Annotated in this window: 196 protein-coding genes, 2 tRNA genes, 2 pseudogenes and 2 riboswitches (1 of these 202 cut by a window edge); of the genes and pseudogenes, 134 read left to right on the forward strand and 66 right to left on the reverse strand. The window is 64.8% G+C overall.

Features of this window, described 5'->3' with window-relative positions; all coding sequences use genetic code 11:
• Nucleotides 1-816 precede the first annotated feature (816 nt).
• From rpmH to LV28_RS05480, 10 genes are all read left to right on the forward strand, one after another.
• Nucleotides 817-951, forward strand: coding sequence for a 50S ribosomal protein L34 (gene rpmH / locus LV28_RS01555; RefSeq protein ID WP_010806664.1), 135 nt, complete (start codon nt 817-819; stop codon nt 949-951).
• Entirely contained in the window at nt 890-1,450 is a 561-nt protein-coding gene (gene rnpA, locus LV28_RS02145) for a ribonuclease P protein component (RefSeq protein ID WP_369798700.1), read from the forward strand. Before rpmH ends, rnpA begins: the two co-directional genes overlap by 62 nt.
• Before the next feature lie 77 nt (nt 1,451-1,527).
• Nucleotides 1,528-1,884, forward strand: a complete 357-nt coding sequence (gene yidD, locus LV28_RS48205; RefSeq protein ID WP_023872673.1) for a membrane protein insertion efficiency factor YidD — start codon at nt 1,528-1,530, stop codon at nt 1,882-1,884.
• Nucleotides 1,885-1,908: 24 nt separating this feature from the next.
• On the forward strand, nt 1,909-3,567 hold the full coding sequence (gene yidC / locus LV28_RS02265) for a membrane protein insertase YidC (RefSeq protein WP_023598272.1): 1,659 nt from the start codon (nt 1,909-1,911) through the stop codon (nt 3,565-3,567).
• A gap of 103 nt (nt 3,568-3,670) precedes the next feature.
• Nucleotides 3,671-5,065, forward strand: a complete 1,395-nt coding sequence (mnmE, locus tag LV28_RS02270) for a tRNA uridine-5-carboxymethylaminomethyl(34) synthesis GTPase MnmE (RefSeq protein WP_023598273.1) — start codon at nt 3,671-3,673, stop codon at nt 5,063-5,065.
• Nucleotides 5,066-5,267: 202 nt separating this feature from the next.
• The gene (locus LV28_RS02300) at nt 5,268-5,621 is read left to right on the forward strand and encodes a hypothetical protein (RefSeq protein ID WP_023598274.1); all 354 of its coding nucleotides are present in this window, start codon (nt 5,268-5,270) and stop codon (nt 5,619-5,621) included.
• Nucleotides 5,622-5,695: 74 nt separating this feature from the next.
• Nucleotides 5,696-6,235 (forward strand): YMGG-like glycine zipper-containing protein, encoded by a 540-nt coding sequence (locus tag LV28_RS03310; RefSeq protein WP_048806782.1) that lies wholly within the window; start codon nt 5,696-5,698, stop codon nt 6,233-6,235.
• Between the two features lie 84 nt (nt 6,236-6,319).
• A complete protein-coding gene (locus LV28_RS48970) occupies nt 6,320-6,778 on the forward strand; it encodes a hypothetical protein (RefSeq protein ID WP_158443219.1) in 459 nt (152 codons plus the stop codon).
• A 92-nt stretch (nt 6,779-6,870) separates the two neighbouring features.
• The gene (gene thpR, locus LV28_RS48975) at nt 6,871-7,455 is read left to right on the forward strand and encodes an RNA 2',3'-cyclic phosphodiesterase (RefSeq protein ID WP_023598277.1); all 585 of its coding nucleotides are present in this window, start codon (nt 6,871-6,873) and stop codon (nt 7,453-7,455) included.
• A gap of 56 nt (nt 7,456-7,511) precedes the next feature.
• Entirely contained in the window at nt 7,512-7,727 is a 216-nt protein-coding gene (locus tag LV28_RS05480) for a hypothetical protein (protein ID WP_023872669.1), read from the forward strand.
• A 103-nt stretch (nt 7,728-7,830) separates the two neighbouring features.
• Here the strand turns inward: LV28_RS05480 and LV28_RS05840 are convergent, their stop codons facing one another.
• Nucleotides 7,831-8,625 carry an MHYT domain-containing protein gene (locus tag LV28_RS05840; RefSeq protein ID WP_023598279.1) on the reverse strand — a complete coding sequence of 265 codons (795 nt, stop codon included), beginning with the start codon at nt 8,623-8,625 and terminating at the stop codon, nt 7,831-7,833.
• 174 nt (nt 8,626-8,799) lie between these two features.
• On the opposite strand from LV28_RS05840, the gene LV28_RS48590 reads away from it, so the two are divergent.
• The 3 genes from LV28_RS48590 to LV28_RS06555 all read left to right on the forward strand — a co-directional run bounded on the left by LV28_RS48590 (nt 8,800) and on the right by LV28_RS06555 (nt 11,706).
• Nucleotides 8,800-8,940 carry a hypothetical protein gene (locus LV28_RS48590; protein ID WP_155765743.1) on the forward strand — a complete coding sequence of 47 codons (141 nt, stop codon included), beginning with the start codon at nt 8,800-8,802 and terminating at the stop codon, nt 8,938-8,940.
• Nucleotides 8,941-9,052: 112 nt separating this feature from the next.
• The gene (locus LV28_RS06530) at nt 9,053-10,624 is read left to right on the forward strand and encodes a DHA2 family efflux MFS transporter permease subunit (RefSeq protein WP_038619327.1); all 1,572 of its coding nucleotides are present in this window, start codon (nt 9,053-9,055) and stop codon (nt 10,622-10,624) included.
• 134 nt (nt 10,625-10,758) lie between these two features.
• Nucleotides 10,759-11,706 carry a DedA family protein/thiosulfate sulfurtransferase GlpE gene (locus tag LV28_RS06555; protein ID WP_038619325.1) on the forward strand — a complete coding sequence of 316 codons (948 nt, stop codon included), beginning with the start codon at nt 10,759-10,761 and terminating at the stop codon, nt 11,704-11,706.
• Between the two features lie 78 nt (nt 11,707-11,784).
• Here LV28_RS06555 and LV28_RS06990 read toward each other — a convergent pair whose 3' ends face one another.
• Nucleotides 11,785-12,240: a MarR family winged helix-turn-helix transcriptional regulator gene (locus LV28_RS06990; RefSeq protein ID WP_023598283.1), complete on the reverse strand. Its 456-nt coding sequence runs from the start codon at nt 12,238-12,240 to the stop codon at nt 11,785-11,787.
• Between the two features lie 714 nt (nt 12,241-12,954).
• On the opposite strand from LV28_RS06990, the gene LV28_RS07255 reads away from it, so the two are divergent.
• From LV28_RS07255 to LV28_RS10635, 6 genes are all read left to right on the forward strand, one after another.
• Nucleotides 12,955-14,730 carry a ClcB-like voltage-gated chloride channel protein gene (locus LV28_RS07255; protein WP_371328139.1) on the forward strand — a complete coding sequence of 592 codons (1,776 nt, stop codon included), beginning with the start codon at nt 12,955-12,957 and terminating at the stop codon, nt 14,728-14,730.
• Nucleotides 14,727-16,778: a bifunctional tRNA (5-methylaminomethyl-2-thiouridine)(34)-methyltransferase MnmC2/FAD-dependent 5-carboxymethylaminomethyl-2-thiouridine(34) oxidoreductase MnmC1 gene (gene mnmC / locus LV28_RS07375; protein ID WP_038619322.1), complete on the forward strand. Its 2,052-nt coding sequence runs from the start codon at nt 14,727-14,729 to the stop codon at nt 16,776-16,778. Before LV28_RS07255 ends, mnmC begins: the two co-directional genes overlap by 4 nt.
• A 313-nt stretch (nt 16,779-17,091) precedes the next feature.
• The gene (locus tag LV28_RS07650; RefSeq protein ID WP_023598286.1) at nt 17,092-18,297 is read left to right on the forward strand and encodes a cation:proton antiporter; all 1,206 of its coding nucleotides are present in this window, start codon (nt 17,092-17,094) and stop codon (nt 18,295-18,297) included.
• 3 nt (nt 18,298-18,300) lie between these two features.
• Nucleotides 18,301-19,416, forward strand: coding sequence for a YbdK family carboxylate-amine ligase (locus tag LV28_RS09215; protein WP_023598287.1), 1,116 nt, complete (start codon nt 18,301-18,303; stop codon nt 19,414-19,416).
• Nucleotides 19,417-20,830: 1,414 nt separating this feature from the next.
• Nucleotides 20,831-21,472: a MarR family winged helix-turn-helix transcriptional regulator gene (locus LV28_RS09765; RefSeq protein ID WP_023598288.1), complete on the forward strand. Its 642-nt coding sequence runs from the start codon at nt 20,831-20,833 to the stop codon at nt 21,470-21,472.
• A gap of 165 nt (nt 21,473-21,637) precedes the next feature.
• Entirely contained in the window at nt 21,638-22,090 is a 453-nt protein-coding gene (locus tag LV28_RS10635) for an SET domain-containing protein (RefSeq protein WP_023872663.1), read from the forward strand.
• 24 nt (nt 22,091-22,114) lie between these two features.
• On the opposite strand, the gene LV28_RS11405 is transcribed toward LV28_RS10635, so the two are convergent.
• Together LV28_RS11405 and phhA are read right to left on the reverse strand one after the other, a co-directional pair.
• Complete coding sequence (locus LV28_RS11405; RefSeq protein ID WP_023598290.1) at nt 22,115-22,420, reverse strand: 4a-hydroxytetrahydrobiopterin dehydratase; 306 nt, start codon at nt 22,418-22,420, stop codon at nt 22,115-22,117.
• Nucleotides 22,421-22,597: 177 nt separating this feature from the next.
• Nucleotides 22,598-23,443, reverse strand: coding sequence for a phenylalanine 4-monooxygenase (gene phhA / locus LV28_RS11755; RefSeq protein ID WP_023598291.1), 846 nt, complete (start codon nt 23,441-23,443; stop codon nt 22,598-22,600).
• 141 nt (nt 23,444-23,584) lie between these two features.
• Here phhA and LV28_RS11905 point away from each other — a divergent pair, with 141 nt between their 5' ends.
• The gene (locus LV28_RS11905; RefSeq protein ID WP_023872662.1) at nt 23,585-24,076 is read left to right on the forward strand and encodes an Lrp/AsnC family transcriptional regulator; all 492 of its coding nucleotides are present in this window, start codon (nt 23,585-23,587) and stop codon (nt 24,074-24,076) included.
• A gap of 81 nt (nt 24,077-24,157) precedes the next feature.
• On the opposite strand, the gene LV28_RS14005 is transcribed toward LV28_RS11905, so the two are convergent.
• Nucleotides 24,158-24,673, reverse strand: coding sequence for an FUSC family protein (locus tag LV28_RS14005; RefSeq protein WP_023598293.1), 516 nt, complete (start codon nt 24,671-24,673; stop codon nt 24,158-24,160).
• A 188-nt stretch (nt 24,674-24,861) separates the two neighbouring features.
• On the opposite strand from LV28_RS14005, the gene LV28_RS15925 reads away from it, so the two are divergent.
• From LV28_RS15925 to LV28_RS18045, 4 genes are all read left to right on the forward strand, one after another.
• A complete protein-coding gene (locus LV28_RS15925) occupies nt 24,862-30,888 on the forward strand; it encodes an alpha-2-macroglobulin family protein (protein WP_038619321.1) in 6,027 nt (2,008 codons plus the stop codon).
• A gap of 19 nt (nt 30,889-30,907) precedes the next feature.
• Entirely contained in the window at nt 30,908-31,648 is a 741-nt protein-coding gene (locus LV28_RS16065; RefSeq protein WP_023598295.1) for a lysoplasmalogenase, read from the forward strand.
• Between the two features lie 5 nt (nt 31,649-31,653).
• Nucleotides 31,654-33,954 (forward strand): penicillin-binding protein 1C, encoded by a 2,301-nt coding sequence (gene pbpC, locus LV28_RS16430; RefSeq protein ID WP_038619319.1) that lies wholly within the window; start codon nt 31,654-31,656, stop codon nt 33,952-33,954.
• A 173-nt stretch (nt 33,955-34,127) separates the two neighbouring features.
• Nucleotides 34,128-35,099, forward strand: a complete 972-nt coding sequence (locus tag LV28_RS18045) for a delta(1)-pyrroline-2-carboxylate reductase family protein (protein WP_023598297.1) — start codon at nt 34,128-34,130, stop codon at nt 35,097-35,099.
• A gap of 95 nt (nt 35,100-35,194) precedes the next feature.
• Here LV28_RS18045 and LV28_RS18165 read toward each other — a convergent pair.
• The 6 genes and pseudogenes from LV28_RS18165 to LV28_RS19595 all read right to left on the reverse strand — a co-directional run.
• Nucleotides 35,195-35,980, reverse strand: a pseudogene (locus LV28_RS18165) (ATP-binding cassette domain-containing protein); the annotation flags it as partial.
• Between the two features lie 118 nt (nt 35,981-36,098).
• Nucleotides 36,099-37,265: a FecCD family ABC transporter permease gene (locus LV28_RS18370; protein ID WP_369798702.1), complete on the reverse strand. Its 1,167-nt coding sequence runs from the start codon at nt 37,263-37,265 to the stop codon at nt 36,099-36,101.
• A 101-nt stretch (nt 37,266-37,366) separates the two neighbouring features.
• The gene (locus LV28_RS18440; RefSeq protein WP_038619316.1) at nt 37,367-38,290 is read right to left on the reverse strand and encodes a heme/hemin ABC transporter substrate-binding protein; all 924 of its coding nucleotides are present in this window, start codon (nt 38,288-38,290) and stop codon (nt 37,367-37,369) included.
• Nucleotides 38,287-39,399, reverse strand: coding sequence for a hemin-degrading factor (locus LV28_RS18885; RefSeq protein WP_048806487.1), 1,113 nt, complete (start codon nt 39,397-39,399; stop codon nt 38,287-38,289). Before LV28_RS18885 ends, LV28_RS18440 begins: the two co-directional genes overlap by 4 nt.
• A gap of 108 nt (nt 39,400-39,507) precedes the next feature.
• Nucleotides 39,508-41,835: a TonB-dependent hemoglobin/transferrin/lactoferrin family receptor gene (locus tag LV28_RS19580; protein ID WP_024788832.1), complete on the reverse strand. Its 2,328-nt coding sequence runs from the start codon at nt 41,833-41,835 to the stop codon at nt 39,508-39,510.
• Between the two features lie 317 nt (nt 41,836-42,152).
• The gene (locus tag LV28_RS19595; RefSeq protein ID WP_010806630.1) at nt 42,153-42,614 is read right to left on the reverse strand and encodes an Lrp/AsnC family transcriptional regulator; all 462 of its coding nucleotides are present in this window, start codon (nt 42,612-42,614) and stop codon (nt 42,153-42,155) included.
• Nucleotides 42,615-42,842: 228 nt separating this feature from the next.
• On the opposite strand from LV28_RS19595, the gene LV28_RS19600 reads away from it, so the two are divergent.
• Nucleotides 42,843-46,460: an indolepyruvate ferredoxin oxidoreductase family protein gene (locus LV28_RS19600; protein ID WP_115344435.1), complete on the forward strand. Its 3,618-nt coding sequence runs from the start codon at nt 42,843-42,845 to the stop codon at nt 46,458-46,460.
• A gap of 252 nt (nt 46,461-46,712) precedes the next feature.
• Nucleotides 46,713-47,741, forward strand: a complete 1,029-nt coding sequence (gene trpS, locus LV28_RS19960; RefSeq protein WP_023872653.1) for a tryptophan--tRNA ligase — start codon at nt 46,713-46,715, stop codon at nt 47,739-47,741.
• A gap of 130 nt (nt 47,742-47,871) precedes the next feature.
• On the opposite strand, the gene LV28_RS20305 is transcribed toward trpS, so the two are convergent.
• The 7 genes from LV28_RS20305 to LV28_RS24070 all read right to left on the reverse strand — a co-directional run bounded on the left by LV28_RS20305 (nt 47,872) and on the right by LV28_RS24070 (nt 56,044).
• Nucleotides 47,872-48,336, reverse strand: coding sequence for a hypothetical protein (locus LV28_RS20305; protein ID WP_038619314.1), 465 nt, complete (start codon nt 48,334-48,336; stop codon nt 47,872-47,874).
• A gap of 37 nt (nt 48,337-48,373) precedes the next feature.
• Nucleotides 48,374-49,501: a hypothetical protein gene (locus tag LV28_RS22555; protein WP_058371610.1), complete on the reverse strand. Its 1,128-nt coding sequence runs from the start codon at nt 49,499-49,501 to the stop codon at nt 48,374-48,376.
• Between the two features lie 238 nt (nt 49,502-49,739).
• Entirely contained in the window at nt 49,740-50,972 is a 1,233-nt protein-coding gene (locus LV28_RS23505; RefSeq protein WP_025250088.1) for a metal-dependent hydrolase family protein, read from the reverse strand.
• A 67-nt stretch (nt 50,973-51,039) separates the two neighbouring features.
• Entirely contained in the window at nt 51,040-52,329 is a 1,290-nt protein-coding gene (locus LV28_RS23650) for an MFS transporter (RefSeq protein ID WP_038619311.1), read from the reverse strand.
• 217 nt (nt 52,330-52,546) lie between these two features.
• Nucleotides 52,547-53,449 (reverse strand): LysR substrate-binding domain-containing protein, encoded by a 903-nt coding sequence (locus tag LV28_RS23840; RefSeq protein WP_023598309.1) that lies wholly within the window; start codon nt 53,447-53,449, stop codon nt 52,547-52,549.
• Nucleotides 53,450-53,471: 22 nt separating this feature from the next.
• The gene (gene fumC, locus LV28_RS24050; RefSeq protein ID WP_023872650.1) at nt 53,472-54,860 is read right to left on the reverse strand and encodes a class II fumarate hydratase; all 1,389 of its coding nucleotides are present in this window, start codon (nt 54,858-54,860) and stop codon (nt 53,472-53,474) included.
• Between the two features lie 308 nt (nt 54,861-55,168).
• A complete protein-coding gene (locus tag LV28_RS24070) occupies nt 55,169-56,044 on the reverse strand; it encodes a LysR family transcriptional regulator (protein WP_025250090.1) in 876 nt (291 codons plus the stop codon).
• 195 nt (nt 56,045-56,239) lie between these two features.
• Between LV28_RS24070 and LV28_RS24120 the strand changes: the two genes are divergently transcribed.
• From LV28_RS24120 to LV28_RS24565, 52 genes are all read left to right on the forward strand, one after another.
• On the forward strand, nt 56,240-57,748 hold the full coding sequence (locus tag LV28_RS24120; RefSeq protein WP_038619308.1) for a CoA-acylating methylmalonate-semialdehyde dehydrogenase: 1,509 nt from the start codon (nt 56,240-56,242) through the stop codon (nt 57,746-57,748).
• A gap of 162 nt (nt 57,749-57,910) precedes the next feature.
• Nucleotides 57,911-59,545 carry a GMC family oxidoreductase gene (locus LV28_RS24320; protein ID WP_038619306.1) on the forward strand — a complete coding sequence of 545 codons (1,635 nt, stop codon included), beginning with the start codon at nt 57,911-57,913 and terminating at the stop codon, nt 59,543-59,545.
• Between the two features lie 541 nt (nt 59,546-60,086).
• A complete protein-coding gene (locus tag LV28_RS24325; protein ID WP_023598314.1) occupies nt 60,087-60,866 on the forward strand; it encodes an ABC transporter ATP-binding protein in 780 nt (259 codons plus the stop codon).
• Nucleotides 60,867-60,874: 8 nt separating this feature from the next.
• On the forward strand, nt 60,875-61,636 hold the full coding sequence (locus LV28_RS24330; protein ID WP_038619302.1) for an ABC transporter ATP-binding protein: 762 nt from the start codon (nt 60,875-60,877) through the stop codon (nt 61,634-61,636).
• A 76-nt stretch (nt 61,637-61,712) separates the two neighbouring features.
• Nucleotides 61,713-62,906, forward strand: a complete 1,194-nt coding sequence (locus LV28_RS24335; RefSeq protein WP_023872647.1) for an ABC transporter substrate-binding protein — start codon at nt 61,713-61,715, stop codon at nt 62,904-62,906.
• Nucleotides 62,907-62,984: 78 nt separating this feature from the next.
• A complete protein-coding gene (locus tag LV28_RS24340; RefSeq protein ID WP_023598317.1) occupies nt 62,985-63,869 on the forward strand; it encodes a branched-chain amino acid ABC transporter permease in 885 nt (294 codons plus the stop codon).
• A gap of 10 nt (nt 63,870-63,879) precedes the next feature.
• Nucleotides 63,880-64,878, forward strand: coding sequence for a branched-chain amino acid ABC transporter permease (locus tag LV28_RS24345; protein ID WP_023598318.1), 999 nt, complete (start codon nt 63,880-63,882; stop codon nt 64,876-64,878).
• Between the two features lie 563 nt (nt 64,879-65,441).
• Nucleotides 65,442-66,224: a sulfite exporter TauE/SafE family protein gene (locus LV28_RS24350; protein ID WP_038619299.1), complete on the forward strand. Its 783-nt coding sequence runs from the start codon at nt 65,442-65,444 to the stop codon at nt 66,222-66,224.
• 240 nt (nt 66,225-66,464) lie between these two features.
• Nucleotides 66,465-67,610 (forward strand): ABC transporter substrate-binding protein, encoded by a 1,146-nt coding sequence (locus LV28_RS24355; protein ID WP_023598320.1) that lies wholly within the window; start codon nt 66,465-66,467, stop codon nt 67,608-67,610.
• Nucleotides 67,611-67,851: 241 nt separating this feature from the next.
• Nucleotides 67,852-68,352, forward strand: coding sequence for a homoprotocatechuate degradation operon regulator HpaR (hpaR, locus tag LV28_RS24360; RefSeq protein ID WP_023598321.1), 501 nt, complete (start codon nt 67,852-67,854; stop codon nt 68,350-68,352).
• A gap of 276 nt (nt 68,353-68,628) precedes the next feature.
• Nucleotides 68,629-69,684, forward strand: a complete 1,056-nt coding sequence (locus LV28_RS24365; RefSeq protein ID WP_023598322.1) for a branched-chain amino acid ABC transporter permease — start codon at nt 68,629-68,631, stop codon at nt 69,682-69,684.
• An 18-nt stretch (nt 69,685-69,702) separates the two neighbouring features.
• Nucleotides 69,703-71,499 carry a branched-chain amino acid ABC transporter ATP-binding protein/permease gene (locus LV28_RS24370; RefSeq protein WP_023594867.1) on the forward strand — a complete coding sequence of 599 codons (1,797 nt, stop codon included), beginning with the start codon at nt 69,703-69,705 and terminating at the stop codon, nt 71,497-71,499.
• The gene (locus tag LV28_RS24375; RefSeq protein ID WP_038619295.1) at nt 71,499-72,245 is read left to right on the forward strand and encodes an ABC transporter ATP-binding protein; all 747 of its coding nucleotides are present in this window, start codon (nt 71,499-71,501) and stop codon (nt 72,243-72,245) included. The genes LV28_RS24370 and LV28_RS24375 overlap by 1 nt, the downstream gene beginning before the upstream one ends.
• Nucleotides 72,246-73,869: 1,624 nt before the next feature.
• On the forward strand, nt 73,870-75,846 hold the full coding sequence (gene mnmG / locus LV28_RS24380) for a tRNA uridine-5-carboxymethylaminomethyl(34) synthesis enzyme MnmG (RefSeq protein ID WP_038619292.1): 1,977 nt from the start codon (nt 73,870-73,872) through the stop codon (nt 75,844-75,846).
• A gap of 12 nt (nt 75,847-75,858) precedes the next feature.
• The gene (gene rsmG / locus LV28_RS24385) at nt 75,859-76,539 is read left to right on the forward strand and encodes a 16S rRNA (guanine(527)-N(7))-methyltransferase RsmG (RefSeq protein WP_023598325.1); all 681 of its coding nucleotides are present in this window, start codon (nt 75,859-75,861) and stop codon (nt 76,537-76,539) included.
• Complete coding sequence (locus LV28_RS24390; RefSeq protein WP_023598326.1) at nt 76,536-77,120, forward strand: lipocalin family protein; 585 nt, start codon at nt 76,536-76,538, stop codon at nt 77,118-77,120. The genes rsmG and LV28_RS24390 overlap by 4 nt, the downstream gene beginning before the upstream one ends.
• 182 nt (nt 77,121-77,302) lie before the next feature.
• Nucleotides 77,303-78,073: a ParA family protein gene (locus tag LV28_RS24395; RefSeq protein WP_023598327.1), complete on the forward strand. Its 771-nt coding sequence runs from the start codon at nt 77,303-77,305 to the stop codon at nt 78,071-78,073.
• Nucleotides 78,074-78,100: 27 nt separating this feature from the next.
• The gene (locus tag LV28_RS24400; RefSeq protein WP_023598328.1) at nt 78,101-79,000 is read left to right on the forward strand and encodes a ParB/RepB/Spo0J family partition protein; all 900 of its coding nucleotides are present in this window, start codon (nt 78,101-78,103) and stop codon (nt 78,998-79,000) included.
• Between the two features lie 24 nt (nt 79,001-79,024).
• On the forward strand, nt 79,025-80,251 hold the full coding sequence (locus LV28_RS24405) for an SLC13 family permease (RefSeq protein WP_255315198.1): 1,227 nt from the start codon (nt 79,025-79,027) through the stop codon (nt 80,249-80,251).
• 244 nt (nt 80,252-80,495) lie between these two features.
• The gene (locus tag LV28_RS24410) at nt 80,496-80,999 is read left to right on the forward strand and encodes an ATP synthase subunit I (protein ID WP_023598330.1); all 504 of its coding nucleotides are present in this window, start codon (nt 80,496-80,498) and stop codon (nt 80,997-80,999) included.
• 67 nt (nt 81,000-81,066) lie between these two features.
• Nucleotides 81,067-81,915, forward strand: a complete 849-nt coding sequence (atpB, locus tag LV28_RS24415; RefSeq protein WP_023598331.1) for a F0F1 ATP synthase subunit A — start codon at nt 81,067-81,069, stop codon at nt 81,913-81,915.
• An 84-nt stretch (nt 81,916-81,999) separates the two neighbouring features.
• On the forward strand, nt 82,000-82,266 hold the full coding sequence (gene atpE, locus LV28_RS24420) for a F0F1 ATP synthase subunit C (protein ID WP_010807762.1): 267 nt from the start codon (nt 82,000-82,002) through the stop codon (nt 82,264-82,266).
• 125 nt (nt 82,267-82,391) lie between these two features.
• Nucleotides 82,392-82,862, forward strand: a complete 471-nt coding sequence (locus LV28_RS24425) for a F0F1 ATP synthase subunit B (RefSeq protein WP_023598332.1) — start codon at nt 82,392-82,394, stop codon at nt 82,860-82,862.
• A gap of 2 nt (nt 82,863-82,864) precedes the next feature.
• Nucleotides 82,865-83,395 (forward strand): F0F1 ATP synthase subunit delta, encoded by a 531-nt coding sequence (locus LV28_RS24430; RefSeq protein WP_023598333.1) that lies wholly within the window; start codon nt 82,865-82,867, stop codon nt 83,393-83,395.
• Between the two features lie 50 nt (nt 83,396-83,445).
• Complete coding sequence (atpA, locus tag LV28_RS24435) at nt 83,446-84,987, forward strand: F0F1 ATP synthase subunit alpha (RefSeq protein ID WP_023598334.1); 1,542 nt, start codon at nt 83,446-83,448, stop codon at nt 84,985-84,987.
• A gap of 88 nt (nt 84,988-85,075) precedes the next feature.
• Nucleotides 85,076-85,963 carry a F0F1 ATP synthase subunit gamma gene (atpG, locus tag LV28_RS24440; protein ID WP_023872640.1) on the forward strand — a complete coding sequence of 296 codons (888 nt, stop codon included), beginning with the start codon at nt 85,076-85,078 and terminating at the stop codon, nt 85,961-85,963.
• A 61-nt stretch (nt 85,964-86,024) separates the two neighbouring features.
• Nucleotides 86,025-87,416 (forward strand): F0F1 ATP synthase subunit beta, encoded by a 1,392-nt coding sequence (atpD, locus tag LV28_RS24445; RefSeq protein ID WP_023598336.1) that lies wholly within the window; start codon nt 86,025-86,027, stop codon nt 87,414-87,416.
• A 146-nt stretch (nt 87,417-87,562) separates the two neighbouring features.
• Nucleotides 87,563-87,979, forward strand: a complete 417-nt coding sequence (locus LV28_RS24450) for a F0F1 ATP synthase subunit epsilon (RefSeq protein WP_023598337.1) — start codon at nt 87,563-87,565, stop codon at nt 87,977-87,979.
• Nucleotides 87,980-88,339: 360 nt separating this feature from the next.
• Nucleotides 88,340-90,058 carry an AMP-binding protein gene (locus LV28_RS24455; RefSeq protein WP_025250094.1) on the forward strand — a complete coding sequence of 573 codons (1,719 nt, stop codon included), beginning with the start codon at nt 88,340-88,342 and terminating at the stop codon, nt 90,056-90,058.
• A gap of 113 nt (nt 90,059-90,171) precedes the next feature.
• A complete protein-coding gene (locus tag LV28_RS24460) occupies nt 90,172-91,383 on the forward strand; it encodes a Bcr/CflA family multidrug efflux MFS transporter (protein ID WP_038619288.1) in 1,212 nt (403 codons plus the stop codon).
• A gap of 612 nt (nt 91,384-91,995) precedes the next feature.
• Complete coding sequence (flhD, locus tag LV28_RS24465) at nt 91,996-92,313, forward strand: flagellar transcriptional regulator FlhD (RefSeq protein ID WP_023598340.1); 318 nt, start codon at nt 91,996-91,998, stop codon at nt 92,311-92,313.
• A gap of 66 nt (nt 92,314-92,379) precedes the next feature.
• Entirely contained in the window at nt 92,380-92,976 is a 597-nt protein-coding gene (gene flhC, locus LV28_RS24470) for a flagellar transcriptional regulator FlhC (RefSeq protein ID WP_023598341.1), read from the forward strand.
• A 117-nt stretch (nt 92,977-93,093) separates the two neighbouring features.
• A complete protein-coding gene (gene motA, locus LV28_RS24475; protein ID WP_023598342.1) occupies nt 93,094-93,954 on the forward strand; it encodes a flagellar motor stator protein MotA in 861 nt (286 codons plus the stop codon).
• A gap of 12 nt (nt 93,955-93,966) precedes the next feature.
• On the forward strand, nt 93,967-94,968 hold the full coding sequence (gene motB, locus LV28_RS24480; protein ID WP_038619285.1) for a flagellar motor protein MotB: 1,002 nt from the start codon (nt 93,967-93,969) through the stop codon (nt 94,966-94,968).
• Between the two features lie 17 nt (nt 94,969-94,985).
• Complete coding sequence (locus tag LV28_RS24485) at nt 94,986-95,369, forward strand: response regulator (RefSeq protein ID WP_023598344.1); 384 nt, start codon at nt 94,986-94,988, stop codon at nt 95,367-95,369.
• 66 nt (nt 95,370-95,435) lie between these two features.
• Complete coding sequence (gene cheA / locus LV28_RS24490; RefSeq protein WP_038619282.1) at nt 95,436-97,673, forward strand: chemotaxis protein CheA; 2,238 nt, start codon at nt 95,436-95,438, stop codon at nt 97,671-97,673.
• Between the two features lie 17 nt (nt 97,674-97,690).
• Nucleotides 97,691-98,206 (forward strand): chemotaxis protein CheW, encoded by a 516-nt coding sequence (locus LV28_RS24495; RefSeq protein ID WP_023598346.1) that lies wholly within the window; start codon nt 97,691-97,693, stop codon nt 98,204-98,206.
• A 112-nt stretch (nt 98,207-98,318) separates the two neighbouring features.
• Nucleotides 98,319-100,715, forward strand: coding sequence for a methyl-accepting chemotaxis protein (locus tag LV28_RS49455; RefSeq protein WP_048806486.1), 2,397 nt, complete (start codon nt 98,319-98,321; stop codon nt 100,713-100,715).
• Nucleotides 100,716-100,786: 71 nt separating this feature from the next.
• Complete coding sequence (locus tag LV28_RS24505) at nt 100,787-102,571, forward strand: methyl-accepting chemotaxis protein (protein ID WP_023598348.1); 1,785 nt, start codon at nt 100,787-100,789, stop codon at nt 102,569-102,571.
• A gap of 184 nt (nt 102,572-102,755) precedes the next feature.
• Nucleotides 102,756-104,381, forward strand: coding sequence for a methyl-accepting chemotaxis protein (locus tag LV28_RS24510; RefSeq protein ID WP_023598349.1), 1,626 nt, complete (start codon nt 102,756-102,758; stop codon nt 104,379-104,381).
• A 10-nt stretch (nt 104,382-104,391) separates the two neighbouring features.
• Nucleotides 104,392-105,336, forward strand: coding sequence for a CheR family methyltransferase (locus LV28_RS24515; RefSeq protein ID WP_023598350.1), 945 nt, complete (start codon nt 104,392-104,394; stop codon nt 105,334-105,336).
• A gap of 1 nt (nt 105,337) precedes the next feature.
• Entirely contained in the window at nt 105,338-106,012 is a 675-nt protein-coding gene (cheD, locus tag LV28_RS24520) for a chemoreceptor glutamine deamidase CheD (protein ID WP_023872636.1), read from the forward strand.
• A complete protein-coding gene (locus tag LV28_RS24525; protein ID WP_023598352.1) occupies nt 106,009-107,088 on the forward strand; it encodes a protein-glutamate methylesterase/protein-glutamine glutaminase in 1,080 nt (359 codons plus the stop codon). Before cheD ends, LV28_RS24525 begins: the two co-directional genes overlap by 4 nt.
• Nucleotides 107,089-107,225: 137 nt before the next feature.
• Complete coding sequence (gene cheY, locus LV28_RS24530; RefSeq protein ID WP_023872635.1) at nt 107,226-107,624, forward strand: chemotaxis response regulator CheY; 399 nt, start codon at nt 107,226-107,228, stop codon at nt 107,622-107,624.
• Between the two features lie 53 nt (nt 107,625-107,677).
• Entirely contained in the window at nt 107,678-108,301 is a 624-nt protein-coding gene (cheZ, locus tag LV28_RS24535) for a protein phosphatase CheZ (protein ID WP_029754507.1), read from the forward strand.
• 203 nt (nt 108,302-108,504) lie between these two features.
• Nucleotides 108,505-109,656, forward strand: a complete 1,152-nt coding sequence (gene flhB / locus LV28_RS24540; RefSeq protein WP_023598355.1) for a flagellar biosynthesis protein FlhB — start codon at nt 108,505-108,507, stop codon at nt 109,654-109,656.
• Between the two features lie 3 nt (nt 109,657-109,659).
• Nucleotides 109,660-111,765 carry a flagellar biosynthesis protein FlhA gene (gene flhA / locus LV28_RS24545; RefSeq protein ID WP_023598356.1) on the forward strand — a complete coding sequence of 702 codons (2,106 nt, stop codon included), beginning with the start codon at nt 109,660-109,662 and terminating at the stop codon, nt 111,763-111,765.
• Nucleotides 111,762-113,030, forward strand: a complete 1,269-nt coding sequence (gene flhF / locus LV28_RS24550; RefSeq protein ID WP_023872633.1) for a flagellar biosynthesis GTPase FlhF — start codon at nt 111,762-111,764, stop codon at nt 113,028-113,030. Before flhA ends, flhF begins: the two co-directional genes overlap by 4 nt.
• Nucleotides 113,023-113,868, forward strand: coding sequence for a MinD/ParA family ATP-binding protein (locus LV28_RS24555; RefSeq protein ID WP_023598358.1), 846 nt, complete (start codon nt 113,023-113,025; stop codon nt 113,866-113,868). Before flhF ends, LV28_RS24555 begins: the two co-directional genes overlap by 8 nt.
• A gap of 37 nt (nt 113,869-113,905) precedes the next feature.
• Nucleotides 113,906-114,634, forward strand: a complete 729-nt coding sequence (locus LV28_RS24560) for an RNA polymerase sigma factor FliA (protein ID WP_023598359.1) — start codon at nt 113,906-113,908, stop codon at nt 114,632-114,634.
• A gap of 175 nt (nt 114,635-114,809) precedes the next feature.
• Nucleotides 114,810-115,064 carry a toxin HicA gene (locus tag LV28_RS48215; protein WP_072619129.1) on the forward strand — a complete coding sequence of 85 codons (255 nt, stop codon included), beginning with the start codon at nt 114,810-114,812 and terminating at the stop codon, nt 115,062-115,064.
• Nucleotides 115,054-115,380: a type II toxin-antitoxin system HicB family antitoxin gene (locus LV28_RS24565; RefSeq protein ID WP_023872632.1), complete on the forward strand. Its 327-nt coding sequence runs from the start codon at nt 115,054-115,056 to the stop codon at nt 115,378-115,380. The genes LV28_RS48215 and LV28_RS24565 overlap by 11 nt, the downstream gene beginning before the upstream one ends.
• An 8-nt stretch (nt 115,381-115,388) precedes the next feature.
• On the opposite strand, the gene LV28_RS24570 is transcribed toward LV28_RS24565, so the two are convergent.
• From LV28_RS24570 to flgA, 3 genes are all read right to left on the reverse strand, one after another.
• A complete protein-coding gene (locus tag LV28_RS24570; RefSeq protein ID WP_023598361.1) occupies nt 115,389-115,847 on the reverse strand; it encodes a flagella synthesis protein FlgN in 459 nt (152 codons plus the stop codon).
• Nucleotides 115,844-116,182: a flagellar biosynthesis anti-sigma factor FlgM gene (gene flgM, locus LV28_RS24575; protein ID WP_023598362.1), complete on the reverse strand. Its 339-nt coding sequence runs from the start codon at nt 116,180-116,182 to the stop codon at nt 115,844-115,846. Before flgM ends, LV28_RS24570 begins: the two co-directional genes overlap by 4 nt.
• A 136-nt stretch (nt 116,183-116,318) precedes the next feature.
• Nucleotides 116,319-117,356 carry a flagellar basal body P-ring formation chaperone FlgA gene (gene flgA, locus LV28_RS24580; protein ID WP_023598363.1) on the reverse strand — a complete coding sequence of 346 codons (1,038 nt, stop codon included), beginning with the start codon at nt 117,354-117,356 and terminating at the stop codon, nt 116,319-116,321.
• A gap of 452 nt (nt 117,357-117,808) precedes the next feature.
• Between flgA and flgB the strand changes: the two genes are divergently transcribed.
• The 11 genes from flgB (at nt 117,809) to flgL (ending at nt 128,527) form a co-directional block, all read left to right on the forward strand.
• Entirely contained in the window at nt 117,809-118,249 is a 441-nt protein-coding gene (gene flgB / locus LV28_RS24585) for a flagellar basal body rod protein FlgB (protein ID WP_038619278.1), read from the forward strand.
• A gap of 5 nt (nt 118,250-118,254) precedes the next feature.
• A complete protein-coding gene (gene flgC, locus LV28_RS24590; protein WP_023598365.1) occupies nt 118,255-118,659 on the forward strand; it encodes a flagellar basal body rod protein FlgC in 405 nt (134 codons plus the stop codon).
• A 23-nt stretch (nt 118,660-118,682) separates the two neighbouring features.
• Nucleotides 118,683-119,411, forward strand: coding sequence for a flagellar hook assembly protein FlgD (gene flgD, locus LV28_RS24595; RefSeq protein WP_023598366.1), 729 nt, complete (start codon nt 118,683-118,685; stop codon nt 119,409-119,411).
• Between the two features lie 72 nt (nt 119,412-119,483).
• A complete protein-coding gene (flgE, locus tag LV28_RS24600) occupies nt 119,484-120,740 on the forward strand; it encodes a flagellar hook protein FlgE (RefSeq protein ID WP_023598367.1) in 1,257 nt (418 codons plus the stop codon).
• A gap of 41 nt (nt 120,741-120,781) precedes the next feature.
• Nucleotides 120,782-121,525, forward strand: coding sequence for a flagellar basal body rod protein FlgF (locus LV28_RS24605; RefSeq protein ID WP_023598368.1), 744 nt, complete (start codon nt 120,782-120,784; stop codon nt 121,523-121,525).
• Nucleotides 121,526-121,559: 34 nt separating this feature from the next.
• Entirely contained in the window at nt 121,560-122,342 is a 783-nt protein-coding gene (gene flgG, locus LV28_RS24610) for a flagellar basal-body rod protein FlgG (protein WP_023598369.1), read from the forward strand.
• Nucleotides 122,343-122,353: 11 nt separating this feature from the next.
• Nucleotides 122,354-123,067, forward strand: coding sequence for a flagellar basal body L-ring protein FlgH (locus tag LV28_RS24615; protein WP_023598370.1), 714 nt, complete (start codon nt 122,354-122,356; stop codon nt 123,065-123,067).
• The gene (locus tag LV28_RS24620; protein ID WP_023598371.1) at nt 123,067-124,251 is read left to right on the forward strand and encodes a flagellar basal body P-ring protein FlgI; all 1,185 of its coding nucleotides are present in this window, start codon (nt 123,067-123,069) and stop codon (nt 124,249-124,251) included. The genes LV28_RS24615 and LV28_RS24620 overlap by 1 nt, the downstream gene beginning before the upstream one ends.
• Nucleotide 124,252: 1 nt before the next feature.
• Nucleotides 124,253-125,140 (forward strand): flagellar assembly peptidoglycan hydrolase FlgJ, encoded by an 888-nt coding sequence (gene flgJ / locus LV28_RS24625; RefSeq protein ID WP_023598372.1) that lies wholly within the window; start codon nt 124,253-124,255, stop codon nt 125,138-125,140.
• Between the two features lie 146 nt (nt 125,141-125,286).
• Nucleotides 125,287-127,275, forward strand: coding sequence for a flagellar hook-associated protein FlgK (flgK, locus tag LV28_RS24630; protein WP_023598373.1), 1,989 nt, complete (start codon nt 125,287-125,289; stop codon nt 127,273-127,275).
• A gap of 16 nt (nt 127,276-127,291) precedes the next feature.
• Complete coding sequence (flgL, locus tag LV28_RS24635) at nt 127,292-128,527, forward strand: flagellar hook-associated protein FlgL (protein ID WP_023598374.1); 1,236 nt, start codon at nt 127,292-127,294, stop codon at nt 128,525-128,527.
• A gap of 154 nt (nt 128,528-128,681) precedes the next feature.
• Here the strand turns inward: flgL and fliR are convergent, their stop codons facing one another.
• The 13 genes from fliR to fliF all read right to left on the reverse strand — a co-directional run bounded on the left by fliR (nt 128,682) and on the right by fliF (nt 140,268).
• Entirely contained in the window at nt 128,682-129,473 is a 792-nt protein-coding gene (gene fliR / locus LV28_RS24640) for a flagellar biosynthetic protein FliR (protein ID WP_038619272.1), read from the reverse strand.
• A 20-nt stretch (nt 129,474-129,493) separates the two neighbouring features.
• Complete coding sequence (fliQ, locus tag LV28_RS24645) at nt 129,494-129,763, reverse strand: flagellar biosynthesis protein FliQ (RefSeq protein ID WP_010807718.1); 270 nt, start codon at nt 129,761-129,763, stop codon at nt 129,494-129,496.
• Between the two features lie 16 nt (nt 129,764-129,779).
• Nucleotides 129,780-130,604 carry a flagellar type III secretion system pore protein FliP gene (gene fliP, locus LV28_RS24650; protein ID WP_497549935.1) on the reverse strand — a complete coding sequence of 275 codons (825 nt, stop codon included), beginning with the start codon at nt 130,602-130,604 and terminating at the stop codon, nt 129,780-129,782.
• Nucleotides 130,605-130,630: 26 nt separating this feature from the next.
• Nucleotides 130,631-131,155 carry a flagellar biosynthetic protein FliO gene (gene fliO / locus LV28_RS24655; RefSeq protein WP_023598377.1) on the reverse strand — a complete coding sequence of 175 codons (525 nt, stop codon included), beginning with the start codon at nt 131,153-131,155 and terminating at the stop codon, nt 130,631-130,633.
• Nucleotides 131,152-131,589 carry a flagellar motor switch protein FliN gene (fliN, locus tag LV28_RS24660; RefSeq protein WP_023598378.1) on the reverse strand — a complete coding sequence of 146 codons (438 nt, stop codon included), beginning with the start codon at nt 131,587-131,589 and terminating at the stop codon, nt 131,152-131,154. Before fliN ends, fliO begins: the two co-directional genes overlap by 4 nt.
• A complete protein-coding gene (fliM, locus tag LV28_RS24665) occupies nt 131,589-132,587 on the reverse strand; it encodes a flagellar motor switch protein FliM (RefSeq protein ID WP_023598379.1) in 999 nt (332 codons plus the stop codon). The genes fliN and fliM overlap by 1 nt, the downstream gene beginning before the upstream one ends.
• Before the next feature lie 7 nt (nt 132,588-132,594).
• Nucleotides 132,595-133,077, reverse strand: coding sequence for a flagellar basal body-associated protein FliL (gene fliL, locus LV28_RS24670; protein ID WP_023872622.1), 483 nt, complete (start codon nt 133,075-133,077; stop codon nt 132,595-132,597).
• 213 nt (nt 133,078-133,290) lie between these two features.
• Nucleotides 133,291-134,709 (reverse strand): flagellar hook-length control protein FliK, encoded by a 1,419-nt coding sequence (locus LV28_RS24675; RefSeq protein WP_048806484.1) that lies wholly within the window; start codon nt 134,707-134,709, stop codon nt 133,291-133,293.
• A gap of 14 nt (nt 134,710-134,723) precedes the next feature.
• On the reverse strand, nt 134,724-135,176 hold the full coding sequence (fliJ, locus tag LV28_RS24680; RefSeq protein WP_038619269.1) for a flagellar export protein FliJ: 453 nt from the start codon (nt 135,174-135,176) through the stop codon (nt 134,724-134,726).
• 12 nt (nt 135,177-135,188) lie between these two features.
• On the reverse strand, nt 135,189-136,766 hold the full coding sequence (fliI, locus tag LV28_RS24685) for a flagellar protein export ATPase FliI (protein ID WP_371328150.1): 1,578 nt from the start codon (nt 136,764-136,766) through the stop codon (nt 135,189-135,191).
• A 149-nt stretch (nt 136,767-136,915) separates the two neighbouring features.
• A complete protein-coding gene (fliH, locus tag LV28_RS24690) occupies nt 136,916-137,575 on the reverse strand; it encodes a flagellar assembly protein FliH (protein WP_023598384.1) in 660 nt (219 codons plus the stop codon).
• Nucleotides 137,576-137,594: 19 nt separating this feature from the next.
• Nucleotides 137,595-138,593: a flagellar motor switch protein FliG gene (gene fliG, locus LV28_RS24695; protein WP_023598385.1), complete on the reverse strand. Its 999-nt coding sequence runs from the start codon at nt 138,591-138,593 to the stop codon at nt 137,595-137,597.
• Entirely contained in the window at nt 138,580-140,268 is a 1,689-nt protein-coding gene (gene fliF / locus LV28_RS24700; protein ID WP_023872620.1) for a flagellar basal-body MS-ring/collar protein FliF, read from the reverse strand. Before fliF ends, fliG begins: the two co-directional genes overlap by 14 nt.
• 348 nt (nt 140,269-140,616) lie before the next feature.
• Here fliF and fliE point away from each other — a divergent pair, with 348 nt between their 5' ends.
• The gene (fliE, locus tag LV28_RS24705) at nt 140,617-140,952 is read left to right on the forward strand and encodes a flagellar hook-basal body complex protein FliE (protein WP_023598387.1); all 336 of its coding nucleotides are present in this window, start codon (nt 140,617-140,619) and stop codon (nt 140,950-140,952) included.
• Nucleotides 140,953-141,125: 173 nt separating this feature from the next.
• Here fliE and LV28_RS24710 read toward each other — a convergent pair whose 3' ends face one another.
• From LV28_RS24710 to LV28_RS24755, 10 genes are all read right to left on the reverse strand, one after another.
• Nucleotides 141,126-141,497, reverse strand: a complete 372-nt coding sequence (locus LV28_RS24710) for an EscU/YscU/HrcU family type III secretion system export apparatus switch protein (RefSeq protein ID WP_048806483.1) — start codon at nt 141,495-141,497, stop codon at nt 141,126-141,128.
• On the reverse strand, nt 141,494-142,957 hold the full coding sequence (gene fliK, locus LV28_RS24715) for a flagellar hook-length control protein FliK (protein WP_038619265.1): 1,464 nt from the start codon (nt 142,955-142,957) through the stop codon (nt 141,494-141,496). The genes LV28_RS24710 and fliK overlap by 4 nt, the downstream gene beginning before the upstream one ends.
• A 70-nt stretch (nt 142,958-143,027) precedes the next feature.
• Nucleotides 143,028-143,366 (reverse strand): flagellar protein FliT, encoded by a 339-nt coding sequence (locus LV28_RS24720; protein WP_023598390.1) that lies wholly within the window; start codon nt 143,364-143,366, stop codon nt 143,028-143,030.
• On the reverse strand, nt 143,359-143,793 hold the full coding sequence (gene fliS / locus LV28_RS24725) for a flagellar export chaperone FliS (protein ID WP_023598391.1): 435 nt from the start codon (nt 143,791-143,793) through the stop codon (nt 143,359-143,361). The genes LV28_RS24720 and fliS overlap by 8 nt, the downstream gene beginning before the upstream one ends.
• A gap of 57 nt (nt 143,794-143,850) precedes the next feature.
• Nucleotides 143,851-145,899, reverse strand: a complete 2,049-nt coding sequence (gene fliD, locus LV28_RS24730; RefSeq protein WP_023598392.1) for a flagellar filament capping protein FliD — start codon at nt 145,897-145,899, stop codon at nt 143,851-143,853.
• Nucleotides 145,900-146,058: 159 nt separating this feature from the next.
• A complete protein-coding gene (locus tag LV28_RS24735; protein ID WP_023872615.1) occupies nt 146,059-147,480 on the reverse strand; it encodes a flagellin N-terminal helical domain-containing protein in 1,422 nt (473 codons plus the stop codon).
• A 493-nt stretch (nt 147,481-147,973) separates the two neighbouring features.
• Nucleotides 147,974-148,633 (reverse strand): response regulator, encoded by a 660-nt coding sequence (locus tag LV28_RS24740; RefSeq protein ID WP_023598394.1) that lies wholly within the window; start codon nt 148,631-148,633, stop codon nt 147,974-147,976.
• The gene (locus LV28_RS24745) at nt 148,630-149,550 is read right to left on the reverse strand and encodes a sensor histidine kinase (RefSeq protein WP_160117964.1); all 921 of its coding nucleotides are present in this window, start codon (nt 149,548-149,550) and stop codon (nt 148,630-148,632) included. The genes LV28_RS24740 and LV28_RS24745 overlap by 4 nt, the downstream gene beginning before the upstream one ends.
• Nucleotides 149,551-149,919: 369 nt before the next feature.
• Nucleotides 149,920-151,314: a sensor histidine kinase gene (locus LV28_RS24750; protein ID WP_023598396.1), complete on the reverse strand. Its 1,395-nt coding sequence runs from the start codon at nt 151,312-151,314 to the stop codon at nt 149,920-149,922.
• Nucleotides 151,307-151,978 (reverse strand): response regulator, encoded by a 672-nt coding sequence (locus LV28_RS24755; RefSeq protein ID WP_023598397.1) that lies wholly within the window; start codon nt 151,976-151,978, stop codon nt 151,307-151,309. Before LV28_RS24755 ends, LV28_RS24750 begins: the two co-directional genes overlap by 8 nt.
• Before the next feature lie 365 nt (nt 151,979-152,343).
• Between LV28_RS24755 and LV28_RS24760 the strand changes: the two genes are divergently transcribed.
• The 3 genes from LV28_RS24760 (at nt 152,344) to LV28_RS24770 (ending at nt 155,310) form a co-directional block, all read left to right on the forward strand.
• The gene (locus LV28_RS24760; protein WP_371328151.1) at nt 152,344-153,324 is read left to right on the forward strand and encodes an ABC transporter substrate-binding protein; all 981 of its coding nucleotides are present in this window, start codon (nt 152,344-152,346) and stop codon (nt 153,322-153,324) included.
• A gap of 175 nt (nt 153,325-153,499) precedes the next feature.
• The gene (locus LV28_RS24765) at nt 153,500-154,333 is read left to right on the forward strand and encodes an ABC transporter ATP-binding protein (RefSeq protein ID WP_023598399.1); all 834 of its coding nucleotides are present in this window, start codon (nt 153,500-153,502) and stop codon (nt 154,331-154,333) included.
• Between the two features lie 107 nt (nt 154,334-154,440).
• Entirely contained in the window at nt 154,441-155,310 is an 870-nt protein-coding gene (locus LV28_RS24770) for an ABC transporter permease (protein ID WP_023598400.1), read from the forward strand.
• Nucleotides 155,311-155,417: 107 nt separating this feature from the next.
• Here the strand turns inward: LV28_RS24770 and LV28_RS24775 are convergent, their stop codons facing one another.
• The 3 genes from LV28_RS24775 to LV28_RS24785 form a co-directional block, all read right to left on the reverse strand.
• Nucleotides 155,418-156,020 (reverse strand): BPSL1445 family SYLF domain-containing lipoprotein, encoded by a 603-nt coding sequence (locus tag LV28_RS24775; protein ID WP_023598401.1) that lies wholly within the window; start codon nt 156,018-156,020, stop codon nt 155,418-155,420.
• Between the two features lie 354 nt (nt 156,021-156,374).
• A complete protein-coding gene (locus LV28_RS48595) occupies nt 156,375-156,833 on the reverse strand; it encodes a hypothetical protein (RefSeq protein ID WP_025250102.1) in 459 nt (152 codons plus the stop codon).
• A gap of 194 nt (nt 156,834-157,027) precedes the next feature.
• A tRNA-Arg gene (locus LV28_RS24785) sits at nt 157,028-157,103 on the reverse strand.
• Between the two features lie 389 nt (nt 157,104-157,492).
• Between LV28_RS24785 and LV28_RS24790 the strand changes: the two genes are divergently transcribed.
• A complete protein-coding gene (locus LV28_RS24790) occupies nt 157,493-158,389 on the forward strand; it encodes a c-type cytochrome (protein WP_023598403.1) in 897 nt (298 codons plus the stop codon).
• Between the two features lie 116 nt (nt 158,390-158,505).
• Here LV28_RS24790 and LV28_RS24795 read toward each other — a convergent pair whose 3' ends face one another.
• Nucleotides 158,506-159,282: a metallophosphoesterase gene (locus LV28_RS24795; RefSeq protein ID WP_023872608.1), complete on the reverse strand. Its 777-nt coding sequence runs from the start codon at nt 159,280-159,282 to the stop codon at nt 158,506-158,508.
• A 460-nt stretch (nt 159,283-159,742) separates the two neighbouring features.
• Nucleotides 159,743-161,848, reverse strand: coding sequence for a UvrD-helicase domain-containing protein (locus tag LV28_RS24800; protein WP_025250104.1), 2,106 nt, complete (start codon nt 161,846-161,848; stop codon nt 159,743-159,745).
• 280 nt (nt 161,849-162,128) lie between these two features.
• Between LV28_RS24800 and LV28_RS24805 the strand changes: the two genes are divergently transcribed.
• From LV28_RS24805 to LV28_RS24835, 7 genes are all read left to right on the forward strand, one after another.
• Complete coding sequence (locus LV28_RS24805; RefSeq protein ID WP_023872606.1) at nt 162,129-163,109, forward strand: zinc finger Ran-binding domain-containing protein; 981 nt, start codon at nt 162,129-162,131, stop codon at nt 163,107-163,109.
• 48 nt (nt 163,110-163,157) lie between these two features.
• Nucleotides 163,158-163,254, forward strand: a riboswitch (glycine riboswitch).
• An 8-nt stretch (nt 163,255-163,262) separates the two neighbouring features.
• Nucleotides 163,263-163,402: riboswitch (glycine riboswitch) on the forward strand.
• A gap of 143 nt (nt 163,403-163,545) precedes the next feature.
• On the forward strand, nt 163,546-164,652 hold the full coding sequence (gcvT, locus tag LV28_RS24810; RefSeq protein ID WP_023872605.1) for a glycine cleavage system aminomethyltransferase GcvT: 1,107 nt from the start codon (nt 163,546-163,548) through the stop codon (nt 164,650-164,652).
• Between the two features lie 80 nt (nt 164,653-164,732).
• Nucleotides 164,733-165,116, forward strand: coding sequence for a glycine cleavage system protein GcvH (gene gcvH / locus LV28_RS24815; RefSeq protein ID WP_023598408.1), 384 nt, complete (start codon nt 164,733-164,735; stop codon nt 165,114-165,116).
• A 225-nt stretch (nt 165,117-165,341) separates the two neighbouring features.
• The gene (gcvP, locus tag LV28_RS24820) at nt 165,342-168,269 is read left to right on the forward strand and encodes an aminomethyl-transferring glycine dehydrogenase (protein WP_024788642.1); all 2,928 of its coding nucleotides are present in this window, start codon (nt 165,342-165,344) and stop codon (nt 168,267-168,269) included.
• 150 nt (nt 168,270-168,419) lie between these two features.
• Nucleotides 168,420-169,823, forward strand: coding sequence for an L-serine ammonia-lyase (locus LV28_RS24825; RefSeq protein ID WP_023872604.1), 1,404 nt, complete (start codon nt 168,420-168,422; stop codon nt 169,821-169,823).
• Nucleotides 169,824-170,136: 313 nt separating this feature from the next.
• Nucleotides 170,137-172,275, forward strand: a complete 2,139-nt coding sequence (locus LV28_RS24830) for a hypothetical protein (RefSeq protein WP_038619260.1) — start codon at nt 170,137-170,139, stop codon at nt 172,273-172,275.
• Nucleotides 172,276-172,624: 349 nt separating this feature from the next.
• Nucleotides 172,625-174,040, forward strand: a complete 1,416-nt coding sequence (locus LV28_RS24835) for an alanine/glycine:cation symporter family protein (RefSeq protein ID WP_038619257.1) — start codon at nt 172,625-172,627, stop codon at nt 174,038-174,040.
• Between the two features lie 133 nt (nt 174,041-174,173).
• Here LV28_RS24835 and LV28_RS24840 read toward each other — a convergent pair whose 3' ends face one another.
• From LV28_RS24840 to hemE, 7 genes are all read right to left on the reverse strand, one after another.
• Nucleotides 174,174-175,316, reverse strand: coding sequence for a branched-chain amino acid ABC transporter substrate-binding protein (locus tag LV28_RS24840; protein WP_023598413.1), 1,143 nt, complete (start codon nt 175,314-175,316; stop codon nt 174,174-174,176).
• Between the two features lie 208 nt (nt 175,317-175,524).
• The gene (gene putP, locus LV28_RS24845) at nt 175,525-177,069 is read right to left on the reverse strand and encodes a sodium/proline symporter PutP (protein WP_038619254.1); all 1,545 of its coding nucleotides are present in this window, start codon (nt 177,067-177,069) and stop codon (nt 175,525-175,527) included.
• A 609-nt stretch (nt 177,070-177,678) separates the two neighbouring features.
• A complete protein-coding gene (gene putA, locus LV28_RS24850; protein ID WP_038619251.1) occupies nt 177,679-181,593 on the reverse strand; it encodes a trifunctional transcriptional regulator/proline dehydrogenase/L-glutamate gamma-semialdehyde dehydrogenase in 3,915 nt (1,304 codons plus the stop codon).
• A 174-nt stretch (nt 181,594-181,767) separates the two neighbouring features.
• Nucleotides 181,768-182,109: a SorB family sulfite dehydrogenase c-type cytochrome subunit gene (gene sorB, locus LV28_RS24855; protein WP_024788643.1), complete on the reverse strand. Its 342-nt coding sequence runs from the start codon at nt 182,107-182,109 to the stop codon at nt 181,768-181,770.
• Nucleotides 182,110-182,123: 14 nt separating this feature from the next.
• Entirely contained in the window at nt 182,124-183,473 is a 1,350-nt protein-coding gene (gene sorA, locus LV28_RS24860) for a SorA family sulfite dehydrogenase catalytic subunit (protein ID WP_023598417.1), read from the reverse strand.
• 130 nt (nt 183,474-183,603) lie between these two features.
• Nucleotides 183,604-185,964 carry a primosomal protein N' gene (locus LV28_RS24865; protein ID WP_038621822.1) on the reverse strand — a complete coding sequence of 787 codons (2,361 nt, stop codon included), beginning with the start codon at nt 185,962-185,964 and terminating at the stop codon, nt 183,604-183,606.
• Nucleotides 185,965-186,443: 479 nt separating this feature from the next.
• Entirely contained in the window at nt 186,444-187,553 is a 1,110-nt protein-coding gene (gene hemE, locus LV28_RS24870) for a uroporphyrinogen decarboxylase (protein ID WP_048806480.1), read from the reverse strand.
• 303 nt (nt 187,554-187,856) lie between these two features.
• Between hemE and LV28_RS24875 the strand changes: the two genes are divergently transcribed.
• On the forward strand, nt 187,857-188,651 hold the full coding sequence (locus tag LV28_RS24875; RefSeq protein ID WP_023872598.1) for a transporter substrate-binding domain-containing protein: 795 nt from the start codon (nt 187,857-187,859) through the stop codon (nt 188,649-188,651).
• A 103-nt stretch (nt 188,652-188,754) separates the two neighbouring features.
• On the opposite strand, the gene LV28_RS24880 is transcribed toward LV28_RS24875, so the two are convergent.
• The 5 genes from LV28_RS24880 to LV28_RS24900 all read right to left on the reverse strand — a co-directional run bounded on the left by LV28_RS24880 (nt 188,755) and on the right by LV28_RS24900 (nt 193,682).
• Nucleotides 188,755-189,693: an alpha/beta hydrolase gene (locus LV28_RS24880; protein WP_038619248.1), complete on the reverse strand. Its 939-nt coding sequence runs from the start codon at nt 189,691-189,693 to the stop codon at nt 188,755-188,757.
• A 99-nt stretch (nt 189,694-189,792) separates the two neighbouring features.
• A complete protein-coding gene (locus LV28_RS24885; RefSeq protein WP_023598423.1) occupies nt 189,793-190,275 on the reverse strand; it encodes a CoA-binding protein in 483 nt (160 codons plus the stop codon).
• Between the two features lie 746 nt (nt 190,276-191,021).
• Nucleotides 191,022-191,810: a 2-oxo-tetronate isomerase gene (gene otnI, locus LV28_RS24890; RefSeq protein ID WP_023598424.1), complete on the reverse strand. Its 789-nt coding sequence runs from the start codon at nt 191,808-191,810 to the stop codon at nt 191,022-191,024.
• Between the two features lie 56 nt (nt 191,811-191,866).
• Nucleotides 191,867-192,373, reverse strand: a complete 507-nt coding sequence (locus tag LV28_RS24895) for an energy transducer TonB family protein (RefSeq protein WP_023598425.1) — start codon at nt 192,371-192,373, stop codon at nt 191,867-191,869.
• A 73-nt stretch (nt 192,374-192,446) separates the two neighbouring features.
• Entirely contained in the window at nt 192,447-193,682 is a 1,236-nt protein-coding gene (locus LV28_RS24900; RefSeq protein ID WP_023598426.1) for a dienelactone hydrolase family protein, read from the reverse strand.
• Between the two features lie 355 nt (nt 193,683-194,037).
• Here LV28_RS24900 and arsC point away from each other — a divergent pair, with 355 nt between their 5' ends.
• On the forward strand, nt 194,038-194,394 hold the full coding sequence (gene arsC / locus LV28_RS24905) for an arsenate reductase (glutaredoxin) (protein ID WP_025250114.1): 357 nt from the start codon (nt 194,038-194,040) through the stop codon (nt 194,392-194,394).
• A 113-nt stretch (nt 194,395-194,507) separates the two neighbouring features.
• On the opposite strand, the gene LV28_RS24910 is transcribed toward arsC, so the two are convergent.
• Both LV28_RS24910 and LV28_RS24915 read right to left on the reverse strand, forming a co-directional pair.
• Entirely contained in the window at nt 194,508-195,266 is a 759-nt protein-coding gene (locus tag LV28_RS24910; protein WP_025250115.1) for a 3'-5' exonuclease family protein, read from the reverse strand.
• Entirely contained in the window at nt 195,263-195,919 is a 657-nt protein-coding gene (locus LV28_RS24915) for an MBL fold metallo-hydrolase (protein ID WP_023598429.1), read from the reverse strand. The genes LV28_RS24910 and LV28_RS24915 overlap by 4 nt, the downstream gene beginning before the upstream one ends.
• 247 nt (nt 195,920-196,166) lie before the next feature.
• Here LV28_RS24915 and LV28_RS48220 point away from each other — a divergent pair, with 247 nt between their 5' ends.
• The 4 genes from LV28_RS48220 (at nt 196,167) to LV28_RS24935 (ending at nt 200,120) form a co-directional block, all read left to right on the forward strand.
• A complete protein-coding gene (locus LV28_RS48220; protein WP_051519087.1) occupies nt 196,167-196,772 on the forward strand; it encodes a septal ring lytic transglycosylase RlpA family protein in 606 nt (201 codons plus the stop codon).
• Nucleotides 196,773-197,227: 455 nt separating this feature from the next.
• The gene (locus LV28_RS24925; protein ID WP_023598431.1) at nt 197,228-198,208 is read left to right on the forward strand and encodes an ABC transporter substrate-binding protein; all 981 of its coding nucleotides are present in this window, start codon (nt 197,228-197,230) and stop codon (nt 198,206-198,208) included.
• Between the two features lie 206 nt (nt 198,209-198,414).
• The gene (locus LV28_RS24930) at nt 198,415-199,323 is read left to right on the forward strand and encodes an ABC transporter permease (RefSeq protein ID WP_023872591.1); all 909 of its coding nucleotides are present in this window, start codon (nt 198,415-198,417) and stop codon (nt 199,321-199,323) included.
• A 2-nt stretch (nt 199,324-199,325) separates the two neighbouring features.
• Nucleotides 199,326-200,120 carry an ABC transporter ATP-binding protein gene (locus tag LV28_RS24935; RefSeq protein WP_023872589.1) on the forward strand — a complete coding sequence of 265 codons (795 nt, stop codon included), beginning with the start codon at nt 199,326-199,328 and terminating at the stop codon, nt 200,118-200,120.
• Nucleotides 200,121-200,287: 167 nt separating this feature from the next.
• Here the strand turns inward: LV28_RS24935 and rsmI are convergent, their stop codons facing one another.
• Nucleotides 200,288-201,172, reverse strand: coding sequence for a 16S rRNA (cytidine(1402)-2'-O)-methyltransferase (rsmI, locus tag LV28_RS24940; protein WP_025250116.1), 885 nt, complete (start codon nt 201,170-201,172; stop codon nt 200,288-200,290).
• A gap of 92 nt (nt 201,173-201,264) precedes the next feature.
• Between rsmI and LV28_RS24945 the strand changes: the two genes are divergently transcribed.
• The 27 genes and pseudogenes from LV28_RS24945 to LV28_RS25075 all read left to right on the forward strand — a co-directional run bounded on the left by LV28_RS24945 (nt 201,265) and on the right by LV28_RS25075 (nt 228,905).
• Complete coding sequence (locus LV28_RS24945) at nt 201,265-201,618, forward strand: YraN family protein (protein ID WP_024788646.1); 354 nt, start codon at nt 201,265-201,267, stop codon at nt 201,616-201,618.
• A gap of 146 nt (nt 201,619-201,764) precedes the next feature.
• On the forward strand, nt 201,765-202,352 hold the full coding sequence (locus LV28_RS24950; protein ID WP_023872585.1) for a phosphoheptose isomerase: 588 nt from the start codon (nt 201,765-201,767) through the stop codon (nt 202,350-202,352).
• 118 nt (nt 202,353-202,470) lie between these two features.
• Nucleotides 202,471-203,238, forward strand: a complete 768-nt coding sequence (locus tag LV28_RS24955) for a BON domain-containing protein (RefSeq protein WP_023872584.1) — start codon at nt 202,471-202,473, stop codon at nt 203,236-203,238.
• Nucleotides 203,239-203,406: 168 nt separating this feature from the next.
• Nucleotides 203,407-203,955: a c-type cytochrome gene (locus LV28_RS49060; RefSeq protein WP_176582410.1), complete on the forward strand. Its 549-nt coding sequence runs from the start codon at nt 203,407-203,409 to the stop codon at nt 203,953-203,955.
• A 10-nt stretch (nt 203,956-203,965) separates the two neighbouring features.
• Entirely contained in the window at nt 203,966-205,261 is a 1,296-nt protein-coding gene (locus tag LV28_RS24965) for an NAD(P)/FAD-dependent oxidoreductase (protein WP_023872582.1), read from the forward strand.
• A 259-nt stretch (nt 205,262-205,520) separates the two neighbouring features.
• Complete coding sequence (locus LV28_RS24970; RefSeq protein WP_023872581.1) at nt 205,521-207,227, forward strand: ShlB/FhaC/HecB family hemolysin secretion/activation protein; 1,707 nt, start codon at nt 205,521-205,523, stop codon at nt 207,225-207,227.
• Between the two features lie 351 nt (nt 207,228-207,578).
• Nucleotides 207,579-207,926, forward strand: coding sequence for an ArsR/SmtB family transcription factor (locus LV28_RS24975; protein WP_023598443.1), 348 nt, complete (start codon nt 207,579-207,581; stop codon nt 207,924-207,926).
• Nucleotides 207,927-208,086: 160 nt separating this feature from the next.
• Nucleotides 208,087-209,451 carry a sulfite dehydrogenase gene (gene soxC, locus LV28_RS24980; protein ID WP_023872580.1) on the forward strand — a complete coding sequence of 455 codons (1,365 nt, stop codon included), beginning with the start codon at nt 208,087-208,089 and terminating at the stop codon, nt 209,449-209,451.
• Nucleotides 209,452-209,545: 94 nt separating this feature from the next.
• Entirely contained in the window at nt 209,546-210,667 is a 1,122-nt protein-coding gene (locus tag LV28_RS24985) for a c-type cytochrome (RefSeq protein ID WP_438361530.1), read from the forward strand.
• An 82-nt stretch (nt 210,668-210,749) separates the two neighbouring features.
• A complete protein-coding gene (locus tag LV28_RS24990; protein WP_023598446.1) occupies nt 210,750-211,079 on the forward strand; it encodes a c-type cytochrome in 330 nt (109 codons plus the stop codon).
• A gap of 135 nt (nt 211,080-211,214) precedes the next feature.
• Nucleotides 211,215-211,679, forward strand: coding sequence for a thiosulfate oxidation carrier protein SoxY (soxY, locus tag LV28_RS24995; protein ID WP_038619239.1), 465 nt, complete (start codon nt 211,215-211,217; stop codon nt 211,677-211,679).
• Nucleotides 211,680-211,711: 32 nt separating this feature from the next.
• Nucleotides 211,712-212,023, forward strand: coding sequence for a thiosulfate oxidation carrier complex protein SoxZ (gene soxZ / locus LV28_RS25000; protein ID WP_023598448.1), 312 nt, complete (start codon nt 211,712-211,714; stop codon nt 212,021-212,023).
• 262 nt (nt 212,024-212,285) lie between these two features.
• Nucleotides 212,286-213,071 (forward strand): sulfur oxidation c-type cytochrome SoxA, encoded by a 786-nt coding sequence (gene soxA, locus LV28_RS25005; protein WP_048806771.1) that lies wholly within the window; start codon nt 212,286-212,288, stop codon nt 213,069-213,071.
• A 19-nt stretch (nt 213,072-213,090) separates the two neighbouring features.
• Nucleotides 213,091-213,741, forward strand: a complete 651-nt coding sequence (gene soxX / locus LV28_RS25010; protein ID WP_023598450.1) for a sulfur oxidation c-type cytochrome SoxX — start codon at nt 213,091-213,093, stop codon at nt 213,739-213,741.
• A 91-nt stretch (nt 213,742-213,832) separates the two neighbouring features.
• On the forward strand, nt 213,833-214,345 hold the full coding sequence (locus LV28_RS25015) for a TlpA family protein disulfide reductase (protein WP_223272052.1): 513 nt from the start codon (nt 213,833-213,835) through the stop codon (nt 214,343-214,345).
• 90 nt (nt 214,346-214,435) lie between these two features.
• Nucleotides 214,436-216,145, forward strand: coding sequence for a thiosulfohydrolase SoxB (gene soxB, locus LV28_RS25020; RefSeq protein ID WP_038619235.1), 1,710 nt, complete (start codon nt 214,436-214,438; stop codon nt 216,143-216,145).
• Between the two features lie 138 nt (nt 216,146-216,283).
• A tRNA-Ala gene (locus LV28_RS25025) sits at nt 216,284-216,359 on the forward strand.
• Between the two features lie 449 nt (nt 216,360-216,808).
• The gene (locus LV28_RS25030; protein WP_081326784.1) at nt 216,809-218,095 is read left to right on the forward strand and encodes an O-antigen translocase; all 1,287 of its coding nucleotides are present in this window, start codon (nt 216,809-216,811) and stop codon (nt 218,093-218,095) included.
• A gap of 96 nt (nt 218,096-218,191) precedes the next feature.
• On the forward strand, nt 218,192-219,391 hold the full coding sequence (locus LV28_RS25035; protein WP_038619232.1) for a glycosyltransferase family 4 protein: 1,200 nt from the start codon (nt 218,192-218,194) through the stop codon (nt 219,389-219,391).
• 11 nt (nt 219,392-219,402) lie between these two features.
• Nucleotides 219,403-220,557, forward strand: a complete 1,155-nt coding sequence (locus LV28_RS25040; RefSeq protein ID WP_038619229.1) for an EpsG family protein — start codon at nt 219,403-219,405, stop codon at nt 220,555-220,557.
• Complete coding sequence (locus LV28_RS25045) at nt 220,554-221,600, forward strand: polysaccharide biosynthesis protein (RefSeq protein WP_038619225.1); 1,047 nt, start codon at nt 220,554-220,556, stop codon at nt 221,598-221,600. The genes LV28_RS25040 and LV28_RS25045 overlap by 4 nt, the downstream gene beginning before the upstream one ends.
• 4 nt (nt 221,601-221,604) lie before the next feature.
• Entirely contained in the window at nt 221,605-222,711 is a 1,107-nt protein-coding gene (wbjC, locus tag LV28_RS25050) for a UDP-2-acetamido-2,6-beta-L-arabino-hexul-4-ose reductase (protein WP_038619222.1), read from the forward strand.
• Between the two features lie 3 nt (nt 222,712-222,714).
• A complete protein-coding gene (gene wecB, locus LV28_RS25055; RefSeq protein ID WP_038619219.1) occupies nt 222,715-223,848 on the forward strand; it encodes a non-hydrolyzing UDP-N-acetylglucosamine 2-epimerase in 1,134 nt (377 codons plus the stop codon).
• A 58-nt stretch (nt 223,849-223,906) separates the two neighbouring features.
• Nucleotides 223,907-225,142 carry a glycosyltransferase family 4 protein gene (locus LV28_RS25060; protein WP_038619216.1) on the forward strand — a complete coding sequence of 412 codons (1,236 nt, stop codon included), beginning with the start codon at nt 223,907-223,909 and terminating at the stop codon, nt 225,140-225,142.
• Nucleotides 225,139-225,605 (forward strand): annotated as a pseudogene (locus LV28_RS25065) (sugar transferase); the annotation flags it as partial. The gene LV28_RS25060 and the pseudogene LV28_RS25065, both read left to right, overlap by 4 nt.
• A 202-nt stretch (nt 225,606-225,807) precedes the next feature.
• Nucleotides 225,808-226,983 (forward strand): DegT/DnrJ/EryC1/StrS family aminotransferase, encoded by a 1,176-nt coding sequence (locus tag LV28_RS25070; protein ID WP_038619213.1) that lies wholly within the window; start codon nt 225,808-225,810, stop codon nt 226,981-226,983.
• 5 nt (nt 226,984-226,988) lie between these two features.
• Nucleotides 226,989-228,905, forward strand: a complete 1,917-nt coding sequence (locus LV28_RS25075; RefSeq protein WP_048806478.1) for a polysaccharide biosynthesis protein — start codon at nt 226,989-226,991, stop codon at nt 228,903-228,905.
• Between the two features lie 130 nt (nt 228,906-229,035).
• On the opposite strand, the gene LV28_RS25080 is transcribed toward LV28_RS25075, so the two are convergent.
• The gene (locus tag LV28_RS25080; protein WP_038621806.1) at nt 229,036-230,049 is read right to left on the reverse strand and encodes an aromatic ring-hydroxylating oxygenase subunit alpha; all 1,014 of its coding nucleotides are present in this window, start codon (nt 230,047-230,049) and stop codon (nt 229,036-229,038) included.
• A gap of 26 nt (nt 230,050-230,075) precedes the next feature.
• Nucleotides 230,076-230,686, reverse strand: the 3' portion of a protein-coding gene (locus LV28_RS25085; RefSeq protein ID WP_038619210.1) for an acetyltransferase. It continues 25 nt past the right edge of the window; the window shows 611 of its 636 coding nt (coding positions 26-636); the start codon falls outside the window, past its right edge — the gene reads right to left on this strand; the stop codon is at nt 230,076-230,078.

Genomic DNA, 230,686 nt, shown 5'->3' on the forward strand with positions numbered 1-230,686 from the left:
GCAGCGTGTTATCCAGGGTGGCGCGGGGCTTGTCCGAGGGCTTCGTCCGGCGCTCTGGCCATCCACCATCCGTAACATTGGATATGGGGGCAGAACGGCCAGAACCAAGCCGGCGCGCCCGTCTCGATGCGTAATTCCGACGGGGTCACCGGCCAGGTCGTGTCGGACCGGCGGCGCAATGCAGACCACCGGCAATCCTCGACCATGGCGCTGCGTTCGGGCCTTGTCTCGCGCGGGCGGCCGGCTTCGGCGCGCGCAAACGACAAAACCCGGCGCGCTATCCACATGGCGGCGTCACCGGTACTCTGCTGGGTAAAAAATTGATGGGGGATTTTAACGCCAAAGCGTCGGCAAAGCGAGTTATCCACAGGAATGCCCACAGCACCGGCATCTCCGGGCGGCCTCGCCGCGTTAACCGGCCTGACTTCGCGCGACGGCTGCGCATTTGCGGGGCAATGGTGTCGTTTTGCCGCGAGCGCGTGAATATCTCCCCTGAACGGCATTTATCCACCGGCAGAAAAAGATGCCCCGTCGTTTTCCTGCCATTATCCACAGCCCCGGTACCGCCGGATGGCGCGTCTGCGAGAACCCAGGCACCGATCGTGCACATGCGCATCTTCCGTGATGGCTAACCTATTGACACACAACGGAAAAGCCGATTAAATAGCGGGTTCGTTAGAAAGATAACCGGATTCCTATCCAACTCCCGACGGCTGGGCCGAGCGTGAAAGTCCTTGAATTTGCAGGTTTTCACGGTGCTCATGTGGCGTTTCACGATGCTGCTGCGCGGGAATTTTTTCACACAGTGAGTGCATCATGAAACGTACTTTTCAGCCTTCCGTGACGCGCCGCAAGCGCACCCATGGCTTCCTGGTTCGCATGAAGACCCGTGGCGGCCGCAAGGTCATCGCCGCTCGTCGCGCCAAGGGCCGTAAGCGCCTGGCCGTTTAATCGCGGATCTCGGTCGTACCGCGGTTTGCGCGTCAAATCCGCAAGGCGCGAAGTCCCGGCACTGGGGTTTCCCAAAGCCGCGCGACTTCTCAAAACGGATGAGTTCTCATCCGTTTTTAGTTTGCGCCCCCTGCGTCGCAGCGCGCACTTCGTGTTGTACATGCGCCGGCGCGACAGCGCGCCGGACACCCCTGTCGATGCCATGCCTCAAGAGGGCCGCATCGGCATTGTCGTCGGCAAGAAGCACGCGCCTCGCGCGGTCACTCGCAACCTGATCAAGCGTCAGGCGCGCGAGATGTTCCGTCAGCGCCGCGCGGCTCTGGCGGGCTGGGATTTCGTGCTGCGATTGACCCGGCGTTTCGACAAGGGGACGTACACGGCGGCGGCGGCGCCAGTGTTGAACACACTGTGTCACGCGGAATTCACGCAGCTCTTCGATGCTGCGGAAAAGGCCGCCCGCAGGCATCGCCCGACCGGCGACAAGACGGAAGGTAGTTAGTCCTCACACGGTAGCGCCCGACTCCCGGGCATGCGCCGCCACCCGGCCTCTCGGCCGGACTGACAGGCGGAATCGAGATGCGAAGCGTGCTGTTGTTGCTCCTGCGCGGTTACAAGCTGGCGATCAGTCCCTGGCTGGGGAACCGTTGCCGCTTTCATCCGAGCTGCTCCGACTACGCACGCGAGGCCATCATCGAGCATGGTGCCGGTTACGGCACTTATCTCGCGGCCCGGCGTCTATGCCGCTGTCATCCGTTTCACCCCGGTGGTTTCGATCCCGTACCGCCGGCACGACACGTCTGCAACGTCCCCGACTCTCCTGCCGAAGGCGCCGACACGGTTGCCGGAAGCGATGCGTCGCGAGCGAAGCGGACGGTCTCGACCGGGCCCGCGGCCGCATCGGCAGTTACGCGCCGCGCGCCGGGCCATTCCTGAGTTTCGTCCACCACGAGTTACCGCATGGACATCAAACGCACCGTACTCTGGGTCATTTTCGCGCTGTCTGTCGTGATGCTTTTCGACAACTGGCAACGCGCCAATGGCCATTCGTCGCTGTTCTTCCCGACGCCCGAGGTTTCGACCCCGGCCGCCACGGGCACGAACAAGACGCCGGCCAACGACCTGCCGCAAGGCGCCAACGCCGGTGCCGCCGCGGGTAGCGCACCGGGCAACGCGCCGGCCGCCGCCACCGCTCAAAAGGTGCGCATCACGACCGACGTCTACGAAGCCGACATCAGCACGCAGGGCGGCACGCTGTCGTTCCTCGCGCTCACCAAGTGGCCCGACGCCGAGGAAGCCGACAAGCACGTCGTGTTGTTCGACAACACGCCGAGCCAGCAGTATTTCGCGCGCACGGGTCTGATCGGCGGCGACTTCCCGAATCACAACGACATCTTCACGCAGGTGCCGGGTCCAACCACGATGACGGGCGACACCCTGACGGTGAAGTTCGAGTCGCCGGTCAAGGGCGGTCTGCAGCTGGTACGTGCATACACGTTCCATCGCGGCAGCTATGTGATCGACGTTTCGAACACGATCGTCAACAAGACCGACGCCGCCATCAAGCCCACGCTGTATATGGAGCTGGTGCGCGACGGCCGCGAGATCAGCGGCGCGAAGTTCTCGCACACGTTCACGGGGCCCGCGGTCTACAGCAGCGACGAGAAGTTCCAGAAGATCACGTTCAGCGACATCGACAAGGACAAGGCCAAGTACATCAAGCAGTCGAGCGACGGCTGGATCGGCATGGTGCAGCACTACTTCGCCACGGCCTGGATTCCGAAGGAGGGCGCCGAGCGCGACAACTACATCGGCAAGCTCGACAACGGCCTGTATCGTGTCGGTGTGAAGCAGCCGCTCGCGAGCATTCCTGCCGGCGGCACCGAAACGGTGGATGCCCGTCTGTTTGCCGGTCCGCAGGAAGAGCACATGCTCGAGCAGATCGCGCCGGGCCTGGAGCTCACGAAGGACTATGGTTACTTCACGATCCTCGCCAAGCCGTTGTTCTGGCTGCTCTCGAAGCTGCACGGCCTGCTGGGCAACTGGGGCTGGGCAATCATCGCGGTGACCGTGATCATCAAGCTGATTTTCTTCCCGCTCTCGGCCGCCAGCTACAAGTCGATGGCGCGCATGAAGGAAATCACGCCGCGCATGCAGGCGCTGCGCGAGCGTTACAAGAGCGATCCGCAGAAGATGAACGCGGCGCTCATGGAGCTGTACAAGACCGAGAAGGTCAATCCGTTCGGCGGCTGTATCCCGATCGTGATACAGATTCCGGTGTTCATCGCGCTGTACTGGGTGCTGCTGTCGTCGGTGGAAATGCGCGGCGCGCCTTGGTTGGGCTGGATTCACGATCTGTCCACGCAGGATCCGTATTACATCCTGCCGGTGCTCATGGCCGTGTCGATGTTCATCCAGACCAAGCTGAACCCGACGCCGCCGGATCCGATGCAGGCCAAGATGATGATGTTCATGCCGCTGATCTTCTCGGTCATGTTCCTCTTCCTGCCCTCGGGCCTGGTGCTGTACTACGTGGTGAACAACTCGTTGTCGATCGCGCAGCAATGGTCGATCAACCGAATGCTCGGCACCAAGAAGGAAAAGAAGGCGACCTCCTGACGCTTCGCGTCCGGACCGTCTGACGATGCCGCCCGCGAGTCTCTCGCGGGCGGTTTTGTTTGGTGCATGTCAAAATAAGCCTCTGTTTTCCACGAATCCTTCCATGAGCGCCTCCGTCTCCGCCGTTCCTGTCGCCGCCATTGCCACCGCCCCCGGACGCGGAGGGATCGGCGTGGTGCGCGTATCGTTCGGCAAGCATCGCGGCGACGCGGTGCAACGCGTGATCGCGCGCCTGGTCGGGCAGCCGCTCAAGCCGCGCCATGCGTCGTACCTGCCTTTTCTCGACGCCAACGGCGAGGCGCTCGATCGCGGCATCGCGCTGTACTTCCCAGGGCCGAATTCATACACGGGCGAAGACGTGCTGGAGCTGCAGGGCCACGGCGGTCCCATCGTCCTGCAATTGCTGCTGCAGCGTTGCCTCGACGAGGGCGCCGAGCTTGGCGTGCGGCTGGCGGAGCCGGGCGAATTCACGCACCGCGCGTTTCTGAACGACAAACTCGATCTGGCGCAGGCCGAAGCGGTGGCCGATCTGATCGAAGCGAGTACCGAGGCCGCGGCGCGCTCGGCAAGCCGCTCGCTCGATGGCGCGTTCTCGCGCGAGATTCATGCACTGGTGGATCAGGTGATTCATTTGCGCATGCTGGTCGAAGCGACGCTCGACTTTCCGGAAGAGGAGATCGATTTTCTGGAGGCGGCCGACGCGTTCGGTCAACTCGAACGAATTCGTGCGCAACTGGCGCAGGTGCTCTCGCAGGCGCGCCAGGGGGCGTTGCTGCGCGAGGGCATCAACGTGGTGCTGGCGGGGCAGCCCAACGTCGGCAAGTCCTCGTTGCTCAATGCGTTGGCCGGCGCGGAACTGGCCATCGTCACGCCGATTGCCGGCACCACGCGCGACAAGGTGCAGCAGACGATCCAGATCGACGGCATTCCGCTGCATATCATCGACACGGCCGGGCTGCGCGAGACCGAAGACGAGGTCGAGCGCATCGGTATCGCGCGCAGCTGGAGCGAGATCGCGAAGGCAGACGCCGTGCTGCACCTGCTCGACACCCGTACTGGCATGACGCCGGAAGACGAGGCGATCGCAAGGCAGTTGCCGAAGCACGTGCCGATCGTGCGCGTGTACAACAAGACGGATCTCGCGGGAGAACCGGCGACGGTGCTGCCCAAGGAGGGCGCGGCGCCACTCGGCGTGCGTCTGTCGGCCAAGGGCGGGCAGGGGATCGATCTGCTTCGCGCGGAGTTGTTGCGGATTGCCGGATGGCAGGCAGGTAACGAAGGCGTGTTTCTCGCCCGTGAACGTCATCTGTCGGCGTTGCGCGCCGCGCGCGAGCACATCGAAATGGCGGACGCGCATGCGCGTCGCAACGCGAATGCGCTCGATCTCTTCGCCGAGGAACTGCGTCTTGCGCAGGAACAGCTCAGCACCATCACCGGCGAATTCACTTCCGACGATCTGCTGGGCGTGATTTTCAGCCGGTTTTGCATCGGGAAGTGACCCCCTGCATACGAAAAGCGTAATGCTTTGAAACACTTCCGACACGTGTCGTAATTGCCCGGGAAGGCCGTCGCGCCTAGACTCGGGAGCATGAACACCTGAGCGGTATCGCGTCGCGAAAGGTCGCAAGCCTCTCGTTCGCGACGCGTATCCGCGATGCGGAATCCACCGCGTCCGGCGTTCGTTCTTCGAGGTCCGTGTCGTGAAACGTCTTCCTGTTGTCCTCGGCCTGGTCGCCGTGGCCGCTGCCGCCGTGAGCAGCAGCGCCTTTGCCTGGCATGGCCGCGTGGGTGTCTGGGTCGGTCCCGGCTATTACCCCTATCCCTACAGCTATCCCTATTACCCGCCGCCGTCGTACTACGCGCCGCCGGTCGTCGTCGTGCCGAGTCAGCCGCAGCAGTACATCGAGCAGCCGCAACCCGGCGCACAGGGCAATCTCCCCGGCACCAACGGCGACACCTGGTACTACTGCGACAAGGCGGGCGCCTATTACCCGTACGTGAAAACGTGTCCGGCCGGATGGCGCGAAGTGCCCGCGCAACCGGCGTCGAACTGATCGGGAGACACGCCATGGCCTTTGCTACTCTCGTTCGCGGCGCGCGCATGTCGCCGTCGTCGGCACCCACACACATGCGTCGCAACGAACACCCACCGCGAGCGTGGCGCCGCCTCGCGCCACTCGCCGTGACACTTGCCGCCGCCGCACTCGCGGGCTGCGCCGTCGTGCCCACCGGTCCGAGCGTCATGGCGCTGCCGGGTACCAGCAAGACCTTCGACCAGTTCCGGCGGGACGACTTCAACTGCCGCCAGTTCGCGTCCGGCCAGAACGGCGGCATGGACGCGGCAACCGCCGCCAATAACAGCGCGATCGGCAGCGCCGTGATCGGCACGGCCATCGGCGCCGCGGCCGGCGCCGCCTTCGGGGGCGGCTCGGGGGCCGCCATCGGCGCCGGTGCCGGCCTGCTCACCGGCAGCGCCGTCGGCATGGGCAACGCGCAGTCGTCTGCATACCTGACGCAAAGCCGCTATGATCAGGCCTACGTTCAGTGCATGTATGCGAGCGGCAACCGCGTGCCCGTGCGCGGGGACATGATGCCTTCGCGACCGGTGCAACGGTACGCGCCGCCGCCGCCCCCGCCTCCGGGATGGCGGCCGCCGCCCGGGTACTGATTCCACACATAAGGCGTGACGCCGACGCTGGTCCCGCGACGGGCCGTCGCCGGCGAATTCGCGTCGCTTCATCCGAGACACCCAATGGCCCGCCATTCACCCGTACCGCTCGCTTCGCCAGTTTCGTCCGCATCGCCCGTTTCGTTCGCATCGCGCACCTCACGCAGCTCCCGCGCCACGGTCGCGACGCTCCCCGTGCAAACGCCGTCGCTGCGCAAGCCGTCTTGGCGCATGCTGGCCGTCGCTCTCGCAACGGTGGTCGCCTCGATCGCGTTCGCGCCGCGCGCCCACGCGCAGAACACCGCAGCCCCGTCGAGCGCAGGCACGACCAACAGCGCCGCAGCGGGCGTGGCACCGGGCCAGGCGATCAACCCGAGTGCCGACATCTCGCGCGCCGTCTCGCGCGACATGACGGACACGGCGATCCAGAACAACTGGAACAGCATCATGCACCCGCCGGTGCAGGCGAGGCCCGAAGACAAGCCGGCGGAATCACCCCGACGCGGTCGTCGTGGCATTACGCCCGGTATCTCAACGAACTGATCGCGCGGACCGTGCGGATCGCGCGGCTGGCATTCGACCGGACGCGCGTCTACTATGAGAGTCATCAGCAGGTTCCGATCCCTGGTGTTCTCATGCGACTTTTCCTCGCCCTGTGGCCTGGGCCGGGCGTACGCGCGCAGCTTCACGAATGGGCCGTGTCGGCGCATGCCGAATGCGGCGGACGTGTGCTGCGCGCCCAGACCCTGCATCTCACGCTGGCCTTTCTCGACGAAGTGGATCCGGCCCGCCTGCCGATCCTTCTGGCACTCATGCAGCGCACACCGCTCGCACCGTTCACGCTCACCTTCGATCATCTCGGCTTCTGGTCGGATCGCAAGATCGTTTGGGCCGGTGCGGCGGCTGTGCCGGACAATCTCGTCGCGACACGCGATGCGCTGCTCTCGCAATGGGGCGCCACCGGGGCCCGCGTGCTCACGCAAGCATTCCGCCCGCACGTGACACTGCTGCGCCATGCGCGGCGCGCGCCGTCGGACCCGCATCCGCGTCCGCTCCTCTGGCAATGCGACGGCTATGCGCTCGTTCATTCCGTTCGCACGCCGCGCGGGCCGCACTACCGTGTGCTCGCCGAGCATCGCGGCACGACGCCGGAAGGCTTTTTGGCCGCGCCGGACGAGAATTCGTCAATGCCAGCAACGCAATACGGTATAGTCGGATGACGACGCGCCGGCCGAACGGCAGCACGTCGGTTTTTCGTCATTCGCAGGAGGTTCAAGTGCAAGTCGGATCGATCGTCAAATCCAATCACATCGCAGTACCGCAAGGCGCCATGGGGATCGTGACCCGTGTACTGGGCGATATGGCGATGGTGCGCTGGTACTCCGGACAGCCCGGGGCATCGAAAGAGCTCAACACCGAACCGTTTTTCATTGTCGACCTGATCGAAACGGGCGATGTCATGCCAGTAGGAGGCAGCCCCATCCTGCACTGAACAGCGTGCCGCGCCGACAGGCGCCCGGATACCGAAACGCCGGCCCGTCGAGAGACTGGCCGGCGTTTCTGCTTTTCCGGTGCCCGCGGCTTTCGCGCCCCCATCAGACGGGCCCCGCGCGCTGGCGCACGAGCGCGTCGAGACGCGCCGCCATCCGCTCGCGCCGCCGACGTGACGTGCGGTAGAGCAACACCGCCATCGCAAGCAGCACGACGCAGGCGATGGCAAACACCCCGTACGGCAACGTGTCGCCGTGCAATCGCATGCTGACTTGCGCACGTGTCTGTGTCGTGCAGATGATCGTGCCCGCGCGCATGCCCGTGTAGTGCATGCCACAGACGGCGACAGCCATCACCAGCGCCGCCAACGCGCGTTGCAGGCTTGTCTCCAGGTGAAACGCCAGCCAGAGCGCCACACTGGCCGCCACGATCGCAATGAGCACCGACAGCGCCACGAGCGTCGTGTCCCATTCGAAATACGCCTGCGTGCGCACCGCGCTCATGCCGAGATAGTGCATGCCGGCAACGCCGAGCCCGCCGGCCACGCCGGCGATCACGCATCGGATCGCATTGCGATAGGGCGCCCTGGCCACGTACCAGAGCGCCGCCCCCGAGACCAACACCGCCAGCACCAGACTGCCGAGCGTCGGCCAAAGGGAATACGACACGGGGAACGGCATGCGTTGCGCAGCCATGCCGATGAAATGCATGCCCCAAATGCCGATACCCCCCAGCGCGAGTGCCGATACGGTCAGATAACCGAGGCTGATGCCGCCGTCGTCGTCGCGAATGCGCGACGCCGCCACCAAAGCGACATACGCGCCCAACGTCGATATCACGAACGAAAGCAGAACGAGAAACTCACTGTATTGAAGGGGAACGACGCTTCCTGGCTGCATAGGCTTGTCCTGTGATTTTGCTACCGTCGGAACGCCCCAAAGGACGACGAAGAGCGATCTATTATTTGCGCCTGCACGACTACGCCCAGGGGGACACGACGTGGCATCGAACACGTCGGGCGTCAGCGCGATTCAATCTCGACGGTCCGTCGGCGTCAAGGGGTAAAACCGACCATGATTCGCCAGACGACGTCGATTTGCCGCACCGGCGCCGAAACCGTCGAGCGCATCGTCGCGCAAGCCCCCGTCCGGCGCACGATTGCCGCAGCGCGCGACGCCATCCCCGAGCCGTGGAGGGTTGGCACCGACATTTAGAGTTGGTGTTCCAAACCCGCGTCGCACATGGGCGCCGAACTGCGGCACCATCCAGGTTGGACACTGACCGGGCCCGGCGAGGCTCGGCCGCCATTTCAGGGAGACGTCTCACATGACCGACGCGGTCACGACCCATTCCACCGCCACCCCGGCGCCGCAGGGGGCACCGCTGACCGGCGCGCGACTGGCACTACTCACGGTCGGCCTTGCGCTGGGTACGTTCATGGAAGTGCTCGACACGTCCATCGCCAACGTGGCGGTGCCGACCATTGCGGGTAGCGTAGGGGTCTCGAACAGTCAGGGCACGTGGGTGATCAGCTCCTACGCCGTAGCCGCCGCCATCGCCGTGCCGCTCACAGGCTGGATGGCCCGGCGCGTGGGCGAGACGAGGCTGTTCGTGATGTCGGTCGCGGCCTTTACCGTCGCGTCGATGCTGTGCGGCCTGGCGCCGAACATGGAGACGCTCGTCCTCTTTCGCCTGCTCCAGGGCCTCGTGTCCGGCCCGATGGTGCCGCTCTCGCAGACCATCCTGCTGCGCAGCTTTCCGGAGAAGAAGCGCGGCCTCGCGCTCGGTCTGTGGGCGATGACGGTGATCGTCGCACCGATCTTCGGCCCGGTGGTCGGCGGATGGATCACCGACAACTACACATGGCCGTGGATTTTCTACATCAACGTGCCCGTGGGCATCTTCTCGGCGATATCGTGCTTCATTCTGCTGCGCGGGCACGAGACGAAGACGCAGAAGCTGCCGATCGACCTGATCGGCCTCGCGCTGCTCGCCATCGGCGTGGGCTCGCTGCAGATGATGCTCGACCTCGGCAAGGATCGCGACTGGTTCAACAACAGCCTGATCGTCACGCTCGCGATCACGGCGGCGATCTGTCTGTCGTTTCTGGTCATCTGGGAGCTCACGTCCGACAAGCCCATCGTCGACCTCACGTTGTTCAGGGATCGCAACTTCGCGCTGGGCGTGGTGGTGATTTCCTTCGGCTTCATGACGTTCTTCGCCTCGGTGGTCATCTTCCCCCTGTGGCTGCAAACGGTGATGGACTATACGGCGGGCAAGGCGGGTCTGGCCACCGCGCCTGTCGGCCTGCTCGCCCTCGTGCTATCCCCGATCATCGGTCAGAACATGGAGCGGCTCAACCTTCGCGCGGTCGCCTCGTTCGCATTCTTCGTGTTCGCGGGCGTGTCGTTCTGGAATTCGCATTTCGCGCTGAATCTGTCGTTTGCGAAAGTGATCGAGCCGCGGTTGGTGCAGGGCATCGGCATCGCCTGCTTCTTCGTGCCGGTCACGACCATCACGCTATCGAGCATTTCCGACGACCGGCTCGCCGCGGCCTCGGGCCTGTCGAACTTCTTTCGCACGCTTTCGGGGGCCATCGGCACCGCAGTGAGCACGACGATGTGGGAAGACCGGGCCATTTACCATCACGCGCGTCTGGCCGAGAACATCACGCCGTATTCGAGCGCCACCACGAGCTACCTCGACCAGTTGCGTCAGGGACTGGGGCTTGGCAACGGGTCCGACTTCGGCATGCTCAACGATCTGGTCACCCGCCAGTCCTTCATGCTGGCCACGAACGACATCTTCCACCTGTCCGGCTACGTGTTTCTCGCCATGGCGGCGCTGGTCTGGCTGACCCGGCCGAAGCGCGGCACCAAAGCCGCCGTGGGGCACTGACCCGGCGCCGGCCGGGGATCGTTCCAGAAAAGCAACAGTACTTTTCGGCTTGCCGGCTTCTGGCCGTCACGTCCGGGCGCTACCATGCCGTATTGCGCCGGATTGCGCTCACTCTTCTTGCAACAGGTGTCGGCATGCTGTTCGAACTGATCGCCCGCTACGGACTCTGGCTCGTCTTTCTGAACATCTTCGGACAGGCGCTCGGGCTGCCCCTGCCGGCCTATCCCACGCTCATCGTCACGGCGTCGACGTCGCTTTTCCCGGCGATGCTGATCGTCGCACTCGCCATCTTCGCGGCACTGCTGGGCGACACCCTCTGGTTCCTCGCCGGGCGGCGCTACGGTCATCACATCCTGCGTCTGATGTGCCGCCTGTCGATTTCGCCGGACACCTGCGTGAGCCGTACCGAAGGGGCAATGGGCCGTCACGGGGTGCGCGTGCTGATGTTTGCGCGCTTCGTGCCGGGTCTCTCGGCCCTGTCGGTGCCGATGGCCGGCGCGCTTGGTGTGTCCTGGCGCACGTTCCTGCTCTACGACGCCATCGGCGCGCTTCTGTGGTCGAGTGTCGCCGTGGCGCTCGGCGTGGTGTTCGCGTCGCACATCGTGTCGGTGCTCGACGCCTTCGACACGCTCGGTCGCGGCGTGCTGTGGCTCGTGGTGCTTGTCTTCGTGCTGTACCTGCTCAACCGCTGGCTCAACCGCTACCGGCTGCTGCGCTCGTTGCGCATGGCGCGCATTGGCGTTGCCACGCTGGAATCCTGGATGAAGGACGAAGTCACGCCGGTGGTGATCGACGTGCGTTCGGCCGCGCGCCGCGCCATCGATCCGTTCACGATTCCCGGGGCGCTCGCCATTGAGCCCGACGAGATCGGCGAAAAACTGCGCGATATCCCGCGAGATCGCCGGATCGTGGTGTTTTGCGCCTGTCCGAACGAGGTGACGGCCGCACGCCTGGCGCAGCAACTGCGTCAGCAGGGCTTCGCCGAGGTGCGGCCGCTGCTCGGCGGGCTCGACGCATGGCGCGACGCGGGCTACACGGTGCAGAAGATCGACGGGCTGGAAATGCTGGTTCCCGCACATTGATACATCACCGATTGCGCAATGCATTGTGCACAACTCAATGACGCGCGCTCATTCGAAAGACAGCGCGTGTTTTGCGTTTCAGGCGTCGGCCAGCGCGTCACGCAGTTGCAGCAGCAACGTACGCAAGGCCTTCTGCTGGGCGTCGGACTGACCGGTGACCGCCTGCACCTGGGCGGGCACCTGACGCGCCTCACGACGCAAATTCACGCCGCGTGGCGTAAGGTCGATGAACACCTGACGCTCGTCCGCTTCACCACGACGGCGCGTCAAGAGTCCCATGGTTTCCAGTCTTTTCAGCAGCGGGGTGAGCGTGCCGGAGTCGAGTCCGAGGCGCGCCCCCAACTGATTGACGGCGATATCGTCCTGCTCCCATAGCACGACCATCGCGAGATATTGCGAGTAGGTCAGACCCAGCCTGTCGAGCATCGGCTTGTGTGCCTTTGTCATGGCAAGCGACGCCGAGTACAACGCGAACCCCAACTGCTCTTCCAGACGCACTGGGGATTTCTGTGCGCCCTTTTTGCTAACGGCCATTCTCGTACGACGTCTCAATTCCATTTCGATTGCGCGCCATTCTATTTCACCGCGTGGAATGTCGCCAGTTGCGTGATGGCAGTGACCCACCGACGACAAGCCGCCTTCCACGAAAGCAATTTACGGTTACCCGAATACGGCTCGGTGTCGGCGCCGTGCTGCGGTTACGCGCAGCCGCATTCGACGCCGCCGCAGCTATCCACTCGCGCGAGCTCGGCACCGATCGGCATCCGGCAGGCTGTGCGCTCACTTCCGACACCATCTGTCTGCGAGCTGATCCCCCGGCGCATGGCGTTGAAAAATGCTTTATCTGAGGCCGCCTCAGTTTCAGGAGGAATTCGCCCGGGACAAGCGGGGGTGAGAAGCGGGGGTGAGAAGCGGGGGTGAGAAGCGGGGGTGAGAAGCGGGGGTGAGAAGCCAGGGAGAAAGGCGGGGTGAGGCCGGGAGCAGGTTCGGGATTCCGGTACGCCGGATGCCTGAGGCGATGCGGAGCCATCCCGCGAGCGGTCCGTGGCGCGAATGGGATCATGAAATCGCAGGGGCGGCTTTCCGAGCCTGTCTCGAGATCCCGGAATGGGTCGCACGCCGCCGCCAACCGAAATTCGTCGGGAAAAAATGCGTTAGCTGAGCAATCCTCAGTTTTGAGCGCCAATCGTACCGACGCCAGCCGGTGTGGCCGGGGTGTGCTTTCAAAAATGGGCGTCGGTCGATACCATGAGACCCAATTCCGATCACGACCGTCTCCTATCCGTGTCAGCAGTATCCGCCTGGGCCAAGTTGCCCGTCGTTGTGTGGGTGCGGCGTCAATTCGCACCGAACACCCTGCAAATCACGCTGCTGCTTGCCGGCATCGTCGGTCTGCTGGGGGCGTTGGCAACCGTGGCGTTTCGCGAGGCGCTCTCCGGGATGCAGTTCCTGCTCGCTGGGCATCGCAGCGGCATGGTCGAACTGGCGCAGAACCTGAACTGGTGGCAGCGGCTGCTGCTGCCGACCGTCGGGGGGCTGGTGGCTGGGCTGATCCTCCAGTACGCCACGCTGTGGGTGCCGAAAAAAGGCGCCGACGACTACATGGAAGCGATCGCCATCGGCACCGGCGTGCTGAGCCTGCGCCAGACGCTGGTCAAGAGCCTGTCGTCGCTTTGCTCGGTAGCGTCGGGCGCCTCGATCGGCCGCGAAGGGCCGATGGTGCAGCTCGCAGCGATGTTTGCCTCGCTAGTCGGCCGCATCCTCGCATTTCCCCCCGAAAGGCTGCGCCTGCTCGTTGCCTGCGGCGCGACCGCGGGGATCACGTCGGCATACAACGCACCGATCGCCGGAGCGCTGTTCATTTCGGAAATCGTGTACGGCTCGATCTCGACGGCAACGCTCGGACCGCTGGTCGTCGCCTCGGTCATCGCGAACATCGTGATTCGCCAGTTCCTCGGCTACGAAGCGGTGTACCAGATGCCGCGCTTCGATTTCGTCTCCGGCTGGGAAGTCTTCTTCTACGTGGGCCTCGGCGTGCTCGCCGGGATACTGGCGCCGTTGTTCCTTCGTTTGCTCGATACGGCCAAGCAGCGTTTCAGCTCGATGCCGGTGCCGCTGTTCCTGCGACTCGCGCTGGGCGGACTTGTGGTCGGCGTGCTCTCGTTGCAGGTCCCGCAGGTCTGGGGCAATGGCTACAGCGTGGTGAACTCGATCCTGCATACGCATTGGGCCTGGCAGGCCCTCGCGATGGTGCTGGTCTTCAAGGTGCTCGCCACGGCGTCGTCCGCCGGCTCGGGCGCGGTGGGCGGCGTATTCACGCCGACGCTGTTCGTTGGCGCGGCGCTGGGCAGCCTGTACGGCATTGCCATGAACGCGCTCGCCCCGTCCACCGCATCGGTGGCGAGCAGTTACGCCGTGGTCGGCATGGGGGCGTTTCTCGCGGCAACGACGTACGCGCCGCTGATGTCGATTCTGATGATCTTCGAGATGACGCTGAGTTATCAGGTCGTCTTGCCGCTGATGCTGGCCTGCGTGACGGCGTACCTGACCGCGCACACGCTGCGATCGGACTCCGTCTACGCCAAGTCGCTGCGTCGCAATCAGGTCGCGGGCCGCTGGCTTTCGATGACGGGTGAGGGCAGCGAGATGCGTCTGTCTTCGCTCGCGGTCGACAATGATTCGGTGGTGAGCGCCGCCGAGCCGGCGGATGCCATTGGGGATCGCTTCATCGCCACCGGCTACCGCAATCTCGTCGTGCGCGCGGAAGACGGGCGTCTGGCCGGCACGCTCGACGCCGCGAACTGGTGGCGACGGCAGGCCACCGGCGAGCCGGCGCAGTGGGCCGACGTCATCACGCCTTGCAAGGCGCTCGATGGCGACATGGCGCTTGTGAGCGCGTTACGCTCCGTGGGCAAGATGCACGCCGACTGGGTGCCGGTCGCCAACGCGCAAGGCAAATGGCTTGGCGTGGTGTCGCTGCCCGGGCTGATCGAGATCGTGACCGAAGAGCGGGGGGCCGAATGAGCCGGCGTCCAGGCGTCGGCCCGATCCGGCCGGCCGAACCGGCAACCGCCGACGACGGCACGCCGTACTCCACGGTATTCGACGACGTCTACCACAGCACCGACGGCGCACTCGGTCAGGCGCAGCATGTTTTTCTGGGTGGCAACGATCTCCCGGAACGCTGGCGGGGCCGCGAGCAGTTCGTGATCGTGGAAACGGGCTTCGGCCTGGGTCTGAATTTCCTCGCTACCTGGGCCGCGTGGCGCGACGACCCGCAGCGCCCGGAAAGACTGCATTTCGTCTCGGTGGAGAAGTCTCCGTTCCGGGCCAAGGATCTGCGGTGCATGCTGGAGCCCATGCTGGTGCTGCCCGGCATGACGGCGCTCGCGCCCCTGATGCAGCGGCTGTGCGATGTCTGGCCATCGCCCGTGGCAGGGTGGCACCGACTCGAACTTGCGCCGGGTGTGATCCTGAGCGTGGGCTTCGGCGATTTCTTCGACCTCATGCCGCTGTTGCGCGCCGGGGCCGATGCGTTCTATCTCGACGGCTTTGCTCCGTCGAAGAACCCGGACATGTGGTCGGCGGAGGTCTTCAGGACACTCGGGCGCCTGGCGCGCGACGGTGCGACGATCGCCACCTATACCGCCGCAGGACAAGTCCGGCGCGACCTGATCGCCGCGGGTTTCGACGTGGCACGGCGCCCCGGTTACGGGCGCAAGCGCGACATGCTCGCGGGCCGTTACGCGCCCCCCTATCGCATGCGTCGCCACGATCCGCCGCCACCAGCGCCGCCACGGGCGCGGGAGGCCATCGTCGTCGGCGCCGGCATGGCGGGGGCCGCCATGGCGCGGCGTCTGGTAGCGCGCGGCTGGCGAGTCCGGCTGTTCGAGCGTGCGCAGGCGCCCGGTATGGCGGCCTCGGGCAATCCCGCCGGCGTGTTCCATCCCCAGCTCTCGGCCGACGACAACGTGCTGTCTCGACTGACGCGCGCCGGCTTTCTTTACGCGCTCTCGCAGTGGCGCACGCTCCCTGGCGGACTGCCGGGGCGCGCGGACGGCCTGCTCCAGGTCGCCACGAGCGAGGCTGAGGCCGAGGCCATGGCGCAACTCGTGACCGCGCATGGCTATCCCGAAACGTATGCGAAGTGGGTCGACGCGCAACACGCATCGGCGCTGGCGGGCGAGACGCTCGCCCATGGCGGTGTGTGGTATCCCGAGGGGGGCTCGCTGGCGCCGGCGATGCTCTGCCGTGCCGAATTGGTCGCGGCGGGCCCTTCGCTAGACGCACGCTACGGTGTGAGCGTCGAACGTCTCGAAAGGGTGGGTGGCGGTGCGGACCCTGTAGCCGGTGACGGACGTGGGGCCACCGCCTGCCGCTGGGCTGCGCTCGACGAAACCGGCCGCGTGCTGGCGGAGGCGGACGTGGCCATCGTGACCGCCGCCGACGTCTCGCAAACCTTGCTCTCGGCCTATCTTCCGCCCGAATTCGTACCCGTCAAACGCGTGCGGGGGCAGTTGACGTTCCTGCCTCCGGACACGCTTGCCGGGCTGCGCATCCCCGTGTGTGGCGACGGCTACGTCGCGCCGCCTCCGCTCGGCGGCGCCGGCCCTGTCACCGGAGCGACGTACGGCTTCGATGACCCCGCTGAAGACGTCCGTGTCGGCGATCATCAGGCCAACCTGCGACGTCTCGCGGCACTGTTGCCGGGCCACGCCGACGCTTTCGGCGAGGCCGGCCTCGCGAGCGAACAGGCCGCCGCCGAGCTGGGCGGCCGCACGGCGTTCCGGGCGTTAATGCCCGACCGGTTGCCGATGGCGGGCCAGTTGCCTGATCTCGCTGCCATCGAGCCGCAGCGAAAACGTCTGGCGGGCGGGCACCTGCGTGACATCCCGCGCCTGGACGGGCTCTACGCGAGTTTTGCCTTCGGCTCTCGCGGGCTGGTCTTCGCGTCGCTTTGCGCCGAGCTGGTGGCCAGCCAGATCGAAGGCGAGCCGTGGCCGATCGGCAGCGATCTGGCCGATGCGGTCGACCCGGCGCGCTATCTCATGCAATCGCTTCGGAAGGCCTGACAAGCCCCACGAACCTTAACCGCCCCAAGTCCCCGGCCGCCAGGAATACTTGATGTGGACGGCGCATCGCTCTGAAATTTCAATCTGACCCTCAATGGGTTGATAGCCCGCTCCGTGCGGGGGCGTCGCGCCATCGGCGCGCACGCCTCATGCCGGTCGAGCGGCCGTTTGAAAGCGCCGCAAACCGAGTGTGGCAAAATGAGCCCAACCCTTCGGGTTCGTCGCGCATTTGTCCTTTATCTGCAACCCCGCGCGCGACTTTCTTTCCTTTTCACCACTTGATGCGCCGTCAAGCGGCGCAAAGCGAGCATTAATGACGTCGGAACTGTCCCTTTTCCCGGGCTGGCCGCCGGCGCCCGATCCCGTTTTCTTCGCCGGGCTGGCACTGGTATTTGCCGGCCTTGCGGGGGAAATCTGTTTCCGGAGACTGCGCCTGCCGCGCATCACCGGTTACGCGGTGGTCGGGCTGGTCGGTGGCACCCTGGGTCTTTCATCGATGCTGGATGCGCAGACCAGCGCTGCCATACGGCTACTGATCGACCTGGCGCTCGGCCTGCTGCTGTTCGAGCTGGGCAGTCGCCTCAATCTGAAGTGGATGCGGGCCAATCCCTGGATCATCGTCACCAGTGCGCTCGAAGCTTTGCTCACGTTCATCGCGGTCTATGCCGTGCTGCGTGTCTTCAGCGTCTCTGCCCTGACGGCGGTGCTCATCGCGTCCATCAGCATGGCGACCTCGCCGGCGGTGGTCATCCAGTTGAAGAACGAACTTCGTGCCGAAGGCCAGGTCACCGAGCGTCTGATGGCCCTGGCGGCGCTCAATAGCGTGTACGCCGTGGTGGCGGTCAAGCTGGTCTATGGCTGGATGCACCAGGCGTACCACTCCAGCTTCTGGGTGGTGCTTTTCCACCCGCTGTACCTGCTCGTCGGCTCGATCGTGCTGGCGTTCGTACTCGCCAAGGCCTGCAATCTGGTGTTTCGCAAGTTCGGCAGCCAGGATCATCACGCCTTTGTGATGCTCATCGGTCTGATCATGCTGATGGTCGCGCTGGTGCACATGCTCAAGCTGCCGAACTCGCTCACGCTGCTGCTCGCCGGGATCATCTTTCGCAATCTCGACGAGCGCCCGCAGCTCTGGCCTGCCTACTTCGGTACCGCCGGCTGGCTGCTTGCCGTGGTGCTTTTCGTGCTCACGTCGCTGGCGTTCCAGTGGGAGTACCTCGTGCTCGGCGGACTCGCCGCACTGGCGATCATCGTCGTGCGCGGCCTGGCCAAGGTGGTCGGCACGGTGGCCGTGGCCCACCAGGCGGGCATCAGCTACAGGCAGGCCGTCGCGCTCGGGATGTCGCTGTGCCCGATGGCCAGTCTCGCGTTCGTACTCGTTGCCGACACGTACGACATCTACCCGCAGTTCGATCCGATGCTCAAGGCCGTGGTGATGTGTGCCATCGCGCTGCTGCAACTGGCCGGACCGCTGGTGGTCTATTGGGCATTGGCCCTTGTCGGCGAACGGAAGGATTAAGCCATGTCATTAGAAGAATTCATTCCTTCGAAGCCTTGCACGTTCGGTGTGGAGCTCGAGATGCAGCTGGTCAATCGTCACGATTACGATCTGACCAAAGCGGCCGCCGACCTGATGCGCCTCGTCGCCAAGGAGACACACCCCGGCGAGATCAAGCCCGAGATGACCGAGAGCATGATCGAGTTGTCGACCGATATCTGTCATCACCACAGCGACGCCGTTACCCAACTGCGCAGGGTGCGCGACGTGCTGGTCGGCGCCGCCGAGCAGCTCAACGTCGGCCTGTGCGGTGGCGGAACCCACGCGTTCCAGCGGTGGAGCGAGCGCACGATTTACGACTCGCCACGCTTTCACTTTCTCTCGGAACTGTACGGCTACCTGGCCAAGCAGTTCACGGTCTTCGGCCAGCACGTGCACATCGGCTGTCCGGACCCGGACAGTGCGCTCTACCTGCTGCACGCGATGTCCCGTTACATCCCCCATTTCATCGCGCTGTCGGCCTCGTCGCCGTATGTCCAAGGGGTGGACACCGGGTTCCATTCAGCCCGTCTGAACTCCGTTTTCGCGTTCCCGCTGTCAGGTCGCGCGCCGTTCGTGCTCAAGTGGGAAGACTTCGAGACGTATTTCGACAAGATGGTGAAGACCGGCGTCGTGGAGAGCATGAAAGACTTCTACTGGGACATCCGTCCCAAACCGGGTTTTGGGACGATTGAGGTCCGGGTGATGGATACCCCCCTCTCGGTCGACCGCGCGGCCGCCATCGCCTGTTATATCCAGTCTCTGGCCCGTTATCTGCTCGAGGAGCGTCCGTTCGTGCTCAGCGAAGACGATTACCTCGTCTATACGTTCAACCGTTTCGAGGCCTGCCGTTTCGGTCTGGAAGGCGCATACGTGAATCCACAAAGCGGTGAGCGCACCACGTTGGGGCAACACATTGCGCAAACGCTGGAGATCATCAAGCCCCATGCAGCGGTGCTCGAGGCCGAAGCGGCCTGCGACGAGATCGCGCAACTGGTGTCATCGGGCAAGAACGACGCCGTGTGGTTGCGCGAAGTGCATGCCGACGCGAAGTCGCTCAACGAAATGGTGCGTCAACAATGCCTGCGATGGGCTGCATGACCTGAAGCCACCGCAAACCGTGGGGTTCACGCCCGGTTTGTAGTCGGCAGTGCCGGTGGTTATGCCGTCGGTGTGAGGAAACCCCGCCTTGGCGGGGTTTTTTATTGCCCGGGCGTCGCCGGCCCTGCCGCTTGTGCGGCACCCGGCAGGAAGTGCTTCCGTTTTGTGCCGCGTGGGGGCTCCGGTGCGCTGGACAGGCTCGAATCACGCATCGCGAGCGCTGCGTTTTCCACCGTTCAGGCAGCACCGGTTTTCCGCTTTTCGCGTCGCTCGTAGCAAGGTTTTAAGGTTTTAATAGGTTTACTGTATGTATACATAGTAGTAGTTAACAAAGGCGGTCCATTCCTGTGGATAACCACAGTTAACGCTGTGTAAACAGGACATTGGCGTAATGAGAACTGGATGGACAAACAGCGGGTATCCCGGGAACAACTCGGAACAGTTTTTGGCCCCTGTGGAAAGATTCGGAAGTTATCCCGAACCCGTGCACATCTAGTCCGACAACTTATCCAGAAAGTTATCCACAGGCGCCTATTTTTTGTGCATCGGGGTGCCGAAAACACGGTTTTGTGGATAATTTTGATGTTTTTGCGTGACCCGTCTGGTTCGCGGATACAATCTCGCCACTTCGATTTCCGACTTGCCGTGCGTGGTGTAACAAATGATTGATGCTGGTTTTGCTGGCGGTAACGAGCGAAATCGCCGGTACTGTCAAATTTCTCTTGCTGCGTGTCCCGAAGCGTTTTCGGCGGACGCGCGAATCCGACTTTTTTGCTGATCGCGGCCTTCGGTCACTGACGACTGACGGTTGCGTTTCGAATCATTTGCGTTCTGTCCGAATCGCAGGACGGTTGGTGCGCGTCCGAAAAAGTGGGCGACGCGCACTCGGGCGCTTCGAGGATCTAGAGAAATTGACGCGCGGCGCGTGCGGGAATGCAGGGTGGGTGAAAGGATCGCCAAGGGCTGTGAGCCATGCCTGGCGAGGCTTTGCACGAAGAAGGGATTTTGGTGAGGGATACGAGGCGGTTCTGCGTGACGTCGTGCGGCGCATCTGTTTGACGCCTCATGTCGTTCGCATGGGATGCGAAGTGTTTTCGGACATGCGACGCGGCTCGACGTCAGTGCGCAGGACACCAATATTTTGTAAACATCCTGAGTAGGATTTGGGAGATCAGTACAAGAACTGATACGCCAAAATCCAACTCAGAACACACAATGGAATCGTGGTGGGGCGGCAGGTTCAACAGCGACTTGCCGTCGCGTATCGACACGGAAGTGGTCGTTTAGGGTTTCCCCCGGGCGGGGCGCCGAAATATCAGGAAAGTTGTTGATGAGACGTGTGATGCACCGCCTGTGAGTTTATTTGACAAGCTGTTTTACCGACGTATAGTTTTTAGAAATCCTAACGAAAATCATGGCTACTCCGACCCCACTAGATGAAGCGCTCTCCAAGCGAGTGACAGCAGGTTTGTTGCGTATGGGGACCGCGTTACGGAGCCACGCCTGGGAGGGCGCGGCATTGGCTGGATTGACACCGACACAGGGGGAGATCCTCACGCTCTTGCTCATGCGCGGCGTGCCGATGCGTTTGGGCGAGATCGCGGAGGACGCCGCGCTCACGTCGGCCACGGTCAGCGAGGCCGTGAGCACGCTGGAGAACAAAGGGCTAGTCGAGAAACGACGTGATGCCAATGATGGACGCGCCCTGGCGCTGCGCCTGACCGCGCGTGGCAAGACGGCGGCCAAGAAAGCGTCGCAATGGCCGAACTTCCTGACGAGTGCCTCGGACTCGCTTGGCGAGAAGGAGGGCGCTCAGCTCTACCGTTCGCTCGTGAAGATGATCTTCATGATGCAGGAGCGCGGCGACATGCCGCCGCAACGCATGTGCCTGACCTGCAGCCACTTCGAGGTGTCGGCGCGTGGCAAGGCGCAATACCACTGCAATCACTTCAACGTCACATACGACGATTCGCGATTGCCGCTCGATTGCAACGCGCACGAGGGCGCCGACATCGTCACGCAGCGCAGGGTCTGGAAGCTGTACAGCAAAACCTGAGTTGCGCCGCGGTCGTCCCGGCGCACGCAGGGCGCCACAGAGGGGGGAGAGAACGTCATCCGCAACCGGGTGACGTTTTTTTTTCGTCGCGACTTGTCACGCACATGAACGTCGCGTGCCTGTACACTGCGCTTTTTTGCATCCACGAAACCTCGTCGCATACAGATGGCAGCCAAGCGCAGAATCGAAGTCAGGAAATCGGGCGTCCACGGGAAAGGGGTGTACGCGGTCAAGCGGCTCAAGAAGGGCGATCGCGTGATCGAATACAAGGGCGAGATCATTTCGTGGCGCGAAGCCTTGCGCCGACATCCGCATGATCCGGCGCATCCGACGCACACCTTCTATTTCAGCCTGGAAGATGGCCGTTGCATCGACGGCAAGGTTGACGGCAACAACGCCCGCTGGATCAATCACGCCTGCTCGCCGAATTGTGAAGCGCGGGAAGAGGGAGAGCATGTCTACATCTACGCCACGCGCGACATCGAGCCGGGCGAAGAGCTGTTCTACGACTACGGTTTGGTCATTGACGCGCGGTACACGGCAAAGCTCAAACGCGAATACGCCTGTCATTGCGGCAGCAAGGACTGCCGCGGCACGCTGCTCGCGCCGAAGCGCTGAGCCTGTGACTTCGCCCGGCGGCGCTCAGCTCGAGGCGCGGTCGCCGGCGAACTGGTCGATTTCACGTGCGAGATCGATGTCGCGCTGGGTCAGGCCGTCGGCGTCGTGCGTCGAGAGCGTAATGTCCACACGGTTGTAGACGTTGAACCACTCGGGATGATGATTCATCTTCTCGGCGCTCAATGCGACCTGAACCATGAAGCCGAAGGCTTCCCTGAAGTCGTGAAACGTGAAACTGCGCTGGATGGCGTCGCGGCCGACCACCTGGTGCCACTCGGGCAGCACTTCGGCCAGGCTCGCGCGTGCCTCGGAAGAGAGTCGTGTTGTCATGGCATTCCTTTCAAAGACCGGCGGGGGTGCCGATTCATGCGATCTATTGTTCCACAGGCGGATGTGGCGCGTGTGTAAGCGCCTTCCGATAGTGTGAAACCGGGATCGCGCCGGGCGGCCCGGGTGGACGGAGTGGGCGTGACGGAAAATTCGGCCCGGACGACCCGGGCCGTGCCATCATGCCGGCAGCAGGATTGGCGTGTCGTCGACGCGACGCTCGCCGGCTTCGAAGGCCGCGGTTTGGGCAAATGCCCCGAACAGCGCGGGCAGGTCGGCGCGCATGGCCTCGAACAACTGGGCGAAGTCGTCGATCACGAAATAGGTTTGCTGGAAGGTGTCGATACGGTATTGCGTGCGCAGCACCCGTTCGAGCGAGAACCCGATGCGGTTCGGCTCGCGCGAGGTCAGCGAGAATTCCGTCTCCGCGCGGCTCGAGACGATGCCCGCGCCATAGATGCGCAAGCCGTCGCCGTCACGCATCAGACCGAATTCGACCGTGTACCAGTACAGGCGTGCCAGCAGCGGGAGCGCCCCCAGCGATTGCGCCACCTTGCCGGCTTTGCCGTAAGCCTGCATGAAGTCGGCAAACACGGGGTTGGCGAGCAGCGGCACGTGGCCGAACACGTCGTGGAAACAGTCGGGTTCCTGAAGGTAATCGAGCTGGTCGGGACGGCGCATCCACCACGTCGCCGGAAAGCGCCGGTTGGCAAGATGGTCGAAGAAGACATCGTCGGGCACCAGGCCGGGCACGGCCACCACTCGCCAGCCGGTGGCGGTCATCAATTTTTCATTCAGACGTTCGAACTCCGGCACGCGGCGTGCGTCCATGTCCAGAGCGCGAATACCGTCCATGAAGGCATCGCAGACGCGGCCCGGCAGCAAGGCTGTCTGACGTTCGTAAAGCTGCTGCCACACCGCGTGATCGACCGCGCCGTATTGCTCGACGGGCTGATCGATGGTGAAGTCGGGCCGGGTCGTGAGACCGGCGGCGAATTGCTCTTCGAGCATGGCAGTAAGGGACATGATGCGAACGACTCAATCAAGCGGTGACAATGATTGAAAGTGTAGTGCGCATGGCATGCGAAATGGGCGCATAATGCGCCTGTGGTGAAAGGCGTTTGCATAAATTTCGCATAAAAACATGATTTATTGCGGAGATTCGTCATGCTTGATCTGGATAGCTTCGATTTGGCCCTTCTGGATGCGCTGCAGAAGGAGGGGCGTGCCACCCATCACCAGTTGGCGGAACACGTGGCGCTCTCCGCGTCGCAGATCGGCCGCCGCCTGCAACGGCTTGAAGCCGCGGGCGTGATCGAGGGGTATCGCGTGGTGTTGCGACCCGAGGCATTGGGTCTGGCTGTGACGGCATTCACCACGCTGCGCTTGCAGCATCATGGCGATCAGGTGATCGAACGATTTCAGGCGGAGATCGATCTGCTGCCCGAAGTGCTCGAATGCCACGCGGTGGTCGGCGAAGCCGATTACCTGCTACGGATCGTCGTTCCGGACCTGAACGCCCTGTCGGCGTTCGTGATGAAGCGGCTGATGCAGGTGCCGGGCGTCGAGAACGTGCGCTCGAACATCGTGCTGAGCGCTTTCAAGCGCAGTAATGCACTGCCGCTGCACTATCTGGCGAACCGACAGTCGCAGCGCTGAAGGGAGGCGACGAGGACCTGTCCGGGCTTCTTGTAGCGTCTGCGAGCCCAAGGCTCGATCACGCAACGAGACGGTCCGACATCAGTCGGCGGGCATCAGCCACGGCTTCACGTAGCGGCCATAGACCAGCGACTGGATGAGGGCGACGGTCGAGCCGACCAACACCTCGATCACGCGCAGCATGGCGAGGCTGAGCTCTTCGTGCAGTCCTTGTCCCTGACCGCTCAGGGCGGCCGACATCAGAATCACGACCGTGGCCGGCCCGAGGCGCCAATTGGCGGGATAGTTCTGCACCAGCATCGCCGCGAGCGTGGCGACGGTGATCCCCACGAGCATTGCCGCCAAACCCGGCCCCATGATGAGCAGCACCGCACAGGCCACGACCGCACCGGTGATCGTGTTGATCGAGCGTGCCTTGAAGTTGCTGCGCGCCTGCAGGGGATCGGGTTCGGTCACGATGATGAGCGAGATCATGGCCCAGTACGGCTCGGGGAAGCCGGCGGCACGAAGGCCGAACCACACGATCAGCGACCCGCTCAGTATCTTGACCAGATAGACCAGCGCGTTTTTCTTGGGATGGAGAAAGGCGATGGACATGAGGGCGCACAGTCAGGCACGGGAAGACGCCAGTGTGACATAGCCCGACTTCGGACGCAGACTATTCCGAGGGGTCCATGCCACGAATCCCAAATGTCGTTTTCCGTCTCACATTGCTTGGGAAACGGTTCGAGATGCCAAAGACTGCGAGTTAGAATCGCCTCACCTGAACTCGAGAGGAGTCCGGCATGTACAGCCGATCGCAACGCGTTTGGCCGGCCGCGCCGCTGGCGTGGGCAGCACTGTGTCTGGGAATGTGGGTCACGCCGTTCGCGCATGCGGCGCGCGTTGTCAGTGTCAGCCCGCAAGGCGAGGTGGCAACGGTCGATCAGGTGGTCGTCAAGTTCGACGAAGCCATGGTCCCGGCGGGCGACCCGCGAGCCCAGGCGCCGGCCACCGTGCGCTGCGCGGATGCATCGCTCACCGGCGACGGCCATTGGCTCGAACCGAAGATCTGGGTCTACGATTTCAAGCAACCGTTGCCGCCGGGCGCGAAGTGCTCGGTCGAGATGCGCAGCACGTTGGCGGCGGTCTCGGGCACGGCGCTTTCCGGCACGACACGCTATGGCTTCAACACGGGCGGCCCGGCTGTCACGTCTATCCGTCCGTCGTACGGTCCCATCGACGAAAACCAGATTTTCATCCTCACGCTCAATGGCGAGGCTGCGACCGAGACGGTGCGCAAGAACGCCTGGTGCGAGACCGAAGGGTTGGGCGAGCGCATCGGGGTGAAGTCGATCGAAGGCGACACGCGCACGGCCTTGCTCAAGCGATTCAACCTCGAAAAGCAGGCGCCGCGCGTCGTCATGCTGCAATGCAACCGCACCCTGGCTGCCGGGGCAAAGATGCATCTGGTATGGGGTGCGGGGATTGCCACGCCGTCGGGGGTGCCGACGAAGCAGGCGCGCCGGTTCGAGTACGAAGTGCGTGAGCCATTTACCGCCAGCTTCAGTTGCGAGCGCGAGAACGCCAATGCACCGTGCACGCCGTTGCGGCCGCTGCGTCTGACGTTCAACTCGCCGGTCGCGCGCGACATGGCCGCCAGGATCCGCCTGCAGGGCGCCGGGGCCGAGCGCTCGCCCAAGTTCAGCGACACCGACCGCACGTCCAGCGTGAGCGACGTGACATTCGATGCCCCGTTCCCCGAGAAAGCCGAGCTCACCCTCACCTTGCCGAAGGGGTTCACCGACGATAGCGGTCGCGCGCTCGACAATGCGGGCGAATTCCCGTTGAAGACGAAGACGGCGACCATGCCGCCGCTGGCCAAGTTTGCCGCGGCGCCATTCGGCATTGTCGAGCGCTTCGCGGAGCCGGGCATGCCGCCGATGCTGCCGGTCACGCTGCGCAAGGTGGAGCCGGCATTGCAGATCCAAGGACTCGGCGTGTCGGGCCAGGTGGCTGCCACGGCAACGAACGGGCGCACGATGCAGTTGCGCGTGGATGACGATGCCGAGGTCATGAACTGGCTCTCGCGCGTGCGGCGTTTCGACGAAACGACGATGACGCGCAAGCAGATCGCTCAGGAGATGCCCTCGATCCTAACCGCCCCGGCGGCGAAGGAGGCGTTCGGGCCGAACGCGGCGGCGATCGTCCAGGACAAGGTCACCCGCTACGACACGCGAAGTCTGTCGCTGCTGTCCGGCTTGCCGGGCGTGCAGGCGCTGACGTTGCCGGTGCCCAAGGAGAACAATCCGCGCCCGTTCGAAGTGGTTGGCATACCGTTTCAGAAGCCCGGCTTCTACGTGGTGGAACTGGCTTCACCGTCGCTGGGCGCGGCACTGCTCGGCAAGTCGTTGCCGATGTACGTGCGCACCACGGTGCTTGTGACCAATCTGGGCGTGCATTTCAAGATGGGCCGCGAGAATGCCGTGGCGTGGGTCACAACGCTCGACAAGGGGCAGCCCGTGGCCAACGCAACGGTCCGGGTGCTCGACTGCGACGGCAGCGAAGTGGCCACCGCCGTGACCGACAAGACCGGTGTGGCGAAGATCGACAAGTCGCTCGAGAAGTACCGATATTGCGAGAAGACGATGCGTTCGGGCTACTTCGTGGTGGCGCGCACGCAAGGCAGCGACCCCGACATGGCGTTCGTGTCGTCCGACTGGAATCGCGGTATCGAACCCTGGCGCTTCCACGTGCCGACGGACGGCGGCGACAGTCCTACGATTCGCGCGCAGACGGTTTTCGACCGTATGCTGTTCCGCGTAGGCGAAACCGTCTCGATGAAGCACTTCATTCGCCAGGAAACGATGCGGGGACTGGCGTTGCCCGCCAGCCTGCCGTCGCAACTGACGATTACGCACGAAGGCTCCGGGCAGACCTATACGCAGCCGGTTCAGTGGCGTAACGGACGCCTGGCCGAAAACACCTTCCAGATCCCGCAAGGCGCGAAACTCGGGGAGTACTCGGTCACGCTCGATTACACCGACACTGATTCGCGTCCGAAAGCGTATCCTTCGTCGCTCGACGCCGGGCATTTCCGCGTGGAAGCCTTCCGCTTGCCGGTGCTGGCCGGATCGATCGGCGTGCGTGACGCGGCGAAATCGCCGCTCATCAACAAGACCGAAGCGCCCGTGAACGTGCAGGTCAATTACGTGGCCGGCGGCCCGGCCGGTAACCTGCCGGTGCGGGTGTCGGCACTGTTGCGCGTGCGTGACCTGACGTTCGACGGATACGACGACTTCAGCTTTACGCCGTATCGGCCGCCTCAGGCGCAGTCGGGGGCCGGCGACGATGAGCCGGGCAACGACGAGAGCTCGGGGTCGAGCGACCAGAAGCTGGTGGCCGACAAGCAACGTCTCGTGCTCGATCGCAACGGTGCGGGCAGCCTCATGCTCAAGGACCTGCCGAAGGTCGACCGTCCGAGCGACCTGGTGCTCGAGGCCAGCTTTGCGGATCCGAACGGCGAGATTCAGACGCTTCGCGGCAACGCAACGCTGTGGCCCGCGAACCTGATCACCGGCGTGCGCAGCGAAAGCTGGGTGTCGGTGACGAACAAACTGCCCGTCAAGGCATTGGCGCTCGATCTGCAAGGCAAGCCGAAATCCGGCGTGGCGATGGACGTACGCGCCGAGGCGCGTATCACCACCAGCAGCCGCAAGCGCATGGTGGGCGGCTTCTATGCTTATGACAATCGAACCGAGGTGAAGGACCTCGGCACGGTATGCAGTGGAAAGACCGACGAGCACGGCCTGTTGTCGTGTGATGTCTCGCTCTCGCAGCCGGGGGAAATCACGCTGGTGGCGCAGGCGAAGGACGACAGGAACAACCTGAGCACGTCGACAACGAGTGTTTGGGTGACAGGGCGCGGCGAGGTGTGGTTCGGGGGCGACAACACCGACCGCATGGACGTGTTGCCCGAGCGCAAGACCTACGAGCCGGGCGAGACCGCCAAGCTTCAGGTACGCATGCCGTTCCGGTCGGCCACGGCGCTGGTTGCGATCGAGCGCGAAGGTGTGATGGAAACGCGCACGATGGAGATCTCGGGCAAGGACCCGAACGTTTCGCTCAAGGTCGAGCCATCGTGGGGACCGAACGTTTACGTGTCGGTGCTCGCGGTGCGCGGGCGGATCCACGAAGTGCCCTGGTACTCGTTCTTCCAGTGGGGCTGGAAGCAACCGCTGGAATGGTTCCGGGCGTTCTGGTATGAGGGACGGGAGTATCAGGCGCCCACCGGCCTCGTGGACCTGGGCAAGCCGGCCTATCGCTTCGGCTTGACGGAATTGCGTGTCGGCACGGCGGGCCAGCGGCTCGGCGTGGAAGTGAAACCGGATGCCGCGACGTATCCGGTGCGCGGCCACGCAAAAGTGCGCATCAAGGTGACCCAGCCGGACGGCAAGCCCGTTGCGGCAGGCACCGAGGTCGCGGTGGCGGCCGTCGACGAGGCATTGCTGGAACTGGCGCCGAACACGAGCTGGAATCTGCTCGACGCCATGTGGCAACGCCGCAGTTACAGCGTGACGACGGCCACGGCGCAGATGGAGATCATCGGGCGCCGGCACTACGGCCGCAAGGCGGTACCGGCGGGCGGCGGCGGTGGCAAGAGTCCCACGCGCGAATTGTTCGACACGTTGCTGTTGTGGCAGCCGCGCGTCGTACTCGACGACAAGGGCGAGGCGAGCGTGGACGTTGCGCTCAACGACGCGTTGTCGAGCTTCCGCATCGTGGCCGTGGCGGACGACGGCAAGCCCGGCGCGCAGGCGCTCGGCTGGTTCGGTACGGGCTCGGCGACCATCCGCACCACGCAGGACCTCCAACTGATCTCCGGCTTGCCGCCGCTCGTTCGCGAGGGCGACAACTACCGGGCGCAATTCACCGTGCGCAACACAACGCAACACGCCATGCAAGTGCAGTTGACGGCGCGTGCGACGCAACTGACGCTGGCGCCGCAACGCATCGATGTACCGGCCGGCGAGTCGCGCGAAGTGGCGTGGGAAGTCACGGCCCCGACGGGCGCGGCCGACACGCGCGCGCAGCGGCTCGTGTGGGAAGTCAGTGCGCAGGCACCCGCGGTAGGGGGCGCGCCCGCCGCAAGCGACGCCATCAAGGTCGGCCAGGACGTGCAGCCGTCGTTGCCCGCAAGCGTGCAGCAGTCGGTGCTGACCCAGGTCGAAGGCAGTCTCACGTTGCCGATGGCGCCGCCCGCCGGCGCCGTGGCTGACAGTACGGGCAAGCTGCGCGGCGGCGTGCGCGTCAGCATGCAGCCGCGTCTGTCGCAGGGGCTACCGGGCGTGAGGCGCTGGTTTGAGCTGTATCCGTACGCGTGTCTGGAACAGCAGGCCTCGAAGGCGCTCGGCCTGCGCGACGTCGCCCAGTGGAAGCGCGTCACGGGCATGCTGCCGTCGTATCTCGACGAAGACGGTCTGGCGAGCTATTTCCCGCCGCAGGATGGGTTTGCGAACCAGGGCAGCGACACGCTGACCGCCTACCTGCTGGCCGTGAGCCATGAGGCGAAAGCGCTCGATCCCGCGTATGGACTGCCCGACGATGCGTTGGCGCGAATGGAAGACGGTCTGACGGCGTTCGTGGAAGGGCGTCTCACGCGCCGCTTCTGGGCTCCGCGCGACGACCTGACCCTGCGCAAGCTCACCGCCATCGAAGCGCTGTCGCGCTATGGCCGGGCGAACGCGCGTATGCTGGGCTCGCTCACGCTCGCGCCGAACGACTGGCCCACGTCCGCCGTCATCGACTGGTATGCAATCCTGCAACGGCTGCCGGATGTGCCGCAACGGGCCGAGCGTCTGGCGCAGGCCGAGCAGATCCTGCGTGCGCGCCTGTCGTATCAGGGCACGCGTGTCGGGTTCTCGACACAGGGCAGCGACGGCCTGTGGTGGCTGATGGTGGGTCCGGAAACGAATGCGGCCAGACTGGCGCTCCTGATGAACGCGAACCCGGCGTGGAAGGACGAGATGCCGCGCCTGGTCATCGGCCTGCTGGGATTGCAGACGCGAGGCGCCTGGTCGACGACGACCGCCAATGTCTGGGGCGGTCTGGCGGTCGATCGCTTTTCGGCCAGGTTCGAACGCGACACGCCCACGGGGCAGACTGCGATTCAGTGGCAGCGCGACAACCAGACGACTGGCGGTGTGCAAACCATCGACTGGGACAAGCTCAAGGCGGGCACACTGCCGCCTGCGGTGTCGCTGCCCTGGCTGGGCCACGCGACGGCTGGTTCGGATTCTGCGCGCGACGTGCTGCGTCTCGAGCAATCCGGTGCCGGCAAGCCGTGGGCGACGATTCAGAGTCTGGCCGCCGTGCCGCTCAAGGCGCCGTTCTCCGCGGGCTACCGAGTGACGCGCAGCGTTCAGGTGCAGGACGCCGCCGAGCGCTCGGGAGAGAGCTTCGTACGTGGTGCCGTGCTGCGCGTGCGTCTCGATATCGACGCGCAGGCCGACATGCGTTGGGTAGTCGTGAGCGATCCGCTGCCGGGTGGCGCGACGGTGCTGGGCGGCGGGTTGGGACGCGACTCCGCCATTGCCACACAAGGCGAGAAGAGCGAAGGCGCCATGCCCGCGTTCGAGGAGCGCGCGCAGGACGCTTACCGCGCGTACTACGACTACCTGCCCAAGGGACAGCACCGCATCGAGTACACAGTGCGCCTGAACAACGTTGGCAAGTTCGCCACACCGCCGACCCGCGTCGAAGCGATGTACGAGCCCGCCATGTATGGCGAGACGCCGAACCCGCCGGTGCAGGTGGTGCCGGCGAAACCGTAATCAGGGGAGCCCGAGCGTCATGACGTCGAAACTCCTTGCACCGGCGGCGGCGCTGCCTGGCGAAGCACGCCGCTTCTGGTGGCTCGCCGCAATGGCCGGCGTTGCGTATGCGGTGTCGTTGCGAGGCGCGCCTTATGCGGATCAGGCCGTCGCGAAGGTCCTCATGTGTGCATTGTTGCTGTTCTCGGCGATGTATCACCGCGCGCCGGGCGAACGGGGGTGGCTGTGCGCCGCGCTGATCTTCTCCGGCGCGGGCGACGTGCTGCTGGCGCTGCCCGCGCTCTCGCAGGGGTTTGTGTTGGGGCTTGGGGCATTCCTGCTGGCCCACGTCGCGTACTTCGTGCTGTTCTGGCGGGTACGGCGTCGCTGGCGGCAGGTGCCTGGCTGGCATCGGATCGCCATCGTGCTGGTCTGGGTGGCGGCAGTGCTGGCCTACGTCATGTACTGGCCGGGCATGGGAGAACTCAAGGCGCCGGTGGCGTGTTACGTGGTGGTGCTCTCGATGATGGCATCGGCGGCACTGCTGGCCGATCTCGAAGGCGAATGGGCAGCCGTGGGCGCACTGCTGTTCACGGTCTCCGATGCGCTTATCGGCACCACGCGCTTCGTGGGGACGATCCCCGCTCAGGACTACGCCATCTGGATCTTCTATGGGCTGGCGCAACTGCTGCTCGTCGCGGGCATCATGGCGGTGCGCACGCCACGGTTGCCATACCATGCGCAGCGAAAGTTGCCGCAACTGACGAATGACAAAGGATGAAGCGAATGTGGGCGTGGTCTGAGGGGCGCGGCCGTGGCGTCGCGCGTCATGTGGTGTTGAGCGTTTCGCTCGCGCTCGGACTGCTGCACGCGTCGGCGCCGGCGCGGGCGGTGCCTTCGTTTGACGAAGTGCGTCACGACTGGCGTGCCTCGGATTGGATTCTGCTCGATCGCCGGGGGGAGCCCCTGCAACGCCTGCGCGCGGACATGCAAGCGCAACGTGGCGACTGGGTCACGCTCGCCGACGTCTCTCCCGCCTTTCGTCAGGCGTTGGTCGTCTCGGAAGACAAGCGCTTCTACGAGCACAGTGGCGTGGACTGGCGCGGGGTGGCCGCAGCAGCCTGGGGCAATCTCTGGCACTCGCGCACGCGCGGCGCGTCCACGCTGACGATGCAGCTCGCCGGCCTGCTCGACGACGATTTGCGTCCCAGCGCGCGCAATCGTTCCGTCACGCAGAAGATCGGGCAGGCCGCAACGGCCCTGTGGCTGGAGCAGCGCTGGCGCAAGGACCAGATTCTGGAGGCCTACCTCAACCTCGTGCCGTTTCGCGGGGAGCTCGTTGGTATCTCGGCGGTGTCGCAAACGCTCTTCGGCAAGCTGCCCAGCGGGCTCGATGCGCGCGAATCGGCACTCGCCGTGGCGCTGCTGCGCGCGCCGAATGCGCCGGTCGCCAGGGTTTCCCAGCGGGCTTGCGGCATTCTTCGCGACGTGGGGCAGAGCGCGGACTGCAACGGTCTGGACGGCTACGCGCAACTTGTGTTCTCGCGACCCGCCAGCGTGATGACGACGCGCGACGCCGTCAATCTCGCTCCGCACTTCGCGCGCCGCGTCTTCAGCGCAAGCCGTCCGCCGCCGGGCACGACGATCACCAGCACGCTCGACGTGAATCTTCAGCGCATGGCAGTTACGACGCTGCAACAAACGCTGCGCGAACTGGGCACGCCCGGCCGCTCGCGCAACGTGCAGGACGGCGCGATCGTCGTGATCGACAATGCGAGCGGTGACATCCTCGCATGGGTCGGTTCCTCCGGCGTACTGTCGGCCGCGGCACAAGTCGATGGCGTGACCTCGCTGCGTCAGGCCGGCTCGACACTCAAACCGTTTCTCTACGCGCAGGCGATCGCGGAACATCGCCTGACGGCGGCCTCGCTGCTCGACGATTCTCCGATCGACCTGCCCACGGGCGGCGGCCTGTACATCCCGCAGAACTACGATCGTCACTTCAAGGGGTGGGTCAGTGCCCGTACGGCGCTGGCCTCGTCGCTGAACGTGCCGGCCGTGCGCACGCTCGTCATGGTCACGCCGCGCCGGTTCGCCAATACGCTCGTGTCGCTGGGGCTGCCGCTCACGCAAAGCGGTGACTATTATGGCTTCAGTCTCGCGCTGGGCAGCGCCGACGTCACCCTGCTGTCGCTCGCCAATGCCTACCGTGCGCTGGCCAACGGCGGCATCGCCAGTGGTGTGAACGAACGCATGCCCGAGACGGTGCGCGCTTCCAGCGCCCCCGGCGCCGGTACGCCAGGCACCCCCGGAATGCGCTCGTCGCCGCGCGATACGGCGCGCACCACGGTCTTTTCGCCGCAGGTCAGTTTCATCGTGTCCGACATGATCTCCGACCGACAGGCGCGCACGCGTACCTTCGGCCTCGACAGCCCGCTTTCGACCCGCTACTGGACCGCCGTCAAAACGGGGACCAGCAAGGACATGCGCGATAACTGGGCCGTTGGCTACTCGCGTCGCTACACGGTCGGTGTGTGGGTCGGCAACGCCGACGGGGCGCCGATGTGGGATGTGTCGGGCGTGTCGGGCGCGGCGCCCATCTGGCACCGTGTCATGGACTATCTACATCGCCGCACGGCGAGTCTGCCACCGCCCGCACCGCAGGGGCTGGAACATGTCGCGGTGCAATATGCCGAGCACGTGGAGCCGTCCCGCGAAGAGTGGTTCCTGCCGGGCACCTCGCAGCGCACGATTGCGCTCTCGTCGCTGGCGACCAAGGCGCCGGGCGGTCCCCTCTGGCGCATTGCCGGACCCACGGACGGCACGATCGTGGCGCTCGATCCCGATATCCCTCCCGCGAACCAGCGATTGTGGTTCCAGGTGGCCGCCGCCTGGCCCAAGGGGGCGGCATGGCGGCTCGACGGCAAGCCGTTGGCGGGCGCCGCGCGCGTGAGCTGGTTGCCGTGGCCGGGGCGTCATACGCTCGAACTCGTCGATGCCGCAGGAGCCGTGCGAGACAGCGTGCGTTTCGAGGTACGCGGTGCGACGCTCAACGACGGCAAGCGCATGCGCAATGCGAGTCGCTGAGCGCATGTGCGCATTGATCGTACGAAATGTCGCCAAAAAATTTTGATGTGGCAGACGCGTTGACGCGATGCGCGCTACACTGAATTCAGACTTGGCAAAGCGTGACGCAATGTGACGGCGACGAGTGCGAATTCCGCCGCCGATGGCGCACGCCTCGGAGCGGAGACATATCGATGATCACGCTGGACGCGCATCAGACCGCGCAGCTATTGCCTTATCCCCAATTGGCCGACGGCATCGAGGCCATGCTCATGGAGATGCGCTCGGGGACTGCCCGTGCCCCGGAGCGTCTGCATTTTTCCCTCACCGAACCGGAACGTGGCCGCCGAGGTGGCGTGCTGCTGGTCATGCCGGCCGTCAATCGCGATGTCGCGATGACCAAGCACATCACCGTGCATCCCGAGAACTGTCGCGTGGGCAAACCGTCGATCATCGGCGAAGTGATGGTGTTCGATCCGCACACGGGCGAGCGCCTCATGTTGCTCGACGGTCCGACCGTCACGGGACGGCGTACGGCCGCCGTTACGCTCTTCGCCGCACGCAAGTTCGCGCCGCGACCGAAGGGGCCGGTGCTGATCGTGGGCGCGGGCGTACAGGCGCGGGCGCACCTCGAGGCGTTTGCCGCCGGCATGGGCACGCGTCACTTCATGATCTTTTCCCGCAGCCCGGAGCGCGCGCATGCGCTTGCCGAGCACGCCGCGGGTCTTGGCGTGGAGGCGACGGTCGTCGATGCGATCGAGCCGGTGCTTAACACCGTGAGCGTTGTGATCGCGGCAACGACCAGCAGCGAGCCGGTACTGCCCGACAGCGATGTGATGCGCTGGCGCGACGATATTTTCGTGGCGGGCGTGGGCGCATTTCGTCCCGATATGCGCGAGTTGCCGCCCCAGCTCTGTCGCGATGCTGCCGTGCGGGGCACGCTCGTGGTCGACACATGGGAGGTCAAGCACGAGGCGGGCGACCTCCTGCATGCCGCGATCGACTGGGGCCGCGCGGCGCCGCTCATGGACGCAATCATCACGCCCGACCGTTTTCGCTCCAGTGGGCCTGTGCTCTTCAAGAGCGTGGGCTACGCGTTGTGGGATCTGGCCGCCGTGCTGTGCGCGCGCGCCAATCTGGAAAAGGACGGCGTGCCCGCTGCCTGACAGGCGCGGCGCAGCGGGTTAGCACCGACAGTCGGCCGTCGTGCCCCTTTGTGTGTCGCTGTGTATCGCTGCTTATAGCTGCGTATCGCTGCGCATCAGGCGGGCAGCGCGAACGGTACGCCCGAGCCTGCGCCGGAAAGCCCGGGCGACATCCCGGGCGTGATGACGTGGACCGGCAGTCCCAGCGTCGATTCGATGAGATCCGCGCGCATGACGTCGCGCGGCGCGCCGGTGGCGAGAATGCGTCCGTCGGCAAGCAGGGCCATGCGGTCGGCATGACGCGCCGCGAGGTTGATGTCATGCACGATCGCCATCGCGCCGAATCCCCACGATTTCGCGAGCGATCGCGTGAGCGCGAGCAAGTGGTGCTGATGGGCGAGATCCAGCGCCGCCGTCGGTTCGTCCAGCAGGAGATAGCGAGGCACGCTGGGGGCGACGGCGGCGGCGTCGGGCCACAGTTGCGCGAGCACGCGCGCGAACTGCACACGCGCCCATTCCCCACCCGACAGTGTCATCACGTCGCGCCCGAGCAGTGGCAGGGCGCCCGCGCGCTCCAGCGCGAGCGTGGCGATTTCGACATCGCTTTTCGCGGGTTGTCCGGCGCGCGCTCTCGATCTCGGAAACGGCAAACGCCCCATCGTCACGATCTCCAGTGCGCTGAACGGAAACGACAGCTGTGCCGTTTGCGGCAGAACGGCGCGCAACCGGGCCAGCGCCGCCGCACTGTATTGCGTGAGCGGCGAGCCGTTGAGCGTGACCGCGCCGCTTACCCGCGCGCGGGGCGGCAACGGTTCGCCCGCGAGCGCCTTGAGCAGGGTGCTCTTGCCGGCGCCGTTGCGCCCGAGCAGCACGAGTAGCTCACCCGGTCGGATATCGAGTGACAGGCCGTCGAGAACGGGCGAATCGGTGTGCGCAATCGTCAGGTCGTGGGCACTGAGCATGGCGAAGTCCTGTGTCGTCGGTGCGGCGGCGATTTCGTGGTTCCGTATCGTGCGGACATCACAGTCCGAACTCGCCACGGCGGCGCCATAGCAGCATGAGGAAGAAGGGGGCGCCGAGCAACGCCGTGAGAATGCCCAACGGCAGCTCGGCAGGGGCGACCCACGTGCGTGCGACGAGGTCGGCGACCAGCGTCAGGAAGGCCCCGAAAAGCGCCGCCGCCGGGAGTACCGCGCGCGGATCGGGACCGACAACCAGACGCACGATGTGCGGCGCGATCAGTCCGATGAAGCCGATCATGCCGCTCGAGGCGACCAGCGCTCCCACGCACAACGCGCAGGCCACCATCACGCGACGTTTGACCGACTGGACCGCAACGCCTAGGTGCAGCGCCTCCGCCTCGCCGAGCAGCAAGGCGTTGAGCGAGCGGCACTGCGTGCCGAGCGCAGCGATCCCCAGCGCGACCGGCCACACGATCACTCCCAGCATCGGCCATTGCGCGCCACCCAGACTGCCGAGTGTCCAGAAGGTGAGTGTTCGCAGTTGGGTGTCGTTGGCGAGGTAGGTCAGCAATCCGATGGCCGCACCGGACACCGCGTTGATTGCGATGCCGGCGAGCAGCAGCAGCGGCAGTGCCAGACGTCCTCGCCCCGCGGCAAGCCGGTAGACGAGCGCGGTCACGCCAAGTGCGCCGACGAAGGCGGCCGTGGGTAGCATCCAGAGGCCGAGCGACGCGCCGAGCGCGGCCGGCAACATGGCGCTGCCGAGCACGATGACACCTGCCGCGCCGAGCGCGGCGCCGCTGGCCACACCGATCAGGCCCGGGTCGGCCAGCGGATTTCGAAAGAGCGCCTGCAACGCGGCGCCGGCCGCGCCGAACCCGGCGCCCACCAGCACGCCGAGCACGATGCGTGGCAGACGTATCTGCAACATCACGCTGCGCGCCTGGTCTTGCGCAAAGTCCCCTGTCGCGCCGCGGAACAGCGCCGCCACGGCGTCGCCCGGGGCGATGCGATACGCACCACCGCACAACGCCGCCAGGACAGCGAGGGCCAGCAGTCCCGACAGCGCCGTCATGACCACCCATCGGGGCGCACGGCGGCGAGTCACGCGGGTCGCGTGGGTCGCGCCGCGAGGGCCACCGCGGTGGCTCGGGGGCGCGACGCCGCCCGGTATGCCCGGCGAGGTGGACGGCGTCGTCTTGGGGATCGAAGGAGCGGCTGACATGGCTTCGTTGGCTGGCGGGTGACGGGATACGGTTGGGATTCGGACGGGACCGGCGTGGTCGGGGGGCATCGGGCGATCCCCTCAGGCCACGCCGGGCGCATTCACACGGCGTGCACGCGTTGCGCGAGATCGGTCACCGCCTGCGGCAGGCGAGGGCCGAAGCCGAGCAGATACAGCGCGTCGAAGCTCACGACACGCTTTGTACGCCCGGCGGGCGTATTGGCGAGGCCGGGCTGTGCCAGCAGCGTCGCGGCCGGATCCGCAGGCGATGGCCCCGTCGTGGTCGTGAGCAACACGTCGGGTCGTGCGGCAACGGCCGCCTCGGCCGTGAGCGGCCGATAGCCGGTGAAACCTTGTAGCGCGTTCTCGGCACCGGCAAACGCGAGCATGGCGTCGGCCGCCGTGTCCTGTCCGGCAACCATGACCTGATTGCCGGTGTGTCCGAGGATGAACAGCACACGTGGTCGCCGCGCAATGCCGTAGCGCTGCTCGATTTGCTCGCGAGCGCGTCGCCAGTTCGACATGAAGTCGCCGGCGACACGATCCCCGGCGTCGGGCACGCGCAGCGCGGCGGCAACGCCGCGAATGTTCTGGTGCACCAGCTCGGCGGTGTAGCCGTGGTTAAAGCGTTTGACGGGCACGCCGGCGGCCGCGATCTGCGACAGCACATTGGGCGGTCCGGCCTCCGCGCCGGCGAGCAGCAGGTCGGGGTGGAGCGAGAGCACGCCCTCCGCGGACAGCGTGCGCAGATAGCCGATCTTGGGCAGCTTCGTGGCGGCTTCGGGATAGAGGCTAGTCAGATCGTTGGCGATCACACGGTCCTGCGCGCCGAGGGCGTAGACGATTTCCGTGAGAGCGCCGCCCGCGACGACGACCCGTTTCGGGCCGGCGGGCGCCGCGCCCGGCGCGCCGGCATGCGCCAGCGACGGCAGGCGGGCGCTCAGGCCAGCCCCCGCCACCAGCGCAACGCCTGCGCCCAGCAGTGCGCGCCGCGACGCGCGATGCGCATCGAGCCGCCCGTTCATGCGCGAGTCTCCGGCTCGGCCTGTGCGGCTTGTGCGACTCGCGCGAGCGTCTCGCGCCAACCGTCGAGTTCCGGTTGTCCGGGCTTGCGCTCGCCGAAGAACATGGCGATGACCATGCCCGAGGCGTCGAGCAGTTCGAGCGACGAGACGATGCCGTCGGATGTCGGCTTGCGCACGATCCACGCGGTGTGGACCAGATCGTCGCGCAGGTGCAGATTGAAGCCCGGATCGAGCACGTTGACCCACGGCCCCATCACGCGAATCGTCTTCACGGGGCCGGTGTGAATCTGGATCATGCCGGCATTGCCGACGAACACCATGATCGGCAGGCCGGTGCCGGCGGCGTCCTCGAGCAGGGCGCGCACCGACGCCGCGCTCACACGGCGGGCGTGCCCCTCGGGGGCGAGGCGCAATGCCTGAGCCCGCGAGACGCCGTGGCGTTTGAGCATGTCGAAGAACTGGTGCGTGTCGGTCATGGCCAGCCAGTCGCGCTGGAAGGCGGCAATATCGATCTGCGCGTCGGGCGTTTCGGGTTTCGGGGTGTCGGCGGCGCTCACGTGCTGGCCCGGTGTCTGATCGCTGGCGCGAAAGCGTGCGACGAGCGCTTCGTACGCGGCCACGTCACTGTGATCGCGCAGGAACATCTTGTGCACGGCGGTGCCGGTCTTGTCGAAGAATTGCAGCGAGCGTCGCGGGCCCTGTTCCGTGGGCGTCTCGACGGCGTATCCGTATGCCCACTGATGGTAGAAGATGCGCAGATCGAGGTCCTTGCCCAGACCGAGACCGATGGTGCCCTGATGCGAGAGCTTCTCGTACTGGCCGTCCTTTTCGTGCACGGCCGCGGCGTTGCGTGTGAGTGCCATCACGCGGCCCAGCGCGGGCAGCGCTTCGACGATCTCCGGGAATTCGGGGCGCAGGCGTACCACGTGTTCGCCGACGAATGCCGCGACCGTTTCGCCCTCGGACACGCCGAGTGCCGCGGCGGCGTCGCGATCGCGCAGGTTCCGTTCGGTTTTCATGCGTTGAAATTCGCTGCGCAGACGGGCGACGTCGGCGAGCGCGGGAAATGCCGGGTGGGCGGCGGCAGTGGCGTTTTGAGCGTTCATCATGGCGATTCCTTGATTGCGTGTTTGCTGGCAGTGGCTGGCAGGCGTCGGGGCGGCCCCGTCAGGCGAAGGCCGGACCGCCCCGACGCAGGTTCTGAAGTGAGACGACAATTAGTATTGGAGCTTCAGGCTCACGGCCACGCTGCGGCCGGGCGCCGAATACGCGTCCTTGAGCGTCGAGTTCTCGGCGAGGTTGCGAACGTCCGACCAGTTCCAGTACCGGCGGTCGAACACGTTGTAGACGCCGGCATAGACCGTGGCGTGCTTGTTGATGTGATAGCCACCCGACAGGTCGAGCACGACCGATGACGGAGGTGCCCAGCAGTTCTGGTTCTGCTGCGTGCCCGACGTACAGGTCTTCGCGATCTGGCCTTGCGACTTGGCGGCCTGGAAGAGCAGGTCGGCCTGTGCGAACCACGTGCTGTTCGGCTCGTAGCGCACGCCGAGCACCATCGAGAACGGGTTGACGGTGTTCAGCGGCTGGCTGGCCGATCCGTCGTCTTCGGTCGTGCCGTGCGTGTAGGCCATGGCGGTGCGCAACGTCACCCCTGACTTGAGCGCCCACGTGGCCCGGCCTTCCCACCCCTGAATGCGGGCGCGGCTGAAGTTCACGTACTGATAGATGAGGGGATCGTTCGGTCGACCCGAGCCGCTGATGTTCTGCTGCGATATGAAATTGCGGTAATTGCCCGCGAACACTGCCGTGCTGTACGTGACCGGGCCGAGCGTGGTGGCCAGGCGTCCGCGCAGACCCAGCTCGACCGTGTCGCTGGTTTCGGGCTTGAGGTTCGGGTTCGCGATCGACATGTAGCCGAAGATCGGATTCGAGAAGCCGTTGTTGACCTGATCCGGTGTGGGCGTGCGGAAGCCCCGCGCGTATTGCACGTACGGAATCAGCGAAGGGGCGATTTCGTACATGATCGCCAGGCGCGGCGAGAAGGCCGAATCGTTGGACGAAGTCGGTTGCACGCGCGTGCCTGAGCGCGTTTGCGACACGTACAGCGGGTCGTTCTGCTTGGGCGATAGCCAGTACGCGTCGTATCGGATGCCGGGCGTGACGGTCAGCGAACCATAGCGAATTTCATCCTGGAGATAAGCGCCGAAAAGCGTGTAGTCGGTGTCGGGGAAAGCCTTGTTCGGGAACGATTCGCCCACGCCCGGCACGGTGCCGTTTCGATAGCTGGTGATGTACGCGAGGCTTGCATCGGTGCCATACACGAGCTTGTGGGCGAGCGGGCCGGTCACGAAGTTGCTCTGCGCCTGCAGCGAGCCGCCCACCGTGCGTTCCTTATACGTGTTGTCGCGCGTTCGGTCGCCTGCCGTGCGGTTCTCGTAGGAGTACTGACTGTTCTTGGCATCCTGAAAGTAGAGCAGGGCGTGAAGGTTCTGCACATAGGCCCGCGACGCGTCGTTGAAGTCGTAATCGAGGCTGATGCGATTGCGCTCGAGGCGGTCGCTTGTGGTCAGGCCGAGGGTGGTCGGCGGGTTGATCGCCGACAGCACGTTCGAATCCACGCGGCGGCGCACGTTCTCTCCCGTGAGCTTGAACGTCGAGAACGGCGAGGCCTTGAAAACCAGCTTGCCGAGTACCGAGTTGCCGTTGGTGTCCTGGGGATTGGCAGTGGTGCGTGCGGTGCTGGCCGAGTTGTTCGTGCCCTTGCCGTCGAGCTCGTGCCCCTTGTTGCCGTCGACGATCACCATGCCCTGCCATTGCTCGCCGCCCCACGCCGCCTGGGCCGTCGTGCCGAAGCTGCGGTCCATCGAGTTGTAGTACGGGCGCAGCGAGAAGTAGGTCGACTTGCCGAACACGTCGAGCAGGTCTTGCGGGTCCTTGGTGAGGAAGTTGACCACCCCGGTCAGGCCATCGCTGCCGTAGAGCGAGGAGGCCGGGCCGCGCAGGATTTCGATGCGACGCAGCAGGTCCATGCTCAGGTAGTCGCCGCGCCCCGCTTCGAGTGGGCCGAACGCATACGACGAGGGCATGCGGATGCCGTCTTCGAACAGCGCGACGCGGTTGCCTTCGAGGCCACGGATGTTGATGCTGGCGTTGCCGTCGCGGCCCCCGCCGGCGGCTGCGGAGGCGGGGCGATACGGCGCGCGGCGCACCGTCACGCCCGGCTCGTAGCGTAGCGCCTCCTTGATGTCCTGCGCCTGCTGCTCCTCGAGATCCTGATCGGTGATGACCGAAATCGACGCCGGCGTGCGCTCCGCTTCAGTGGGCGTGCGTGTTGCCGTTACGTTGACCTCGCGCAGGTTGGCTTCCGCGAGCTGCAACGATGCCGCGGGCGCCGTCTGGGCGAAGACGGCGGGCCACCAGAACGCGGCGAGCACCGCACCGGCCACCGGGTGAAGGCGCCGACGACCGGCGCGGTTCGGATGGCGTCGCGACGATGGTTCGGCGAAGCCCGGGTTCGCGCCGTGTCCCCGGCGCAAGGTCATGAAAAATGCGCGGCCCCCGCCGCTCGACGACTGCTTCACTGCTGGCTCCCAATGCTAGAAAACCCCGTTTCTGGCTGGCGAGCGCTCGTGGCAGTCTGCGTGCGAACAACGCCGGAATCGACGCTGTGAGACACGCTGGCAGGCGCGGCTGGCGAAATGTTTCGTGCCACCCGGCCGCGGATGTTCGGCCTAGGGACGAAATGCTTTTGATGAAACTTAAATGAGAATCATTTGCATTTTTAACGAAGATGCCCCGTCTCGTCAAGGGCGTTGTCGCACAAAGTCGACAGACGGATGGGATTGGAAAGGCGCGCCGGTCAGATCGGCAGGCTTGTGTCGAACTTGATCTCGCGCAGCACGACGCTCGTTTTCACGTTCGCCACGGCGGGCAGACGGAAGATGTGCTCGTGCAGAAACGCGTCATAGGCCTTGATGTCCGGCGCAACGATCTTGAGGATGTAATCGGCTTCCCCGGTGGTGCTGTAGCACTCCGTGACTTCGGGGCAGGTACGGATTTCCCGCTCGAACTGCTCGGTGCCGCCTTCCGTGTGGCGCGTGAGTTGCACGTGGGCGAGGGCGCATACGTGCAGGCCCAGCTTTTCGCGATCGAGCAGCACCGTGTAGCGCTGGATCACGCCGCTCTGTTCCATGTCCTTGATCCGCCGCCAGCACGGCGTCGCCGACAAGCCAACGTTTTCGGACAGCTCCTGCGCCGAGCGGCGTGAGTCGATCTGCAATAGCCGGAGAATCTGTCGAGCGAAGTTGTCGAGTAATTCCATTTTCCAAATCCGATTTTTTCGAAATGAACGTTTCTTATTGTGCGCCATCAGGAGTGAAATAGTAAAAATCTTTCTCCTGCCTCCCCATACACTGCTTGCATAACCGACGCGGCCGGGTGCGATGCGCACGCGGTGGGTCGAGATCAACAGAACATATGCCCCCGAAGTCCGGTCATTGCCCTCGTCTGTCCTGACCTGGTGCGCGCCGCGGGGATCAGGAGATACACGATGAACGCCCCCATGCGCGCCACATTGGCGACGCCCACGGCCAACCCCCTGGCCCATCCCGATTACCAGCTCTCCGACGCCCTCACGGCGCGTCGCGGGCAGATTTTCCTGACCGGCACGCAGGCGCTCGTGCGCATCCTGCTCATGCAACGCCAGCTCGACGCGGAGCGCGGCCTGAATACGGCGGGGTTCATCAGCGGCTATCGTGGCTCGCCGCTCGGCGGCGTGGACCAGCAACTGTGGAAGGCGAAGAAGCTGCTCGATGCGGCGAACGTCAAATTCCTGCCGGCCATCAACGAGGAACTCGGTGGCACCGCCGTCATGGGCACGCAGCGCGTGGAAGCCGATCCGGAACGCACGGTCGAAGGCGTGTTCGGCATGTGGTACGGCAAGGGCCCGGGCGTCGATCGCGCGGGCGACGCGCTCAAGCACGGCAATGCGTATGGCGCGTCGCGTCATGGCGGCGTGCTAGTGGTCGCGGGGGACGATCATGGGTGCGTGTCGTCGTCGATGCCGCACCAGAGCGACTTCACGATGATGTCGTGGAGCATGCCCGTGCTGAACCCGGCGGACATCGGCGAGCTCGTCGAATTCGGACTGTACGGTTACGCGCTGTCGCGTTTTTCCGGCGCGTGGGCGGGTCTGAAGGCCATCTCCGAGACGGTCGAGTCGCGAGGCACCGTCGATCTCGACAAGATTCGCACCGATTGGGCCGAGCCGCAGGACTACGTGGCGCCCGCGGGCGGGCTGCACAATCGTTGGCCCGACTTGCCGAGTCTGGCGCTCGAGGCGCGTCTTGCCGACAAGCTCGACGCCGTGCGAGCTTTCTCGCGCGTGAACAGCATCGACAAGTGGATCGCGCCGGCGCCGCATGCCGATATCGGCATCGTGACGTGCGGCAAGGCGCACCTCGACCTGATGGAGACGCTGCGCCGCCTCGACATCACCGTGAGCGATCTCGAAGCCGCCGGGGTGCGCATCTATAAGGTGGGCTTGTCGTTCCCGCTGGACATGTCGCGTCTGGACGCGTTCGTCTCCGGTCTCAGGGAAATCCTCGTGATCGAGGAGAAGGGCCCGGTCGTCGAGCAGCAGATCAAGCAGTACCTCTACAACCGCACGGCGGGCACACGCCCGATCGTGCTCGGCAAGACCGACGCCGATGGCCGTGCGTTGCTCTCGGCGCTTGGCGAGCTGCGTCCGTCGCGTGTGCTGCCGGTGTTCGCCGAGTGGCTCGCGAAGCATCGACCGACGCTCGATCGCCGCGAGCGCGTGGTCGATCTGGTGGCGCACGAGATCCTGTCGAACGCGGCCGACGGCGTGCGCCGCGTGCCGTACTTCTGTTCGGGGTGCCCGCACAACACGTCGACGAAGGTGCCGGAAGGCTCCATTGCGCAGGCGGGCATCGGCTGTCACTTCATGGCGTCGTGGATGGATCGCGACACGACCGGCCTGATCCAGATGGGCGGCGAGGGCGTGGACTGGGCGGCCCACTCGCACTTCACGAAGCGGCCGCATGTGTTCCAGAACCTGGGCGACGGCACGTACTTCCATTCGGGGCTGCTCGCGATTCGTCAGGCCGTGGCATCGAAGGCGAACATCACCTACAAGATTCTCTACAACGATGCCGTGGCCATGACCGGTGGCCAGCCGGTCGACGGTTCGATCTCGGTGCCGCAGATTGCGCGTCAGGTCGAAGCGGAGGGCATCGCGAAACTCGTGGTGGTGAGCGACGAGCCGGAGAAATACATCGGCCACGAAGGCCAGTTCCCCAAGGGCACCACGTTCCATCACCGCAGCGAACTCGACGCGGTGCAGCGCGAGCTGCGCGAAATCCCGGGCGCGACCGTGCTCATCTACGATCAGACGTGCGCGGCCGAGAAGCGTCGTCGTCGCAAGAAAAACGAATTTCCGAATCCGGACCGGCGTCTGTTCATCAACGAAGCCGTTTGCGAAGGTTGCGGCGATTGTGGCGTGGCATCGAACTGTCTGTCGGTGGAGCCGGTCGAGACCGCGCTCGGACGCAAGCGTCGCATCGATCAGTCGTCGTGCAACAAGGACTTTTCGTGTGTGAATGGCTTTTGCCCGAGCTTCGTGTCGGTCAAGGGCGCGCAATTGAAGAAGGCGCTCGCCGCCGCGTTCGATCAGGCGGCATTCGAGCATCGTCTGAATGCGCTGCCGCAGCCGGCGGCACTTGCCGGCGACGCGCCTTTCGACATCATGGTCACGGGCGTGGGCGGCACGGGTGTGGTGACGATCGGCGCGCTCATCACGATGGCTGCGCATCTGGAGGGAAAGAGCGCCTCGGTGCTCGACTTCATGGGTTTCGCCCAGAAGGGTGGTGCGGTGCTGTCGTTCGTGCGGTTCGCGAACACGCCGCAAGCGCTCAATCAGGTGCGCATCGACACGCAGCAGGCCGACGTGCTGCTCGCGTGCGACATGGTGGTGGGCGCCAGTGCCGACGCGTTGCAGACCGTGCGCCGCGACCGTACGCGCGTGGTGGTCAACACGCATGCGATCCCGAACGCGACGTTCGTGCAGAACCCTGACGCCAGCCTGCACGCGGATGCCCTGCTCGCGAAAATGCGTCATGCGGCCGGCAACGGCAAGCTCGACACCTGCGACGCACAGGCGCTCGCGCAGCGCTTCCTGGGCGACACGATGGGCTCGAACATCATCATGCTCGGCTACGCGTGGCAACTGGGGCTGGTGCCGGTGTCGCTGCACGCGCTGCAACGCGCCATCGAACTGAACAACGTGGCGGTGCCGATGAACCAGCTGGCGTTGGCGATCGGGCGGCTGGCCGCTGGCGATCCGTCCGCACTGACCGAGACCACGGCCAAGGCGGCGCATGCGCCGATGCATGCGCCGGTCGCGGACGACGTGACGTTCGATGCGCTCGTCGCGCATCGCGTGGAACTGCTCACGCAGTACCAGAGCGCCGCGTATGCCGCGCAATTCACCGCGTTCGTAAAGCAGGTGGTCGATGCGGAAACGCGTGTGGCCGGTGCACCGGGCCGCCTGTCGCGCGCCGTCGCGCAGCAGCTCTCGCGTTTGATGGCTTACAAGGACGAGTACGAAGTGGCGCGCCTGTATGCGCAGAGCGCCTTCGCCGATGCGCTGGGCGAGGCGTTCGAAGGCAAGCCGGGGCGCGATTTCCGTCTCGAGTTCCACATGGCACCGCCGCTCATCGCGCGCGGCAAGGACGGTGCGGTGCCAAAGAAGGTGACGATCGGGCCGTGGCTGTGGCCGGTGTTGCGTGGCATGGCGAAGTTGCGCGGCTTGCGCGGTGGGGCGCTCGATGTGTTCGGCTACACGCTGGAGCGTCGCATGGAGCGCCAGTTGATCGCCGACTACCGCACCACGATCGAACGCGCGTTGGCGGGGCTGACGGCTGACACGCTGGCGGATGCCGTGGCGCTTGCCGAAGTCCCCGCAAAGATTCGCGGTTACGGCCATGTGAAGCTGGCGAACCTGGCGATGGCCAAGCGCGTCGAGGCGACGATCGCCGCCCGTCTGGGCATGACGCCGGCGACCGGCGACGCCGTCGAGCAGGCCCTCGCGCACGCCCGTCATACCGGAAAGTCGCTCAAGGGTATTCCGGTGGTGACGGCGCGCTAAGCGTATTCATCCACGCTGAACCGGTGCATGAAACGGGGGCTTCGGCCCCCGTTTTTCATGGTTCTGCCGGAGGCACCGCCGTGTTCGGCGCGAGGGTTTCTGCACCATCACGCGGCCGACGCGATAACATTCGGGAGTTAAGGTTGATGCATCCGGGCGAACCGGATGTCCCATGGCACGGCTTCGGTAACATGCCGCCCACCGCCACAGGACTTCGCGTATTGCCATAAGCGCTTGATTACGGAGAGGAAAATGAGTGTTTCGAAGGCACCTGCGGATCGCAAGGTGATCCTCACGGGCGACCGCCCGACGGGGCCGCTGCATCTGGGTCACTACGTCGGCAGTCTGAAGAACCGCGTGGCCTATCAGAACGAGTACAAGCAGTTCGTGCTGGTGGCCGACGCACAGGCGCTCACCGACAACACGGACGATCGCGGCAAGGTGCACCGCAACGTCTCGGAAGTCGCGCTCGACTATCTGGCCGTCGGCATCGATCCCGACGTGACGACCATCTGCGTGCAGACCTGGCTGCCCGAGCTGACCGAACTCACCTTCTACTACCTGAACCTCGTGACGGTCGCGCGGCTCGAGCGCAACCCCACCGTCAAGCAGGAGATCGTGCTGCGCAACTTCGAGCGGGATATTCCCGCGGGCTTCCTCACCTATCCGGTGAGCCAGGCGGCGGATATCACGGCGTTTCGCGCCACGCTCGTGCCGGTGGGCGAGGATCAGTTGCCGATGATCGAGCAGACCAACGAAATCGTGCGTCGCCTGAACCGTCTGGCCGATCGCGAGATCCTCGTCGAAACCAAGGCCCTCGTGCCGCCCATCGGACGCCTGCCCGGCATCGACGGCAAGGCCAAGATGAGCAAGTCGCTTGGCAACGTGATCAACATTTCGTCGACGCCCGACGAAATTCGCGCCGCCGTGAAGAAGTGCTACACCGATCCGCTGCACCTGAAGGTGGAAGACCCCGGTCACCTCGAAGGCAACGTGGCATTCGCCTATCTCGATGCCTTCGACGAAGACAAGGAAGGCCTGCAAGCGCTCAAGGATCACTACGTGCGCGGCGGTCTGGCCGACTCGAAGGTGAAGGCGCGCCTGGAAGAGCGCCTGCAGGAGTTGCTGCGCCCGATGCGCGAGCGCCGCGAGCAGTTCGCCAGGAACCCGGACTACGTGTGGGACATGCTGCGCGCAGGCACGGAACGCGCGCGCGAAACCGTCTCGCAGACGCTCGACGATGTGCGCTCCGTCTTCGTCACGCCGGGTTGGAAGAAGTAATGCTCAGGATGGCATAGTAAATATCGCCGGCAACGCTTCCGGCGAGGCTGACGATGAAAAGAGGGCAGGTCGTGATTTCACGGGCTGCCCTTTTTGCATGGGGCGCGACGAGGCGAGGCCCGGCCGTGCTTCACTGCGCGGAAGGAGGCACTGGGCCAGCCTCGGTCCGGACATCGGTGTCGGTGCCGTTGGCGCTATCCGAATCGTCGTCGGAGTCACTTGCCGTGTCGCTGTCGGTATCCGTGTCGAGATCCAGTCCGGCGAAGGCGCGCCGAATCTGCTCGTTCGTCGGCAGGAGCGAGAACGCGTAGTTGTTCAGTTGCTTGCACTCGGCCAGCGATGCCTGGAATCGCGCCTCCTGTTCCGGGCTCAGCGTTACGCCGCTGCGGGCCATGTCTTCCCTTTGGGCCGTGAGCGACGCGATCTTCTGGAGAATGACCTCCTGGTTCTCGCGGAAGCGGTTCAACTGCACCCGGCATTGCATGATGTCATCGGTCAGGCGCATGGCGCTGGCGAGCTGGTGACAACTTTGCGCCGCGCCGGACGGGGCGGGAGGTGGTTGCGGCGGCGGCAGGGCGTCGTTGATGTTGGGCATGGATAATCTCTCCGGTAAAGGGGAACGGACTCGTACATCATTTGCCTCGTCTGGGCGTCGTGCCCCCCAGCGCGCCGCCCAGATGGTCCAACTGCTCGACAACCCGCGTCTGGGTGCTCGACGCGGTCGTGATGTCGTCGTTGAAATGTACGGCCACGCGTCGTGCGGTGCCTTGCTCGTGATTCAGGTCGTACCGTCGGTGCGTTTCGATTTCGCGATGGATGTCGCGATGCAGGTGTTCGACCGTCTTGATGCATTCGGCCAACTCACTCCAGCCGGGATTGCGGGTGTAACCCACGATGCTGAAGATGCCGTTGCCGGTCGCCATCAAACCAGTGGCGGTCGCGCCGATCTTCAATCCGAGGCCTAGCCCAACGAGCGCGGGCAGCATTGGCGGCAGGAACATCGAGGCGATGCCCAGCGACGCCGTCACCAGCGCGAGGCCGAGCAGGATCGCAATCTTTGTTTTCCAGCGTCGCCGCTCCGGCGGAATTGCGGCCTCGGCCTTGGCGAGGAAGTTCTCGATGTGCGGCTCGGCCACGCGCAGAACCAGTCCGGCCGCGTCGAACGCCGCCGCGAGCTGGGCCCTTGCCCGTTTCGATGCCTTGCCGCGCGTACTGCCCCGAAGGGTGCGGCTTTGGACGTCGAGGCGACGCAACGCGCGCGCGGTCAGGCGGATCTGTGCCACCGCCCGGTCGAGTTCCGTGAGCACGCTCAGGGCGGCCTTTGCGTTGGGCGTCAGGGTGGCGTGATCGGTCGCGTGACGCTGGCCGCCCACCGAGCGCCACGACCCCCATGGGGCCTGCCGCGATCGATAAATACGGGCGATCGCTGTCTCGAAGCGAAGCATCAGGCGATCGATGCTGTCGGGGCCGTCGACCTGATGCGACTTCACGCTCGCGATCAATTCGCTGAGTTCGCCGAAGGCTTCCGGCAGCGGTGCGACCGCCAGATCGCAACGCAACTCCCTTGCCATGGCCGCCCAATCGTTGCCGATCTCGCGCAGGCCGCTCGTGATGGAGGCGCGCAACGTCTCCATGGTTTCGGGGTCCCGCGGCAGCGGCGTGTCCGGACTTCGCTGCCGCACGCTCACGCCCTGCCAGTCGTTGCGAGCCGGCGCGGCCGAGGCGTCCTTGAACCAGCCGTTGTCAACGACCGGAGGCATGCAGGGAAATTCGAGAGGCAACAGAACATTCGTCATGATCGGGGGCTCACGTTGTTCTTGTGATGCCAGACTAGGTCGCGATCCGTCGGGTCTCTTTCATTTTTCGCGCACCGCCGCGCGGTTGAGTCACGAAAAAAAACGCCGCGATGTTTTCACATCGCGGCGCTACGTCTTTCGCTTGTCGTGCTGTGTCGTCGCGGGTGTTCGAGACGCCCGTCGCCGAACGTCGCCCGAACGATTACTGCGGCTGCTTGGCGATCTTCCCGTCCTTGAACACCCAGCGAATGCCTTCGCCCTGGCCCGTGAGCACGTCGATCGATTCGAGCGGATTCCCATCCACGACCAGCACGTCGGCCAGCGCGCCGGCGGCGATCACGCCCAGTTCGCCCACGCGATTGAGAATCTCCGCGCCGATGACCGTGGCCGAGCGCAGCGTGTCGGCCGTACCGAGCACGTCGGCGCGAATCGTGAGCTCGTCGGACTGGTACTTGTGCATGTCGCCCAGCAGGTCCGAGCCAAAGCCCATCTTCACGCCCGCGTCGCGATAGATCGTGAGCGATTCGCGTCCGGCGCGCTGCACGCTTTCCACTTTCGCCACCGACTCCGGCGGCAAGCCCAGCGAGGCGCCGTCCTTGGCGAGCGCGTCGTAGGTCACGAGCGTGGGCACGACATACGCGCCCCTCTCGGCCATGAGCTGCGCGGTTTGCGCGTCGCACAGATTGCCATGCTCGATGGTGCGCACACCGCAGCGCACCGCGCGTGCGATCGCCTTCGGCGTGTACGCGTGGGCCATCACATAGGTCTGCGCGGCTTCCGCTTCGGCCACGGCCGCGCGGATCTCGTCTTCCGAATATTGCGTGTTGGCGATCGGATCGACCGGCGATGCCACGCCGCCCGAGGCCATCAGCTTGATCTGCGTCGCACCCTTCTGGATCTCTTCGCGCACGGCCAGGCGGATCGGATCGACGCCGTCGACCACGCGCCCGATCGCGCCCGCGCGAAACGCGCACGAGCACGGCTCGAGCGTGTCGCTGCGCGGACGGAAGTCGCCGTGTCCGCCCGTCTGCGACAGCGCCTTGCCCGACGGGAAGATGCGCGGACCCGGAATCACGCCCTGCTCGATCGCCTGCTGCAACGCCCAGTCGGCGCCGCCCGCGTCGCGCACGGTCGTGAAGCCGCGGTTGAGCATGCCCTGCATGATCGGCAGCGACTTGAGCACCGTCAGCACGTTCGGCTGGCTGGCATTGGTGCCGAGATTCGGGTGCGAGGCGAGCACGTGCACGTGGCAGTCGATCATGCCGGGCATGACGGTCTTGCCGGTGACGTCGATCACCGTCGCACCGGGAATGTCGAGCGGCGTGGCGCTGACCGCGGTAATGCGCGCGCCTTCGATGGCGACGTCGTGACGTTCGAGCAGACGGCCGGCAGCCGCATCGAGCACATTGCCGCCGCGAAGCAGGGTAATGGACATGGTGGGGTTCCTTGATGAAATGCAAAAAGGCGCGCCATTCGATGTGGCGCGCCTTTGGGGGGAAGACTCAGGCCTTGTTGACCTTGGGCAGGGGCTTCACGAAGCGCGTGCCGATCAGGCTGATGGCGGCCGCGACGATCACGTAGATCGCCGGGGCCATGTTGCTGCCCGTGCGGGCGATCAGCCAGGTGATGATCAGGGCGGCGAACCCGCCGAAGATCGTCACCGCGAAGTTGTAGGCGACCGACAGGCCAGTCGACAGCACCTTGGCCGGGAACAGCTCGGCGAATGCCGCGAGAATCGGACCGGTGTAGCACGCGATGAGCAGGCCGAACACGATCTGGAACGTCAGCAGCGAAGGCAGACCCGGCGACACGTTCAGGTACGTGAACATCGGCCACGCGAGCAGCAGGATCAACAATGCCGAGCCCGACAGGAACGGGCGGCGGCCGAAACGGTCCGCCAGGCGGCCCACGACCGGTGCGAACACCAGGATCATCGCGCCACCGACCATGCCGGCGGTGAAGCCGTACGACGCGGGCAGATGCAGCACGCGCTGGGCATACGTCGGCATGTAGAACAGCAGCACGTAGGTGCAGATCGTCCACAGCACGACCATGGAGAAGCTGGCGAGCGTTTCGCGCGGATATTGCGAGAAGACGTCGCGCAGCGGCGTGTCGGACTTCTCGGCGTGCTGGAACGTGGGCGTCTCGTCGATCTTGTTACGGATGTAGAAGCCGACCGGGCCGATCAGCATGCCGACGATGAACGGCACGCGCCAGCCCCACGACTCGAGCGACGCTTTGTCGAGCTCGGTCGTCACGAACGTGCCCACCGCGGCACCGAGCAGCACGGCGAAGCCGATGCTCGACTGAATCCACGCCGAATAATAGGCGCGCTGGTTGGGCGGTGCGTATTCGGTCAGGAAGGCCGTTGCGCCGCCCATCTCGCCGCCTGCCGAGAAGCCTTGCAGCAGACGAGCCAGCACGATGATGAGCGGGGCTGCCAGACCGATCTGGTCGTAGGTCGGTGCCAGACCGATCATCGCGGTGCCGGCGGCCATGAGCAGAATGGTGAGCGAGAGTGCGGCCTTGCGACCCACGCGGTCGGAATAGATCCCGAGCACGATGCCGCCGACCGGACGCATGAAGAAGCCCACGCCGAACGTCGCCACGGCGAGCAGGAACGACGACAGATCGTCGCCGGTGGGGAAAAACTGCTTCGCGATGATCGCCGCGAAGAAGCTGTAAACGGTGAAGTCGAACCACTCCAGACCGTTGCCGATCACCGTCGCCACGATCGCGTGACGGCGCTGGCGGGCCAGGTTGTCTTGAGGCACTGCGTAGGTCGCCTGCATCTGGGTCTCCCGGGGGATGGATGGCGTCCGTCGCGTGCTTTGCAATCACGTCATGCCGGTAATACGCCTGCTTTTGTCGAATCATGTGCGCTCGCGGGGCGAAGGCACATGCGCGGATCCGTCACAAAGTAGTGCAGACAAAATGTCAGGCCAAACGATAATTCCGCATGTTGCCATGCGTACAGCGCATGGCAACTTTCTCTCGAGGGTGCCAACACTATGCTGGGAAACGAGTCTCGGCGTAAATCCAGTTTCGAAAAATACGCGCTGCGGCATGCTCGTGGCGATCGGCAGGCCACACCAGATAGTATCCGCCGCCCAGGCTCGCGGTGGCGTCGCAGGCGGGCACGAGCAGCCCGGCGTCGAGGCAGGGATCGATCATGTGCCGCCAGCCCATGACGAGTCCGCCACCTTCGATGGCCATCTGCACGAGCAACGGGTAGTAATTGGCGCTCACCATGCGAGGGAATTTCGGCACGCTCACGCCCTGCAGCTCGAACCAGTCGGGCCACGACATCCATTTGCGCTGACCGTCCTCGATGAACAGGAGCGTCTCGTTGACGAGATCGGCCGGCGCGAGCTTGCGTCCGTCGAGATACGCGGGGGAGCACACCGGAAAGACTTCCTCGTCGAACAGCCGTCGCCCGGCGAAATCGGGTGGCAGATCGTTGCGAACGTAATACACGCCCAGGTCGAATTCCGACGCGGCCAGCGTCGTAAGGCCGTCTTTGACGATCACCCGGATCTTGACGTCGGGGTGCGCCGCGCGAAAGCGCATGAGCTGCGGCGTCATCCACAGCACGGCCACGCCGGACGAGCATGCCACCGTGAGTTCGAGGTCGCCGCGCCGCTTCATCAGGTCGGCCGTCGCTTCGGCGCACTCGCCGAGCAGACGCTGGATCTGCTCGGCGTAGCGTTGACCGGCGACCGTGAGACGAAGCGTGCGGTGTTCGCGCGTGAAGAGCGCGCGCCCGAGAAACTCTTCGAGCTGCGCGATCTGTCGGCTCACGGCGCTTTGCGTGAGATTGAGTTCCGCTGCCGCCCGGGTGAAGCTCGCGTGCCGGACGGCGGCGTCGAACGCGATCAGACAATGCAGCGGCGGCAGCGGAGAGATAGGCATGCGCGGTGAACGAAGGGGGCGATCAGCGCTTGCCGACCATCTGCTCGGGGCGCACCCAGGCGTCGAACTGCTCCGCCGTCACATGACCCAGCGCCAGCGCGGCGGCCTTGAGCGTGGTGCCTTCCTTGTGCGCCTTCTTCGCGATTTGCGCAGCCTTGTCGTAACCGATGTGCGGATTGAGCGCGGTCACGAGCATGAGCGATTCCTCGAGCAGCGAGCCGATGCGCGCGCGGTTCGGCTCGATGCCGATCGCGCAGTTGTCGTTGAAGCTGACCGCGCCGTCGGCGAGCACACGCACGCTTTGCAGGAAGTTGTGGATGAGCATCGGCTTGAACACGTTGAGCTCGAAGTTGCCCATCGAGCCGCCGACGTTGATGGCCACGTCGTTGCCCAGCACCTGGCAGCAAAGCATCGTCATGGCTTCGCACTGGGTCGGGTTCACCTTGCCCGGCATGATCGAGCTGCCCGGCTCATTCTCCGGAATCTGCAACTCGCCAATGCCGCAGCGCGGGCCGCTGGCGAGCCAGCGCACGTCGTTGGCGATCTTCATCAGGCTCGCGGCGAGGGTCTTGAGCGTGCCGTGCGCGTGGACGATGGCGTCGTTCGCGGCAAGCGCCTCGAACTTGTTCGGCGCGGTGACGAACGGCAGTCCGGTGTCGCGCGCGAGCGTGGCGGCCACCTGCTTCGCGAAGTCCGGATGGGCGTTCAGGCCCGTGCCCACGGCGGTACCGCCCAGCGCGAGCTCGGCCACGTGGGGCAGGGCGTCGTCGACATGCTTCAGGCCGTGGTCGATCTGCGCGACCCAGCCCGAGATCTCCTGGCCGAGCGTGAGCGGCGTGGCGTCCTGCAGGTGGGTGCGGCCGATCTTGACGATGTCGTCGTAGGCGCGGGCCTTGGCCGCGAGCGTGTCGCGCAGTTGGCCCACGCTGGGCTTGAGATGGTTGACGAGGGCGTCGAGCGCGGCCACGCTCATGGCCGTGGGGAATACGTCGTTGGACGACTGGCCCTTGTTCACGTCGTCGTTGGGATGCACGAGACGTTCCTCGCCACGCACGCCGCCGAGCAGTTCGCTGGCGCGATTGGCGAGGACTTCGTTCATGTTCATGTTCGACTGTGTGCCCGAGCCGGTCTGCCACACGGCCAGCGGGAATTCGTCGTCGTGCCGGCCGGCGATCACCTCGTCGGCGGCCTGGATGATGGCGTCGGCCTTCTTGGCGTCGAGCACGCCGAGGCCCTTGTTCACCTCGGCGGCCGCGCGCTTGACCCGGGCGAGCGCGCGCACCAGCTCGCGCGGCATCTTCTCGGTGGAAATCTTGAAGTTCTGCAGCGAGCGCTGCGTCTGGGCGCCCCACAGGTGGTCGGCGGGTACAGCAATTTCGCCGAAGGTATCGCGTTCCATTCTCACAGACATGATCGACTCCTCGAAGACAGACTTGAATTCTAGAGCGTTGGGCGGGATATGGCTTGGCAGGCCGGCAAGGCGTGCCACGTCACGGGAATGATTTGCGGGGAACGTCGGCCGCTTCGCGTCGTTCGGGGCGGCGGCGAGCCGGGAGGCCGTCGGCGAGGACCTGAGCCGCCTGGATTATGCACCTGATTCGCGGCGCAGGGACGCCTCGATGATGTCCGGAAAGTGCGTGCCGCGGAGGGTCGGCGCATATCCCCGGTGAATGGCATCGCGCACGGGGCTTTCCGGCTCCCGGCATTCCGGGAGCCTCGTCACGCCCAGACGGCGGCGATCAGTTGCAGCGCGGCGGCGATGGCAGGTTCGTCGCGTCGCGTGGCGAGCGTGACGAACGTCAGCTCCGTGGGCACGCTCACGCCGTCGGCGATCACCAGACCATGGGCTTGCGCTTCGCGCAGCGCGATCGAGTCGCGCACCAGCGACAGGCCGACACCGGACTTCACCAGGTCGAGCATCGACGGCTCCTGATCGACTTCCGCCACCTTCACGGGCGATACGTCCAGGGCGCCGAATACCGCCGAGAGCAGGCGATGGTGGGCCGATTCGGGCGGTGTCCAGATCCACGGCAGTGCCGCGAGTTCGCGCCAGCCACGACGTGCCACCCGCTCGCGCCAACCCGCGGGCGCGACCACCTGATACGCGAACGGCGTGAGCGTGATGGCATGGAAGCGCTCGGGATCGGGGCGCCCGAGGTAGAAGCCGACGTCCAGTTCGCCGCGCCCGAGTTGCTGGAGCACCGAACCCGACATGCCCTGGCGCAAAGCCGTTTCGATCTGGGGATACGATTCCACGAGGCGCTTCAGAAACGCGCCGAGGCGGGTGAATTCCGGGTCGAGAATGGTGCCGATGCGCAGGCGCCCCCGCACGGTGTCGCGCAGCGCGCCCGCGGCCTGCTGGAAGTCGGCAAGCGCCGCGAGCATGCGCTCGGCCAGCGGCAGCAGTGCCTGTGCGTCGCGGGTGAGGGCCAGACCGTGCGCCGTGCGGGTGAAGAGCGTGAGCCGAAGCGCCTCCTGCAGCGCCTTGACCTGAAGGCTGACGGCAGGCTGCGTCAGATGCAGGCGCTGTGCCGCGCGGGTGAGGTTGCCCTCGCGGGCAATGGCAACGAAGGCGCGGAGGTGGGCGAGTTCCATGGGTGGAGGGCGTCCCGCAGAACGCCATTCGGAGGCAACATAAGGGAATCTTATATTGCTTTTGATAATTTCTCATTGGATCGCGTGAATCGGCGGCAGTACGCTTGGCCTATCGTGGCGTATGCCGTGGGGCACGCGTCTGGCTAATCGAATGGGCGAGCGCGGGAAGTTCGCCGAATTCCGAGGGAAACGAACATGAGCAACGCTGATATTCCGACGGTGCAGCACTTCATTGGCGGCCGGCGCTTGGCCGGCGACGGCGCGCGTTTCGCCGACGTCTTCAATCCGGCCGAAGGGCGCGTGAGTGCGCGCGTGGCGCTGGCCGGCGTGGGCGACGTGGACGCCGCGGTCGCTGCCGCCAGGGCCGCGTTGCCTGCGTGGTCGGAGACGGCGCCGCTCAAGCGCGCGCGGGTGCTCTTCAAGTTCAAGGCGCTGCTCGACGAGCATCAGGACGAACTGGCACGCATCATCACGCGCGAACACGGCAAGGTGTTCTCCGATGCGCGCGGCGAAGTCACGCGCGGCATCGAGGTGGTCGAGTATGCGTGCGGGGCGCCGAGCCTGCTCATGGGCAAGCACAGCGACAACATCGGCGGAGGCATCGACAACTGGCATTTGCGACAGCCGGTCGGGGTGTGTGCGGGGATCACGCCGTTCAACTTCCCGGTGATGGTGCCGATGTGGATGTTTCCGATCGCGCTCGCGTGCGGCAACACGTTCGTGCTCAAGCCGTCCGAGCGCGATCCTTCTGCCAGTCTGCTGATCGCCGACCTGCTGCGCGAAGCCGGGCTGCCCGATGGGGTGTTCAACGTGGTGCAGGGAGACAAGGTGGCGGTCGATGCACTCATCGCGCACCCGGATGTGGAAGCGCTGTCGTTCGTCGGCTCCACGCCGATTGCCGAGTACATATACAGCGAAGGCACGCGTCGCGGCAAGCGGGTGCAGGCGCTGGGCGGAGCGAAGAATCATCTCGTGGTCATGCCCGACGCCGATCTGGATCAGGCGGTCGATGCGCTGATCGGTGCGGCCTACGGATCGGCCGGCGAGCGTTGCATGGCGATCTCGGTCGCGGTGGCGGTGGGTCAGGTCGCGGATCGTCTCGTCGACGCGCTGGTGCCGCGCGTGAAGGCGCTGCGCGTTGGGCCGGGCGTGGACGATGCGTCCGAAATGGGGCCGGTCGTCACCGGGGTCCACAAGGCGAAGATCGAGGGCTACATCGCCGATGGCGTGAGCGCGGGTGCCACGCTGCTGGTCGACGGGCGAGGGTTGACGGTGCCGGGGCACGAACAGGGATTCTTCCTCGGCGGGACGCTCTTCGATCACGTCACGCCCGAGATGACGATCTATCGCGAGGAGATTTTCGGTCCAGTGCTGGCGGTGGTGCGCGTGCCGGATCTGGCGGCCGCCATTGCGCTGGTCAATGCGCACGAGTTCGGCAACGGCGTCTCGTGTTTCACCAGCGACGGTGGCGTGGCGCGCGCGTTCTCGCGTCAGGTGAAGGTTGGCATGGTGGGCATCAACGTGCCGATTCCGGTGCCGATGGCCTGGCAGTCGTTTGGCGGATGGAAGCGTTCGCTGTTCGGGGACCACCACGCTTATGGAGAAGAGGGCATTCGTTTCTACACGCGCTTCAAGAGTGTGATGCAGCGTTGGCCGGACAGCATCGGCAAGGGCGCGGAATTCACCATGCCCGTGGCGAAGTAGGGAGGCGGGGTAACGCCGGACCGACGCTTCGACGCTTCGATGCGAACAGAACGACAAAAGTGAACCTGGTGCGGGTGGCGGCAGTCCACCTCACTCGGGTGCCGCACCAGTGCCGGCACCGCACCCTGGCGAGTGCCGCGCCATCGACGGAGACATGCGGGAATGAGCAAGCAGGCCCCGAAGCAGGAAAGCTTCGATTACATCATCGTGGGCGCCGGATCGGCCGGTTGTGTGTTGGCCAATCGTCTCACGCAGGACCCCGACGTCAACGTGCTGGTGCTCGAGGCCGGCGGCAAGGACGACTATCACTGGATTCACATCCCCGTCGGTTATCTCTACTGCATCGGCAACCCGCGCACCGACTGGCTGTATCGCACGCAGGCCGAAGACGGGCTCAACGGCCGCACGCTCGCGTATCCGCGAGGGCGGGTGCTGGGCGGCAGCTCGTCGATCAACGGCATGATCTACATGCGCGGGCAGCGCGAAGACTATGACGTATGGGCCGACGCCACCGGCGACGACGGCTGGCGCTGGGACAATGTGCTGCCGCTGTTCAGGCGCAGCGAAGATCACTACAAGGGCGGCACAGAGTTTCACGGCAGCGGCGGCGAGTGGCGTGTCGAGAAGCAACGGCTGTCGTGGCGCGTGCTCGATTCGTTCGCCGACGCCGCCGAGCAGATCGGCATTCCGAAGACGGACGACTTCAACCGGGGTGACAACTTCGGCATTGGCTACTTCGAAGTGAATCAGCGACGCGGCGTGCGCTGGAGTGCCGCGAAGGGCTTTCTGCGCCCGGCCATGCAGCGCCCGAATCTCACCGTGATTACCGGGGCGAGCGTGAGTCGACTGCTGTTCGAGGGCACGCGTTGCACCGGGGTGGCGTATCGCGGCGGCAATGAGGATTTCACGGCGCTCGCGCGCGCCGAAGTGATTCTGGCGGCGGGGGCGGTGAATTCTCCGCATCTGCTGGAAGTGTCGGGCATTGGCGACGGGGAGCGTTTGCGCGGATTCGGCATCGACGTGGTGTCGCATCTGCCCGGCGTGGGCGAGAACCTGCAGGATCACCTGCAGTTGCGCACGGTGTACAAGTTGCGCGGCGTGACCACGCTCAACCTCACGGCCAACAGTCTTTTCGGCAAGTTGAAGATCGGCATGCAGTACGTGTTCGCGCAGCGTGGTCCGATGAGCATGGCGCCGTCGCAGATGGGGGCGTTCGCGCGCAGTCGTGAGGACGTGACGCGTCCCGACCTCGAATATCACGTGCAACCGCTGTCGCTGGACAAGTTCGGCGATCCGCTGCACACGTTCAACGCGTTCACGGCATCGGTGTGCAATCTTCGTCCGACGTCGCGCGGGCATGTGCATCTCGCTTCGCCGGATGCACGCGTCGCGCCGAGCATATCGCCGCGATATCTGTCGACCGATGCGGATCTGCGCGTGGCGGCAGACGCGATCAAGCTCACGCGTCGCATCGTGGGCGCGCCGGCTTTCGCGCGCTACGAACCGCGCGAGTATCTGCCGGGACCGTCGTTCCAGAGCGACGAGGCGTTGATGCGCGCGGCGGGCGATATCGGCACGACCATCTTCCATCCGGTGGGCACCTGCCGCATGGGACGCGCCGACGATCCTGATGCGGTCGTGGATGCGGAGCTGCGCGTTCGCGGGGTGCGGAACCTGCGTGTGGTCGATGCGTCGGTGATGCCGGTGATCACATCCGGCAACACGAACTCGCCGACGATCATGATCGCCGAGCGCGCGAGCGACATGATCCGTGCGGCTCGCAAAGCCGGGCGGTAAGCGCGCAAAAGATCAGGACACCGCTGAGCCGGGGGAAAGGGGGCATCGGTGTCGGCGCCGACCGTCGTGCCCTGGTCCGGCGGAAAATTCGATGTTCGCGAGCCTCGTCGCGATTCCGGATTTCCGGACAATCGCCCAAATCTTACGTAGTAATACCTAATGCAGCGCGCGAGCACCCGCTCGCGCGCGCGGCGCACGACATTGAACGTGCTTTTGCGTATGCCGCAAAAGCCTTGTGCCATAAGGGCTTTGCGCATGCCGCCGGCATGTGACCGAACGTTCCTGAACGCGTGTGAACATGCGCGTTTCGAAGGGGGTGAGGCTTAGTGCAAATCCCAATGATCGCGTTGCAGCAAACCACACACAATAACGATTCCCTATGTGCGAACGAACCAAGAATTCGACGCCGCATGCGGGACGCGGGGCACCTCGCCGACGACGCAACAACATCGCGTCATCTGCCTGCCTTGCGGTTGTCACAGACGATGGTGCCGGGGCCCACTCACGCCTCGCACCGCCAACCAGGAATGTGGCAGGAGACATGGCGAACAACGATTACATTCTCGAAACCCGCGGGCTCACGAAAGAGTTCCGCGGCTTCACCGCCGTGAACGGGGTCGACCTGCGCGTCGCGCGCGGCACCATTCACGCACTCATCGGGCCGAACGGCGCCGGGAAGACCACCTGCTTCAACCTGCTCACGAAATTCCTCGTGCCCAGCGCCGGCAGCATTACCTTCAACGGTGAAGACATCACCCGCGAGGCGCCCGCGCAAATCGCCCGACGCGGCATCATTCGCTCATTTCAGATCTCCGCCGTCTTCCCGCACCTCACCGTGCTGGAGAACGTGCGCATCGGCCTGCAACGCAATCTCGGCACCGCCTTTCACTTCTGGAGCAGCAGCCGCACGCTGCGACAGCTCGACGAGCGCGCCATGGCGCTGCTCGCCGAAGTCGGCCTCACCGAATTCGCCCATACCCTGACCGTGGAATTGCCCTACGGCCGCAAGCGCGCCCTCGAAATCGCGACCACACTTGCTATGGAGCCCGAACTAATGCTGCTCGACGAGCCCACGCAGGGCATGGGGCATGAAGACGTCGATCGCGTGACCGCGCTGATCAAGAAGGTCTCGGCGGGACGCACGATCCTGATGGTCGAGCACAACATGAACGTGATCGCGGGGATCTCCGACACCATCACCGTGCTTCAGCGTGGCGAGGTGCTTGCCGAAGGGCCGTATCACGAAGTTTCGAAGAATCCGCAGGTGATGGAGGCCTACATGGGGACCGCGGATGGCGAATTGCAGGGAGCCCACGGGTGAGGACGTCTATGTACGGTAATGGCAACGGTAGCGGCGCGGCGAGCGTCCCGGCGCTGGAAGTCGAGGGGCTGCAGGCCTGGTATGGGGAATCGCACATCCTGCATGGCGTGGACCTCACCGTGGGCCGTGGCGAAGTCGTCACGCTGCTTGGCCGCAACGGCGCAGGGCGCACCACCACGCTGCGCGCGATCATGGGCCTCACGGGCAATCGTCAGGGATCGATCCGCATCGCCGGCGAAGAGACGATCCGTCTGCCCACATACAAGGTCGCCCACCACGGCGTGGGCTACTGCCCGGAAGAGCGAGGCATCTTCGCGAGCCTGTCGTGCGAGGAAAACCTGCTGCTGCCGCCGTATATCGGCATGCGCGGCAATCGTCGCGAAGACGGCGGGCGCGGCATGTCGCTCGAAGAGATCTACGACATGTTTCCGAACCTCAAGGAGCGACGTCACAGCCAGGGCACGCGACTGTCGGGTGGCGAGCAGCAGATGCTGGCCGTGGCGCGCATCCTGCGCACCGGCGCGAACCTGCTGCTGCTCGACGAGATCTCGGAGGGCCTCGCGCCGGTGATCGTGCAGACACTCGCACGCATGATCACCACGCTCAAGTCGAGGGGCTACACCATCGTGATGGTGGAACAGAATTTCCGTTTTGCGGCTCCGCTGGCCGACCGCTTCTATGTGATGGAGCACGGCAAGATCGTGGAGCGCTTCGGCGCTCCGGAGCTGGAAACGAAGATGCCGGTGCTGCACGAGTTGTTGGGCGTATGAGGTGAGCTACCCGGCGCACAAACGCGCCGGGCGATGAACCCAGGCGATCAAATCCACGAAGGAGACGAAGATGACGATGCGGATGAAGGCGTTGGCCGTTGCGGCTGCGTTCGGTTTTGCGGCAATGGCCTCGCAGGCCCACGCCGATGGCAATACGGTGAAGATCGGTTTCATTACCGACATGTCGGGGCTGTACACCGACATTGACGGCCCCGGTGGCGCGGAAGCCATCAAGATGGCCATCGCCGACTTTGGTGGCAAGGTGCTCGGCAAGCCGATCGAACTGGTCACGGCTGACCACCAGAACAAGGCCGACGTCGCGGCGTCGAAGGCGCGCGAATGGTTCGACCGCGGCGGTGTCGACATGCTCATCGGCGGCACCAACTCGGGTACCGGCCTCGCGATGAACAAGGTCTCTGCCGAGAAGAAGAAGGTCTATATCAACGTGGGCGCCGGCACCGACGCCCTCACCAACGATCAGTGTCAGCCGTACGGCGTGCACTATGCCTACGACACCGTGGCGCTCGCACGCGGCACCGGCTCGGCCGTGGTGAAGGCGGGCGGCAAGTCGTGGTTCTTCCTGACGGCGGACTATGCGTTCGGTCACGCGCTCGAGAAGGCCACGGCCGACGTGGTCAAGGCCAACGGCGGCACGGTCAAGGGCGACGTGCGTCATCCGCTCTCGGCGTCGGATTTCTCGTCGTATCTGCTTCAGGCGCAGTCGTCGGGCGCGCAGGTGCTCGGCCTGGCCAACGCCGGCGGCGATACGATCAACGCCATCAAGGCCGCGAAGGAATTCGGCATCACGAAGAAGATGCAGATCGCCGGTCTGCTGGTGTTCATCAACGACATCCACTCGCTGGGGCTGGACAACACCGAAGGCATGTACCTGACCGACAGCTGGTACTGGGACAAGGACGACAAGACCCGCGCCTTCTCCAAGCGCTACTTCGAGAAGATGAAGAAGATGCCCTCGAGCCTCCAGGCGGGCGACTACTCCGCCACGATGACGTACCTCAAGGCGGTGCAGGCGGCCGGCACCACCGATGCCGACAAGGTCATGGATCAGCTCCACAAGATCAAGATCGACGACATGTTCAGCAAGGGCTACATCCGCAAGGACGGCACGATGATCCACGACATGTACCTGATGCAGGTCAAGTCGAAGAAGGAGTCGAAGGCACCGTGGGATTACTACAAGGTCGTCGCCACGATCCCGGGCGAGAAGGCGTTCACGACGGAAGCCGAGTCGACCTGCAAGCTCAAGTAAGCGCAGTCTGAACGCGATGCGATGAAAGCGGCGGGACGCGTGTCCCGTCGCGACCTTTCTCCCAGAGAATCGATTTCGATGGAATTACTAGGCATCCCCCTGCCGGCGCTGTTGAGCCAACTGCTGCTGGGACTGGTGAATGGCTCGTTCTACGCCATGCTGAGCCTCGGCCTGGCGGTGATTTTCGGTCTGCTCAACGTGATCAACTTCGCGCACGGCGCGTTGTTCATGCTGGGTGCCATGCTCGCCTGGATGGGCGGCAACTATCTCGGCCTCAATTACTGGGTCATGCTGATCCTCGCCCCCGTGGTGGTGGGCATCATCGGCATCGTGATCGAGCGCACCATGCTGCGCTGGATCTACAAGCTCGATCACCTCTACGGTCTGCTGCTGACGTTCGGCATCACGCTGGTGCTCGAAGGCGTGTTCCGTTCGATCTACGGCGTGTCCGGGCAGCCGTTCGATGCGCCCGACGTGCTCTCCGGCGCAACCAACCTCGGCTTCATGTTCATGCCGAACTATCGCGCCTGGGTGGTGGTGGCGTCGCTGATCGTGTGCTTCGCCACCTGGTTCGTCATCGAGAAGACGAAGATCGGCGCCTACCTGCGCGCAGGGACGGAGAACCCGAAGCTCGTGGAAGCGTTCGGTGTGAACGTGCCGCTCATGATCACGCTCACGTACGGCTTCGGCGTTGCGCTCGCCGCGTTCGCCGGCGTGCTTGCCGCGCCCGTCATTCAGATCTCGCCGCTCATGGGACAGTCGATGATCATCACTGTGTTCGCGGTGGTGGTGATCGGCGGGATGGGCTCGATCATGGGCTCGATCATCACCGGCTTGATGCTCGGCGTGATCGAAGGCTTTACCAAGGTGTTCTACCCGGAAGCATCTGCGACCGTGGTGTTCGTCATCATGGTGATCGTGTTGCTGCTGCGCCCGGCTGGGCTGTTCGGCAAACAAAAGTAAGGGGCGGAACATGCAACAACAGACGCAACAACGGGTGCTTTATTCGCTTTTGCTGCTCGCGCTGATCGTGGCGCCCTTCGCGGGCGCCTATCCGGTCTTCATCATGAAGGTGCTCTGCTTCGCACTGTTCGCCTGCGCGTTCAACCTGCTGCTCGGCTTTACGGGCCTGCTGTCGTTCGGTCATGCGGCGTTTTTCGGCAGCGCGGGCTATGTGACCGGCTACGCGATTCGCAATCTCGGGTTCACGCCGGAAGTCGGCATTCTCGCCGGGGTGATCGCGGGCGCCGCGCTGGGCCTGGTGATCGGCCTGCTCGCGATCCGGCGCCAGGGCATCTATTTCGCGATGATCACGCTGGCGCTCGCGCAGATGCTTTACTTCCTGTGCCTGCAGGCACCGTTTACCGGTGGGGAAGACGGCTTGCAGGGTGTGCCGCGCGGCAGCCTCTTTGGCGTGCTTCCGCTCGATTCGGACCTGACCCTGTACTACGTGGTGCTGGCGATCTGCGCGCTGGGCTTCCTGTTCATCATGCGTATCGTGCACTCGCCGTTCGGCCAGGTGCTCAAGGCGATCAAGGAAAACGAGCCGCGTGCGATCTCGCTCGGCTATGACGTCGATCGCTTCAAGTTGCTGGCGTTCGTGCTGTCGGCCACGCTCGCGGCGCTGGCCGGATCGACGAAAACGGTGGTGCTGGGCTTCGAGACGCTCACCGACGTGCACTGGACCATGTCGGGCATGGTCATCCTGATGACGCTCGTGGGCGGTCTGGGCACGATGCTCGGACCGGTGGTGGGCGCGGTCGTCATCATCGTGCTCGAGAACAAGCTGGGCGACATCGGCGACTGGCTGGCGACGGCGACCGGCGTGGCGTGGTTCCAGACGCTGGGCGAATCGGTGACGATCGTCATCGGCGCCATCTTCATCATCTGCGTGCTGTCATTCCGCCGAGGTCTGGTCGGCGAACTGGTCGCCCGAAGCCGGTTCTTCCGGACGCTGTCGCAGTCGTCCTGAAGCCTGATGCGTGACGATCGGGCGCACCGTGATGGGGCGGCCGATCGTCACACTGGCGCACGTATGTCGGAAAAAACCTAATTCGTAGGGGTAAATGCTGACTTGTGGTGCATCGGGTGCTCCTTTATTCTCTCTCTCAGTTCGCGTCACGGCAGGATATAGGGGCGAGGAACGAGGAGACAATAAGCGCGAGAACGCGCACCGCCAAAAAAGAAAGCGCTGTTGGAGAAAACTCCAACAGCGCTTTTTATATTGTGCTTTCATTCTGTGCGCCGCCGGCGCCTCCCATCGTCCGACGCACGTCGCCGTCACGGCGGCCGTTGCCCGCCCGCGGTGCCCGATCGCCCCCGCCCTCGCTTGTTACGGTCACCGGTCATCGTCTTTTCGCCGCGATTTACCGTTTTTTGGCCGCCTCACCCGGTTTTTCGCCAGCTTTTCGTCGATCGCGCACCATATTGCGAGAATTGTGGCCCCCAACTACGCGCAATGCGGGCTAAAGGCGCTATCCTCGCCGTTTTCGTCCGGCCATCGGCCTGCGACGGTCGGGCATGTATGGGGAATGTATGTTAGTCAGTTGGGCGCCGAGCGAATTGCTGATGCTCGCGGGTGGGGCGTTTCTCGCGGGGCTTGTGGACGCCGTGGTCGGGGGCGGGGGACTGATCTCCGTGCCCACGCTCTTTGCCGTTTTTCCGAGCGCGGCGCCGCCTGTGCTGTTCGGCACCAACAAGATGGCGGGCATCTGGGGAACCGCCTCGGCCGCGCTGCGCTACGCCCGTGGCGTGCAACTGCAGTGGGCGATACTGGTGCCTGCCACGCTCGCCGCTTTCGTCTTCTCATTCTGCGGCGCCTATGCCGTCACCCACATTCCCGCCGACGTCCTGCGCAAGCTGCTGCCGTTCGTGCTCGTGGGGGTGGCGGTGTACACGCTGCGCAAAAAGGATTTCGGGACGGTTCACGCCCCCGTGAGGGGGGGGGCAGGGGTGACCCTCATGGCGATCGCCGTGGGCGGCGCCATCGGCTTCTACGACGGTTTCTTCGGCCCCGGCACGGGCAGTTTCCTCGTATTCCTGTTCGTGCGTCTGTTCGGGCAGGATTTCGTGAATGCGTCGGCGTCGTCGAAGATCGTGAACGTGGCGACCAACCTGGCAGCGCTGTGGCTGTTCGGCATGGGTGGGCACGTATGGTGGCAGGTGGGGGCCGGCATGGCGGTCATGAACGTGCTGGGCAGCCTGGTGGGCAGTCGGCTCGCGCTCAAGCACGGCGTGGGCTTCGTGCGGCGAATGTTCCTGTGCGTGCTCGCCGTGCTGATCGTGAAGACCGGCTACGACGCCTTTTTGCGCGCCTGACGGTGTCCGGCGGATGCCCGGACGCGGCGGGCGGTGCTGTGCCCGATGCGACATGTGGGGAAACCGCACTTTACGAAACGACGCAGGTGCCCGTAAGATGGGCGACGATTTGCCGACTGCTCGGTCGGTTAATGGCGCGGATGCGGTGATGAAGGCCGACGCGGTGAAGGCGAAAGAGCAGAGAGAAGCGGCAGAATAGCGGCAGAAAAACGAATTCGAAATTTTTGTGAGGAGACCCAAATGAAACTGAAGTTGCTGTGCATGGCATCCGCGATGATGCTGGCTGTGGGCGTTGCGAACGCCCAGGTGAAGATTGGCGTGTCGCTGTCGGCGACCGGTCCGGCGGCTTCGCTGGGCATTCCCGAGAAGAACACCATCTCGCTCATGCCGAAGACGATTGCCGGCCAGTCCGTGCAGTACATCGTGCTCGATGACGCGACCGACACCACGACTGCCGTGAAGAACATGCGCAAGCTGATCAGCGAAGATCACGTCGACGCCGTGCTCGGCTCGACCGTGACGCCGAACTCGCTGGCGATGGTCGACGTGGCGGCCGAGACGCAAACGCCGATGATCTCGATGGCGGCGGGTGCGGCGATCGTCGAGCCGGTCGACGCGAAGCGTGCGTGGGCGTTCAAGACCCCGCAGAACGACATTCTGATGGCCACCGCCATTGCCAAGCACATGGCCGACAACGGCGTGAAGACGGCCGCGTTCATCGGCTTCTCCGATGCCTACGGTGAAGGCTGGTACAAGGAATTCCAGAAGGCCGCCGATCTGAACAAGGTCAAGATCGTGGCCAACGAGCGCTTCAACCGTGCCGATACGTCGGTGACCGGTCAGGTGCTCAAGATCATGAGCGCGAACCCGGACGCCGTGCTCGTGGCCGGTTCGGGCACGCCGTCGGCATTGCCGCAGCGCACGCTCAAGGAGCGCGGCTACAAGGGCAAGATGTACCAGACGCACGGCGTGGCCAACAACGACTTCCTGCGCGTTTGCGGCAAGGATTGCGAAGGCACGTTCCTGCCGGCCGGCCCGTTGCTCGTGGTCGACCAACTGCCCAACGACAATCCGGTGAAGAAGTCGGCCGCCGCATACAAGGCCGCGTATGAAAAGGCCTATGGCGCCGGTTCGATCTCGACCTTCGGCGGTCACGCCTGGGACGGCGGCCTGTTGCTGCAATCGGCCATTCCGGTCGCGCTCAAGAAGGGCAAGCCGGGGACGCCGGAATTCCGCGCCGCGCTGCGCGAGGCGCTGGAGAACGTGAAGGACATGCCGGGCACCGCCGGTATCTTCAACATGAGCAAGAACGACCACAATGGTCTGGATCAGCGCTCGCGCGTCATGGTGCAAATCGTCAACGGCAAGTGGAAATTGGCGAACTGATGCGCGTCGGGGCTGCCTATAGCACGCAGGCATGCCCCGTTGTCGTATCTGCAGGGCCCGGTTTGATCGCCCGGGCCGGAAGAACGGGCGTTCGCGCCCGTTTTTCTTGAGCGTGGTAGTTTCGCGCATCGCAAAGAGACGGCAGGACATGCGAAACGAGCGGCACATGAGAGGCCGCATTGTCCCAACCTGATCGCCGCAGCCGGGGGGCTGACCAGGCGATTCTTTCGAGCGTAAATCCATGACGGGTGAATTCGAACACCGCAACCTATCGCTGGTATTGCTACAGACACGTGAAGCGGTGATGGGGCTGTTCCGGCCTCTGCTCAATTGTTACGACATCACGGAACAACAATGGCGTGTCATCCGGGCCGTCAACGATAGCGAATCCGGGGAAATGGAGATCGGGCAGGTCGCGCGCGAATGCTGCATCCTCAGTCCCAGCCTCTCGGGCATGCTCGAGCGCATGGAGGCATCGGGCCTCATCATGCGACGTCGCGTTGCCGCGGATCAGCGCCGGGTCATGGTGTCGCTCACGCCGTCGAGCCGTGCGCTTTGCAAGAAGCTCGGCCCGCTGGTCGAAGAGCGCTATCGCTATCTGGAAGACAAGGTCGGGCGCGACACGCTTGCCGACATCTACCGGTTGCTCGACGTGGTGCGTGAAGCGCTTCCGCCGGAAGTCCTGGCCGAAGCGCCGTCGCTGCCGGCCAAGGCGCGCCGCCGCAAGAAGCCGGCGGCCTGAGGGGCGCGGGGACATTGAAAAGGGGGACTACGCCAGAAGGAGGGACAAACGGCGGCCGGGCGGGGCGCCAGGACACAAATGTCGCCGCCTCAGTAGTCACCCGGGTTTTACCAATGCATAACCGTTTATACAATTCATAATTCGTTGCTTTGCCGCACGGGGACGTTGCGCGGGTGACGAAGTGAAGGGGAACGGGGCGGCAGCGCGCCGCGCCGTGCATCACACCGGCTGTCTCGCCAGCCGGTTCAAGAAGTACTCAAACGAAGTGAGAGGAGCATGGATCTTTCGATTGCAGCCATCCTGGCGCAGGACGGCATCACCACGGGTGCGATTTATGCCTTGTTGGCATTGGCGCTAGTGTTGGTGTTCTCCGTCACCCGCGTCATCTTCATTCCGCAGGGCGAGTTCGTGTCGTATGGCGCGCTCACGCTGGCGGCACTGCAAACCCAGAAGTTTCCGCTCACGAGCTGGTTGCTCGTGGCGATGGGCGTATGCACGTTCATCGTGGAGACAGCGAGCGTGTTGCGTCACAGCGAGCGCCGCAAGCTGGCCGGGCGGCTGGTGCCGGTGTTCGCGGGCAAATACCTGGTGTTTCCGATCGCTGTGTTCTTCGTCGTCCAGGCGCTGGCACCGATGACGCTGCCGATGCTCGTGCAGATCGCCATCACGCTGTTGCTGGTCGTGCCGATGGGCCCGATGCTCTATCGCCTGGCGTATCAGCCCCTGGCCGAAGCCAGCACGTTGTTGCTGCTGATCGTCTCGGTCGGCGTGCACTTCGCGCTCACGGGCCTGGGCCTGGTGATGTTCGGGGCGGAGGGCTCGCGCACGCAGGCGTTCTCCGACGCGAGCTTCAACATCGGTTCGGTGATGGTGTCGGGGCAGAGCCTGTGGGTGGTGGGCGTGTCGGTGGTGATGATCCTGGCGCTGTACTTCTACTTCGACCGTTCGCTCTCGGGCAAGGCCCTGCGTGCGACGGCGGTCAACCGTCTTGGCGCGCGGCTGGTGGGTATCGGCACGGTGCAGGCGGGGCGTCTGGCGTTCACGCTGGCCGCGGTGCTGGGCGTGCTGTGCGGCATTCTGATCGCGCCGATCACGACCATCTATTACGAGTCGGGCTTCCTGATCGGCCTGAAGGGCTTCGTGGGGGCGATCATCGGCGGTCTGGTGAGTTACCCGGTCGCGGCGCTGGGCGCCATTCTGGTGGGCCTGCTGGAGTCGTACTCGTCGTTCTGGGCGAGTGCGTACAAGGAGGTCATCGTCTTCACGCTGATCCTTCCGGTGCTGCTGTGGCTGTCGCTCACGAGCAAGCACGTGGAAGAAGACGAGGAATAAGCCGGGGCGGACCACAGAATGAAAAACAAATACTTCCTGATTTTCCTGGTGGTGCTGGCAGCGTTGCCGGTACTGCCGGCTCCCGTGCGTTTGCCCGAATACTGGGTGACGCTGCTCAACTACATTGGCCTGTACAGCATCGTGGCGATCGGGCTGGTGCTGCTCACGGGCGTGGCCGGCATGACCTCGTTCGGGCAGGCCGCGTTCGTGGGGCTCGGGGCGTACGCCACGGCCTACCTGACGACCGCGTACGGGGCGTCGCCGTGGCTTGGCCTGATCGTGGGGATCGTGATCACCGCGGCTGCCGCGCTCGTCATCGGCGCCATCACCATGCGACTGTCCGGGCACTTCCTGCCGCTGGGCACGATCGCGTGGGGCCTGTCGCTGTACTACCTGTTCGGCAACCTCGAGTTTCTAGGCAAATACGACGGCCTGAACGACATTCCGACCATCAGCCTGTTCGGCGTCGAGCTGGCGAGCGGTCGCCAGATGTTCTATCTGATCTGGGTGGTGGTCGTGCTCGCGGTCGTGTCGGTCAAGAACCTGCTCGATTCGCGCTCCGGGCGAGCCATTCGCGCGCTCAAGGGCGGCGGGGTGATGGCCGAGGCCATGGGGGTGAACACCGCGTGGATGAAGGTCGTGGTGTTCGTCTACGCGGCCGTGCTCGCGGCGATCTCCGGCTGGTTGTACGCGCACCTGCAGCGCGCCGTGAACCCCACGCCCTTCAACCTGAACCACGGCATCGAGTACCTGTTCATGGCCGTCGTCGGTGGCGTCTCGCACGTGTGGGGCGCGGTGCTGGGCGCGGCGATCCTGACGGTGCTCAAGGACTACCTGCAGAACATCCTGCCGGTGCTGCTGGGGGCCAACGGCAACTTCGAGACCATCGTCTTCGGCATCCTGCTCGTGTTGCTGCTGCAATACGCGCGCGATGGCGTGTGGCCGTTCTTCGGCAAGATCTTCCCGGCGCGACGCGTGGCGAAGGCGCCGGAACAGGCCGAGCCGCTGGGCCACCGCGCCAAGCCGGCGGTGGGCGAAGTGGTGCTCAAGCTCGAGAAGGCGCGCAAGGAATTCGGTGGACTCGTCGCGGTGAACGACGTGTCGTTCGAGGTCAAGGCGGGCGAGATCGTGGGCCTGATCGGCCCGAACGGTGCGGGCAAGTCCACGACCTTCAACCTGGTCACTGGCGTGCTGCAAGCCACGCGAGGCGAGATCTCGTTCCTTGGCGAGCGCATCGATCGTCTGCCCTCGCGCGAGATCGTCAAGCGGGGGATCGGCCGTACGTTCCAGCACGTGCGGCTGATGCCGCAGATGAGCGTGCTCGAGAACGTGGCCATCGGCGCGTACCTGCGCGACGGGAACGGCCTGCGTCGCCGCCCGCAGGGTGGGGTGTGGTCGAGCGTGCTGCGACTCGATCGCCGTGAAGAGGCCATGCTGCTGCATGAGGCGAAGCAACAGATCGAGCGGGTGGGTCTGGGCGCGCACATGTACGACGAGGCGGGCAGTCTGGCGCTGGGCCAGCAGCGCATTCTGGAGATCGCGCGTGCGCTGGCGTGCGACCCGACGCTGCTGCTGCTCGACGAGCCGGCCGCGGGGTTGCGCTACAAAGAAAAGCAGGCGCTGGGCGACCTGCTCAGGAAGCTCAAGGACGAGGGGATGAGCGTGCTGCTGGTGGAGCACGACATGGACTTCGTGATGAACCTGACCGATCACCTGGTGGTGATGGAATTCGGCACCAAGATTGCCGAGGGTCTGCCGGAAGACGTGCAGAAGAACCCGGCGGTGCTCGAGGCGTACCTTGGAGGAGTGGAGTGATGGCAGACGCGATTCTTGAGGTCAAGGACCTCGCCGTCGCATACGGCAAAGTCGAGGCGGTGCACGGGGCGCATCTGCGCGTGCAGGCGGGGCAGATCGTCACCGTGATCGGTCCGAATGGCGCGGGCAAGTCGTCGATGCTCAACGCCATCATGGGCGCGCTGCCGCACAACGGGTCGAGCAAGGGCAGCGTGATGTATCTCGGGCACGAGATGTCGGCGCTGACGATCGAAGCGCGCGTATCGCGCGGCATGTGTCTGGTGCCGGAGAAGCGCGAACTGTTCTCGACGATGACCGTCGAGGACAACCTGCTGCTGGGCGCATATCGACGCAAGAAGGCGGGGGAGAAGCACTTCCTCGACCAGATGGAAGTGGTTTATGAGCTGTTCCCGCGCCTGAAGGAGCGTCGTGTGCAGCAGGCCGGGACGCTGTCTGGCGGGGAGCGCCAGATGTTGGCGGTGGGCCGGGCACTGATGGCCAAGCCGCAGCTGCTCATGCTGGACGAGCCGAGCCTGGGCCTCGCGCCGCTGATCGTGAAAGAAATCTTCCACATCATCAGCGACCTGCGCAAGACCGGCGTGGCAACCCTGCTCATCGAACAGAACGCCCGTGCCGCATTGCAGGTGGCGGACTACGGGTACGTGATCGAGACCGGTGAGCTGGCCCTGGAAGGTCCGGCGCAAGAGCTTGCGAGCAATCCCAAGGTCATTGAAACGTATCTGGGGCTGGCCAAGAAGGCGGCCTGAGTTTCGCTCCCAGTCGGTTTCCTGCTGCATCGACATCGAAAGAGCCCGCCAGTTGGCGGGCTTTTTCATTTTCGAAATTTGGGGGATTTCTCTTTCCGTTGGGTTATCCGTCCCTAATTATTCCCAATGTGCTCAGGCCGTTGTCCCAACTCGCCTCGAACGCAGTTATTCACAGTTGCTTGTGGATAGTTGTGGGTAACCAAAATCTATGGCGCACCGCCGCAATAAGGGGTTGCGCGATTTTTCGAAAAATCCCCGACAAATCGTGATTGAGGTTATCCACAGAAAAGCAGATTCTAGAACGTCGAGCCAACTGCCGAAAAATGTATGTGGATAACGTGGCTGATTCCCTTCACCACCGTCAGCGCTTTCGATTTTGTTGCTTGTGTTTCGGTTTAGGGTTTTGCGCGAAATTTGCGGGTTGGTTTCTGTGTTCTGTTAAAACCCCATCCCATTCGATCGGGTGGCGTGCTCCCCATCTTCCGGGCAGTGGGGATTGGCGGTACCCCGACTGCGCTCCACCTCAAAGTCGCTCCGTCGGGGCACCACCAATCCCCACCCATCCCATTCCCGAAACCCATTCGCGTCGTCTCGATCTTCTCTGCCCGTAAAGCTTCAAGATGCGTCAGTGGCCCAACCGTGCTCGCATACCCTCGAACCTCAGACAGGACGTCACGGATGACCCTGCGCAGATATCGCCAGGTATAGGGTGGGGGCACGTGGCAATATCGAGCGGTGGCGGAGCCCCCAAGGTTCGCCCGAACAATGTTTCACGTGAAACAGGAATTGGTTTCATCACGGGGATTGTCGATAGTAGGGCGTTGGATGGGCGAAGCTTGCCGGTGCCCTGGCGGAGCGACTTTAAGGTGGAGCGCAGTCGGGGTGCCGGTGAGCTTCGCAGCCCGGAGGCGGGGGAGGGCGTCGTGGTGGTTGGCGGGATGGGTGGGGAAGCGGGCGTGCCTGTGAGTGATCATCATCGTTGGCGACGTTCCACGTGAAACAGTCGCCAGTTATCACAACGGGGGTTGTCGGGGCATTGGATTGGCGAAGCTTGCCGGTGCCCTGACGGAGCGACTTTGAGGTGGAGCGCAGCCGGGGTGCCGGTGAGCTTCGCAGCCCGGAGGCGGGTGAGGGCGTCGAGGTGGTTGGCGGGATGGGTGAGGCAGCGGGCGCGCCTGTGGGCGATCCTCATCGTCGGCGACGTTCCACGTGGAACAGTCTGCAGCTATCACAACGGGGGGTTGTCGGGCATTCGATTGGCGAAGCTTGCCGGTACCCTGACGGAGCGACTTTGAGGTGGAGCGCAGTCGGGGTGCCGGTGAGCTTCGCGGCCCGGAGGTGGGTGAGGGTGACGCCTTCGTTGAAGGAGGTGGTGTCAACGGAAAGGCCGAATCACAGCAACCAAGCACCAGAAGTCAGCATCACCAAAGACATGCCGCCTTCTGGCAGCACCTCAGGATGGCCCCAAATGTGGGGCCACTCCCGGACATCCGTCTCCAAAAGCGTCGCTTTCCGCGCACGTTTCACGTGAAACATCGCCGCGGTTACAAATGACGCACCGCAATACCGCTATAATTCCGCAATTACCGAATCCAGAGAGTTTGCCGCACGCGGCAAAATTGCGATGCTTTATCCGACCGAGTTCGATGTGATCGTGGTGGGTGGCGGCCATGCCGGCACCGAGGCCGCGCTCGCCTCGGCCCGTATGGGCTGTAAAACACTTCTGCTCACCCACAACATCGAGACGCTCGGCCAGATGAGCTGCAATCCCTCCATTGGGGGGATCGGCAAAGGCCATCTTGTCAAAGAAGTCGATGCGCTCGGTGGTGCCATGGCCGCTGCGACCGACGAGGGCGGTATCCAATTCCGCATCCTCAACTCGTCCAAAGGTCCCGCCGTGCGTGCGACGCGCGCCCAGGCCGACCGTATCCTGTACAAGCAGGCCATCCGCCACCGGCTCGAAAATCAGCCCAACCTTTGGCTTTTTCAGCAGGCGGTCGAAGATCTCATCGTCGAGGGAGAGCGCGTCGTCGGTGCCATCACCCAAGTGGGATTGCGCTTCCGCGCCCGTGCCGTGGTGCTCACCGCGGGGACATTCCTCGATGGGAAAATCCACGTCGGCCTCAACAACTATGTCGGCGGACGTGCTGGAGATCCCGCCGCCGTCAGCCTTTCCGCCCGGCTCAAAGAGTTGAAGTTGCCGCAAGGTCGGTTGAAAACCGGTACACCACCGCGCATCGATGGCCGCTCCATCGACTTCTCCGTGCTCGAAGCACAGCCCGGTGATCTCGATCCTGTACCCGTATTCTCGTTCCTGGGGCGCCCCGAGCAACATCCGCAGCAAGTCCCCTGCTGGGTAACCCACACCAACGAACGTACCCACGACATCATTCGTGCCGGTCTCGACCGCTCGCCCATGTACACCGGCGTCATCGAAGGGGTGGGGCCGCGCTATTGTCCGTCGATCGAAGACAAGATTCATCGCTTCGCCGACAAGACATCGCACCAGATCTATCTCGAGCCCGAAGGCCTCACCACCAACGAGTTCTATCCGAACGGTATTTCCACCAGCCTGCCTTTCGACGTCCAACTCGAGCTCGTGCGCTCCATGAAAGGCATGGAGAACGCCTATATTCTCCGTCCGGGTTACGCCATCGAGTACGACTACTTCGATCCACGGGGCCTGCGCAGCTCGCTCGAAACCCGCGTTATCTCGGGGCTCTTCTTCGCGGGTCAGATCAACGGGACGACCGGTTACGAAGAAGCCGCCGCCCAGGGGCTGCTCGCCGGCATCAACGCCGCACTGCAAGTCCAGGGCCGCGAGGCATGGTGCCCGCGTCGCGATCAAGCCTATCTCGGCGTGCTTGTCGACGATCTGATCACCCGGGGCGTGTCAGAACCGTATCGCATGTTCACCAGCCGCGCCGAATACCGTCTGTCCTTGCGCGAAGACAATGCCGACATGCGGCTGACCGAGATCGGCCGCGAACTCGGCGTCGTGGATGATATGCGCTGGGAGGCGTTCTGTCGCAAGCGTGACGCTGTTTCACGTGAAACAGAACGTCTCAAAACCACGTGGGTGAATCCGAAGACGTTCCCGGCGGAAGACGCCGAGCCACTGCTGGGCAAAGCCATCGATCATGAATACTCGCTTGCCGACCTGCTGCGCCGCCCCGAAGTAGGGTACGACGCACTGATGGCCGTGCAGGGTGGGCGACTGGCGCCCGACGGTGCACTGTCCGACGATCCGCTGCAGGCGAACCAAATCCGGGAGCAGATCGAAATTGCCGTGAAGTACCAAGGCTATATCGATCGCCAGGCCGACGAAATCGTGCGTAAAGAAGCCAACGAGAATACCGTGCTTCCCGCAAACATCGATTACAACGACGTCCGGGGATTGTCCATCGAGGTCCGCCAGAAACTCAATGCGCAGCGTCCCGAGACGCTCGGGCAAGCCTCGCGCATCTCCGGCGTAACCCCGGCCGCCATCTCACTGCTGATGATTCATCTGAAGAAGGGGCTCGGGCGCCGTCGTGCGCAGGAGCACCCCGCGACCGATCTCGCCGCCGCAGCCGCCAATGGCGGGCAGCACGCTGTCTGACGCGGAGCGCCCATGACGTCTTCTCGACATTCCGCCGGTCACGGCGGTCATGAGCTGGCTACGCTCCTCGCCGACGGCATTGCGCAGCTTGGCCTGGCGATCAGCGACGAGCAACAAGCGCGTCTGCTCGACTACCAGGCACTGCTGGCAAAGTGGAACGCTTCGCTGCAGATGACCTCGATTCGTGATCCGCAGCAGATGGTTGTCAAGCATTTGCTCGATTCGCTTTCCATTTTGCCGCGTCTCGATCGCGAGCCGATTTCACGCGTGCTCGACGTCGGCTCAGGCGGTGGCTTGCCCGGCGTCGTGCTCGCCATCGTGCGACCTGACTGGCAGGTAACGGTCAACGACATCGTTCACAAGAAGACAGCCTTCCTCACCCAGGCGCGTGCAACGTTCAAGCTGACCAACCTGACGGTGGTGACCGGCCGCGTCGAATCGCTCGTCGTCGGCAAGGAAGTCCCCGCACCCTTCGATGCGATCGTGTCGCGCGCCTTCGCCGAATTGCGCGATTTCGTCACGCTCGCGCGCCATCTGCTCGCCCCCGATGGTAGCCTCTGGGCCATGAAGGGCGTGGCGGCGGAAGATGAACTGGCGCTGCCCGACGGCTGCGAACTGGTCGAGCGTTTGCCGCTGAACGTCCCGTTTCTCGACGCCGAGCGTCATTTGCTCCGCGTAAAGGTAACCGCATGAACAAGATGACCCGCTGGGCCGGGGCCGTCATGGTCGGGTTTTCGGTCGTGGCTGCCGTTGCCTGGGCGCAGTCCGGGCAGGAATCGCTCACGACCCGCGTACGTCCCGTGCAGAAGATCGAAAAAGCGCGATATGTCGGCACGTGGTACGAAATAGCACGCTACCCGAATTTCTTCGAGCGAAAATGTGTGTCGGACGTGACCGCCGAATACGTGGCGCGACCCGACGGCAAGATCGAAGTCACCAACAAGTGCCGCAAGGACGACGGTACGTGGGTCAGCGATACCGGACTTGCCCGCACCGACGGGCAGGGCACCGGCACGGCACGTTTCAAGGTGACGTTCGCACCGGACTGGCTACGCTGGATTCCCTGGCTTTGGGCGAACTACTGGGTTATCGTGCTCGACGGTGACTATCAGTATGCCGCCGTCGGGGAGCCGGGCCGGGAGTATCTCTGGATCCTTTCGCGCACCCCGACGATCGACGACGACACCATGAATCAGATGCGAGCGCAACTGCGAAAGCAGGGCTACGACACCGACAAGCTGGTGATGACGCCCCAAAAGGCGAGCGCGCCCTGAGCCCCACGCGCCGGTGCATCCGACGCCGGCCAGTTCAGGCAATATCTGAGCTTTGCTCAGATATTCGAATTGCCGGGGAATGCCTTGTTGCATTCGGCATCCCCGTTCGCATCACCGGCTTCATCCCGGCATCATCAGCACCAACCGCATCAACCAGGCAGCATTCGGAGGACTACATCGGCATGGCGAAAATTTTCTGCGTGGCCAATCAGAAGGGCGGCGTCGGCAAGACGACCACCACGGTGAACCTCGCTGCCGGACTGGCGTCGCACGGGCAGCGTGTCCTGTTGGTCGACCTCGATCCGCAGGGAAATGCGACGATGGGCAGCGGCATCGACAAGGCTGCGCTCGAGACGAGCGTATATGAGGTGCTGGTCGACGGCGCCGATGTGGCCGCCGCATGTCAGCGCTCGGAGTCGGGCAACTACGACGTATTGCCGGCGAACCGCGAACTGGCTGGCGCGGACGTGGAGCTGGTCTCGCTCGAGAATCGCGATACCCGCCTCAAACAGGCGCTCGCCAAGGTCGATGACGCCTACGATTTCGTGCTCATCGACTGTCCGCCGACGCTGTCGCTGCTCACACTCAACGGCTTGTGCGCCGCGCACGGTGTGATCATTCCGATGCAGTGCGAATATTTCGCGCTTGAAGGGCTTTCGGATCTCGTCAATACGATCAAGCAGGTGCACGCGAATCTGAATCGCGACCTGAAGGTGATCGGTCTGCTGCGCGTGATGTTCGATCCGCGGATCACCTTGCAGCAGCAAGTCTCGGAGCAGCTCAAGGAGCACTTCGGCGACAAGGTTTTCAACGCGATCATTCCGCGCAACGTGCGATTGGCGGAGGCGCCGAGCTACGGCATGCCGGGCGTGGTTTTCGACCCCGCGTCGCGCGGTGCGAAGGCGTATCTCCAATTCGGCGCGGAAATGATCGCGCGCATTCAAACTATGTAAGGCGCATTCGCGCAGGAACGCATTGTCATGGCGACCAAGACCAACGCACTGAAAAAGAAGGGCCTGGGCCGCGGCCTCGAAGCGCTGCTCGGCGCACACGCCGATAATCACAATGGGGCCGCGCAGGCGAGCGCCGACGGCGTGCCGTCGGTGATGGCGCTCGAGCGCCTTCAGGCCGGCAAGTACCAACCGCGTACGCGAATGGACGAAGGCGCATTGCAGGAGCTCGCCGCAAGCATCCGCGCCCAGGGGCTGATGCAACCGATTCTGGTGCGTCGTGTCGATGATGAGAAGTACGAAATAATTGCGGGCGAGCGACGTTTTCGTGCCGCGCGAATTGCCGGTCTCTCGGAAGTGCCGGTGCTGGTGCGCGACGTTGCCGATGAAGCGGCCGCCGCCATGGCGCTCATCGAGAATATTCAGCGCGAAGATCTGAATCCGCTCGAAGAAGCGCAGGGCATCCAACGCCTGCTCGGCGAATTCAATTACACGCACGAACAGGCCGCCGAGTCGCTTGGGCGTTCGCGCAGCGCGGTGTCGAATCTGTTGCGCCTGCTCAATCTCGCCCAGCCCGTGCAGACGATGCTGCTCGCGGGCGATCTCGATATGGGACATGCACGTGCATTGCTCGCCGTCGATGCCGCTACGCAGATCACGCTCGCGAATCAGGTCGTGAACAAGCGTTTGTCGGTGCGCGATACCGAGCGCATCGTGAATGCGTCGCTCAAGCCGCAGGGCGATGGCATTCGCAGGCGGTCGGCGGAGGAGGGGGGGCGCGACGTCACCCGTCTCGAGGAAGAGCTTTCGGACCTGCTTGCCTCGAGCGTGAAGATCAAGGTCGGGCGCAAGGGCGCGGGGCAGCTCACCATCGAATTTGGCAGCCTCGACGCCCTCGATGGCATTCTTGCGCGTATTCGCGCCGAGTAAGTTCGATCTACTGAATTTTCTGTCGTGAGCAAATCCATGGGCGATCCGGCCGGCAAGGACGAGGCGGCGCCTCGCGTGCCGCCAGCCGCAACGGCCGCGCCGCCGGCGGCGCATGGGACCGTCGGCGCACGTGTGGCGCGCGCGCTTCGTGTGACGTTCGAACGTGTGCGCGGCGACCCCGTTCTGCTCGTTTTGCTCGTCGCGTTCGTCGTCCTGCAACTGATGAGACCGGTGAGTGCCGCGACATTGCTCGCTCGAATCGACCGGCACACGATCCTTACGCTCGCGGGGTTGTTGATGCTCACTCGCGCCATCGATCAGAGCGGATTTCTCGACTGGCTCGCGCAGCGCCTGCTGCGTGCGTTTCGCACGGAGCGGCGCCTTGCCTTGCTGATGGTGACGTTCGCCGCCGCACTCTCGACGCTGCTGACCAACGACGTCGCACTCTTCGCCGTCGTTCCCCTGGCACAGTCGCTCGCGCGAATCGCGCCTGTGCGTATCGAGCGGCTGATCATTTTTCTCGCGCTCGCGGTGAATGCGGGATCGAGTCTTACGCCGCTTGGCAATCCTCAGAATCTGTTCCTTTGGCAGCAAAGCGGCATGGGCTTCGGGGCGTACGTGGTCATGATGGCGCCGATCACGCTCGCGCTGATGGGGATGCTGCTGGCGCTCTGCGCGTTCGCGTTCGACTCGCGCGCCCTGCGTTTCCAGCGTCGAGGGCCGGCGCACGACGTGCGCTGGCCGCTGCTCTGGATTGCCCTCGTGCTGTTCGCGGGCTTTGTGGCGCTCGCCGATCACGGTTACGCCGGCTGGGCCTGCGCCGCGGTGACCGTGGTACTTCTGGCGACGCGCCGCAACGCGGTGTTGGGCATCGACTGGTTGCTGCTCGCGATCTTCGTGCTGATGTTCGTGGTGCTGCGAGGACTGGCTGGGCTTCCCGAAATCCGGCAGGCGCTTGGGCACGTCGATTTCAACGGAAGTGCGGCGGCCTATGTCGGCGCGGCCGTGTTGTCGCAGTTCATCAGTAACGTGCCCGCCGCCATCCTGCTCGCGGAGTACAGCCACAACTGGCCCGCGCTCGCCCACGGCGTCGCCGTCGGTGGGTTCGGACTCGCGGTCGGCTCGCTCGCCAATCTGATCGCGTTGCGCATGGCGAAATCGAAGGCGATCTGGTGGCACTTTCACGTGCTTGCCGTCCCGTTTTACGTGGTGGCACTCGGCGTCGGGTGGCTTGCCCTGAAATGGGTCTGATCGCGCATGGAATGTCCCCCAGTTGGCCCGATCATGCGGCGTTTGCGCGCAATGCCGCGCTGCACCATGAGGAAAAACGCGGTCCTTGAGAGTTGGCGCCAAATCGAAGCATGCACTGCACAATTTCGGCGAATTTGTTGCGCGTTTCGATTGACTGGGGTTCGTAATGTCCCGTAAAATCTCGCGGATTTATCTGCTTGAAGAGCCCATTCGTTTTGCACGAGTCGGGCGGGGAGGCTACGAGATGACCGACGAACAACGGTCGAACTTGGAACCGAAACCGCAAGCGCCGGCACGTGCAACATCAGAGGCTTGGGACGACGAGCAGGAGCAAGAAACCATCGTTCCGCTCACGCGTGCGCAGGCCGAGCGCCTGTTCGGTCCCGATGTGGGGCGCGCGTCACGTGTGACTCCATTCAGGGTGGTGGGAGCCCAGGTACTGCTGTCGCTGGTTGCGACACTCGCCTGGTGGATGCTCTCGGCATCGCCACGAGACGCGGCGGTGTCCGCATGGCTGGGCGGAATGATCGGTTGGATACCGGGCGCATTGTTTGCGTTGCGGTTAAGGATGTCAGGTGATCGCCTCTCCGTCGGTTCGCTGGTGATGGGAGAAGCGATCAAGGTAGCAACGACGATCGCGTTGTTGGTGGCTGTAGCGTTCGGTTACCCGGGAATTCACTGGGTAGCGTTCCTCGTCACCTTTGTGCTGACGCTGAAGGCTTATTGGCTGGCGATGGCACTGAAGTAGCGGTGAGAACCGCTCACGCGTCGACACGCTACGTGTGCGGATTTTCATAATTGGGTGTTTGATCGCTATGTCAGTAGAAGCCGGCCACGCTCCGAACCCGTCGGAGTACATTTCGCACCACCTGCAGAACCTCGCGAGCTCGCATCAGACTAGCATCGTCGATTTTTCGATCATCAACTGGGACACGATGTTCTGGTCGATCGCCATGGGCGTCCTCGGCTGCTTCCTGCTGTGGTTGGCTGCCCGCAAGGCAACGTCGGGCGTGCCCGGCCGTTTCCAGGCCGCGGTCGAAATGCTCGTCGAAATGGTGGAAGACCAGTCGAAGAGCATCGTGCACGGCAATCGTGCCTTCATCGCACCGCTCGCGCTGACCGTGTTCGTCTGGGTCGCGCTCATGAACTCGCTCGATTTGCTGCCGGTCGACCTGCCGTCGAAGATCATCAGCTGGGTGGGTCTCGACTCCATCATCACGCATCACCGCATCGTGCCGACGGCCGACCTCAACGGCACGCTCGGCATCTCTGTCGGCGTGCTGATCCTGATGCTGTTCTACAGCTTCAAGATCAAGGGCGCGGGCGGCTTCATGCACGAGCTGTTCACCGCACCGTTCGGCAACCACTTCCTGCTGTGGATCCCGAACCTGCTGCTCAACATCATCGAATTCTGTGCCAAGACCGTGTCGCTCGGTATGCGACTGTTCGGCAATATGTACGCCGGCGAACTGGTGTTCCTGCTGATCGCCCTGCTGGGCGGTATCTGGAGCTTTGGCGCAGATGCGTCGGTGCTGGGTTTTGTCGGCCACGTCATTGCCGGCACCGCATGGGCGATTTTCCACATCCTGATCGTGTTGCTCCAGGCGTTCATCATGATGATGCTCACGCTGGTGTATATCGGCCAGGCGCACGACCATCACTGATCGGTTGTTGCGGTAGTCACGTGTTTCCCGGTTTTTCGGTTTTTCATATTTAAAGTTTCAAGTCTCTAACCAAAAGGAGTAATCATGCAAGCTTTCATCGCCAACATCCAGGGTCTGACCGCCATCGGTATCGGCATCATCATCGGTCTGGGTGCTATTGGCGCCTGTCTGGGTATCGCGCTGATGGGCGGCAAGTACATCGAAGCGTGCGCCCGTCAGCCCGAGCTGATGAACCCGCTGCAAACGAAGATGTTCCTGCTGGCCGGCCTGATCGACGCGGCATTCCTGATCGGCGTGGGTGTTGCCATGCTGTTCGCGTTCGCGAACCCGCTGCTGTCGAAGCTCGCTTAAGTTTCTTTCGGCCGGTCGCGCAATGATCCGCGCGGCCCACTGGACATGAACGGCGCGCCCAAGCCAGCTGGCACATTGGGGCGCGCTGTTTTGCCAATCGACTCGCATCACCGAAAGGAAACACCGTGAACATAAACGCAACTCTGTTCGCGCAAACCGTCGTGTTTCTGATCCTGGCATGGTTCACGATGAAGTTCGTGTGGCCGCCGCTGATCAAGGCTATCGACGAACGCGCGAAGAAAATCGCTGACGGTCTGGCTGCCGCCGACAAGGGCAAGGCCGAACTCGAGGCCGCCAACAAGCGCTCCACGCAAGCCCTCGCGGAAGCCCGCGACGAAGGCGCGAAGCGTATTGCCGACGCCGAGAAGCGCGCCGTGGCCGTGGCCGACGAGATCAAGGCCCAGGCGCAAGCCGAAGCCGCGCGCATCATCGCCAACGCCAAAGCCGAAGCCGAGAACCAGGCCGTCAAGGTCCGTGAATCGCTGCGCGAGGAAGTTGCCGGTCTGGCCGTCAAGGGCGCCGAGCAGATCCTGAAGCGTGAAGTCGACGCCAAGGCCCACGCCGACCTGCTGAACCAACTCAAGGCAGAGCTCTGATCATGGCCGAACTCGCAACCATCGCTCGTCCGTACGCCGAGGCGTTGTTCCGCGTGGCCAAGTCCGGCGACCTGAATCGCTGGTCGGCGCTGGTGCGTGAACTGGCGCAAGTGGCAGCGCTGCCTGAAGTGGCCAACCTGGCCGACGATCCGAAAGTTACGCCGGCGCAAGTCGTCGACGTGCTGACCGCCGCCGTGAAATCGACCGACGCCGAAGTGCGCAACTTCGTCGCCGCCGTGGTCGACAACGGTCGTCTCGCGGCCATGCCGGAAATCGCCGAACAGTTCGAGGCGTTGAAAAACGCCGCCGCCGGTTCGGCGGATGCCACGATCGAAAGCGCCTTCCCGCTCGAAGGCGAGCAACTGACCTCGCTGGTCAAGGGCCTCGAGCACAAGTTCGGCTGCAAGCTCAACCCGACGGTGACGGTGGATCCGTCGCTCATCGGCGGCGTGCGTGTGGTGGTTGGCGACGAGGTGCTGGACACTTCGGTGCGCGCCCGCCTGGCGGCTATGCGGACGTCGCTGACGGCCTGAGGCCGGCGCGAAGCGCCTGCGACGGCAAGAATTGAATATCAGGAGCACATATGCAACTCAATCCCTCTGAAATCAGCGAACTGATCAAGAGCCGGATTCAAGGTCTCGAGAGCGGCGCCGAAGTCCGTAACGAAGGCACCGTGATCTCGGTGACCGACGGTATCTGCCGCATTCACGGCCTGTCGGACGTGATGCAGGGCGAAATGCTGGAATTCCCGGGCAATACGTTCGGTCTGGCACTGAACCTCGAGCGCGACTCCGTCGGCGCCGTGATTCTGGGCGAATACGAGCACATCTCGGAAGGCGACACCGTCAAGTGCACGGGCCGCATTCTGGAAGTGCCGGTCGGCCCGGAACTGAAGGGCCGCGTCGTTGACGCACTGGGCCAGCCGATCGACGGCAAGGGTCCGATCAACGCCAAGCAAACCGATGCCATCGAAAAGATCGCTCCGGGCGTGATCTGGCGTAAGTCGGTGTCGCAACCGCTGCAAACCGGTACCAAGGCGATCGACGCCATGGTGCCGATCGGCCGTGGCCAGCGCGAACTGATCATTGGCGACCGTCAGACGGGTAAGACCGCCGTGGCGATCGACACGATCATCTCGCAGAAAGGCAAGGGCGTGACCTGCGTGTACGTTGCGATCGGTCAGAAGGCCTCGTCGATCATGAACGTGGTGCGCAAGCTCGAAGAGCACGGCGCGATGGAATACACGATCATCGTGACCGCCACGGCGTCGGACTCGGCAGCCATGCAGTTCATCGCACCGTACGCCGGTTGCACGATGGGCGAATACTTCCGCGACCGCGGTGAAGACGCGCTGATCATTTACGACGACTTGACCAAGCAAGCCTGGGCCTATCGTCAGATCTCGCTGCTGCTGCGTCGTCCGCCGGGCCGTGAAGCCTACCCTGGCGACGTGTTCTACCTGCACTCGCGCCTGCTCGAACGTGCGGCTCGCGTCTCGGAAGAGTACGTCGAGAAGTTCACCAACGGCGAAATCAAGGGCCAAAGCGGCTCGCTGACGGCACTGCCGATCATCGAAACGCAAGCTGGCGACGTGACCGCGTTCGTTCCGACGAACGTGATCTCGATTACCGACGGCCAGATCTTCCTGGAAACCGACCTGTTCAACGCGGGCATCCGTCCGGCAATCAACGCCGGTATCTCGGTGTCGCGTGTGGGTGGTGCGGCGCAGACGAAGGTCATCAAGAAGCTCTCGGGCGGTATTCGTACCGACCTCGCACAGTACCGTGAGCTGGCTGCGTTCGCGCAGTTCGCCTCGGATCTGGACGAAGCGACCCGCAAGCAGCTCGAGCGCGGCCGCCGCGTGACGGAACTGCTCAAGCAGCCGCAATTCGCGCCGCTGCAAGTGTGGGAACTCGCTGTGTCGCTGTTCGCCGCCAACAACGGCTATCTGGATGATCTCGACATCGCTCAGGTGCTGCCGTTCGAAAAGGGTCTGCGCGAAGTTCTGAAGACCAGCCACGGTGCGCTCATCGGCCGTATCGAAGAGACGAAGGATCTCTCGAAGGACGACGAAGCCGCCCTGCACGCTGCGATCAAGGACTTCAAGAAGACCGGCGCTTACTAATCCGGTTGAATCGGCAACTATTCAACGGACCCGGGAAGGCGCGATGTTCAGGCAAGAGCGGATGTCGCGCCGAGACAAGGAGTAAGCAATGGCTGGAATGAAGGAAATTCGCGGCAAGATCAAGAGCGTGCAGAACACGCGCAAGATCACCAAGGCCATGGAAATGGTGGCCGCGTCGAAGATGCGCAAGGCGCAGGAACGCATGCGTCATGCCCGGCCGTACGCTGACAAGGTGCGCCAGATCGCCGCGCATATGGGGCAGGCGAATCCGGAATACCACCACCCGTTCATGGTGAAGCATGCCGACGCGAAAGCGGCCGGCGTCATCGTGGTCACGACGGACAAGGGTCTGTGCGGCGGCTTGAACACCAACGTGCTGCGTGCCGTGGTGGCCAAGATGAAGGACATCGAAGCGCAGGGCCTGAAGATCGAGGCCACCGCCATCGGCGGCAAGGGCTTCGGCTTCCTGAACCGCATCGGCGCCAAGGTGGTTTCGCATGTCGTGCAACTGGGCGACACCCCGCATCTGGACAAGCTGATCGGTGCGGTGAAGCTTCAGCTCGACGCGTACGCCGAAGGCAAGCTCGACGCCGTGTACCTGGCCTACAACCGCTTCGTCAACACGATGAAGCAGGAAGCCGTGGTGGAGCAACTGCTGCCGCTGCCCGAGAAGCTCCAGGGCGAATCGGAAGAAGCGAGCGCGGTGCCGGCACAGCATTCGTGGGACTACATCTACGAACCGGATGCGAAGACGGTCGTCGATGCCCTGCTGGTGCGCTACGTCGAAGCCGTGGTGTATCAGGCAGTCGCGGAGAACATGGCGTCGGAACAGTCTGCCCGTATGGTGGCCATGAAGGCCGCGTCGGACAACGCGAAGACCGTGATCGGCGAATTGCAGATGGTCTACAACAAGGGCCGTCAAGCAGCGATCACGAAGGAACTGTCCGAAATCGTGGGTGGCGCCGCCGCAGTGTAAGCGGTGGCACGGGCCGATGCGCCGTCAGGCGAAATGAATTTGAGTATCTAAAGGAAAAGCGATGAGTACTGCTTTGATTGAAGGCAAGATCGTACAGTGCATCGGCGCCGTTATCGACGTGGAATTCCCGCGCGACAGCATGCCGAAGATCTACGACGCGCTCACCATGGAAGGTTCGGAGCTCACGCTCGAAGTCCAGCAGCAGCTGGGCGACGGCGTGGTCCGCACCATTTGTCTGGGTTCGTCCGAAGGCCTGCGCCGCGGCATGACCGTGCAGAACTCGGGTCTGCCGATCACCGTGCCGGTCGGCAAGCCGACGCTGGGTCGCATCATGGACGTGCTGGGTCGTCCGATCGACGAAGCCGGTCCGATCGCCAAGGATCACACCCGTTCGATCCACCAGAAGGCTCCGGCATTCGACGAGCTGTCGCCGTCGACGGAACTGCTCGAAACCGGCATCAAGGTTATCGATCTGATCTGCCCGTTCGCCAAGGGCGGCAAGGTGGGTCTGTTCGGTGGCGCCGGTGTGGGCAAGACCGTGAACATGATGGAGCTCATCAATAACATCGCCAAGGAACACGGCGGTTATTCGGTGTTTGCCGGCGTGGGCGAGCGTACCCGTGAAGGGAACGACTTCTACCACGAAATGAAGGACTCGAACGTTCTGGACAAGGTCGCGCTGGTGTACGGCCAGATGAACGAGCCGCCGGGCAACCGTCTGCGCGTGGCGCTGACCGGCCTGACGATGGCCGAGCACTTCCGTGACGAAGGTCGCGACGTGCTGTTCTTCGTGGACAACATCTACCGTTTCACGCTGGCCGGTACCGAAGTGTCGGCACTGCTCGGCCGTATGCCGTCGGCCGTGGGCTATCAGCCGACGCTGGCTGAAGAAATGGGCAAGCTGCAAGAGCGTATTACGTCGACCAAGACTGGCTCGATCACGTCGGTGCAAGCCGTGTACGTGCCTGCCGATGACTTGACCGATCCGTCGCCGGCGACCACCTTCGGTCACTTGGACGCCACCGTCGTGCTTTCGCGTGACATCGCCTCGCTGGGTATCTACCCGGCCGTCGATCCGCTCGACTCGACCTCGCGTCAGATCGACCCGAACGTGATTGGCGAAGAGCACTACACGGTGACCCGTCGCGTGCAATCGACGCTGCAGCGTTACAAGGAACTGCGCGACATCATCGCGATTCTGGGGATGGACGAACTGTCGCCGGACGACAAGCTCGCCGTGGCCCGCGCGCGTAAGATCCAGCGTTTCCTGTCGCAGCCGTTCCACGTGGCGGAAGTGTTCACGGGCTCGCCGGGCAAGTATGTCCCGCTCAAGGAAACGATCCGCGGCTTCAAGATGATCGTCGACGGTGAGTGCGACCACCTGCCGGAGCAAGCGTTCTACATGGTTGGCACGATCGACGAAGCGTTCGAAAAAGCCAAGAAGATGCAGTAAACGGTTGAGTGCCGGGCGACGGAGGGGCTCGCGAGAGACGCCTCCCTATCCCGGCAGGTGACTGTTGCGGGGCGGGGTAGCGAGGTGAGGACGGCAGCGTCCGGACCGGCGCGCCTGCCGCTTCATCACACTCAACGGGAGCGATTATGGCAACCATTCACGTAGACGTCGTCAGCGCGGAAGAAGAAATCTTCTCGGGTAAGGCGCGCTTTGTGGCGCTGCCGGGCGAAGCCGGCGAGCTGGGCATTCTGCCTGGCCACACACCGCTGATCACGCGTATCAAGCCGGGCGCGGTGCGCATCGAAGACGAAGCAGGCAACGAGGACTTCGTCTTCGTGGCCGGCGGCATTCTCGAAGTGCAACCGGGCACGGTGACCGTGCTCGCCGACACCGCTATCCGCGGCAAGGATCTGGACGAGGCGAAGGCTGCCGAAGCCAAGCGCCGCGCCGAAGAAGCGCTGTCGAACAAGGAATCGAACATCGAGTACGCGACTGCCCAGGCCGAACTGGCCGAAGCGATCGCTCAACTCGCTGCGATCCAGAAGCTGCGCAAGGTGAAGTAAATCCGAATCGCCGTTGCGGCGACCGCCAGGTCGACGCATCGCGCGACGCGCGTCGAAGCGCAGGACCGTATCCTTCCGATACTGTCGTGCGCGTCGGTCGAGCGAACAGAAAGCCCCATGCATGAACGTGCGTGGGGCTTTTGTTTTGTGGGTGCCCACGGCCACGCGCCACTCGTTGACGTCGCTCAACTCAGGGCCATCCCCACTCGTTCCGTTCTGGAAATTACGTTAACGTAAACGTCAACCCAACGTGACGCGCTATTGTTATGGAGACACGCCCCTCGTCGTCGATACGACGATTGCCGGGCCGCGCCGCGTGACAGCATTTCGCCACTTCAGCATTGCTTCAGGAGACAAAGCATGGAAAGCCGGGAAGGTGCGGGCGTTGTACCTCGTAATGGACTGTCGTATGTGAAGGGTGATACCACCGTACCGCTTTCGACGTTGACGGTATTCGGTTTGCTGGCCGAGACCGCGGCGAAGTTTCCGGAGCGGCAGGCGGTGGTCTTTCGCGAGCAGGGCGTGGACTGGACGTGGCGCGAGTTCATCGCGCATGTCGATACCTTCGCTGCCGGACTGGTCGCGTTGGGGCTCAAGAAGGGGGATCGGGTCGGGATCTGGTCGCCGAACCGTGTCGAATGGCTGGTCACGCAGTTCGCCACCGCCCGTGTCGGACTCGTGCTCGTGAACATCAACCCGGCTTACCGGCTCGCCGAGCTGGAGTACGCGATCAACAAGGTGGGCTGCAAGGCGCTCGTGGCCGCGGAGTCGTTCAAGACGTCGCGCTATCTCGACATGCTCAACGTGCTGGCACCGGAGCTGGCGGTGTGCAAGCCTGGCGAACTGAAGTCGGAGAAGCTGCCCACGCTGCGCACGGTGATTCGCATGGGGCAGGGCGTCACGCCCGGCATGATGAATTTCAGCGATGTGGTCACGCTCGGCGCGGATGCCGACCTGGACACGCTGCGTGCGATCTGCGACGGACTCGACTGCTTCGAGCCCATCAACATTCAGTTCACCAGCGGCACGACGGGCAACCCGAAGGGCGCCACGCTCACGCATCACAACATCGTCAACAACGGCCGGTTCATCGCCATGGCGATGCGCTTCTCCGAGCGCGACAGCCTGTGCATTCCGGTGCCGTTCTATCACTGCTTCGGCATGGTGCTTGCCGTGCTCGCCTGTGTATCGACGGGCGCCACGATGGTGTTCCCGGGGGAGGCGTTCGATCCGAAGGCGACGATGGCGGCGGTCTCCGAGGAAAGCTGTACCGCCCTGCATGGCGTGCCGACCATGTTTATCGCACAACTCGATCATCCGGATTTCGGCAACTACCATTTCGAGTCGCTGCGCACGGGCATCATGGCGGGTTCGCCGTGCCCGATCGAGACGATGAAGCGGGTCATCAGCCAGATGCACATGAACGAAGTGACCATCGCGTACGGCATGACCGAGACGAGTCCGGTGTCGTTTCAGACGACCACCACCGACCCGCTCGAGAAGCGCGTGACGACGGTCGGGCGCGTGCAGCCGCATCTCGAAGTGAAGCTCGTCGATGCCGCGGGCGAGATCGTGCCGGTCGGAGAGAAGGGCGAGCTCTGCACCAAGGGTTATTCGGTGATGCTGGGCTACTGGGACGACGAGCCGCGTACGCGTGAAGCGATTCGCGACGGCTGGATGCATACCGGCGATCTCGCCACGCTCGACGAGGAGGGCTATTGCAACATCGTCGGTCGGGTGAAGGACATGCTCATTCGCGGCGGCGAGAACATCTACCCGCGCGAGATCGAGGAATTTCTGTTCCGCCATCCGAAGGTGCAAGCCGTTCAGGTCTTCGGCGTGCCCGACGCCAAGTACGGCGAGGAGGTCTGCGCCTGGATCATTCTCAAACCGGGACAGAGCGCCACCGAGGACGACATCCGAGACTTCTGCAAGGATCAGATCGCTCACTACAAGATTCCGCGCTACATCCGCTTCGTCGACGAGATGCCGATGACCGTCACGGGCAAGGTGCAGAAGTTCATCATGCGCGAACAGATGGTCGAATCGCTGGGACTCTCGGAAGCGAAAACGGCCTGAAGGACCTCATCCGCGTGCCCCGCGCGCGACCCGGCACGGGCGGGCGCCTGCTTATTTTTTGAGCGAAGCCGAGGGTAATGCCGTATCATTCGGGATTACCCTAGGTCTCGCCCATGCCATCCCACACCTTCCGCACGGTCTTCATTCTCGGCATTCTGTCGGCCATCGGCTCGTTGTCGATCGACATGTATCTGCCCGCGCTCCCGAGCATCGCCCGGGAGCTGAATACCACCGACGCGGCGGCGCAGTTCTCGCTGGCGTCGTTCTTCATCGGTCTGGGGCTGGGACAGTTGCTGCACGGCCCGCTCGCCGACCGCTACGGGCGCAAGCGTCCGCTGTATGCCGGACTGGCGCTTTACACGCTTGCCTCGGCGGGTTGCGCGCTGGCGCCCAATATCGAGACACTGATCGTTTGCCGTTTCATTCAGGCGGTGGGTGGCTGTGCGTGTTTCGTTATCGCCCGCGCCATGGCCCGCGATCTGTTCGACACGAGCACGGTGGCCCGCGTGCTCTCGCGCATGACGCTGATCATGGGCGCCGCGCCGATTCTCGCGCCGCTCGTCGGCGGGCAGGTGCTCATGTTCGTCGGCTGGCGGTGGATCTTCTGGGGGCTGACGGTGTTCGGCGCGGCATGCTTCGCGATGTCCGTCTACTGGCTCCCCGAGACCCGCCAGGCGCTCCGCCAGGCGCGCAACTGGCTCGCGACCGCATGGCACAACTACGGCGCGTTGCTGAGCGATCGGGAATTCATGGGCAATGCGCTCGCGGGCGGAGTGTCGCAGGCGGGCATGTTCGCCTACATCACGGGCTCGCCCTTCGTATTCATCAACCTGTACGGCGTCGATCCGGCACACTATGGCTGGCTGTTCGGCCTGAACGCGTGCGGGATCATCGGCGGGTCGCAGATCAACGCCTATCTGCTGCGTACGCGCCGGCCGGCTGACGTGTTGCGTCGTACCAACAATCTCGTTGCGGTGCTGGGCCTGCTGATGCTCGCGGTGGCGGCGCTTGGCGTGGGCGGGCTCGTCATGCTGATGGTGCCGCTCTTCGCCTACGTCACGAGTCTGGGATTCTCGCAGCCGAATGCCATCGCCGAGGCGCTGAATCGGCAGCATCACCGTGCCGGGGCGGCGTCGGCGCTGCTGGGCGCGCTGCAGTTCCTCGCGGCCGCCAGCGCTGGTGCGGCGGTGGGGCTGCTGCACGCGCGCTCGGCGGTGCCGATGGCGGCCGTCATGGCGGTGTGCGGCGTGCTGTCCTGGTGCTTCCACACCGTGCTGATTCGCCGGGCGGGCGCGCATGCGCCGCCCGCGTCCGGGACTGTGTGACGTGCGGATCCGCGAGGCGACCGCCATTCGCGGGTGATCCGGCAATCGCTTGCGGGAGATTCACGACGACGCGGCAATATTCCCATGTCAGTGATCGTCACCCGGGACGCGGACGTCGGAAAGAAGGACGCAGGTGGCCAATTGCAGTTTTCGCCACACCGCCGAGGCAATCGGGGAACTGATTCGAGAGCTTTCCTTCCAAACAGGGAATTCGGCGTACCGGTCGACACCTGTAACAGTTTGTAATTGCACTGTTCCAGCGTTTGTGTAATAGGCAAAGTACGCTCCAGACCTACCTTGCAGAGCCCCCCTGAAATTTTTTGCAAGGTTGACTAAAGTTCGGCACGATGCAGCCGAAATACAGTCAAGTAGTAAAGCGCAGCTTTGTGAAATTTTCATGAAGCGTCACGCTGTCGAAACCGACCGTTTTCCCCAAACGCGTCGCAGGGAGCGCTCGTCTCCTGAATGTAGGAAAAACTCCTACAAAAAACTTCCGCTTTTCTTGCTTCCCCCTGTAGTTTTTCTCCGATTTCTTTATCTTTCGCCCTTGTCCACAATGCGAGGGAATAAACAGTAGTACCGCCAGATTCATCCATTGCGCCGGGGGGCCGCATGCGAAACAGCGAAACACTGAACGAGATTCGTGAATTGAATCTCTCCTACCTTGTCCTGGCTCAGCGCCTGATCCGAGAGGACCGCGCGGCGGCGATGTTCCGCCTGGGCATCAGCGACCAACTGGCCGACGTGCTCGGCAGTCTCACACTGGCTCAGCTCGTCAAGTTCGCGGGGTCGAACCAGCTTCTGTGCCGATTTCGATTCGACGACCACGTGATTCTCTCGAGCCTCACGCATGGCGCGAAAGACGTGGGTATGCAGCAGTCTCATGCTTCGATTCTCTTGGCGGGCCAGCCCGTCGAGCAGATCGGGTAAGTTCGCGACGCACACTGTGCCACCCCGCGGGTGGCGCCTCGTGTGACTTGCCAGGAAAGCCTGACCATGCGTACCAAAAGCGTCGTTCTCGAAGCCCGCGAGATCCAGCTGGCCATCGAATTGATCGAACTCGGCGCCCGCCTCCAACTCCTGGAAGCGGAAACGAGCCTGAGCCGCGACCGGCTCATCAAACTGTACAAGGAACTCAAGGGCGCCTCGCCGCCCAAGGGCATGCTGCCGTTCTCGACCGACTGGTTCGTGACATGGCTGCCGAACATCCATTCGTCGCTGTTTCACAACATCTACCGCCACCTCGTGCAGTACGGCGGATGCCAGGGTATCGAGGCCATCGTGAAGGCCTACCGCCTGTACCTGGAGCATGTGGAGTTGCACGGATGGGAGCCGGTGCTCGGCTTCACCCGGGCGTGGACCCTGGTGCGCTTCTTCGACAGCAAGATGCTGCAAATGACGCCCTGCACGCGCTGCGGCGGCCATTTCGTCACGCATGCCCACGAGCCGCACGGCCAGTACGTCTGCGGACTGTGCGCACCGCCTTCGCGCGCGGGCAAGACCCGCAAGGCCAAGCACGCGCAAGCCGCCGACCTGGCGCCGGCCGTGGCCACGTCCGTGCCCGACACGGATATTTCCCCGTTGGCCGCCTGAAAGGGCGGGTTTGTCACGAGGTCGCACCCCCTACAGTTTCCCTGCGTGTCTGCCGTTAAGCCCTCTGAACAGGAAGGAATTTTTCCGTAGACGTATTTTTGCGAGAGGTATCCGGCAGTGCTTGTCGTCATTGGTTACATCATCGTTCTGGCATCGGTCTTTGGCGGCTTCGTCATTGGCGGAGGCCACTTGGGCGCGCTGTTTCAGCCGACCGAGCTGCTGATCATCGGTGGCGCGGGCGTTGGCTCGTTCGTGGTGGGCAACAACAGCAAGGCGATCAAGGCGACGATGAAAGCGCTGCCGATGCTGTTCAAGGGCTCGAAATACACCAAGGAGCTGTACATGGAGCTGATGGCGCTCCTGTACGTGCTGCTCGCCAAGGCGCGCAAGGACGGCATGCTCGCCATCGAGGGGGACGTGGAAGACCCGGCATCGAGCCCGGTCTTCTCGCAGTATCCGCGCATTCTCGGCGAGCCGCGCATCATGGAGTTCCTGACCGATTACCTGCGTCTGATGGTCAGCGGCAACATGAACGCGTTCGAGATCGAGAACCTGATGGATCACGAAATCGAAACCTACCGTCACGAGGGCGAGGTGCCCGCGCACTGCCTGCAGAAGACCGGCGATGCGATGCCGGCGTTCGGCATCGTGGCCGCGGTGATGGGCGTGGTGCACACCATGGCGTCGGCCGACCAGCCCCCGGCGGTGCTGGGGGCGCTGATCGCGCAGGCGCTCGTGGGGACTTTCCTCGGCATTCTGCTGGCCTATGGTTTCATCTCGCCGCTGGCGCAGCTCATCGAGCACCGCATCAATGAATCCGTCAAGCTCTACGAGTGCATCAAGGTCACGCTGCTGGCGAGCCTGAACGGGTACGCGCCGGCACTCTCGGTCGAATTCGGCCGCAAGGTGCTGTATTCCACGGTACGTCCGTCGTTCGCCGAGCTCGAAGAGCACGTGCGGCAGGTCAAGGCACGTTGACGGGCGGCAGCAATGAGCGAGAAAGAAGAGCGGCCCATCATCGTCAAGCGCCGCAAGGCTGGCGGGCATGGGCATCACGGCGGCGCCTGGAAGATCGCATACGCCGACTTCATGACGGCCATGATGGCGTTCTTCCTGCTGATGTGGCTGCTCAGCTCCGTGACCAGCAAGGAACTCACGGGCATTGCCGAGTACTTCCGCACGCCGCTGGCCGTCGCCCTGATGGGCGGGCGCAACGCGGCGGACAACAGCGGCGTCATTCCCGGCGGCGGCACCGACACCACGCGCACCGACGGCCAGAAGTCGCGCGGCGACCAGGTCAAGTCGCGCCAGGCAATGTCGGCCGAGCTGGCCGAGCGCGCCGACGCGCAACGTTTGCGCGAACTCAAGGCCCGCATTGAAAAAGCCATCGAAAATAACCCCACGCTGCGGCAATTCCGCAAGCAGTTGCTGATCGACGTGACGACGGAAGGTTTGCGCATCCAGATCGTCGACGACCAGAACCGCCCGATGTTTGCCAATGCGAGCGCGCAGGTGCAGCCGTACATGCGCGACATCCTGCGCGAGATCGGCAAGTCGCTCAACGACGTGCCCAACCGCATCAGCCTGTCGGGTCACACCGATGCCACGGCCTACGCACAGGGTGACAAGAGCTACAGCAACTGGGAGTTGTCCGCCGACCGCGCCAACGCCTCGCGCCGCGAGCTGATCGCGGGCGGGCTCGACGGCGAGAAGGTGTTGCGCGTGGTGGGGCTGGCCTCCACCGTGCCACTCGATCGCGATAACGCCTACAACCCGATCAATCGCCGTATCAGCATCATCGTGCTCAATCGTCGTGCCGAGCAGTCGGTCAGGCATGAAGGCGACCAGCCGACGATCGACGCCGCAAACGCGCGCGGTGCCGGCATGGATGCGGTGAACGCCGTCATGAACGGAACGCTGCCCGCTGTGCCGAGCGTGCCCGTGCCGCCCGAGCCGCCGGCCGCGCCCGGCGCCACGCCGGCAGCGCGATAACCGACAAGAGGAGACGCATGCAGGCCCTTCGCAACACGATTCTCGCCGTCGACGACTCCGCGTCGATGCGCCAGATCCTGGCAGCCACGCTCGACGAAGCGGGCTACGCCGTGACGACCGCTCGCGACGGACAGGAAGCGCTGGCCCTCGCGTCGCAAGCGGCGTTCGATCTGGTGCTGACCGACCAGCACATGCCCGGCATGGACGGCCTGTCGCTCATTCGCGCGCTGCGCGGGCTCGACGCGTTTGCCGAAACCCCGATCCTGGTGCTCACCACCGAGGTCGACGGCGCATACAAGACGGCGGCCCGCGAAGCGGGCGCCAGCGGCTGGCTGATCAAGCCGGTCGACCCCGAAGCACTCGTCGACGTCGTCGGGTCACTCGTCGGCGCAGGCGCATGACGACGGCGCGGACGGCGGAGATGGAGATGGCGTCGATGGCACAACCAAGTTAGGACGAGGAAACCGGTGGATATCACCCAGTTCTACCAGACCTTTTTCGATGAAGCGGAAGAGTTGCTCGCAGAGATGGAGCACCTTCTGCTCGCACTCGACGTGAGCGCGCCGGATAACGAGCAGCTCAATGCGATTTTTCGCGCTGCCCATTCGATCAAGGGCGGCGCCGCGACGTTCGGCTTCACCGCGCTCACCGAGACCACTCACCTGCTGGAAAACCTGCTCGACCGCGCCCGTCGCGGCGAACTGCAGTTGCGCACCGAGATGGTCGACACCTTCCTGGAAACCAAAGACGTGTTGCATCAACAGCTGAATGCCTACCGCGCCTCCAGTGAACCCGATGCCGAGGCCATGACGCGCATCTGCGCGGTGCTTCAACAGCTCGCGGCCGAAGGCAACGGTGCGCCGGTCTCTGCCGCGCCCCTCGCGCCGTCCGCGCCGTCCGCGCCGGCACCTGCTGCGCCGGCCGCCGCCGCGCCGGGTGCCGCAGGGGGCGATGCCCCGGCCGCAACGGCGAGCGGTGCACCGGCCAGCGCCGTGCCGGCGGGCCAGACACGCCTGAAAGTCACGCTGACCGGTGTGGGCGAGAAGGACCAGGCACTGCTCGCCGAGGAGCTCGGCAATCTGGGGCAGGTGGCCGGCCGTCAGTCGACCGAGAACGCGCTGCATCTGTGGCTCGACACGACGTGCGACGCCGACGACATCCTCGCGGTGTGCTGCTTCGTGATCGAGCCGTCGCAGATCGATGTGCAGGATGCCGCCGCCGCCGAAGCCGCCGAAGCCGCCGCACCCGCCGCCCTCCCGGAAACTCCGGCCGTCGAACCGGTCCAGTCGTCCGAGATCTTCGCGCAAATGCCCGCGGCCGCCGCGCCGACCGAAGTGCCGCCGGTCGCCGCCGCGCCCGTGGCGCCCGCCATCGAAGCCCCCGTCCCGCCGCCGGCCGCCGAACCGATCGTCGTGCCGCCCGCCGCGCCCGCAACGCAGGCCGGCAGTGGAAATGGCAACGGTGCCCAGCACCCGCCCGAAAAGCGTGCCGCCGCACCCGCCGGCGGCGCCGCAGGCCACGAGAACAGCTCGATTCGCGTGGGCGTGGAAAAGGTCGACCAGCTCATCAATCTCGTGGGCGAACTGGTGATCACGCAGGCCATGCTTGCCCAGACGGCGAGCAGCCTCGACCCGATGCTCCACGATCGCCTGTTCAACGGCATGGGCCAGCTCGAGCGCAACGCGCGCGACCTGCAGGAAGCCGTGATGTCCATCCGCATGATGCCGATGGATTACGTCTTCTCGCGCTTCCCGCGCCTCGTTCGCGATCTCGCGACCAAGCTCGGCAAGCAGATCGAGCTCGTGACGTTCGGTCAGGCGACCGAACTCGACAAGAGCCTGATCGAGCGCATCATCGATCCGCTCACCCACCTCGTGCGCAACAGTCTCGATCACGGCATCGAAACCACGGAACTGCGCGTGGCGTCGGGCAAGGACCCGGTCGGCCAACTGGTGCTGTCGGCGGCCCATCAGGGCGGCAATATCGTGATCGAAGTGAGCGACGACGGCGCGGGCCTGCGTCGCGAAAAGATTCTTGCCAAGGCGCAGCAGCAAGGACTGCCGGTCTCGGATTCGATGTCGGACGAGGAAGTCTGGCAACTGATCTTCATGCCCGGCTTCTCCACGGCCGAAGCGGTGACCGACGTGTCGGGCCGTGGCGTGGGCATGGACGTCGTCAAGCGCAACATCCAGCAGATGGGCGGGCACGTCGAGATTCTGTCCACGCGCGGCAAGGGCACCACGATCCGCATCGTGCTCCCGCTCACGCTGGCCATTCTGGACGGCATGTCGGTCAAGGTCGGCCCGGAGATCTTCATCCTGCCGCTGAACTTCGTGATGGAGTCGCTGCAGCCGCGCCGCGACGACATTCGCGCCGTGACGGGCGAAGGCCAGGTCGTGCTGGTGCGAGGCGAGTACCTGCCGCTCGTGGAGCTGCATCGTGCGTTCGACGTGCCCGATGCGCGCCTCGACCCGACGCAGGGGATCATCGTGATCCTTCAGGCGGAAGGCCGCCGCTTCGCGTTGCTCGTCGACGAGCTGGTCGGTCAGCAGCAGGTCGTGGTGAAGAACCTCGAAACCAATTACCGCCGTATTCACGGTATTTCCGCCGCCACCATCATGGGTGACGGCAGCGTGGCATTGATCGTCGACGTGGCGGCGCTCCAGCGCGGCCAGCGCTCGGCGGCGGCCACGATCTTCAACTGAAGTCGGAGACGCGTCAGATGGACAACCTTTCGCAAGAGCACGCCGTGTCGCGCCAGGGCGGCGCGATGCAGACCGATGGCGACGGTCAGGAATTTCTCGTCTTCACGCTCGGTGAGGAGGAGTACGGCATCGACATTCTGAAAGTGCAGGAAATTCGCGGCTACGACGCCGTCACGCGCATCGCCAATGCGCCGGATTTCATCAAGGGTGTGATCAATCTGCGCGGCATCATCGTGCCGATCGTGGACATGCGCATCAAATTCCGTCTGGGCCGCGTGGAATACGACACGCAAACGGTCGTGATCATCCTGAACGTGGCGGGGCGCGTGGTCGGCATGGTCGTCGACGGCGTGTCCGACGTGCTCACGCTCGCACGCGGCGAAATCAAGCCGGCCCCCGAGTTCGGCGCGCAACTGGCCACCGAGTACATCACGGGCCTGGGCACGGTCGAAGGCCGCATGCTGATCCTGATGGACATCGAAAAGCTGATGACCAGCTCGGACATGGCGCTGATCGAGCGTCTGGCGAGCTGAACGACCGGATGACGCCGACGGCATGACGTCGAACGCCGGCGCGGGACGAGACACCCGCGGCGCCACCTCACAGACATAACCCATTCACCCAACGTCCACGGAGACCGAGCAAGTGCGCGATAACCAGCCCGTTACCCAGAACGAATTCGTCATCGGCGAGCATCAGTACCTGATCTCACGGACGGATCTGAAGGGGCGGATCACGTATGCGAATCCCGCCTTCGTGGAGGTGAGTGGCTATTCGCGCGAGGAATTGCTGGGGTCGCCGCACAACATCGTACGCCATCCGGACATGCCGCCCGAAGCGTTCGGCGATCTCTGGGAAACGGTCAAGCGCGGCGACACGTGGACCGGGCTGGTCAAGAATCGCCGCAAGAACGGCGACTTCTACTGGGTGCTGGCGACAGTCACGCCCACGATGGATAACGGCGCGGTCGTGGGGTATACGTCCGTGCGCGTGCGCCCGGCAGCCGGGGCGACGGCGCAGGCCGAAGCCATCTATGCGCGCTTTCGCAGCGGCCAGGCGGGCAACCTGCGCATTCGCGGCGGACAGGTGGAGCGCGGCGGCATTCACGCATTGCTGCGCAAGATCCGCCTGGACACGCTGCGCGCGCGCCTGACCGGCATCATCGTGCTCGGCGCGATTCTGCTCGCACTGGTCGGCGGTCTCGGCCTGTGGGGGGTGTCGAGCAGCAACGACAAGCTGCTCAGGGTGTATCAGAACGGCATGGTACCGGTGGCTACGCTGGGTACGATCGGGCAGAAGCTCGACCGCGACGTGTTGCTCGTGGCCGAAGCCGTGGGCAGCCCGAACCTCGACGCGATGAAGCGCGCGGGCGACGAGATCGCGAGCAGCCTCGACGACATCAACCGCCAATGGGCGGAATACATGAAGACGGCCGATCCGGCCACGCGGGCGCAGGCCGAGCGGTTCGACGTGATCCGCCAGCGGTTCACCACCGACGGTCTTCTGCAGACGGTGGAGATGCTGCGCGCCGGTTCCGCCGAGGGCGCCCAGCAGACGTATCTGGAGAAAGTGAAGCCGGCCTACGGCCCGATGCGGGACGAACTCAACGCGCTCACGCGCCTCGAGCTCACCCAGGCGACCGATCTGTACCAGCACGCGCAGAAGGAGCACACGGTCGTGCGTGTGGCGACGGCCGTCGCGGTCGTCGGCGGCATCGTCGTGCTGTTCCTGCTCGGCAGCGTCCTGCGTCGCGCGATCAATCATCCGCTGCGCGTTGCGCTCTCCATGTCCAAGCAGATCGCCGCGGGTGACCTGACCGGCAGGGCCGAGAGCACGGGGCGCGACGAGATCGGCCAATTGCTGTTCGGACTGTCGGTCATGAAGAACAGCCTGCTCTCGATCGTCTCGGACGTGCGCGAGGGCATCGAATCGATCAACATCGCCTCGCGCGAGATTGCGGCGGGCAATACCGATCTTTCCGCCCGCACGGAGCAACAGGCCGCGTCGCTCGAACAGACGGCGTCGTCGATGGAAGAGCTCACGGCCACGGTCAAGCAGAACGCCGATAACGCCAAGCAGGCGAGCGCGCTGGCCGTCAATGCCTCGGAGATCGCCGCGCGCGGCGGCCAGGTGGTCGGCAACGTCGTCGACACCATGCAGGGCATCTCGTCGAGCTCGCACAAGATCGTCGACATCATCAGCGTGATCGAAGGCATTGCCTTCCAGACCAACATTCTGGCGCTCAATGCGGCGGTGGAAGCGGCGCGCGCGGGCGAGCAGGGTCGCGGCTTCGCGGTGGTGGCGGGCGAAGTGCGCACGCTGGCGCAGCGCAGCGCGGCGGCGGCCAAGGAAATCAAGGTGCTCATCGAAGACTCGGTCGGGCGCGTGGAAAACGGCTCGGCGCTGGTGGCGCAGGCCGGCAAGACGATGGACGAGATCGTGCAGGCCGTGCAGCGCGTCACCGACATCATGGGCGAGATTTCGGCGGCGTCGGCCGAGCAGTCAGGCGGCATCGAGCAGGTCAATCGCGCCGTGACGCAGATGGACGAAGTCACGCAGCAGAACGCGGCGCTGGTCGAGGAAGCGGCGGCGGCGGCCGGCTCGCTGGAAGACCAGGCGCATCGACTGCGCGACGCCGTGTCGGTGTTCCGCGTAGGCGACAGCCTCAAGGCGGCCGGGGCGACCGGCGCTGCGGGCGCTGCGGGCGCGGCGGGCGCGGCGGCGGCGCATTCGTCCCCCCGTGCGGTGCAGGCGACTCAGGCCACTCAGGCGCATCAGGCAAAGCGCGTCGCAACGAAAACGCAGGTGGCATCGGCCGCCGCACCGGCCCGCGCGAGCGCGGGCGGCGGCGCTTCGCGCACGGCCACGCGCCGTCCGCAGGCTTCCACCGCACCGGCCGCACCGGCCCCGTCGGCGTCATCTGCCGCGGATGGCCAGGTGCTGCAACTGGCGGAGCGTCGCGGCAAGGCGCCGGCGGGCGGGGCCGCAGGGGGAGCTTCAGGCGTCAAGGCGAGCGACCCGGGCGATTGGGAAGAATTTTGACCGTCGATTGATTCGGAAAGTTGGGATGGATACACCGGCGATGAGCCGGTCTTCAGGGGGTAGAGGTCGTTATGTTTAAGAATGTCACCATCCGGGCCCGGCTGACGCTGGCGCTTGGACTCTTCATGGTGCTGCTGGTCGTCGGCGCCGCAGTGGGCCTCGTGTCGCTGCGACAGAGCAACGCCTCGCTGCAGGAAATCTATTCCAACGACATGGCGTCGTCGCGTTCGCTCGCGCAGACCACCATCTCGACGCTGGCCGCGCGCGTGACGCTCTCTCGCATCGAGTTCATTGCCGACCCGACCGAGATCAAGACAGCGATCGACAGCGTACGCATCAACCTCAAGAAGGCGGACGACGCATGGGGCAATTACGCCGCGTTGCCGATGAGCGAGGGCGAAAAGCCACTGGCCGACGCCGTCATCGCCGCACGCGGCAAGGTGACCAACGAAGGCATTCTGCCCGCGCTCAAGGCCATCGAATCCGGCGATATCCCCGACTTCCACGCCAAGACGGTGATGGACGTGCCGCGCCTGTTCGCCGATTACACGAAGGCGATGACGGCGCTGGCCGACCTGCAGGTGAAGAACGCCGAAGCGCGCTATCTCGCGGCGCAGGCACGCTACACGATGGTGATGTGGATGGTCGGCATCGGCCTCGGCCTGGGCCTGATCGTCGGCCTTATTACGCAGATCACGCTCACGCGCGCCATCGTCGGTCCGATCGACGACGCCATCAAGCATTTCGAGAAGATCGCCAACGGTGACCTCACGCAGCGCATCGACGTGTGGAACGACACCGAGACCGGCCGCCTGTTCAAGGGCGTGAAGCACATGCAGGAAAGCCTTGTGCGCACGGTGGCCGAAGTGCGCTCCGGCACCGAGTCGATTACCTCGGCCGCGCAGCAGATCGCCGCGGGCAACACCGATCTGTCGGCGCGCACCGAGCAGCAGGCCGCGTCGCTGGAAGAAACCGCCTCGTCGATGGAGCAGCTCACGGCGACGGTTCGCCAGAACGCCGACAACGCGCGCCAGGCCAGCCAGCTCGCGGTCAACGCTTCCGAGATCGCCATGCGCGGTGGTCAGGTGTCGAGCCAGGTTGGCGAGACCATGGAGGGTATCTCCAGCAGCTCGAACAAGATCGTCGACATCATCAGCGTGATCGACGGCATCGCCTTCCAGACCAACATTCTGGCGCTCAATGCCGCGGTGGAAGCGGCGCGCGCGGGCGAGCAGGGTCGTGGCTTCGCGGTGGTGGCGGGCGAAGTGCGTACGCTGGCGCAGCGCAGCGCGGCGGCGGCCAAGGAAATCAAGGCGCTGATCGAAGATTCGGCGCGCCGCGTGCAGGACGGCACGGGCCTCGTCGCCCAGCAAGGTCAGACGATGGGCGAGATCGTTCAGGCCGTCAAACGCGTGACGGACATCATGGGCGAGATCTCGGCGGCGTCGGCCGAACAGTCGAGCGGCATCGAGCAGGTCAACCGCGCGATCACGCAGATGGACGAAGTCACGCAGCAGAATGCCGCGCTGGTCGAGGAAGCCGCGGCGGCGGCCGGCTCGATGGAAGAGCAGGCCAATCGCCTGAAGTCGGTCGTTTCGGTATTCCGTCTGGATGCGTCGCAAGCGGCGTCGGCCCATGCGGCGCCCGCTCTGGCGGCGCTGCCCGCGGCGCGCCCGGCGGTGAAGAAGGCGGCCGCGCCGGCAGCGCCGGCAGCACCGGCCGCGTCGGCTGCGACGCCGGGCCCGGCGCCCACGGCCAAGGCGGCACCGGCGCCGCTACGCAAGCCGGCACCCGCCGCGCCAGCCGCTGCTCGCACGGGGACGGACGACGCGAACGGCGACTGGGAAACCTTCTGATCGCATGACGGGCGTCGCGCAGGCGACGCCCTGGCAACACCCTACAGGAACGGTGCACGTGTTTCGCCCGGCGCAGTCCGGACCGGCGAGATGCGTGTCGGCAAGTGGCAACAATAGCAAGACAAGCGCCTTCGCGCGCCGCACATCGAAGCGGCCGCGGGGCGCGGGTAGTGGAGGTCACACCATGATGCAGTTGAGTCTCAAGGCAAAACTCTGGTCCGCGCTGGCGCTGATGTGGCTGGGGCTTCTGATTCTCGGCGGCTGGGCTGCCTGGCACGAACGCGACACGATGATGACGGAGCGGCGGGCCTCGGTGGAAAACATCGTCACGAGCGCCGACGGCATCGTGCGCGACTACGCGGCACAGGCGGCGGCGGGCAAGATCAGTGTCGACGAGGCGAAGCAGCAGGCCATGGAGCGGCTGAAGTCCATGCGTTACGGCGAAAGCGGCTATCTGGTCATCTTCAATTCGAAGCCCGTCGTGCTCATGCACCCGACGCTCGCCGATCTGGTGAACCGGGACGTTTCCAACTACAAGGACTCGAACGGCAAGCTGCTCTTCGTCGAGATGGCTCAAGTGGCCAAGCAAAAGGGCGCGGGCTTCGTCGAGTACTACGGTCGCATGCCCAACAGCGAGAAGCGTCTCGCGAAAGTCTCGTTCGTGAAGTACTACGCGCCGTGGGACTGGGGCCTGATGAGCGGTGTCTACGTGCAGGACGTGGACGACGCGTTCTACGCCACGTTGGCCCGCTATGGCATTGCCTTGCTCGCGATCGGCATCGTCGTCACGATCGCCATGATGGCGATCATCCGCAACGTTCAGCGCAGCCTTGGCGGCGAGCCCGAGTACGCGGCGGAAATCGCCCATCGCATTGCCGGCGGCGATTTGCACAGCCAGGTGAGGGTGGCGCCGGGCGACACCGCGAGCCTGCTCTATGCCATGCAGCGCATGCAGCAAACGCTGGCCGAGACCATCGGGCAGATCCGGCAGGGTACCGAGTCGATCACCACGGCCGCGCACGAAATCGCGGCGGGCAATACCGATCTGTCGGCACGCACCGAGCAGCAGGCCGCCTCGCTGGAAGAAACCGCCTCGTCGATGGAGCAACTCACGGCGACCGTCAAGCAGAACGCCGACAACGCACGCCAGGCGAGCCAGCTCGCCGTCAACGCCTCGGAAATCGCCCTGCGCGGCGGTCAGGTCTCGGGACAGGTCGGCGAGACCATGGACGGTATCTCCAGCAGCTCGAGCAAGATTGTCGACATCATCGGCGTGATCGATGGCATTGCCTTCCAGACCAACATTCTGGCGCTCAATGCGGCGGTGGAAGCGGCGCGCGCGGGCGAGCAGGGTCGCGGCTTCGCGGTGGTGGCGGGCGAGGTGCGCACGCTGGCGCAGCGCAGCGCGGCGGCGGCCAAGGAAATCAAGGCGCTGATCGAAGACTCGGCGCGCCGCGTGCAGGACGGCACGGCACTCGTGGCCGAGCAGGCCCGTACCATGGACGAGATCGTGCAGGCGGTCAAACGCGTGACGGACATCATGGGCGAGATCTCGGCGGCGTCGGCCGAACAGTCGAGCGGTATCGAGCAGGTCAATCGCGCCGTGGCGCAGATGGACGAAGTCACGCAGCAGAACGCCGCGCTGGTGGAGCAGGCCGCGGCTGCGGCCGGGGCGATGGAGTCGCAGGCCCATGACCTGCGCGTGGCCGTGTCGGTATTCCAAACCGGCAACACCGGCACGGGCGGCAGTGTGCACGCGATGCGCGCCGCGCACCGCGAACCGGCGCCGGCATTGGCGCGCGCCGCCTGAGTGAGCGACCATGACTGATTCGCGCAACAACGTACCGTTCTCACGTCGGGGGGCCGCAGGCGCCGACGCGGACGGCAGCGGCTCGCGCAGCGCGGAATTCGCGCGCGCGAGCGGTGCGGCCCTCTCGGGCGAGCGCGATTTCTCATTCTCGCTGGCCGACTTCGGTCGCATCCGCAATCTGATCTATCAGCGTGCCGGGATCGCCCTGGCCGAGCACAAGCGCGAGATGGTGTACAGCCGTATCGCACGGCGCCTGCGCGCGCTTGGCATGACGAGCTTCACCGAATACCTCGACATGCTCGAGGCCGACACCGGCGACGCGGAGTGGGAATCGTTCACCAACGCGCTGACCACGAACCTCACATCGTTCTTCCGCGAGTCGCACCACTTCCCTCTGCTGGCCGATTTCGTGCGCAACCGCGCCAAGCCGATCTCGATCTGGTGCTGTGCGGCGTCGACAGGCGAGGAGCCGTATTCCATCGCGATGACGCTGGTCGACACGCTGGGCTCGCGTCCGAACGCGAGCGTGCTGGCCACCGATGTCGACACGCAGGTCCTCGCGCGGGCCTCGGCAGCGGTCTACAACGGCGAGCAGACCGGCAAACTCTCGCAGGAGCAGTTGCGCCGTCATTTCCTGCGCGGCACGGGGGCGAATGCGGGCAAGATCAAGGTGCGCCCCGAGTTGCAGCAGCTGGTGACGTTCGAGCCGCTGAACCTGCTCGCGCCGTCGTGGCACATCGGCGGTCCGTTCGACGTGATCTTTTGCCGCAACGTGATGATCTATTTCGACAAGGCCACGCAGGCGCGCATTCTCGAGCGCTTCGTGCCCCTGCTCAAGCCGGACGGTCTGCTCTTCGCGGGCCATTCCGAGAACTTTACGTATGTGAGCCGGGCGTTCCGTCTGCGAGGGCAGACCGTGTACGAACTGGCAGGTGCGGGCGCACGGGGAGCCTGATATGGCGCAGCCACTGGCGGAAGCTCTCGCGACCAACCATTACTTCGACAACCAGTTCAACACGCCGGCGGTCAAGTTGCTGCCGTCGGAGTATTTCGTCACGACCGAAGACATCATGCTCGTGACGGTGCTTGGCTCGTGCGTGGCGGCGTGCGTGCGCGATACGGTCACCGGCATCGGCGGCATGAATCATTTCATGCTGCCCGACGATGGCGAGAGCGAGCGCGAGCGCATTCTCTCGGCATCGATGCGCTATGGTGCCTACGCCATGGAAATGCTCATCAACGAGCTGATCAAGCTCGGCGCGCGACGCGAACGTCTCGAGGCGAAAGTCTTCGGCGGCGGCGCGGTGCTCGCGGGCATGACCACACTGAACATCGGCGATCGCAACGCGAATTTCGTGTTGCGCTATCTCGAGATGGAGCAGATTCGCGTGACCGCGCAGGATCTGCTCGGACCTCATCCGCGCAAGGTGTGCTTTCTGCCGCGCACCGGCCGGGTGATGGTCAAGAAGCTGGGCGACCGGGGCGATCCGGCCATCGTCCAGCGCGAACAGGCGTACGCGCAGCGTTTGCGCGCACGCGAAGTACGGGGCTCCGTAGAACTCTTTGCGCCACCGGCCAGAAATGCCAAGCCTCGGCCGGGGCCTGACAACCGACAAATGGAGGAGGCTTGAGCGAACCAATCAAAGTCCTGTGCGTGGACGATTCCGCACTCGTGCGCAGCCTGATGACCGAGATCATCAATGCGCAACCGGACATGACCGTCGTGGCGACCGCACCCGACCCGCTCGTGGCGCGCGACCTGATCAAGCAACATAACCCGGACGTGCTCACGCTCGACGTCGAAATGCCGCGCATGGACGGCCTGGACTTCCTCGAGAAGCTCATGCGTCTGCGGCCGATGCCGGTGCTCATGGTGTCGTCGCTCACCGAGCGCGGCTCCGAGGTCACGCTGCGCGCGCTCGAACTCGGCGCGGTGGATTTCGTGACGAAGCCGCGTCTGGGCATTCGCGACGGCATGCTCGAATACGGCGAGATGATTGCCGACAAGATTCGCGCGGCGGCCCGGGCCCGCGTGCGCAGCGCCCCGCCAAAGAGCGCGGTGCCCGCACCGGTCGAGGCCGCCCCGATGCTGCGCAACCCGCTGGTGTCGACCGAGAAGCTGATCATCATCGGCGCATCGACGGGGGGGACCGAAGCGATTCGCGAAGTGCTCGTGCCGATGCCGCCCGATGCACCGGCGATTCTCATCACACAGCACATGCCGGCGGGCTTCACGAAGTCGTTTGCGCAGCGCCTGAACGGGCTTTGCCGCATCACCGTGAAGGAAGCGGAGCATGGCGAGCGGGTGTTGCCGGGGCACGCGTACATTGCCCCGGGCGGCGACACCCACCTTCAGCTTTCGCGCAGCGGCGCGAACTACGTGGCGTTGCTCGACCCGGCTCCGCCGGTGAATCGACATCGGCCATCGGTCGATGTACTCTTTCGCTCCGCGGCGGTGCACGCCGGGCGTAACGCGATCGGGGTGATCCTCACGGGCATGGGCCGCGACGGTGCGGCCGGACTGGTGGAGATGCGCCGCGCCGGCGCGTACACGTTCGCCCAGGACGAAGCGAGCTGTATCGTGTTCGGCATGCCGCGCGAGGCCATCGCGATGGGCGGGGCGGAAGAGGTGGTGCCGTTGCACGAAATGGCGCGCAAAGTGCTTCATCAGGTCGCGAAATTTGGCGAACGCACGCAACGGGTATAGTAGGACGCCTTTTTGGCACCTTTTCGCCGTATGCTTCGCCTCGGATTGCGAGCACACTCAGGGCACTGAGTGATGGCGGATTTTGCCCGTGAATATCGCCGGCATCCCAGCGGGATGTCGGCAGAATTGGAGTGATGATGGTAGACAAGAACATGAAATTCCTGGTCGTCGACGATTTCCCGACGATGCGACGCATTGTGCGAAACCTGCTCAAGGAGTTGGGCTTCTCCAATGTCGATGAAGCGGAAGACGGTGCGGCCGCCCTGGCCAAACTGCGTGGCGGCAATTTCGAATTCGTGGTCTCGGACTGGAACATGCCGAACATGGACGGCCTGACGATGCTCCAGCAGATCCGCGCCGACCCGAACCTCGCGAAGCTCCCGGTGCTGATGGTGACGGCCGAAGCCAAGAAGGAAAACATCATCGCTGCCGCCCAGGCCGGCGCGAGCGGGTACGTGGTCAAGCCGTTCACGGCCGCCACGCTCGACGAGAAGCTCGGCAAGATCTTCGAGAAAATGGAAAAAACGGGGGCCTGAGCGTGACCCACGACGCGAGCACTGAATGGCCGGGCGAGCCCGACGCCGCTTACGTGACCGGTGAAGCCGACCCGGCCGAGCGCATGCTCATGCGTATCGGGCAGCTCACGCGCATGTTGCGCGACAATCTGCGCGAACTCGGGCTGGACAAGCAACTCGAGCAGGCGGCGGAGGCGATTCCCGATGCCCGCGACCGTTTGAACTATGTCGCGTCGATGACCGAGCAGGCGGCCGTTCGCGCGCTCACGGCCATCGAACTGGCCAAGCCGATTCAGGAGCGTCTCGAAACGGACGCCGCCGCGCTCGACGCGCGCTGGGCCAAGTGGTTCGACCAACCGCTCGAGCTCGACGATGCGCGCCAGCTCGTGCAGGAAACGCGAACCTACCTGCGCCGCGTGCCCGACGACACCCGCGCGACCAACAACCATCTGATGGAAATCATGATGGCGCAGGACTTTCAGGATCTGACCGGACAGGTCATCAAGAAAGTCATGGAAGTCGTGCAGGAGATCGAAAAGCATCTGATCCAGACGCTGCTCGAGAACATGCCGCCCGAGAAGCGCAAGGAAGCGGAAGATTCCCTGCTCAACGGTCCGCAGATCAAGAAGGAAGGCCGCACGGATATCGTGTCCGACCAGGAGCAGGTCGACGACCTGCTCGCGAGTCTCGGCTTCTGAGGCCGCCTCGTCCCGAACCCGAATTCGGCCCGGCCCCGTCGAACCGTGTCGGCGGGTCCGGCGCCGGGCGCCTTGCGGCGCCATTTTTGCCGCCGGCGTGAAATACCGCCCATTCCCGCCTCTATTCCCCCCTTTGTGACTTGACCGTTACGGCCATAATCGGTCGCGATAGGGTGGGTTCGTCCGCCCGTTGTGGATAGGGCATGGCTGAGGATAGCGATCTCGAAAAGTCGGAACCAGCGTCCCCTCGGCGCCTCGAAAAGGCGCGCGAGGAGGGACAGGTTGCGCGTTCGCGCGAGCTTTCCACGTTCGCCCTGCTGGCGGCCGGGGTCGCCGGTCTGTGGATGACGGCCGACCGGATCTCGCAGGGCTTCGGCCAGCTCATGCGCCGCGGCATGCAATTCGAGCCGGGCACCGCCATGGACACCCGCCGCATGCTGTCGTATGCCGCGCATTCCGGCGCCGACGCCCTGATGACCATCGCGCCGCTGTTTGCCGTGCTGGTCGTTGCCGCGATCGTCGCGCCGATGGCGCTGGGCGGCTGGCTGTTCACCACCCAATCGCTCGCACCCAACTTCGGTCGCCTTAACCCGCTCAAGGGGCTGGGGCGCATGTTCTCGACGCAAGGGCTCATCGAGCTGGTCAAGGCCGTGGCGAAGACGCTGCTGGTCGGCGCCGTGGCCTACTGGGCCATCGCGCGCGACAAAGATGCCGTGATGGGCCTGATGACCCAGTCGCCGCGCGCGGCGCTGCCGTACGTGGGCGAGATGATCGTGGTGTGCTGCGCGTTCATCGTGGCGTCGCTGCTGCTGGTGGCGGCGATCGACGTGCCGTACCAGCTCTGGCAGCACTACAAGAAGCTGCGCATGACCAAAGAGGAAGTGCGGCAGGAGAACAAGGAATCCGAGGGCGATCCGCACCTCAAGGCGCATATCCGACAGTTACAGCGCCAGGCGGCGCGCAGGCGCATGATGCAGGACGTGCCCAAGGCCGACGTGATCGTGACCAACCCGACGCACTTTGCCGTCGCCCTCGAGTACAAGGACAACATGCGCGCGCCGCGCGTGCTCGCCAAGGGCGTCGATCTCGTCGCGCAGCGCATCCGCGAGATGGGCGCCGAGCATAACATCCCGATTCTCGAGGCCCCGCCGCTCGCCCGCGCGCTGCACCGTCACGTGGAGATCGGCCATGAAATCCCCGCCACCCTGTACACGGCCGTGGCCGAAGTGCTGGCGTGGGTGTTCCAGCTTCGCCGCTGGCGTACCGAGGGGGGCGCCGCGCCGCGCACCCCGTCGGACCTGCCGGTGCCGGCCGAGCTCGACGCGCCGCGGCACGTCGGGCCGAAACGAGTGTAACGAATGAACCTCAACCCTCGCGCGAACCAGCTGCTGCGCTCGTCGCAACTGCTCCTTGGCGGCAACCTGAAATCGCTGGCCGCCCCGGTGCTGATCATCATGATTCTGGGCATGATGATCCTGCCGTTGCCGCCGTTCATCCTGGATCTGCTGTTCACGTTCAACATTGCCCTGTCGGTGATGGTGCTGCTCGTGAGCATGTATACGCAAAAGCCGCTCGACTTTGCGGCGTTCCCGAGCGTACTGCTGTTTTCCACGCTGCTGCGCCTGTCGCTGAACGTGGCCTCCACCCGCGTGGTGCTGCTCGAAGGTCACACGGGCCCCGACGCCGCGGGCAAGGTCATCGAGGCCTTCGGCCACTTCCTCGTGGGCGGCAACTATGCCGTGGGTATCGTGGTGTTCATCATCCTCGTGGTCATCAACTTCATGGTGATCACGAAGGGCGCCGGGCGCATCGCCGAAGTCGGCGCGCGCTTCACGCTCGACGCCATGCCCGGCAAGCAGATGGCCATCGACGCCGATCTGAACGCCGGTCTCATCGGCGAGGAAGAGGCTCGCAAGCGCCGCGCGGTGATCGCCCAGGAAGCCGACTTCTACGGCTCGATGGACGGTGCGTCGAAGTTCGTGCGCGGCGATGCGGTCGCCGGCCTGCTGATCATGCTCATCAACATCATCGGCGGCCTGATCGTCGGGGTGGTGCAGCACAATCTCGATCTGGCCACGGCGGCGAAGAATTACACGCTGCTGACCATCGGTGACGGTCTCGTCGCGCAGATCCCGGCGCTGGTGATCTCGACGGCCGCCGGTGTGGTGGTCTCGCGCGTGGCGACCGATGAGGACGTCGGCCAGCAGGTTGTCTCGCAGTTGTTCAGCAATCCTCGCGTGCTCGGCATCACGGCGGCGATTCTCGGCCTGATGGGGCTGATTCCGGGCATGCCGCACTTCGCCTTCCTGCTGTTGGCCGTCGGCTTGGGCGCATTGGCCCGATGGCAGTTCCGCCGTGCGGAGGCCGACAGGCAACAGGCCGCGCGCCCGGCGCCGGTGGCCACGTCCGCGCCGGCCGAAGTGGCCGAAGCGTCGTGGGACGACGTGGCGCTCGTCGATCCGCTGGGGCTCGAGGTCGGCTATCGCCTGATTCCGCTGGTCGACCGCAACCAGGACGGCGAACTGCTCAAGCGCATCAAGGGCATTCGCAAGAAGTTCGCGCAGGAAATCGGCTTCCTGGCCCCGGTGGTGCACATTCGCGACAACCTGGAACTGCGCCCGAACCAGTATCGAATCACGCTCAAGGGCGTGATCATCGGCGAGGGCGACGCCTATCCGGGACAACTGCTCGCGATCGATCCGGGGCAGGTCAGCGCCCCGCTGCAGGGCACACCCACGCGCGACCCGGCCTTCGGCCTGCCGGCCACGTGGATCGACGTGGGCCAGCGCGACCAGGCGCAGGCGTATGGTTACACCGTGGTCGATGCGGGCACCGTGGTAGCCACGCACCTGAATCACCTGATCAACGCGCACGCGCACGAACTGCTCGGCCGCCAGGAGGTGCAGCAGCTCATCGAGCGCATCGGCAAGGACGCGCCCAAACTCATCGAAGACCTGGTGCCCAAGACGATTGCGCTCACCACGCTGCAAAAGGTGCTGCAGAACCTGCTCGAGGAGCAGGTGCCCATTCGCGACATGCGCACCATCATCGACACCATCGCCGAGCACGGCGCGCGTGTGCAGGACCCCTACGAACTCACGGCGCTGGTGCGCCTGTCGCTGGGCCGGGCAATCACGCAGAGCGTGTTCCCGGGCAACGGCGATCTCGAAGTGGTCGGGCTCGACGCCAATCTCGAACGCATTCTCACGCAGGCGTTGTCCGCCGGCGGCGGTACCGGTCTCGAACCGGGCCTCGCGGACACGTTGCTGCGCGAAACCCAGGCTGCCGTGTCGCGTCAGGAGCGACAGGGCTTGCCGCCTGTCTTGCTGGTTCAACATCCGCTGCGTTCGCTGCTCTCGCGCTTCCTGCGCCGCAGCCTGCCGCAGCTCAAGGTTTTGTCGTATGCGGAAGTGCCTGACACACGCAACGTGAAAATGACGGCACTCATCGGAGGTCAAGCGTGAAGATTCGGAAATTCTTTGCGGGCACGTGCCGCGACGCACTGCGCCAGATTCGCGAGGAAATCGGACCCGATGCGGTCGTGTTGTCCAACCGCTCGGTCGCCAACGGCGTGGAAATCGTGGCGTTGGCGGAAGAGGATCTGGACGTGCTCGCGAGCGGCGATCTGCCCACGCATCGTCCGCGTCCACGTCCGGCCGCGCCGGTCGTGCCTGCCGTGCCGGCAGCGCCGGTCATGGGCGCGCACGACGCCGCGGCGGCGAGCGCGTTCGCGCAAAGCATGATGGGCGAGCTCCAGACCATGCGCGGTCTGCTCGAAGAGCAGGTGGCCGGGCTGGTCTGGAACGACAAGCAACGCCGTTCGCCGGCGCAGGGCGAGATCCTGCGCACGCTGCTTGCCGCGGGCTTTTCCGCGCAACTGGGCCGCGCGTTGCTCGAGCATCTGCCCGAGGGCAGCGATCGCGAAAGCGGTCTGGAATGGGTCAAGAGCGCGCTCACGCGCAACCTGCCCGTCATGCCGAACGAAGACGAACTGATGGACCGCGGCGGCGTGTACGCGCTGATGGGGCCGACCGGCGTGGGCAAGACCACGACCACGGCCAAGCTCGCGGCGCGTTGCGTGATGCGTCACGGCGCCGAGAAGCTCGCCCTGCTCACGACAGACAGCTATCGTATCGGCGGGCATGAGCAGCTTCGCATCTACGGCAAGATTCTCGGCGTGACGGTGCATGCCGTGAAAGACGCCACGGACCTGCGTCTGGCGCTGACCGAGTTGCGCAACAAGCACATGGTGCTGATCGATACGGTGGGAATGAGCCAGCGCGATCGCACCGTGCCCGAGCAGGTGGCGATGCTGTGCGGCGCGGAAACGCCGGTGCAGCGCCTGCTGCTGCTCAACGCCACGAGCCACGGCGACACGCTCAACGAAGTGGTGCACGCCTACCGCAGCGCGAGCGCGGAGGGCGGTGGCGACCTGGCCGGGTGTATCCTGACGAAACTCGACGAGACGACCAACCTGGGATCGGTGCTCGACACGGTCATTCGTCACCGGTTGCCGGTGCATTACGTCTCCACGGGACAGCGGGTGCCCGAGAACCTGCACGTGGCCGACAAGCAATTCCTGATCGAGACGGCGCTCTCGGCGCCGGTGACCGGTTCGCCGTTCGTGCCGGCCGAAGAGGACTTGCCGGCCGTGGTGCGCGGGGTCGATCCCAACTACAGCGGGTTGTTCGCGCCCGCGCAACCTTCAGGCGAGGCCTGCTTTGGTTAAACTCGTACTCGATCAAGCGGAGGGACTGCGCCGGCTCGTGGCGCGCCATACCACGCGTATCGTCGCGGTGGTGGGAAGTGCGCCTGAAGCCGGTCAGACGAGTGTTGCCCTGAATCTGGCCAGTGCGCTGGCCCATCATGGTCAGGATGTGGTGCTGGCCGACGAGAGCGGTCATGCCGCGCCGGCGCTGGGCGTGCCGCTCCGAGGCGACATTCACGACGTGCTCGCGGGGCGGGTCGCACCGGAGTCGATTCGGGTATCCACACGCGACAACGTGGCGCTGGTGCCGGTGGCGCACCGCCATCCCGAGCGCATCGATCCGGCGCGCGCGTTGCCGCTGCTGACGATCGGCGAGCCCGACGTGGTGGTCATCGACTGCACGCACGCGGGTGCGCTGCTCAGTCCGCTCGCGGCGCACGCGCACGACGTGCTGGTGGTGCTGGGGCGCGAGCCGGCATCGATCACGGGGGCGTATTCGTGGATCAAGCGGGCGCATTTCGAATATGCGCTGGCGCAATTCCGGGTGGTGGTGAACCGGGCGGAGGATATGGAGGCGCGCGTCGTGTGCCGCAATCTGGCCACGACGGCGAGTCGTTATCTGGCGGTGTCGCTGGAGCTGGCGGGTCACGTACCGGCAGACCGCCAGGTCATGCGGGCGCGTCAGCTCATGCGCACCGTTGTGGATGCGTTTCCGATGGCGCCCGCGGCGATCGCGTATCGTCAGTTGGCGGCACAGGTCACGCATTGGCCGTTGGCGGTGCGTGAGTCGGGCCCGGCGGCGCTGGGCGGCGGCGAGTTGACGCACGGTGTGGGCGCGCTCAGCGCGCACACGGTCTGAGCGTTACGGCACGCGTCGAGAGGAAGCGGAGGGAAACATGTATACCGCGCGCGGGAAGGTCGACACGAACGACACGCTGACCCAATACGCGCCGTTGGTGCGCCGTCTGGCGCTGCAATTGATGGCGAAGCTGCCGGCGAGCGTCGAGCTGGAGGATTTGATTCAGGCCGGCATGCTGGGGCTGCTCGATGCAGCGAACCGGTACCAGGAGACGCAGGGCGCGCAGTTCGAGACGTACGCGAGTCAGCGCATTCGTGGCGCGATGCTCGACGAGTTGCGCGAGCTGGACTGGGCGTCGCGCGGTATCCGCAAGACAGCGCGTCAGATCGAGCAGGCGGTGCAGCGGTTGGAGCAGCGTCTGGGCCGGGGGCCGTCGGAGAGTGAGATTGCGGGCGAGATGTCCATCGGGCTGTCGGAGTATCAGCAGATGCTGCAGGACGTGCATGGCTGCCAGCTGATCTATTACGAGGACTTCGAATCGGCGGATGAAGAGCCGTTCATCGACCGCATCTGTTCCGATCCGGGCGCGGATCCGCTGACGATGCTGCTCGACGAGGGCCTTCGCGGCGGCGTGGTCGATGCCATCGACCGATTGCCCGATCGCGAGAAGCTGCTGATGAGCCTGTATTACGAGCAGGGGCTGAATCTGCGCGAAATCGGTGCGGTGCTGGAAGTCAGCGAGTCACGTGTGTGCCAGTTGCACAGTCAGGCGATTTCGCGCTTGCGGGCGACGCTGCGTGAAAAGGCCTGGACGTCGGCGAGTTGATCGATCGTCCAAACACGGAAGCGGCGCCGTCAGGCCCCGTCTGAAAACCCTCGGTGAAGCGATAGCTCCCGAGGGTTTTTTGTGTGCGTACGGCGCATCCGGACAACTACGCTTTCTCAACTTTTCGGAAACTTCCGTATTGAGTGGATGGTGCTATTATTGGCACCATTCTGGCATGCCACCTGCTGCCAAACTCCTCGCCAAGATTGCCCGCGAGCCCGCCAACGTGCGTTTTACCGAATTGATGTCGCTTTGTGAGATCTATTTCGGGCCACCACGCCGCTCCGGCAGCCACGTGGTGTTCAAAACTCCGTGGTACGGAGATCCTCGCGTAAATTTGCAAAATTCAGGCGGGATGGCAAAGGTCTATCAGGTGCGCCAGGTCTTGAATGCCGTTCGCAAATTCGAGGGCCTTGAGCATGAACATTAATCACTACACCTATCGCCTCACATGGTCTCCTGAGGACGGCGAGCATGTTGGGCTCTGTACGGAATTTCCGTCGTTATCCTGGCTCGATGCAACGCCGGAAGGTGCGTTGAGCGGTATCCGAAAGGTGGTGGCGGAAGTGGTCGACGATATGAACGAGAACGGCGAGAAAGTGCCGGAACCGTTGGCAGAGCATCGTTACAGCGGAGAATTTCGCGTGCGAATTCCCCCTACGCTGCATCGTGCGCTGGCGATAGAAGCTGCGGAATTGGGCGTCAGTCTGAATCGGCTGGCGAGCCTGAAACTCGCCGCCAACTAGGCAACACCTCAGGCCGTCACGCTTCCACCGCTTGAGCGCGGTGCGGTGCGGCCGTCGGGGCCGTAGAGAGGGGCGTTTTGTTGCGGCCCGTAGAGGACACTCAGCGCTTGCTGCGTGTAAGTCAGGCGCGTGCGTATCAGGACGCCGTTGGTGTCGTTCGCACGCTTGGCTTCGGCGGCCGCGGCGAGGAGCGCCTTCCATGCTGCATCCACCCGGGCGTCAGCGGCGGCGGCAGCTGTGGCCCCCGTCTCGTCGGGCGCATAACCCAGGGCTTCCAGCCGCGCGTCGCGCTCGCGACCGAGCGACGCCAGTTCGGCGACCGCTCGCGTCTTGCGCTCGGTCAGTTCCGGCAGCGTGTCCAGCGTACCGCTCACCAATGCCTGCTGTTCCTCGCCAAGCAATGCGGCGAACGCACCAATGGCGTTCGTCTCGACAGACAGGGCGTTCAGCAGAGCATCGATTGTCATGACTTCGATTGGGTGGAAAGCAGATCGCGAGCCGTCTGGATGACGCCGTCCGCAATCTTGGATGCATCGATGGTCAGCGTGCCGTCGGCAATTGCCTGCTTGATCGCCGCCACCTTCGCAACGTCGATATCCGCCGATCCCGTCTTGGCCAGCCCGGCCTGCAACGCGCGCATCTCCGACGACAAGGCGCTCGTGCTCACGCTCGCATCGCTGCCCGCGCTTGTCACGGACGCAGCAGGACCATTGGCACTCGCAGTGCCAGACGTCGTCCGATCGGTGGTCGCCTTGTTCGCGCCAACGCCTTTCAGCGGATTGGCCGGTGGTTCGATTTTCATGTGCTTTCCCCAGAAACCTGCCTGTGTAACGGCATTATCCGCCATAACTTTAGGCAAGTAACATCCTGTTACCAGTTCAAGCGCCTGGGTGTGTTCTGCAAATATTCAAAGACTTTCAATGAAAGTGCGCGCTCACTTATAGTGCAACTTCGACCTCGACGCCACCGCTCTTGCCGGTCTTGACCGTGCCGCTCACGACTTGCCCGGCGCGCGTGCGCACCTGCACCGGATCGCCGGCGCTCGCGCGCGAAAGCACCTGGCCCTCGGTGCTGACTTCGAAGCCGGAGCCGCGCGAGACCACGCGCACCGTCTGTCCCTGTTGCACGGCAATCGCACTGCGCAGCAGATCGGAGCGGATCGGCAGGCCCGAGGTAATACGGTTAACGGCGACGGTGCCCACAATTTGGCCGGCGTCGGTGGCGACCGTGCGCGGCAGCAGCGTGAGGTCACCCTGGCGCGGCGACAGATCGTTCGGTCCGATGGTCTCGCCGGGGTTGATCTGGCGCGCCGCCACGAAGTAAGTGGCGGTGATGCTCACGCGGGCTTGGAGATAAAGCGTCCACGGACGCTCGCCCGCGCAACGCACGCCAACCGTCGTCGAGCCCCAGAGACGTGCACCGGGCGGCAGGAACGGTTCGAGCGCCATGCACGCCGGCATGCGGTCGGACACGGCGTCGCCCACCGTGATGTTGACAGCGCCGGGCAGGCCGGTCGTCTGCTCGCGCAGAAAGCGCTCGGCCGTCTGGCGAATAACCTGGGTGTTCTGGAACTGCGCGTTGGTGACGGGGATGGCCGAGGCGACCGGGGCGCCGGGACCCGCCATGGCGCCCGCCTGGGCCGGTGCACCCGGCTGAGGCGGCGCGTTCACCGTCGCAACCGGACGCCCGACACTCGCCACATGCGTCGCAACACCGCTGGCGGTGTTGTTGCCTGGAATGACGATGGCGGCCGGTCCGAGCGTATTGCCCAGCGTTTGGGCTGCCGGATCGGTGGCGACGCCCGGGTTCGCGCTTGCCGCATGGACATCGCCCACGATGCCAACCGCCGCGAGGCTCAGCGTGGCGGCCACGACACCCGGGAACACGCGGGAAAACAGGGACGAGCGTCGACCGCGCAGCCAGGTATGACGCGCGCGGGGGGCATTGGCGCTACCGCCGCCGAATTTGCCTGCCATGCTCACTCTCCTTGCGGCCGTCACCGGGAGGGATTCCCCGGGGTGCGGCGTTCAAACCACCTCGACGACTTCCCTATCGATCGTCGGCGTCGTCCGGCGCGATGCGCGTCGGGCCGGGAAGCCGACGGCACCGGGCAGTGCTCCTGTGCCTGGGGGGCGAACCCCGCCCGATGCCGTCAGGAAGCCATTCTAGAGATGTCGACCTGCCGGGCATGGCCCGAAATGGCGGCCAATCTCCTTCCTATTCCTCCGATTGAATCCCGGGGGCTACGCATACGATGCGAAGCATGCCAAAAGGTCCGTACTTTTCCCGGACCCGGCAGGACATCCCGTCTGCGCACCGCACGCCGTCCGCCAGAGTCTTCTGAGCGGTCCGGGCGCGTCGCCAGCGCCGACGGACAGGTTTCTTTGAGCGGTACCCCAGCATCAAGGCAAGCATCGGGCGAGGCGAGATCATGGACAAACTGGACGCGGCATTGCGATTTTCCCAGCAGGCGCTGGCCATGCGCGCCTATCGCCAGGAGGTGATCTCGTCGAACATCGCCAACGCGGACACGCCCGGATACAAGGCGCGCGATGTCGACTTCAACAACGCCCTGAGCCAGGCTGTCGAGCGCGGCGCGCAGCAGCAACTCGCCACCGAGTCGAGCGTGTCGCTCGCGCGCACATCCTCGCGCCACATCGCCGGGCGTGCAGTGAGCACCGCACCGCCGATGGGCGGCTCCGAGCTGCTGTACCGCGTGCCATACCAGCAGAGCGTCGACGGCAACACCGTCGAACTCGACGCCGAGCGGGTGAACTTCGCCGACAACGCCGTGCATTACCAAACGGGCCTCACGGTCCTGTCCAGCCAGATCAAGACGATGCTGGCAGCCATCACGCAACAAGGGTAAGCGCCATGCCACTCATGAGCATCTTCGACGTTGCCGGCTCGGCCATGACGGCCCAGTCCCAGCGCATGAACGTCACGGCTAGCAACCTGGCCAACGCGGAATCGGTGACCGGTCCGGACGGCCAGCCATACCGGGCCAAGCAGGTCGTGTTTCAGGTCAACCCCGTGGCGGGCGCCGACGTGGGCGGCGTGAAGGTGGCGGGCGTGGTCGACGACCCGTCGCCGCTCAAGACTGTGTACGACCCGAAGAACCCGGCCGCCAACGCGCAGGGTTACGTGACGATGCCCAATGTGAATCCGGTGGAAGAGATGGTCAACATGATCTCCGCTTCCCGCTCGTATCAAGCCAACGTCGAGGCGCTCAACACCGCCAAGACGCTGATGCTCAAAACCCTCACGGTCGGCCAGTAAGCAGCCGCGCGGAGACCAGAACCATGGCAAGTATCAATACGTCGAACGCCGCGAACTTCTCGCAGACGTTCCTCGATTCGATCAACGGCACGGCCAGCAGCGCCAGCTCGAACTCGTCGGCCGGCAGCGCCGACGATCTGCAGAACAGCTTCCTGAAGTTGCTCGTCGCACAGATGAACAACCAGGACCCGCTCAACCCGATGGACAACTCGCAGGTGACCTCGCAGCTCGCGCAGATCAGCACGGTCTCGGGCATCACCCAGCTCAACACCACGCTCTCGGCGGTGACCTCGCAGATCAACTCGACGCAAAGCCTGCAGGCCGCCGCGCTCGTGGGCAAGGGCGTGCTGATTCCGGGCAGCACCATCGGGGTGGGCAGTACCACGGCCACCGACGGCACGGTCACGAAGACCGCCACGCCATTCGGTTTCGAACTGCCGAGCGACGCCGACACCGTCACGATCCAGATCAAGGACGCCACCGGCAAGGTGGTTCGCACGGTCAACGCGGGGGCGCTCGACGCCGGTGTCCAGGCGCTCACCTGGGACGCCAAGGACGATTCGGGCACCGCCGTGGCCGACGGCAAGTACACCTTGTCGGTGAGCGCTTCGGCCAATGGCAAGTCCATGACGCCGACGCTGCTCTCCTACGCCCAGGTCCAAAGCGTGGTGGCCAGCACGACCGGCTCGCCGATGCTCAACGTCGGCACGGGCTCGAACGTCAAGCTCGCCGACGTGCGCGAAATTCTGTAACCCGACCGCTCAAGTCTCTTAACGAATCAACCACGACGCGCAGCGTCGTCAACCGAATCTCAGGAGTATCACATGGCCTTTTCGACCGGATTGAGCGGCCTGAACGCTGCCTCCAAGGACCTCGACGTGATCGGCAACAACGTTGCCAACGCGGCGACCGTCGGCTTCAAGCAGGGGCAGGCGCAATTCGCCGACATCTACGCCAACTCGCTGTTCGGCGCGGGCAACAACACCGTCGGCATCGGCACGCGCGTGGCGGCGATCGCGCAACAGTTCACGCAGGGCGACATCACCGTCACGAACCGCCAGCTCGACCTGGCCATTTCGGGCAACGGCTTCTTCCGCGTGTCGAACAACGGCACCATCGCGTACTCGCGAAACGGCCAGTTCTCGCTCGACAAGAACGGCTACATCGTCGACGCCAACGGCGATCACCTGACCGGCTATCTGGCCGGCCCGAACGGCATCATCAACAGCGTGTCGCCGGTCGATCTGCAAATTCCGACGGGTGATCTCGCGCCCACGGCCACGACCAAGGTCACCGGCCAGTTCAACCTGGATTCGCGCAGCGCCGTGAACACCACGCCGTTCTCGATCACCGATCCGAATTCCTACACGAACGCCACGTCGCTCAAGGTCTACGACTCGCTGGGCAATTCGCACGACGTGAACCTCTACTTCAAGAAGACGAGCGTCGACACGACCACCAACAACGCCACCTGGACGGTCTACGCCTCGGTCGACGGCACGACGCAAGTCGGCGCCGGCCCGATCGGCACGATGACGTTCAACTCGGCCGGCAGCCTCGTGTCGCAGACGGATTCGACCGGCGCCACCGTGACCGGCCCGATCACGCTGCCCACGATCACCTACGCTAACGGCGCGTCGAACGGAAACATGACGCTCGACCTGTCGGGCACCACGCAATACGGCAATACCTACACGCCGAACACGCTCACGCAGAACGGCTACTCCTCGGGTCGTCTGACCGGCTTCACCTTCAATGCCGACGGCACGATCGTGGGCACGTATTCGAACACCCAGTCGATGGTGCTCGGTCAGGTCGCGCTGGCGAACTTCAACAACGTGCAGGGCCTGATCCCGATGGGCAACAACCTCTGGTCGGAGTCGGCGGCGTCGGGCATCCCGATCGTCGGCGTGCCGGGCGGCACCAACCTCGGCAAGCTGCAGGCGGGCGCCGTGGAAGCGTCGAACGTCGACCTGACGGCTGAACTGGTCCACATGATCACCGCGCAACGCAACTATCAGGCGAATGCGCAGACGATCAAGACCGAAGATCAGTTGATGCAGACGATGGTCAACCTGTAACGCGGAGCGGTGCGCATGCGTAACTTGCACGGAGGCCGTCGATGGATCGTCTGATCTACATCGCCATGACGGGCGCAAAGCAGGCCATGGAGCAGCAGTCGACCACGGCCAACAATCTGGCGAACGTGTCGACGCCGGGCTTTCGCGCCCAGCTCGCGGCGTTCCGTCAGGCGCCGGTGCGCGCCCCGGACGGCACCACGGGCACGCGCACCTTCGTGGCCACGTCCACGCCGGGCACCGACTTCACGCCCGGCGCCATGCAGCAGACCGGCCGCCCGCTCGACGTGGCTATCCAGGGCCAGGGCTGGATTGCGGTGCGCGATGCGCAGGGCCGCGAAGCCTACACCCGCGGCGGCAACATCGAAATGACGGCCGACGGCCAGCTTACGCTGCACGGCCAGCCGATCATGACCGACGCCGGGCCGGCCGCCGTGCCGCCGGGCGCCGCGGTGACCATCGGCACCGACGGCACGATCTCGGCGCTCGGGCAGGGCGATCCGCCCAACTCCATCGCCGTGATGGGCCAGCTCAAGCTGGTCAATCCGCCGGAGGGCAATCTGGTGCGTGGCGACGACGGCCTGTTCCGCACGGCCAACAACGCCCCTGCACAGGTCGATCCGAACGTCGTCGTCGTGGCCGGCTCGATCGAGGCGAGTAACGTCAACCCGGTCAGTGGTCTGGTGAACATGATTTCGCAGTCGCGGGCCTTCGAAATGCAGATGAAGATGCTGCAGACGGCCGATACCAACGAACAATCCGCCAACCAGTTGCTGAACTTCAGCTGATCGGCGCCGCAACCGTATTCGGGGAGAAAACCCAATGATCCGTTCGCTCTACATCGCTGCCACCGGCATGAACGCCCAGCAGACGAACATGGACGTGATTTCCAACAACCTCGCCAACACCAGCACGAACGGCTTCAAGAAGGGCCGGGCGGTGTTCGAGGACTTGCTGTATCAGACGATCCGCCAGCCCGGCGCGCAGTCGTCGCAGCAAACGCTGCTGCCGTCGGGCCTGCAGCTGGGCACCGGTGTGCGCCCGGCGGCGACCGAGCGCATTTTCACGCAGGGCAACCTGACGTCCACGAACAATGCGAAGGACGTGGCCATCAACGGCGACGGCTTCTTCCAGGTGCTCATGCCGGACGGCACGACCGCCTACACGCGCGACGGCTCGTTCCAGGTCGACAACAACGGCCAGCTCGTCACGGCTTCGGGCTACCCGGTCCAGCCGGCGATCACGATCCCGGCCAACGCCCTCTCACTCACCATTGCGCGCGACGGCACCGTGTCGGTCACGCAGCCGGGCAGCACGGCCAACGTGCAGATCGGTACGTTCCAGCTCGCCACGTTCATCAACAACGCCGGTTTGCAGAGCATGGGCGAGAACCTGTACGCCGAGACGGCCGCCTCGGGCGCGCCGAACGTCGCGCAGCCGGGCACCAATGGCGCGGGCGTGCTCAACCAGAACTACGTCGAAACGTCGAACGTGAACGTGGTGGAGGAGCTCGTGAACATGATTTCGGCGCAGCGCGCCTATGAAATCAACTCGAAGGCGGTGACGGCGTCCGACCAGATGCTGCAGCGTCTGACGCAGATGTAAGGAGTCTTGCCATGTCCGCCTCACCGACCCTCAAGCCACGCAGCGCGGGCCTCGCGCGGATTTTTGCGCTCGCGGCCGCCGCCGCGCTGAGCGGTCTGGCGGGCTGCGCCTACGTGCCGCAGGAGCCGGTGGTGACCGGGCCGACGACCACGCGTCCGCCGCCCCCGCCGGTCGCGGCCGACCCGGAAGGCTCGATCTACCGCCCGCTGTATTCGAACCGTCCGCTGTTCGAGGACCGCCGCCCGCGCAACGTTGGCGACATTCTCACGATCGTCATCAACGAAAACACGGCCGCGAGCAAGAACTCGGCCGCCAATACGACGCGCGCCGGCAGCGGAAGCCTGAAGCTGAATCAGACGCCGGGCGTGATCGGCGGCGTGCTCAACAACCAGGGGCTGGACGCAAGCGGTGCGAACAAGTTCGACGCCAAGGGCGCGGCCAACGCCAACAACGTGTTCTCGGGGCAGATCACCGTGACGGTGATGGACGTGCTCGCCAACGGCAATCTCGCGGTGGCCGGCGAGAAGCAGATCGCCATCAACCAGGGCACGGAGTACATCAAGTTCTCGGGGATCGTCGCCCCGCAGACGATTTCGGGCGCGAATACCGTGCCTTCGACGCAGGTGGCCGATGCGCGCATCGAATACCGTGGCAAGGGCTACATCAACGAAGCCGAAACCATGGGCTGGCTGCAGCGCTTCTTCCTCAACATTTCGCCATTCTGATGTCGATCATGCCGTACCTGTCGCGCCGTGCGCCTAGCTTCCCTCCGCTTTGCCTGAGCATCGGCCGCCGTGTCGCCGCGTTTGCCGTGGCCGGCGTGGTGGGCGTCGCGGGCGCATTCGTTGTGCCGGGCGTCGCCCACGCCGAGCGGCTCAAGGAACTGGCGTCGATTCAGGGCGTGCGCGACAACCAGTTGATCGGCTACGGCCTCGTGGCCGGTCTCGACAACTCGGGCGACCAGACCACCCAGACGCCGTTTACCGTGCAGAGCATGACGAACATGCTCTCGCAACTGGGCATTACGGTCGCGCCCGGCACCAATATGCAGTTGAAGAACGTGGCTGCCGTGATGGTCACGGCCACGCTGCCCGCTTTCACGCGTCCCGGCCAGGCGATCGACGTGGTGGTCTCGTCGATGGGTAACGCCAAGAGCCTGCGTGGCGGCACGCTGCTCATGACGCCGCTCAAGGGCCCGGACGGACAGGTCTACGCGCTCGCGCAGGGCAACCTGCTCGTGGGCGGGGCCGGCGCGTCGGCCAACGGATCGAGCGTGACGGTCAACCAGCTCGCGTCGGGGCGCATTCCAAGCGGGGCCATCGTCGAGCGCGCCGTGCCGACCGCCATGGGCGGTCAGCCGGGCACCGTGCAGATGGAGCTCAATGTGACCGACTTCTCGACCGCGCAGCGCGTGGTCGATGCCGTGAACCGCCGTTTCGGCTACAGCACCGCACAGGCCCTCGACGGGCGCGTGATCCTGCTGCGCACGCCGACCGATCCGGCCTCGCGCGTGCAATTCCTCGCCCAGCTCGAGAGCCTCGAAGTGAAGCCCGACAATACCGCGGCGCGCGTCATCATCAATGCGCGCACCGGCTCGGTCGTGATGAACCAGAATGTCACGATCCAGCAGTGCGCGGTGGCTCACGGCAACCTGTCGGTCGTCATCGATACCCAGAACAACGTGAGCCAGCCGGCGCCGTTCTCGGGCGGCCAGACGGTCGTGGCCCCGAATTCGCAAATCTCCGTCCAACAGGAGAACAACGCGCTCAGGATGGTCAAAGCGGGCGCCAACCTCGCCGACGTCGTCAAGGCGCTGAACTCGCTTGGCGCGAGTCCGGCGGACCTGATGTCGATTCTGCAGGCCATGAAGGCCTCGGGCGCCCTGCGCGCCGATCTGGAGATCATCTGATATGGCCGACGGCAACCGACTCACGGGCGCGGCGGGCGCCTCGCTGCCCGATCTGACGCAACGCGCCTCCTACGACATGCAGGGCCTCACGGCGCTGCGTGCCGCTGCCCATCAACAGACGCCGCAAGCCACGCAGCAAGCCGCCAAGCAGTTCGAGGCCGTCTTCACGCAGATGATGGTCAAGAGCATGCGCGAGGCCACGATGTCCGGCGGGCTGCTGGGCAGCGATCAGGAAAAGATGTTCAACGGCATGCTCGACGATCAGCTCGCCCAGCAGCTTGCCTCGAACAAGGGCATCGGTCTGGCCGACCTCATGCTCAAGCAGCTCGCCAGAACCGGCACCACACTGCCGCCTGCCGCGATGGGGCGTCAGCAGTCGCTGCAAGGACGCGCATACAACTCGGCCGACGCCATTGGGGTGGCCGACGGCGCGCCTGCGGTGGCCGGCGAGTTCGTCGACCGCATGGCCACGGCCGCGCAGAACGCCAGCGCGAGCAGTGGCATTCCGGCGCGGTTCATGCTCAGCCAGGCGGCGCTCGAGTCCGGCTGGGGCAAGCGCGAGATCCGTCGCGCCGACGGCAGCACGAGCTACAACGTTTTCGGTATCAAGGCCGGCAAGAACTGGAACGGCCCGACCGTGGAGGTGGCGACGACGGAGTATGTGAACGGCCAGCCGCGCAGGGTGATGGCCAAGTTCCGCGCATACCACTCGTACGACGAGGCGTTCGCCGACTACGCCAACCTGATTTCGAAGAACCCGCGCTATGCATCGGTCGTGGCCAGCGCCAACGACGCCGCCGGTTTCGCCACGAATTTGCAGCGCGCCGGCTACGCCACCGATCCGCAGTACGCGAGCAAGCTCATCAAGATCATGAAGCACTTCGCCTGACGGGGCGAGCGGCACGGCATCGCGCCCGAAGCGATCGGGGGCGTGTCACCCTCAATATTGCTGCCGGACTGCCGTAAACACATCGGTAACGGCGCGCGAGCGGTCATTTCACCGCGGGGCGCGCCTCTTATTCAAGCCGCGAGATCATGAGCCTAATCAATATTGGCATGAGCGGGCTGAACGCCTCCCAGTTCGCCCTGAATACCACCGGCAACAACATCTCCAATTCGGGGACCGCCGGCTACAACCGCCAGATCGTCAGCTATACCCAGGCCGACAGCCAGTTCACGGGCGTGGGTTACCTGGGCCAGGGCGTGCTGGTCAACGACGTGTCGCGCGTGTACGACCAGTTCCTGGCCAACCAGGCGAACCAGGCGCAGACCCAGTACAGCCAGCTCAACACGTACTACCAGCAGATCTCGCAGATCAACAACGCGCTGGGCAGCTCCACCACGGGCCTGTCGGCCTCGATGTCGACGTTCTTCACGAACCTGCAGACCATCGTGACCGCGCCGAACAACTCGGCCACGCGAGCCACGGTGATTTCGTCGGCGCAAACGCTCACGAGCATGTTCCAGTCGCTGTCCGGCACGCTGTCGTCGCTGCGCACCGCCGTGAACGGCAACATCCAGCAGTCGACCGACCAGATCAATACCTACGCGAAGCAGATCGCCACGCTCAACGATGCGATCGTGCAGGCGCAGGCCAACGGCGGTGGCGCCACGCCCAACGACCTGCTCGACCAGCGCGACCAGGCGATCGCCAACCTGAACGCCATCGTCCAGACGAACGTCGTGAAGGACAGCAACGGCTCGTACAACGTCTTCATCGGCAACGGCCAGTCGCTGGTTTCGGGGAATTCCGCCTACCAGCTCACGACCATCGCGTCGACGAGTGACCCGTCGCAACTGACCGTGGCCTACATCATGGGCAACGGCACGAAGGTCGCCATTCCGGAATCGTCGATCTCCGGCGGTTCGCTCGCCGGCCTGCTGTCGTTCCGCAGCGGTGCGCTTACGCAGGCCCAGAACTCGCTCGGGCAGATCGCACTGTCGCTGGCCGGCACGTTCAACGCACAGAACCAGCTGGGCCTGGATCTGTACGGCCAACTCGGCGGTAACTTCTTCACGGTGCCGAATCCGACGATCATCGCGAACACGGGCAACTCGAACGCGGCCACGCTCAACGCCTCGATCACCGACGCCTCGAAGGTCACCACGAGCGATTACACGGTGACTTACGACGGCACGAATTACACGATGACGCGCCTGACCGACGGCGCGAAGTGGACTGCCGGCGCGCCGGCCACGCCGGGCGCGGCGCTGAACTTCCAGGACAGCACCGGCGCGGCGTTCGCCGACGGCTTCTCGGTCACGACCGCGGGCATGGTCGCGGGCGACAGCTTCACGATCCAGCCGACGCGCAACGCTGCCCAGAACATCGGCGTGGCGATCACCGATCCAGGCAAGATCGCGCTGGCCGCTCCGATCATTGCCTCGACGGGCACGGCCAATGGCGGTTCGCTCAAGGTCGACCAGGGCTCGGTGGACGCGTCCTACCTCTCGAACGTACTGACTGCACCCGTCAACTTCACGTTCAGCAAGGACGCCACGACCGGTGCGCTCACGCTGGTGGCTCCGGCGCCGATGACCGTGACGGTCAATGGCACGACCACCACTTACGCCGCGGGCGCCACCGTGCCCTACGACGCCACGAACGGCGCCAAGATCACGATGAGCGGCATGACCGTGAACCTGTCGGGCACGCCGAACAACGGCGATACGTTCACGATCGCCCCGAATACGTCGGGCGCCGTGACCGACAACCGCAACGGCCTGGCGCTGTCGGCACTGCAGAACGACAAGACCAAGGTCGGCGGCTCGCAAAGCTATGCGTCCGCGTACGCGAACCTCGTGTCGTACGTGGGCTCGACCACGAACACGTACAAGTCGACCAGCGCGGCCCAGCAGACGCTGCTCAAGCAGGCGCAGGAAGCACAGTCGTCCAATTCCGGCGTGAACCTCGACGAAGAAGCGGCCAATCTGATCAAGTTTCAGCAGCTCTATCAGGCCAATTCGAAAGTGATTCAGACCGCGTCGACGCTGTTCGACACCATCCTCCAGATGGTCAACTAAGCGCAGGGGCACAGCGATGCGTATCAGCACCAACATGATCTACGACCAGGGGATGCGGGCGATGAGCCAGAACACCTCTGATCTGCTCAACACCCAGGCGCAGCTTTCCTCGGGCAAGCGCGTGACCACGCCGGGCGACGATCCGATCGCCGCAGCGCAGGCCGTGGCGGTGTCGCAGGACAACGACATGAACACGCAGTACGCGTCGAACCGCGCCTCGGCAACGACGCAACTACAGCTCGAGGACTCGACCTTCGGCAGCATCATCAATTCGTTGCAGCACGTGATGTCGCAGGTGGTCGCGGCGGGCAACCCCACCCTCAACGACAACGATCGTGCGACCATCGCCACCGATCTGCAGTCGAGCTTTCAGCAACTGCTCTCGCTGGCGAACACGACCGACGCAAACGGTCAGTACCTGTTCTCGGGCTTCATGGGCAATTCGGCCGCGTACGTGGCATCGGCGACCGGCGCATCATATGCCGGAGACACCGGCGTGCGTTACGTTCAGGTCAGCCCGAACCGCCAGATCGCCGTCAACGACATCGGTTCGTCCATCTTCCAGGGCGTCCAGGCCGGCACGGCCAGCGCGGTGATCAGCGGCAGCGCAACGAACCAGGGCACGGGCGTGTACTCCACGGTGTCGACGACCGACGTGACCAACGCCGGCGCGAACCACCAGTATCAGATCAGCTTCGCGATCGACAACACGACCACGCCGCCCACGACCAACTACACGGTCAAGGACATGACGGACACCACGGTGGCCGATGTGACGGGCGCCTACACGGCAGGCCAGCCGATCGCGTTCGGCGGCAAGAGCGTGACTTTTACCGGCGCACCGGCCACGGGCGACACGTACACGGTGCAACCGGCGAACAAGGGCAGCACGAACGTGTTCGACAACCTGCAGGCGCTCATCAATACGCTCAAGACGCCGATCAACAGTACCAACGGCACCGGCCAGGCCAATCTGAGCAACGCGCTCACGACGTTCAACCAGTTGTTCGGCAACACCTACGACAACGTGACCACGGTGCGCACCACGGTAGGCTCGCGCATGAACGAGTTGACGTCGCTCAACAACATCGGCGACACGAATTCGCTGAACTACCAGTCGCAACTGTCGGATCTGCTCGACGTGGACTGGAACTCGGCGGCAACGAAATTCGCGCAGTTGCAGGCTGCCTTGCAGGCATCGCAGCAAAGCTTCATGCAGACCCAGAAGCTCTCGCTGTTCAACTTCCTCTGATCGGCGAGGCGGGGCCGGGAGCATGTCTCCCCCAGGTCTCCAACGTCGACAAGCGCGGGCCACGCGGCAATGCCGGGTGGCCCGTCGTCCTTTTGCGGATGGCCGGCAAGCGGCGCTCGTGAAGCGCGACGCAGGCGAGCATGGCGCCCGGCGCTCAGAGTTTCGGCACGAAGGCGGCGCTCGCGCGAATCATCATGTCGATGCCGATCGAGAAGAAGTGGTCCATCACCGGGGCGATGCGCGGCATCATCAGCTCGATCACGACCAGGCCGACGCCCAGCGTGAGCGGAAAGCCCACCGCGAAAATGTTGAGCTGCGGCGCGGCGCGGTTGAGAATACCCAGCGCGAGGTTGCAGATGAGCAGCGCGGCCACGAGCGGCAGCGAGAGCATGAGCGCCAGCGTGAACAGCTGACCGCCCAGCATGGCAAGGTACTGCCAGCCGGTCACGGCAAGCGGTACGGAAGACACGGGCAGCATCGTGAAGCTCTGCACGAGCGTGGCGAACATCACGAGATGGCCATTGGTGGCGAGGAACACGAGCATGGCCACCACGTTGAGCAGCATGCCGAGCACGGCGGTGCTGCCGTCGCTGTTGGGCGTGAGCAGGGTGGCGAACGACAGGCCCATTTGCAAGCCGACGAAATCGCCCGCCATGCTGATCGCCGAGAACACGATCTGCATGCACCAGCCCAGCGCGGCGCCGATCACGATCTGCTGCACCATGATCCACAGGCCTTCCCACGAAAACGGCGAGACGGCCGGCATCGGCCCGAGCACCGGCGCGAGCGCGAGCGCGACAATGCCGGCCAGGCCGATCTTGACGGTCGAGGGTACGGAGACGTCGCCAAAGAGCGGTGCGCTCATCGACAACGCCAGCAGGCGCACGAACGGAAACAGGAACGCCGCGATGACGCCCGAGAGCTGTTCGTAAGTGAAGCTGATCACCGCCGGTGCGCCCGCGCGGCCTAGCCGACCAGGCCCGGAATGCCGGTGAGCAGCTGGCGCATGTAGTCGACCATCAGGTTGAGCATCCACGGGCCGGCGATCACGAGCGTGACGAACACGGCGAGCAGTTTCGGGATGAACGACAGCGTCATTTCGTTGATCTGCGTGGCCGCCTGGAACAGGCTCACGAGCAGACCGGAGACGAGCGCGACGAGTAGCAGCGGCGCGGCGAGCAGCAGCGTCACCTGCATTGCCTGATGGGCCAGCGCCATGACGGTTTCCGGAGTCATATCCTGCGCCTCGCCGCTACATCGTGAAGCTCTGGGCGAGTGAGCCCAGCAGCAGTTGCCAGCCGTCGACCACCACGAACAGCATCAGCTTGAAAGGCAGCGACACGGTGGAGGGCGAAACCATCATCATCCCCATCGACATCAGCACGCTCGCGACCACCAGATCGATGATGAGGAACGGAATGAAGATCGTGAAGCCGATCTGGAAGGCCGTCTTCAGCTCGCTCGTGGCGAACGCCGGCACGAGAATGCGCATCGGCACGTCTTCCGGGCCGTTCATCGGCGGGGTCTTCGCCAGCTTGGCGAAGAGTGCCAGATCGGCCTCGCGGGTTTGCTTGAGCATGAACGCGTGGAACGGCTTGGCGCCCGTGTCGATCGCCTGTTCGAAGCTGATCTTGTTGGCGGCGAAGGGCTGATAGGCGTCGGTGTAGGCCTTGTCGAACACCGGCGACATCACGAAGAAGGTGAGAAACAGCGCCAGCCCGATCAGGATCTGGTTCGGCGGCGAGGTGGTCACGCCGATGGCGTGCCGCAGCAGCGAGAGCACGATGATGATGCGCGTGAAGGCCGTCATCATCAGCAGCATCGCCGGCAGGAACCCCAGCGACGTGAGCAGCAGCATCGTCTGCACGGACAGCGAGTACGTCTGTCCGCCGCCCGGCGTGGGGGTGCTCGTGAGGGCGGGGAGCGTGGCCTGCGCGAAAGCGGCGCCCGGCAGCATCAGCGCGATGAGGGCGGCGGCCGCGAGGGCGATCAGCGCGACAGGCGCGCTCCGCACGAGCCGCGAGAGCCGGGCCGACTCAAGAGTCGACCCCAGAGCCGACCCCAGCGCCGGACCCATCGGGCTCCGGGACTGACCGCGTGACATCAGGAATCCTTTTTCATCGATTCGCGCAACTTTTGTGCAAAAGCCTGCGCGGCACGGTTGGCTTGCGCGCCCGGATGGGCAACGGGGGGCGCGGCGGGCAGATCGGCGACACGGTCGGCATCGATCACGTGCAGGCTGCGCACCTGTCCCGGTGCCACGCCCAGCACGACCCAGTCGCCCGCGACTTCCACCACCACCACGCGCTCGCGCTGGCCGACCGCGGCGCTGCCGACGATACGCACGTTGCCCCCGCCTAGCGGACGTTGCAGACCGAATCGCTTCGCGAGCCACGCGAGCCCGAAAAGCAGGGCCAGCACAAGCACCAGGCCGAGGCCCGTCTGCACGATGCCTGCTCCGCCGAGGCTCGGCACGGCCGCGGCCTGGGAGGCCGCGCCCTGCGCGTGGGCGGTGGCGACGAATGACGCCGGGAAATACGCAATAAGCGTAGCTTTGGCTACCACTCGGGCGGTGGCGGCTGCCGCGGCGCGCCACACGGGCTTGCCGCGGACATCGGAAGGAATCATCGGTTGAGCTTACGGATGCGTTCGGATGGCGTGATGATATCAGTCAGGCGGATGCCGAACTTGTCGTTCACGACCACCACTTCGCCCTGGGCGATGAGGCAACCGTTGACCAGGACGTCCATCGGTTCGCCGGCCATGCCGTCGAGCTCCACCACGGAGCCCTGCGCGAGTTGCAGCAGGTTCTTGATGGCGATCTTCGTGCGGCCGAGCTCCACGGTCATCTGGACCGGGATGTCGAGGATCAGATCGATGTCGTTGTGCGTGGCCGTGCCGGGGTTGCCGGCGGTGGCGGCCAGCGGCTGGAACACGGGGGCGGTCGGCTGCGGCGCGGCTTCGGCGACCGGTTCGGCAGCCGTCTGCTCCGCCATGGCACTGGCCCACTCGTCCGCCATGGCCTGGGCGTCGTCACCGGGCGTTTGAGGGGTATCGCTCATCAGTCGTTGTCCTTCGAGTAATCGCTGTGCGAATGGTTGATCATCTGGTTCACGCGCAGCGCGTATTGGCCGTTGAAGACGCCGTAATTGCAGTGCATCACGGGCACGCCATCGACCTTGGCTTCCAGCACTTCGGGCACGTCGAGCGGAATCACGTCGCCCACGCGCATGTTGAGCAGTTGCGACAGCGTCATGTCGATCTGCGCAAGATTGGTCACGATCTCGACATCGGCGGCCTGCACCTGCTGCGAGAGCAGCCGCACCCAGCGCTTGTCGACTTCGAGGGTTTCGCCTTGCAACGGGCTCGAGAGCTGGTCGCGCAGCGGCTCGATCATCGAGTACGGCATGCAAATGTGGAATTCGCCGCCGACCGAGCCGAACTCGATGTCGAAGGTCGTGGTGACCACTACCTCGTTCGGGGTGGCCACGTTGGCGAACTGGGTGTGCATCTCGGCGCGCACGTACTCGAATTCCACCGGATGCACCGGTTTCCACGACGCGCCGTAGTTCTCGAACACCAGGTCGAGCAGACGCGCGATGATGCGCTGCTCGGTCTGCGTGAAGTCGCGGCCTTCCACGCGAGTGTGGAACCGGCCGTCGCCGCCGAACAGGTTGTCCACCACCAGGAACACGAGGTTCGGGTCGAACACGAACAGCGCGGTGCCGCGCAGCGGCTTGATGTGGACCAGATTCAGATTGGTCGGGACGGGCAGGTTGCGAATGAACTCGCTGTACTTCTGCACCCGCACCGGGCTCACCGAGATTTCGGCGCTGCGGCGCATGAAGTTGAACAGCGCAATACGGAACAGGCGCGAGAAGCGGTCGTTGATGATCTCGAGCGTGGGCATGCGCCCGCGCACGATACGCTCTTGCGTCGCGATGTTGTATGGCCTGATGCCGGAATGATCTACCGACTCGGACCGGTCATCCTGCTCGCCGGTGACACCCTTCAGAAGGGCATCGACTTCTTCCTGCGACAGGAACTCCTCATGCGCCATGAATCACTCACTGAATTACAAACGCGGTGAACAGCACTTCGCCCACGGCCTGCTGCGGCATGTTGGCCGCGAACGGTTGCGCGACCAGCGAGCGGATTTCGCTTGCCAGACGACGCTTGCCGTCGATCGTGGCCAGATCCTGCGGCTGCTTGGACGACAACAACAGCAACACGCGGCTGCGCACTTCGGGCATGTGCTGCGTGATGCGGGCTTGCGTCTCGGCATCCGCCACCTTGAGCGAGAGGCCGATATGCAGGTAACGTTCGCCGTCCTCGCCGGTCAGGTTCACCGTAAACGGGTCCATGCTCACGAAGACCGGTGGCGGCGGGGGCGGCGGTGCTTTCGCCGCTTCGTTGCGCCCGGTCAGCAAATACACGGCCGTTGCGGCGCCGGCGGCGGCCATGAGGGCTACCGCGACGATCAACAGAATCCATTTGCGCATGCCCCCGCCAGAGGGAGCCGCGGCTTGCGTCGATGCGGGATTTGCCATGTGTTCGCCTGCTATTGGGTAAAGATTGTCGGCCAACCCGCCATCGGGTGATCGGCCGAAAAGAAGGGACAATCGCGTCTAACTCGCGTCTTTGTCTTAACGGCAGAAACGCTCGCGGGCTTTAGGGCGCTGCGGCGCACCGTCGCGCCCGGCCGGGCGGCCAATGCCGCCGCGGTTCCCAGGCGTCGCGTCAGCCCCGGACTGTCGGGCGCGTCAGGCGAACGTGTCGACCAGGCCGTTGGCGGCGCGCATCGGCACACTGACCGTGGTGGCGAGCGGTGCGTCGTCGGTCTGGCCGAAGCCGGTCGTGCCGCGCGCGCTTCCGTTCCCGTTCCCGCCGCCATTGCCGCCATTGCCATTGGCGCTGTGCTGCGCGAAGGCCTGCTGTTGCGCGCTGTCGCTGCTCACGGTGGTATTGCCCAGGGCAATGCCATTGTTGGCGAGGCTCTCGCGCAACTGCGGCAGCGCGGCCTGCACCGCGTCGCGCACGGCGGCATGCTGCGACACGAACATCGCCTGCGCCGAATCGTTCGCCACGTTCAGCACCACGTGAAGCGGGCCGAGATCGGGCGGGTTCAGGCTCAGTTGCGCGGTCTGCGCATGGGCTGACGAAAGCCACACGACCTGCTGCGAGAGCTGGTTGTTCCAGTCCTGCGTACCCACGCGCGCGTTCAGCGCGAGCGCCGCGGGCAGGTTGGCCTGGGCCTGAAGCTGTGGCTGGGCATCGACGACGGGCGTTGTTGCCTGTGCGGCCTGTGCGGCAGCCTGGATCGCCTGGGTGGCGGTGTTCGCCTGTGCGGTGGCGTCGCGATGGCCTTGCGCCTGCGTCATGGCATCGGCCATGCGCTGGGCGTCGGCGCCCGCGGGCGATGTCGACTTGGCTTCGGCCGCGGCCGGCTGCGGCACGGTGGTGGGCTGCGACGTCGTGGCGTTCTTTGCCAGGGTGTCGAGCGAGATGCCGCCGGTCGGGTTGGCCGGCGTGACGGCGCCGGCCGCCGGCGCCTGGCTCGCGGCCGTGGTTGCCTTCGCGCCGTTTGCGTCGGCGCCGACCGGTGGCTGGCCGGCCAGTTGAGCGGCGCCACTCGCTTGCAGGGCGCCGTTCACGGCGGCCGCAATGGCGGCACCCTTGCCCGGCTTGGCATCGGCGGCGTCAGCGCCGGCCGTGGCGGCGGGTGGGGGCGCTTGTGGCGGCGCGAGCGGTGCATTGTTCATCGCGGCGAGGGCGACGGCCAGGGCGGCCGCCGGGTCGCCGGGCGCGGCGGCCTGCACTTCGTCGTCGGCGTTCTCGTCCTTGTCGGTGTCGGCCGTCGTTGCCTTCGTCGTCTTGGACGAAGCGTTCGAAGCGTTCGTTTGATTGCTTTGCGCCGTCTGACCGGCCTGGCTCGCCGACGCGCTGCCGTTGGTCGTGTTGTCGGAAGACTTCGTGCTGCCGGCGTTGTTCGAGGACGCGCCCTGCGCAGTGTTGCCTGCAGCATTGCTTGCCGCCGGCGCCACGGTTTGGCGCGTCTGTTGCGAGAGCACGGTGGAGAACGGCAGCGCGCTGCCGTCGTCGGCGTTCGACGCCCCGGCGCGATTGGCCTTGGCGGCTTGGGCGGCGCCGGCGGCGTCGGTCAGGAAGCTCAGAATCGACATGTCGGTTCGGTCCTTCAAATCGGGGATTCGGCGCGGCGTCGCAGGCTGCGCGCGGCGTACTCATCGTTTTCCTTCTGTTCGCGACGCGCCGCCCGCAGCGCCGTGCGGGCTTCTTCGCGCGTGGCGAGCGTGCCGAAGGAATTCAGGCGACGCTGTTGCGCCTGCCATTCCCGGCGTGCGGCCGCGAGACGCTCCTCGGCTTGCTCGAGCAGCATGGCCTGCTGCCCGATGGCCGTGTCGAGCGTGTCGATGAATTGCTGGAAGTTGCGCCAGTCGTGTCCCGCCATGCCTTGAACCGTCGCCGTCTGCATGCGCGTGCGGTATTCGTGGCGATATTGGCGCAAGGCGTCGAGCTGACGCTCGACCTCGGCCCGCTGCGTCTGACGTTCGCCGAGCAGGCGTGCGGCTTCGTCGACGTCCTTCTGGGCGAGTTCGATGAGCAACTTGAGGGGCAGGGTGGAATTCATGGCCGCCTCCGATCAGTGGAACAGGCCGCGCAACTGCTGCACGGCGTCCGGATAACTGGCCCGCTCGCGCATTCCCTGCTGCAGGAAGCCTTCGAGACGGGGATAGAGCTCGATGGCCTGATCGAGCATCGGGTCGCTGCCCGGCGCGTACGCGCCCACGTTGATGAGGTCGCGGTTGCGCTGGTAGCGCGAGAGCATCTGCTTGAAACGGCGCACCGTATCGAACTGGTTATCGTCGATGAGCGCGGCCATCGCCCGGCTGATCGACTGTTCGATGTCGATGGCGGGGTAATGGCCCGATTCAGCCAACTGGCGCGAGAGCACGATATGGCCGTCGAGAATGGCGCGGGCCGAGTCGGCGATCGGGTCCTGCTGATCGTCGCCCTCGGTGAGCACGGTGTAGAACGCCGTGATCGAGCCGCCGCCGTCCGGGCCGTTGCCGGCGCGCTCCACGAGCGCGGGCAGCTTGGCGAACACGGAAGGCGGATACCCCTTGGTGGCGGGCGGCTCGCCGATGGCCAGCGCGATCTCGCGCTGCGCCATGGCATAGCGGGTGAGCGAGTCCATGATCAGCAGCACGTCCTTGCCCTGGTCGCGAAAGTACTCCGCGAGCGTGGTGGCATAGGCCGCGCCTTGCAGGCGCAGCAGCGGCGAGACGTCGGCCGGTGCCGCCACCACGACCGAACGCGCCAGACCGTCCGGCCCGAGAATGTTCTCGATGAAGTCCTTCACTTCGCGGCCGCGCTCGCCGATCAGGCCGACGACGATGACCTCCGCTTGCGTGAAGCGCGCCATCATGCCGAGCAGCACGCTCTTGCCGACCCCCGAGCCCGCGAAGAGCCCCATGCGCTGGCCCCGTCCGACGGTGAGCAGGGCATTGATCGCGCGTACACCGACGTCGAGCACCGACTCGATGGGCGCTCGGCCGAGCGGGTTGATCGGCACCGAGGCGAGCGACGCGCTGTCGGTCATGCCGAGCGGGCCGAAATCGTCGAGTGGACGGCCGGCGGCATCGACCACGCGGCCGAGCAGGGCTTCGCCCACGGGCAGCCGTTTGCCGTTGTGGCGCTGGCTCGGCAGCGGGCCGTCCGCGGCCGGTTCCATGGGGAACACGCGGGCGCCGGGCAGCAGGCCGGAGACTTCCGTTTGCGGCATGAGAAAGAGGCGGTCGCCGCCGAATCCGACCACTTCGGCTTCGGCGGTCGCCGGTTCGCGCGATGCGTCGTGCACCGGCAACTCGATCAGGCAGCCGGCGCCCACGGGCAGGCGCAGGCCGACGGCTTCGAGCACGAGGCCCGCTGCGCGGGTGAGCCGGCCGCAGCGGCGCGTGGGTTCCACGGCGTGCACGTGCGCGATGCGCTCGCGCAACGTGTTCTGCCAGCGGTGCAGATGCGCGTCGCGAGCGATCTCACGGGCGTTCAGGGCGTGCACGGCGGCTTTCGGCGCGGGCGCGTCGGTGTCAGCGTCGGCCGGCCCGTCCGCTTCCCGGGTGGCGCGCGCGGCATGGCGTGTCTCGGGATCGCCCGGGGCGTCGTCGTGATCTTCAGGTTGCAGTGCGCCGGCCTGCACGGGCGGGGCCGGCGTGTCGATCTCATCCCACAGCCGCACCGAGGGCGTCGTGCCGTCGTTCGCCGGCACGGGCTCGGGCGATGAAGGCGACGCGGCCGGTGCCTCGCCATGCGTGTTTTCGGTGCTGGACAGCACCGGCGCATGAGCGGTGAGCGGGGTGAGTTCGGCGTTCACCATGGCAGGTCCTTGCCCAGGGCGGCCATCACGCGTTGCCAGCGGGTGGCTACGGTGGCGTCGACTTCGCCGCTGGCCGCTTCCGCCTTGCAGCCGCCGCGCTCGATGGCCGGGTCGGCGCGCACGGTCCAGCCGGCGGCCTGCAGTTCCGCGCCCACATGGGCTTCGACGAGCGTCACGTCTTCAGGGTTGAGCAACAGCCGCGGCGAGCCGGTCAGCGGATCGTTGGCAAGCAGCTCGCGCACGATGGGCAGGAGCGTTTCGGGGCGCACCGTGAGCGTCTGGCGCAGCGCCTGACGCGCAATGTCGAGCGCCAGCCCAAGCAGCGGCTCGGCGACTTCCCGGTCGATGGCATTCACCGCGTTGCCGAAACCATGGGCGATGTCGGCGAGTTGCGCCGCGCGGGTGTCGATTTCGTGCTGACCGGCGGCCTGACCGGCGGCATAGCCTTCGGCGTGGCCTGCCGCGTAGCCTTGCGCGTGACCTTCGGCGCGGGCCTCCTCGCGCCATGCGGCGATCTGGGCGGCCAGTGCCGGATCGTCGAGCGGTCGCGGCGGTTCGGGTTGGGGCGGCGGCGGGGGCGGCGGCGGATCGAACGACGCCATCTCCCAGCGTTGCCAGGCGGAGAGGCGTTCTTTCGGAATGATGGTCGACATGCGCGCGGGCCCCGATCCGTTACACGTAGGCGTCGTCGCCGCGGCCGCCGATCATGATGGCGCCCTGATCGGCCAGGCGCCGCACGACCTGCAGCACCTTCTTCTGCTCGGCTTCGACTTCCGAGACACGCACCGGACCGCGCGACTCGAGGTCTTCGCGCAGCAGTTCGGCCGCTCGCGCGGACATGTTCTTGAAGAACTTCTCGCGCAGCTCGGCCGGCGCGCCCTTGAGCGCGATGATGAGCGACTCGGACTCGATTTCCTTGAGCAGCACCTGGATGCTGCGGTCTTCCACGTCGAGCAGGTTCTCGAACACGAACATCTCTTCGACGATCTTCGCCGCGAGGTCCGAATCGTAGTTGCGCACGGCTTCGATGACCGACTCTTCGTGCACGCCGCCCAGGTAGTTGAGGATTTCCGCGGCGGTGCGCACGCCGCCCATTGGGCTGCGCTTGATGTTTTCGCTGCCCGAGAGCAGCTTGGTGAGCACGTCGTTGAGCTCGCGCAGGGCGGCCGGCTGAATGCCGTCGAGCGTCGCGATACGCAGCACCACGTCGTTGCGCAGGCGTTCGGTGAAAAGCGCAAGCACTTCCGACGCCTGGTCGCGGTCGAGATGCACCAGGATCGTGGCGATGATCTGAGGATGTTCGTGACGGATCAGCTCGGCCACGGCAGTGGAGTCCATCCACTTGAGGCCTTCGATGCCGCTGGTGTCGCCACCTTGCAGAATGCGCTCGATGAGACCCGCGGCCTTGTCGTTGCCCAGTGCCTTGTTGAGCACCGAACGGATGTATTCGGACGAGTCGAGCGAGAGCGCCGAGTGCTGCTCGGCTTCGAGCACGAAGTCCTGGAGCACGTCGGCGATCTGGTCGCGCGTGACTTGCCGGAGCGAGGCCATGGCCGCACCGAGCTTTTGCACCTCGCGTGGCGCAAGGTACTTGAAGACCTCCGCCGCTTCATCTTCACCCAGCGACATCAGGAGGATGGCGCTGCGTTGGAGTCCCTCAGCCGCGCTCATCGCCACCACCCACCCATGATTTGACTACCGTTGCCACGATCTTCGGATCCTGTCGCGCGACCTGGCGCGCATACTGCAAGTTGCGCTCGTACGCGCTGAGTTCGCCCGACTTGCCGGGCGTGCCGTCGGCGCTCTCGCCCTCGGCCCCTTCCTCGCCCGCACCGACCGCGCCGCCCGCACCGGCGAGCGAGGGCTCGGCCGGCGGCGGCGGGGTGAGGTGCTTGCGAATGGCCGGGCGCACCACGCCGAACCACAAATAGATGCCGATCAGCCCGATCAGCGCCCACTTGCCGACCTGTTTGGCCAGCTCGATGTTCTGGCGCTGGCGCCACCACGGCAGGTTGGCTTCCGGATCTTCTTCCACCGTGAACGGGCTGTTCACGATGTTGAGCGTGTCGCCGCGCTGGGCAGAGAAGCCGATGGCTTCCTTCGACAGGTTCTGGATCTGGTCGAGCTGCGCCTGCGTGAGCGCGACCATGGCGGCCTTGCCCTTGGCGTCGGTGCCCGGACGATAGTTCACGACCACGGCGGCCGAGAGGCGCTTCAGTCCGCCCGTGGCTTGCTGTACGTGGCGAATCGTGCGATCGACCTCGTAGTTGACCGTGGCGTCCTTGCGATCGCTGCGCGGACCCTGCGGCGCGCTGGCCGCGCTTGCGGGGTTCGCACCCTGCTGGGCGAATTGTTGTTGCTGCTGCGTGATCGGCGCGGTGGCCTGGCCCGGCGGCTGGTTCGACAGCGCGCCCGGCACGCCGCCCGGCGGCGTGATGCCGATCTGCGAGGCTTCGCTGCTTTGCTGGCTGCGCACCGCCTGCTCGCCGGAGTTCGGCTTGTAGTTCTCGGACGTTTGCTCGACCTGGTTGAAGTCCACGTCCGCCGTGACCTGCGCGTGCACGTTGCCCGGCCCGACGATCGGGTTCAGGATGGCCTCAATGCGACGGGCGTACGACTGCTCGAGCTCGCGCACGTATTTGAGCTGGCTGGCGTCCAGACCCAGCGCATTGCCGCTTTGCGCCGAGAGTAGATTGCCGTTCTGATCGAGCACGGTGACGTTCTTGACCGGCAGCTCGGGCACGCTCGACGCGACCATGTGAACGATGGCGCTGACCTGGGCGTCGTCGAGGACGCGGCCCGGGTAAAGCGTGACGAGCACCGAGGCGCTCGGCTTCTGCTGTTCGCGCACGAAGACCGACGGCTTGGGGATCGCCAGGTGCACGCGTGCGGCCTGCACCGCCGAGAGCGACTCGACCGAGCGGGCGAGTTCGCCTTCGAGCGCGCGCTGGTAATTGACTTGTTCGGCGAACTGGCTGATGCCGAACTTCTGGTTGTCCATCAGTTCGAAGCCGACCAGACCGCCCTTGGGCAGGCCCTGGGAAGCCAGGCGCAGCCGAACGTCGTGCACCTGCTCGGCGGGTACCAGAATGGCACCGCCGCCCTCGGCGAACTTGTAAGGCACGTTCATCTGCTGGAGCGACGTGATGATCGCGCCGCCGTCACGGTCGCTCAGGTTGCTGTAAAGCACCTTGTAATCGGGCGCGCGGCTCCACAGGAAAACGGCGATCAGCAGTGCGATGAGCGCCGCACCCCCGATGAGCAGGGGCAGGCGTTCACGCGAACGCAACTGCGCCAGCAGAGGGGGTTTGGCGGCAACGTCGGCCGGCTGCGTGGCGGCATTCATGCGCGGCTCCACGCCAGCGGCGTTGTCATGACGTTCATCGCGGTGGAAGTGCTCACTAACATGCGACAGGATTCTCCGGGGGTACGCTTGGTGCGGTGCTCAGGCCCTTGGGGGCGAAGGAACGGAAAGGATCCGGTCTCTGGAGCGCACGACGCCGATGGTCCAGATTATTCGTTGGCGAATGTGGAATCGTTCTGTGGATTAGGCGGGTGTTTTGCCGTTAATTAAGGTATTGGAGGCTTGCCGACCGGTGCTAAGCTCCGACCTAGCTGAAAAAGGCTAACCAGAGGCAAACCGGCCAGCGTTGCGCGAAGTTGCGTGCCGCCGGGCCAATCGAGGACAGGCAATATGGCTATTCCGGGGATCGAATCGGTACTGCAGAAGCTGGGCGGCGTGGCGTCGCAGGCGGCGGGCTCGATTATGGGTACGTCCAACGCCGGTGCGGCGTCGGCGTCGAAGACGGGCGGTTTCGCGTCCGAGCTGGAAGCGTCGCTCAAGCGGGTGTCGGCATCGCAGAACGGCGCCGAGGCGCAAGCCCGGGCGTTCGAAATGGGCGAGCCGGGCGTGGCGCTCAACGACGTGATGGTCGACCTGCAGAAGGCGAACATCGGCTTCCAGATGAGCCTGCAGGTGCGGAACAAGCTGGTTTCGGCCTACACCACCGTGATGAACATGCAGGTGTGATGCCGTTGTCGGGCCGCCGTCGGGTCGTTACCGGGCCGTTGCAGGTGTGCGTCGCTGCAGACGTTGGCGGTGGCGAGCGGATGCACCGGGCATGACGTGAGTGCCGTGAATGAAGAAGCCCCGTCGTCAGGCGGGGCTTTTTCATGGCGGGGACGGCCTGGCGCCGGTGGAAGTCAGGCCGCCGATTCGGGCTCGGCGGGTGGGGCCGTCGGCGCGGCAGCGGCGTCGGAGAGTGCTTCGGGCGGCAGCACGCCCGGGGGCAGCGGCGGCGGCTTGCCGCCCCGGCCCGCTTCGAGCTTGTACAGCCAAGCCAGCAGTTCCGCCACCGCCTGATAGAGCTGCGCCGGAATGCGCTGGTCGAGATCGACCTGCATCAGCAGGCTCACGAGTTCCGGCGACTCGTGCACATACAGTCCATGCTCTCGCGCCGTGCGCACGATGGTGTCGGCCAGCAGGCCGTAGCCCTTGGCCACGACGCGCGGTGCCGTGTCCTTGGCGCCGTAGGCAAGCGCAACGGCGGTGCGGCGTTCGGGCGGCAGCGTCATGCGTCACCTCCCGTTGGCGTGCCATCCGATCCTTGTGCGGCAGGCGACGTCCGGCCTTCGCTCGTCGGGGGTGGAGCGGTGTCTGCGTGCATGGGCACAGACGACCCGACGGACTCGTTCGGGCCTGACACCGCGCCCGCCGGTCCGCCGCCGGTTTTGCCGTCCATCGTGCCGTCCATCGCGCCGAACGACAACTGACTTGCGACGAGACCGACCGCCGCGAGCCGCTGGCGCAGCGCCTCGCCCTCATGCGAGAGCACATCGGCCGATGCCGTGGAATCGGTCAGCAAGCGTGCCTGCAACTGCTGACCGGACAGGCCAAGCGTGACGTCGACGGTACCCAGCGACGGCAGTGTGAGCCGCAAGTGCGTGTGCCAGGTCGATGGGGCCGTCGCTTCGCCGGGCGCGCCTTGTCCGGCGCGTTCTTCGACCTGCCACTCCATCGGTGCGCCGGGCCATGCCATGCCGTTCCATTGAAACTGCGGATTGACGAGCATGTCGAGCTGCTGGCGCACGAGCGTCACGCTCTCGGCCGGGGTATTGGCTACGGCGGCGATTGCGCCCGCCGGTCCATGAGGCTGTGCGCCGGTGGAACTGGCCGTGGCGGCACCGCCGTCGGCCGGGGACACGGCGGCGAGGTCGTGACCGCTCGGCAGCACGGTGTTCGTGGCATGCGCCACGCTGGCCGCATGGGCCAGCGCCGTGGCGGTGTTCGGGAGATTCGCGCTCGCGTTCAATCCGCCGTCGGCGGCATTGCCGGGCGTGGGTTGGCCCGGTACACCCGCCTGCACCGGCGCCGGCGGCGTTGCGCCGGGCAAGCCGGCCGCGCTGAGCGTCGGCCAGCCGGTCGCGAGCGACGCTTCCGCCCCCGCGGGTCCCAGCAAACGGGTGAGCGGTCCGGGGCCGGGCAGCGTTGCGTCGGCCCCGGCGGCGCGCAACTGCGCGGCAAGGTTGGCCGACGCCGGCCAGCGCAGTTGCGGCTCGGCCTGCAACTGCTCGAACGAGCGGCTGCCCGAGGCCCACTGCGCAAGATGCGATTCGTAGAACAGTCCGCTGGCCGACAATGCTTCCTTCAATGCCGAGGCGAGCAACGGCGCCAGTGCGGGCGCGCCCGTGCCGGGGGCGGCAGGCCACACCGGTGCGCTGGCCTGCACGGGACCGGGCGAGTCGGGGGCGAGACGCAGGATGGTGTCGATGGTGCGGGCGGCGGCGGACAGCGTCGCCTGCTGGACTGGCATCGGCAGCCGGGCAGGGGTTTGCGACGGCGTGTTGCCAAGACCGACGGCCGTGGGCGAGGCTTTGGCGGCGAGGTCGCCGAGGGCCGTGGTGGCGTCTCCCGTGGGCTGGGTGCCTGCGATGGCACTGGGAGCATTCGTCGATGAACCGCCCTGGCCGAGGCCGAGCAGCGAGTCGAGCCGCCGTGCGAGTGTCGTGGCCAGAACCGAGTCGAGACCGGCCATGCCTTACTCCGAAGTGTGAGCGTCGTGACGCGCCGCCGATGTCGCCGCGCCGCGGCGCATCGGATGCGGGTCAGGCACCCAGGTTCAGGCCGTAGACTTCGTGCAGGGCACGTTGACGGCGCGTGCTGTGGATCATGGCATCGAGGTGCGCGAGACGCGGCACCACGAGATCCCGAATGGCGGCATCGTCGGCCAGAATGCGCCGGATGATCGCGTGCTTGCGCGCTCGCTCGTCTTCGGTGAGCGGCAGCGAGGCGTCGAGTTGCTTGATCGAATCGACCTGCGCGCGGTATTGCGTCTCGAGATCGATGAGCGCATCCCAGTCGCCGTCGCGCGCCACGCCGAGCATGCGCTCGGTGAGGCCGGCAATACTTTCGTAGCAGTTCAGCAAAGTCGTGGCTTCATTCATAGCGCACTCCGGTGCCCGCCTGCGCGGCGGGGACACCCGTGCCGGTAGCCGGGGCAATCTCGCGCCAGGCCGATGCAATCGTCTCGAGCAGGGTATCGACTTCCCGTACCTTGGCAACGTCGTTCTCGAGATTCGCCTCGAGCAGACGCTGACTCATGTAGTCGTAGAGATCGCGCAGGTTACGGGACAGTTCCCCGCCGACTTCCATGTTCAGGCCATCGCGCAACCCGCCGATGATGCCAATGGCCTTGGAGATGGCCTGGCCACGCTCGGCGATGCGTCCGTCCTCGAAATGAACGCGTGCCTTGGTGAGCGCTGCCTTGGCGCCGTCGAACAGCATCACGATGAGCTGATGCGGGCTGGCGGCGACCACCCCTGTTTCGAGACCGACCTTGCGATAGGCATTGGCGGCGTTTTGACCGTACATGACTTTCTCCCAAGCGCGTGGACGTCGAGCGTTGCGCGCTGGCTTCGATGACTTCGATTACTTCGAGGACGAGGACGACGAGGACGAACCGCCCAGCACCTGCTTGAGGTAGTCGCTGGTGTTCTGCAGTTTGGCCATCGTGGCGTCGAGCGCGGTGAACTGCGCGAGATAGCGGTTCTGCATCTGCGTCATCTGATCCTGCCAATCCGATTCCTGCTGCTGGATCTGCTTGATCGTGGCGTTCAGGCTGCTCGTGGCGGACGAGATCGCGCCCTTCGTGCTGAGGAAGTCGGTGACCTGATTGTTCAGCAGCGAGGCATACCCCTGCGAGAACGATACCGTACCACGGCTGCCCGTATTCGAACCGCCGATTGTCAGCTTCAGGCCGTCCACTGCCGTACCGGCGCCGCCCGTGAGCGTCTGGCCGCTGCCCACGGCCGACAGGCCGCCGATGGTCCCCTGCACGTCGACGCCCGTCGTGAGCGTATTGGTACCGAACACGCCTGCATAAGCCGAGCCGCCCGTGACCTGTACGCGCGAGGCCGAGCCATAGCGATTCGACGTGATCGTGAGAATGCCGTTCTTCTGCGCCACGCTCACGCCGGAGCCGGCGCCCGAGAATACGCTGTTGCCATTGATGGCCGACTGAATGGCAGTGGCGAGTTGGTCCGCCGTATAGGTGCCGTTCGGAATGACGATGCTCGCGTTGTTACCGTCGAGCAGGATGTTCAACTGATTGTTCGCCGCCGTGATGGTGGTGCTGGCGGGTAGCGTCACCGAGCCGGTCGCCGTGCCCTGCGTGGCGATCTGCGTGATGTTTACCGCGTAGTTTCCCGGCTGGGTCTTGGTCGACGAGCTGTTGTACGTGATCAGACTGTCGGAACTGATGCCGTTCGTGGCGAGCAGCGACGCGAGTTGCTGAAAGCCGGTGCCCGTCGACATCGCCTTGTTCAGCGCCGAGGTATCGAGTGCGAGCGTGCCGTCGGTCTGGAAGTTCACGCCGATCTGCGCGAGCGACGAGAGGCCCGTGCTTTGCACGCCCGGGAGGCGGCCGTTCAGGATGTTCTGCAACTGCGTTTGCACCAGGGTCACCGTGGAGTCGCCGATCAGCGCCCCCGTGGCCTGACCCGTCGGGTCGTACTTGGTGAGCGTGGTCATGGTGCTTTGCAGCGTGTTGTACGCCGTGACGAAGCTCTGGACCGCGCTGGTGACCGCGCTGGAATTGTTGGACAGGGTGACCGTGGTGGTGCCTGTCTTGATGAGCGACAGCGACAGGCCCTGCACCGAATTCTGCACGCTGTTCGTGGCGCTGGTGATGGCCAGGCCGTTGACGGTGAGCTTGGCGTTCTGAGCCGCCGCCGTTTGCGTGAGGTTCTGCGTGCCCGTTGCGTCGTAGGTGAGCATGTTCGTGATCGTCGCGTCGCCACCGGCGGCCGCGGAGATGTTCATGCTCATGTTCTCGCCCGTGGTCTTGGACGTCAGCACGAGGCGGTACGGGGTGCCGCTACCGTCGTTGACGATCGTCGCATTGACCGGCGCGCCCGACGCGTTGATCGCGTCGCGGATGCCCTGCAGCGAGTTGTTGCTGCTGTCGATGGTGATGGTGACCGGCGTTTGCGAGGCGTTGGCGGTGAATCCCGCCCCCGAATAAGTACCGTTGGTGAGCGTGCCGCCCGTGATCGTACCGAACGAGAACGTCAGTTTGGTTGCGGTGCCCGAACCGATGGCGCTCGTCTGGTTGGCCACCCCGCTCGTCGACAGGCTTTGCGCCTGCGCCAGTTGCGAGACATTGACGCTGTAGGCGCCGGCCGCCGCGCCGGTGGAACTCGACGCGGTGAGAATCGTGTTGTCGGCGACGTTGGCCGACATTTGCAGATACTGCGAGGCGCTCGACAGGGTCAGCAACGACGCCTGGAACGCGGACAGCGAGGATTGAAGCTGACCGAGCGCGGAGAGCTTGGTCTGGTAGCTGGACTCCTGGTTCTTCAGCAGCGTGAGCTTGTTGTTCGCCGGCTGCATCAAGCTCGTGACAAGGGCGTTGACGTCCAGCCCCGAGCCGATACCGGGGGAGGAGATGCTGCCAGTCGAAGACGTTGAAGTTGCCATGTTTTCTGCTCTCGCTTTGTTGAACTCGGGCTTCCTTGCCGACGTGCCGCAACAGGCCGGTCTGTAAAGCTTAAGGCGGCGGCACCGCGTATTGCAGTGACGCCGCCGGCGGACCGCACGCTCGCGCGTGCGGTTTCACTTCAGTGCCGCTCTCCGGTATTACTGGAGGAGCTTGAGCACTTGCTGCGGCAGCTGGTTGGCTTGCGACAGCATCGAGATACCGGCTTGTTGCAGGATCTGCGAGCGGGTCAGGTTGGCCGTTTCCGCTGCGTAGTCCGTGTCTTGCACGCCCGAACGCGCTTGCGTCAGGTTTTGCGTCGTGGTCGACAGGCTCGAGATGGTCGACTGGAAGCGGTTTTGCGTTGCACCCAGCGTTGCGTTGAACGAGTCAACCGTCGTGATGGCCGCGTCGATCTGCGAGAGCATCTTCGTGGCGTTGTTCACGCTCAGCACGTCGGCCGTGGCCAGGCTGCCCGACGTCGTGTACGTGCCGGCGGTCAGGCCGAGCTGCGTCAGGGTCGACGGCGTGCCGGCGTTGGTCGACGAGATCGCGAACGCCTGGCCCGAGCTGATATGCATCGCGCCGGTCGAGTCGATGAACGCGTTGATGCCGATGTTCGCCGAGTTGATGGCCGTGGCCAGATCCGACGAGTTCTTGAACGTGCCGGTGATGTCGTGGGCAACGCCGTTGACCGTGAAGGTCAGGTCGCCGGTCGACAGGGTGGTCTGGAACTGCGAGGCCACGCCGGTCGACGTGACGGCTGCGCCGCCTGCGGCGATGGTGGCCGGCAGACCCAGGGTGGCCTGGTCGGCGCCGCCGACGGTCAGTGCGGCAGCCGGGTCGGTGTTGGCGATCACCAGTTGGCCCGACGAGTTGACCGAAGCGATGTTGGCGGTGAAGCCAGCCTTCGCACCTGCCGTGTTGATGGCGGCGGCCAGATCGTTGGCGTTGTTGTACGTGCCGGCGGCAACGTTCTGTGCCGTGCCGGCGCCGTCCTGAATCGTCAGGGCGCCGGCGGCGACCGTGAACGACAGCGGGTTCGTCGTCGAGTTGGCGGTTGCCACGGCGCCGATGCTCGACGTCGTCATGCTTTGCGTCAGGTTGACCGAGATGGTCTGGCCGGCGTTGGCGCCAACTTGGAAGTTCGCCACGCCCATCGTGCCGTTGAGCACCGACAGACCGTTGAACTGGGTTTGCGACGCCGTGCGGTTGATTTCAGCCAGACGCTGCTGGACTTCCTGGTCCAGGGCGGCGCGGTCCGAATCCGAGTTCGTGGCGTTGGTGGCCTGAACGGCCAGCGTGCGGATGCGTTGCAGGTTGTCGGTGATCGACGACAGGGCGCCGGCAGCCGTCTGCACCAGCGAGATGCCGTCGTTGGCGTTGCGCTGGGCTTGCGTCAGACCGTTGACCTGAGCGGTCATGCGGTCGGTAATGGCCAGACCGGCGGCATCGTCGGCGGCGCTGTTGATGCGCAGGCCCGACGACAGACGCGTGATCGAGGTTTGCAGGCTGCCCTGCGAGGTGCTGAGGTTGCGTTGTGCAACCAGCGAGAAGATATTGGTATTGATGACGGATGCCATTTAGCAACTCCTTTCCCAAAGATTTTTTGGCTCCGGCTTAAGCGCCGTAACTTTGGCTCACCAGCCAATCGCCGAAAGCCGCCGTTGTAGGGGATATCGGACGCCCATTGGGAAAATTTAGGGTGGTTTTGCAAAATGCTTCACCGACCCGCATCGACTGACCCCGTCGATGTCGGAAAAACACTAATGCATCAGTCTACAAATTTCCGCCACGATCGATCCGCCAAGGAAAGGGGGAATCTGCCGCCTATTCATGCCCGGTAAGGCGCTGACAGGTTCGGGGGTGGCAAAATCAGGGCGGCGTGCGGCGCCGGTTTCGCCGTCAGGCGCAAGATTCGGCGGTGAGCGAAATATTTTTTCAGGCGCCGTGAAAAAACATTCCCAGTGGGGCGATCGGACGCACCAAAAGACCGTGGCCCGCTGTCGCGGGCCACGGAGTGAGTACTTATTCCGGTGGGTATCGGGCGTCGGGTCGGCTACCGGCCGATGAGAATCACACGCCGACCGGGCCCATTTCGGCGCTGACCAGACCGTGTTGCATCACGTAATACGTGAGTTCGGCGTTGTTGTTCAGACGCATTTTCTCGAGCAGGCGGGTGCGATAGACGCTCACCGTCTTCACCGACAGCGAGAGCGCGTTGGCAATGTCCGTGAGGCGCTTGCCCGAGCCGATCATGCACAGCGTCTGGTATTCGCGGTCCGACAGGCGTTCGTGCGGCGGCTGGTCGGCGTCGGGGCCGAGGTAGTCGGCGAGCGTTTCGGCAACCATCGGGCTCACGTACTTGCGGCCCGAAGCGACCTGGCGCACGGCCGAGACCAGTTGCTGGGCGTTCGATCGCTTGCTCAGGTAGCCGGCGGCGCCGGCCTTCAGGGCGCGCAGCGCGAACTGGCCCTCGCCGTACATGCTGAAGATCATGATCGGCAGACGGGGGTGCTTGCGACGAAGCGTCTTGAGAATCTCGAGACCGTTGGTGTCGGGCAGCGAAATGTCGAGCAGGACGATGTCCCACTGCGCCGCGTCGGTCATCTCCAGCGCTTCCGCGCCGCAATCGGCTTCGCCGATCACGGCGATGCTCCCGCTATCGGTGAGCAATTGCCGCACGCCCTGACGCACGATGGCGTGGTCGTCGACGATGAGCACTCTAAGCGTCATGATGCGTATCCGTGAAGAGCAAGCGATTCCGGGGCTTGATGGCCGGCGGCGAGTGCGGCCGCCGGGGACGACAGAATCTGGTGCCAGGGAAGCCGCGCACAGACGAGCGTCCCCGATCCTTGAGCACTGCCATTGCCATGACCGATACGAAGTGTGCCGCCGAGCGCCGTGCAGCGCTCGCGCATGCCAACAAGTCCAAAATGTCCCTGCTTGCGACGCGCGCCGCGGGCCAGGCCGCAACCGTCGTCGGAAATCGTGAGTTTGAGTGAGCGATGGCTGCCGTCGAGCGCCACGACCACGCGCGACGCGCGTGCATGTCGGGCGACGTTGGTCAGCGCTTCCTGCGCAATACGGTACAGGGCCAGCATCGCGTCGGCATTGAGATGTGCCACGCGCTCGCGCGTCACGTCGTCGCAACGCCAGATGCAGGCAAGACCGCTTTGCTCGCCGAAGCCGCGCACCCATGCGCGCAGCGCCATCACGAGGCCAGCTTCCAGCGCGGGCGGGCGGTGGTGGCCAACGAGCTCGTCCGCGGCGTCCTGCGCGGCGCTCGCCGCCGTTTGAATCTGGGTACAGAGCGACTGCCACTCGGCGGCGTCGGCCGGCGGGCGCATCGCGAGACGCGAAACCGCCAGCTGCAGTGCCGTGAGATGGGCGCCGAGCCCGTCGTGCATCTCCTGCGCCAGACGTGCGCGCTCGGCTTCGCGAGCGGCATCGATCTTGCGCGCAACGGCTTGCGACATCGGTCGCGCCGCCACCGCCCGCGCAGCACGCGAGGCGGTCTCCGCCGGCAGCGCCGAGTCACAGGCGGCGGGCTGATCCGAAGCCGGGGCGGCGGCGCGCGCGTGCATCGCGTCGTCCGGTGACGACGCGCGACGTCTCGCAGCCTGAGCGGCAGGATCGACGAGATACGACATGAAGGCAAATCCCTGAGAGAAAAAGTCCCGTGCCACAACCCACGTGGCGAGACCCATTTCAATTTAACAAACTTTACATTTCGTCACAAATACACGCGGTGGGCAACCGCATGGTTGACAGCGAAGCCTAACTATTTGATTTGGATCAAGAAGTTTTTGCTTGCGTGAGGAGGATTTCGCGAAGGCCCCAAATATATCAGGGTTTGTCCTAGCGCATCCAGTCGATCGTATGTTTCAAACGACATCTCACGGCTAAATGATTGTAACGCCTTAATTTTTATCCCAACTTCATACGATTGTGATTTTCTTTCAGGCACGCACGCGGGTATACCACGCGCGCCATCGGTCAGGGACTTCGCGTGACGTAGCCTACGGAGCGTTGCTTTCGGTGTCCGAATCCACGGGAAGCGTTACGCTCACGACCAGTCCCGTCCCGTCGTCGCCAGGCGCGAGCGTCACCGTACCGTGACTGGCGGCCACGATCTCCTTGACGATCGCCAGTCCGAGTCCGGTGCCGGGCTGCCCGGGAGGCGCGTTGCGATAGAAGCGCTCGAATACGCGCTGGCGCGCCTCGGCCTGGATGCCCGGTCCGTCGTCGATTACGCGCAGCCGTGCCGCGCCATCCTGACGGTCGATGGCGACGGTCACGCGCCCGCCCTCGTGGATATAGCGGATCGCATTGTCGACAAGATTCATGACCATCGCATGAAACAGCTCGCCGTTGCCTGTGACCCAGACGTGGGTCTCCGACGTTTCCAGTCCCAGATCGATGTCGCGCCGCTGGGCGAGCGCCACCAGTTCCTCGAGCACGCCGGCCGCTATGCCGACGAGATCGATCCGCGAACGGGAGAATGCCGGCGTGTCGGCCGCCTCGGCCTGGGACAGCAGCAACAACTTGTTCGTCAGGTCATTCAGTCCGCGGCTGCTCGCCTGCATGGCGGCGAGCACGTCGGCCAGTGCCGCGCGGTCGTCGAGCTGCGCGGCGAATTGCAGTTGCGTGTCGAGCAGGGTGAGCGGCGTGCGCAGCTGGTGTGCGGCGTCGGCCACGAAGCGACGCTGTTGCTGCGCCTGGGCCGAGAGTCGCTGGATGCACAGATTGATGGCGTCGACGATGGGGCGTAACTCGGTCTGCAACTGACCCGCACGAATCGGCACCAGCTCCTGCGGCGCGCGCCCGGCGACTTCGTCCTTCAGGCGGATCAGCGGGTGCAGCTCGACCGTGAGTCCGATGAGCACCAACAGGGCGGCGAGTGCCGCCATCGCGATCTGGCGGTGCAGCGACGGCTCCCACAACTGCGCGAGCATTTCGTCGTGGGCACGCATCGTCTCGGCGACCACGACCGCAACGCGGTGAGGTTTGCCGGAGTCGTACATCGTGCGCACGAAGCTGATGGCGCGCAGCGTCTCGCCATCGACCGTGATGTTCGAATAGGCGGGCCCCGTTTGCGGAAAGAGCGGCGGATGCGGGAAACCGGGCGGTCCGGCGAGCAGTTGGCCGGTCTCCGTGATCACCTGGTAGAACACCCGGTCGCGCGCGGGCGACGCGAACAACTCCAGTGCCGAGGGCGGCACGGTGGCGCGAAGCGCGCCGTCCACCCACGTGAGCTCGCCCGCGATGACCTGCGCCGACGTCAGCAGCGCGCGATCCTGCACCAGCTCGGCGGTATCGCGCGCGCTTCGATAGGCCAGCCACGCGCTCGCGCCGATATACAGCGACAGTGGCAGCATCAGCCACATCAGCAGCCGCACGCGCAGGCTAAGCATCTTTTTCGCGCAACAGATAACCCAGTCCGCGCAGGGTCATGATGGCCGCGCGGCTCGTCTCGAGCTTCTTGCGCAGCCGGTGGATGTAGATCTCGATGGCGTCGGCGCTCGGTTCGTCGTCCAGACCGAACACGCCGTCGACCAGCGCGCTCTTCGCGACCGTCTTGCCCTGCTTGCGCATGAGAATCTCGAGCACCGCATGTTCGCGCGAAGGCAGCGCGAGCGGCGTGCCCGCGATCGTGAACTGGCGCGTGCCCGAGTGATAGGCGAGGTCGGCGCACACGAGGTCGGCACTCTGCTCGGGGGCGTGCCGCCGCGCGAGCGCCTTCACGCGGGCAATCAGTTCGCGCACCTCGAAGGGCTTGACGAGGTAGTCGTCGGCGCCCGCGCCCAGGCAGTCGACTTTCTCGTCGACGGAGCCGCTGGCCGTCAGAATGATGACCGGCACGTTGTTGCGGCGTTCGCGCAGCCGCCGCAATACGTGCTTGCCGCCGAGCTTGGGCAGCATGAGATCGAGCAGCACCACGTCGTATGTCTCGGTCTGCAACAGGCGATCGGCCGCGTCGCCATCGCGCGCGGCGTCGACGGTGAAGTTGTCGTCGCGCAACATGCGGGCGAGCCAGTGGGCGAGGGTGTCGTTGTCTTCGATCAGCAGCAGTTTCATGACGGCAAGGGCGTGGTACCTACAACGCGCGTACAGGGCATGGCCAACCCGGGGCAGCACGACGCGACGGCGAGTGTGCCCGTGCAGCCGGCGCAAGCCAACAGCGGGTAAACACCCATCCATCTCGCCGGAAAACCTGCATGGGACGAAAGCTTGATGAAAGCTTCCGTTTTCTACAATCGGCTCCAGGGTAGAGGAATCGATATGGAGAGCCGCTGCCCTGGCCCGCAACCGAACGACGCGAGGCCGGCCGGCGCCGACATCGTCGCCCGAGCCATTATCCCTAAAACGATGGAGACACCACAATGCGAGCAAGCCTTGGCGTGCGTGCGCCGAAAGCCTTTGTGAAACCCCTTCTGGCCGCCATGGTCGGCGCATCGCTGGCGCTGGCCGCCGCGCCGGGCTTCGCCGCCGACAACGGCAAGATCACGATCATGGTGGGCGGCATTACCAAGATGATCTATCTGCCGGCCAAGCTTGCCGAGCAACTGGGCTACTTCAAGGACGAAGGCCTGAACGTCGAGCTGCTCTCGCAGCCGGCCGGGGTTGACGCCGAGAACGAACTGCTCGCCGGCGCCGTGCAGGCGGTGGTCGGCTTCTACGATCACTCCATCGACTTGCAGAGCAAGGGCAAGGAAATCGAGGCCATCGTCGTTTTCGGTCAGGTGCCGGGTGAAGTCGAGCTGGTCAACGCGAAGAGCCGCGACACCATCAAGAGCATGGCCGACGTGAAGGGCAAGACCCTGGGCGTGACCGGCCTCGGTTCGTCGACGAACTTCCTCACGCAGTACCTCGCCGCCAAGCACGGCATCACGTCGGCGCAGTACTCGGTGCTGCCGGTGGGCGCGGACAACACGTTCATCGCCGCGATGAAGCAGAACCGGATCGACGCGGGCATGACCACCGAGCCGACCGCGTCGCAACTGATCAAGACGGGCGATGCCTCCGTGCTCGTGGACATGCGCACGATGGAAGGCACGGTCGCCGCCCTGGGCGGCGCTTACCCCGCATCGAGCCTGTATGTGCAGCGCGCATGGGCCGACACGCACAAGGCCGAGGCCGCGAAGCTCGCCCGGGCATTCGTGAAGACGCTCAAGTTCATCCAGACTCACTCGGCGGCCGAGATCACCGAGAAGATGCCCAAGGACTACTACGGCAAGAACAAGGACCTGTATCTGCAGGCCCTGCAGAACTCGCTGCCGATGTACTCGCCTGACGGGCGCATGCCGAAGGGCGGTCCGGAGACCGTGCTCAAGGTGCTCTCCGCGTTCAATCCGAACGTCAAGGGCAAGCACATCGACCTGTCGAAGACTTACACCAACGCGTTCGTCGACCAGGCGAAGTAAGGCGCCCGCCGCCACGCGTCACCTTTTGACCTCGTAGTACCGGCGCACGCGGTCCCCTCGGCCGCCGCGCCAAACGAGCCGCCCGCACCCGACGACTGTCCGGTGTGCGGGCGAGCTCACCCCGAGAAAACCGCAACGACACCGTTTGCCCTTCGACGTAACTGAGGAGCCGGGCATGACCCAGACCATTACCCCCACGGCGCCGTCTCGCGCAGCGAGCGCCGTCTCGCGCGACACGCCCGCCATCGAGTTCGACAACGTGTCGTGCCGCTTCATCTCGCCCGACGGCAAGGCCACCGTCGCGCTGCGCAACTTCAGCATGTCGGTCGCGCGCGGTGAATTCGTCGCGATCGTCGGTCCGACCGGCTGCGGCAAGTCGACCACGCTGTCGATGATCACCGGCCTGCTGCGCCCGACCGCGGGCAGCGTGCGGGTGATGGGACAGCCGGTCAACGGCATCGATCCGCGCATCGGCTTCGTGTTCCAGAACGATGCCGTCTTCCCGTGGCGCAGCGTGCGCGAGAACGTGGCGGCGGGCCCGCTCTTTCGCGGCCAGTCCAAGGATGCCGCCTACGCCCAGGCCGACGAATGGATCAAGCGCGTGGGGCTCGACAAGTTCGGCAGCCACTACCCGCATCAGCTCTCGGGCGGCATGCGCAAACGTGTCGCGCTGGCGCAGACGTTCATCAACAACCCCGAGATTCTGTTGATGGACGAACCGTTCTCCGCGCTCGACATGCAGACGCGCACGCTCATGCAGGACGAGCTGCTGCAACTGTGGTCGTCGACCTCGGGTTCGGTGGTGTTCGTGACGCACGATCTGGAGGAAGCCATTGCGCTGGCCGATCGCGTGTTTGTGCTCACGGCGCGTCCGGCCACCTTGAAGAACGTCTACACGATCGACTTGCCGCGCCCGCGCGTGATGTCCGAGATTCGCTACGAGCAGCGCTTCATCGAGATTTCGCGCGAGATCTGGGCCGACCTGCGTGAAGAAGTGAAGATCGGTTGAACGAGATCGGATGAACGAGTTTTCGCGGCCCACGGGGTCGCATCAGTGAATCGACGGGCCGCGTTGCCGGGAGTTGCAGCGCGTGCCTTTGCCGTCAGGAGGAGGGCATGAACATGAGTGAACAGGCCGTGCTGGCAGGATTGGGCGACGCCGATCTCGCACGCGAGGAAGCCGCGGCGCAACGTCGCATCAAACAACGTCGCGCGCTGGTGATTTTCCTGCGCGTGGCGATTCTGGTGATCGGGCTCGGCGGCTGGGAACTGGCCGCGCGCGTGGGCTGGATCGATCCGTTTTTCTTCTCGCAGCCGACGCTGATCGTGCAGCAGATCTATGACTGGTGCGTGGAAGGCACTTCGCAGGGACCGCTCTGGACGCAGGTGCTCGTCACGCTCGAGGAAACGGTGCTCGGCTTCTTTATCGGGGGGATTGCCGGCGTCATTTGCGGCATCGTGCTCGGACGCAACAAGCTGCTCTCGGACGTGTTCAGCCTCTACATCCAGATCGCGAACTCGATCCCGCGCGTGGTGCTCGGTTCGATCTTCGTGATCGCCTTCGGCCTGGGCATGGCCTCGAAGGTCGCCCTGGCGGTGGTCATGGTGTTCTTCGTGGTGTTCGCCAACGCCTTCCAGGGCGTGCGCGAAGCGGACCGTTACATGATCGCGAATGCGCAGATTCTTGGCGCGTCGCGTCGTCAGGTCACGATGTCGGTGGTGATTCCGTCGGCCCTGTCGTGGATTCTCGCGAGCTTGCATGTGAGCTTCGGCTTCGCACTGGTGGGTGCCGTCGTCGGTGAATTCCTCGGCTCGAAGCAGGGCATCGGGCTGCTCATCTCGACCGCGCAGGGGGCTTTCAATGCCAGCGGCGTATTCGCGGCGATGATCGTGCTCGCGGTGGTGGCGCTGGGCGCGGACTATCTGCTTACATCGCTCGAGCGCCGTTTGCTGAAGTGGCGGCCGGCCGCGTTCACGACCGAGTAAGCGCGACCTTGCCCGATGTGGCAAGACAAAGCAAAGCGGCGCCACCTTCGCAGGTGGCGCCGCTTTTCCTTTGGAGACGCGCCGGCGCATCGTCCGGCGCGTGTCGGTCAGATGTTGAGCTTCGTGACCTTCGTGCCTTCCACGTTCAGGTTGGCCATCAGGCCGGCATTGGTCATCACGATCACTTCCACCGGCGACGTCGCCGTATTCAGATCGACGGCGCCGTTCGCGCCGACCTTGACCAGCGCGACCGAGGCGTCGGCGCCGGCCGTCCAGCCGTCGGTGCGCTGGAATTTATCGAGGGCGTCCTGCGTCATGAACAGGAAGATCACGGCCTTCGACTGCGCGCCGATCTGCAGGCCGAACGACGCCGTCACGGTGTTGTAGTAACCCCTGGTCGCACCGCCCACACGCAGCGCGCCTTCGCCATATTCGCCGCCCACGACGAAGCCCGCTTGCAACACCGACGGGAACACCAGCACGCCGCGGGCCTTGTTCACGAGCTCGCGCGAGCCCTTCACCGACGCATACATCTTGTCGAGCGCGCCGTTGACGGCGGCGTCGATTTCACGGCGCTTGTTCGCGTTGGCGCCGGGCGCGCTGTCGCCCTTGTCAGCTTGCGACGGCGTGGTCGTGGTACAGCCGGCCAATGCGAAAGCGGCGGCGGCGACAGCGACGGAAGTTTTCATCAGGAATTCGCGTTTTTGCATTTTCTCCCTCCAGGTAGCGTGTACCGCCTCGCGGGGGCGGGGCGGCTTGGATGCGGATAAAACGTCATGCCGTCGGGCGGCCCCACAGGGCCCCGCGTCGCGGCAGTGAAGCGGATGATAAGGGCAATGTTTCGGCATCCGATGTGACTGCGACGACGTTTACGGCGTCGCATTCAGGCACGTACTGCGTGCGGCCCGTCGCGCCGGTATCTCGCGATATTGCACGGTTACGAGATCCGGGCGCGGCGCATCGGCATGACGACGATTATGGGGTCTCTGTCGGTATTGTCAAGAAAAGCGCGCATTAAGTTCCGCTAACTTGTTGCTAACGTCGGCTAACTTGTAGGAGTCCGCCTACGTGCACTTGCGCATGTATTCTTCCTTGAGCGCCTTGCGCGGGTTTGTGCGTGTAGGAATGTCGACGCGATTGCCCTCGGGCGAATCGACGCGCTTCTTGCGCGTGTACACCGGCTTGTCCGGCGTGTTGGCAATCTTGTCGGCGAGGGCGCGGCATTCGTCGCGAAGCGAGGGGGAGGCGGCGCCCGCCGCGCTGGCCTGGGCGGCGGCCTGATCGCGTGCGGCTTGCGAGCATTGCTCGGGAGGAAGTGAACGACCGAGGCTGTCGAAGCACACTGGCGTCTGCGCGAATGCGATGCCGCTCGCACCGAACAGTATCGCGGCGGCGGCGGTTTGCCACCAGTGCCGGGACAGACGTTTCGGAGTCCTTGCACTTGCGTCGGGCGGTACCGGCGCGAGGGCGGGGCGAGCGCAGGACAAGCACATCGGGGACAGCGTGGCGGTGCGGCGTGGCATCGTCGATCTCCTCAATGGACCCCGCCGTTGCGCGGGTGACCTATTCTGGCATCGCCCCGGTCGGATTGTCGATAGCCGCGACACGGTGTCGCGCGCCCGATAAATAGGTACGGTCGGCTGACGTTGTCGGCGCCGTTACGATCGAGTGACGGCAGGGTGCAACGCATTGAAAAGACTGACTACGCTTGGTGAATTGGCGCGCCCGACTGGAATCGAACCAGTGACCCTCGGCTTCGGAGGCCGATACTCTATCCCCTGAGCTACGGGCGCTATGCAGACCACCGGTGAGGAGTGCGCGAACGCGCTACCGGCAGGCAAAGAGGTAGAAGCATAGCGGTTTTGCGGCGCGCCGTCCATGCCCCGTGCATCGTCCTGCCCAACAATGCGGCATTTCGTTGCCGCAAGCCGCTCTCGCGCGGATTTCCTGTGGTTGCGCCAAGGCCACACTTTGCGCACGAAGCACGCGGAACACCGCTTTGCCTTTCGCGTAAGTTAGGGAAAATACGGGACTTTTGCGGCGTCCGCGCACCGCCTTGGCGTGTCATCCGCCGAGGGATTGTTGCTACAATGGTTCGTTATTTTGACTGGATGGCGCAAGGGCCTGTCGGCCGTCCGGTGTGATGCACTCGGTTTCCACAAAAACTATTGAGAGATCCCGCATGAGTGAAGCACATAACGAGCACGAGTCTCCGATCAAAACACCCAAGCAGCTCATCGCCGCCGTCGTTGCAGGTTTTCTGGTTCCGATCGTCATCATCGTCCTGCTGGTCAATTACGTAGGCAACAGCACCCTTCCCGCCGCAGGCAGTTCCGCCATGACCGAAAAGGCCATCGCCGAGCGCATCGCGCCCGTGGCCAAGGTCGAAGTCAAGGACGCCAACGCGCCACGCGTTTATCAGACGGGCGAGCAACTCTACAAGGCCGTTTGCGCTGCCTGCCACGCGTCGGGCGCGGCCGGTGCCCCGAAGGTCGGCACCGACGAATGGGCACCGCGCATCAAGCAGGGCTACGACGAAATGCTCAAGATCGCGCTGGCCGGCAAGGGCGCCATGCCGCCGCGCGGCGGCACCAGCCCCGACGATGTGACCGACTACGAGATCGGCCGCGCCATCGTCTATATGGCGAACGCCTCCGGTGGCAAGCTGCAAGAGCCGGCGGCGCCGGCCCAACCGGCGCCGGCCGCCTCCGGTGCCAGCGCTGCCGCCCCGGCATCGGGGGCTCCGGCCGCCGACGCCGGCGCAGCCGCGACCGCCGCCGCGGCCATGGCCGCGCTCAAGACGCCCGCCCCGGCTGCGGCCAGCGCGGGCAGCAATCTCGAGGCCGGCAAGAAGCTTTACGACACGGTTTGCATGGCCTGTCACGCCGCCGGCGTGATGAACGCCCCGAAGTTCGGCGACAAGGCCGCGTGGGCACCACGCATCGCCACCGGCATCGAAACGCTGCACAACGCGGCCCTCAAGGGCCTGAACGCCATGCCGGCGAAGGGCGGCGCCACCAATGCGTCGGACGACGACGTCAAGGCCGCCGTGGATTACATGGTGAGCGCGGCGAAGTAACCGGCCGGACGCCAGTGTGATGAAAAATCCCCGCTTCGGCGGGGATTTGCTTTTCGCTGCCGCTGCCGACGCAACGGTCCATGCGGCCGATGGCCCGGCGACAGGCCCGACACGCCCTAAACGCGCACGACCAACTGCGGATCGAATGCCGTGTTCTCGATGCGTCCCTCAAAGCAGTAACCACGCGGATTGCACAGCACGCGCGTGCGGCCGACCCGGTAATCGAACGAATCGTGCGTATGGCCATGGACCCACAATGCGGCGTCCGACTGATCGACGAACGACGTCAAATCCGAAATGAACGCCGGGTTCACGGGGGACCCGGCAAAGCGTGGATGAATACTCTGTGGCGTGGGGGCATGGTGCGTCACGATCACCGTCGGCCCCTCATGGGGCGTGGCGAGTGCGCGCGAGAGCCAGGCGACATTCTCGCGACATAGCGCGGCCGAGTCGTCCGGCGAGAAAAACGGCAGATCGGACCACGGCGCCGCGGGGTCGCCCACCCGGATGCGCGTGAAGTCGCGCACGAACTTCTTCGATTCCTCGATGACCATGTCGTGCTTGCCCTCGGCGTCGTACAGCGCGAAATCGGTCCAGAGGGTGGTGCCGATGAAACGTACGCCATCGATCACCACGGCCCCCCGTTCGAGCAAATGCACCTGGGTGCCCGCCGTCAGGCGCCGCAGCTCGGCAAGCGTGCCCGCGAGCGTGGCGCCGTAGAACTCATGGTTGCCAGCTACGTAGATGACGGGGCGCGAAAGTTGCTTCGCCCACTCGATGGCTTGCGCCGGACGGCTGATGTCGCCGGCGAGGATCGTGACGTCGGCATCGACGTCGGGAATGGCCAACGGCGCCACGGACAAATGCAGGTCTGACAGGATATGCAGTCTCACGCACCACGCTCCACAAAAACTCGGGGATGGGTGCCGCACACGCGCGTCGCAACGGTGTGTGCCGGACGCATTGCCAGCGGTGCGCCGCAGGTGTGGGCATTGGATCGAAATCGACGCAAACCGCGTGACGTTTCGCCCGTTTTTTACCGACTATCGCCCGCGCCGCGCCGATGGTCAAGATGTCTTTGGCTTCGAAAGGCTGCCCTCCTATAGTGAAACTTCACCTGACGAGTGGAGACGAGCCTATGCGAAAACTGTTGGTTGCTGTCCTGCTTTGTTTGACCGGTCTGACGGGGATGGTCGTGGCGTCGAGCCCGGCGGCCGCGTGTGACCCAACGTCTTCGAGTGGTGGCAAATAGCAGCAAGCATTGACTTCACGGCGTGCCTGCCGCCGCCGACAGCCCCGGCATGGACACCGCCGTTCCTCAGGCCAGCCCCCGCACGCGGGGGCTTATTCATGTCAGGCACCGGTCGACGACGGCGTTTTGTTGGCGCCACCGGCGAGCATCGCCTTCAGGCTGGCGAGCCGGTCCTTGGGCGACATCGGGGCGTCTTCGGGCGGCGGAGGCGGCGCTTCGTCGAGTTGCATCTCGGGCACGAAGCGCGAGATTTCGCACGAATAGGTCTCGCGCGCCCGCTTGCGCTTCTTGCACCACGACAACTGAAGCGAGCGCTGCGCGCGGGTGATGCCAACGTACATCAGGCGGCGCTCTTCCTCGATCTTCTCGGCGGTGACCTCTTCGTCTTCGCGAATGTGCGGCAGGATGCCTTCCTCCACGCCCACGAGGAAGACATGCGGATACTCGAGGCCCTTGGAGGCGTGCAGCGTCGACAGTCGCACGGCATCCGGGTCGTCGCCGTCGCGTCCTTCGAGCATCGACATCAGCGCGATGGTCTGCGTGAGTTCCATCAGGCTCTTGCCGTCGTCGTCGAGCCCGTCGGCGGTGTCGAAGCCGGTCGTCTGCGCTTCGTCGCCGCGCGTGCCCTTGCGCTTCATCCATTCAAGGAATTCGAGCACGGTCGTCCAGCGCGACTGGGCCTGGCGTTCGTCGAACGTATCGTAGAGGTAGGCCTCGTAGTGAACGCCTTCCATGAGATCGTCGATGACCTCGTTGGCCGGATCGCGCGCCGCGCGCGCCGCAATGCGCTGAATGAAGTCGCAGAACGCGCGCAGCGGTTCGAGCTGACGCGGTTGCAGCCGCGCTTCCACGGCGCCCATGTAGACCGCCTCGAACAGCGAGACCTTGGCCTGCCCCGCGAAGCCGCCCAGCACTTCCAGCGTGGTGCTGCCCACGCCGCGACGCGGGGTGGTGACGGCGCGAATGAATGCGGGGTCGTCGTCGGGATTGGCGAGCAGGCGCAGGTACGCGCACAGATCCTTGATTTCGGCCTTGTCGAAGAACGACTGTCCGCCCGAGAGAACGTACGGAATGCGTTCGCGCCGCAGCACCTGTTCGAAGATGCGCGCCTGGTGGTTGCCGCGGTACAGGATCGCGTAATCGCGAAACTCCGCGCGCCGCTCGAACTTGTGCGCCGAGAGCCGGAACACGACCGACTCGGCTTCGTGTTCTTCGTCGTTCATCGCGGTCACGGTGATCGGATCGCCCAGGCCGTGCTCGCTCCACAACTTCTTCTCGAAGATTTTCGGATTCTTCGCAATGACGTTGTTCGCCGCCGTGAGAATGCGCGACGTCGAGCGATAGTTCTGCTCGAGCTTGATGACCTTGAGCGTGGGGAAGTCGACCTGCAACTGCTTGAGGTTCTCGAGCGTGGCGCCGCGCCAGCCGTAGATTGCCTGGTCGTCGTCGCCCACGGCGGTGAATGCCGCGCGCTTGCCCGCGAGCAGCTTGAGCAGCAGATACTGGCAGGTGTTGGTGTCCTGGTATTCGTCGATGAGCAGATAGCGCAGCTTGTTCTGCCAGCGATCACGCACTTCCTCGTCGCGCTCGAAGAGCTGCGCGGGCAGCCGGATCAGATCGTCGAAATCGACGGCCTGGTAGGCCTGCAACGTCGCCATGTAATTGCGATAGACCAGGGCTGCCTGATGCTCGTCGGCGGTCTCGGCCGCGGCCAGCGCCACGTCGGGCGTGACCATGCCGTTTTTCCACAGGGAGATGGCGGTCTGCACGCCGCGGATCATCGCCTTGTCGGTCGTGCCCAATTGCTCCTGGATCAGGCCGAAGCAGTCGTCGGCATCGAGAATCGAGAACTGCGGCTTCAGACCGACGTGTTCCGCCTCGCGGCGCAAAATCTGCACGCCCAGCGAGTGGAACGTGCAGATCGTGAGCTGATTGACGGGCACCTTGCGCCCCTCCTTGCCGGGCGTGGTGAGTGTCTTGCCTTCGAGCTGCTTGGCCACGCGTTCGCGCATTTCGGCGGCGGCCTTGTTCGTGAACGTGACGGCGGCGATGTGCTTCGGCTCAAATCCCTTCGCTTCGATGAGCCACGCGATCTTTTGCGTGATGACGCGGGTCTTGCCGCTGCCCGCCCCGGCCAGCACGAGGCACGGGCCGTCGAAGTAGTGCGTGGCTTCGTTCTGGGCGGGATTGAGCGGAAAGGACGACATGGTGTGAAGCGGATGGGGTGAGCGCGGCAAGACGCGGGCGGTGCCGGCCATGTGCTGGCGTGCGCGGTGGTGGGCAAGTCTATCACGCGCGGCGCCCCCGTCCGGCACGTGAGCGCGACGCTTCAGTCGCGCCGGTTTTACCCCGCGAACGCGCTTCCCGTCGGGGCCCGCCGACTGTGGGGCGCGCGCGACGCCGGGTGGCGCGGCCGGTGCCGCGCGCTGGCGTCGACATAGACCGGGTGCCTATAATGCAAAACGTTGCCATCGTGGTGAGGTCGCCGTGCAATGTCCAACTTGTGGGACGAACAACGCGCCGCGCGCGCTGCACTGTGAGAAGTGCGGCGCCAGACTCGCGGATGCCGAGCCGGGTTTCCGGGGCGAGGGTCTCGCGGCGGGCGCCGTGGCCGGCGCGACGGCCGACGCTGCCGACAGCCGCCTGAGCGATTCGGCAAAGGCCACGGGTGCCGCCGGTGCCGCGTCGGCGACGCCCCCGAAGCGGGCTCGCGACCGGCGCGATCGGAAGGATGAGGAGCCGGGCTGGCTCAACGGCGCACTCGTTTTCGGTACCGCGGTGTTCGCCGCCATCGCGCTGCTCGGCATCTGGTGGAATCTGCGCGCGCCCTATGTCGACCCCGCACCCAAGGCGCCCGAGGGCATTGCGGTCGCGCCGTTCAACAATGGCAACGACGCGCCGTCGGCCGCCGCGCCGGGCGATACAGGCGCAGGCGCGCCGAACGAGGCGTCGGCCGCGCAGGCCAGGGCGCAGGCGCTCGCGGCGATCGATGCCGCAGCGTCCGGCGCCGCCGCCGATGTCGCGGCCGCGAGTCAGAGCGCGGCGCCGCTGACGGCGTCGGCCGCCACGGCGGCATTGACCGCCGCGGCGACCCAGGTGACGCCTCCCGCGCCGTCCGCCACCCAGTCCGCCAACGCCCCAGACGAGATGATGCAATTGTTGAGTCGACGCGTCGCGGGCGGCAAGTCATCTCAGCCGCCGACCGCCCCGTCGGATCTGCCGGCGCATTACGATGCGAACGACATCGGCGCGATTGCCGCGCAGAATACGCCGCCGGCGAGCGCCTCGGCGCCGCTGGCCGCCTCCGCGCCATCGGCCGCGAGCACGATCGCCGCCGCGCTTGCGCGATGCGAGCGCTATCGCTGGTACGAAGTGATACCGAAGCAACGCTGCATCTGGGCCATCTGCAATGGCAGGTGGGGCCGCGACGGATGTCCGGCGGGCGCCAATCCGGGGGAATCGCACTGACGGTATTTGTGCCAAATTGACAGTCCCCGGCTTTCCCCGTAAAGTGCGCGAGCGTGGTCGGGAGAGCGCACCGGGAAGCACATGCCGGGGCCGCCGAAGGGGTAATACCCACAAACTCTCAGGCATCAAGGACCGTCCACGCCGAAGGCTTTGCCTTCGATCTCTGGAGAGCGGTCGCGGCGTGCAGGGCACGCGGGCGATCCACCGAAGGGGCTGGCGGGATCGACATGGCGTGCGCGAGGCACACCGATCCGCCGGGCAATCTCTCAGGTACCAAGGACAGAGGGGTCATCTCGCCAACTGGCATTGCGTTGGGCACGTGTACGGACACGCGCCCCACGCGGTAAGTGCCGGTCGTCGAGATGACCCCTTTTGCATTTTCGGACGCTGGTCTCCGAAGATCCCGAACCTTGACACCTGACGGCCCGACGCCCCGATGACCGATCTCAAACGTACCCCGCTCAACGACACGCACCGCGCCGCCGGCGCTCGCATGGTTGACTTCGGCGGCTGGGACATGCCCGTGAACTACGGCTCCCAGATCGAAGAACACAACGCCGTGCGCACCGACGCCGGCATGTTCGACGTCTCGCACATGTGCGTGGTCGACCTGCACGGCTCGGGCTGCCGCGAATTCCTGCGGTATGCCGTGGCCAACAACGTCGACAAGCTGCAAACCCCGGGCAAGGCCCTCTACACGTGCATGCTCAATCCGGGCGGCGGCGTGATCGACGATCTCATCGTCTATTTCATCGCCGAAGACTGGTTCCGCATCGTCGTGAACGCCGGCACGGCCGACAAGGACCTCGCCTGGCTCGGCCAGCTCAACGCCCACGGCGACTACAACCTCACCCTCATTCCGCGCCGCGACCTGTCGATCGTGGCGGTGCAGGGGCCGAACGCGCGCGCCAAGGTCTGGCAGGCCGTGCCGGGCAGCCAGGCGGCGAGCGAAGCGCTCAAGCCGTTCAACGCCGCGTTCGCCAAGGACACCGCCTTCGGCGAGCTGATGATCGCCCGCACGGGCTACACCGGCGAAGACGGCTTCGAGGTGATCGTGAATGCCGATCACGTGGTGGCCCTGTGGAAGGCGCTGGTCGCGCAAGGCGTGCGTCCGGCCGGCCTCGGCGCGCGCGACACGCTGCGTCTGGAAGCCGGCATGAATCTGTACGGACAGGACATGGACGACGACGTCTCGCCGCTCGACGCCGGCCTGGGCTGGACCGTGGAGAAAGAGAGCGAGCGCACGTTCGTCGGCAAGGACTCGCTGATCTCGCGCGGCCAGACGTGGCGCTTCGCGGGCCTCGTGCTCGACGGCAAGGGCGGCGTGCTGCGCGCCCATCAGGTCGTGGTGACCGACGCCGGCAACGGCGAAATCACCAGCGGCACCTTCAGCCCGAGCCTGCAGCAATCGATCGCCTTTGCTCGGCTGCCGAAGGGCGTTCCCGACGGCGCCATCGTGCAGGTGCAAATTCGTGACAAGCAATTACCCGCACGTGTGGTCAAATTACCGTTCGTGCGTCACGGCAAGGCCGTGGTGGCCTGAGCAACACACCGGCACCACGGCACGGCGACACGATTTTCCGATAACCGAATACCCCAATCACTGAATTCCGGAGCGTCAACATGGCGAATATCCCCGACAACCTGAAGTACACCGAATCCGACGAGTGGGCCCGTCTCGAAGCCGACGGCACCGTGACCGTGGGCATCACCGATTTCGCGCAGGAATCGCTGGGCGACATCGTGTTCGTGGAGCTGCCGGACACCGGCCGCACCGTCGCCCGGGACGAGGCATCGTGCGTGATCGAGTCGGTCAAGGCCGCCGCCGACGTGCACGCGCCGATCAGCGGCGAGATCATCGAGACGAACGCCGAAGTGCCGGGCTCGCCCGACATCGTCAACGCCGACGCTTACGGCAACTGGCTGTTCCGCGTGAAGCCCTCGAATCCGGCCGAGCTCGAAAAACTGCTGAGCCCGGAAGCCTACGCGAAGAAGATCGGCGCCTGACGTTGCCGAACGACGCCCCGCGGGCTCCGGCTCGCGAGGCGTCGCCAGCCCGGCACCGTTACCTGCCCTTCGCGCACCACGCGCACCACGCGCACCACGCGTACCCGCGCAACCGAGCAACTGAGCAACTGAGCAACTGAGCAACTGAGCAACTGAGCAACTGAGCAACTGAGCAACTGAGATATCCCGCCGTCACTTGCCGTGATCGAACGAGAGAACTGACCCATGAACGCCTTGACTGACCTGCAAGCGCCGCGCCGCTCGCTCACCGAGCTCGAGCAGCGCGAGAACTTCTCCGCGCGCCACATCGGCCCGGACACCCCCGAACAACAAGCCATGCTCACCGAGCTGGGCTATGCCTCGCGCGCCGCGTTGATCGACGCGGTCGTGCCGGCCTCGATCCGCCGCGACGGCGAGCGCTTCGCCGCATCGCTCGGCCAGTTCGCCGCCGCGAAGACCGAGTCGCAGGCACTTGCGCAATTGCGCGCGCTGGCCGACCAGAACCAGGTCTTCAAGTCGTTCATCGGTCAGGGCTACTACAACACCTTCACGCCGGGCGTGATCCTGCGCAACGTGCTGGAGAACCCGGCCTGGTACACGGCTTACACCCCGTATCAGCCGGAAATCTCGCAGGGCCGCCTCGAAGCGCTGCTCAATTACCAGCAGATGATCATCGACATGACGGGGCTGGCGATCGCCAACGCGTCGATGCTCGACGAGGCGACCGCCGCCGCCGAAGCGATGACGCTGGTCAAGCGCACCGGCAAGTCGAAGTCCAACACGTTCTTCGTGGCGGACGATGTGCTGCCGCAAACCATCGAAGTGGTGCAAACGCGCGCCAAACCGCTCGGCATCGAAGTCCAGGTCGGTCCCGTGGCCGCCGCCGCCGAAGTCGAGGCGTTCGGCGTGCTGGTGCAATACCCGGGCGTGGGCGGCGACGTGCGCGATTTCCGCGCGCTGGCCGACACGATCCATGCGAAGGGCGGCATGCTGGTCGCCGCCGCGGACCTGCTCTCGCTCGCGTTGCTCACGCCGCCGGGCGAGTGGGGCGCCGACGTTGCCGTCGGCAACAGCCAGCGCTTCGGCGTGCCGATGGGCTTCGGCGGCCCGCACGCCGCCTACCTGGCCACGCGCGACGAACTCAAGCGCTCGATGCCCGGTCGTCTGGTCGGCGTGTCGGTCGACTCGCAGGGCAAGCCGGCGCTGCGATTGGCGCTGCAAACGCGCGAGCAGCACATCCGCCGCGAGAAGGCCACCTCGAACATCTGTACCGCGCAGGCGCTGCTCGCCATCATGGCCAGCATGTACGCCGCGTATCACGGCCCGCAGGGCCTGCGTGTAATCGCCGAGCGCGTGCACCGTCTGACGGCCGTGCTGGCCGCCGGTCTTGCCGCCCTGGGCGCCGCGCCGCGAAACGCCACGTTCTTCGACACGCTGACCGTGCCGGTGGCCGGCCGCGCCGACAGCATTCACACCGTGGCCGCCGCCCGCCGTTTCAACCTGCGTCGCGAGGACGCCGATACGGTCGGCATCTCGCTCGACGAGACCAGCACGCGCGACGACGTGATCGCGTTGTGGGAAGTGGTCGCAGAGGGGCTCGGCAAGCAAGCTGTCTCGCTGGACTTCGACGCCATCGAAGCCACCGTCTCGAACGGTTATCCGGCGGCGCTCGCGCGCCAGAGCGCGTATCTCACGCATCCGGTGTTCAATCGCTATCACTCCGAGCACGAAATGCTGCGTTACCTGCGCAGTCTCTCGGACAAGGATCTGGCGCTCGATCGCACGATGATCCCGCTCGGCTCGTGCACGATGAAGCTCAACGCCACCTCGGAGATGCTGCCGGTGACGTGGCCGGAATTCGGCCAGATTCACCCGTTCGCCCCGGCCGACCAGACGGTGGGCTACCGCACCATGATCGACCAGCTCGAGCGCATGCTCGTGGCCGCGACCGGCTATGCGGCGGTGTCGTTGCAGCCGAACGCCGGCTCGCAGGGCGAGTACGCAGGCCTGCTGATCATTCAGGCGTATCACGCCTCGCGCGGCGAAGCGCATCGCGACATCTGCCTGATCCCGGCGTCGGCGCACGGTACCAACCCGGCATCGGCCCAGATGGCGGGCATGCAGGTCGTGGTGGTCGCGTGCGATGCCAATGGCAACGTCGATCTGGCCGACCTGCAGGCGAAGGCCGAGCAGCATCGCGACCGCCTGGCCGCGATCATGATGACATACCCGTCCACGCACGGCGTGTTCGAGGCGGGCGCGCGCCAGATCTGCGAAATCGTGCATGCGAACGGCGGCCAGGTGTATGTCGACGGCGCCAACATGAACGCGATGGTCGGCCTGTGCGCACCCGGCGAATTCGGTGGCGACGTGTCGCACCTGAACCTGCACAAGACGTTCTGCATTCCGCACGGCGGCGGCGGCCCCGGCGTGGGGCCGGTCGCTGTCGGCGCCCATCTGGCGAAGTTCCTGCCGAACCAGCGTTCGACCGGGTATTCGCGCGATGCCGAAGGTATCGGCGCCGTGTCGGGCGCTCCGTACGGTTCGGCCTCGATCCTGCCGATCTCGTGGATGTATGTGGCGATGATGGGTGCGAAGGGCCTGACGGCCGCCACCGAAACCGCCATTCTCAACGCCAACTACCTCGCGAAGAAGCTCGCGCCGCACTACCCGGTGCTGTACACCGGGCCGGGCGGGCTGGTGGCGCACGAGTGCATTCTCGACCTGCGTCCGCTCAAGGACACCAGCGGCATCACCGTCGACGACGTGGCCAAGCGACTGATGGATTTCGGCTTCCATGCGCCGACGATGAGCTTCCCGGTGCCGGGCACGCTGATGGTCGAGCCGACGGAATCGGAGTCGAAGCACGAACTCGACCGCTTCATCGAGGCGATGGTCACGATCCGCGAGGAAATCCGCGCGGTGGAAGAGGGACGCGCGGACCGCGAGGACAATCCGCTCAAGCACGCGCCGCACACGGCCGACGTGGTGACCGCCGACGAATGGACGCACGCCTACGCGCGCAGCCAGGCAGCGTATCCGGTCAAGGCGCTGCGCGAGCGCAAGTACTGGCCTCCGGTCGGACGCGCCGACAACGTGTATGGCGACCGGAACCTGTTCTGCGCCTGCGTGCCGATGAGCGACTACGAGTGATCGTCGCGTAGTTCGGACACACGGGGGCCGGCAGCAACGTTGCCGGCCCCTTTTTGTCTCTCCGGATGCGGCTTCGGACGTCACGCGGTCGTGGCGGACTTGCCGCGGCCGACGAGTCATCTTCACGTTTCAGATCTTCAGGAAAGCCTCATGGCCGTTTCAGTTTTCGATTTGTTCAAGATCGGTATCGGACCGTCGAGTTCGCATACCGTCGGGCCCATGCGCGCCGCGCTGATGTTCGTTCAGGGACTGGAGCGCGACGGCCTGTTGCCCCAGGTGGCGTCGGTTCGCGCCGAGTTGTATGGCTCGCTGGGCGCGACCGGCAAGGGACACGGCACCGACAAGGGCGTGCTGCTCGGCTTCATGGGCGAAGCGCCCGATACGGTCGATCCGTCGACGATTGCCGCGCGGCTGGCCACGCTGCGCAAGTCGAAGGTGCTGTCGATTCTCGGTCGCCACGATGTACCGTTCGTCGAAAAGGAACACATGGTGTTCTATCGTCGCGAAGCGATGGCCGAGCACCCGAACGGCATGAAATTCCATGCCTTCGACGGTGCGGGCAACACCTTGCGCGAAGGACGCTATCTGTCGGTCGGCGGTGGCTTCGTCGTGACGGCGGGCGCGTCGAACGCGCAGGTGCTCTCGGCGCACGATCAGCTGCCGTACCCGTTCCGCACGGGCAAGGAACTGCTCGAGATGTGCCGCGCCAGCGGCAAGACCATCGCCCAGTTGATGTGGGAGAACGAGAAGGTCTGGCACCAGGGCGATACGGCGGAAGCGGACATCCGTCGTGGGTTGCTCAATATCTGGCATGTGATGCAGTCGTGCGTGACGCGCGGTTGCGGCATCGGCAACGACGAGGCCGACGGCGAACTGCCCGGGCCGCTCCATGTGCGGCGTCGCGCGCCGGAGTTGTACCGCCAGCTCACGCAGCGCGCGGAACGCACGCTGTCCGACCCGTTGTCGGTGATGGACTGGGTGAACCTGTACGCGATCGCCGTCAACGAAGAGAACGCGGCGGGCGGGCGTGTCGTGACGGCGCCGACGAACGGCGCGGCCGGCATCATCCCGTCGGTGCTTCACTACTACGACCGCTTCGTGCACGGCGCGAACGAGCAGGGCGTGATCGATTTCCTGCTCACGGCGGGTGCCATCGGCATTCTCTACAAGCTCAACGCGTCGATTTCGGGCGCGGAGGTCGGCTGCCAGGGCGAGGTCGGCGTGGCCTGTTCGATGGCGGCAGGCGCGCTTGCGGCCGTGCTGGGCGGCACGGTCGAGCAGGTCGAGAATGCGGCCGAAATTGGCATGGAGCACAACCTCGGCCTGACGTGCGATCCGGTGGGCGGATTGGTGCAGATTCCATGCATCGAACGCAACGCCATGGCGTCGATCAAGGCCGTGAACGCCGCACGGATGGCGCTGCGCGGCGATGGCGCTCACTATGTGTCGCTCGACTCCGTCATCAAGACGATGCGCGAGACGGGCGCCGACATGAAGACCAAGTACAAGGAGACGGCGCGCGGCGGATTGGCGGTGAATATCGTCGAGTGCTGACACGGCGCCACGTCGCGCACGTGTCGGTGAACGATGCGCGTGCGACGCACGGGCCGCGTGTGCGCGCCGTAAAAGACGTTTCAGCTGTCGCGCCGTTGCCGGTCCTGCCGGTCAATCGAACACGCCTCACGGGAATCCCGTGGGGCCTTTTTTCGTCTTTGGGCGAGTGATTTCTGATTTCGCGCGAACCCTTCGAAAGTTCCGGGCGTTTCCTAATCCCCGGTGTCGAGACGTCGTCGAGAATGGCAAGTTTTGACGACTTTGCTGTCACGCCCGATGCGGCGCGAGGCGCTCAGACGAAAGGAGTTCGACCATGCGAAAGCAACAATCCGGGATCTTCCTGATCTCGGCGGCGATTGCCGTCGCCGTGCTGGGGGTGATGATTTCCTTCTGGGGCGTGCATCAGGCAAGGCAGATGCGTACCGAAAAGGCGGAGCGCATGGGCGAAGCGCTGAAGCTCATGGGCGACAAGGTGCAGAGCTTCGTGGTGGAGCATCACAACGCCATCGTGGCGTTGCTGGGCCCATCGGCAAAGCCGTTCACGGTCCGGGGCGTCACCTTTGAAAGGCGCCAGGATTGGCTCGGCCGTCCCAGCATCGACAATCTGACGGCGAGCAGGCTGCTCACGGCCACCAACGCCACCGGCATGGGCACGCGCCCGCCGGGAAGCCGAGGCGAATACGGCATTCACGTGTATCTCGAATGCGACAAGACCACAAATGTGTGCAACATCGAAACGCTCACCTACATCGACACACCGATCTACAAGACTTACGGCACCGCTCCCGACTGGGACGCCGCGGCGGTCGCCGTGCGCAAGATCGGCGCACTGGGCGGCATTCAGCACGACGGAGGTCAGGTGTTCCGGTTCCTCGATTCATCCGGTCAAACCGGGACCGTCGCGAGCCCGCTCGGAAAGCCGGGACTCATCGCGGTGCGCGGGGGCTATTCGACCAGTGCGATGGACGTTTACGTCCGGCGCGATGGCTCGACGATGCGGGGACCGCTCGATTTCGAAGAGAGGGACGCGCAGGGCGGGAGGGTCAAGCGGCACGACATTGTCGGCGTGGGCAAACTCGACGCGGAGCGACTCAGTGGCGCATCGTTGACTGCCAGCGCGGCGACCGTCAGTGGCCCGCTCGTCGCGAACTCGGCGACGCTTCAGGGCCAGCTCGACATGGGGGGCAATGGAGCGAACCATAGCATCGTGGGCGCGCAGGATATCAGTGGCACCGGCACGTTACGTATGGGCGCCATGGAACTCACCGGCCCGGCGGGCGCGCAAAGCCTGGTCGTGGGAGGACCTGCGAACGTCGGCGCGCGGCTGAGCGTGGCGGGGGATACCGTGCTGGAAGGGAAGCTGAGCGCGAAGAACGGCGCGAAGCTCGACGGGAAGCTCGAAATGTCGGGCAATGACATCGTCAAGGCCGACAAGGTCGAGGCCGACCTGTTCCGCTCGGCGAAGGGCGTGGTCGAGCTCAACGGCGCCAAGCAGCAGGGCGAGGAGTGCCACGTCTGGGGATTGACGCGCGACGCCGACGGCCGGCTGCTTTCGTGCCAGCGCAGTCGGCCGGGCAGCAACACGTGGCATTGGAAACTCGCGAGCACCCCCGGCAGCGTGACGGATGTGCCGACCTACATCGTCAAGGAGATCGAAAAACTCGTCCGGGTCGACGACCACTGGAAAGTCACGCGCTATTCGCTGACGCCGTCGCGTGCGGGGCTGAGGTTGGGATCGGCGCTCTACTTCTACGTGGCGTCCCAATCCGACGCCACGCTGCTCGCATGCGCGGTCACCAATGTGGGGCGCGGTGGCGCGTCGATCCGGCCCGGCGCCAGTCAGGGCGAGTACATCGTGACGCAGTCGCCACGCGGCACCGAGCAACTGGTGTGCCTGTCGAAAGGGGCGGGAACGCCGTACGTGCGCGAGAACGCCTGGTTCTGGCGCGGGTGGCCGACGATCGATGTTCACGGTAGCGTCGTGAAGAGCGGCTTCTGGTCCGTGCGCGATTTCGTTTCCAAACTGCCATCGATTCATCGCGACGTTCGAAAGCCGGACAAGATCCTGAAGGACACCGACACGGGGTTTGCCCGCGAGTTGAAGCAGTTGTTCGACACGTTCGGTACGTGGGCATCCGCCGGCGATCTCAATGCGCCGATCGCGCAGGGTGGCATGGGCTTTTACCGCTATACGACCCGACACCTCGGTGGAACGTCCGCGGTGCTCGTCAAGAATCCGAATGGCCCGGTGTCCTGCAAGATCAGGTCGGACTTCGCGGGCGCCTTTCTCGATCATTCGAGCGATACGATCCGGGTCGGCACACGCGCGGCGCACACCGCAGGTCCGGGCAGAACGCTCGCGGTCGACGTGCAATGTGCCTTCTCGCGCGCCAGCGATCTTCACAACAGTTCTTTCACGCCGTGCAGTCCAGGCACCTGTCCGCTTCCCTGATGGCGGCGCTCGCCTTGCACCGGTATGCGTGCACCCCCGCCGATCCACGCCCTCACACGCCCTCACACGTCCTCCGCAAACTTCCGAGCCCGGAACATCGCGGCTTTGCGACGCGTCACGCCACCGTCACATCCGGGCGATATGCTCTGCGGCGATGTCTCCTTGCCTTGTCTTTGAGCCGCCCGGCGATCGCCGAGCGGCTTTTTTTATTGGCGCGCGTCCGAACCTGCATAGGAATCGACGCAAAGTGCAGCGGCAAACTGTCGCAATGGCCCAATCCTTGAGATTCTCCGTCCCTCGCCTCTCATTTCAGAGGGGTGATGCACGATTGCGACAGGAGACGACTGACATGGAAAGCTGGGTTAAATCGATGGTGGATGCCGTCGGCGGGGTGCTGTCGGGCTACCCCCTGGTGATCGCCTTGCTCGGCGCGGGCCTTTACTTCACCGTGCGGTTCGGCGGCATACAGATCCGGGCGTTCGCGCATAGCGTTCGCCTGTTGCGAACCTCGGGTGACATTTCCGGCATATCGCCGTTTCAGGCATTCGCCACGGGGCTGGCCAGCCGCGTCGGCACCGGCAATATCGCGGGCGTGGCCGTGGCGCTGACCATCGGCGGTCCGGGCGCCATCTTCTGGATGTGGATGACGGCATTGCTTGGCATGGCGTCGGCCTTTGTCGAATCGACGCTTGCGCAGATCTTCAAGGTTGCGCATCGGGACAACACGTTCCGTGGTGGCCCCGCCTACTACATTCAGCTCGGTCTCGGCTCACGCAAGTTCGGCGTCGTTTTCGCCGTCGCGCTGTTGTTCACGTTTGGCTTCGCCCTCAACTCGGTGCAATCGCACTCCATCGCGGAGGCGCTCGAAGCGTCGTTCGGCTGGGAGCGGCAGTGGATCGGCATCGCGTTGGTCCTGCTGACCGCGCCGATCATCTATGGGGGTGTGCGGCGTGTGGCGCGCGTGGCCCAATGGATCGTTCCGGTCATGGCGGTAGCGTATCTCGGGCTTGCGGTGTTCGTTTGCCTCGCGAATCTGCACGAGTTTCCCGGCATGATCGCGTTGATCTGGCGCCATGCCTTCGGGCTGGAGCCCGCGGCGGGTGGTATCGCCGGGTATGCCGTCGGTCAGGCGGTGCTGATGGGGGTGAAGCGGGGGCTCTTCTCCAACGAGGCCGGCATGGGCAGTGCGCCAAACGCGGCGGCGGTCGCCACCACGCGGCATCCGGTTCAGCAAGGGCTCATGCAGATGCTCGGCGTGTGCTTCGACACCATCGTCGTTTGCTCGGCGACGGCATTCATGATCCTGCTCTCGGGAGAGTTCATGCCCGGCGCGGCGCCGGAAGGCGCGGTGCTCACACAGCGCGCGCTGGCCGCGCACTTCGGCGACTGGGCGGTGACCTTCACCGGCCTGACGGTATTCTTCCTGGCGTATTCCAGCGTGCTCGGCAACTACGCGTACGCGGAAGTGAACATGGACTACATGACGCAGCGACGCTGGTGCCTGCATGTCTTTCGAGCGCTGGTACTGGCGGCGGTGATGCTCGGTTCCATCGCGAGCCTGCCGCTGGTGTGGAGTTTCGCCGACGTCGGTACGGCGTTGATGGCGTTCATCAACCTGATCGCCATTGCCTTGCTGACCCGATACGCGGTGCTCGCATGGCATGACTATCGGAAACAGCGCAAAGCCGGTGTCGCCGAACCGGTATTCACGCGCGACGTGCTGCCACCCGAGTTGCGCGAACGCCTGCCGAAGGACGTCTGGTAACGTGCGCCGCGCGATGCCGCGATGACGTCGCCCGGAAAGCGGGAATCCGGCAAACGCGGAATTCAAAAGCAAGGGCCGGTGAGACGACTCACCGGCCCTTGGCGTTTGCGACTAATGAGCCGTCGTCAAACGGTCACTTGCCGCCGACCGTCTCGAGTACGGTCCACTTGCCGTCGACCACCTTGTAGAGCGTGATCGAGCCGTACTTCAGATCGCCCACCTTGTCGTAAGCCAGCTCACGCGTGGTCACGCCGGGCATGCTCGTCTTGGCCAGCGCCGGCAGGTACTTCGCCGGGTCGGTCGAGTTGGCCTTCTTCATGGCGGACATCATGGCCATGGCACCGTCATAGGCGTAGGGCGAGTAGGTTTCCGGGGCCGAGCCGAACTTCGCCTTGTAGCGCTGTTCGTAAGCGGTGCCGCCGGGCATCTTGTCGAGCGGCAGGCCGGCGAGCGAGACAACCGAGCCGTTGGCGGCGTCGCCGGCAATCTTCAGGAACGCATCCGACTTGACCATCTCGCCGGCCATCAGCGTGCTCTTCATGCCCAGCTCGCGCATCTGCTTGGCGAGCGGGCCAGCCTGGGCGTCGGCGCCGCCGTAGAAGACCATGTCCGGATTGGCGCGCTTGAGGTTGGTCAGGATCGCGCGGAAATCCACGGCCTTGTCGTTGGCGTACTCGCGGCGCACGATCTTGCCACCGGCTGCCTTCGCCGCTTTCTCGAACTCGTCGGCCAGGCCCTGGCCGTAGGCGGTGCGATCGTCGACGATCGCGATGTTCTTGAAGCCCAGCTTCTTGACCGCGAACGTGCCCACCACCGACCCCTGCTGGATGTCCGAGGTCATCATGCGGAAGGTCGTCTTGAAACCCTGCTTCGTGTATTCCGGCGCGGTCGCCATGGCGATTTCCGGGATACCGGCGCCGGCGTAGATGCGCGATGCCGGGATCGTGGTGCCCGAGTTGAAATGGCCGAGCATGCCCTTGATGCCCGAGTCGACCAATTTCTGCGCAACCAGCGAACCCTGACGCGGATCCGCCTGATCGTCCTCGGACTGCAACACGAACTTCACCGGCTTGCCTTCGATGGTCGGCTTGGTGGCGTTGTACTCGTCAACGGCCATCTGGATGCCGTTCTGCATGTCCTTGCCGTAGTGCGCCTGGGCGCCCGTGAGCGGTGCGGCAAAACCCAGCTTCACTTCCTGCGCCTGTTGTGCGCCGGCGGTACCGAACGCGAGCAGTCCCGCCACTGCGACTGCGCTGAGCGTAAGCTTCGATTGCATCAACCCTCTCCTTGCATGTGTATGTCGTTGAGTGGCGCGCCTGCGGGATCGCCGCGGCGCACCTTTCTTGGAATGCCATCGGCACAGGACCGGTCGATCCTGGACGGCATGCATCGCAATCAAACGCATAATGCGTCCGACGCGGCAGTATTGGATGGCTGCGCGCGCCGGTCAAGAGGGACATTTGCCGATAGAAGGTGCTACCGGGTTATGGCGTGGGTTGCGCCGTGGGCGCGTCGGTGCTACCCGGGATGACGGGGGCGCCGTCGCGGATCTGGCGCAGGACGGCTTCGGCCGCTTCGAAACGGGCGAGAACGTCGGCGGACGGCGCCCGGCCGAGACGACTCACGACCACGAGCGCCAGACCGCCGAGGACGAAGCCGGGCACGATTTCGTACAGTTCGAACCAGGCGAACTGTTTCCAGATGAGCACCGTGGCGGCACCCACCACGATGCCCGCCAGCGCGCCGTTGCGTGTGACGCGGGGCCAGAGCAGGGTGGCCAGCACCAGCGGACCGAACGCCGCGCCGAAGCCGGCCCAGGCGTAGCTCACCATGCCCAGCACCCGGCTGTTCGGGTCGAGCGCCAGCAATACCGCGACGACCGCCACGGCCAGCACCATCGCGCGCCCGATCCACACGAGACGGCGTTGGCTGACCGGCCCGCGCGCAAACGTCTTGTAAAGGTCCTCCGTCAGCGCGCTCGCGCAGACGAGCAACTGGCACGACAGCGTGCTCATCACCGCCGCCAGAATCGCGGCGAGCAGAATGCCGGCGAGCCACGGCGTGAACAACTGGGTGGTCAATGCCATGAAGATCGTTTCCGGATTGGCGGCCACCCCGTCGCCGATCAGCGGACGCGCGCTATAGAACGCCAGGCCGAAGAAGCCCACCGCCACGGCGCCGGCCAGGCAAAGCGTCATCCAGGTCATGCAGATGCGTCGCGCCTGCGGGATCGCGGCGGCCGAGCGCGCGGCCATGAAGCGCACGAGAATATGCGGCTGGCCGAAATAACCGAGGCCCCATGCGAGCATCGAGATCACGCCGACGGGGGCGAGCTCCCCGAACCAGTCGGTGTGCGCGGGGTGAACCGCCGTCACGGCGGAGATCGCCGCGGCCGGGCCGCCGTCGATGGTGATCACGGCAATCGGCGTGACCACCAGCGCGGCGAACATCAACGAGGCTTGCACGGTGTCGGTCCAGCTCACCGCGAGAAAGCCGCCGATGAACACGTACGCGATGGTCGCCACGGCGCCGATCCACAGCGCTGTGCGGTAGTCGAGTCCGAACATCGTCTCGAACAGGCGCGCTCCGGCCACCACGCCGGAGGCGCAGTAAATCGTGAAGAAGATGAGGATCACGAGCGCCGTGACAATGCGCAGCACATGGCTGCTGTCGCCAAAGCGCTGCGTCAGGTATTCGGGCAATGTCAGGGCGTTGCCGCAAACCTCGGTGTGCACGCGCAGCCGCGCGGCGACCAGATGCCAGTTCGCCCATGCGCCCACGGCGAGGCCGACAGCGATCCAGACGCCCGACAGGCCACCGACGTAGATGGCGCCCGGCAGCCCAAGCAGCAGCCAGCCGCTCATGTCGGACGCCCCTGCGGAGAGCGCGGTGACGAAGCTGCCGAGGCGGCGTCCACCGAGGATGTAGTCGGAGAGATTGTTGGTGGACCGGTAACCGAGCCACCCGATCACCAGCATGAGCAGCAAATAGACGGTGAATGACACCGCAGTGGGATTCCACAGGGACATGTAGCCTCCTTGAGCGGCGGTGCGGTGCGCGTCGGACGCCGATCTCCCGGCATGACGAAAGGGGCGACAACGCGCAACGACGACCGCGGTGGCCGGCGATACGTGTCGCCGGCACGGGTTGACCGCCCGAAGGCGGTGAGACGCGTTTATATGTCGGGGGCGGGCGCGACGATACCGTGAAAGCGCTCAGCGTGCGGGGCTACGGTAAATGCGGTCCAACGTGAACCGCGGGGAAGGTGCGGCGACCCGTCAGATATCGAGCGGACCGGCGATGGGGCCGGGAAGCGTTGGTGTGAGGTGAGCCGAGGCAGGACGAAGCACGACGAAGCAAGACGAAGCAGGACGAGGTGTGGCCCTGGCGGCCGAGTGGCGTCACACCGCGGTGACGGGTCGTGGGACGTGATCAGCGACGGCGAATGACCGCGTCTCATGTGAAACGGCCGCGCATGCTCGTCAACATCGAGCCTGCGCGGCCGCCAGGCGCGTATTGCGCGCGCCGCAGACGCGATCGGTCGTTGGGCGCGCGCTGCCGGATTTAGGACGAATCTGGCGAGATTCGTACGCGAATCCGATGTCGCGCGCGCCGGGCCACCGACCCGCGGCGCTGGCTCAGCCGATGGTCATGAGGTTGGCGTTGCCACCCGCGGCCGCCGTGTTCACCGACACCGAGCGTTCGCACAGCAGACGCTCCAGCGAGTAGTCGTCGCCCGCCGAGAGGGCTTCGGGCGAGAGGCCTTGCGTCGAGAGAATCGGACCGTTGCGCGTGGCGATGCGGCGGTTCAGCGCGAGCAATTCGTCGCTGTCGCCTTCGAACAGCACGGCGGCGAGCGATGGTTCGCCGGCCGCGTCGGTCCCGGCGGCCAGCACCGAGGCGCGCGCCTTGAGCGTGTCGGGCAGCGCACTCACCAGCTCACGCGCGGCGGGGCTGTCCGCGAAGACCGCCGTGTTGCCCGTTGCCAGCACGGCAGCCAGTTGCGTGCGGGCGCCCAGCGGCGTGGCGGCCACGCACAGCACCGGACCGCGCGGCGCCAGTCCGTACGTGTTGCGCTCGCCGGTCGGCCCCGGCAGCACGGCCGTGGCGTCGAGCGCCGAGGTGGCCAGATAGCGATCCACGCGATCGATCGCGGCGGCGCTGTCCGACTGACGATGCAGCCAGTCGCGATAGCTCACCAGCGGCGAGAGGGCGGCGTCGTTGCGATTGAGCTCGGGAGCGAGCGCGGCCGGGCGCGTGGCGAGCAGGCGCGGCAGATACATCGGACCACCCGCTTTCGGACCTGTCCCAGACAGGCCTTCGCCGCCGAAGGGCTGCACGCCGACCACGGCGCCGATCACGTTGCGGTTCACGTAGACGTTGCCGACGTGTGCACGCTCGGTCACGTAGGCGATGGTTTCGTCGATACGCGTGTGCACGCCGAACGTCAGGCCGTAGCCCGTGCCGTTGATCTGGTCGAGCAGCTTGTCGAGCTGGGCGCGCTTGAACCGGATCACGTGCAGCACCGGACCGAACACTTCGCGTTGCAGTGCCTTCAGATCCGTGAGCTCGATGAGCGTGGGCGGCACGAACGTGCCGTGTCGTGCGGCTTCGGGCAACGGCAACTGTTCGACCGGGAAGCCCTTGGCGCGCATCTGCTCGATATGACGGTTGATGCCGCCCTGCGCTTCGGCGTCGATCACGGGGCCGACATCGATGGAGAGGCGATCCGGGTTGCCGATCGCCAGTTCCTGCATGGCGCCCTTGAGCATGTGCAGCGTCTTGTCGGCGATATCGTCCTGCAGGCACAGCACGCGCAGCGCCGAGCAGCGCTGGCCGGCCGAATCGAAGGCCGACGCGAGCACGTCGTACACGACCTGTTCAGGCAAGGCCGACGAGTCGACGATCATGGCGTTTTGCCCGCCGGTCTCGGCGATCAGCGGGATAGGACGGCCGTTGGCGTCGAGCCGCTCGGCCAGCGTGCGCGCGATGATGCGTGCGACTTCGGTCGAGCCGGTAAACATGACGGCCTTGGTCCGGGCGTCGGCCACCAGTGCGGCGCCGACGGTCTCACCCGTGCCGGGCAGCAGTTGGAGCGCGCCGGCCGGCACGCCGGCGGCCTGCATCAGGCGCACGGCCTCGGCCGCGATGAGCGGCGTTTGCTCGGCAGGCTTGGCGATGACCGGGTTGCCGGCGGCCAGCGCCGCGGCGACCTGACCGACGAAAATCGCGAGCGGGAAGTTCCACGGGCTGATACACAGCACCGGGCCCAGCGGGCGGTGCGTGTCATTCGAGAAGCCCTGACGGATCTGCGCCGCGTAGTAACGCAGGAAGTCGACCGCTTCGCGCACTTCGGCCACGGCGTTCGGCAGCGACTTGCCGGCTTCGCGCACGCACAGTCCCATGAGCGTGGGCATATGGGCTTCGAGCAGGTCGGCCGAGCGCATCAGGCAGTCGGCGCGTTCCTCGACCGGCGTGGCCTGCCAGATCGGCGCGGCGGCCACGGCGTGGGCCAATGCGGCTTGCACGTCGTCCGAGGTCGCCTCGATCACCTGGCCGACGGTGTCGCGCAGATCGGCCGGGTTGCGTACCGGACGCGGGGTGCCGGTCGTGCGTTCGCCATCGGCGAGCATCGGGGCGGCGCGCCACGGCGTGCCGGCGCTCGCGAGCAGCGCCGACGACAGCGAGGCGAGACGATGTTCGTTGGACAGATCGAAGCCCGACGAATTGGCGCGCGAGGTACCGTAAAGATCGCGCGGCAGCGGAATCTTCGCGTGCGGCGCCCCCAGCGGTTGCACCTTCTCGGCTTCCGTCACCGGATCGGCGATCAGTTCGTCGACGCTGACGGTCTCGTCGGCAATGCGGTTCACGAACGACGTGTTGGCGCCGTTTTCCAGCAGACGGCGCACGAGGTAGGCGAGCAGCGTTTCATGCGTGCCGACCGGCGCATACACCCGGCACGGCCGCGCGAGCTTGCCCGACGCGATGGGGCCGACGACTTCCTCGTACAGCGGCTCGCCCATGCCGTGCAGGCACTGGAATTCGTACTGGCCGGGGTAGTAGTTGTTGCCCGCGAGGTGATAGATGGCGGAGAGCGTGTAGGCGTTGTGCGTGGCGAACTGCGGGTAGATCGCATCCGGCACGGCGAGCAGCTTCTTCGCGCAGGCGAGGTACGACACGTCCGTGTAGATCTTGCGCGTGTACACCGGATAGCCTTCCAGGCCGTCGACTTGTGCGCGCTTGATTTCCGTATCCCAATAGGCGCCTTTGACCAGGCGCACCATGATGCGATGCCGGCTGCGCCGGGCGAGATCGATAATGAAGTCGATCACGAACGGGCAGCGCTTCTGATACGCCTGCACCACGAAGCCGATGCCGTTCCAGCCGGCGAGTTCCGGGTCGAAGCAGAGCGCCTCGAGCAGGTCGAGCGAGATCTCGAGGCGGTCGGCCTCTTCGGCGTCGATGTTCAGGCCGATGTCATACGAGCGGGCCAGCTTGGCAAGCGACTGCACGCGCGGCAACAGTTCGGCAACGGTACGCTCGTGCTGGCTGCGCGAGTAGCGCGGGTGCAATGCCGAGAGCTTGATCGAGATGCCGGGGCCTTCGTAGATGCCGCGGCCCGCCGAGGCTTTCCCGATCGCATGGATTGCCTGCTCGTAGCTGGCGTAGTAGCGCTGGGCGTCTTCCTCGGTCGTCGCGGCCTCGCCGAGCATGTCGTACGAGTAGCGGAAGCCCTGGGCTTCGTACTTGCGGCTGTTGGCAAGCGCTTCGGAGATGGTTTCGCCCGTCACGAACTGCTCGCCCATCAGGCGCATGGCGATGTCCACGCCCTTGCGGATGAGCGGTTCGCCGCCGCGGCCGATCAGGCGAGTGAGCGCCTTCGTGAGGCCCGCTTCACTGGTCGTCGTCACGAGCTTGCCGGTGATCATCAGGCCCCAGGTGGCGGCATTGACGAACATCGAGGGCGAATTGCCCATGTGGGCGTGCCAGTCGCCCTTGCTGATCTTGTCGCGAATGAGGGCATCGCGCGTGGCCTTGTCGGGAATGCGCAGCAGCGCTTCGGCAAGACACATCAGCGCCACGCCTTCCTGGCTCGACAGCGAGAACTCGTGGATCAGGCCCTCCACGCCACCGCCCGTACTCTTGCCGCGCAGCGCGACGACCAGCTTGCGGGCGAGGTCGGAGGCTTGCGTGGCGGTCGACGGCGCCAGCTTGGCCTGGCCGACCAGCACTGGCACGCATTCCGGCTCGGGACGGCGATAGGCCGCCGTGATCGCGGCGCGCAGCACCGACTGCGGTTGCACGTTCTGGGCGAATTCGAGGAAGGGATGCGGCACGGCGTCGTCGCTGGCGTGGCCCTCGATCACCTCGGTACCGGATTGGGTTGCACCACTGAGTTCGGGCGGCAATGCGCCGCTCTCGATACGCTCGAGATAGGCGAAGATGGCCTGTTTGATGAGCCAGTGCGGGGTGCGCTCGATTTGCTGGGCGGCCGTCTTGAGCCGCGTGCGGAGGACGTCGTCGACCTTGACGCCAAGCGTGGTGTTTGCCATGGAAGGGTTACCTGATGACGCAAAAACGTGACACCCATAGCGGGTGAATGGCGGCATCGTAACCGGCTTTCCGAAGAGGTGCAACCAGAGTCAAAATTCGGGTTGCACCGAATGGGGGCGAGCGGGTTTGCGGGGGAGGCGGTGAAGCCCCGGGGGCGCCCCGGGGCCGAAGCGTCACTTCTGGTCGGTGCCGTACGTCTTGCCGAGATACTCGGCGATTAGCTTGACCTGATCTTCGGGAATCGGCGCGCCGTACACCTTCACCATCTTCGCGACTTCCGCGTGCCAGAAGGCGGCGGGCATTGGCGGCTGGGTGTTGACGTAGTCCACGGAGTGACACATGACACACCAGGCGTTGGCGGCCTGATGACCGGCAAGTGTGGAGGCCTTGAGCTGGGCGGTCTCCTGCGGCAGCTTGATCTCCAGGGCGTGCGCGGAAGACGCGCCGAGGGTGAGAAGGGCGCCGCTCAGCCCGGCCAGCAAGGCGGCGACGTTCGACAATTTGACTGCGTTCATGATCGTCCCCTGTCTCAAGCCGCGACTACGCGCACGGATTCCACGCCGTTGCGCAGATAGCCGGCCGGATTCCACAACGATTGCAGCGGTTGCGTCACCCCTGCACGATTCGTCGCCCGCACTTTCAGAACGTACTCGCCGGCCTGTGGCGGCGTGAAATTCGCCGTCCATTCGCGGAACGAGTATTTCGACAACTCCTGGCCCAGCTTCGCGGCGTGCCATGTCTGGCCGCCGTCGGTCGAGAACTGCACGTCGCGAATGCCTTCGCCGCCGTCGAATGCAATGCCTCGCACGCGCATGGCCTTGCCGGCGGCGACTTGCTGACCGTCGGCGTGACTGGTAATGAACGAACGCACGGTGAAGCGGCCGATCGGCTTCGTCTTCTCGGGTGCCTTGCCGGGTTCGACGCAATTGCAGTCGTTATCCGGGATGCGATAGGCCGTGGCCATCCAGAAACCGTCGAATACCTTGTCGATGACGTTGATGTCGGCCAGATGCTTGACCCAGTAAGTGCCGTAGTACCCGGGCACGACCAGTCGCACGGGGAAGCCGTTGAGCATCGGCAGGTCCTTGCCGTTCATGGCAAACGCGATCATCACCTCGCCGTCCATCGCGTGGTCGAGGTCGAGCGCCTTCACGAACTCCGGCGTGGCGGGCACGATCGGGCGATCCAGACCCTCGAAGGTGACCTGCTTCGCATTGGGCGACACCCCTGCGCGCTCGAGAATCCGCTTGAGTGGAATACCGCGCCAGCGGGCGTTGCCCATGGCGCCGTTGGCGATCTGCCCGCCCGCCACGCGCGGCTCGAAGAAGCCGCGGCTATTGCCCGAGCACTGATGCACGGCCACGATTTCCACGGGCTGGCCGAAGTCCTTCTTCAGCGAGGCGAGCGAGATGTCGAGCGGTTTGCTCACGCTGCCGCCCACGCGAATGCGGTGCTTTGCCGGATCGATGTCGGTCGGGATGCCCGCAAGGTGGTAGCGCACAAAGAATGCGTCGTTGGGCGTGATCAGCCCGTCGTTGAACACCTCGAAGGGCGTTTCCAGTTGCGGTGGCCGTGCCGTGAGCCGGATCAACGGACGCTTTTGCGGATACGCGACGAGTTCGCGCTCGCCGTTGGCGAACGGCAGCGTGACCATCGTCGGCGCGGTGGCTGCCGCAAATACGTCGAGCGCCCGCCCGGCCAGCGTGGCCCCGACGCTCAGTGCCCCGGCGCGGCGCAGAAAGCGACGGCGCGAGACTTCGGCCAGGGCCGACTCCGGCGGCGCTTCGGAAAACGCGTATTCGGGCGGGAGAATGGGAGATGCGGCGGATGCGGCGGTATGTGGCGCCGTGGGGGGGGCGCTCCGGTCGTGCGACTTCATCGGATGTCTCCTGTAGAACTTCTTTTTCGTGCAGATGACGTGAACCGTTCGTCGTGCGGCGTTCGACTTATGGTCGCATCGTCGGAGATTCTGGCGACGTTGTCAAATTTCCGGAACGCTGTATACCGATTTATATTTCGAGAGGATCCACTTCGAGGTGCCATCGCACCGGGGCCCGGAGGGTGCGCAGTTCGCTCATCCATCGCGTGAGAAAGCGCTGGAGCGCGCCCCGGTGCGGGCTCTCCACAACGAGTTGCGCACGCTCCGTGCCCGCGATCCGGACCATCGTCATCGGCACCGGATCCCACAGGGAGATGCGCGGGTCGTTCAGCGCCGGGGTGGCGGCGATCTCACGAGCTTGCCGAAGGAAAGCCATGGCGTCGTCGAGCTTGCGGGCCTCGGCGCGCAGCAGGGCCTGGTGCGTGAACGGCGGCAGCAGTGCGACGCGTCGCTCCTCGAGCTGCTGCGCGGCAAAGCCGGGGTAGTCGTGACGCATGAGCGCCGCGAACAACGGGTGCGACGCGTAGCGCGTCTGGATCAGCACGTCGCCGGGGCCGTCGGCCCGGGCGGCCCGGCCGGCGCGACCGGCCACCTGCATGAGTTGTGCGAAGAGTCGTTCGGCGGCCCGAAAGTCGTGCGAGAACAGTGCGCTGTCGGCGTTGACCACGCCCACGAGCGTGACATTGCGGAAGTCGTGTCCCTTGGCGACCATTTGCGTGCCGATGAGGATGTCGACCTCGCCGGCGTGGACCTGCGCGAAGAGCGCCTGAGCGCTGCCCTTGCGGCGCGTGCTGTCGGCGTCGATGCGGGCGAGCCGCGCGTCGGGGAAATGGGCCGTCAGCGCTTCCTCGATGCGTTGGGTGCCGCGACCGAGCGGCGCGAGATCGAGGTTGCCGCAGTCGGGGCAGGCGTGCGGGATGCGCGCTTCGGCGCCGCAATGATGACAACGCAGGCGGTGTTCCGGCTTGTGCAGCACCATGTGCGCGCTGCAACGGCGGCAGTCGCTGATCCAGCCGCAGGCATCGCAATTGAGCACGGGCGCGTACCCGCGTCGATTCAGGAACAGCAGGCTTTGCTCGCCCGCGTCGAGACGCGCCCGGAGGGCGGCGAGCAGCGGTTGCGACAACCCTTCGTGAACGGCGCGCTGGCGCTTGCGCTCGACTTCCATGTCGATGAGCGACACGCGCGGCAGCACGGCGTCCGGGGTGGCGCGCTCGGGCATGGCGAGTCGCACGTACCGGCCCTGATCGGCGCGTCGCCAGCTGTCGAGCGACGGCGTGGCCGAGCCGAGCACCACCGGAATGCGCAACCGGTTTGCCCGCCAGATGGCGAGGTCTCGCGCCGAATAGCGCAGGCCCTCCTGCTGCTTGTACGACGGATCGTGCTCTTCGTCGATCACGATCAGGCGCAGATGCGGCAGTGACGCCATAATCGCCAGCCGTGTGCCGAGCACCACGCGCGCTTCGCCGCGGTGCGCCGCAAGCCAATGCCGGGCGCGCTCGCCTTCGGCCAGCCCGCTGTGCAGGGTGACGAGCGTCTCGTTCGGGAACCGCGTGCGAAAGACGCCTTCGAGCTGCGGCGTCAGGTTGATCTCGGGTACGAGCACGAGCACCTGGGCCTCGGGCTCGCGCAGCGCTTCGGCGACGGCGCGCAGGTACACCTCGGTCTTGCCGCTGCCGGTCACCCCGTAAAGGAGGAACGGCGTGCACGCAGGCGCGTCGTCGGCGGGCGTCGTGTCCGGCTTCGCCTGCGTGGCGACGAGCGCCCCGTGAATGGCGGCCACGGCGTCGGCCTGGCCGGCCGTCAGGGTGCGGCCGGGGGCGGCACCAGGTGCAGCATCGGCCACGGGGTGTTCCGTGGCGCCCGAGACGCGCAACTCGTCCATCCCGTCCATGACGTCGCTGCATTCGTCCGCTTCGCGCACCGTTTCGTGAAACGGCACCGTTTCCACCACGACCCAGCCGGCGGCGGCCCACTGCTTGAGCACGTCGGCCGCTTTCGCGCAGAGGGCGCGCGCCTCGTCGGCGTCCAGCGTGCCGGCTTGCGCCAGTCCTTCGGCCAGGCGGCGCTGCGCGCGCAGCCGGGCGGGCACGTTTTCCATGAGCGCCGGCAGCGCACCGTCGGCCAAGCGATAGCGCTGCACGCCCCGCCGGGCGAGCAGGCGCGACCATCGCATCGGCGTACGAAGATGTCCGGGCACGGCGGGCAGCGCCACTTCCCCAATGCCGCGCTGGTAATAACGCGCGGCAAACTGCATCAGGTCGCGCCAGTCGTCGCCGAGCGCCGGCAATTCGTGCCATACCGATGTCACGTCGCGCAGCTTCGCGGACGGAACGTCGCTGCGCTGCGTCAATTCCCAGACGACACCCACCACCTGTCGTCGTCCGAACGGAACCTGGACCAGTTGACCGAGGGTCGCGGCCTGATCGAGACGATAGTCGAACAAGGTGGGAAGTGGCGTATCGAGGGCCACGCGGGCGATAGTGGGCACTCCGGTACGCGAGTCGGTGACCGGGCGCGATGCGTCGTCGAACGACGCGAAAGAGGGGGCGGACAGATCGTCGGCGCGGCTCAAACTTAAAGTGAATCCTGAGAAGTTTCGCTAAACCCCGGATTTGAGTCGGCTTTCCGGTAGGTGTGAAGCGCTTGTGGATAACTATGTTGAGAACTGTGGGGATTATTGCCCTTCAGCCTCGCCACACGGCCCTCGCGCCGCGCGGCGCTCTCACTTTGGGTCAAATAAAAAAGCTTTTTGATCAATAGCTTATGAACAGAGTAGACAGTACCTTACTTGGCACTCCCACTTGCGGCGGCGCAGCGAGAATTTGTGCATAAGTCTTCGGGACAACGCCGCAAATTGGAAGGGTTCTTCGATGACTTGGCCCTTGACATTGCGTGCTTCAAACGGCGGTTGGGTTTGCAGGGCGAAATGACTCGCAAACCCGCGCCGTCGCTGGCGCGGGTCACCGCTTACGCCATCTGGCGCAGCTTGCGGCTATAGCTGTGCACCTCGTCGACGAGCGCTGCGACGTGCTGGGGTTGCGTGAATTGGGAAATGCCATGTCCCAGATTGAAGACGTGACCGGGTGCATTGCCGTAGGCGTCGAGCAGGCGGCGGACCTCCATGCGGATGGCCTCGGGCGAGGCAAAAAGGGCCGTCGGATCAAAATTGCCTTGCAGTGCACAACGTTCGCCCACGCGGCGACGCGCCGCGGCGAGATCGACGGTCCAGTCCAGTCCGATCGCGTCCGGGCCGGTCTCTGCGATGGCCTCGAGCCATTGCCCGCCGCCTTTGGTAAAGACGATGTGTGGAATACGCGCGCCGTTCCACTCGCGGTGAACGCCGGCGAGCGCCTTTTGCATGTAGGCGAGCGAGAAGCGCTGGTAAAGGCCGTCGGCGAGGGCGCCGCCCCACGTGTCGAACACCATCACCGCCTGGGCGCCGGCTTCGATCTGTGCATTGAGATAGTCGCCGACGGCCTTCGCGTTTGTCTCGAGAATGTGCGTCATCAGGTCAGGACGCTCGTACATCATCGTCTTGACGGTGCGGAAGTCCGACGATCCGGCGCCTTCGACCATGTAGCACGCAAGCGTCCACGGGCTGCCGGAGAAGCCGATGAGCGGCACGCGGCCCTTCAGGGCGCGGCGGATTTCGCTCACCGCGTCGAAAACGTAGCGCAGGCTGTCGAGATCCGGCGCCTGAAGGCGGCGCACGTCGGCTTCGGTGCGCAGCGGATGCGCGAAGCGTGGCCCTTCGCCGGCTTCGAACGACAGGCCGAGGCCCATGGCGTCGGGAATCGTGAGAATGTCGGAGAACAGGATCGCGGCGTCGAGCGGGAAGCGCTCGAGCGGTTGCAGTGTGACCTCGGTGGCGTAGGCGGGATTCTTGGCGAGTGCCAGGAAGCTGCCGGCCTTGGCGCGGGTGGCGTTGTACTCGGGCAGGTACCGGCCCGCCTGGCGCATCAGCCAGATCGGCGTGTACTCGGTCGGCTGGCGCAGCAGGGCGCGCAGGAAAGTATCGTTTTGCAGAGCTTGGGACACGTCGCAGCGGTGGGTTGGATGGTTTGGGCAAGCGGCCATTTTACTCGGGTATCCCGCGCGCGGTCGCTTTGCGGGCCGTTATGCCGCAGATAAGACAGGAAGTCGCCGCGAGCGGGCGTGACGGTCGGGAAAAACGCGCAAGGCGCCACGCGACGGCGGGACCCCCGGGGGTTTTGCCACGCGTATGGCGGGAAGACAACGCGCAACCTGTCATGATGGTTGGCGGCTTCCGGGTGTGTGATTAGTATTGGGCGTCGCGCACCACGTCGCGCGCCACGTCGGACAGTGCGTCGGCACTTCGTCGATCACATCGCATAACAACAGGAGACAAACATGAATGTCATGAAGACGGCCGCCCGCGCGGTCCTTGTGGTGGCAACGGCACTTGCCGCATCCGCCACCTTCGCGCAATCCACCCCCGCGCCGGCCGTCCATTCCCGGCTCGACGACATCGTGAAGTCGGGCACGTTGCGCGCCTGCGCCACGGGCGATTACAAACCCTACTCGTATCGTCGCCCGGACGGCCAGTTCGAAGGCATCGACGTGGATCTGGTGGCGTCGCTTGCGAAGTCGCTGGGCGTGAAGCCGGAGATTGTGCCGACCACGTGGAAAGGCCTGATGGCGGACTTCACCGCCGGCAAGTGCGATATCGCGGTGGGCGGGATTTCGGTCACACTCGATCGCGCCGCGCGCGCCTACTACAGCCGGGTGGTCATGATCGACGGCAAGTCGCCGATCGTGCGCTGTGCCGATGTGTCGAAATACCAGACGCTCGCCGACCTGAACAAGCCGACCACGCGGGCCATTGCAAACCCCGGGGGCACGAACGAGCGCTTCGCGAGACAGTACCTGCCGAACGCCAACCTCACGATCTATCCGGACAACGTGACGATCTTCCAGCAGATCGCCGACGGCAAGGCCGATGTGATGGTCACCGACTCGTCCGAGACGCTCCTGCAGCACAAACTCAACCCGACGCTCTGCCCGGTGAATCCCGACAAGCCGCTGCAGTTCGGCGAGAAGGCGTATCTGCTGCCTCGCGGTGATGACATCTTCAAGCACTACGTCGACCAGTGGCTGAACCTCGCGCAGAAGACCGGCGAGTATCAGGCCGTCGTCGACAAGTGGCTGAAGTAAGCGCAACGGCCGTCGCCGTGGCGGCCGAACGTCCGGTGCAAGACGGTCTCGGCCGTCTTTTCGCCGGATGGCTCGCCGGCATGCTCGCCTGAACGCCGCGGTTTCAGGCGAGCCAGTCCCGCAGGCGCTTCGCGGCGTCGTGCATCACGAGCCGTGCCTGGGGCACGAACGGCTGCAACCGCGCGAAGCTGTGCGTGAGACCGGCGGCTGGCACGACCTCGGCCCGGGCGCCAGTGCGCGCCACGAACTCGGCGTACGACACCGCTTCGTCGTGCAGCGGGTCATACTCGGCCGCAATGACGAGCGTGCTCGGCAGCGGATGACGGGGCGCCTCGGCCATCAGGTTGACGCGGACGTCGTTCGCCGCCGGCTCGGCGTCGCCGAGGAACATCCGCCAATACCAGCGCATTTCGTCGCGCGTGAGCCCGACGCCGTCGGCCAGGCGTTCGTAGCTCGGCGTGTCGAAGCGATGCTGGACTACCGGGTAGATCAGTAATTGCGCGCCGACCGTGCCGGGATGCCGGTCGTTGAACCACGCCGCCGCCTGTGCCGCGAGATGTCCCCCGGCGCTGTCGCCGGCGACGGCCAGACGGTCCGTGCGCACCCCGAGACGCGCTCGCTGCTCCGCAGCCCATGCGAGCGCCTCGCGCGCATCGTCGACGGGCGTGGGGAACGGGTGCTCGGGTGCCAGGCGGTAATCCACGCTGAGCACGGCCACCTCGCCGTCCTGCGCAAGAAAGGCGGCAAGCGTGCCATGCGTATCGACATCACCCACGACCCAGCCACCGCCGTGGAAGTACACGACCAGCGGGACTTCGCCAGTCACCGGTCGATACAGCCTGGCGCGCAGATCGCGCCCGGGAAGGGGAATGACGAACGTCTCGCTGCGAAGCCCGGCCGGCAGCGGGCGCAGCGCCTCAGTGGCGACGGTGGCGAACCTGGCGCGCACCGCTTGCGGGCTCGGCGCGGCGGCGCTGGCGGGCTCGGGATACTTGCGCGCCATTTGGTCGTAATAGGCGAGTAGATCGGCGTCGATGGTCATGTCGGCAGGCGGATGCGTGGCGTTGGCGAAAAGGGATGCCGGGATGATCCGGCGCTGGCGGAACAGGCCGCTGAACGAAACAGAAAGCAGGTCGCCCGGTCAGCGCGCGTTCGTGCGCGTCGCGGCCGGTGAGTCGCCTCCACCGAGCATCGTCCAGCGCTGATGCTCGATCTTGACGCAGCGATCCATCACGACGTCGAGCCCCGCCGCCAGCGCGACGGCGGCGGCCTCGTCGTTTTCGATGCCCAACTGCATCCACAGACTGTTGGCGCCGATGGCGACCGCTTCGTCGGCGATTGGCGGAATGTCGCCGCTACGGCGAAAGCAGTCGACCATCTGAATGCGCAGGCCCTCGGCGCGCAAGGCGTCTGCCGCCTCGGTCAGACTGGCGTAGACCGTCTCGCCCAGAATCTTCTCGCCCGAGTCGGCGGCCTGCGGGTTGATCGGCACGATGCGATAGCCGTGCTGCTGCATGTAGCGCGACGTGGTGTAACTCGGCCGATCGGGCCGCGGCGACAGGCCCACGACGCCGATGACGCGATCGCGCGCCAGAATCTGCCCCAGTCGTTCAATGGTTTCCATGCGAATGCGGCCCCGGGGCCGAAGCGGTGGTTGGACGAATTCGGTTTTCGGTGTGCGTCGCCGGTGCCCCAAATGGGTGCGCCGGCGTATGGCGGAGGCGGCACCGGGCGTCCGGGCAGCCACTTTGCTGCCACGCACAAAGATTGAAGTTAGCACATTGACGCCCACGGTGTGCAACCCGGGCGCCGAACGTGTCGACGACGAGGCGGAGCGCCGGGCACCGAACCGGAAATGCTTAATTGAGCAAGTTGCTCAGGAATGCGAACCAATTCCCGGTCGAGATGTCAATCGTGAAACCCTTGTGGGACAAGGCAGACAGGTCATGTGGTCGCGTTGAAATGCGCCCGAGGTGTTACAACCTGAAACACTTTGTTACCCCTCCTGCCAAACGTTTCCCACACAATGCATCTCAACGCTGATGTGCTTATCCCCCGGTAACGCAGCAGCGCGACTGTATCGGCAAACGCGTCCCCCGGCGCAATTGCGAGGTAGTTCGATGCAGTGCTCCGAATCTGGTCTCCTCGCGCTAACCCCGTAGCGTGTGGTTTTGGCGGGCCCGTGTGTCCCGCCATTTTTTTTGCCTGCGCGGTCCTACATCTTTCCTCACCCTTCGTCCGACATGTCGCGCGATTTGATTCGCTCTCCGAGTCATGTCCGGAAATCGATTCACTCCTGCGTAATTCCCTGACGGGTTCCATCGGCAGACGTCCGGCCGACGCCAGAGCACCGTCGCATGAGCAAGTCATTCATCGTGTGGCCCTGAGCCACGGCTTTAGCCAGCCCAGGCCGGCGCGCGTTGCGCCCTGCGGCCGGTATTCGCATCCCACCCAACCCGCATAGCCGAGCTCGTCGAGCAAACGGAACAGGAATGGGTAATTCACTTCGCCCGTGTCGGGCTCGTGGCGCGCCGGTACGCCGGCGACCTGCACGTGGGCGATGTTCGCGATGGACTGGCGCAGCTTGACCGCCAGGTCGCCCTCGACGATCTGACAGTGATACACGTCGAACTGCACCTTGAGGTTGCTGGCGCCAACGGCCTGGCGAATGGCGTGTGCCTGATCCTGCCGCGTGAGGAAGTAACGCGGGAAATCGCGCGGGTTGATCGGTTCGATGAGGATCGTGACACCGTGCGCGGCGGCCTGACCGGTCGCGTATGCGAGGTTCTCGAGAAAGACGGCGTGGCACTGCTCGGGTGGTTGGGCCGGGTCGGGACATCCGGCCATCACGTGCAACTGGCGGCAGCCCAGTGCGTCGGCATAGTCGAGCGCGCGCTCGAGGCCGTCGCGAAACTGAGCTTCTCGTCCGGGCAGGGCCGCCAGACCGCGCTCGCCATTCGTCCAATCGCCGGCGGGGGTGTTGAAGAGCACCTGCGTCAATCCGGCGTCGTCGAGCCGCGCTCGTATCTCCTGCGCGGGATGGTCATAGGGGAACAGGAATTCGACGCCCCGGAAGCCGTCGCTCGCGGCCTCGCGAAAGCGGTCGAGGAACGGCACTTCCGGATAGAGCAGCGTCAGGTTCGCGGCAAATCGCGGCATGGAAATCTCCGTGGCCCGAAGCCGGGCGCTCAGGTGGACGTATGCCCGTCACGATATCACTCCCCGTCGACCTGAGCCGCCGCCACGCTGCGCAACTGAAAACGCCCGTCGTCATTGAAGAGCCACGTCTCCACGGCGCGCACGCGTCCGCTGCTGTCGACCAGCGCGCGGCTCGGTGCGGGCAGTGGGCTCGCACGACGCAGGCTTGCCACGGCAATACGCTCGGCCTCGCGGTCGCCATTGCTGCGATAGAGCAGCACGCTCGTGATGTTGCCGCCGCGATCCACCCAATACTCGAGCGACACGACCGAGCGCAGCATCGGCTGGGGATTGCCCGGGGTGATCTGCCGAGCATTGACCTCGCTCACGCGTTGCGCCGCCGCGACCTTGTACTGGTCCAGCGCCGTGAGCGGGGCAGGGCGGTGGAGCAGATCGAGGACGAGGGGCTTCCTCGGTTCGAAATCCGGATTGGCGCAGCCGGTGACCGTCAAGGCACAGGCTGCCACGGTAAGCCAGCCCGCCGCCCGCCAGCCTGGCAGGCGCGGGGAAAGTTGCGTATTCATCTGCCATCTCCCGCAACGTTCGCGACATTTCGTTCGTTATTCACGTCGTGCGCCTGCCTTCCCGTCGGGTGCCTCAATTCGCCTTGATGCCGTACGACCAGTTCGGCATCAAGGTATTGGACGGCAGGTTCTCGTCCTGCAACTTTCGCGCGGTTTCGATGCCGGCCACCGGCAGGCCGGTGGGATCGAGCAAACCGATCTGCACCAGTACGCTCGCCTGATCCCAGTAGATATGTTCGTGTTCGAGCTTGCCGCCCCGGAAGCGCACGATCGCCACGAGCGGGATCTCGACCCGGCGTCCCGTCGGCGCCACGCCCGGCAGCATCCAGTCGACCGGCGTCGTGTGGGTGAACGAGAACAGCAACTCGTCGACGAGCTGGGTCGCGCCGATGGTGCGCGAAATCGGAATCAGCCGGGTGTCGGGCGGATTGCTGTTGACGAAATGGTGACGGTAAAAATGCGCGAGCTGCTGATGGCCGACACCGCCCGTCATCGTGGGAATGTGATTGACGTACGGTTCGGCGACCATCGTTTTCATCAGCGGCTCGATCTCGCGGATGGCGAATTCGTATGCGCAATGCGTCTCCCACAGCGATGCGAAATCGAAGTGCGGACCGATCGCGCGACGCAGGGCGCCGATCGTGCGCTGATGCGCCAGCTGTGTCGCGGCGCGGTTGAAGTGATCGCCCGGGCGCGCGAATGCGTGATCGGCGTCGGGGTAGGTGTACAGCGTGACGTCGGGGCGGCCACCCAGCCGTGTCGCAAGCGTGTCCCGGACTTCGGCGGGAGCGTATTTGTCGAGCTCGGCGATATGCAGCACCAGCGGTGGGTGGTCGGTCGCGAGTTCGTCGACATGCTGCTCGAGCCCCACGCCGTAATAGCCCACGGCCACGTCAGCGCTCGTTCGCGTGACTGACAGCGCGGCAAGCTTGCCGCCAAGGCAGTAGCCGACGACGCCCACGCCGCCCACGCATTCGGGCAGCGCGCGCAAGGCGTCGACGCTCGCCCCTACGTCCTCCATGCCGAGATCGACGTCGAAGCTCTGGAACAGCGCGAATGCACGTTGCCAGTCGCCCGGCGTGTAGCCGAGTTCGATCCCGGGCTCGATGCGCCAGAACAGATCGGGGGCCAGAACGACGTAGCCCTCTTCGGCGTATCGGTCGGCAAGTTCGCGAATGTAAGCGTTCACGCCGAAGATCTCCTGACACAACACCAGCCCGGGACCCTTGCCCGCGCCTTCGGGAAGCGCCAGGTAGGCCTGGAAGGTCTTGCCGTCGCGCGACTTGATGCTGATGAAGCGTCCTGCCATGTCACTGTCTCCAGAAAATCCGGATCGGGCGACGTACCGCGCTATTTGCCATCTTAGGCGGCGCGAGGCTGGTGCGCAGCGCGGTTAACACGGAGTCGAAGCACGAAGCGCACCAAAAGGGCGGGGCGTGGTTCCGGCTACGGCGTGTACGTCGAACGAAGCGGGAGGTTAATAACGTCGAGAAGCGGTTGAGAAGCGGTTGAGAAGCCAACATCCGAATCGGCGCCGGATGCGTGGCACCGGTGGCCCGTGAGTGGCGGTATCCGACGATACCATGCATACTCGGAGCGCACGTTCCAGGCGTGACGCTGCGCGTCGCGCCGGACGCTTTCCGGACGCATTGGATGGAGTGACCATGATCACCGTGTATCACAACCCGCGCTGCTCGAAGTCGCGTGAAGCGCTGGCGCTCGTCGAAGGATCCCCGGCCGTGGGCGGCGGCGACCTGCAAATCATCGAATATCTGAAGACCCCGCCCACGGCGGCGGAGCTCAAGCGTCTGCACGCGCTGCTGGGCGTGCCCGTGCGAGAAATGATCCGCAGTAACGAGACCGAGTATTCGGAACTGGGACTGGACGATCCGGCATTGACCGACGATCAATTGCTCGCGGCCGTGGCGAAACATCCCAAGCTGTTGCAGCGTCCGATCGTGGTCAATGGCGACAAGGCCGTGATCGCGCGTCCGCCGGCGTTGGCGAACGGCGTGCTGTGACGCGCCGCCGGGCGCGTCGGGCCTGACTGCGCCGCGCCATGTCGAGGTGAACCTGCTTCGATGTGGCGGGCGCGTCGCGATGCACGGCACGCGCCCTGCCTTGTCGTCGGCGCTCAGCCGTGGGCTGCGCTGTCCTTGCCCGGGCCGGCTTCGGGCGACTCGGCATTGGCGGCCGCGGCCGTCGCCGCCTCGCCGGCCGAACCGAATACCGGTGCGTCGGCGTTGGCGGTGAGTCCTGCGCCACGCCAGCCGGGCAGCTCGGTGAGCGTTTTTTGCTGCTCGCGCAGTTCGGCGAGCATGTTGCAGAACAGGGCGCCTTGTTCGAGCGCGTCGTCGAGTGCAACGTGTGTGTGCGGCAGCGGGTCGAGCCAGACCTGCGGCAGGCGCGGCTTGATGCACTTGCGATACGGCATGCCGGTCATGGCGAACGCGAGCGTCTTGATGTCGAGCGCGGACCACGAGAACGGGCAACGACCGACGAAGCGCATCATGTACCAGAACATGAACGTGAAATCGAAACCTGCCGGGTACGCCACGAACACCGGTTTGCCCGGAAGCTTCTCGACCCACTTCACATAGGCCTTGAGGGCCCTGGCCGGGTCTTCCGGATCGACGCGGCAGGCGGCCCATGCGTCCGGCTCCGTTTTCCACCACTTCATCGTGAGCGGATGCCCCTTGGCGTCGGGCAGGCATTCCAGGTTGGCACTGAACGTGCCGATGAGCTCCTTATCGGCCGTGTAGGCCGCAGAAGCGAAACTCAGCATCGAATGCGGACCCGGGATGGGGCCGTCAGCCTCGACGTCGGTGCTGACGAAAATCTCCTCGTCGACAGGAATGATGCGCGATGGCGTGCGGGAGACGGCCTGACTCATACGGCACTCCGTGCGAGCACCGAGTCGGCGACATACGGGTTGGTCTGGCGTTCCTGCCCGAACGTGGACACCGGACCGTGACCCGGGATGAACGTGACGTCGTCGCCGAGCGGCCAGAGCTTATTGCGAATCGATGCGATCAGGTCCGCATGGTTGCCGCGGGGGAAGTCCGTGCGGCCGATGGAGCCCGCGAATAGCACGTCGCCCACGCTGGCCAGCCGCTCGTCCTTCGAGAAGAACACCACATGCCCGGGGGTATGGCCGGGGCAGTGGAACACCTCGAGCGTGACATTGCCGAAGCTCACGGTGTCGCCGTCGCCCAGCCAGCGGTCCGGCGAGAACGGTTCCGGCTCGGGGAAGCCGAAACGCGCGCTCTGCGCCTGGAGCTGGTCGATCCAGAAGGCGTCGTCCGGGTGCGGACCTTCGATCGGCACGTGGTACTTTGCCGCCAGCGCTCCTGCGCCACCGCAGTGGTCCAGATGGCCGTGCGTGAGGAAGATCTTCTCAAGCGTGACTCCCTGACGTTCGATCTCGCCCGCAATCCGGTCGATGTCGCCGCCGGGGTCGACCACGGCGGCCCGTCGGGTCGCATCGCATACGAGCAAGGTGCAGTTTTGCTGGAAAGGCGTGACAGGAATCAGGGTGACGTTCATGAGGTATCGGGGACGCGGTTTTTCACTATTGTAAATCGGGCCGGGCGGCGCCCGCCGGGGCGACGGCGCGGTGGGCCGGGTTGGCGCTTCGGTGAAATCGCCGGCTGTCTTCCATGCCGCGATCATTGGAGGCGGTCCCCCAAATCGCCGTAACGCTTTGTAACCAAGTATTTGCGCGTAAGTGAACGCTCGCTGATAGGTTGACGAGGGGGGCGTGTTAAACTCACGGGCTATGCGAACACGCGACATGCTCACACGGTTCGCGGTCTGCTGCGCCCTCGCCCTGACGTTGACAGCCTGCACAACGCCGCTCGAACCCACCAGCCAGACGGCTGCCGCCACCTCGGCGACAGGCGCGCGCGCCCGTGCGCGCGAAGCCAACGCACCGGTCGGCTCGAGCTTCGATCTCCATTGGCCCGGCCGGTCTTACCGCAACGAGGGGCTCACTCCAGGCGACCCCGACGCACCGGAACGCGACGGCGAAGCGCGCTTGCGCGCCGATGCCGGTACGTTCTTTCAGACCGGCATGGCTTCCTGGTATGGCAAGAAGTTTCACGGCAGGCGCACCGCCACCGGCGAAGCGTTCGATATGAACGACGCGACCGCAGCACACCCGACCCTGCCGCTCGGGAGTTTTGCGCTGGTGCGAAACACCGCCAACGACAAAACCGTGGTCGTGAAGATCAACGACCGTGGCCCTTATGCGCGCAATCGAATCATCGACCTCTCGTACGCCGCCGCCAAACAGCTCGGCTTCGTGCGTGCCGGCCACGCCAAGGTGGAGATTCGCCGCCTGTCACGCAGCGAAGTCGCCGCCCTCGGTCTCGACGACGCCAACAACGACGCTCGCTGAGCTTCGGCGGGCGTCTCAGTGCCCCGAACACGCGGGGCACGCCGGCATCCACCGGTTCTATTCCGAATTTCGTCTCGGACGACGCTCGAAAAGCGGGACGCTGATCGACCATTTGTTGTGCAAATCAACGCAATCGCCGTCTATTCCTCCCGCATTATTTCGATTTTTACCGAATCTCATTGGCTGAACGCGTCGCACAAACGTGCGCGTGCGGAACAACTCGCGACCAAATGCGCTAATTTTTTTCCGATTGCGGCATCAATGTGCCGCGAATCCGGCGTGATTCGATGCGCCACGGGCCTTTCCGAAGGTTGCGTCGGCAACCGTTGTTCGCTTCGGGGGATGTGGGTAGACTGTGCCCCACGCGCAGGTGCACGCTTTGTGTGCATCCGGACGATGCCCGCCGAGACCCGGGCACGGCGCACCTATCAAAAAGCATTCCTGGAGGAGTTTCAATGTCGACGATGGGCAAATTCGCCAAGCGCACCCTGTTGTGCACGGTGGCCGCAACGTTGTTGGGGGCGACGGGCGCGGCATTCGCGCAAACGAAGTCGGTGGCCGTGCTGGCCATCGTGGAGCACCCGGCGCTCGACGCCATTCGTGATGGCGCACGTGACGAACTCAAGGCAGAAGGTTATGAGGTCGGCAAGAACCTGAAGTGGGAATATCAAAGCGCACAGGGCAACGTCGGTACGGCCGCCCAGATCGCGCGCAAGTTCGTGGGCGACAAGCCGGACGCGATCATCGGTATCGCCACGCCGACGGCACAGGCCGTGGCCGCCGCGACGAAGACGGTGCCGCTCGTCTACTCGGGCGTGACCGATCCTGTCGCCGCGCAACTGGTCAAGAGCTGGGAGCCGTCGGGCACCAACGTGACCGGTGTGTCGGACCGTTTGCCGCTCGACAAGCAGGTGGCCCTGATCCAGCGCGTCGTGCCGAACGCCAAGCGCGTGGGCATGGTGTACAACCCGGGTGAAGCCAACTCGGTGGTCGTCGTCAACGAGCTCAAGAAACTGCTGCCCGCCAAGGGCATGACGCTGGTCGAAGCGGCCGCGCCGCGTACGGTCGACATCAGCTCGGCGGCGAGCAGCCTGGCCGGCAAGGTCGACGTGATTTACACGAACACCGACAACAATGTGGTGTCGGCGTACGAATCGCTGGTGAAGGTGGCCAATGACCGCAAGATCCCGCTGGTCGCGTCGGACACCGACAGCGTGAAGCGCGGCGCCATTGCAGCACTGGGCATCAACTACTACGATCTCGGCCGCCAGACGGGCAAGGTCGTCGTTCGTATCCTGAAGGGCGAGAAGCCGGGCGCGATCGCCTCGCAAACGAGCTCGAATCTGGAACTGTTCGTGAATCCGGGCGCTGCCGAGAAGCAGGGTGTGAAGCTCTCGGCCGACCTGGTGAAGGAAGCGAAGGAAGTCATCAAATAAGCAAGCGCGCGTAACACCGGCGACGCGGGCGATGCCCGTGGCGCCGGGATGCGACAGGGCGGCGCCAGGACACGATCTGTCCCCGCCGCTCTTTTCCTATCGAATGGGCGAGACGGCTTCCCCCGAAACGCGGTCGCACAACGACCGGCTTTGACCTGAACTGCCGAGACCCGGCATGGACCGTCTTGCGCAGTGGAATTACGAACATGTCCCTTTTTTCTATGATGGGCGCACTGGAGATCGGCCTGATCTTCAGCCTGGTGGCGCTCGGGGTGCTGATTTCCTTTCGCATCCTCAATTTCCCCGATCTGACGGTTGACGGCAGCTTCGCGCTTGGCGGCGCGGCGGCGGCGACGCTCATCGCCGGTGGCATGAACCCGTTTGCGGCCACCCTGGCGGCCATGGCGGCGGGCGCGGTGGCCGGCTTCATTACCGGGTGGTTGAACGTGCGCCTGAAGATCATGGATCTGCTCGCCAGTATCCTGATGATGATCGCGCTGTACTCCATCAATCTGCGGGTGATGGGCGCGCCGAACGTGCCGCTGATCACGTCGCCGACGGTCTTCACGCTGCTGTTGCCCGACAGTGTGACGAGTTGGCTGCCCGACTACGTAGGCCGTCCGCTGCTGCTGTTCGTCGTGGTGGCCGTGGTGAAGTTCGGTCTCGACTACTTCTTTTCGTCGCAGCAGGGCCTCGCCATGCGCTCCACCGGTGCCAATCCGCGCATGGCGCGGGCTCAGGGCGTGAACACCGGGCATGAGATTCTGGCCGGCATGGCGCTCTCGAACGCGCTGGTGGCGCTCGCCGGCGCGCTGTTTGCGCAGTCGCAGGGCGGCGCGGACATCTCGATGGGCATCGGTACCATCGTGATCGGTCTGGCGGCGGTGATCATCGGCGAGACGATCCTGCCGGCGCGCCGGCTCATTCTCACGACGCTTGCCGTGGTGGTGGGTGCGGTGCTGTACCGCTTCTTCATCGCACTGGCATTGAACAGCGATTTCATCGGTCTGAAGGCGCAGGACCTGAACTTGGTGACGGCATTGCTCGTTGCGGTGGCGCTGGTGCTGCCGGCAACGCGTCGCAAGCTGTTCGCGCGCAAGAACGGAGGTGCCTGACAATGTTGAGCGCAAAAGACCTCAAGATCACTTTCAATCCGGGCACGCCGATCGAGAATCGCGCGCTGCGCGGCATGTCGCTGGAGATCCCGACGGGGCAGTTCGTGACCGTCATCGGCTCCAATGGTGCGGGCAAGTCGACGTTTCTGAACGCGATCAGCGGCGATCTCTCGGTGGATTCGGGCACGATCTCGATCGATGGCAACGACGTCACCCGAAAGACGGCATGGCAACGTGCGAGCCAGGTGGCGCGTGTATTCCAGGACCCGATGGCCGGCACTTGCGAGGCGCTGACCATCGAGGAAAACATGGCGTTGGCGGTCAAGCGCGGCGAGCGTCGGGGTTTCGGCTTTGCGCTGAACCGCGATCTGCGCGAACGCTTCCGGGAAAAACTGAGCCTGCTGAACCTCGGGCTGGAGAACCGGCTCTCGGACCGCATCGGCCTGCTCTCCGGCGGACAGCGCCAGGCGGTCAGTTTGCTGATGGCGTCGTTGCAGCCGTCGCGCATTCTACTGCTCGACGAGCATACGGCGGCCCTCGACCCGAAAACGGCGTCATTCGTGCTGGAGCTCACGGCGCGCATCGTGCAGGAGAGCAAGCTGACCGCCATGATGGTCACGCACAGCATGCGCCAGGCGCTCGATTACGGCGAGCGCACGGTGATGCTGCACCAGGGCAAGGTCGTCCTCGATGTCTCCGGGGACGAACGCAAGGGGCTGGATGTGCCTGACCTGCTGCAGATGTTCGAGCGCACGCGCGGTGAGCAACTCGATGACGACGCATTGCTTTTGAGCTGATCGCTCGAATGCCCATGAAAAAGCCCGCTTCGGCGGGCTTTTTCTTGCGTCGATGCACGGGAAAACCACGCCGTGGGCATCGGACACTTCCGATTTTCGAACGCCGCGGCGTTTCCTCTCGGTACCGTGCAACGCCCGCGGCACGTGGCTGCATGCCGCGCGCGGCGTCAGTCGTGCTTCAGCGCGAGGGCGCGTTCGTAGAGGGCGTTCTTCGGCGCGCCGGTGATCGCCGCGGCAAGTCTGGCGGCGCTCTTCGTCGGCAGCTCGGCAACGAGCAGGGCGAGCACACGTTCGGCTTCAGCGTCCACGCCGTCGCCGCCCGCGCTTGCGGCCGCGCCCGATACCGCGAGTACGAACTCGCCACGCTGACGGTTCGCGTCGGCCTTCAGCCACGCCACGCCGTCCGCCAGTGCGCACTCGTGAATGTCTTCGAAGCGCTTGGTGAGCTCGCGGCCGATCAGCAGGCGACGCTCGCCCGGCAGTCCGTCCGCCAACGCGGCGACCGTCTCCACGATGCGATGTGGCGCTTCGTAGAACACATGGGCCGAAGTCGAGCCCGCGAGCGCCGAGATGGCCTGCGCGCGCTGCTGTGCCTTTGACGGCAGAAAGCCCACGAACGTGAATGTATCGACCCACGCGCCCGCGGCCGAGAGCAGCGTGATGACCGCGCTCGCGCCCGGCACCGGCACCACACCCAGACCCGCCGCCCGCACCGCATCGACCAGTCGCGCGCCCGGATCGGAGACGCCGGGCGTGCCGGCATCGGAGATGTAGGCAATGCGCTCGCCTTCGCGCAAGCGCGCCACCAGACGCGTCGCCGCTTCGTTCTCGTTGTGCTGATGGGCCGCAATCAACGGCTTGTCGATGCCGTAACGCTGGAGCAACTGCGCGCTGTTGCGCGTATCTTCGCAGGCAATGGCATCGACCATGCCGAGGATGTGAAGCGCGCGCACGGTGATGTCGGCCAGGTTGCCCAGCGGCGTGGCCACCACGTACAGCGTGCCTGTCGGGTAATGCTGGCCTTCGGCCAGCGCCATCAGGCGTTCATCCATGGCATTGATCTCCGGTCGGCGGCGTAGTCGAGCGGCGCGCGCGGGCTCGGGGGAGACCGGCGCGGCCGGTAACGGTAAACATCGGAACAACCATGTCGAATCAGCGAGGAGAGTCGTTTGAAGGCCGTGCACAGGCGATGCTCGAGCGTCGCGGCTGGCGGCTGCTGGCGCGCAACTATCACTGCCGTGGCGGCGAAATCGACCTCATTATGCGGGATCGGGAGGGCGTGCTGGTATTTGTCGAGGTCCGCGCCCGCTCGCGCAGCGACTTCGGCGGGGCGGCGGCGAGCATCACGCGGACCAAGCGGCGTCGGCTCGCGCTTGCCGCGCGCCATTACCTGCTGCGGCGTCCGGCGGCGTGCTGCCGGTTTGACGTCGTGACCTTCGACGGGTGTCCGCCGGTGGCGCGATGGCTTCGCGACGCCTTTCGGGCGGACGACCTCTGACGGAACCCGCCTGCCCCGGCCCTGTTACACTTGCGGCAGTGCCGTTTTCAGGACTGACGGCCTCGGAACGCCGGCCGGCGCGGCCGACGACCCCTCGGGGCAACCGCGCGGCGCCGGCGGCATTTGCGATACCCTGGCAAACGACCATGTCGATCGAACGAATTCAGCAACACTTCACGGATAGCGTCGCGACCAAACTGGCAGCGCGCGATGCGCTGGCCGACCCCATCGCCGCCGCAGCGGACCTCATGGTCGAGGCGCTGTCCAACGGCAACAAGATTCTTGCGTGCGGCAACGGCGGCTCTGCGGCCGACTGCCAGCACTTCGCAGCCGAACTCGTCGGCCGCTTCGAGCGTGAGCGGCCCGAACTGCCGGCCATCGCGCTGACGACCGATTCGTCGATCCTGACCGCCGTCGGCAACGACTACAACTTCGACGTCATCTTCTCGAAGCAGGTGCGCGCGCTCGGACACGAGGGCGACGTGCTGCTCGCGATCACCACGTCGGGCAATTCCGGCAACGTGCTCGCCGCCATCGAGGCGGCGCATCAGCGCGGCATGCATGTGATTGCGCTCACCGGCAAGGGCGGCGGCAAAGTCAGCGACGCGTTGGGTGAACTCGACGTGCACATCTGCGTGCCAGCCGATCGCACCGCGCGAATTCAGGAAGTTCATCTGTTGACCATCCACTGCCTTTGCGACCTGATCGACTCGGCGCTGCTCGGCGACGAGTGAACCTATTGTCGCCACGAGGCGTCAAGATCATGACGGGCACCGGGTCGCGGGGGCGGGCGGTGCCGGCTGGGCGCGGCGGGGGCCGCCCCGTTCGACCATCCAACAAGGAGAATGCCCGATGAGTTTCCAACGCGCGGTCAAGCCGCTTGCCGCGGCAGCGTTGATTGCCGCAACCCTGGCCGGTTGTGCCCCCATCATTCTCGGCGGTGCGGCCACTGGCGCCCTCGTGGCGACCGACCGTCGTTCGGTCGGGGCGCAGACCGAGGACCGGGAAATCCAGGTCAAGTCCGAAGCCAATATCGCCAACAACCTGCCCGATGCCGCGCATGTGAACGTGACGGTGTTCAACCGCCGTGTGCTCCTGACCGGCGAAGTGCCGAACGACGCCAGCAAGCAGCGCGCCGTCGAGATCGTCAAGCAGATCAGCAACGTGCGCGGCATTGTCGACGAACTCGCCCTCGGACCGGCCAGCTCGTTCGGTTCGCGCTCGAATGACGCGTGGATCACCAGCAAGGTCAAGGCCAACCTGATCAACACGAAGGAAATCTCCGCCAACGTGTTCAAGGTGGTCACCGAGCGCGGCGACGTCTACCTCATGGGCCTGGTGTCCGAAGAGGAGGGCCGCATCGCCGCGAACGTGGCCAGCCGTATCGATGGCGTGCAGAAGGTCGTCAAGCTGTATGAGTACGTGAAACCGGAAGAAGCGCAGCGTCTGTCGACCGAGGCCGAGAAGAACCCGGCACCGGTGCAGGAGGGGGACGCGGGCGCCACGGTGACCACCACGCCCATCGGCAACGATACGGTGACGGCCAAACCCCTGTCCTCGCCGGCGCCGATCAGCGACGCGCCGGTCAAGCCCGGGCCGTCGAACAAGACCGGCAACTGACGCACGCGGATCCGGAACGCTGGCGAGTCGCAACGCATCGCGACTCGCCGCTTTCAGTCATCGACTTCGGACCGAACGCTTCAGATCGCCTTCAGCCGCATTCAAGCGCTCTCAACCGGTTCCCGCGGGCCCCACCCAACCCAACCCCAACCGTTTCGGACGACACGCGTGCCCACACCCGCCGCTTACCGTCGCGTCGGTTCCACCGATGCCGAATCGCCCCACCGCCATCGTTCCCGCGATCCGCGCACGGCGCGTATGATCGCGGCGGCGCTCGTCCTGGGGGCTGCCTTAGGGACTGCCTTAGGGGGCACGGCCAAGCTCGCGCACGGCGCACCGACAGCCGGGGTACGCGCGGCGTCGCCCGTGTATGTGGCGCCGGAAGCGGCAACGTCGGCCGCCGATCGGCCGGACTGGCAGGCGCGCGATTGGGCGATGGCGTGCATGAGTTGTCATAACGCGTCGGCCCCGATCAGCGCGGGCAAGAGAGTGCTTCCCGCACTGGAAGGCCGGCCGGCGGCCGAGCTCATGGCCACCTTGCAAGCCATGCGCGACGCCCGGCGCGGCGCCACGCTGATGCCGCAGCTCCTCAAGGGCTACCGCGACGACGAGTTGCAGCGCATCGCCGCTTACTTCGCCGCCCAGCCCGCGCCGTCCGCCGCCGACAAATCGTCGGCGAAAGCGTCCCCGGCAAACCCCGCACGTACCGTGCGATAGGTCAGACATGATGCGTCGTCGCGATTTTCTCTTCGGTATGAGTGCATTGGCCGCGTGCGTCGGCGCGACGCCCGCGTGGGCCGCGCCGCTCTGGCCGACGCCGGTCAGGGCGCGCGCGCGCGTCGTCGTGATCGGCGGGGGCTTTGGCGGCGCCACGGCGGCCAAGGCGTTGCGCGTGCTCTCGGGCAATACGATCGACGTCACGCTCGTCGAACCGAATGAGGCGTTCGTCTCCTCGCCGCTTTCGAATCTCGTCGTGGGCGGCAATTTGCGCGTGAGCGACCTCACGGTGCCGTACGACAGGCTCGTCACGCGCCACGGCGTCGTATGGCGTCGCACGCGAGCCAACGGCATCGACGCCGCGAAGAAGCAGGTGCAACTCGCGGACGGCGCGCGCCTGTCGTACGACAAGCTGATCGTGGCGCCCGGTGTGTCGTTGCGCCGCGAGGCCATTGCGGGCCTGTCCGATCCGGCGCTGCGCGATGCGCTGCCGGTCGGCTGGACGGACGCGCGCGAAAGCGCGCTGCTGCACGCCCGTCTGAAGGCGATGCCCGACGGCGGCGTGTTCGCCATCACCATTCCCGAAGCGCCGTTCCGCTGCCCGCCCGCGCCGTACGAACGCGCCTGCCAGGCGGCCGCGTGGATCCGACAACACAAACCGCGCGCGAAAGTGCTCGTGTTCGACGCCAACGATCAGGTACTCGCCGAAGCCGAACAGTTTCACGACGTCTGGCGCACGCAATTTTCCGGGGTCGTCGAGTACCACCCGCAATTCAATTGCACCGAAGTGGCCGCCGACGGCACGAAGCATCTGGCGCGTTTCGAGCTGGGCGAGGAAGTCCGCGCCGATGTGCTCAACGTCATCCCGCCGATGCGCGCGGGCGACATCGCGGTGCAAAGCGGACTCGCCACGGCCAACGGACGCTGGTGCGACGTCGATTTCCTGACCTTCGCGTCGGCGGCGCAGCCCGATATCCACATCCTCGGCGACGCCATCCAGATCGCGCCGCAAATGCCGAAGTCCGGTCACATGGCGAACCAGCACGGCAAGGTGTGCGCCGCCGCCATCGTTGCCACGCTCGCCGGGCGAGCGGTCAACCCCGAGCCCCTGTACAGCAACACCTGTTACACGTTCGTTTCGGCCACCGAGGCGATGCACGTCGCCAGCGTGCACCGGTACGACACCGCGCAACGCACCATGCTGCCGGTTCCCGGCACGGGCGGCGCGTCACCACGCGCCTCGCGAGACGAGTTTGCCCTGGGACTCGCGTGGGCGCAGGGCATCTGGGCCGACATGCTGGCCTGATGCGGATGACGGCGGGACGCGCGCCCGCCGCGACCACGTTTGGAGGCCGCTCTCTAAGCGGGGGAACGTACGCGCCGCCACAGGGTGCCCCTCAGGTGTTGCTCGGGTGCCGCATTCCTCCAGGTTTCCCTCGTTGACGGGGCCTGCGGCCTCTCGGTTACACTGGCCCAACGAAAAAAATCAGCGTTTGGGGGGCATAGGGATGGCGTATCGCCAGGGAGGGTCCCGTCTTGCGTCACGCGTCGTGCGTGGGGACTCGGTGAAGTCGGTTCGCAACCGCAAAGTCGTTCAGATCGTCGCCGTCACGTTTTGCACCCTCAGCCTGCTCGGCACGCAACAGGCGTGGGCAGATGCCAGTCCGGTGCGCGGCGACCCGATGCAAAGCATTCCGAAGATCGAGGTGCCCAAGGCGCCGGCGCCCACCATTCGGATTCAGCCACCGACTCAGGAAGATGCGCTCAAGGCGCTCCTCGCCCGCAAGATCACCCCGAAGCGTTTCGGCATCGAAGGCGTGAAATCACTGCCTTTCGATCAGGTCGCGGGACTTTTTGCCCCGATGGCGGGCAAGGAAGTGACCATCGGCGATCTGGTCGAGAAGGCCAACGAAGTCACGAAGCTGTATCAGGACGCGGGGTATCTCCTGTCCTTTGCCTTCGTGCCCGCCCAGGACTTCAACGACGGTTTCGTGCGCGTGACGGTCGTCGAGGGCTACATCGCCAGCACCAGGATCACCGGCAAGCCGGGACCGTCGGAGCAGCGGCTGCGCGATATCGCCGCACACATCGAGGCGGAGCGGCCGCTCAAGCGCGCCACCTTCGAGCGCTATCTGAACCTGCTCACGCTCGTGCCCGGCATGAAGATCAAGGCCGATGTGCAGCCGCCGACGCAAACCGACGGTGCGACGGAGCTTTCGCTGGACGTTTCGCGCCAGCCGGTCGCGCTCGGCACGTCGCTCTCGTATAACAATCCGGGCATTCGCGGTGTGTTCACCGTGACGAGCAATGCCCTCACGCCGCTGGGCGAGCAGATCCAGCTAACGGCCATCGCGCCGAAGGGGCACAACGACGAAGAGTTCTACGCGGCGTCGTACATCCAGCCGCTGGGCTCGAACGGCCTTCAGGCGCGCCTCGACGCATCGCACTATCGCGGTCAGCCGGACGATCAGGCGCTCGCCGGCCTCACGCGACATCTCGACACGAAGCGCATCGCCGTGGGCGTGTCGTACCCCATCCTGCTCAACAACCAGCGCAGTCTCACGGTGAGCGGCGGCATGTACGGGGTGAATTCGCGCGACCGCTACGAAGTGCCGAACTCGCCCAACTACATCAATTCGCAGACGAACGTGCGCGCCGGGCAGGTACAGCTCGCCTACAACGAAGTCACCGACAAGCAGACCCGCAGCGCCACGCTCGGCGTGTTCAAGGGCTTCAACGGCATGGGGGCGAGTCAGGCTTACACGACGCAGCCGGCCGGGGTCGCCCAGATCCTCGGACCGTACGACCTCGGCTTCTGGCGCTTTACGCTCGATGGCAAGCAAGGGGTGGTGCTGCCGTGGGATTTCGGGGTGATCGTGTCCGCCGGGGCGCAGTACAGCGGCAATACGCTGCCGACGTCCGAACAGGCGACCTTCGGCGGCCAGCGTTTCGGCCTCGGTTACCCGGCCGGCGAAATTGCCGGAGATAAGGGCTGGGGTGCGTCGATTGAACTCAACCGGATGTTCCGCACCGACTTCCGTTATCTGAAGACGATTCAGCCGTACCTGATTCTCGACACGGCGCGCGTCTACGTGAACTACGGCCAACTGTTCCACAACCAGCTTGCCTCGGTGGGGCTGGGCGTTCGCATCTCCGACAGCAAGTACTACTCGCTCGATCTCTCGATCGCCAAGCCGATGGCGGACGCGCCCACCAACTCGCCGAATCGTCCGCTGCGCTTCAACGCGAACTGGTCATATCAGTTCGAGTAAGGTCGCCGGTCATCTCGGGGGGCGCATCGGTCGTCCCCCCACTATTTTTCTTATCAGGTTTTTCCCTGATGCCACAGCGCTTCATGCCCTCACGCCTGCCGGCAGCTGGCTGCACAAAGGCGACGCCGCGCTTCGCGCACTGGCATGACACGCGGCGCGCTATATCCAACCGTATACACGGATTGCGTGCGAGCAAACACCGAAATGACATCGGCCGCCGCGATACGTCGGCGTCCGATATGTTGCAGTGCAGCTTGCACACTTCGCCCGTTATTTTGATTATCCGTATATGCGTATGTAGGCATATACGGCATCTCTTGTGCCTTCACACGAACTCAAAGACTGACCGTCATGGAAGAACTCGATCGCGTATTCGAAAAGGTGTCGCATTACTTCAGCCTGCTCTCCGAGCCCACCCGGCTGCGGATCCTGCACGCGCTGTGTGGTGGCGAGCGCTCGGTCAACGAGGTGGTGACGGAAGTGGGTTCGTCGCAAACGAATGTGTCGCGACACCTGGGCGCGATGTACCAGGCGGGTGTGCTGGCGCGTCGACGCGACGGGAACCAGGTGTATTACGCGATCGCGGATACCGGGGTGGTCGAGATCTGTCGCGCCGTGTGCATACAGGTCGCCGGCCGAATCGAGGAGGAGGCGCTGCCGGAGCGTGCCGTCGATGGCTTCATGCCGCGCGGGAGCTGATGCCCGCCGGCGCGCGTGCCGCAGACCGAAGTGAAACCGTAACGCAGCAACCTGGCAGGACCGTGCGGCAAAAAGACCGCCAGCGACAACCAAAACACAAGCGGTAAGCCGCCAGCCTCCTTGCGACGCTGGCGGACGCCACGAAACGCGAGGAGACAGGGTGAGCGACAACGCATCGCGAGCCGGCCGTTTGCGCCGGGCTCCGGAGAATTTCATCGACGGCACATTGGCCGGCGACATTGCGCGCGAGGGACTCAATCCCACGCGTCGCAGCTTCCTGCAACGCAGCTTCCTGGCCGCCGGCGCCGCGCTCGCCGGTGGCAGTGCCTTCGCGGCGGACGCCCCGAACGCCGTGGGCGCCGGTGACCCGATGATCCTCGAGCCGCGCCCGTGGGCGACCTCGCTTGGCCAGCCTGTCGCGGCGCGTCCCTACGGCATGCCGTCGAAGTACGAGGCCAATCTGCAGCGCCGTCAGTCCCCCGGGCTCACGCAAACCGCACAGGCTTCCGTTGCCTTCACGCCGCTGCAAGGGCTGTTTGGCATCATCACGCCCAGCGGCCTGCACTTCGAGCGCCATCACCAGGGCTGGCAGGAGATCGACCCGACGCAACACCGCCTGATGGTGCATGGCCTCGTGCGCGAGTCGAAGGTCTACACGATGGACGACATCATGCGGTTGCCCTCCGTGTCGCGCATGCACTTCATCGAGTGCGGCGCGAACACCGGCATGGAGTGGGGCAACGCGGCCGTGCCCACGGTGCAATACACGCACGGCATGCTGTCGTGCTGCGAATTCACGGGGGTGCCGCTCTCGGTACTGCTCGACGACGTGGGCGCCGACACCCGGCGCGGCCAGTACGTGCTTGCCGAAGGCGGCGACGGCTCGGGCATGACCCGCACGATCTCGATGGAGGCGGCGCTCTCCGACGTGCTCGTCGCGTGGGGCATGAACGGCGAAATGCTGCGCCCCGAGAATGGCTATCCGCTGCGTCTGGTCGTGCCCGGCGTACAGGGCGTGTCGTGGGTGAAGTGGCTGCGCCGCATCAAGGTCGGCGATGCGCCGTGGAATACCAAGGATGAAACGAGTCACTACGTCGACCTGATGCCGGACGGCCAGCATCGCCAATACACGTCGATCCAGGAGTGCAAGTCGGTCATCACGTCGCCATCGGGCGGACAGGCGCTGCTCGATCGCGGCTACTTCAACATCACCGGGCTCGCATGGTCGGGTCGCGGCCGCATCAAGCGCGTGGATGTCTCCACCGACGGCGGCAAGTCGTGGCGTCAGGCCCGCATCGAATCGCCGGTGCTGCCGAAGTGCCTCACGCGCTTCAACTTCGATTGGCAATGGGACGGTTCGCCCGCGCTGCTGCAAAGCCGCGCGGTGGACGAAACCGGCTTCGTGCAACCGCGGTATCGGCAACTGCGCGAAGTGCGCGGCACGAAGTCGATTTATCACAACAACGCCATCCAGACGTGGCAAGTGGCGGCAAACGGCGAGGTGACCAATGTTCACGTTGACTGAACGGAAGTCGCCGAGTCCGGTGCCTCGCATGAAAAGCCGTGTCCTGGCAGTCGTGATCGCCGGATTGTGGGCGGGGGCGCTGGCCGTTGCCGCGATGACCGTGCTCGCATGGCTTTCCAGCCCGGCACAGGCCGCACCGGCCGCGACGCAAAAGCCGGGACAGAGCGCGGCGCCCACGCCGATCAAGGCGCCGGCCGGCATCGGTCGCGATGCCACGGCCGCGGAGCTCAACGCGTGGGATATCGACGTGCGTCCCGACTTCAAGGGCTTGCCCAAGGGGCACGGGTCGGTGGCCGACGGCCAGAAGTTGTTCGACGCGCGTTGCGCGTCGTGCCACGGCACGTTCGGCGAGAGCAACGAGGTGTTCAACCCGCTCGTGGGCGGCACCACGGCCGACGACATCAAGACGGGGCACGTGGCGTCGCTGCGCGCGAACAATCAGCCGGTGCGCACCACGCTCATGAAGGTCGACACGATCTCCACGATCTGGGATTACATCCGTCGCGCCATGCCGTGGAACGCGCCGCGCTCGCTCACGCCGGACGAGGTGTACGCCGTCACTGCGTACATCCTGAACCTCGGCGAGATCGTGCCGTCGGACTTCGTGCTCTCCGACAAGAACATCGCCGACGTGCAGAAGCTCATGCCCAATCGCAACGGGATGACGCGCGCGCACGGCATGTGGCGCGTGGGCGACAAACCGGATACTCATAACAAGGCGTGTATGCAGGATTGTCCCGAGGCTGGTATCGTGACGTCCGCACTCCCTGCGTACGCCCGCGACGCACATGGGGATCTGGCCGCGCAAAACCGGGTGATCGGTCCGGTGCGCGGTATCGATACGAAGCTGCCGCCGCTGTCGGGCACCGCCGCGCAAAATGCGGCGGTGCGCAAGACCGCGGCCCTCGCCACGCTCGGCATGGCGAGTCCGGACGCGCCGGCCAAAACCGCCGCTGCGACGTCACCGGCAGCAACGCTTGCGGACAAGAACGGTTGTCTGGCATGTCACGGTGTGACCGACAAGAAGATCGGGCCCGCCTTCTCGGAGGTCGCCGCCAAGTATCATGGGCAGTCGGATGCGGCTGAAAAACTGGTGGCGAAGATACGTGCCGGCGGCGCCGGTAACTGGGGCAGCATGCCAATGCCGCCGCAGACGCAGGTCGCCGAAACCGACGTCCGTACGATGGTCGACTGGATTCTCCATGGTGCACATTGAGCGGGCAGGGTGTCCGACGGCCGCGCCATGTCACCCAGGCTGCCGCAGGACCCCGTCCCCTACACAAACCGAAGGAGATACGATGAAGAAGTTGCTGATCGCTGCGGCCATGCTGGCCGGTACCTCGCTGGCGCACGCCGGTGTCGATGTCGCTGCAGCGACCAAGCTCGCGGCCGCCAACGCCTGTATGGGTTGCCACGCCGTCGACAAGAAACTCGTGGGCCCGTCCTATCAGGATGTCGCAGCCAAGTACAAGGGCGACAAGGATGCCGTGGCCAAGCTGGTCAAGAAAGTGAAGGGCGGTGGCTCGGGCGTCTGGGGTCCGATTCCGATGCCGGCGCACCCGAACTTGTCGGATGCCGACGCCAAGACCCTGGTGGAGTGGGTTCTGGCAGGCGCCCCGGCGAAGTAAGCCCGGGGCAGGGGGCTCGCCGGCCGGTTGTCGCGTAGTCGTGGCGGCCGGTCTGGCGGGCGAACGGCGGCCGTTGCGATGCGCGCATACCGAGCGTGTCGCGGCGGCGGCCTTCAGAGAAGGAAACTCATACAGATGAACCAACAGCGACGCGACATGCTGCGGTTTTCCGCGGTAATGGGACTGGCGGTTGCCGCCGGGCTGATCAAGCCCGAAGAGGCGCGCGCGGCACAGGAGTGGAACAAGGCGGCGTTTGCCACCCGCAGCGTGGCCGATACGGTCAAGGCGCTCGGCGGCACGAGCGCGAGCCCGAGCGATCAGGTCGCGCTGAGCGTTCCCGACATCGCCGAGAACGGTGCGGTCGTGCCGGTGGTGGTGGCAAGCAAGGCGCCGAACACGCAGATGATCGCGATTCTGATCGAGAAGAATCCGAACACGCTGGCCGCGTCGTTCGATATTCCCGAGGGCACGGAGCCATCGGTGACCACGCGCGTGAAGATGGGCCAGACCTCGAAGGTTTATGCGCTCGTCAAGGCGGACAACAAGTACCTCGTGGCCGAGAAGGAAGTCAAGGTCACGCTGGGCGGTTGCGGCGGTTAAGCGACGCATCGTAGAACTAGAGGAGCCACAACATGGGTAACCCGATGCGCATTCGCGCAACCGAGGCCGGCGGTGTCGTCGAGGTCAAGGTGCTGATGAGCCACATCATGGAAACCGGTCAGCGCAAGGACGCTTCCGGTAATATCGTACCGGCACACTTCATCCAGAACGTGACCGTCACGAGCAACGGGAAGACGGTGCTGTCGGCCCAATGGGGGCCGGCGGTGTCGAAGGATCCGTTCATGTCGTTCAAGTTCAAGGGCGCCAAGAAGGGCGACAAGGTTGCGGTCACGTGGACCGACAACAAGGGCGACTCGCGCACCGACGAGGCGACCATCGCCTGACGGGGCGAGCGCCGGAATGCCGCGGCGGCGTGCAGGCTCGCATGCCTGCCGCCAGGCATCCCGGCCGGGTGGGACGGCGTGGCGTTGCTGTCGTGCCGCGCAGTGTGTGCAAGCGGGCGCTTGCGGGGAAGGTTCCCCGTCGCGCGCCGACCAACCCCACAAAGAGGAGACTCAGATGAACGAGGCGCAACATAGCGCACGGACGCGCAACACACGCCGCGCCGCATGGCGGCCCGACGTGCGCGGCGCAGTGCTTGGCGGCATGCTCGCCATCGCGGGCCTGAGCGCACCCGCATTCGCCGCGGAAAGCTCCACGGCAGACGCCATCGCGCAATACCGCGAGATGCTCGCCGACGGCAATCCGGCGGAACTCGTCGAAATGCGTGGCGAAGCGCTCTGGAAGACGCCGCGAGGCCCGAACAACGTATCGCTTGCGCAGTGCGACCTGGGCCTGGGCCCCGGCGTCGTGAAAGATGCCTACGCGCAATTGCCGCGCTACTTCCCCGATACCAAGCGCGTGCTCGACGCCGAGTCGCGCATCGTCGAATGCATGGTGAATCTGCAGGGCTTCAAGCGTGCGGACGTCATCAAGCAGCCGTTCTCCAAGGAAGGTCAGGACCCGACCGATCTCGAGTCGCTCACCGCCTACGTTGCCGGTCAGTCGCGCGGCGCGACCATTCGCGTACCGCAGTCGCACAAGGAAGAGAAGGAAGCCTATGCGCGCGGACAGAAGATCTTCTTTTACCGGGCCGGTCCGTACGATTTTTCGTGCGCGTCGTGCCACGGGGCGGACGACAAGCGCATTCGCTTGCAGGATCTGCCGAATCTGACAAAACCTGTCGCGGCGCGTCAGGCGTTTGCGACGTGGCCGGGGTATCGCGTGTCGCAAGGGGCATTGCGCACGATGCAGTGGCGGATGAACGACTGTTTCCGTCAGCAGCGCATGCCCGTGCTGAATTACGGCTCGCAGGCGTCGATCGATCTGATTACCTTCATCGGTGTGATGGCCAATGGCGGCAAGATGGACGCCCCTGGCCTGAAGCGCTGACCGACCACGAGGCATACCCATGAAAACATTCGCATTGCGCGCGACGGGCGTCGCGCTGGCAGCGGCCGGGGCACTCGTCGTCGGCGCGGCCTTTGCCGAGGGCGAGAGCGTGAAGCTCGTCACCGGGACGACCGATGCGGCGGTCGTGCAGGAACTGCGCAATTCGTTCCACGGCTCCGGCATTGCCCAGCTCGATCGCATCGATCAGAGCGAGTTGCAGAAGCTGTGCACGCAGTACGCCACCAAGCCCATGCCGGCGAAGGTTGCCGAGCGTCTGCAAAAGGCGGAACTGGCGAGCGTCAAGGCGCCGGCCGACGGCAAGTATCTCGGCGACTGGAAGGAAGGCGAGAAGGTGGCGCAGAACGGCCGTGGCATGCAGTTCTCCGACAAGGCCGACACGGTCAACGGCGGCAATTGTTACGCCTGTCACCAACTGACCAAGAGCGAAATCTCGTTCGGCAATATCGGTCCGTCGCTGTACAACTACGGCAAGCTGCGCGGCGATTCGCCCGAGGTGGTCAAGTACACGTGGGCCAAGGTCTACGATTCGCACAGCTACATGGCGTGCTCGAACATGCCGCGATTCGGCTCGGCGGGCATTCTGACGGAACAGCAGTTGAAGGATGTGATGGCGCTGCTGCTCGATCCGGCTTCGCCGGTCAATCAATAACGCGCTTGCGCATCGCCGCGCGGGCAGACCTGCCGGGGCCGGATCTCGTCATCCGGTCACGGCGGTCTGCGCCCGGCCTCCGGAGTGCCGCATGAAACCCCTGATGGATTCGATTCGTCGCATTGGCTCGCGCGCCTCGGCCGTGGCCTTGCTGGCGATGTGCCTGAGTGCACCCGCGACCGCGCTCGAGGTGGGCGACACGGTCTCACTGCCGTCGCTCACGCTGCTTGACGGCAAGACGATGCCCGCGAGCGCGTTCAAGGACCGGACGGTGATCGTCGAGTACTGGGCGTCGTGGTGTCCGTTCTGCGCGCAGCAAAACCCGCACGTGCAAAAGCTCTTCGAGGCCACGCGCGGAAAGCCGATCCAGATCGTCACGCTGTCGATCGACAAGAAGGCGCAGGAGGCCGTCGATTACGTCAAGGCGCACGGCTACACGTTTCCGGCGGGTATGGACAACGACGCGTGGCAGGCCGCGCTTGGCAAGCGTCGCGGCTTGCCGGAACTCTATGTGATCGGGCGCAACGGCAAGGTATTGCGCAAGGAAGTGGGCGAGATGTTCGGCGAGGACGTGGCGGCGCTGGCCGATTACGCGGGCAAGTGAGCCCGGCGGTGGCCCGCATGGGCAACCGCAAGCCACGACAGACAACGACAAGGCAGGAGCGCCGCACGATGCGCGCGCCACGGAGACGAAATGAATCGACGCGAGTTCATGCAGGTGTTGGCGGTGGCGGCAGCGGGCGGCATGGCGCTGTCGCATCACGAGACGGCAGCGGCCCAGGCGGCCGCGGCGTTCTACGATCTGCCGAAGTTCGGCAATGTGCACCTGCTGCATTTCACCGATTGCCATGCGCAGTTGCTGCCGATCTACTTTCGCGAACCGAGCGTGAATCTCGGCATTGCCGACCAGGCGAACAAGCCGCCGCATCTCGTGGGCGAGGCATTCCTGAAGGCGTACGGGTTGCGTCCGGGCACGCCCGAGGCCTATGCGTTCACCTATCTCGATTTCGCCGCCGCGGCGAGCACGTATGGCAAGGTGGGCGGGTTCGCGCATCTGGCCACGCTCGTCAAGCGCATGAAGGCGTCGCGCCCCGGCGCGCTGCTGCTCGACGGCGGTGACACCTGGCAGGGTTCGGGCACGGCCATGTGGACCAAGGGTCAGGACATGGTCGACGCCACGCTGGCGCTCGGGGTCGACGTGATGACGGCGCACTGGGAATTCACCTACGGTGCCGAGCGTGTGAAATCCGTTGTCGAGGAGCAGCTCAAGGGCAAGATCGATTTCGTCGCCCAGAACGTGCAGACGAACGACTTCGGCGATCCGGTCTTCTCGCCTTACACGATCAGGACAATGAACGGCGTGCCGGTGGCGATCATCGGTCAGGCATTCCCGTACACGCCGATCGCGAACCCGCGTTATTTCGTGCCGGACTGGACGTTCGGCATCCAGGAGGAGCGCCTTCAGGCGATGGTCGACGAGGTGCGCGGTAAGGGCGCGCAGGTCGTGGTCGTGCTCTCGCACAACGGCATGGACGTCGATCTGAAACTGGCATCGCGCGTGCGCGGTATTGACGCGATCATGGGCGGCCATACGCACGACGGTGTTCCCAAGCCCGTCGTCGTCCCGAATGCCGGGGGCAAGACGCTCGTGACGAATGCCGGCTCGAACGGCAAGTTCCTGGGCGTGCTGGATTTCGACGTGAAGGGCGGCAAGCCGGTGGATTTCCGCTACAAGCTGATGCCGGTCTTCGCGAATCTGCTGCCGGCCGATGCGCAGATGCAGGCGCTCGTCGAGCGCGTACGCGCCCCATTTGCCGCCAGGTTGGCCGAGCCACTGGCGGTGACCGAAGGCCTTTTGTATCGACGCGGCAACTTCAACGGCACGTTCGATCAGTTGCTGCTCGATGCGGTGATGGCCGAGAAGGACGCCGAGATCGGCTTCTCGCCGGGCTTCCGGTGGGGGACGTCGTTGCTGCCGGGGCAGACGATCACCATGGAGCAGTTGCTCGATCAGACGGCGATCACCTACCCGTATACGACGCTCACGCCGATGACCGGCGAGACGATCAAGACGGTGCTCGAGGATGTGGCCGACAACCTGTTCAACCCCGATCCGTATTACCAGCAGGGGGGCGACATGGTGCGGGTGGGCGGCATGGATTACGCGATCGATCCGATGGCGCCGATGGGCAAGCGGATTACCGACATGCGTCTGAACGGCAAGCCGATCGAGGCGGGCAAGACGTACAAGGTGGCAGGCTGGGCGCCGGTCGCCGAAGGCGCGCAGGGCGAGCCGGTGTGGGATGTGGTGGCCCGCTACCTCCGCGCGCAGAAGACGGTCGTGGCGAAGGCGCCCAAGGTCCCGCTCATCAAGGGCATGAAGGGCAATCAGGGCGAGGCCTGAGCGATTCGTGGCGCCGCGGGGTTGAGGGGCGGGTGCGAGAGGGCCGCCGGCTCGTCGGCATCCCCTCGATATAATCCCGAGCAATTTTGTCGGCTGCTCGCCAGACCCGCAAAAACCGATATAATCGCTGCTTGATGTGGGGCGGTAGCTCAGCTGGGAGAGCGTCGCGTTCGCAATGCGAAGGTCGGGAGTTCGATCCTCCTCCGCTCCACCAACATCCAAGTGACGTCTTTTCTGACGAAACGGCTTCGAAGGCTGAAATTTCCCGAATGCGGTGACACCCGCTTGCGCGAGTCGGGCTCCTGGCTCGGAGCCATGGCTGACGGTGGCTGGTGTGTCATGAAACCGCTTGATTCTGTCGTTTCCGAATTGTTACAGACAGTCCGCAATTTCCCCCCGGTCCTTCGAATATAATTCCACTCTCTTTCTGCCTCGCGATGCGCTGCCGTGCATGGTGAAGCTCCTGTCGCGCCGACGAAACATAGCGTGACCCTGCCGCAGCGCGGCGATGCCGGTCATTCGGGCGTCGCGCGACGGTGACGGCCCACAGCCCATAAATGAAAGCGAACAGGGGACGCGGATGGCCCATGGTCATCCGTGAAATAACGGAAAATCCGGCAATTACGATGCCGATATTGCATTTTCAGACGATAGAGCCACGAATTGTCCCTTCTTAGATCGAGCGCCGGTTTCGCCATTTCCACGGCGGTTCGCATATTGGTCGGGTTGCTGATCGTCAAAAGCATGGCGTGGCACCTCGGCCCGCAGGCGTTCGGCATGCTGGGGCAGATGATGACCGTGGTCGCGATCGCCAGCATGTTTGCGGGCGGTGGGACCGCCCTTGGCCTGACCAAACAGCTCTCGGAGCCGGCCGACGAGGCCGCGCGCCTGCAGCGCCTCGGATCGGCCATGGTCATTTACGTCGCGATTTCGTCGATCGTGACGCTGGTGCTCGTGTTGGGCAGCCGACTGTTCGCCAGGAGCCTGCTTGGCGACGCCGACCACATGCTCGTCATTTGTGCATTAGCCCTGGGCTATTGGCTGGTCGGTGCGTATAGCATTGTGCAGTCCATCTTCAGCAGTCGGCAGGACGTTCGTTCGCTCGTTTCGCTGAACGTTGTCGGGGCGCTGATCGGCGCAGCCGCGTTTCTGGCGCTTCTGTACGGTTTCGGTTTCACGGGCGCCGCGCTCGGACTCGTGGCGATGCCGGCAATCAACGGATTGTCCGCCTTGCTCTTTGCCCGGCTCCGGCTGCCGGCTCAGTGGCGGCAACTGCAATGGAATCCGAATTGGGAAGGCGCGCGGGAACTGCTGGCTTACGGCGGCGTGATGCTCGTTTCGGCCGCCGCCGTGCCGATGGCGCAACTGGCGATGCGAAACTTGCTCGGCGAGCGACTGGGGTGGGATCAGGTCGGCTATTGGCAGGGCGTGTTGAAGATCTCCGATGTGTACTTTCAGTTCGTGGGCGTGGTGCTGACGAGCTTCATATTGCCGAAGTTCGCCGCGGCCCGTTCGATCCAGCAGATCGACGGCATTCTTCGCTCGATCTTTTCGACGCTCCTGCCGCTGGCGGTCGTCATGTTGATCGCCGTTTACCTGCTGCGCCACATCATCATCGAATTGCTCTTCAGCCAGTCTTTCATGCCGATGGCGGATTTGTTCCTGCCGCAGGTTTTGGGCGACTTCGTCAGGATATGTGGTTCAATAATCGCCTATATCTTCCTGGCGCGCGGCTGGAGGCGAATTGCCATCGCCTCGGAACTGATGCAGGCCGCCATATTGATCGCCGGTACCTGGATGCTTGTCGGTCATGTGGGAATCATGGCACCTATCTATGCGTACTGCATCAGTGCCACGCTCACCCTGTCGCTGATGCTGTGGGCCTACAGCCGACTCAGACGAAAAATGACGGTCTCCGGCGAGAACGTGCCGATCGGCTCCGTAGGTTGACGTCGCGCGCCCGGTTCGGGGTGCCGTCGTTCGCATTGAAATGACGACATAAACGGTCGCCGGCGCTCACGTGCCGACGGCAGAATGAGGAAACGGATGAGGGTATTGATTCTCTGCACCAAGTTTTCCACCGTTGAATCCGACGGATGGCTAACCAACGATCTGGCCGCCGCCTACGCGGCAGCCGGGCACGAGGTTACCGTGGTGTGCGTGGACTGGTCCGGGCAATCACGCGCTCAGGTGCTCACGATGTACGGTAGCGTGCGCGTCATCAATACCCCTATCGACCTGTCCGCGGTGCGCTGCCTGCCGGGAGCGCTGCAGAAGATGTACAAGTGGTTCTGGGCCTCGCGCCGTGCCATTCCGTTCGTCGACCAGCACCTGACGGTGCAGCCTTATGACCTCTTCGTGGGTTTTTCCCCGGCGTCCACTGCGTTCTGGATGCAACGCCACTTGCTGCGCCGACTCAAGCCGGCACGGAAGTACATGGTGCTGTGGGACTTTTTCCCCCGCTATCATCACGAACTCGGATTGATTCCGGCCGGCCCGCTGTTCACGATCGCAAAACGTATGGAAACCCTGGCGATTCGCCAGTTCGACACCGTCGGTGTGATGTCGCCGGCCAATATTCCGTACTTCTGGAAGGAAACGCCGAGTTTTCGCGGGAAGGTCGAAGTGTTGCCGCTGTGGGGGCCACAGACGCTTGCTCAAGAGGGCAATCGTCAGGAAATTCGACACCGCTTCGGCCTGCCGCAGGACCGCATCGTCGCGATCTTTGGTGGGCAGTTGATTCCCGGGCGCGGCATCGAGCTGTTGCTCAAGCTCGCCGAAGCTTCGCGCGAGCGTTGCCCGCAGGTGGTCTTCGCGATCGCGGGCGGAGGCCCGCTGGAGGACTATCTGAAACAACGCCTGACCGAACCGGAACTGGCAAATGTCCGCTATCTCGGCAAGATTCCCCGCGATGAATATCTGACGTTCCTGACCGCGTGCGATATCGGCATCGTTTTCAATTCAGGAACGGTCAGTGTGCCGACGTTCCCGTCGAAGTCCATCGACTACTTCAGGGCAGGGCTCCCTATTCTTGGCGCGGTGGAAGCCGCAACCGATTATTCCGAGATTCTCGAAAACGAAATCCACGGTGGCTACTCATCCGTAACCACCCAATTTGAACAGATCCGGGAAAATCTGGCCAAGTTGTGTGCATCGGAAAATCATCGACGTGAATTGGGCGAGAACGGTCGTCGGTATTTCCTGGCGAAGATGACGGCGCCACAGATCGTCAGTCAGATTCACTGATTGCCGCAAACATGAGTTTTTACATCGTTATCGCCGCTGTTCTCAGCCTGCTGGCATTGATGCAGGTGGTATGGCGAAAGCGCATCATGTCACTTGGCGGACTCGCCGTTCTGCTGCTGTGGGCGCTTGCCGCGTTCCGCTACCGCACGGGCTACGACTGGCTTGTTTACCAATCGTTCTTCGATCAGTACGCACCGAATTTCCTGGGCGACGGCTCCGGCATGGTGCCCATGGAACCGTTGTATGTACTCCTGAATATTGTCGTCGCAAAAACGACAGGGAGTTTTCAGGTTCTGCTTTTCGTGATCGCCACCTTCAATATCTGGGTTTTGTATCGATTTGTAAAACTGGCGCGTGCGGACCTGCTTTTCTGTTGTGCTTTCTATTTCTGCCTGATCTATTTGCCGCTGCAAATGGGTGTGTTCCGCCAGTCGCTGGCCGTGTCGATGTTCATGATCGGCATGATTTATGCGGCGAAAGGACGAAACAGGCTGGCGGCACTTTTCAGCGTTCTGGGTGTCGGATTTCAATATTCGAGCGTTATCTATTTCGTCGTCTATTGGCGCAAGGCCGTTCGTGCGGTAACCAATCATCCGTACGTGTTCGTGGGTGTTGTGCTGGCCTTCTACGCGCTCGGCATCGGTGTGGCCTCGCTCGCGTTGGAGGCACTGTCCAAGCTGAGCCTGTCGTTCATCTCGGAAAAGGCGGCCATCTATGCATCGACGGGCGCGTTCGATCGCTCGCTCGGGGCCGTGGCCTACCTGCTGGTAAACTGTTGCATCTTTCTGTGGGTTAACAGGCAGATCGGGCAACGCAGCCGGTTTCAGGAGCTTCTTTTCGGTGCGATAATCCTGCAGATCGCATTTCAGGGGCTCCTGTTCGACTTCCCGATTTTCTGGAACCGAACGCAGTATCTCGCAGTGCTTCCGCAAGCGATTCTGCTATATCAGGCCATTACGATTCAGCCTGCCGTGGTGCGAATGGCTGTCGCGTCGACATCGCTGGCATTTGTCGTCTCTGCACTTGTTTATCAACTGGTTAATCCTCTGATTGAGCCCTACATTCCGTATTACTCATATCTCGAATATAAATTGACTGGAGATACGGGGGATGGACTCGGCAGAACGCTTGAGTATTACCGAAGATTTGAGGCCCATTTACAATGAGTATCAGTTCATTCAACAATAAGGTGCTGCTGATTACCGGCGGTACAGGTTCGTTTGGCAATGCAGTTCTGCGTCGCTTTCTTGACACTGATATCGGTGAAATCCGTATCTTCAGTCGAGATGAGAAGAAGCAGGACGACATGCGCAAGCGCTACAACAGCGACAAGCTCAAGTTCTACATCGGCGACGTGCGTGATCCGGCTTCGGTGGTCAATGCCATTCGCGGTGTGGACTTCGTGTTCCACGCTGCTGCGCTCAAGCAGGTGCCGTCGTGCGAGTTCCACCCGATGGAAGCGGTGAAGACGAACGTGATGGGTACCGAGAATGTGCTCGAGGCGGCGATTCAGAATGGTGTCTCCCGCGTCGTGTGCCTGAGCACCGACAAGGCGGTCTACCCCATCAATGCCATGGGGATTTCGAAAGCCATGATGGAAAAAGTCATGGTGGCGAAGTCCCGGTCCGCGGACGACAACAAGACGGTCATTTGCGGTACGCGCTATGGCAACGTCATGGCGTCGCGCGGTTCCGTCATTCCGCTGTTCGTGCAACAAATGCGCGACGGCAAACCGATCACCGTGACCGACCTGCTGATGACGCGTTTCATGATGACGCTCGACGATGCGGTGGAGTTGGTGCTGTACGCGTTCCAGCATGGCCGTAATGGCGACATCTTCGTCCAGAAGGCTCCCGCGGCGACGGTCGAGACGCTTGCACATGCATTGCGCGAAATGCTGGGCAAGCCGGATCATCCCATCAATGTGATCGGAACGCGCCACGGCGAGAAGCTGTATGAAACGCTCCTGAGCCGGGAAGAACTGGCGGCCGCGGAAGATCGCGGAGACTACTATCGTGTCCCGCCCGATCTGCGCGATCTGAACTACGGCAAGTACGTCGAGCAGGGTGAGACCAGCATTTCGAGCGCCGAGGACTACAACTCCCACAACACCGAACGCCTGGATATCGCCGGCATGAAGGTGCTGTTGCAAAAGCTCGCGTTCATGCGTGCTTTGCAGGCCGGCCAAGACGCGCAGCCCGAGGAGTGATCCGATGAAGATCGTGGTGACCGGTGCGAACGGTTTCGTCGGCAAGAATCTGCTGGTTCATCTTGAGGAACTGGGCGGACACGAACTGGTGCGCGTGGGGCGCGAGACGACGGGCGAGCAACTCGATGCCGCCTTGCGGGATGCCGACTTCGTGTTCCACCTCGCTGGCGTGAATCGCCCCAAAAATCCGGAAGAATTCGTCTCGGGCAACGTCGATTTCACTCAGACGCTCGTCGACAAGCTGATCGCGACGGGACGCAAGGTGCCGGTTGCCTACACGTCGTCGACGCAGGCCGTGGCCGATAATCCGTACGGGCAGAGCAAGGTCGGAGCGGAAGATGCGCTTCAGGCTTACGCACAACGCGTCGGTGCCGCGGTGTACCTCTATCGGCTGCCGAACATTTTCGGCAAATGGAGCCGTCCGAATTACAACTCGGCGGTAGCGACCTTCTGCCACAACGTGGCGCGTGGCCTGCCCATCGAGATCCATGCACCGGACGCCAAGGTGCGCCTTGTGTATGTCGACGACGTTTGCCAGGCATTCCTGTCGCTGCTGGGCGGCGATGCGCCGGCGCCGGGCTTCGTCGACGTCGAACCGGTTTACGAGACCACGGTCGGCGAGATGGCCGATCAGATCCGGGCGTTTCGCCAGAGCCGCGACACCCTCGTCAGCGAGCGGGTGGGCACCGGATTCGTGCGCGCGTTGTATTCGACCTACGTGAGTTTCCTCCCGGATGACGGTTTTGCTTATGACGTACCGATGTACGGCGACGCCAGAGGTGTCTTCGTCGAGATGCTCAAGACGCCGGACGCCGGGCAGTTTTCCTATTTCACGGCGCACCCCGGGGTGACGCGAGGCGGCCATTACCATCACACGAAGACCGAAAAGTTTTTGGTGATCAAGGGCAAGGCGCGCTTCGGCTTTCGTCATATCGTGACGGGAGAGCGACTTGAGATTGAAGTCAGTGGCGAGAAAGCCCAGATCGTGGAGACGATCCCCGGCTGGGCGCACGACATCACCAATATCGGTGACGATGAAATGGTCGTGATGCTGTGGGCAAATGAAATTTTTGATCGTTCGCGACCCGATACGGTAGCGCACAAGGTGTAATTCATGCGCAAATTGAAAGTGATGACCGTTCTCGGCACGCGCCCCGAGATCATTCGACTCTCGCGCGTCATGGCGCGTCTGGATCAGTACTGCGATCACGTCATCGTTCACACCGGGCAGAACTACGATTACGAACTGAACGAGATCTTCTTCCGCGACCTCGAGGCGCGCCGTCCGGATCATTTCCTCAACGCGGCGGGCGCCAACGCGGCCGAGACGATCGGCAAGGTGATCATCGCGGCCGACAAGGTGATGGAAGAGGTGAGCCCCGATGCCGTGCTGGTGCTGGGCGATACGAATAGCTGTCTCGCCGCCATTCCGGCGAAGCGCCGCAAGATTCCGATTTTCCATATGGAGGCCGGCAATCGTTGCTTCGATCAGCGCGTGCCCGAGGAGACCAATCGACGCATCGTCGATCACACCTCCGACATCAATCTGACGTACAGCGACATCGCGCGCGAGTATCTGCTGCGCGAAGGGTTGCCGCCCGATCGGGTGATCAAGACGGGCAGCCCGATGTTCGAAGTGCTGAATCACTACGCACCGAAGATCGGCGGTTCCAATGTGCTGTCCGAACTCGGACTCGAGGCCGGCAAGTATTTCGTGGTCAGTGCCCATCGCGAGGAGAATGTCGATTCACCGATCAATCTCGCGAAGCTTGGTGAAACGTTGAATGCAGTCGCCAGCGCGTATGGCGAACCGGTCATCGTATCGACCCACCCTCGCACGAAGAAGCGCATCGAGGCCGCCGGACTGACGTTCGCCCCCAATGTTCGTTTGCTCAAGCCGCTGGGATTTCTGGATTACATTCGCCTCCAGCGCGACGCGCGGGCGGTGCTTTCGGACAGCGGCACGATCACGGAAGAGTCATCGATTCTGAACTTCCCGGCGGTCAACATTCGCGAAGCGCACGAGCGCCCGGAAGGCATGGAGGAAGCGTCGGTGATGATGACCGGCGTAGACGCCGATCGCGTATTGCAGGCGCTTGCCATTCTGGCCGATCAACCGCGAGGTGAGGCACGCCTGTTGCGGCAGGTCGCGGATTACAGCATGCCCAATGTGTCCGACAAGGTGCTGCGCATTATCCTCAGCTATACCGACTACGTCCGGCGCACCGTCTGGCGCCAGACGGTCTGAGCCGCGACTTCGACAAGCATAACCCGAGCGGTACGGCTGGTTACAGGATGGCAATGAAGTGAAAGTACTCATCGTTTCGCAATGGTTCGATCCGGAGCCGACGTTCAAGGGACTCATGTTCGCCAAGGCGCTCGTCGCGGCGGGACACGAGGTGGACGTGATCACCGGTTTCCCGAACTACCCGGGCGGCAAGGTCTACGACGGGTACAAGGTAAAGTGGCTGCAGCGCGAGGTCATGGACGGCGTTCGTGTCACACGCGTGCCGCTTTATCCGAGCCACGACGGGTCGGCCGTGCGTCGCATTGCGAACTACGCGAGCTACGCGGCATCGGCAACGCTCTATGGCGTTTTCGGGGCGCGCCGCGCCGACGTGATCTATGCGTACCATCCGCCGTTGACGGTGGGCATGGCGGCCGCGCTGATCGGCATGTTTCGCCGGACACCGGTCGTTTGCGACATTCAGGACATGTGGCCGGATACGCTTCGCGCCACGGGCATGCTCAACAGTGAGCGGGCGTTACGTGTTGTCAGCCGGTTCTGCGATTGGGTGTACCGGCGCGCTGCGCGGGTGGTCGTGCTCTCGCCTGGTTTCAGGCGGTTGCTGGTGGAGCGGGGCGTCCCCGATGCGAAACTCGACGTTATCTATAATTGGTGCGACGAGACGGCGTTGACTCAGGCGGCGGCACGGCCCGCCGATGGCGACCCGTTCGGTTTCGCGGGGAAGTTCAACGTCGTATTTGCCGGCACGATGGGCAAGGCGCAGGCGCTCGATGCCGTGCTCGATGCGGCGAAGCTCGTAGCCGCGAAGCGCCCGGAAGTGCAGTTTGTTTTTGTCGGCGGCGGCATCGAAGTCGAGCGGCTCAAGGCGTCTGCCGCATCGCAGCAACTGACGAACGTTCGCTTCCTGCCGAGAATGCCCATCACGGAAGTCGGGGCGCTGCTCAAGGCTGCGGATGTGCTGCTCGTCCATCTGAAGGACGACCCGTTGTTTGCGATCACGATTCCGTCGAAGACGCAGGCGTACATGGCGGTCGGCAAACCCGTACTGATGGCGGTGCGCGGTGACGCGGCCACGCTCGTCGAAGAGGCCGGCGCCGGTTTTTCGGCGACGCCCGAAGATGCGGCGTCGGTGGCGGACGCGGTCTGCCGCTTCGCGGCGTTGCCGCGCGAAGCGCTGGACGCGATGGGCGCGCGCGGCGCGGCTTTTTATCAGGAGCACCTCTCGGTGCGCGTTGGCGTCGCCAGATTTGGCGAAGTTTTCGAGCGCGTGGTCGCCGAACGGAGGCAAGCATGAAACGTACCTTCGATTTCCTTGTGGCTTTGTGCGCCCTGATCGTCCTGAGCCCGGTGTTGCTGGTGGTCTCGGTCTGGGTGGCCGTTGCGCTGGGGCGCCCGGTGTTGTTCCGTCAGGTTCGTCCCGGCAAGGATGGCAAGCCATTTCGCATGTGCAAGTTCCGCAGCATGACGGACGGGACAAGGACGGCAATCTGCTGCCGGACAGCGAGCGACTCACGCGCTTCGGCAAGTTCCTGCGCAGCAGCAGTCTCGACGAGCTCCCCGGTCTGTGGAATGTACTCAAGGGCGACATGAGCCTGGTGGGACCGCGTCCGCTGCTCATGGCGTATCTTCCGCTATACAGCCCCGAGCAGGCGCGCCGGCACGAAGTGCGTCCGGGCATCACGGGCTGGGCCCAGGTCAACGGACGCAATGCGATCTCGTGGGACGACAAATTCCGGCTGGATGTCTGGTACGTCGACAATCAGTCGTTTTGGCTGGACATCAGGATATTGTTGCTGACCGTCAAGAAAGTGTTCGCGCGCGATGGCATTTCCGCCGCCGGCGAGGCCACAATGCCGGCATTCACCGGCAGTCAGGAGCGGGCCAAGCAGCCCTGAGACCCGACTGCCCGAGCGCGGCACGCACTTCACATTAATCGACAGACTCTCCCCGAAACGACAGATGCTCAATACTCGACTCTCGCCCTGGCCAAGCTATTCGGAAGAAGAAGTAGAGGCCGTCGCCGCCGTCCTGCGCTCGAACCGGGTCAATTACTGGACCGGCACCGAAAGCCGCGAATTCGAAAAGGAGTTCGCCGCCTATATCGGGTCGCGCCATGCGATCGCGCTCGGCAACGGCACGCTCGCGCTGGATCTCGCGCTCCATGTGCTGGGCATCGGTGCGGGTGACGAAGTGATCGTCACGTCGCGAACGTTCCTGGCGTCCGCAAGCTCGATCATCAACGCCGGCGCGGTACCCGTGTTCGTCGACGTGGATCGCGACTCGCAGAACATCACGGCAGACACCATCGCCCCCGCGATCACGCCGCGCACCAAAGGCATTCTCTGCGTCCACCTGGCGGGCTGGCCCTGCGACATGGACCCGATCATGGCGTTGGCCAAGACGCACAACCTGTACGTGATCGAAGACTGCGCGCAGGCGCATGGCGCCAAGTACAAGGGCCGCCACGTCGGCACGATCGGTCACATGGGCGCCTGGTCGTTCTGTCAGGACAAGATCATGACGACCGGCGGTGAAGGCGGCATGCTGACGATGGACAACACCGACTGGTGGAAGGCGGCCTGGGCCTACAAGGACCATGGCAAGTCGTACGACGCCGTCTACGAAAAGCAGCATCCGCCGGGATTTCGCTGGCTCCATGAGTCGTTCGGCACCAATTGGCGCATCACCGAGATGCAATCGGCCATCGGGCGCATTCAACTTCGCCGGCTCGACGCCTGGAAGGCCCGGCGTCAGGCGCTCGCGGCGAAGCTCGACAGCGTGCTGCGCCAGCATGACGTGGTTCGCGTGCCGAGCGTGCCCGCGGACATCGAGCACGCCGAGTACAAGCATTACGCCTTCGTTCGCCCGGAGCGGCTTCGTGAAGGCTGGACACGCGACGCCATCATCGAAGCGCTGACGGCGAAGGGCGTGCCCGCGTACCAGGGATCGTGCTCAGAGGTCTATCTGGAGAAGGCGTTCGACAACACCGGCTGGCGCCCCGAAGTCCGCTTGCCGGTCGCACGCGAACTCGGCGAGACAAGCCTGATGTTCCTTGTGCACCCGACATTGACCGACGAGGAGATGGCGTTCGTTTGCCGCGAGCTGGACGAGGTTCTGACAGCGGCCTCGCGCTAAACACCATGTTGCGTATGATCGTGAACCTGCCGCGTAGTGCGAAGATCACCGTGATGGCTGCGGCCGACGCGGTGCTGTTGCCTTTGTCGTTGTGGACCGCGATCGGTCTGCGGCTCGATTTCTGGCATTTTCCGCAAATCCACGCCTGGTGGGTTTACGCGCTGACATCGGTGCTGGCGATACCGATCTTCATGTGTCTCGGGTTGTACCGCGCCGTCGTCCGGTACATGGGCTCGCGCGCCATGCTCATGATCGTGCTGGCGGTGACATTGTCCGTGTGGGCGTTTGCCGGCGCCCTGACGCTGCTGGTCCTGCCCCCCGTGCCACGCGGCGCGTTGCTGATCTACTGGGTCATGGCCGTCTTCTACATCGTCGGCAGTCGTCTGCTCGCACGCACGGCGTTGCTGAACTGGCGTCCGTCCGAGCGCGGTCGCGCGGTCATCATCTACGGGGCGGGCAGTGCCGGGTGCCAACTGGCCGTGGCGCTGCGGGCCGGCAAGGAGTATCAGCCGGTGATGTTCGTGGACGACAATCCCGCCCTGCAAAGTCTCGAGATCATGGGGTTGCGGGTGCGCGATCCCAAGGACCTGCCGAAGCTGGTCAATCGCTTCCAGGTCGAGCAGATTCTGTTGGCGATTCCGTCGGCCAGTCGCAGCCGTCGCATCGAGATCATCAACAAGCTCGAAGCGCTGCGTGTCGAAGTCCGGGCGATTCCGGGCATGGCGGAGCTGGTGGGCGGCACGGTGCGTGCCACCGACGTGCGCGAGATCGAGATCGACGACCTGCTTGGCCGTGACACGGTACCGCCGGACCAGCGGTTGCTCGAAGCCAACGTGCGTAACAAGAACGTGATGGTCACGGGCGCGGGGGGCTCGATCGGCTCCGAACTATGCCGCCAGATCGTGCTGCTGCGCCCGCGCCGGCTGGTCCTGTACGAACTGTCTGAATACGCGCTGTATTCGATCGCGCAGGAGCTCGAGCTGGTCGTGGGGCAACGGGAATTCCGCGACATCGAGATCGTGCCGGTGCTCGGTTCCGTGCAGAACCGCGATCGCGTGACCGATATCATGCGCCGCTATGGCGTGCAGACGGTGTACCACGCGGCAGCCTACAAGCATGTGCCGCTGGTCGAATTCAATATGACCGAAGGGGTGCTCAACAATACCTTCGGCACGAAGGCCGCGGCGGAAGCGGCCATCGCGGCGGGCGTGGATACGTTTGTGCTCATCTCCACAGACAAGGCCGTGCGGCCGACCAACGTGATGGGCGCCACGAAGCGTTTCGCCGAGCTGGTGCTCCAGGCGTTCGCCAACGACCCGAGCGTCAAGACCCGCTTCTGCATGGTGCGTTTCGGCAACGTGCTGGGGTCGTCGGGTTCCGTCGTGCCACTGTTCCGGAAGCAGATCCTCTCCGGCGGACCGGTCACCGTCACGCACCCGGAAATCAACCGCTATTTCATGACGATCCCGGAGGCCGCGCAACTGGTGATCCAGGCCGGTGCGATGGGCGCTTCCGGCGAAGTGTTCGTGCTGGATATGGGAGAGCCGGTGCGTATCGTGGATCTCGCCCGGCGCATGATTCACCTGTCCGGATTCTCCGTCGCGGAAGACGGTCGCAGCAACGGCGATATCGCGATTGAATTCAGCGGCCTGCGCCCTGGCGAGAAGCTGTACGAGGAGTTGCTGATCGGCGACGACGTGACGGGCACGCCGCACGCGAAGATCATGATGGCCAACGAGCACTTCATTCCGCGGAGCGAACTCGAAGGGCTGTTGCAAATTCTTGCCGACGCCTGCAAACACAACAAGCACGACGTCATCATCAACACGTTGCGCAACTGTGTGTCGGGCTTCCGCCCCGAGTCGGAAATTCGTGACCACCTCTACACGGTCGGCCAGCGCCCGGTGCGCTCCGTTTCGTAGTTCGCAAGCGGAGTCCCCGGACCGGGATCCGGCCGCGATGTCCGGTCGATGGGTCGGTCGACGGGGGCGAACGATTCGCCCCCGTCGTGAATGGCACGACGGTCGGGCCGCCGCTGTCCCGCTGGGGGCGCTATCGTACCGACGGCATCGACGAGACCGACGCCAGACTCTCCCTGAAGTGACGCACTTTCGCCTCGTTGTCGGCGAGGGTGAGATGCGTCTCGAGGGCACGCGTCGGAATGCGCCTGCAGATCTGGTGATCCTCGGCGAACACCTTGCGGTTGATCTGCGCGGTCGATTCGAAGAAAGTCTGCGCGGTGGCCAGCCGTTCCGGCACGACCGGTGCGGTCAGCAACCGGCTGGCGAAATGCGTGCGTTCGGGGTCGTTCGAGGGGAAGAAGTTCTGAAGCGAGTACGAATACCCATAAGTCGATGAGAGCATCGCGAACGGGAAAATGTACAGGCTCTGATAGCCCTCATACCGATAGTCGATACTGAACAGGCGGCTCATGGCGCGCAACTGCTTGTCGACGCGGCTGTTGCCTACCGGCGCACGCCAGATCGAATTGAGGCCGTGGAATACGTTTTCGCCCTCTTCGAGGCGCAGCGTTCCCAGCGAATTCGGATGCACCATATCGATGTGATACGGCTCCAGCGCGTTTTCCAGTGCGACGCGCCAGTTGCATTCGAACGGGTAATGGTTGAAGTCGTACCGTCCGGCGATATTGAACGAGATCTCTTCGAGCACCGTCTCCGTTTCGCCCAACTGATCCGACAGGCTCATGATCGGCTCGATGCCGATGAACATGAAGTCCGCGCACCATTCCACGCGGAATTCGTTGAGCTTTGCCTTGGCCAGATCGCACGGCGCGAACCGTTCGGGTTGCGGCACGTGGACCGTGCCTTGCTCGAAGCGCCAGCCATGATACGGACAATGCGCCGGCTGATTACCGTGCGCGTCGACGAAGAAGCGCGTACCGCGATGCGGGCAGAGGTTGTCGAACGCCACGATGTTGCCGTGGTCGTTGAAAAGGACGATCTCTCCGTCAGCCCAGTTCAGCAGCAGGAAGTCATTGTCGGCCAGCAGCTCGGTGCGGTGACCGATCAGATGCCAGTACTGGCGGGACAAACGTTGCTCTAACACGAACGGCTCCGCGATAGGTTTGTGGGTCACATCTTTTTGGACGGCGGCGCATACAGCGTCATGCCATCCGCGAGTCGGCGCATGGCCGTCGTGCCGGCGCCGAGCGTGCAATCCGCGCCAATGCTCACGCCAGGCATGACGCGCGCCCCCGATCCGACGAACGTGCGAGTGCCGAGCACCGAGAATCCCATCAGGTCGACGTGCGCGCTCAGCGTGCAGAAATCGCCGACGCTCGCGTCGTGACCGATCGACGAGCAGGCATTGACGGTCACGAAATCACCGACCTTCGCGTCGGCGGAAATCAGCGACTGCGGGCAGACGACCAACCCTTCGCCGAGCGTTGCCGTTGCGGCGACCACCGCGCTGGGATGGATGACGGTCGCGAATCGCACCTCGGGATTGCGCTCGCGCAGCAGGCTGGCGAGTCGTTCGCGCGTTTTCGGCGCGCCGACGGCAATCACCAGCTCGATGCCCGGCGCCGCCACGAAGTCTGACGGCTTGCCCAGGTAGGCAACCCCGTAGTTGTAACCGTTCAGGCACTCAGGATTGTCGTCGAGCACGCCCACGACATCGCCCCGGCCCGGCCCGGATTCGATCTGGCGAATCCAGGAAATCAGTTCGCGGCAGAAACCGCCGC

The organism is Pandoraea pnomenusa (assembly GCF_000767615.3).
Classification (GTDB): Bacteria; Pseudomonadota; Gammaproteobacteria; order Burkholderiales; family Burkholderiaceae; genus Pandoraea; species Pandoraea pnomenusa.

What these genes read in the sequence shown, in the direction of transcription:
- fliK (WP_038619265.1), bottom strand. Translation starts at nt 142,957, where the DNA reads ATGGCCGGTCTCGACTCGGTTCTGGCCACGACACTCGCACGGCGGCTC.
- LV28_RS24990 (WP_023598446.1), top strand. Translation starts at nt 210,750, where the DNA reads ATGAAGAAGTTGCTGATCGCTGCGGCCATGCTGGCCGGTACCTCGCTG.
- LV28_RS06530 (WP_038619327.1), top strand. Translation starts at nt 9,053, where the DNA reads ATGACCGACGCGGTCACGACCCATTCCACCGCCACCCCGGCGCCGCAG.
- LV28_RS24365 (WP_023598322.1), top strand. Translation starts at nt 68,629, where the DNA reads ATGGATCTTTCGATTGCAGCCATCCTGGCGCAGGACGGCATCACCACG.
- flgE (WP_023598367.1), top strand. Translation starts at nt 119,484, where the DNA reads ATGGCCTTTTCGACCGGATTGAGCGGCCTGAACGCTGCCTCCAAGGAC.
- LV28_RS25040 (WP_038619229.1), top strand. Translation starts at nt 219,403, where the DNA reads ATGAGTTTTTACATCGTTATCGCCGCTGTTCTCAGCCTGCTGGCATTG.
- LV28_RS24515 (WP_023598350.1), top strand. Translation starts at nt 104,392, where the DNA reads ATGACTGATTCGCGCAACAACGTACCGTTCTCACGTCGGGGGGCCGCA.
- LV28_RS24345 (WP_023598318.1), top strand. Translation starts at nt 63,880, where the DNA reads ATGCAACAACAGACGCAACAACGGGTGCTTTATTCGCTTTTGCTGCTC.
- flgA (WP_023598363.1), bottom strand. Translation starts at nt 117,356, where the DNA reads ATGGCAGGCAAATTCGGCGGCGGTAGCGCCAATGCCCCCCGCGCGCGT.
- LV28_RS24605 (WP_023598368.1), top strand. Translation starts at nt 120,782, where the DNA reads ATGGATCGTCTGATCTACATCGCCATGACGGGCGCAAAGCAGGCCATG.
- LV28_RS25035 (WP_038619232.1), top strand. Translation starts at nt 218,192, where the DNA reads ATGAGGGTATTGATTCTCTGCACCAAGTTTTCCACCGTTGAATCCGAC.
- LV28_RS24430 (WP_023598333.1), top strand. Translation starts at nt 82,865, where the DNA reads ATGGCCGAACTCGCAACCATCGCTCGTCCGTACGCCGAGGCGTTGTTC.
- fliP (WP_497549935.1), bottom strand. Translation starts at nt 130,604, where the DNA reads ATGGGTCCGGCGCTGGGGTCGGCTCTGGGGTCGACTCTTGAGTCGGCC.
- LV28_RS24735 (WP_023872615.1), bottom strand. Translation starts at nt 147,480, where the DNA reads ATGGCATCCGTCATCAATACCAATATCTTCTCGCTGGTTGCACAACGC.
- LV28_RS24740 (WP_023598394.1), bottom strand. Translation starts at nt 148,633, where the DNA reads ATGACGCTTAGAGTGCTCATCGTCGACGACCACGCCATCGTGCGTCAG.
- LV28_RS24070 (WP_025250090.1), bottom strand. Translation starts at nt 56,044, where the DNA reads ATGGAACTCGCCCACCTCCGCGCCTTCGTTGCCATTGCCCGCGAGGGC.
- LV28_RS24965 (WP_023872582.1), top strand. Translation starts at nt 203,966, where the DNA reads ATGCGTCGTCGCGATTTTCTCTTCGGTATGAGTGCATTGGCCGCGTGC.
- LV28_RS24450 (WP_023598337.1), top strand. Translation starts at nt 87,563, where the DNA reads ATGGCAACCATTCACGTAGACGTCGTCAGCGCGGAAGAAGAAATCTTC.
- soxX (WP_023598450.1), top strand. Translation starts at nt 213,091, where the DNA reads ATGAAAACATTCGCATTGCGCGCGACGGGCGTCGCGCTGGCAGCGGCC.
- LV28_RS25070 (WP_038619213.1), top strand. Translation starts at nt 225,808, where the DNA reads ATGCTCAATACTCGACTCTCGCCCTGGCCAAGCTATTCGGAAGAAGAA.
- fliM (WP_023598379.1), bottom strand. Translation starts at nt 132,587, where the DNA reads ATGGCGCATGAGGAGTTCCTGTCGCAGGAAGAAGTCGATGCCCTTCTG.
- LV28_RS24320 (WP_038619306.1), top strand. Translation starts at nt 57,911, where the DNA reads ATGAGCAAGCAGGCCCCGAAGCAGGAAAGCTTCGATTACATCATCGTG.
- flhD (WP_023598340.1), top strand. Translation starts at nt 91,996, where the DNA reads ATGCGAAACAGCGAAACACTGAACGAGATTCGTGAATTGAATCTCTCC.
- LV28_RS48595 (WP_025250102.1), bottom strand. Translation starts at nt 156,833, where the DNA reads ATGCCACGCCGCACCGCCACGCTGTCCCCGATGTGCTTGTCCTGCGCT.
- pbpC (WP_038619319.1), top strand. Translation starts at nt 31,654, where the DNA reads ATGTGGGCGTGGTCTGAGGGGCGCGGCCGTGGCGTCGCGCGTCATGTG.
- LV28_RS06555 (WP_038619325.1), top strand. Translation starts at nt 10,759, where the DNA reads ATGCTGTTCGAACTGATCGCCCGCTACGGACTCTGGCTCGTCTTTCTG.
- LV28_RS25045 (WP_038619225.1), top strand. Translation starts at nt 220,554, where the DNA reads ATGAGTATCAGTTCATTCAACAATAAGGTGCTGCTGATTACCGGCGGT.
- LV28_RS24770 (WP_023598400.1), top strand. Translation starts at nt 154,441, where the DNA reads ATGAACATGAGTGAACAGGCCGTGCTGGCAGGATTGGGCGACGCCGAT.
- LV28_RS24325 (WP_023598314.1), top strand. Translation starts at nt 60,087, where the DNA reads ATGGCGAACAACGATTACATTCTCGAAACCCGCGGGCTCACGAAAGAG.
- soxY (WP_038619239.1), top strand. Translation starts at nt 211,215, where the DNA reads ATGAACCAACAGCGACGCGACATGCTGCGGTTTTCCGCGGTAATGGGA.
- LV28_RS24915 (WP_023598429.1), bottom strand. Translation starts at nt 195,919, where the DNA reads ATGAACGTCACCCTGATTCCTGTCACGCCTTTCCAGCAAAACTGCACC.
- gcvP (WP_024788642.1), top strand. Translation starts at nt 165,342, where the DNA reads ATGAACGCCTTGACTGACCTGCAAGCGCCGCGCCGCTCGCTCACCGAG.
- LV28_RS24570 (WP_023598361.1), bottom strand. Translation starts at nt 115,847, where the DNA reads ATGACAATCGATGCTCTGCTGAACGCCCTGTCTGTCGAGACGAACGCC.
- rsmG (WP_023598325.1), top strand. Translation starts at nt 75,859, where the DNA reads ATGACGTCTTCTCGACATTCCGCCGGTCACGGCGGTCATGAGCTGGCT.
- LV28_RS24565 (WP_023872632.1), top strand. Translation starts at nt 115,054, where the DNA reads ATGAACATTAATCACTACACCTATCGCCTCACATGGTCTCCTGAGGAC.
- LV28_RS24825 (WP_023872604.1), top strand. Translation starts at nt 168,420, where the DNA reads ATGGCCGTTTCAGTTTTCGATTTGTTCAAGATCGGTATCGGACCGTCG.
- LV28_RS24745 (WP_160117964.1), bottom strand. Translation starts at nt 149,550, where the DNA reads ATGTCGTATCTCGTCGATCCTGCCGCTCAGGCTGCGAGACGTCGCGCG.
- flgK (WP_023598373.1), top strand. Translation starts at nt 125,287, where the DNA reads ATGAGCCTAATCAATATTGGCATGAGCGGGCTGAACGCCTCCCAGTTC.
- LV28_RS24400 (WP_023598328.1), top strand. Translation starts at nt 78,101, where the DNA reads ATGGCGACCAAGACCAACGCACTGAAAAAGAAGGGCCTGGGCCGCGGC.
- LV28_RS18440 (WP_038619316.1), bottom strand. Translation starts at nt 38,290, where the DNA reads ATGAACGGGCGGCTCGATGCGCATCGCGCGTCGCGGCGCGCACTGCTG.
- LV28_RS24375 (WP_038619295.1), top strand. Translation starts at nt 71,499, where the DNA reads ATGGCAGACGCGATTCTTGAGGTCAAGGACCTCGCCGTCGCATACGGC.
- flgG (WP_023598369.1), top strand. Translation starts at nt 121,560, where the DNA reads ATGATCCGTTCGCTCTACATCGCTGCCACCGGCATGAACGCCCAGCAG.
- fliJ (WP_038619269.1), bottom strand. Translation starts at nt 135,176, where the DNA reads ATGAATTCCACCCTGCCCCTCAAGTTGCTCATCGAACTCGCCCAGAAG.
- hemE (WP_048806480.1), bottom strand. Translation starts at nt 187,553, where the DNA reads ATGGCCGCTTGCCCAAACCATCCAACCCACCGCTGCGACGTGTCCCAA.
- LV28_RS24875 (WP_023872598.1), top strand. Translation starts at nt 187,857, where the DNA reads ATGAAGACGGCCGCCCGCGCGGTCCTTGTGGTGGCAACGGCACTTGCC.
- LV28_RS25015 (WP_223272052.1), top strand. Translation starts at nt 213,833, where the DNA reads ATGAAACCCCTGATGGATTCGATTCGTCGCATTGGCTCGCGCGCCTCG.
- LV28_RS22555 (WP_058371610.1), bottom strand. Translation starts at nt 49,501, where the DNA reads ATGCCTCCGGTCGTTGACAACGGCTGGTTCAAGGACGCCTCGGCCGCG.
- fliN (WP_023598378.1), bottom strand. Translation starts at nt 131,589, where the DNA reads ATGAGCGATACCCCTCAAACGCCCGGTGACGACGCCCAGGCCATGGCG.
- flhA (WP_023598356.1), top strand. Translation starts at nt 109,660, where the DNA reads ATGAACCTCAACCCTCGCGCGAACCAGCTGCTGCGCTCGTCGCAACTG.
- trpS (WP_023872653.1), top strand. Translation starts at nt 46,713, where the DNA reads ATGAGTGTTTCGAAGGCACCTGCGGATCGCAAGGTGATCCTCACGGGC.
- wbjC (WP_038619222.1), top strand. Translation starts at nt 221,605, where the DNA reads ATGAAGATCGTGGTGACCGGTGCGAACGGTTTCGTCGGCAAGAATCTG.
- arsC (WP_025250114.1), top strand. Translation starts at nt 194,038, where the DNA reads ATGATCACCGTGTATCACAACCCGCGCTGCTCGAAGTCGCGTGAAGCG.
- LV28_RS24390 (WP_023598326.1), top strand. Translation starts at nt 76,536, where the DNA reads ATGAACAAGATGACCCGCTGGGCCGGGGCCGTCATGGTCGGGTTTTCG.
- LV28_RS05840 (WP_023598279.1), bottom strand. Translation starts at nt 8,625, where the DNA reads ATGCAGCCAGGAAGCGTCGTTCCCCTTCAATACAGTGAGTTTCTCGTT.
- LV28_RS10635 (WP_023872663.1), top strand. Translation starts at nt 21,638, where the DNA reads ATGGCAGCCAAGCGCAGAATCGAAGTCAGGAAATCGGGCGTCCACGGG.
- LV28_RS24775 (WP_023598401.1), bottom strand. Translation starts at nt 156,020, where the DNA reads ATGCAAAAACGCGAATTCCTGATGAAAACTTCCGTCGCTGTCGCCGCC.
- soxZ (WP_023598448.1), top strand. Translation starts at nt 211,712, where the DNA reads ATGGGTAACCCGATGCGCATTCGCGCAACCGAGGCCGGCGGTGTCGTC.
- fliH (WP_023598384.1), bottom strand. Translation starts at nt 137,575, where the DNA reads ATGTCGACCATCATTCCGAAAGAACGCCTCTCCGCCTGGCAACGCTGG.
- LV28_RS23505 (WP_025250088.1), bottom strand. Translation starts at nt 50,972, where the DNA reads ATGTCCATTACCCTGCTTCGCGGCGGCAATGTGCTCGATGCGGCTGCC.
- flgC (WP_023598365.1), top strand. Translation starts at nt 118,255, where the DNA reads ATGCCACTCATGAGCATCTTCGACGTTGCCGGCTCGGCCATGACGGCC.
- putA (WP_038619251.1), bottom strand. Translation starts at nt 181,593, where the DNA reads ATGGCAAACACCACGCTTGGCGTCAAGGTCGACGACGTCCTCCGCACG.
- atpE (WP_010807762.1), top strand. Translation starts at nt 82,000, where the DNA reads ATGCAAGCTTTCATCGCCAACATCCAGGGTCTGACCGCCATCGGTATC.
- LV28_RS24835 (WP_038619257.1), top strand. Translation starts at nt 172,625, where the DNA reads ATGGAAAGCTGGGTTAAATCGATGGTGGATGCCGTCGGCGGGGTGCTG.
- LV28_RS48220 (WP_051519087.1), top strand. Translation starts at nt 196,167, where the DNA reads ATGCTCACACGGTTCGCGGTCTGCTGCGCCCTCGCCCTGACGTTGACA.
- LV28_RS19600 (WP_115344435.1), top strand. Translation starts at nt 42,843, where the DNA reads ATGAACGCCCCCATGCGCGCCACATTGGCGACGCCCACGGCCAACCCC.
- LV28_RS24340 (WP_023598317.1), top strand. Translation starts at nt 62,985, where the DNA reads ATGGAATTACTAGGCATCCCCCTGCCGGCGCTGTTGAGCCAACTGCTG.
- motB (WP_038619285.1), top strand. Translation starts at nt 93,967, where the DNA reads ATGAGCGAGAAAGAAGAGCGGCCCATCATCGTCAAGCGCCGCAAGGCT.
- LV28_RS23650 (WP_038619311.1), bottom strand. Translation starts at nt 52,329, where the DNA reads ATGCAGGCGACCTACGCAGTGCCTCAAGACAACCTGGCCCGCCAGCGC.
- LV28_RS14005 (WP_023598293.1), bottom strand. Translation starts at nt 24,673, where the DNA reads ATGTCCATCGCCTTTCTCCATCCCAAGAAAAACGCGCTGGTCTATCTG.
- cheD (WP_023872636.1), top strand. Translation starts at nt 105,338, where the DNA reads ATGGCGCAGCCACTGGCGGAAGCTCTCGCGACCAACCATTACTTCGAC.
- LV28_RS24925 (WP_023598431.1), top strand. Translation starts at nt 197,228, where the DNA reads ATGTCGACGATGGGCAAATTCGCCAAGCGCACCCTGTTGTGCACGGTG.
- LV28_RS24760 (WP_371328151.1), top strand. Translation starts at nt 152,344, where the DNA reads ATGGTCGGCGCATCGCTGGCGCTGGCCGCCGCGCCGGGCTTCGCCGCC.
- LV28_RS24885 (WP_023598423.1), bottom strand. Translation starts at nt 190,275, where the DNA reads ATGGAAACCATTGAACGACTGGGGCAGATTCTGGCGCGCGATCGCGTC.
- fliD (WP_023598392.1), bottom strand. Translation starts at nt 145,899, where the DNA reads ATGGCAACTTCAACGTCTTCGACTGGCAGCATCTCCTCCCCCGGTATC.
- LV28_RS24505 (WP_023598348.1), top strand. Translation starts at nt 100,787, where the DNA reads ATGTTTAAGAATGTCACCATCCGGGCCCGGCTGACGCTGGCGCTTGGA.
- rpmH (WP_010806664.1), top strand. Translation starts at nt 817, where the DNA reads ATGAAACGTACTTTTCAGCCTTCCGTGACGCGCCGCAAGCGCACCCAT.
- LV28_RS24335 (WP_023872647.1), top strand. Translation starts at nt 61,713, where the DNA reads ATGCGGATGAAGGCGTTGGCCGTTGCGGCTGCGTTCGGTTTTGCGGCA.
- fumC (WP_023872650.1), bottom strand. Translation starts at nt 54,860, where the DNA reads ATGTCTGTGAGAATGGAACGCGATACCTTCGGCGAAATTGCTGTACCC.
- flgL (WP_023598374.1), top strand. Translation starts at nt 127,292, where the DNA reads ATGCGTATCAGCACCAACATGATCTACGACCAGGGGATGCGGGCGATG.
- LV28_RS24370 (WP_023594867.1), top strand. Translation starts at nt 69,703, where the DNA reads ATGAAAAACAAATACTTCCTGATTTTCCTGGTGGTGCTGGCAGCGTTG.
- LV28_RS24120 (WP_038619308.1), top strand. Translation starts at nt 56,240, where the DNA reads ATGAGCAACGCTGATATTCCGACGGTGCAGCACTTCATTGGCGGCCGG.
- LV28_RS24975 (WP_023598443.1), top strand. Translation starts at nt 207,579, where the DNA reads ATGGAAGAACTCGATCGCGTATTCGAAAAGGTGTCGCATTACTTCAGC.
- LV28_RS24560 (WP_023598359.1), top strand. Translation starts at nt 113,906, where the DNA reads ATGTATACCGCGCGCGGGAAGGTCGACACGAACGACACGCTGACCCAA.
- fliS (WP_023598391.1), bottom strand. Translation starts at nt 143,793, where the DNA reads ATGTACGGTCAAAACGCCGCCAATGCCTATCGCAAGGTCGGTCTCGAA.
- flhC (WP_023598341.1), top strand. Translation starts at nt 92,380, where the DNA reads ATGCGTACCAAAAGCGTCGTTCTCGAAGCCCGCGAGATCCAGCTGGCC.
- LV28_RS07650 (WP_023598286.1), top strand. Translation starts at nt 17,092, where the DNA reads ATGACGTCGGAACTGTCCCTTTTCCCGGGCTGGCCGCCGGCGCCCGAT.
- LV28_RS48970 (WP_158443219.1), top strand. Translation starts at nt 6,320, where the DNA reads ATGGCCCGCCATTCACCCGTACCGCTCGCTTCGCCAGTTTCGTCCGCA.
- LV28_RS24830 (WP_038619260.1), top strand. Translation starts at nt 170,137, where the DNA reads ATGCGAAAGCAACAATCCGGGATCTTCCTGATCTCGGCGGCGATTGCC.
- yidC (WP_023598272.1), top strand. Translation starts at nt 1,909, where the DNA reads ATGGACATCAAACGCACCGTACTCTGGGTCATTTTCGCGCTGTCTGTC.
- LV28_RS48590 (WP_155765743.1), top strand. Translation starts at nt 8,800, where the DNA reads ATGATTCGCCAGACGACGTCGATTTGCCGCACCGGCGCCGAAACCGTC.
- flhB (WP_023598355.1), top strand. Translation starts at nt 108,505, where the DNA reads ATGGCTGAGGATAGCGATCTCGAAAAGTCGGAACCAGCGTCCCCTCGG.
- LV28_RS24395 (WP_023598327.1), top strand. Translation starts at nt 77,303, where the DNA reads ATGGCGAAAATTTTCTGCGTGGCCAATCAGAAGGGCGGCGTCGGCAAG.
- putP (WP_038619254.1), bottom strand. Translation starts at nt 177,069, where the DNA reads ATGTCCCTGTGGAATCCCACTGCGGTGTCATTCACCGTCTATTTGCTG.
- LV28_RS24710 (WP_048806483.1), bottom strand. Translation starts at nt 141,497, where the DNA reads ATGACGCTGCCGCCCGAACGCCGCACCGCCGTTGCGCTTGCCTACGGC.
- fliQ (WP_010807718.1), bottom strand. Translation starts at nt 129,763, where the DNA reads ATGACTCCGGAAACCGTCATGGCGCTGGCCCATCAGGCAATGCAGGTG.
- LV28_RS03310 (WP_048806782.1), top strand. Translation starts at nt 5,696, where the DNA reads ATGCGTCGCAACGAACACCCACCGCGAGCGTGGCGCCGCCTCGCGCCA.
- LV28_RS24800 (WP_025250104.1), bottom strand. Translation starts at nt 161,848, where the DNA reads ATGTCGTCCTTTCCGCTCAATCCCGCCCAGAACGAAGCCACGCACTAC.
- LV28_RS24765 (WP_023598399.1), top strand. Translation starts at nt 153,500, where the DNA reads ATGACCCAGACCATTACCCCCACGGCGCCGTCTCGCGCAGCGAGCGCC.
- LV28_RS24950 (WP_023872585.1), top strand. Translation starts at nt 201,765, where the DNA reads ATGTCGATCGAACGAATTCAGCAACACTTCACGGATAGCGTCGCGACC.
- flgD (WP_023598366.1), top strand. Translation starts at nt 118,683, where the DNA reads ATGGCAAGTATCAATACGTCGAACGCCGCGAACTTCTCGCAGACGTTC.
- LV28_RS16065 (WP_023598295.1), top strand. Translation starts at nt 30,908, where the DNA reads ATGACGTCGAAACTCCTTGCACCGGCGGCGGCGCTGCCTGGCGAAGCA.
- LV28_RS24485 (WP_023598344.1), top strand. Translation starts at nt 94,986, where the DNA reads ATGCAGGCCCTTCGCAACACGATTCTCGCCGTCGACGACTCCGCGTCG.
- LV28_RS24330 (WP_038619302.1), top strand. Translation starts at nt 60,875, where the DNA reads ATGTACGGTAATGGCAACGGTAGCGGCGCGGCGAGCGTCCCGGCGCTG.
- mnmG (WP_038619292.1), top strand. Translation starts at nt 73,870, where the DNA reads ATGCTTTATCCGACCGAGTTCGATGTGATCGTGGTGGGTGGCGGCCAT.
- LV28_RS24455 (WP_025250094.1), top strand. Translation starts at nt 88,340, where the DNA reads ATGGAAAGCCGGGAAGGTGCGGGCGTTGTACCTCGTAATGGACTGTCG.
- fliO (WP_023598377.1), bottom strand. Translation starts at nt 131,155, where the DNA reads ATGATTCCTTCCGATGTCCGCGGCAAGCCCGTGTGGCGCGCCGCGGCA.
- LV28_RS09765 (WP_023598288.1), top strand. Translation starts at nt 20,831, where the DNA reads ATGGCTACTCCGACCCCACTAGATGAAGCGCTCTCCAAGCGAGTGACA.
- rsmI (WP_025250116.1), bottom strand. Translation starts at nt 201,172, where the DNA reads ATGGATGAACGCCTGATGGCGCTGGCCGAAGGCCAGCATTACCCGACA.
- sorB (WP_024788643.1), bottom strand. Translation starts at nt 182,109, where the DNA reads ATGAACGCAGTCAAATTGTCGAACGTCGCCGCCTTGCTGGCCGGGCTG.
- mnmE (WP_023598273.1), top strand. Translation starts at nt 3,671, where the DNA reads ATGAGCGCCTCCGTCTCCGCCGTTCCTGTCGCCGCCATTGCCACCGCC.
- otnI (WP_023598424.1), bottom strand. Translation starts at nt 191,810, where the DNA reads ATGCCGCGATTTGCCGCGAACCTGACGCTGCTCTATCCGGAAGTGCCG.
- yidD (WP_023872673.1), top strand. Translation starts at nt 1,528, where the DNA reads ATGCGAAGCGTGCTGTTGTTGCTCCTGCGCGGTTACAAGCTGGCGATC.
- LV28_RS24900 (WP_023598426.1), bottom strand. Translation starts at nt 193,682, where the DNA reads ATGGCAGGACGCTTCATCAGCATCAAGTCGCGCGACGGCAAGACCTTC.
- atpD (WP_023598336.1), top strand. Translation starts at nt 86,025, where the DNA reads ATGAGTACTGCTTTGATTGAAGGCAAGATCGTACAGTGCATCGGCGCC.
- atpG (WP_023872640.1), top strand. Translation starts at nt 85,076, where the DNA reads ATGGCTGGAATGAAGGAAATTCGCGGCAAGATCAAGAGCGTGCAGAAC.
- LV28_RS24460 (WP_038619288.1), top strand. Translation starts at nt 90,172, where the DNA reads ATGCCATCCCACACCTTCCGCACGGTCTTCATTCTCGGCATTCTGTCG.
- LV28_RS24910 (WP_025250115.1), bottom strand. Translation starts at nt 195,266, where the DNA reads ATGAGTCAGGCCGTCTCCCGCACGCCATCGCGCATCATTCCTGTCGAC.
- LV28_RS19580 (WP_024788832.1), bottom strand. Translation starts at nt 41,835, where the DNA reads ATGACCTTGCGCCGGGGACACGGCGCGAACCCGGGCTTCGCCGAACCA.
- gcvH (WP_023598408.1), top strand. Translation starts at nt 164,733, where the DNA reads ATGGCGAATATCCCCGACAACCTGAAGTACACCGAATCCGACGAGTGG.
- LV28_RS24945 (WP_024788646.1), top strand. Translation starts at nt 201,265, where the DNA reads ATGTCGAATCAGCGAGGAGAGTCGTTTGAAGGCCGTGCACAGGCGATG.
- LV28_RS24355 (WP_023598320.1), top strand. Translation starts at nt 66,465, where the DNA reads ATGAAACTGAAGTTGCTGTGCATGGCATCCGCGATGATGCTGGCTGTG.
- LV28_RS11905 (WP_023872662.1), top strand. Translation starts at nt 23,585, where the DNA reads ATGCTTGATCTGGATAGCTTCGATTTGGCCCTTCTGGATGCGCTGCAG.
- fliL (WP_023872622.1), bottom strand. Translation starts at nt 133,077, where the DNA reads ATGGCAAATCCCGCATCGACGCAAGCCGCGGCTCCCTCTGGCGGGGGC.
- atpB (WP_023598331.1), top strand. Translation starts at nt 81,067, where the DNA reads ATGTCAGTAGAAGCCGGCCACGCTCCGAACCCGTCGGAGTACATTTCG.
- LV28_RS24895 (WP_023598425.1), bottom strand. Translation starts at nt 192,373, where the DNA reads ATGAATACGCAACTTTCCCCGCGCCTGCCAGGCTGGCGGGCGGCGGGC.
- LV28_RS24790 (WP_023598403.1), top strand. Translation starts at nt 157,493, where the DNA reads ATGAGTGAAGCACATAACGAGCACGAGTCTCCGATCAAAACACCCAAG.
- LV28_RS24410 (WP_023598330.1), top strand. Translation starts at nt 80,496, where the DNA reads ATGACCGACGAACAACGGTCGAACTTGGAACCGAAACCGCAAGCGCCG.
- LV28_RS24985 (WP_438361530.1), top strand. Translation starts at nt 209,546, where the DNA reads ATGACCGTGCTCGCATGGCTTTCCAGCCCGGCACAGGCCGCACCGGCC.
- LV28_RS18045 (WP_023598297.1), top strand. Translation starts at nt 34,128, where the DNA reads ATGATCACGCTGGACGCGCATCAGACCGCGCAGCTATTGCCTTATCCC.
- LV28_RS24620 (WP_023598371.1), top strand. Translation starts at nt 123,067, where the DNA reads ATGTCGATCATGCCGTACCTGTCGCGCCGTGCGCCTAGCTTCCCTCCG.
- LV28_RS09215 (WP_023598287.1), top strand. Translation starts at nt 18,301, where the DNA reads ATGTCATTAGAAGAATTCATTCCTTCGAAGCCTTGCACGTTCGGTGTG.
- LV28_RS18885 (WP_048806487.1), bottom strand. Translation starts at nt 39,399, where the DNA reads ATGATGAACGCTCAAAACGCCACTGCCGCCGCCCACCCGGCATTTCCC.
- flgJ (WP_023598372.1), top strand. Translation starts at nt 124,253, where the DNA reads ATGGCCGACGGCAACCGACTCACGGGCGCGGCGGGCGCCTCGCTGCCC.
- LV28_RS24350 (WP_038619299.1), top strand. Translation starts at nt 65,442, where the DNA reads ATGTTAGTCAGTTGGGCGCCGAGCGAATTGCTGATGCTCGCGGGTGGG.
- LV28_RS24510 (WP_023598349.1), top strand. Translation starts at nt 102,756, where the DNA reads ATGATGCAGTTGAGTCTCAAGGCAAAACTCTGGTCCGCGCTGGCGCTG.
- LV28_RS48215 (WP_072619129.1), top strand. Translation starts at nt 114,810, where the DNA reads ATGCCACCTGCTGCCAAACTCCTCGCCAAGATTGCCCGCGAGCCCGCC.
- LV28_RS24930 (WP_023872591.1), top strand. Translation starts at nt 198,415, where the DNA reads ATGTCCCTTTTTTCTATGATGGGCGCACTGGAGATCGGCCTGATCTTC.
- LV28_RS24755 (WP_023598397.1), bottom strand. Translation starts at nt 151,978, where the DNA reads ATGAAACTGCTGCTGATCGAAGACAACGACACCCTCGCCCACTGGCTC.
- LV28_RS24495 (WP_023598346.1), top strand. Translation starts at nt 97,691, where the DNA reads ATGGACAACCTTTCGCAAGAGCACGCCGTGTCGCGCCAGGGCGGCGCG.
- LV28_RS20305 (WP_038619314.1), bottom strand. Translation starts at nt 48,336, where the DNA reads ATGCCCAACATCAACGACGCCCTGCCGCCGCCGCAACCACCTCCCGCC.
- fliE (WP_023598387.1), top strand. Translation starts at nt 140,617, where the DNA reads ATGGCTATTCCGGGGATCGAATCGGTACTGCAGAAGCTGGGCGGCGTG.
- LV28_RS24840 (WP_023598413.1), bottom strand. Translation starts at nt 175,316, where the DNA reads ATGCAATCGAAGCTTACGCTCAGCGCAGTCGCAGTGGCGGGACTGCTC.
- LV28_RS18370 (WP_369798702.1), bottom strand. Translation starts at nt 37,265, where the DNA reads ATGTCAGCCGCTCCTTCGATCCCCAAGACGACGCCGTCCACCTCGCCG.
- LV28_RS19595 (WP_010806630.1), bottom strand. Translation starts at nt 42,614, where the DNA reads ATGGAATTACTCGACAACTTCGCTCGACAGATTCTCCGGCTATTGCAG.
- LV28_RS24750 (WP_023598396.1), bottom strand. Translation starts at nt 151,314, where the DNA reads ATGCTTAGCCTGCGCGTGCGGCTGCTGATGTGGCTGATGCTGCCACTG.
- LV28_RS24675 (WP_048806484.1), bottom strand. Translation starts at nt 134,709, where the DNA reads ATGTCGATTCTGAGCTTCCTGACCGACGCCGCCGGCGCCGCCCAAGCC.
- fliF (WP_023872620.1), bottom strand. Translation starts at nt 140,268, where the DNA reads ATGAATGCCGCCACGCAGCCGGCCGACGTTGCCGCCAAACCCCCTCTG.
- sorA (WP_023598417.1), bottom strand. Translation starts at nt 183,473, where the DNA reads ATGAAGTCGCACGACCGGAGCGCCCCCCCCACGGCGCCACATACCGCC.
- soxB (WP_038619235.1), top strand. Translation starts at nt 214,436, where the DNA reads ATGAATCGACGCGAGTTCATGCAGGTGTTGGCGGTGGCGGCAGCGGGC.
- LV28_RS24935 (WP_023872589.1), top strand. Translation starts at nt 199,326, where the DNA reads ATGTTGAGCGCAAAAGACCTCAAGATCACTTTCAATCCGGGCACGCCG.
- LV28_RS24615 (WP_023598370.1), top strand. Translation starts at nt 122,354, where the DNA reads ATGTCCGCCTCACCGACCCTCAAGCCACGCAGCGCGGGCCTCGCGCGG.
- LV28_RS25075 (WP_048806478.1), top strand. Translation starts at nt 226,989, where the DNA reads ATGTTGCGTATGATCGTGAACCTGCCGCGTAGTGCGAAGATCACCGTG.
- soxA (WP_048806771.1), top strand. Translation starts at nt 212,286, where the DNA reads ATGCTCGCCATCGCGGGCCTGAGCGCACCCGCATTCGCCGCGGAAAGC.
- LV28_RS06990 (WP_023598283.1), bottom strand. Translation starts at nt 12,240, where the DNA reads ATGGCCGTTAGCAAAAAGGGCGCACAGAAATCCCCAGTGCGTCTGGAA.
- hpaR (WP_023598321.1), top strand. Translation starts at nt 67,852, where the DNA reads ATGACGGGTGAATTCGAACACCGCAACCTATCGCTGGTATTGCTACAG.
- atpA (WP_023598334.1), top strand. Translation starts at nt 83,446, where the DNA reads ATGCAACTCAATCCCTCTGAAATCAGCGAACTGATCAAGAGCCGGATT.
- phhA (WP_023598291.1), bottom strand. Translation starts at nt 23,443, where the DNA reads ATGTCCCTTACTGCCATGCTCGAAGAGCAATTCGCCGCCGGTCTCACG.
- LV28_RS24880 (WP_038619248.1), bottom strand. Translation starts at nt 189,693, where the DNA reads ATGACCATCGACGCCGATCTACTCGCCTATTACGACCAAATGGCGCGC.
- fliG (WP_023598385.1), bottom strand. Translation starts at nt 138,593, where the DNA reads ATGAGCGCGGCTGAGGGACTCCAACGCAGCGCCATCCTCCTGATGTCG.
- thpR (WP_023598277.1), top strand. Translation starts at nt 6,871, where the DNA reads ATGCGACTTTTCCTCGCCCTGTGGCCTGGGCCGGGCGTACGCGCGCAG.
- LV28_RS11405 (WP_023598290.1), bottom strand. Translation starts at nt 22,420, where the DNA reads ATGACAACACGACTCTCTTCCGAGGCACGCGCGAGCCTGGCCGAAGTG.
- gcvT (WP_023872605.1), top strand. Translation starts at nt 163,546, where the DNA reads ATGACCGATCTCAAACGTACCCCGCTCAACGACACGCACCGCGCCGCC.
- LV28_RS23840 (WP_023598309.1), bottom strand. Translation starts at nt 53,449, where the DNA reads ATGCCTATCTCTCCGCTGCCGCCGCTGCATTGTCTGATCGCGTTCGAC.
- LV28_RS07255 (WP_371328139.1), top strand. Translation starts at nt 12,955, where the DNA reads ATGAGACCCAATTCCGATCACGACCGTCTCCTATCCGTGTCAGCAGTA.
- cheY (WP_023872635.1), top strand. Translation starts at nt 107,226, where the DNA reads ATGGTAGACAAGAACATGAAATTCCTGGTCGTCGACGATTTCCCGACG.
- LV28_RS24720 (WP_023598390.1), bottom strand. Translation starts at nt 143,366, where the DNA reads ATGAATGAAGCCACGACTTTGCTGAACTGCTACGAAAGTATTGCCGGC.
- mnmC (WP_038619322.1), top strand. Translation starts at nt 14,727, where the DNA reads ATGAGCCGGCGTCCAGGCGTCGGCCCGATCCGGCCGGCCGAACCGGCA.
- LV28_RS24955 (WP_023872584.1), top strand. Translation starts at nt 202,471, where the DNA reads ATGAGTTTCCAACGCGCGGTCAAGCCGCTTGCCGCGGCAGCGTTGATT.
- wecB (WP_038619219.1), top strand. Translation starts at nt 222,715, where the DNA reads ATGCGCAAATTGAAAGTGATGACCGTTCTCGGCACGCGCCCCGAGATC.
- flgM (WP_023598362.1), bottom strand. Translation starts at nt 116,182, where the DNA reads ATGAAAATCGAACCACCGGCCAATCCGCTGAAAGGCGTTGGCGCGAAC.
- LV28_RS15925 (WP_038619321.1), top strand. Translation starts at nt 24,862, where the DNA reads ATGTACAGCCGATCGCAACGCGTTTGGCCGGCCGCGCCGCTGGCGTGG.